Below are 230,686 nucleotides of genomic sequence, written 5' to 3' on the forward strand. Positions count from 1 at the left end.
CGAACTGCCGTCGTTGTCCTCAACCACCACGTTCACCGTGAACGGGATGGTATCCGTCTCAACATCGTCTGCCGCATCCACCGCGTGATGCAGCAACGGCTGCAACAGCGCCAGCGTGTACGTCGCACCGGTATTGGTCACGTTGCTCAGCGTAATGGTGAACACCTGGTCATTGGCATTCGTCGGATCACCGCCCGACTTGTAACCCACCAGCTGCCCACCCGCGCCGTTCGCCACAAAGGTGGTCACCACCTCGGTGCCATCCAGCGTGCTCAGGCCCGTCGCACCAGTGGACAGCGTCACACTGTCAACCGGGGTGTCAGCAATGTCGTAGGTGATCGCACCCACCAGTGACTGGGGATCATCCCCCGGACCAGCCGGGTTACCACCCGCTCCGCTGATGTCGTCCTCGTCAGCCACCAGGTTCGTATCCGCACTGGCCGTAAAGCCGCGGTCCGTCAGCGACACCTTGAAGGTCGCTGTATCCTGGTCGCCATCCGCATCCGTAATAATGTAGGTGAACGTCTCTTCCAGGGTCTGGCCATCCGCAACGTTGGCATTCGAGGTGTACACCAGGTTGCCGCCACCATCGATGGTCACCGTACCGCCCAGGCTGCCAACGCCACTGTTGGCGATAGTGACACTGCCGGCACCGTCTGCACCGTAGCCCTCACCCACACTGCTCAACAACTCAGCAACCGTACCGATCGTCACATTGGTCGCAGACTCAAGCAGCCCGGTACCTCCGGCCAGCAGGCCGTCATCAATCGCCACCGGCGTATCGTCGTCAACCATCACCGTGAAGCTGGTGTTCGCCGTACTGCCGTCGTTGTCCTCAACCACCACGTTCACCGTGAACGGGATGGTATCCGTCTCAACATCGTCTGCCGCATCCACCGCGTGATGCAGCAACGGCTGCAACAGCGCCAGCGTGTACGTCGCACCGGTATTGGTCACGTTGCTCAGCGTAATGGTGAACACCTGGTCATTGGCATTCGTCGGATCACCGCCCGACTTGTAACCCACCAGCTGCCCACCCGCGCCGTTCGCCACAAAGGTGGTCACCACCTCGGTGCCATCCAGCGTGCTCAGGCCCGTCGCACCAGTGGACAGCGTCACACTGTCAACCGGGGTGTCAGCAATGTCGTAGGTGATCGCACCCACCAGTGACTGGGGATCATCCCCCGGACCAGCCGGGTTACCACCCGCTCCGCTGATGTCGTCCTCGTCAGCCACCAGGTTCGTATCCGCACTGGCCGTAAAGCCGCGATCGGTCAGGTCAACCGTAAACGTCGCTGTCGTCTGGTCCCCGTCACCATCAGTGATGGTGTAAACAAAGGTCTCTGTGTCGGTATCACCATCGGCCACGTTGTGCGCCGAGGTGTACTCCAGATTATTACCGTTGATCACCACCGTGCCGCCCAGGCTGCCCTGGGCGATCGTAATGCTGTTGCTCGCAGCAGCACCGTCCGCACCGTAGGAATCATCGCCCAGCAGGTCATTCAGGGTGCCGATCACCGCACCGCTGGCGTCCTCGCTCAGCGTCGCCAGCAGGCCATCGTTGGTCGCAACTGGACCATCATCACTAAAGTTAAAGGCAAAGACCCCTTCCTCGCTGGCACCGTTGGACAGGTCACCGGTCAATGCGACGGTTTCGCTATCGTTGTCGCCTTCGGAATCGAATACGGTCTGGGTCAATTGGATCGCGTAAAATACTGAGCCTCCCTCCTCACCATCACCTTCGCCGGTGAGCGAAACAATCTCGTCGTGATTGTCCGGCGCGTCCGGGTGCTCGATTGAACCGGCATCGGTCTGCGTTAAGGTTACCAAACCACTGTCCAGGTCAACTTCAATGGTGAAGTACACGGCACCACCGGCGCGACCTTCGATCACACCGGCATTGTTGTGCAGCATAATCTGTTCGCCAGCGCCTGGGCCGGAGGCGGCAAATACACCGGACTCGACACCCACGCTACCGTCTGCGGGCAGGTCGGCGCCACCACTGGACAGGGTCAGGGCGTACCCGACGCTGCCGGCGCCATCTGCGCCGAATACCACGTCGTCATCAACCGTGGCGGTGGAGCCATTGGTGTCGTTCCTGAAGAAAGCGCTGAAATCAGCGCTGGACTGCCGATCGGCATCGGTATCTTCAGGATTGTCCTGCTGTCCGCTGGTTTCATCCACAATGAGTGTCGGGATGTCGCCCTCAAAGGCCTCGCTGTTGGCAATGGCCTCTCCCAGTGCGCTCAGCTGTGAATCGGGTACGTCATCGACAATCGATACGGTCTGGATCGCCGAGGCGGTATCGCCCTGCACATCACCGACCACAATCTGGACCCCAATCACCACGGTGTCCAGAGCAGCCACGTCGGCCGGTTCGCCACTGGTAGTTACTATATTTTCCAGCGTACCGGTCAGCGTAGCCGTATAGTTGACGGTGTATTCGCCGGAGGCATTTGGGCCAGACAACCCCGTGAAGGAAATTTCGATCGGCCCGATATTGACCACGGCACCGGTGAGTGCACCGCCATCGGCGATGGTGACCGGCGAACCGACAACCAACTCTCCCGCCACAATCGCACCCGGCTGGATGGTGATGAAGTCCAGGCCATCTTGCGCGGTCAGGGTGAACGAACCGTCTCTGGACAGGTTGTCGTTCTTGTCAGACGGCGACAGTGTGGAGCGTCCTGTCGGCAGGAATTGCTCGTCCCCCTCTGCTGAACCTCCCTGCACAGCGACTTCGCCAGGGGGAGGCGGCGGATCGTCGTTGTCGATGATGGTCACCTCACCCTGGGAATCAGCAATCACCGCATTACTGGCATTGCTCAGGTTGATGAACATATTCTCGGTGGGTTCCTCCGCCGCATCGTCCAGGGTAACCACAGTGACGTTCAGCGCAGTCTGGCCGGGCTGGAATGTCAGCGTCCCGGAGGTGCCCAGGTAATCGCCGTCGACTACCAGCGCGGTACCGTCGGCGCTGACAAAGTCCACGGTTACGGCCTCTTCCACCGCACGGGAGAGGGAGACGGTTACCGAGGCGGTTTCGCCTTCGACAACAATGTCGTCACCGATTGAAATCGTGGGCTCCTGATAAACATCAATAATTTCCACGATGCCATCGCCGTCACCGATCACAGCATTGACCGCGTTGTTCAGCGTTACATTGAAAAACTCGGTGGGTTCGCGCAGGTTGTCTTCGTTGGTGACGAACGTCACCACCACCGAAGTGGAGCCTGCCGGGATAGTCACCATGCCTGACTTTGCGTCGTAGTCGCCGCCCAGAACGCTGGCCACGGCAGTGCCATCCGAAGTGATAAAGTCAACCTGGACGTCCTCGCTCCAGGTCTTGTCGAGGGAAATGGTGACCTCTGCCGTGTTGCCTTCGACAACGACATCGTCGCCGATATTGATCACCGGCAGTACGGGCGGCGGGGGCGCCGGTTCGGCAAGCACCGTGATGGTAACGACCGCTGTGTCACCCTGGGTGCCATTCGGGTTAATTGCGGTGTAGGTAAAGGTGTCAACGCCGCTGAAACCTTCGTTGGGGGTATAGGTCACGGTATCGTCATCATTCAGTACCGCCACGCCGTTCTCCGGCTGGGTAATGGAGACAACGTCCTCACCTTCAACAAAAATATCGTTGGTTTCGATCTGGACAGTAACCGGCACACCTTCGTCGGTGGTGGCAGAGTCGTCGATGGCGTCCACTGGCACAAAGTTGTCATCAAGGATGGCTTCTTCTTCGGCGGCCTGGGTGCCGACAATACCGCTGAACTCGTCGGTCTCTTCCACAATCCGGCCCAGGCGGATAAAGCTGTGGCCATCCCCGCCAGGTCCGCTGGCGGTACCGGGGCCGGCGGCGGTCGCGTCCAGCACGTTGCTCAGGTCTTCGCCGCTTTCCAACGCGGCCAGCACCTGCTCAACCGTCTCGTCCTGTACGGCGCTCTCGTCGGCGCCGGGGGCAGTGTCGGCCACCAGGTCGGGGGTCAGGGTCACTTCGGGCATATCGGCAACCACCAGCGGGCTGCCATCAGACAGGGAAAGCTCTACCGTCGCCCCATCCGGGGTGACAATCGTCTCGCCTTCCATCAGGACATCACCAGGGCGAATTTCGCGTAATTCGCCGTCCGCATTCCTTGCATAAGCTTTGCCGGTCACTGCTACTACAGTCGCAATCGCTACAGGTTCCATCTTTTTCTCCTTGGCGGGCCGTCAGGCCACAGTCAAATCTGACACTTGTTGGACTTTGGATCACCGATACTACGCCCCCTTCCGGGGATGCACATTGTACTTTTGGACAGGTAGGCGGACGGGTGTTCGGGATTGTGATGGGGGTCACATTTGGGAGGGTCAGGAATAGAGCGAGGGCAATTATTCGCCTTTCCCACGTCTCCCGTCATACCTGCGATTTACTCCGTCATACCCGCCTTTATGGCGACATCTCCGCGATTTGCGCCGTCATTCCCGCGAAAGCGGGAATCCAGTGGTTGTTGTGGTAGAACGCCGAAGTAAGTGCCGCGAACGACATGTTGATTGATTATGCACGGGACAGTAATCGCCAGTGTATGGCTACCTGGATTCCCGCTTTCGCGGGAATGACGGGGGAGCGCGGGAATGACGGGGGAGCGCGGGAATGACGGGGGAGCGCGGGAATGACGGGGGAGCCGCGGGAATGACGGGGGAGCCGCGGGAATGACGGGGGACTCGCGAAAACAGCAGATAGATCCCGGCATGCGCCGGGATGACGACAGTGTGGCAAAAAAAAAGGGCAATATGTGGTGAAGGACTGAGGGAAGATCGCTCAGTTGACGGTGCTGTAGGTGGGGATATTGTTCATTGCCAGGGCCAGCTGCACCCGGTCGCGGACGCCCAGCTTTTCGAAAATGGCGGACAGGTGGGCCTTCACCGTGCGCTCGGTGATATCCAGGGCCGCAGCGATTTCACGATTGCTGGCGCCGTGGGCCACTTGCTCGGCCACCATCAGCTCCCGGGAGGTCAATTCGTTCAACTCGGGCTCTACCGGCGCCTCGGTGGGGACCACCCGGGTGGAAAGCGCAATAAAGCGCTGCATCAGTTCGGGGGGCATCCAGAAGCCACCGTGTTCGACCACCAGGGCGATTTCTCGCAATTGCTCCGGTGCGGCCTTGACGTGGCAATAACCCACCGCACCCTGGTTGAGTAGCTGGAAGGCCTCGGATTCTCCGGGGGTCGCCGCCATGACGACCACGGGCCAGCCAAAGGCCGCTGCCGCCTGCACCTCGGCTGAGCGTTCGGCCGGTGGCAGGGAGGCAATATCCAGCCAGACAATGCCCCGCGGCCCGGAGGTCGCCTCACCAATCTCGGCAACCGCCACAGCGGCACGGGCGCCGGGGAACGCCTGTTTCCAGCGCTCCCGCAACCTGCCGGCCGGGGTGATAAACAAGTGCTCCATCAGCGTTCCGTCATCGCGTATTGCTTGGCTCGCAACACCGGCTTCATCAGGTAGGCGAGAATGGTCTTCTTGCCGGTGAGGATATCCACTTCCACCGTCATGCCGGGAATAATCGGCTTGTCCTCGGCGAGGCCGGACTCATAGGTGCGCACCAGTACCTCGTAGAATGGATTGCCCTCTTCATCCATGACGGTATCCGCCCCTATGTGTTCAACCACGCCGTCCAGGCCGCCGTACACCACGAAGTCGTAGGCGGTAAATTTCACCAGTGCTTTCTGCCCCGGTACCAGGAAGGCAATGTCCTTGGGCCTGATGCGCACCTCCAGCAGCAAGGTATCGTCCGCCGGCACCACCTCGATAATTTCCTTGCCCGCCAGCACCACTCCGCCGATGGTATGGTAGTAAAGCTGCTTGACGGTCCCGTTGACGGGAGAGCGCACCGCAGTCTGCTTGACCCGGTCGGAAAGCCCCAGGCCCGCCTCGCGCAGCGCATTCATGCGGGTAATGGTATCCGCCATTTCCTCGCGGACCTCGTTGACGAACTCGAGCTCAACCGTGGCGACCTTGCGCTGGGCTTCCTTGATGGCCGATTCAATGCGGCTGATTTGCGCCGCAGCCTGCTTGCGCTCACCACTGAGCTGGTTCACTTCCCGCTCCAGGCGCAATATCTCCACTTCAGAAACGGCGCCCGATGCCACCATGGGCCTCGTCAAATACAATTCCTGCTCTGTCAGCTCCAATGATCGCGCGGCCTGCCGCTCCCGCGCGGTGACCTCGATCAGCTCCTGGCGACGCTGCAGCAACTGTTCTTCAGCGATCTGTTGCTGCAGGGCCAGTTCCGCCTGGCTGGACTCGAACAGCGCCAGCTCCTGACTGACAATGCCCGGTACCGCCTCAACCAGGGAGGGTTCCGGATTGAACTCGGCCTTGTCGATAACCGCCTGCAGGCGGGCGAGCTTTACCGCCAGGGCCTGGAACTCCGCCCGGTTTTCCCTGAAGGAGGACTGGGAACGGGTCTGGTCCAGCTTTACCAGTAACTGGCCCTGCTTAACCTCGTCACCTTCGCGCACCAGTATCTCGGTGACCACGCCGCCATCCTGGGACTGGATCACCTGCACCTGGCGTGAGGGAATCACCTTGCCCTGGCCGCGGGTGACTTCATCGATCTCCGCCAGTGCCGCCCAGATCACCAGGCCGATGACTATCGCCGCCACCATATACAGCAATGCCCGGGCGCGCAGCGGCTGCTGCTCCACAAACGCCCGGTGCACGTCCTGCTGCCAGTCGTAGGGCGCGGTATTGACGTCCTTCATCCAGGGCGAGAACAAGCGGTCGATCAGGCGGCGACCGGGGCCACGCTTCACCGGGGCCTCATCGGGCATCGCGTCGGGTTTCTGTTGTTCGCTCATTGGGCTTTACCTATCTTGCCCTGCTGCAGAGCCTGGATCACGCTGTCACGCGGGCCGTCGGCCACCAGCCTGCCATTGTCGATAACGATGATCCGGTCCACCATTTCCAGCAGCGAGTTGCGGTGGGTGACCACCAGCCAGGTGCGGCCCTTGACGAACTCCTGCAGCTGTTTTTTCACCGCGATCTCGGTGGAATGGTCCATGGAGCCGGTGGGTTCGTCCATCAACAGGATGGGCGGCTCGTTAATCACCCCCCGGGCCAGGGCCACCGACTTGCGCTGGCCACCGGAAAGAGACTCTCCCCGCTCGCCCACCATCATGTCAAAGCCCTGCGGGTGGCGGTTGACGAAATCCGCCAGGTTGGCGATCTCCACCGCCCGCACCAGCGCAGCGTCCGATACCTGTGGATCGGACAGGGTCAGGTTATCCCGCAGACTGCCATAGAACAGGGTGACATCCTGGGGCACATAACCCACCCGGGAGCGCAGCTCGGTGGGGTCCAGCTGGCGCAGGTCGATGCCGTCGATCATGATCGCCCCGTCGGTGGGCTGGTAAAGTCCCATGGCCAGCTTTTCCAGGGTTGACTTGCCGGACCCGACCCGGCCCAGTATCGCCACATGCTCACCCGGCCTGATCTTGAAGGAGACCCCGCTGAGGGATTCCATCTCCGCCCCGGGATAGGCGAAGGACACATTCTTGAATTCAATGTCGCCGTTGAACATTTCCCGCGACAGGAACTGGGCGCCATCGGGACGTTCCACCGGCTTTGCCATCACTTCATCCAGCGACTTCAGCGCGATCTCGGCGTTGTGATACTGGGTAATCAGGCCCGCCAGCTGGCCAAAGGGCGCCATGATGCGACCGGACAGCATCGTACAGGCGATCAGCCCACCCATGCTCAACTCGCCGGCGGTAATCAGGTAGACACCGGTGACAATGACAAACATGGTCACCATTTGCTGCGACCACTGGGTGACATTGATCGCGGAACTGGACAGCAGCCGCAGCTGCACCCCCACATGGGCGAGGAAGGCGGTGGTGTCCTCCCAGCGGCGCTGCATGCGGGATTCCGCCCCCATGGCCTTGATCGTTTCCAGCCCGACCAGCGACTCGATCAGGGTGGAGTTGCGCATGGCGCCGGCGCGGTAGGTGGTTTCGGCCAGTTCTTTCAGCTTGCCCTGCACCGACAGCGCAAAGCCGAGCACCACCAGCAGGCCTATCCCCAGCGGAATCAGGATCGGCCAGGCGATCCAGGCGATGACCGCGATGAAGATCAGGGCGAAAGGAATGTCGATAATGGTGGTCACCGAGGCGGAGGTGATGAAATCCCGCACCGTTTCAAAGGAACGCAGGTTGACCGCGTAGGACCCCACCGACTGGGGCCGGTGTTCCAGCCGAATGCCCAGCACCCGCTCCATAATCAGCGCGGAAAGCTTGATATCCACCCGGCGGCTGGCGAGGTCCAGGAAATAACCGCGCATGCTGCGCAGGCTGATATCCGCGATGAGTACGATAATCACCCCCGCCGCCAGCATCCACAGGGTCTCTACCGCGTAGTTGGGCACTACCCGGTCGTAGACGTTCATGGTGAACAGCGGCAACGCCAGGGCAAACACGTTGATGAAAAATGCCGCCAGCAGCACATCCCGGTAGATGGGCATGTTGGCGCGCATGGCGTCCCAGAACCAGTGGCCGCGATCGGAGGTGCCGGTACGGGGGGCGCGCTGGTCGAAGCGGAAGCGCGGGCGGCAAACAATGACGGTGTCAATGGCGCGGGCGAGCAACTCCTCTGCCGGCACCTCGACCACCGCCTCGTTGAGCTGCGGGTAGACCACCCGGGCGGTCTCGCCCTCGTTGTCCCAGCCCATCAGCAGGCAGGCGCGCTCATCTTCCAGCAGCAGCACCGCGGGCAGCAGCGCCGGTTCGATCTCGCGGGGATTGCGGTACACGATCCGGCTGGTCAGGCCCACGCGGCTCGCGGCCCGCTCAAACAGGGACGGTGTCAGTTGGCCGCTGTCCACGGGCAGGCCGCCCATCACCGCCTCTGCCGTGGAGGCATTGCCGTGATAGCGGCACAGTGCCAGCAGGCACTGCAGCAGAGGATCTTCGGTGCGGGTCATCCCTTGGTTCCACTCCAATGACGTCGTCAGCGTGCCCTACCGCTCATCCTGCGGTTTCAGGCAACATTTACTAAGCTGCTGAATACAAACAATTATTTGGCCAGAGAGCATAAGGCAGAAGCCGTCCATTTACTACGCGGGGAGTGCGGCCCAGGTCACAATTCTGGACATATATGCTGTTTTTACCCGGTTTGGCACAAGCCCCTTCACGGTACAGGTAAAAATACCGGCATTTCTTCTCATATTGACCCAGATCAAGCCCCCACCGGCTTTAGCCAAAATGAGGTATGTGGGCCAGTTATCCTGTCTCCATAGTGACTGCCATCAACGACAGTTACCACGAGGAAGACGCCATGAACGCCCCGCAAATCACCCAGGCCGAACAGCTCTACCAGACCGCTCGCGACCTGGTGCCCACCCTGCGCGAGCGCAGCGCAGAAACGGCCGCCCTCGGCCACCTGCCCCAGGCCACCGTGGACGCCATGCAGCAGGCCGGCTTTTTCCGGATCATGCAGCCGGCACGCTACGGCGGCTTCGAGATGGACCCGGAGGTGTTCTTCCGGGTGCAGATGATTCTCGCGGAAGGCTGCATGTCGACTGCCTGGGTGCTGGGCGTGGTCGCCATCCACAACTGGCAGCTGGCCCTGTTCGATGACCAGGCGCAGCAGGAGGTCTGGGGGGAGGATGACTCCACCCTGATTTCCTCCTCCTATATGCCGGTGGGCAAGGTCACCCCTGTGGCGGGCGGTTACCGACTGTCGGGGCACTGGGGATTTTCTTCCGGCTCCAAACACTGTGACTGGGCCTTCCTCGGCGCCATGGTTCCGCCGGCCAAACCGGGGGACGCCCCCGACTACCGCACTTTCCTCGTTCCCCGGAGCGACTACCAGATCGTCGAGAACTGGAATGTGTCCGGCCTGGAGGGCACCGGCAGCCACGACATTACCGTGGAAGACGCCTTTGTGCCCGAGCATCGCACCCACCGTTCTATCCACGGTTTCGAGTGCAACAGCCCGGGCAATGCGGTCAACGATCACTACATCTTCCGGCTGCCCTTCGGGCAGATTTTCGTCCGCGCTGTGTCCTCCTCCAGCATCGGCTGCCTGAAGGGGGTGATCGACAGCTACGTGCAGGTCAACAGGGACCGGGTTGGTCTCAACGACGGCAACAAGATTGCCACCGACCCGGATGCGCAAATGGCCCTGGCCGAATGCATTGCCGCGGTGGACGAGTGCCAGACCATCATGTTCCGCAATTTCGACAAGATGGTCGATGCCGCCCGCTCGGGCAGCCCACTGGCCATCGAGGAGCGCATCAAGATGCGTTTTGACGCCGCGCTGGTGTCTCGCAAATGCACCGAGGCGATCAACCTGATGTTTAACGCCTGCGGCGCCCAGGGCATTTTCCGTGACCACCCCCTCAACCGCGCCTGGCTGGATATTAACGCCGGCCGCCAGCACGTGGCCAACAACCCCTTCAAGTTCGGCCGCAATGTGGGCGGGGTGATGATGGGCGCCGAAAATACCGACTTTTTCCTCTAGGGAGATCCCGCAATGACTGCAGCACAACAAGCGACGACAGAGAAACCCGAACCCTACGTGATCAGGACTGACGAGCGTGAGGAGCGCTATGCTCGCGGCTGGTATGTTATCGGCCACGCCAACAGCGTCGGCCATACCCCGCGGGCGCTGAACGTTTTCGGCACCAGGCTGGTGGCCTACCGGGGCAAGGAGGACGGTGAGGTGCACATCCTCGACGCCTACTGCCCGCATATGGGGGGGGACCTGTGCGGTGGCGAGGTCAGGGACAACTCGGTGTTGTGCCCTTTCCACCTGTGGAGCTGGGGCGCCGACGGTGTCTGTGACGACATCCCCTACGCCAGGAAAATTCCCGACAAGGCGGTGATCAAGTCCTGGCCGGTGCTGGAGAAAAACGGACTGGTGTTCGTCTGGCAGGACCCGGAGGGTAATCCCCCGATTGCGGAACAGGAGCCCGCCACCCTGGACGACTGGTATGCCGAAGACTGGACCGACTGGGAGATGGAGGCCATCCCCATCCAGTCGCTGGGCCGGGAACTGGTGGACAACATGGCGGACATGGCCCACTTCGGCCCCATCCACTATTCCTCGGTCAAATCGTTCAGGAACACCATGGAAGGCCACAAGTTCGTCCAGTACATGGTCGGCGGGCACGAAATCCTGACCGAGGGAGACGAGGGACTGATCACCTCCGTGGCCACCTATGAGGGGCCGGCCTACATGACCACGACCATGACCGGGCTGATGGACGGTCACCCGATGAAGGTCCACCTGCTGGTCAGCCATATCCCCACCGACATGAGCGAATTCGTGATCAATTTCGGGGTGATGATGAGAAAGGATCCCGGCCTCTCCGAGACCCAGAACAAGGCCATGGTCGAGGAATACATGGAGAAGAATATCGAGTCCTTCCACCAGGACGTGGCGGTGTGGAACAACAAGTGCATCATCGACAACCCCTTGCTGTGCGATGGCGATGGCCCGATCAACCTGGTCCGCAAGTGGTACAGCCAGTTCATGACCAACGTGAACGACATCCAGCCGAACCAGGTCAAGGCGCGGGAGCACGTCACCATGGAGGGCCCGAGTGTGGCGGAAGCGCTGGCAAAAATGGGTTTTTGAGCGGATGGTGCCCCAAAATGTGAGCTGTTTCACATTCCGGGGCAAATGTGACTGCCATGGCAGCCTGTGTGGTCCAGACTATACTGACATCAGGGCCAGAACAGGAAACACCGAGGTTGCATCATGTCAGAACGAGCACAATTTGAAGTCAGGGATGTTGGCACCGGTTCGGGCAGCGCGGGCACAGACGGTCAGAAGAAGTACATGGGTGTGGAGCGCCGCCGCGGACATCGTCGAACCGGCCTCGATCGTCGCACCGATGTGCGCTTTGAGCCGGGTAAGGACGACCGTCGCAAAAACCACGGCCGCCGCCACGACGACGAGGACGGTTACCGCTTCCTCTCCTAGTCTAACTCGCCTGTTTGACCAGGTAGTGGCTGCTAAACAGAGTGGCGGACAACAACAGCACCGCCCCGGCCTGGTGAGCCGCCGCCAACCACACCGGCACATGCAGCAGCAGTGTGCCGATTCCCAACACCACCTGTAGCCACAACGCCGCCAGCAACAGGACCATGGCCAGTTTACCGCGACTGCCCAGGCCATTCCGCCAGCTCAGCCAGACGAACAGGTGCACCAGCACAAACAGCAGGTAGGCAAACATCCGGTGATTGAACTGCACCGTGGTGATGTCCTCAAACATCGCCAGCCAGGCCGGCTCCATGGCGTACAGCCCCGCGGGAATGAAACTGGTGCCCATCAACGGCCAGGTGCTGTAGGCAAAACCGGCGCGGGTTCCGGCCACCAGGCCACCGCTCAGGATCATCAGGTAGATCAAACCCACCAGCACCCGGGAGAAACCCGCCCTGGGGTGCTTACCCGGCTTGCCCGGGAACAGCAGATCAAAGGCCACCCACAACATGTAGGCGTAAATGGCCACGGCGAGCCCCAGGTGGGCGGTGAGCCGGTACTGGCTCACCCGCGGGTTATCCACAAGCCCGCTCTTGACCATGTACCAGCCGAGCAGACCCTGCAATCCGCCTAGCGCAAACAGGATCCACAGTTTCGGCATCATGCCGGCCCGCACCCTGCCCTTGACGGCGAAGAACACCATGGGCACAAAGAACAGGACACCGATCACCCGCCCCAGTACCCGGTGCAGGTATTCGTACATGAAAATGGACTTGAAGCCGTCCAGGTCCATGCCGCGGTTGACCTTGTGGTACTCGGGGTACTGCTTGTACTTGTCAAAGGTCTCCTGCCAGGCCTCCTCACCAATGGGCGGTATCACCCCCATGAGGGGCTTCCACTCCACCATGGACAGGCCGGAGCCGGTGAGCCGGGTTACCCCGCCGAGCGTGATCATGCCGAAGATGACCGCCGCGCACAGCAGCAGCCAGCCGGCAACCTGGCGGTCGTAGCGGGATTGTTGCTGCTGGTTGAGCATCAAAGCCGTTCAAACAGCGCCGCAATACCCTGGCCGCCGCCAATACACATGGTGGACACCGCGTAGCGACCGCCGGTACGCTCCAGCTCATACAGCGCCTTGATCGTAATCAGCGCGCCGGTGGCACCTATCGGATGCCCCAGGGAGATACCAGAACCATTGGGGTTCACTTTCGCCGGGGCCAGGCCCAGCTCTTTCACCACCGACAGCGCCTGCGCGGCAAAGGCCTCGTTGCACTCCCAGACATCCACGTCGTCCTGGGCCACGCCGGTTTTCTCCAGCAGCTGGCGGACGGCGGGAGCCGGACCGATACCCATGATTGAGGGGTCAACACCCGCCAGGGAGTAGCCCACCAGGCGGGCCATGGGCTTGAGGCCACGCGCCTCGGCGGCGCTTTTCTCCATCATCACCAGGGCAGCGGCGGCGTCGTTAATGCCCGAGGCGTTTGCCGCGGTCACGGTGCCGTCTTTCTTGAAGGCCGGACGCAGGCTCGCCATACTTTCGGCGGTGGCATCCATGCGTACGTGCTCGTCCTGGTCGAACACGGTGACGCCTTTACGGGTCTTGATCTCGATGGGCAGGATCTGCTCCTTGAAGTAGCCGCCCTCGATAGCGCGCTGGGCCCGGCGGTGGCTCTCGGCGGCCAACTCATCCTGTTCCTCACGGCTGACATCGTACTTCTCAGCCAGGTTCTCAGCAGTAATGCCCATGTGAGTATCCCCCATGGGGCAGGTCAGGGCGCCCATCATCGGATCCTCCATGGTGCCGTCACCCATGCGGGCGCCAAAGCGGGCCTGGGGCAACCAGTAAGGCACCCGGGTCATGGATTCTGCGCCACCGGCAACCACCGCATCACAGTCACCGAGCAACACCATCTGGGCGGCGGAAATCACGGCCTGCAAGCCGGAGCCGCACAGGCGGTTCACGGTCAGGGCGGGAGTCTCGATCGGCAGTCCACCCTTGAGCGCGGCCACCCGGCCCATGTACATATCGCGGCGATCGCTGTGGGTGACGGAGCCGATGACGCAATGGCCAATGTCCTCACCCTGCAGGCCCGAGCGCCTGACGGCCTCTGCAACCACCTGGCCGGCCAGCTCAGTGGGGGGAACATCTTTCAAACTGCCGCCAAAATCGGCGATTGCGGTACGAACACCGCTTAAAACTACTACTTCGCGATCACTCATCGGGATTCTCCGGGCTTTCGATCAAATCAATACAAATTTGCGGGCGCAACTTTACCAGAACGCCCGCGGGAAAACAGGTCTGTTCAGGCCTGTAACTCGGGCAGATCCCGGTACAGTTCCAGGGCCTCCGGGTTGGCCAGGGCATCGGTGTTTTTCACCGGACGGTTGTGGACCACGTTGCGCACCGCCAGCTCGACAATCTTGCCGCTGATGGTGCGGGGAATATCGCTCACCTGGACAATCACCGCAGGCACATGGCGCGGGGTGGTATTTTCGCGGATCGACTGGCGAATCCTGGCCCTGAGTTCGTCATCCAGAGTGATGCCTTCACGCAACACCACGAACAGGATCACGCGCACATCGTCCTGCCACTGCTGGCCGATAACAATGCTCTCCACCACCTCTTCCACCCGCTCGACCTGGCGGTAGATTTCCGCAGTGCCAATGCGCACGCCACCGGGATTGAGCACCGCGTCGGAACGCCCGTGGATAATGAAACCACCGTGTTCGGTTATTTCACCGTAGTCTCCGTGGGCCCAGATATTGGGATAGCTTTCGAAATAGGCGCCGCGGTATTTGCTGCCGTCGGGGTCGTTCCAGAAGCCGATCGGGGCACAGGGGAACGGCCTGGTACACACCAGCTCTCCCTTCTCCTGGTACACGGGCTGGCCCTCGTCATTCCAGATTTCCACTGCCATACCCAGCCCGGCAGCCTGGATTTCTCCCACATAGACCGGCAGGGTCGGCGCGCCGCAGACGAAGCAGGACAGGATATCGGTGCCGCCCGAGATGCTGGCCAGGCAGACATCCGTTTTGAAATCACGATACACGTACTCGAAACTCTCGTGGGACAAGGGCGAGCCGGTAGAGAGAATCGTCTTCACGCTGGCGAGATCATGGCTCTGCGCCGGCTTGTGCCCGGATTTCTCAAGGGCGGCGATGAACTTGGCGCTGGTGCCAAAAACGCTGATTTTCTCGCGGTCTATCGCATCGAGTAACAGCTTGCCGTCATCGGCAAAGGGAGACCCGTCGTAAAGCACCAGGGTGACCTCGCTCGCCAGTCCGGTGACCAGCCAGTTCCACATCATCCAGCCACAGGTAGTGAAATAAAACAGCACATCCTCTGGCGTCATGTCCACGTGCAGGCGGTGTTCCTTGAGGTGCTGCAGCAGCGTCCCTCCGGCACCATGAACAATGCACTTGGGCACCCCGGTGGTTCCCGAGGAGTACATGATGTACAGCGGATGATCGAACGGAAGGCGCTCAAACTCGACCTCCTCCGCGTCGGGGTCGAGGAAGTCAGGGAACAGGACAGCGTCGTCGATCGCGCTGATATCAGGAGATTGCGACAGCACCGGTACCACCACGACTTTTTCAATGCTGTCGATTTGCGCGCGGATGGCCGCCAACCGCTCCAGGGAATCGCAGGCCTTGCCGTTGTAATAATAACCATCAGCGGCAAACAGCACACGCGGCTCAATCTGGCCGAAGCGGTCCATCACGCCATTGATGCCGAAGTCAGGCGAACAGGACGACCAGACCGCCCCGATGCTGGAGGCGGCCAGCATCGCGATCACCGTCTCCTCGATATTGGGCATGAAACCGGCCACCCGGTCGCCCGGCTTCAGATCCAGCCTGCGCATGGTGGCGGCCAGCTGGGCCACCCGCCGATAGAGCTGCTGGTAGCTCAGCTCGGAACGCTCGCCATTTTCCAGCAATGAAACCAGCGCGGGTCGTTCATCGCGGCAGCGCAGCAGGTTCTCGGCAAAATTCAACCGGGTCCGGGGAAACCAGCGAGCTCCCGGGAACTTATCGCCATCCACCAGCTCCGGCTTAAGGTCCCCTTCGCCAATGACCTCGGCAAAATCCCAGATCGCCCGCCAGAACGCCTCCGGCTGGTCTATCGACCAACGGTGGAGATGCTCATAGGTCGATCCCACCTCGTGGCCACCGGCCTGCAGGTAGTGCCGGAACCGGGTGATCTGGGCCGCATCGATGCGTTGCTGGCTGGGGCGCCACAGGGGCTTGTTCATATCGTCTCCTCCTTCGCTGGTTGCGCAATATGCGTCATTGCCATATATTCATCAAATAGTATATTTCAATTAATTATTCGTTTTTGTATATGAATATTACCCTTCGCCAACTGCGGGCCTTCGCCACCCTCGCCCGCAGCCAGTCCTTCGCCGAGGCGTCGGAGCTGCTGCACCTGTCCCAGTCGGCGCTGAGTGTGGCCATCAAGAAAATGGAACAGGAGGTGGGTGGCAGCCTGTTTTCCCGCTCTACCCGCTCCCTGGAATTGAGCCCCGAGGGGCGTAACTTCCTGCCCACGGCCCGTCGGCTGCTGGCGGACTGGGATGAGGCCTTTGACGACCTGGGCCGCAGTTTCAGCCTGCAACAGGGCAAAATCAGCGTGGCGGTCATGCCCTCCTTTGCCATGAACCAGTTCCCGGAGGCGCTCGCCTCGTTCCAGCAGGAATACCCGGAACTGAACATCGGGGTGGAAGACGTGGTTATGGAGGATACGATCGAGGCGGTCCGCAGCGGCCATGTGGACCTGGGTATCACTTTCGAGCCGGAGCAGCTCGACGGGGTCGACTTCACTCCCCTGTTTGAGGATCACTGGATCGCCCTGGTCCACCCCGATTCTCCGCTGGCAGGTGAACCGCAGCTGAGCTGGCAACAACTGGTACAGCAGCCCTTTATCGCCATGAACCGGGGGTCCTGGTCCCGGGCGACCACAGAAGCGGCAATGGCCACGGCAGGCGTCAGTCCGGGCCAGCTGCTGGAGGCCCAGCAACTGGCGACCATCGGCCGCATGGTGTCGGTGGGACTGGGGGTGGCCGTGGTTCCCCAGCTGTGCCGCCAGCAAATGGAGGCGATGGCTATTGTGTGCAAGCCCCTCGATGGACCGGCCATTGCACGGCGGGTGGGAATATTCACCCGCAAGCGCCACGGCCTGTCACGGCCGGCCCATGCGCTTTTCCAGCACCTGCAGGATCATTTTGGCTCGGGGCTGTAGCGGCAGGCGCATCTGGCGTAGAATTCGCCTCCCTTTGAACCCACGCCCGCGATCTACCCATGCCATTGCTTAAACTCGACAAGGCCAGCCTTCACTACGGAACCCAGATCCTGCTGGACGAGGTGGAGCTGAGCATTACCCGCGGTGACAAGCTGGGCCTGCTGGGCCGCAACGGCGCCGGCAAGACCACCCTGTTGAAAATACTGGCGGGGGAGCAGGCCCTGGACAGCGGCGAGCGCTGGATACGCCCCGGCACCAAACTGGCGCGGCTGCAGCAAACCCTGCCCCAGGCCGATGAACTCTCGGTCTACGATGTGGTGGCCGGAGGCCTCGAGGAAGCGGGTGAGCTGTTGGCCCAGTATCATCACCTGATCCAGGCTGACGACATGGACGCCCTGGCCAGGGTGCAGCACAAGCTGGAAGCGGTGGACGGCTGGAACCTGCAACAAAAGGTCGAGACCACCCTCAGCCAGCTGCAACTGCCTGCCGACGCCAGCATGCAGGAACTATCCGGTGGCTGGCGACGGCGGGTGGCCCTGGCGCGCGCCCTGGTCAGCGAACCCGATATCCTGCTGTTGGACGAGCCCACCAATCACCTGGACATCCCCGCAATTGCCTGGCTGGAAGAGCAACTGCGCAATTATCGCGGCAGCCTGATCCTTATCACCCACGACCGACGCTTCCTGCAAAACGTGGTCAACTGCATTGCCGAACTGGACCGCGGCCACCTGAGCCTGTGGCGCGGTGATTACCGGGGCTTCCTGCGCCACCGCGAGCAGGAGTTGGCGGCAGAGGAAAGGGCCAATGAGCTCTTCGACAAAAAGCTGGCCCAGGAAGAAGTCTGGATTCGCCAGGGCATCAAGGCCCGTCGTACCCGCAATGAGGGCCGGGTCCGTGCGCTCAAGGCAATGCGCGATGCACGCAGCCAGCGGCGCGAACGCCAGGGCAAGGCTGATTTCAATGTGGAAGAGGCGTCCCGTTCAGGCAAGATCGTGGCCGAGCTGCAAGGTGTCAACCACGCCTTTGATGACAAGGTGATCCTGCGCAATTTCAGTACCATCATCCAGCGTGGCGATCGTATTGGCATTGTCGGTCCCAACGGCGCCGGCAAATCCACCCTGGTAAAAATACTGCTGGGCGAACTGACGCCCGATGCCGGCTCGGTCAAGCTGGGCAGCAAACTCGAGATCGCCTACTCGGACCAGCTCCGGGACCACCTGGACCCGGAAAAAAACCTGATCGACAACGTGTGCGGCGGCCAGGACTTTATTGAAATCAATGGCAAGCGCCGTCACGCCATCTCCTACCTCGGTGACTTCCTGTTCAGCCCCGAACGGGTGAGGACCCCGGTCAAGGCCCTCTCCGGCGGCGAGCAGAACCGCGCCATACTGGCCCGCCTGTTCAGTAAACCCGCTAACATGCTGGTGCTGGACGAACCCACCAACGACCTCGACATCGAGACCCTGGAACTGCTGGAAGAGATTCTGCTGAATTTCGAAGGCACCGTACTGCTGGTCTCCCACGACCGCGAGTTCATGGACAACGTGGTGACCAGCCTGCTGGTGCTCAAGGGCAATGGGGAGGTCGAGGAACAGGCGGGTGGCTACAGTGACTGGGAAGCCCGCGGCGGCCGACTGGAGGAAGCTGCGGCTGATGGGCCAAAGGCGGCGGCACTGCCGGCAGAAATGACGGAGACAGCCAGCAAGCCCACGGAGCGAAAACGCAAGCTGTCCTACAAGGAGCAGCGGGAACTCGACGCCCTGCCCGAGCGGATAGAGTCACTGGAATCACAGCAGGCGGCACTGGAGGAGAAAATGGCCGACCCGGAGTTTTACCAGCAGGAGCACACGGTGGTGCAAGAGGTGCTGGCGGAGGCCACCAGGATCGAGGAAGCGCTGGAACTGGCCCTGGAGCGGTGGACAGAGCTGGAGGGATAAGGCTAGCTGCAATAGTGGGCGACGAATCGCCTGAGTATTTCCCGGGAGTGAGGTGTGGAGCTTCTGCGGACCTCGCGCTTGAGGCTTTCGGCTTCCACCGGATCGAAGTAACCGTGATTTTTATAGGCATTGATGCGCAGGACAAACTCGTCGGCATCGGCTTCAGGATGGAATTGCGTGGCATAAATATTGTCTTTCACCCGGAACATCTGGACCGGACAGACGTCACCGGTCACTAGCAGGACGGCGCCCTCCGGCGTCGTATCACAGGCCTCCTTGTGACCCAGCAACGCGTCGATTCGCGGCGGCAAGCCGTGCAGCAGTTTGTCCTCCCTGCCGGCTGCCGTGATAGTCAGTGAAACGCAGCCGACGGGCTCGCCATACCGTTGGGAGATGGTTGCACCCAGGTGGTTTCCCAGCAGGCCGTTGCCCGAGCAGGCGCCGAGAAACGGAAAATCGCGCTCTACCACCTGTTGCAGGAGGCGGGTAAAACCGGCCTCTACCTTTTTCTGTTGTGGGGATTTGCCCTGTTCCGGCGTGCTGATGTCGAACGGGCTGCCGCCAACGATAATCGCGCTGTAGTCATCGAGATTCAGGAAAGCAGGGATACCGGTCTGTTCGATCCGCAGTCGGTGGGTGTGCGCAGCCTGCAACCCACCATACTTCAGGAAGCAGTCAAACTCGCTGTCGGCAATATCCCTTTCGGGACGCAGCTGGAGAATCAGTACGGGGCGGGGATGGGTCATGACACTATCTTGAGGGGAATGTGTCGACATTATAGTCTCGAGACTATTCAGGCATCACGATCTGCTGTGAATATCGAGCAAGCTGACAAGCAATCGGTGCGAGGCCCACTTACACCTCAACAGGGACACCCAGAGCGCAAGAGAGGATGCCCGGGGGCAGGCGAGGATCCAGGTGCAAATTACAATTTCGTCGCTAAAATTTGTTTGTTTATCCGGACAAGACGCTGGATCCCGGGACACCGGACCGCCGCCTGCGCGGGGATGACGGGTAGGGGCACGGGCCAATAGCTATCGCCTGAAGGCTGAGAACAACGAACAACGGACAGGCGGGTATCAGTTACAACACCTTGGCCACCGCGCTCGCCAGGTAATCAATATTGCGCGCATTCACCCCCGCCACGTTAATGCGAGACGAATTCAGCATGTAAACCGAGTGCTCTTCCCGCAGGCGGATCGCCTGCTCGGCGCTCAGTCCGAGGAAAGAAAACATTCCCTTCTCTTTTTCGATAAAGGCGAAGTCGCGGCCGCTGGCCGCTTCCAGTTTTTCCCGCAGGGACGTTCGCAGGCCGTTGATCCGGCCACACATGTCCACCAGTTCGCTGCGCCAGCTTTCTCCCAGGGCGGCATCTCCGAGGATACGCCCGGCGATGAGCGCACCGTGAGCCGGCGGCATGGAATACACCCTGCGGGCGGCAACCAGTGCCTGGCTTACCAGGGCTTCGGCGTTGTCCCGGGTCCTGCCGATAAAAATGGTGGCGCCGGTGCGCTCGCGGTACAGCCCCATGTTCTTGGAGCAGGAGGCGGCGACGATCATTTCCGGTAAACGCGCGGCGAGCAGGCGCAGGCCGGCAGCGTCCTGTTCCAGGCCGTCACCCAGGCCCTGGTAGGCGATATCCACAAAAGGCATGAACCCCTGGGCCTCGGCCATTTCGGCGATCACCTGCCACTGGGCCAGCGACAGGTCGGCGCCGCAGGGGTTGTGGCAACAACCGTGGAGCAGCACCACGTCACCCGACCGGGCCTGACGGAGATCTTCCACCATACCGTCAAAGTTGACCCCGTGACTGGCCGGCTCATAGTATCGGTAGGTTTCGAAGCTCAGGCCGACACTGCCCAGCAATGGCAGGTGCACAGGCCAGGTGGGATCGCTGACCCACACCCGCGCGCCCGGGGAGGCGGCGTGAATAATCTCGGCGCCAATGCGCAGGCCGCCACAGCCACCCGGAGCCTGGACACTGCTGACCCGGCCGTCCACCAGCGCCGGATGGTCGGCACTGAGCACCAGCTCCTGCATGCCCGTATTGAATCCGGCCACGCCCTCCGGCGGGAGGTAGGCCTTGCTGACTTCCTCGGCGGCCAGCGCGGCCTGTGCCTCGGTCACCGCCCTGAAGACCGGGCAAACGCCCTCTTCATTCATGTAAATGCCGAGCGTCAGGTCAACCTTGTCCGGGTTGTCATCGGCGCGGGCGGCGGCGGCAAGACCCAGAATGGGGTCTGCGGGCAGGCGCTCAAGTTGTTCCAGCATCATTTTGTCCTCTGTTTATAGTTCAGCCAGCAGTTGTTTCAGAAACTGCCAAAAAGGTTCGACGGTGTCGATTCGCAGGCGCTCGCTGGGTGAATGTGCGCCGCGGATGGTGGGACCGAAAGACAGTATGTCCACATCGGGCTTCTTGCTCTTGAGAATACCGCACTCCAGGCCCGCGTGGATGGCCTTGATGGCCGGTCGTTCGCCAAACATCCGCTGGTGCAGTTCACAACCTTGCTCCAGCAGGGGACTGCTGAAATCCGGCTGCCAGCCCGGGTAGCCCACGTCGACTTCAACCTCCAGGTCAAAGGCGCGGGCCAGCGCCAGCACCGAGTTCTGCAGGGGTAGCGACTGGTCCGGATTGAAAAAACGATAGCTGGACTCAATGAAAAGCTCGCCCTGCTGCAGGCGCACAACCGCCAGGTTAATACTCAGGTCCACCAGGTCCGCCGGCTGCTCGAGGCTGTAGGCCTGGGCACCGTGGGGAAAAAGTGAAATGAGATCAAGCAGGCGCAGGGAATCCACCGGGTCCAGGGCGGCGGCCAGTTGCGCCGGACAGAGCGCCAGCTCCACACCGTGGTCTGCTGGCGGCAGGTAGGCCAGCCACTGCTGGCGCACCTTGTCCAGGTGTTCGCGAATCCGCGCCTCGGAGCCCGGCTCACAGCAGAAGCTGACCGTGCCCTCCCGGGGGATCACATTGTGGGCGATACCCACCTCGATGCTGGCCAGGCGCAGGCCGGGCACCCCGCGCAGCGCCTCGGCAAGCAATTTGCCGGCGTTGGCCAGTTGCTCATGTATCTGCACGCCGGAGTGGCCGCCTGCCAGCCCGCGCAGGGTAAGCTGCCAACACTCGGCCGTGGCCGCAACCGCTTCCTGGGAAAAACTGCGGGCAAAATGCCAGCCGGCACCACCGGCGCAGCCGATGTAGAGTTCGTTCCAGTCCTCGGTGTCCAGGTTGAGCATCAGGGTGCCGCTGAGCAGGGATGGGTCAAAATTCAAGGCCCCGCCCAGGCCGGTTTCCTCATCCACGGTGAACAACAACTCCAGCGCGGGGTGACTGACCTCCGGGTCGGTCATTACTGCGATGGCGGCGGCACAACCGAGCCCGTTATCAGCGCCGAGAGTAGTGCGGTCAGCGCTCAACCAGCCATCCTCCACCTGCAGCGAAAGCGGATCGGTTTCAAAATCGTGCTCGCGGTCCGCGGTTTTCACGGTCACCATATCCAGGTGGTTCTGGATGATGACAGTGGGGCTGTCCTCCCTGCCGGGGCTCGCTGGTATATAAATCACCAGGTTGCCCGCCTCATCCAGCGCGTGCTGATGCCCTGCCTTTTCCGCCAGGTCGATCACGTACTGACGCACCGCAGCTTCCTGCCTGGAGGGGCGGGGTATCTGGGTGAAGCGGTAGAAGTGCTCCCACAGGTGGGCGGGTTGCCGGGGGTAGTTTGCGGGCATCATGGAGTTGCTGGTCCTGGTCTGCGAAGGCCGGGCATTATAGCCTCACAGGTCATTTTTCACACAATTTTGCGGCATTTTTTACGCCCAATCGCCTATCGGCCGTCCTAGACTGAAAGTGTGGAAGTCTGTTTACAGGCAAGAGAAAATGAAAAGGATGGATGAAGGCAAGGTAAGCCTGGTGGAGTTTCTCTCCAGCATCAAGTTTGCCCGCCACAGTTCACAGGACTCTGACGCAGCTACCGGCAACCGCTTCGCCCGCTTCGATCAGCGCGTACCGGTTCCCCGCCAGTTTGGCGCCGAGGATTCCTTCCTGGTTCGCAGCGCGAATTAAGCGGTAGAACCCGTTATTTGCGGGGACACCCCGATGCCGAGCTGCGCCCGCAGCAAGCCGATCAGCTATCTACCCTGACCAACGAGCCGATGCGCTGGCTCTGGCATATACGCCAGCGCCGGTCGGGGGAAACCAGGTGGTTGGCGATGACCGCAAACACCAGGGGATTGAACGGAAAGCCCACGTGGCTGGCCATTACCGCCATATTGGTCACGTAGCGAGGTTCTGCCTCGCAGCGCGCAATGCCTTTTCCGACTATACCGTCCGACTCGCTGTACAGCGTCAGGATCGGCACTCGCAGCTCACCGCCGCTATAGGTGTAGTCGACCCAGTGGCGCAGCGCTTCTTCCGACTCGGACTCAGGCGTACGCTGGTTTACGCGCGCCATCACGCTGTAAAGAGCCGTGCCCCGCGGGTCGCCAAAGGGCGTACCGAGGGTGACAACCTGGCGAATCCATTGCGGGTAGCGATGGGCCAGGGCAACCGCATACAGGCCGCCCAGGCTCCAGCCAATCAGGGTCAGTTTGCGACCCGTAGCAATAAACTCGTGCTCGATGCGCGCGGCGATTTTGTCTTCGACCCGCGCCCGGTGGGCCATGAATTCGTCCATGGTACTCGCCCTGGCTTCACTGGCATTGCGGCCCAGCCCCCAGGGAATTGCCCGGTAACCCCGGTCTTTGAGAAACTGGCGCAACATGCCCGTGGAACCATCGGCGCCCATAAAGCCGGGGATAGTCATCACCGTGTGGCCATCGCCATCCGGCAGGGTTTTGAATATTCCCTTGCACAGCGCGGAGGCCCCCGCTTCCAGGGCTACCCGCCCCAGTTCGCTGATGCTGTGACGCAGCCTGGGAGGACGGAGGTCGGCGACAAACCGGGTGGCGGCAGTGGTCATTGTGTTCACCTGCGGGCGCTATCGTTATATCCCCATTGTGAGGGCTATGGCGGCCCGGGAACAGGGGGGTGAGCACCGATTGGTTCAATAATTCATGCTAGAATCCCGCCCCTCCGGGTATCGAGTCTGACCAAATGAGCGAGAACAAGGACACCATCTACGCCGATCCATTGCGCGAGGCCGGGCTGTTCACATTTGATGAAAACGTTGCCCGGGTGTTTCCGGACATGATCAAGCGCTCGGTACCGGGCTACACCACCATTGTTGCCATGACCGGCTTGATCGCCCAGCGCTACGCCAGCCCCGGCAGCAGGCTGTATGACCTGGGCTGCTCCCTGGGGGCCTCCACCCTGGCGATGCGCCAGAACCTGCGCAGCGAAGATTGCCGCATTGTCGGCGTGGACAACTCCCAGGCCATGCTGGAACGCTGCCGCAACATCATCGACACGGACACCCACGAGACGCCGGTGGACCTGCTGTGCGCCAATCTTGAAAACGTCGTCATCGAGGATGCCTCCGTAGTGGTGCTTAATTTCACCCTGCAGTTTATCCCGCTGGCTATTCGCGACGAGGTGATCCAGCGCATCTACGCGGGATTGCGTCCCGGCGGCGTTATGGTGCTGTCGGAGAAACTCACCTTTGAGGATCCGCACCTGGATGAGCTCAATATAGACCTGCACCACGAGTTCAAACGTGCCAACGGCTACAGTGAACTGGAAATTGCCCGCAAGCGCGCTGCGATCGAGAACGTATTGCGCCCGGAAACCCTGGCCACCCACAAGCGGCGCATTGCCGAGGCGGAATTCAGCTCCTGTGACGTCTGGTTCCAGTGCTTCAACTTCGCCTCACTGGTCGCGCTGAAATAATGGATTACCAGCCGCTGATCGATCGCTGGCGCGACACTGAAATGGATCGCTGGGCACAGTTGCTGCCACAGCAACTGGCGCAGGGCCTTTCCCATCAGCGCTACGGTGACCTGGCCCGCTGGCTGGAGGTTCTCGATGCCCTGCCCGACATCGAACCCGACACCCGGAACCTCGACAGTGCCCGCGTCGGCGCCGACTGCAATTCACCACTTCCGGCGCAGGCGCAGGCTGACCTGAAGCAGACCCTGATGGGCCTGCACCCGTGGCGCAAGGGCCCCTTTGAGTTGTTCGGCGTGCACATCGATACCGAGTGGCGTTCGGACTGGAAGTGGGAACGGGTGCGCAATGGTATTGCAGCGCTGACCGGCCGGCGGGTGCTGGATGTGGGCTGCGGCAGCGGCTACCACTGCTGGCGCATGCTCGGCGAGGGAGCTGCGGAAGTCATAGGAATCGACCCCACACCCCTGTTCGTGGTCCAGTTCTGGGCTTTGCAGAAGTACCTGCAGGCGCCGCAAGCCTGGGTTATTCCCGTCGGTATAGAGCAGGTACCGGCCAGGCTGCGCGCCTTCGACACGGTTTTCTCCATGGGTGTGCTCTACCACCGGCGTTCGCCCATGGACCATCTGCTGGAACTGCGTGACTGTCTGCGTCCCGGGGGACAACTGGTGCTGGAAACCCTGGTGATCGAGGGCGAAGCGGGCGCAACCCTGGTACCCGAGGGCCGCTACGCGCGCATGGGCAACGTCTGGTTCCTGCCCAGCTGCGACACCCTGCTGGGCTGGCTGCGTAAAACCGGCTTCCAGCAGCCGCAGGTACTGGATGTGGCCGCCACCACCAGCGACGAACAGCGGGCCACCGAGTGGATGACCTTTCACTCGCTGGCCAATTTCCTCGACCCGGAGGATCCAGCCAGGACCGTCGAGGGCTACCCGGCGCCCCGGCGGGCCGTCATCACCGCCCAAGTGCCGGGTAACTGGCAACCGGCTGAGTACTGATCGCCACCGGGCATTTCTGTACTCGCAGGTAATGGGCGGCTAAACTTGAGCCGGCGCCCGGGGTCCGGGTGATCGTACGCCCTCTCTTTCCGTCATCAAACAAGGAGCGCTACTTGCCTTCCAACCTGTTACAACAACTGGAGACGCTGGTCGGCTCCGATCAACAGCAGCTGTTACGGGACATCGGCCGCGGAATCGAAAAAGAGAGCCTGCGCATCACTCCCGAGGGCTTCCTGGCGCAGACCCCGCACCCCGCGGGCCTCGGGTCGGCGCTGACCCATGGCTCAATCACCACCGACTATTCGGAGGCGCTGCTGGAGTTCATTACCCCGGTCAGTACCCGTATTGAAGAAAGCCTGGCCACACTGGAGGATATCCATACCTACGTCTACAGCCAGCTCGGTGACGAGTTGTTGTGGTGTACCTCCATGCCCTGCCAGTTGGGCAACGACGCGGACATCCCGGTCGCTCGCTATGGCAGCTCCAATGTGGCCAGGATGAAAACTGTTTATCGCTACGGCCTGGGCTATCGCTACGGCCGGGTGATGCAGACCATCGCCGGCATTCACTACAATTTTTCCATGCCGCAGGACTACTGGAAGCGGGCCTGGGCCGCCGAGGACTCGCCAGGTGAATTGCAGGATTACATCAGTGCGCGCTACCTCGGCCTGATCCGCAACTTCCGCCGCTACTCCTGGCTGCTCATCTACCTGTTCGGGGCATCTCCTGCAGTGTGCGGCAGTTTCCTGCGCAATCGGGATAATCATGGACTGCAGCCCTTTGGCGATGGCCACAGCCTCTACCTTCCCTACGGCACCGCCTTGCGTATGGGCGACCTTGGCTACAACAGTGATGCCCAGAAGGGGCTTCGTATCTGCTACAACTCGCTGCCCAACTACGTGGAGACACTGCGCAGCGCCATCATGAAACCCCATCCCGACTATGCGCGCTACAGCAGCGGGGCTGACGGAAATTACCAGCAGCTCAATGATTCGCTGTTGCAGATCGAAAACGAGTTTTACAGCCCCATACGACCCAAGCGAGTCACCCGCTCAGGAGAGACGCCCCTGCACGCCCTCACCGAGCGAGGCATCGAGTACATTGAGGTGCGCTGCCTGGATGTCAGCCCGTTCTCGCCCCTGGGCCTGGATGCGGTGGAAGTCCGCTTCCTCGATACCTTCCTGCTGTATTGCCTGCTGGAGGATAGCCCCCCCTGCAACGAGCAGGAACAGGACTGCATGGCTGCCAACATGGAGGCGGTGGTCAATCGCGGTCGCGAACCCGGCCTGCAACTGCGCTGCCAGGGCGGCGCGCGCACAATGACTGACTGGGCCAATGAGCTGATAGCGGACCTGGAGCATATCGCCAGCGCGCTGGATTCGGCCCACGGTGGCAGCGCCTACGGCGAATCCCTGCGGGAGCAGGCCGCCAAGGTCGCCGACCCGGAATTGACCCCCTCCGCGCGGGTACTGCGAGAAATGCGTGAGCAGGGCCAGCCATTCTTTCGCCTCGCAATGGCCTACAGCCGGCGCTGGGCCGACCACTTCCGGCAACGTTCCCTGGACCCGGAAACCGCCGCCGACTTCGATCGCCAGACGCAGGATTCCCTGCAGGCGCAGCGCGAGCTGGAGGCCAAAGAGGACATCAGCTTCGAGCAGTACCTGGCCAATTTCTATGGCCAGTACGAGACCCTGCCCCAACCTTGAACTACCTGGCCCACTTCCAGCTCGCCTGGCCCGAGGAAGGGCTGGTGGTGGGTGCCCTGGAAGGGGACTACCTCAAGGGTCCCCTGGGCGGCGAGTTACCCGAACCCATAGAGCAGGGTGTGAGACTGCACCGGGCCATCGACGCATTCACTGACCAGCACCCGCTGATGGCCGAGCTACGCCGCGAATTCCCGCCCCGACTGCGTCGCTACGCGGGGATCCTCATCGATCTCAGCTTCGACCATTATCTCAGCCGTCACTGGAGCCACTACAACAGCCAGCAACAGGCCGATTTCAAGCGTACCGTATACGCCAGCCTGGAGCGCAACAGGCAGTTCCTGAGCCCTCCGGCCCTGCGCATGTACGCGCGCATGCGGGAACACGACCTGCTGGGCAGGTACGGTGAATGGGAAACCATACCCGCAACCGCCGCCCGCATTGGTGAGCGCTTTCGCCGCGGCAACCCTTTTCTGCAGGCGCGGGACCACCTGGAACCGGTCCGCCAGCGGCTCGAACAATCATTTTTCGACTTTTATCCGGAGCTGATGGATTTCTGCTCCAGGTTCAAGGTGAGGTTGAACTAAACTTCCTGGTCGCCATCGAAATGCCCGTGCCGCTTGCGATTGAGGCCAGGCCGTTGCACGGTGCCCCAAAAGCCCCTAACTTACCCCTTCCACTGCAAGGAAACACACTGAATGCTGCAATCCCTATCCCCTCGCCTGGTTTTTGCGGGACTGTTCCTGCTGGCAGTTACCTCCATGGCCTTTGCGATGATTTACCTCGAGCGCTTCCTGAACCTGGCGGCCTGCCCCCTGTGCATGACCCAGCGGGTATTCGTGGTCGGCTGGGGTGTCATCGCCCTGATCGCCGTTATCCACAATCCCCGTAGCTGGGGCAACCGGGTCTACGCCGCACTGTGCGGCCTGTCGGCCACCATCGGCGGTGCCGTCGCCGCACGCCACGTCTGGTTGCAGTACCTGCCTCCCGAGGAGGTGCCGGCCTGTGGCCCCAGCCTGCAGTACATGCTGGAAACCCTGCCCCTGGGCGAGACGTTTTCCATCATGATGATGGGCGACGGCAACTGCGCCGAAACCCAGTGGACATTCCTCGGTCTGTCCATACCTGAGCAAACCCTGCTGCTGTTTACGGTTACAACGCTGATCTGCCTGTGGCAAACTTTCCGCACCTACCCTCAGGAAAGCTGATATGCCCCACAGGAACCCCGAGCAACAATTTAACGCGGTCGAGGAACTGCTGACGCGCTGGCTCAAAGAGCGCCGGGAGGTTCTGGGCAAGTACACGGAAATCGTGGTGGGCATGGACGGCCTGCTTGACCAGGAGGCCCTGGAAAAGCGCCAGCGCCTGCTCTGCCAGTTGCTGGTGGACTACGTGTCGGCCGGGCACTTCGAGGTCTACCACGAACTGCTGGAGGAAGCCGAAAGCTTTGCCGACGGCAGCAGCAGCCTGGCGGAAAAACTGATGCCGGCGATCGGGGATACCACGGAGGTCATCCTCGCCTACGAGGAAAAATACACCTCGGCGAACTGCGACGGCGGAAAGTTGAAAAGGGACCTGTCGGCCCTGGGAGAAGTGCTCGAATCGCGCTTTCTGCTGGAGGACAAGCTGATTGCCGGCCTCCACAACAGTCACCGGCGCCAGCAGGGCTGACGCCGGCCACCTGGCTTACTCGTCTGAGGCTTCTTCTGCCTGGCTGGGGATGGAAACCAGCTCGACTTCAAAGATCAGCGCAGAATTGGGCCCGATCATCTGGCCTGCTCCGCCAGCACCGTAACCCAGCTCGGGTGGAATGTAGAGATTCCACTTGGAGCCGACGGTCATCAGCTGCAGCGCTTCGGTCCAGCCGGGAATCACCTGGCCAACCCCGAAGGTCACAGTCTCGCCACGCTTGTAGGAGGAATCGAACTCGGTGCCGTCAGCCAGGGTGCCACGGTAGTGCACTTCCACGGTATCTTCCGGGCCGGGCTTGGGACCTTCACCTGCTTCGATAATCTCGTACTGCAGGCCAGTCTCGGTGACAACCACACCCTCACGGGCCTTGTTCTCCTCCAGATAGGCGATGGCAGCGGCGAGATTGGCTTCACCCAGAGCGGCCTGGGCTGCCTGTTGCTCGGCCATCATTTTTTCCTGGTAGGACTGCATTTCCGCCTGGATCTCTTCCTGGGTCAGCTTGCCTTCTTTACCCTCGGCCCCGTCACGGAAGCCGGCGGTGAAAGCATCAATGTCCATGGGCATGCCATCCTGGGCCATGCGCTGGCCAAGGCCAAAGGCAATGCCGTAGCTCAGGCGCTGGTCAGAATTTTCCAGGGCGACTTCAGCCGCAGGTGCGGAGGCACTCTCGGTGCTGGCAGTCTGTTGGTTACAGGCTTGCAGGCTGACCAGGCCAACCAGGGCAAGCGGCAGTGCATACTTCTTCATACGTTCATCCATTATCAGAAACTATCGGGGGCATTCAGAACGCCCTTGTACCTGCTACCGTCCTCTCCCGGTAAAACGGCCGCCAGCGACCGGGCATCTGCCATCAATCGTTAGCATGGGATAGGAGGGAGTTGCAGTGGGCCAACAGTGTACTATTCGCCTCACAGGGTTACTAGCCCCAGCAGGCAACAGCGGGATAGGCGTCCGGAAGCGCTGGTTATGACCACGCCGCCAGCGTAAAATTCGCCGCCTCATGATTATTTTACGTGACATCGAGCTCCGCCGGGGCAGCAAACTGCTGTTCCGGGATGCCCAGCTGACAATTCAACCGGGACAGAACCTGGCGCTGATCGGTGCCAATGGCAGCGGCAAATCCAGCCTGTTTGCCCTGCTGCTGGGTGAACTGGGTGCCGACAGCGGCGACATCCAGGGGATGAATAACCTGCGCCTTTCACACATGGCGCAGGAGGTTCACGCCACTGACATGCCTGCGGCTGATTATGTCTGGCGGGGTGATAACCACCTCGCCGGGCTGATGGACAGGCTGGCTGAACTGGAAGCTCGCGGGGCCTACGAGGAAGCTGCCCCCCTGCACACCGAACTGGAGGCAATCGACGGCTACAGCGCACCGCGGCGGGCCGAATTGCTGCTCCAGGGCCTGGGGTTTGCCGACAATGCGGCCGCCCGTCCTGTCAGTGACTTTTCCGGTGGCTGGCGCATCCGCCTCAACCTGGCCCGCGCCCTGATGACACCGTCGGATGTACTGCTGCTGGACGAACCCACCAACCACCTGGACCTGGACGCCACCCTCTGGCTGCAGCAGTGGTTGCAGCAATATCCCGGCACCCTGCTGATGATCTCCCACGACCGGGACTTTATCGATGCCACCTGCGAACGCATCCTGCACATCGAGCGCCAGCAGATTGCTTCCTACAAGGGCAACTACTCCCAGTTTGAAGCCCAGCGGGCGGAACGTCTCGCCAACCAGCAGGCCAGTTTCGAAAAGCAGCAGCGGCGTATCGCCGAGATCGACGACTTTGTGCGCCGTTTTCGCTACAAGGCCACCAAGGCCAAACAGGCACAGAGCCGGCTGAAGGAGCTGGAACGCATGCAGACCCTCGCTCCCGCGCACATCGATTCGCCCTTCGACTTCACCTTCCTGCCACCGGAGAAATCCAGCGACCCGCTGTTACGCCTTGACCAGGCCACGCTGGGTTACGGCCATACACCGGTGCTTCAGGACGTCGACCTGGTACTGCGCCCCGGCAGCCGCTATGGCTTGTTGGGTCGCAACGGCGCCGGCAAATCCACCCTGCTCAAATCCCTGGTGGGACAGCTGCCGCTGCTGGCGGGCGATAGCAGTGCCGGTGAACACTGCCACATCGGATACTTTGATCAACAACAGCTGGAAGCACTGGACATGGAGGCAAGTCCCGTCCTGCACATCCAGCGGCTGAGCCCGCAGGCGCGGGAGCAGGACATCCTCAATTTCCTCGGGGGCTTCAATTTTCGCGGTGACGCCGCCACCAGTCCCGTCGGCCCTTTCTCCGGCGGCGAGAAAGCGCGCCTGGCGCTGGCCATGGTGGTGTGGCAGAAACCCAACCTGCTGGTGCTGGACGAACCCACCAACCACCTGGACCTGGAGATGCGCCATGCCATGGAGGTCGCCCTGCAGGCCTACGAAGGGGCACTGATCCTCGTCAGCCACGACCGCCACATGCTGCGCAACACGGTGGAAGAACTACTGCTGGTGCACGATGGCCGGGTGGACGAATACCAGCAGGACCTGGAGGGTTACGAGAAGTGGATTTTGTCCAGTTTTCGGGCGGACAAGCCCACAGATCAGGCCGCTGCCGTCAGCGACAGCTCGCGCAAGGAAAAACGCCAGCAGGCGGCAGCCCGGCGAGAGCGGCTGCGACCTCTAAAAAAGCAGTTGGAAAAGACCGAGCGCGACATGGCGCAACTGGAGCGAGAACTCGCTCAAATCCAGTCCAGGCTGGCGGATGCCGACCTCTACAGCGAGCCGCGCAAGGCCGAGCTCGCCGAGCTGCTGCAGCAGGAAGGCGAACTCAAAACCAGCACCGACAGCCTGGAGCAAAGCTGGCTGGAGTTGCAGGAGGAAATTGAGACGCTGGAAGCCGCGAACAGCTAGATCAGCCTCCGCCACTTATCCCGGGCATGTCCTGCCCGGCCAGGGTGAGTTTTTCCCCGCGGGTGAGTTTTTTAATGGCCGCTTCCCTTGCCTGGGCCAGACTGCGGTCGGCGGCAGACTCGGACCACAGCAGGCGAACCGGGCGCCTGCCTCTGGTATACCGGGGGCCGCCGCTAAGTTCGCCATTGTGCTGACGCAGGCGCCGCGACATATCCCTGGCGACTCCCGTGTAAAGGGTGCCGTCTGCACACTCGAGAACATATACCGTCCAGTCGGCCACGCGCAGGGGTCAGGCCAGTGCCAGTACTTCCTTGACGCAGTCCCCGATGCCGGCATAGGCCTCGGCAACACTGCCCGCGAGCATATAGGCAGGCGTCGTCACCATTTTTTTCTCGGCATCGACCCTCGCCTCGGTAACCGGGCACTCCAGGTGCTGGCCACCCATGGCGTTGATGGCCGCGGCCACATCCGGATCATTGCCTACCGTACAGCGCGTCCCTTCCCCGCAGATGGCGGCAGCCATCACCGGTGCAATGCAGATCAGTCCGATAGGCTTGCCCGCCCGGTGAAACCCCCGGGCCAGTTGCAGAAAATCCTCCTGCACGGTCATGTTTTCCCCCGCCACCGCGAAGTCGCACAGGTTCTTGGCGGCGCCAAAACCGCCGGGCACCAACAGGGCATCGAAATCCTCGACCCGGGCTTCCGCCAGCGGTTTGATATTGCCCCTGGCAATACGTGCGGCTTCTACCAGCACGTTTCGGCTCTCGCCTTCGGCAGGTTCGCCAGAGAGGTGATTGATGACGTGCATCTGTTCGCGATCCGGCGCGAAGCACTGGTAGCTGGCCCCCTGCTGCTCCAGGCAGAGCAGGGAGAGCACCGCCTCGTTGATCTCCGCGCCATCGTACACGCCACAACCGGCAAGGATCACAGCCACTTTACTCATAGGAAATCTCCTGTTAACAGACCCCGGCGACTGCCGGGAGGGTTGGGTTTCTCAAAGGGAAATACTAAAGGATTAGCGCTGCGGCGAACACCGCACACCATCCCCGGGGTTGCGGTTAACCGCGCACGAACCTGTGGTAGCGCTCTACCCACCGCAGTAATTTTTCCGGCTTACGCGCCTTGCGCCACTCGCCGGCCAGGAACTTGTTACTCTCACCGAGCGTCGGGTAAATATGGATGGTGCCGAGGATTTTATTGAGGCCCAGGCCGTGCTTCATGGCCATGACGAATTCGTTGATCAACTCCCCCGCGTGATAACCCACGATCGTCGCCCCCAGGATGCGGTCACTGCCCGGCGCGGTGAGTACCTTCACAAAGCCCCCGGCCTCACCGTCGGCGATGGCGCGGTCCAGGTCACTGATGTCGTAGCGACTGACCTCATAGGCGATGCCCCGCTCGATCGCCTCGATCTCGTTGAGTCCAACCCGACCCACCTCGGGATCGGTAAATGTGGCCCAGGGCACCACAGAATAATCCACCCTGAACTTGCGGAAACGCCCAAACAGCGCGTTGACCGCGGCGTACCAGGCCTGGTGACTCGCCATATGGGTAAACTGGTAGGGACCGGCGACATCACCAGCCGCAAGAATCGTGGGCATGGTGGTACGCAAGTACTCGTCCACGATCACCTGCCCCTGCCTGTTGCAGTCGACTCCCACAGACTCCAGCCCCATATGCTCGACATTGGCGGTGCGCCCTACTGCCAACAGCACCTTGTCGAACCTCACGGTCTGCTGCTCTGCGTCTACCGACAAAACGCAGCTGTTTTCGGTTCCCCCGTCGAAGCTCAGCGGTTCGGCAGCGCAGCGCACGTCGATGCCCGCTGCGATAAAAACGGTCGCCATATGCCCGGAAACCTCGGGGTCTTCCCGGGGCATGATGCGTTCTGCGTGGGTAACCAGGGTGACCTTACTGCCCAGGGCGGAGAAGGCCTGGGCCAGTTCACAGCCAATCGGACCGGCACCCAGGACCAGCAGGCGCTCTGGTAACTGCTCCAGCGACCATACGGTGTCTGAAGTCAGGTAGTCGATGGCGTCCAGGCCGGGAATCGCCGGGATACGCGGCCGGGCGCCACTGGCAAGCACAATTCGCGGAGCGCTGATTCGGCGGCCATCAACTTCCACCTCCCAGGGAGAAACAATCCTGGCCTCGCCTTGCAGGCAGTCCACGCCCAGGGAGGTAAAGCGCTCGACCGAGTCGTGGGGTTCTATGGTTTTAATCACCCGATGGACCCGTCGCATCACCTCACCAAAGCGGACCTCTACCGCCATCGGCGCCAGACCGAATTCTTCCGCCCTGCCGGCATAGCGCGCCATTCGCGCGGAGCGAATCAGGGCCTTGGAGGGCACGCAACCGGTGTTAAGGCAGTCCCCGCCCATCCTGTCCCGTTCTACCAGGGTGACTTTTGCTTTCACCGTAGCGGCAATCAGGGCAGCCACCAGCCCGGCAGAGCCAGCACCAATGACGATCAGGTTGGTATCAAAACGGGCAGGTTTGTCCCAATCGGCCAGCTTGCGCCTGCCCGCCAGCCAAGCCACCAGGAATCTGGCCAGTAGCGGGAACAGGCCCAGCAGTACGAAGGAGCCCAGCAAGCCGGGGGAGACGATTCCAGACAGCGATTGCAATTGCCCCAGCTGGGTTCCCGCGTTCACGTAGACTGCGGTCGCCGGCAGCATGCCCAACTGGGATACCCAGTAATAGCGCCAGACACCGATAGGCAACAGGCCCATCAACAGGTTGATGACGAAAAAAGGAAACAGCGGCACCAGGCGCAGGGTAAACAGGTAAAACGCGCCGTCACGGGCAAACCCCGCGTTGATCGCCTTCAGCTGACGCCCGAAGCGCCCCTGCACCCAGTCACGCAACAGCGTGCGCGACACCAGAAAAGCCAGCGTTGCGCCGATGGTGCTGCCAAAAGACACCAACAGGAGGGCATACCAGAAGCCGAACAGGGCCCCGCCCGCCAGCGTCATTACCGCGGCGCCAGGCACTGACAACCCGGTCACCGCGACATAAACGGCGAAATAGACCAGCCCGGCCAACAGCGGATTCTGCCCGTACCAGCTGCGCAGCTCCTCGATGCGCTCCTGAACAAGGGCCAGCTGCAGGTACTGACCCAGGTCGAGAGCAAACCAGGTAAACAGGGCCGCCCCTATTACCGCGAGAACCAGCAGTTGTTTTTTGTTCATGCGTCCCCATCTTTATCGACAGCAGCGCAGGCAGGGCCACCTGGCCACCGCGCTACCACATGGTCTGAGTTATAGCACAGAGCACTAAGGTCATTCCTAAAAACTCTGGCACTTTGCTTGTACCCCATTAAGCCGGTGGTATCATGGCCAACTTGAAACCTACGCGGTGATGGCAACCGCAGATCAACCGGAGAACAACATGTCAGAACAGATCGTACACGTGAGCGACGCTACCTTTGACGCCGAAGTCCTCAATTCGGATATCCCCGTACTGGTGGATTTCTGGGCGGAGTGGTGCGGCCCCTGCAAGATGATCGCTCCTGTGCTGGATGAAATTGCCGCGGAATATGAAGGCAAGCTCAAGATCGCCAAGGTCGATGTCGACGCCAATCCCGAGATTCCACCCAAATTCGGCATTCGCGGCATCCCCACCCTGATCGTTTTCAAGGATGGCAACGCCGAGGCGACCAAGGTCGGCGCGCTTTCCAAGTCACAGCTCACCGAATTTATCCAGGAAGTGATCTAAGCTTCCTGACATTGATTCGTATCATTGTCTCGGCCACAGCGCGGTGGCTTCATTAAGGTTTTTGCAGTGGAGAAACCCCCGTGGCCGAGCAACCCCTCGCTTCCCGCGCTGCCGAGAGCGCGAACGACAATCTGGCCCAGGCCAGTGAAACCAATCCCTATAACCCACCTCAGCTGAAAGAAGAGCTGGTGGGCACCCTCGACTCACCGGAAGCCATCCGCAACCTGTTTATCAGTGGCGTATTCCCCTACAGCGCCAAGATGAGTGCGGAGGAATACGAGGCGACCAAACGCCTGCTGCAGGTGGAATTACTCAAGGTACAGCGCTGGGTAAAGGATACCGGCCAGAAACTTGTGGTCCTGTTCGAGGGCCGGGACGCCGCCGGCAAGGGCGGAACCATCAAGCGTTTCATGGAACACCTGAACCCGCGCGGTGCCCGGGTGGTCGCGCTGGAGAAACCTGCCGAACAGGAAAAAGGTGAATGGTACTTCCAGCGCTATATCAAACACTTTCCGACCAGGGGTGAAATCGTCATGTTCGACCGCAGCTGGTACAACCGGGCTGGCGTTGAACGGGTAATGGAATTCTGTACACCTGAGGATTATCTGGAATTCATGCGCCAGACTCCGGAACTGGAGCGCATGATGGTGCGCAGTGGTATACGCCTGTTCAAGTACTGGTTCTCGGTGACCCGGGAAGAACAACACGCGCGTTTCGACAAACGCCGCAACGACCCGCTGAAACAATGGAAACTGTCACCTATCGATCAGGCATCGCTGGACAAGTGGGATGAGTACACCGAAGCCAAGGAAGCGATGTTTTTCTACACCGACACCGCGGACGCTCCCTGGGCTATTGTAAAATCCTCCGACAAGAAACGGGCCCGCCTGGCCTGCATGCAGCACTTCCTCAACAGCCTCGACTACCCCGGGAAGAACCATGAAGTCGTCAAGACAGACCCGCTCATCGTGGGGCAGAGCTCCCACGTGATCGGCAAGTCACAACATATTCTGGGGCCATCACTGAACGCCTGGTAAAAACCACCCCCGGCCTGGCGCCGGAGCCCTCAGCTCATCGGAGCCCTCAGCCAGTCAGAGCCCTCAGCTACGTTGAGGGTCCCGACGCTGTTTGAAGAAAAGCGCTACATTGAAAAAAAACCTGTAGACGGCCCATTCCCACCGTGCTACATTTTCTTTGCCTGCACATTCCCGTGCCGCAATAATAACTCTGCTACTCATTATTAAGCTTCACTCTGCTGGCAACGAACGCCCGCGCGCTTTTTTATTTAAACCAATTCCCCCCGAGTCAAAAGCACATCTGTCATCTATGAATCTTACCGATCTGAAAACCAAACCTACCCAGGAACTCATCGATATCGCCAAGGATATGGGCCTGGACAACATGGCCCGTTCCCGCAAACAGGACATCATTTTTGCCATCCTCAAGCGCCACGCCAAAAGCGGCGAGGACATTTACGGCGACGGGGTACTGGAGATTCTCCAGGACGGTTTCGGATTCCTGCGTAGCGCAGACAGTTCCTACCTGGCGGGACCGGACGACATCTATGTGTCTCCCAGCCAGATTCGCCGTTTCAACCTGCGCACCGGTGACACCATCTCCGGCAAAATCAGGCCCCCCAAGGACAGCGAGCGTTACTTTGCCCTGCTCAAGGTCGGCGAAATCAACTTCAGCAAGCCGGAAAGCGCCAAGCACAAGATCCTGTTTGAAAACCTGACTCCCCTGTTTCCCGACGAGCGCCTGACCCTGGAAAAAGGCAACGGCAGTTCCGAGGATCTCACCGGTCGTATCATCGACCTGGTCGCACCCATCGGCAAAGGCCAGCGTGGCCTGCTGGTCGCTCCGCCCAAGGCCGGCAAGACCATCATGATGCAGAACATCGCCCAGGCCATCATCAGCAACAGCCCCGATTGCTACATTATTGTGCTATTGATCGACGAGCGTCCGGAAGAAGTGACCGAGATGCAGCGCTCGGTTGGCGCTCGCGGCGCAGAGGTTGTGGCATCGACCTTCGACGAACCGCCCTCACGCCACGTCCAGGTGGCGGATATGGTGATCGAAAAAGCCAAGCGGCTGGTTGAACACAAAAAAGACGTGGTCATCCTGCTGGACTCCATCACCCGCCTGGCCCGCGCCTACAACACGGTGATCCCCTCCTCCGGCAAGGTACTTACCGGTGGTGTCGACGCCCACGCACTGGAACGCCCAAAGCGCTTCTTTGGAGCGGCCCGCAACATTGAAGAAGGCGGCAGCCTGTCAATTATCGCCACCGCCCTGATCAACACCGGCTCCAAAATGGACGAGGTCATCTACGAGGAATTCAAGGGCACCGGCAACATGGAACTGCACCTGGATCGCAAGGTGGCGGAAAAGCGTGTTTACCCGGCCATCAATATCCGTAGCTCCGGCACCCGCCGCGAGGAACTGCTTACCGGTGAGGAAGAACTGCAACGCATGTGGATTCTGCGCAAGCTGCTCCACGGTATGGAGGACCTGCCAGCCATTGAGTTCCTGATCGACAAACTCAAGGACACCAAGACCAACGACGAGTTCTTCATGTCGATGAAGCGCAAGTAAGGCGCACGTTTTCCGACTCACCTGCAGTGGTCCGGGTATCTCTGACCCACTGGCCCCGATTGTCACCCCGGCGAACGAGGTGCATTGCGCTGCAGGCGCAAGAGAGGGTGCCCTGGGGCAAGCGGGGATCCAGAGACTTCTAACGCCTGAGTTCTGTTCTACACCCGCCGCACCCGCGCGCCTGGTCAAGGGGGCGGGGACCGCCAAAAAGCGCACGTCCATGTGCAGGCTCGGCTGCGACCGTCCCTGGTCGCAGACGCCCCCGCCCCCTTGACCAGCCCCGCGTGCGCTAACATCGAGAGGTGCGGAAGCGAATCTGGTTTTTACCCATCGTTAATGTGCTCGATGCAGCCACAGGGTGGCAGTACCTCCCTGTTGGGGACGTCGGCTGCCAGGGACGGCAGCCGCCGAGCCTGCACATGGACGTGCGCTTTTTGGCGTTCCCCAACAGGGAGGTACTGCCGGCTTGGGGCGACCCCCTGCGAACCAAGGCAACATTGCGCCCATAAACTACAGAGTGTAGTGTCACCCGACACCAACGCATGGAACCAAAAGCGCGTGAAATACAAAGACCTCCGCGAATTCATCGCCGAACTGGAACAACGCGGCGAACTGGTGCGGATAACAACCGAAGTTGATCCCCACCTCGAGATGACCGAGGTCGCCGACCGCACCCTGCGGGCTGGCGGCCCTGCCCTGTTGTTCGAAAATCCCAAAGGCTATGACACCCCGGTTCTCGCCAACCTGTTTGGCACCGAACAGCGGGTCGCCCTGGGCATGGGCGAGGAAGACATTTCCGCGCTGCGAGAGATTGGAGAATTACTCGCCTACCTGCGCCAGCCGGATCCCCCCAAGGGCATGCGTGACCTGGTCGACAAGGCTCCGGTACTGAAGCAGGTATTGAACATGGGGCCGAGCACGGTGCGCAATCCCCCCTGCCAGTACCATGCGAAAACCGGCGATGAAGTTGATCTCTACCAGCTACCCATCCAGACCTGCTGGCCCGGCGATGCCGGGCCCCTGGTGACCTGGCCGCTGGTGATCACCCGCGGACCGGAAAAGGACCGGCAAAACCTCGGTATTTACCGCATGCAGTTGATCGGCAGGAACAAACTGATCATGCGCTGGCTGTCTCACCGCGGTGGCGCGCTGGATTATCGGGACTGGCAGCTCAGTCACCCCGGCAAGCGCTACCCGGTCGCCATTGCCCTGGGGGCGGACCCTGCCACCACCCTGGGGGCGGTCACGCCCATCCCCGACGGCATTTCCGAATACGCCTTTGCCGGACTGTTGCGCGGCAGCAAGACCGAAATCGCGGAATGTTTTACCCCGCTATGCCGGGAACACGGACTGCAGGTACCGGCCAGTGCCGAATACATCCTGGAGGGCTACCTGGAACCGGGGGAAGAGGCTGACGAGGGGCCCTTCGGTGATCACACCGGGTACTACAACGAGGTGGAACGCTTCCCGGTCTTCACGGTTGCGGCGATCACCCACCGGGAGTCACCGATTTATCACAGCACCTATACCGGCAGGCCCCCCGACGAGCCCGCAGTGCTGGGTGTCGCTCTCAACGAGGTCTTTATACCCTTGCTGCAAAAGCAGTTTCCTGAAATCAGTGACTTTTACCTGCCACCGGAGGGCTGTTCCTACCGCATGGCCGTGGTCACCATGCGCAAGGAATATCCCGGCCACGCCAAACGGGTCATGCTCGGCGTATGGTCCTTCCTGCGCCAGTTCATGTACACCAAGTTTGTGATCGTGACCGACGAGGATGTGAACGCCCGGGACTGGAAGGATGTCATCTGGGCCATCACCACCCGCATGGATCCGCAGCGCGACTGTGTTTTTATCGACAACACGCCCATCGACTACCTGGACTTTGCGTCTCCTGTCGCGGGACTCGGGTCCAAGGTGGGCTTGGACGCCACCAACAAGTGGCCGGGAGAAACGGATCGCGAATGGGGTGAGCCAATCGCCATGGACGAATCGGTCAAGCAGCGGGTGAACGAAATCTGGTCTGAACTGGGGATCGGTCCCGGCTGAGCATCACCGGAAGCTCGTTCAGCTCCCGGCCAGACGCCTGGCGGCAGGAATCGTCGATTCCGGCATCGGCAACTCCGGCAGCCCGGTCTCCTTCAGCTGCAGACCCTCGCGAAAGTAAGCCGCCGCCACTTTGGGTTCGCCCAGTGCTACCAGCAGGCGCCCCAGTTCCGCACAGGTTTCAGCACTGCGCTCAAGCCGATAGCTGGACTCGAAGTAATCCCGCGCTTTGCCCCATAGCTTCTCTCTCGCCGCCAGCCTGCCCAGGCACAACAGCAGCTGGGGGTCGTCGGTATGGGCGGGCAACCAGCTTTCCGCCTGGGACAGCTGCCTGGCGCTGTCCTGTCCCTGGACATAGCCGAACTCGCGTACCAGCCTGGAATCCCAGTTCTGCTTGAGTGCGCGGGGTATGACCTTCTCCGCAGCCTCATGATTACCGCCCTGCACCAACAGGGCAACGTAGCGGTGAAGCACCGAGGCATCCTGCTTGAGTGCCGGCGGCATCTTTTGCCAGGCCTGGCTCAGCGCCTCGCCGCTGTCGTCCGCGGTGGCGCTGGCAGCCAGCATTTCGGTGTACACCTCACGCTCGAGGGATTCCAGGGCCTCCGCCGGCAGTACTTTGTACTTCTTCAGTTCCGGCAACAGGGTGACCAGTTCGGGCCAGTCCTTGAGACCATAATAGGCCCGGTGCAACAGGTCGAGTACGTACGGATGGCGGCCAGCATTGCGGCGGGCGCGAACCAGGGTGGCCAACGCCTGTTCGTACTTTCCAGAGAGCAGGCGCAACTCCGCCTGGGTCAGTTCCACCGCGATTCCCGCCTCGGACTCGGCGGCCTCCGCCGCACCGAGGTATTCCCGCATTTTGTCCGGCTCGTTGAGGCGATAACTGGCGCGGGCCGATATCAGGTAATTCACCAGCGGCGCCTCGCTGTTCCGGGCGCCGCGCAGCAGCTGGCGCCGCGCCCGGCTCCAGTTGCCCTCGATGAAGCTGATCAGGCCACGGGTGGTCAGCCGGGACGCGGCCCGGGTCCGTCGCCCCCCCAGCCAGCTGGCCAGGGACCGCTGTCCGCCCAACAGCCGCCTGAACAATCGCAACAGCAGGTAAACGCCCAGGGTAAACAGCCCCAGGACGACAATTCCAACCCAGAGGCTGGTCTCTATCGTGTAATTGCCATAGGCGATCAACACGTATCCGGGGTCGGTTTCGATAACGGCAACAATACCCACCCCCAGCAACAGGGCGATCAGGACCAGGGCGAATAGTTTGCGCATGGCTTACTCGGCGCCTCCCTGTTGCAGGCGTTTCTTCACCGCCGCATCCAGCGCCTCCAGCGAGCGGGTCAGGTCAGGCATGGCCACCTGCACGGTACGCGATTCCAGCTGGGCTATTTCCCGCGACATGGCCCGGGCGGCGGCCTCGTCGGTGTCGAAGAACTCGGCGACCCAGTGCTGGGAGCGCTGCAGGCTTTCCACATACAGCGTCTGGTTCCCGGACAACAGGGCGACCTGCGCCTGCTCCAGCAACATCCGCAGGTTTTGCCGCACCAGCCCCTCCCATTGCGGGTCCATCAGGGCCTGCATGGGCACATCGCGGCGACGGATCACAATATATTCCGACAACTTGCGCGCCGCCTGCTCGTAACCCCGCTCCAGTCGTACCTGCCAGTCATCCTCTTCGGACCCGGAGTCGGCCAACCGCTCGTCCTGCTCCGGCATCTGGAAAATGACCAGGCTGTCGGCCTGTTCGATCAGCGCCGACAGCCTGAGATATATACCCTCCACATCGATCCGGGGTACAGCCCGCAGGGCGGCCTGCTCCGCTGCAATGGCCGCACGTACTTCATGCATGGAAACATCGTCGAGCTGGCGCAGAATACCGTCGGCACTGCCGAGCAGGGCCAGCGCAGATTCCGTATCCCGGGCCATGATCACCCGCTGGTTTGCCAGCCGCAGCAGGTACTGGACTTCCGCCCGCAGCCAGCTTTCGTGATCATTGGCGCTGAACGAGGCCAGTCTCTCTGACTGGTTCTGCAATTGCTGGCCCAGCTGGGACAGCTGCTCGGACTGGCGGTCATTTTCCCGCCGAACCTGCTGCAGTCCCGCTTGCAGGCGCTCCTCCAGGGACCGTTCCACCGAACGCACTGCACCCTCAATATCGACCTCAACGGCTTCGACCTTCGCCTGGTTTTCCAGCTCGGCGATCCTGCTCTTGAGGTTTTTTTCACGTTCCACCGCCTGCATGACCGACCAGCCGCCGACGCCCGCGACAGCCAGCACCAGGAGCAGGGACAGCCAGCCCGCGACCGAAGAGCCACCGGAGCCGGAAGCCGGCTTGGCGGTGTTGTCCGCAACCGGCTGGGTTTCTGGCTCCGGGGCAGGGTCGGCCGGCTTGTTGATGGCTGGGGATTCAGCTTCGGTGCTGTCGCCAGCATCAGCCTGGGGTTCGTCGGCTGGCTGGTTGTTCTTGTTCTCGCTCACTCGCTAGTCTCCGGCTTGCCATTGCTGCAGGGCCTGCACCATGGCCGCGTCCGAGGCGTTAGCCGCGGTGACCACGTTGCTGAAACCCGCCTGTCGCGCCAGTGCAGCCACCCGGGGGGAGGGCACAATCAGGCCTATGTCACTAAACTTAGTGGTTTCTTGGGCGCTAAGCAATGTCAGCATGTTGCCGAGCCCCTCGCCGCTGCTGACCAGCACCACGTCGATTGCCTCATCACGCAACAGTTTGGGCAGCTCATCCGGCGGGAGTCGCGGGCGGCTGCGGCAGTAGCATGCCAGCTCATCCACCCGGGCACCGCGCTGCTCCAGCGACTGCCTGAGGGTGGCGCGCCCGCCCCGCCCCTTGATGATCAGCACGCGCTGCCCGTCCACGGATTGCAGCTGAGGCAGTGACAACAGCCCTTCGCTGTTCATGTCCTGTCCGGGGCTTAAGGGGGTAAGACCCCGTTCACGCAGCAACTGTGCTGTGGTTTCGCCAATGGCATACCAATGGATACCGGTGGGCAGCTGAGGCCAGTAGTCGTCGATGCGCTCCATACCATAGCGCACCGCATTGGCGCTGATAAAAATGATGTGCTGGTACAACTCGAGGTCCAGCAGGTGCTGGCGCTGAGCCGGGGCAAGCTGTTCCACCGGCTCGAGAACCAACATCGGGCAGTGGTGCAAAGGGCCGAACCCGGCGGCCGCCAGGGCGTCCAGCAGCGGCCCGGCCTGCCCGGCGGGACGGGTCACCAGCACGCTAGTCGTCATAGACCTCGGCCAGGATAGCCTCCGCCCCCTGCTCCAGCAGATCGTCGGCGACGGCGATGCCCAGTTGCTCGGCATCCTTCGGGCTGGCACTGCCTTCGGCGCGCAGGATCTCGCTGCCATCGGGCCTGCCCACCAGCCCACGCAGGCGCAATTGCCCAGCGGAAACATATTCGGCGTAACAGGCGATGGGAACCTGGCAGCCACCGTTGAGCCGCCGGTTCATGGCCCGCTCGGCAATCACCCGCCGGGCGGTGTCCTCATGGTGCAATGGCCGCAGCAACTCCATCACCTCGCCGTCATCACTGCGCAGTTCTATGCCGACGGCACCCTGCCCGCCTGCCGGCAGGGAATCATCGACGTGAATGCTGCCGGCAATGCGGTCTTCAAAGCCGAGCCGGAGCAGGCCGGCGCTGGCCAGGATAATGGCGTCGTACTCCCCTGCGTCCAGCTTTCTCAGTCTGGTGTTGACGTTACCGCGTAAAAACTTCACTTCAAGATCCGGCCGGCGGGCTCGCAGCTGGCACTCGCGACGCAGGCTGGAGGTGCCGACCACGGCTCCGCCGGGTAAATCGCCCAGACTCCTGTAACGGTTGCTGACAAATGCATCGGTAGGATCCTCCCGCTCACAGATCACGCCCAGGCGGAGACCCTGGGGGAACTCCATGGGCACATCCTTCATGGAGTGCACTGCGATATCGGCGCTGCCATCGAGCAGCGCGGTCTCCAGTTCCTTGACGAACAGGCCCTTGCCTCCCACTTTCGCCAGAGGTACGTCCAGTAACTGGTCCCCGCGGGAGGTCATCCCCAGCAACCTGACCTCCAGCCCCGGATGGGCGCGCTCCAGCGCGCCGCGAACATACTCCGCCTGCCAGAGGGCAAGCGGGCTCTCCCGGGTGGCAATAGTCAGCGTGCGGGTGGGCATATCAGTGGATTCCTTGCAGTTGCGGAGAATGGCGGGTGGCCGCACATGATACCACCGCGCCGGGGCAGGATCAGCGCCTGGCGAGTCGTTGTTTGACTTCCGTCAGGTGACGCCGACTGATCGCCGGCGTGATCTCGACACCGTCCAGCACCACCTGCCAGGACCCATCCCGGTTCTTCTGCAGCCGCTGGATATGTTCCAGCGCGACCAGCGCGTTGCGATGGACACGTAAAAACTGCCCGGAAAACTCCTGTTCCAGGTCCTTGAGCGTATCGGGAATGAGCAGCTCCTGGCCCGGAGCCAGCGCGGTGACATACTTTTGCTCCGCAAGAAAGCAACGCACCTGAGCCACCAGCAGGGACTCGAGGCCCCGATGGGTTTGACTGCTCACCGAGCTGCGAGCCCCATCGTCGCTGCGCAGGGCTGCCAGTTGCAGTCGATTGACCCTGCCCGCACTGGCCAGCGCCTGCTCCAGCTCGGCCTCGCGCACGGGCTTCAGGAGGTAGGCCACGGCCTGGTGTTGCAGCGCCTGAAGTGCATACTCGTCATAGGCGGTGCAGAACACGATCGCCGGCGGCGATTCCCGCTGCTCCAGTTCCGCCGCCACTTCGATGCCATCCTTGCCCGGCATCCGAATATCCAGCAGCACCAGGTCGGGATCGGCGGTCGCCACCTGGGCCAGGGCCTCGTTGCCGTCGCCCGCCTGCAGGCAGGTCGCCTGCGGTCGAATATTGCCCAGCAGCCGCACCAGGCGCTCCCGGGCCAGCGGTTCGTCGTCGACCACCAGAATTTTCACAGCCCGCCCCCCGGGGCATAGCTGAGTTCCACCCGGAATAACTGTTCGCCGGGAAAGGTCTGCAGCGTGGCGGTAGCGCCATAGGTCGCCTGCAGGCGCTGCTCCACGTTGACCAGGGCCAGGTGATTGCCGCCGGGCTTTCCGCTACCGTCGGGCACCGGGTTTTCCACCTCTGCGTACACACGTTCCCCGTCAAGCCGCAGGGCAATGCGGATGCAGCCACCCTCGGGCAGCCGGGCGATACCGTGATACACCGCATTTTCCACCAGCGGTTGCAGTATCAGGCTGGGCATGGGTTGTGCCCTTACCCGGTCCGCCACCTGCCATTCGACCGCCAGCCGTTCCCCCAGCCGCAACTGTTCAATACCGAGGTACAGTTCGCACAGCCGGATTTCGTCCGCCACCGTGGTCTCGCCCCTGTTTTCCTTCAGGCTGGCCCGGAACAGTTCCGCCAGGTCCTCCACCGCCTGCTCCGCTGACTGTGGTCGCGACATGATCAAGCTGGCAATGCTGTTGAGGGTATTGAAGAGGAAATGCGGGCGTATACGCGAGCGCAACGAGTCCAGCCGCGCCAGCAGTTCCAGCTTCTCCTGCCTGCGCAATAGCTGTTGCAGATAGAAATAGCGCAGGACAATGCCGCCCATCACCAGTGCCACCAGCAGATTGCGCAGCATCCACCATCCCAGGTCGGTGGCCCCGGACAGCCGCGGAAACACCTGCAGGGCGATCATACTCGTCCCCGCGGTCACCGCCAGAATCAGGGCCAGGCTTAACAGGGTCGCCAGGGGTAGCTGCAGGCGGCTGAATGGCTTGCGGGTCCAGCACAGCAACAGGGCAGATACCAGTACTACCCACTGCACGAACAGCGAACAGCGGGCAAACAGGTCCCAGTTGAAGCGCGGTAAATTGCTGGCCCCCAGGCTGAACACCAGCACCAGCAATTCGGCGAGCAGCACCATGACAAAGACCGCGCGCGGTGCGCACAGGTCGGGAATAAAAAACTCCCCGGCGTCCGGTGTTCCCGAATCCCGTTCCCGCTCAGCCGGCACAGGCTGCATGGAGGCGCGCTGGTGAATACATAGCTGGTATACTTGCATCCCTTTTTCACCCGGACAAGATAAAAAGTCACGCCGGACAGGCTTTTGCACAACAGGACAGAAAATGAGCGAGCAACAGGACACCAGTAAACTCTGGGGAGGGCGCTTCAGTGAAGCCACTGACAGCTTTGTACAACGGTTTACCGCCTCGGTAAATTTCGACCAGCGCATGGCCGCCGAGGACATCGCCGGCTCTCTGGCGCACGCCGAAATGCTGTGCAAGGTCGGCGTGCTGAGTGCGGAGGAACTCAGGGAGATCCAGGACGGACTCGCCCGGGTGAGCCAGGAGATCGAGGACGGCAGTTTCCAGTGGTCCATTGAGCTGGAAGACGTGCACATGAATATCGAGGCACGGCTCACCGAACTGATTGGCATCACTGGCAAGAAACTGCACACCGGGCGCTCGCGCAATGACCAGGTGGCCACCGACATCCGCCTCTACCTGCGCCGTGCGATCGACCTGATCGGCGCGGAACTGACCCGGCTGCAGGCCGGCACTATCGAGCTCGCCGCTGCCAACACCGACACCATCATGCCCGGTTTTACCCACCTGCAGACGGCCCAGCCGGTCACCTTCGGTCACCACCTGCTGGCCTGGAACGAAATGCTGCAGCGCGACTACGGCCGGCTGATGGACTGCCGGGCGCGGATGAACCAGTCACCGCTGGGTGCCGCTGCCCTGGCGGGCACGACTTATCCCATCGATCGCGCACAAACAGCGCGCGCGCTGGCCTTCGACAAGCCCACCGAAAACTCCCTCGATTCTGTGTCTGACCGGGACTTTGCCATCGAATTCTGCGCCTTCGCTTCACTGCTGATGACCCACCTGTCGCGCATGTCCGAGGAACTGGTGATCTGGACCTCGGCGCAGTTCAATTTTATCGAACTGCCAGACCGGTTCTGCACCGGCTCATCCATCATGCCGCAGAAGAAGAATCCGGACGTGCCGGAACTGGTGCGCGGCAAGGTCGGCAGGGTCAACGGCCACCTGGTTTCACTGCTGACCCTGATGAAGAGCCAGCCTCTGGCTTACAACAAGGACAACCAGGAAGACAAGGAGCCGCTGTTCGACACCATCGACACCGTGCTGGATTCACTGCGCGCCTTCGCCGACATGGTACCCGCCATCAGGCCCCGCAAGGAGCAGATGCGGGAGGCGGCACGCTCCGGTTTTTCCACCGCCACCGACCTGGCGGACTACCTGGTGGGCCTGGGACTGCCCTTCCGGGATGCCCATGAGGTGGTGGGCAAGGCCGTCGCCCACGGCGTCGAGCATGACCTGGACCTGGCCGAGATGTCACTGGACACCCTGCAGGGATTCTGCACCGATATCGGGGAGGACGTGTTCGAGGTGTTGACGCTGGAGGGATCTGTGAGTGCGAGGGACCACCTGGGCGGTACCGCGCCGGCGCAGGTGGCCGCGGCGGCGAAACGCGCCACGGCGTTGCTGGCGGAAAGACACTAGGCTACCGCCGCCACCTCACCCCGGCCTGGAACACCACATCCGGCGCGGTCTCTACCTGGATATCCTCCACCAGGCTGACATCCAGCACCCAGCTTTCGGCAAAGCGCCAGCGGGCGCCCACGCTGAGCATGATCGCCGCGTCGCCGATGCCCTTGATATCACTGTCGGCCGGCGCAGCGTGGGCATCGACCTGCCCGAGCACAGACCATGACTCGCCGATGCGCCAGTCCAGGCCAAGGCCGGCGAACCACAGGTGCCGTTCCTGGATAGTTTCAATCAGCTCGCTTTCACCGGCATACAGGTAACCCAGCTGGCCGTGCCAGCGCAGTGGCAGGTCACCGTTATGGTCGCCTGAAAAGCGCAGTGCGAGATAGGCATCGGCGGCGCCGGAGCCGAGAAATTCGTCCTCATCCCCGGTGGCAAACTTGTAACCGGCAACGACGGCAGCGGCGGAGTTCCTGTCGGCAAGGAACCGGTAGCTGAGGGACAGGCTGGTGTCGCCGAGGCCCGAGCCGTCCTCCACCAGGGAAAAGTTGTCGGCACCCAGGTAGGTGTAATTCAGCAGATCCTGCTCTGCGTCGGAGCGTCCGCCATCAGACATGCCCCAGAAGTCATGCCATTTGTCGATCAGCGAATCCAGGCTGCCACCACTGTGTTCGAGCCAGGGGACTTCCAGCTGCAAATCCCAGTTATCGCCGAGGGCGTAGCGGGCTTCCAGCGCCAACCGGGAGGTTTCGCCATCCAGGTTGAGGAATTCCCCGGTCTTTGCCTCCACCACGTAGTGGCTGGCGATACTGCCGTGCAGAGCGAGGTCGAACTGGCCGGCGGGTGAAATATCGGCGCTGCGCTGGGCGGGAAGCCCCAGCAGGCCCGCTACCGGGCTCAGGTTCCTGACGTACAGCGGCTCCGCTGCCAGGGCACCCTGAGCCCCTGCCAACAGCGCCGGCAACACCCACTTCAAAGCCATTGAAAATCGATGTCCCCCTGGGATCTCATCTGCTCCACCACGAAGGGCCGGAACAGACTGCCGTCGCGGGTATTGCGCCAGTCCCCCGCTGCGGGGTCGTACTCGTAATGGAAGCCGCCGGCGCGAGCGGCGAACCAGAGCTGGCGCACCGGCGGCTGCCGGCTGAATACCATGGTGGTGCCATTCTCGAACTTCACGGTCAGGACACCGCCCCCTGCCTCGTAGTCGAGGTCACTGTCGACCTCATCCAGGGCCAGTTCCACCGCCTCGAAGGTCTGGTCAACCAGCTCGCCATATTCTGCTTCAGAAATCACGTCATACCATCCAGATTGTGCGTTGCGCACATGATACGGGCTGCTCGCACCGCTTACTACCGGCAGGTATAATCGCTGCTTTTGCACTTCGGGAACATCCCATGCGCTATCTCGCTGCATTGACACTGCTGGTCCTGCTGGGCGGCTGTGGCCAGACCGGCCCCCTTTACCTGCCCGACGAGGCACCGGAACCAGGGGCTCACGGCAACGCCAGTGACAACAGCGAAGAGCCAACTCCCGACGGCATGTAAACCAAAGAGACCTTCAATGGATTATTTCCCCTATCGGGACGGCGAACTTCACGCCGAGGGCACCCCCGTCAGCAAAATTGCCGAGCGCCATGGCACGCCTTGCTATGTCTATTCCCGCGGCGCCCTGGAGGCATCCTTCAGGGAGTACCAGGACGCCCTGGCCGGGTGTGAACACCTGATCTGCTACGCGGTAAAAGCAAACTCCAACCTGGCGGTGCTCGACACGCTCGCTCGACTTGGGGCCGGTTTCGATATCGTCTCGCTGGGCGAACTGGAACGGGTTATCGCCGCCGGTGGCGACCCGGGCAAAGTGGTATTTTCCGGGGTCGGCAAGAAGCCCCTGGAAATGGCCCGGGCACTGGAGCTGGACATCGCCTGTTTCAACCTGGAATCGGCGGCGGAGCTGGAAGTGCTGGCCGGGGTGGCCGCGCAACTGGCCAAAACAGCCCGGGTATCGGTGCGGGTCAACCCGGATGTCGATGCCAACACCCATCCGTACATCTCCACCGGGCTCAAGGAAAACAAGTTCGGTGTCACCATGGATGAAGCCATGGCGGTCTACCAACGAGCCGCAGAGCTGCCATTTATCGAGGTGGTGGGCGTGGATTGCCATATCGGCTCCCAGCTGACCCAGATCAGTCCCTTCATCGACGCCCTCAAGCGCCTGCTGGCACTGGTGGACGACCTGGCGGACCAGGGCATCGTGCTGCATCACCTGGACCTCGGCGGCGGCCTCGGTGTCTGCTACAGGGACGAACAGCCGCCATCGATCGGCGACTACATTGCCGCAGTGCGCGCAGAGCTGGGCGAGCGACCGCTCACCCTGGTGTTTGAGCCCGGGCGCTCAATCGCCGCCAATGCCGGCCTGCTCCTGACCCGGGTGGAGTACCTGAAGCGGACCCCGGAACACAACTTTGCCCTGGTGGACGCGGCCATGAACGACATGCTTCGCCCGGCCCTGTACCAGGCCTGGCTGGATATTCGCAACGCCCGCCAGCAGGCCAGCGCGGCCACTGAATGCTGGGAAGTGGTTGGCCCGGTCTGCGAAACCGGTGACTTTCTCGGCAAGCAGCGGGAGCTGAGTATCGAGCAGGGCGACCTGCTGGCGCTGTCGGGCGCCGGCGCCTATGGCTTCACCATGAGCTCCAATTACAACAGCCGGCCCCGTGCCGCCGAAGTCATGGTAGATGGCGATTCGGTGCACCTGGTGCGGGAGCGGGAGACCCTGGCTGATATCATGCGCGGTGAGCACCGCCTGCCGGACTGACCATGCTACTGAAATTCACCAAAATGCACGGCGCGGGCAATGACTTTGTCGTTATCGACCTGATCAGCCAGCACTGCAAGCTACGCCCCCGGGACATCCGCAAACTGGCGGACCGCCGCTTTGGTGTCGGTTGCGACCAGGTGCTGGTGGTGGAGCCACCGGGCAGCCCCGACGTGGATTTCCGCTACCGGATCTACAACGCCGATGGCGGCGAGGTTGAGCAGTGCGGCAATGGCGCGCGCTGTTTCGCCCGCTTTGTGCGCGACAAAAAGCTGACCAACAAGCGGGTGATTTCGGTGCAAACCGCCGCCGGGGTCATCGAACTGCGGGTGCGCGACAACCACCGTGTTGAGGTCAATATGGGCGCTCCAACACTGGACCCGCAGCAGATCCCCTTCGACGCAGAACAGCAGGCCGCCAGCTACACGCTGGATGTCGGCGACCAGACCATCGAACTGGGTGCGGTATCCATGGGCAACCCCCACGCCGTCACTCTGGTGGAGGACGTGGCAGCGGTGGATATGGCGCGCCTGGGTCCATTGCTGGAAAACCACCCGCGTTTCCCCCAGCGGGTCAACGCAGGCTTTATGGAGCTGGTATCGGACACCGAGATTCGTCTCCGGGTTTTCGAACGGGGCGTCGGCGAGACCCTGGCCTGCGGCACTGGCGCCTGCGCCGCGGTTGTGTACGGATTAAGCCGTGGCTGGCTGCGCGATACCGTGACAGTTAATCTTCCGGGCGGTAAGCTGTCCATATCATGGGCCGGCCCGGGCCAACCCGTGATAATGACCGGCCCCACCGCATCGGTGTTCGAGGGCACGATAAGAATCTGAGGCGCCACCCGCCTCCATCGAAGGCTCGCCGGGCGCAGCCTCCGGCAGACCAGGGGAGATACATCATGTCCAACGACCAGGCCGAGGCGATTGCCACTGTTCCAGAGCTCAGCGAAGAGCAGGTGCGCGACTACCTCAAGCAGAACGGCGATTTTCTGCAGCGCAATCCGGATATGCTGGATCACCTGCATATCTCCCACGCCTCCGGAAGTGCCATATCACTGGTGGAGAAGCAGGTCAGCGTATTGCGCGAGCGCAATATCGACATGCGTCACCGGCTCAACACCCTCACCGCCAATGCCCGTGACAACGACCTGCTCTATGAGCAGACCCGCCAGTTGATCCTGGCCCTGCTCGAGGCCCGCAGTGTCGACGCGCTGTACACAGCCTTCATGGACGCGATGAAAAACAGGTTCAAGGTCGATTACGCCAGCATGATCCTGTTTGGTGAAGCCACCGATGAAGGCCAGTGCCGGATGGAGTCGGCGGAAAAGGCCAGGATCGAGATAGGCGCCCTGCTCAAGGGCCGCAAACCGGTCTGTGGCGTACTGCGCAAGGACGAGCTCGCCTTCCTGTTTCCCGATGCCGGAGAGGTGGGATCGGCGGCGCTGGTGGCTCTGACCCATGGCGAGGAACTGGGCCTGATTGCCGTGGGCAGCGCAGACGCCAATCGCTACAGCGGCAATATGGGCACCCTGTTCCTCACCCATGTCGCCGATGTCATCGTTCGTCTCCTGCCGCGTCTCGGGTAGGCTGATGTGAGCACCACCCTGGCGAACGAATGCGCAGAGTTTATCGACTACCTGCGCGACGTACGCCAGCTATCGCCCCATACCCTGGAAAATTACCGCCGGGATCTCGCCTCGCTGCAGCGCTACAGCGAGGCCAACAACCGACCACAGGCCCGCGACCTGGATGAGGCGGATATTCGTGCCTGGGCAAGCCAGCTGCACCGCCGCGGCCTGGCCGGGAGCAGTATCCAGCGCAGTCTGTCGGCCGCTCGCTCCTTTTTCAACTATCTGGGCCGGATTAATGGCCATCCTCGCAATCCCGCCGCCAGCGTGCAGGCCCCGCGCAAACCGCGCAAATTACCCCGTACCCTCGACGCGGACCAGGTCGACCGCTACCTGGACTTTGCAGGCGGCGGCCCCACCGTATTGCGCGATCGGGCCATGGCGGAACTGTTCTACTCCTCCGGCCTGCGCCTGGCAGAACTGGGATCGGTGAATATTGACGATATTGACCACGGCGCCCGGCTGTTGACCGTCACCGGCAAGGGCAACAAGACCCGCACGGTGCCCGTGGGCGCCACTGCCCTGGAAGCCATAGACCAGTGGCTGGCGGTACGACCGCAAACCGCCGCCGACGACGACTCGGCAAAGGCGCTGTTTACCAGCAACCGCGGGCAGCGCATCAGCAGGCGCAACATACAGGCCCGCCTGAAACTGCAGGGACGCAAGTCAGGCATGCACCAGGACGTGCACCCACATATGCTGCGTCACTCCTTCGCCAGCCACATGCTGGAGTCCTCGGGCGATTTGAGAGCAGTGCAGGAATTGCTGGGGCACGCCAATATCTCCACCACCCAGATCTACACTCACCTGGATTTCCAGCACCTGGCCAGGGTGTACGATGCTGCCCACCCCCGGGCCAAGCGACGCAAACGCGACTGAGATGGGCATCAAGGTCATTACCTTCGATCTGGACAACACCCTCTGGGATGTGGATCCGGCACTCATCCGCGCCGAGGAAGCCCAGCGCCGCTGGTTGCTGGAGCACCGCCCGGGGGCGATTGAAAACTACGACCACGATGCCCTGTGGGAATTCAAGAAGTCCGTATGGAAGCGCCATCCGCAGCTACTGCACAATGTCAGCGCCATGCGCCGGCAGATGCTGCTGGAGTTGCAGTTGGCCGCTGGCTACTCGCAGGCCCAGGCGCAATCCGGCGCCGAGCAGGCCTTTGACGTGTTTCTCAACGAGCGCCACCGGGTGGAGCTTTACGAACAGGCCCTGGATGTGCTGCAGCAGTTGGCGGAAGAATTCAGCATCGGCGCATTGACCAACGGCAATGCCGATATCTACAAGACCGATGCCGGGGAATACTTCGACTTCGCCTTCCTGGCCGAGGATTTCGGAGCCAGCAAACCGGCGCCGGACATGTTTCACGCTGCCATGGAAAAATCCGGCGCGGCGGCGCACGAGATCGTCCATGTCGGCGACAACCCCGAGCACGACATCAGGGGCGCACTCGAGGTGGGTATGTACACGGTGTGGATCAACCTGAAACGGGAACCGTGGCCCGGCGGCCCGCCGGCCCATCGGGAAGTCACCGAGCTGGTCCAGCTCCCTGATGCTATTGCCGCAATCCGCGCATTACCCTGAGGCATGCAGCCACATTTGACAGCCTCCGGGGGCTGCTCTAACGTGACTGGCTACATTTTGCACCATCGAGCCCGGCCAACGCCGGCGTGGAGGCCCATGTTGCCAGGTCGCAGATTATTGCTGATTTCCGTTCTCGTCCTGTTGAGCGCATGCGGCCGGGAGACAGTGCCGCCGCAGGTGGCGGCGGATTCATCACCGCAGAGCGCATCTTCTGGTGCTCCCGGGCTGGTCACGATCCGTGCCGTGGGTATGAGTTTCCAGGGCCCGGAGACCATACCTGCAGGCTGGACTACCTTCCGTTTCGAAAACACCTCCGCCATGGTTCACTTTGCGATGATTGATCGCCCTCCGGCGCAGGTTGACCTGCAAACCTTCGACGAACAGCTGATGGCACCGTTCCAGCTGGCCATGGATGCCATGAACGCCAATGACGAGGCAGCAGTCAACGCCGCCTACGCCACGTTTCCGGCCTGGGTGGGTGATCTCGAGCGCCACGGCGGCCCGGGCCTGCTGTCGGCAGGGCTTGTCGGCCAAACCACGGTATTTCTGGCACCGGGTCGTTACGTCCTGGAGTGCTATGTAAAAACCGACGGTGTGTTCCACACCACCAGCCCCGGAAACGGGCAACTGGGAATGGTGCTGGAATTTACCGTAACCAGTGAGGACAACGGAGCCCTGGAACCGCGAGCCAATGCCCGCTTCACCCTCAGCAATAGCGGCATCACTCTCGAAGAAGGGGCTTTGCGCGCTGGCAGCAACACCATCAGGGTCGACTTTGCCGAGCAACAGGCGCTGCCCTCGTTCGTCGGCAACGACATTCACCTGTTGCAGTTGAGCGGACCCCGGGACCTCCAGGCGGCGGCCGAGTGGATGGACTGGCGCACGCCCGACGGGCTGCAGTCACCCAGCCCGGTCAGGTTTCTCGGCGGGATACAGGATATGGCGGCGGGCCGCCACGGCTACTTTTCAGTCGACCTGGAACCGGGGGATTACGCCCTGATGGCTGAGGTTCCGGAGCCGCTGGGCATGGGACTGGTACTGCCCGTTAGTGTAAGCGGGCCCTAGATCGCGTCTTCGCCGGTTTCGCCGGTGCGGATGCGAATGACCTGCTCGAGGTCGGAAACAAATATTTTGCCGTCGCCGATCTTGCCGCTGTTGGCGGTATTGGTGATGGCTTCAATGGCACTCTCCACGTCGCCGTCGGCAACGGCGATTTCCAGCTTCACCTTGGGCAGAAAATCGACCACGTACTCTGCACCCCGATACAGCTCGGTATGGCCCTTCTGGCGACCGAACCCCTTGACCTCGGTAACAGTGATCCCCTGAACGCCTATCTGGGACAGGGCGGCGCGAACATCGTCCAGCTTGAACGGTTTGATGACGGCAGTTACCAGTTTCATATGCGGGTTCTCCTTGTGTGAACGCGCCTAATCATAGGGGCATTTCAACCAAGAGTAAATTCGGGGGCAAACGAAGGGCGCTACTGCGGAGGCATGACCCTGTCTCCCGGGGCGAGCCCGGAGATCACCTCTACCATGCCTTCACCTGCCGGTTGCCCCAGGCGTACGAAGCGCCGGACCACCCCCGCCTCGCCGGCGACCCAGACCACATTCAACTGGCCCACTTCGGCCACCCGCTCCGCGGGCACCAGCATACGACTGCGCTCGCCGGCAGGTACCTGCACCCGGGCGTACATCCCCGGCAGCAGGTCGCGCTCCGCGGGCAACATAACCTTGATCAGGAAACTCCTGGCTCCGGGGTCGGCAGCGGGAACGATTTCCTCAATGATGGCGTCATAGGACTTTTCCACCGCCGGTACATCCACCCGCAGCACCTGCCCGGTCTGCAGCGACAGCGCGAGCTGCTCGCGCACCCGGGCCTCCACCCACAGGGAAAACGGATTGTAGAGAGACAGTAACTTGCTACCCGGTGAAGCCGTATCGCCGGGTTCGGCAAAGCGATCGACGACCCTCCCGGCGATGGGCGAGCGAATCTCGCTGAAGCGGACCGCCGTCTGCGCTTCCTCCAGTGCCTGGCGCGCCGAGGACAGGTCGGCCTCCAGTGACGCGGCGTCGGCACTGGCGGCATCGCGGTCGGCGACCGCTATCAGCCCGCGCTGGTGCAGTTCCTGTGCACGCTTCAGGTTCTGGCGGGCCTCGTTAAGCCGCGCCTCTACCGAGCGCACCTGGTCCTCCGCCTGCCGGGCCCGGGCCTCCAGGTCACTTTTTTCCAGCTCCAGCAGTAGCTGGCCCTGTTCCACGTAGTCGCCGGCGCGAACATTGATCCGGATGATGCGTGCCAGCAGCCGGGAAGAAATGATCGTCGTCTCCCGGGCTTCAACGGAGGCGGGCAGGCTTTCACTGACGGGGCCCCGGACCACTGTCACCGCGACTGCGGCGGCGTCATCTATCGACGCCGGTGGCGCCAGGTCCGGTTCGATTTTGTCACTGAAATAACCGGCCATCAGTGCCACCAATAACAGCAGGCCGACAATCGCCACCACCGGCAGCAACAGTTTTTTCATGGTCACGCTTCCTCTGGCGACACGGTAGCGGCCGCCGTACGCAGGTCAGGTTTATCGAACACCAGCAGGTACACAATAGGCACCACGATCAATGAGAAGGCGGTCGAGGCCACGATCCCGAAGATGATTGCCAGCGCCAGTCCGGCAAATACCGGGTCCAGGGTGATAATCAGGTTGCCGAGCAGGGTAGTACCGGCCGTCAGCAACACCGGACGCATGCGCACCGAGCCCGCCTGGAGCAGGGCATCGCGAATAGAAGCACCGGCATTCCTGGCCTGGGATATGAACTCCACCAGGATCAGGGAATTACGCACCACAATGCCGGCGAGCGCAATCATGCCTATCATCGCCGTGGCAGTGAATAACACCGGCTCCGGCGCCCCCGCGATCCAGCGTTCGCCAAACTGGTTCATCAGCCAGAAGCCGGGCATGATGCCGATCACCGTCAACGGGATCGACAACATGATGATCAGCGACAGGGAACTGGAGGCGGTCTGCACCCGCAGGACGAAAAATATTGCCAGCAGGGCAAACGCGTAACCCAGTCCCATGTCCCGGAACACATCCTTGGTGATACGCCACTCGCCCTCGCCGGTCCACTGTACATCGGTGCCCTCCGGCAGAGACCAGCCGTCTCCCGCCCCGCTGGACAGGAAGGTGCGGCCCTGCCAGTCGTCTCCCTCGCCCGCCGGTTGCCCCATGTCGGCATGGATGTCGGCAATAATCTCCGCCGGGGTTCGCCCGTTGAGCTCCGCCATCACATAAACGACCGGGCGCAGGTCCTTGCGGTGAATCATGGTGTCGGCAGAGCCGTGCTCGAAACGGCCCAGCTCTCCCAGCGCCACCAGCGGCTGTGGCGCCACCTCCAGGCCCTGGGCGGTATTCGACTTGGCCACCCCCTGCCTGCCCTTGACCAGCAAGCGCTGAAAGTCGTGATCTGACAGCCTGTCCCGGGGCTCCAGCCGCAACTCTATGGGCAGCGGGCGTGCTTCCCGTTCAAGCTGCAGATAGCCCGCCACATAACCTTCATTGGCCATGGCCAGGGTCTGCGCCACATCGTCAGCAGCAATACCGGAAAGGGCTGCCTTCTGGCGGTCAGTCACGAAACGCCGGCGCTGCCGGTCGGCCTCTATGGTCGAATCGATTTCGACCACGTGGGGCTCACGGGCCAGCCGCGCCATCAACGCGCGGGCACCGTCTTTCTGGATGTCGTAGGGCGTATGCGCCTCGCCGTAGATTTCCGCGACCAGGGTACTCAACACCGGCGGCCCGGGCGGGACTTCCACCACTTTCACGCTGATACCGTCGCGATTGAAGGGGGCGAGTAACTGTCGCAGGCGCAGGACCAGGCCATGGGACTGCTGCTGCCGCTCGGTCTTATCGGCCAGGGTAATCCGCAGATCGCCCAGGTGAGGCCCGATGCGCTGATAGTAACGGCGCACCATGCCATTAAAGTCGATGGCCGACGGCACCCCGACAAAGGCGGCCACCGCCTGCACTTCCGGTACCCGGGTCACAGTTTCGGCGACATCACGCGCCAGCGCGGCGGTCTGCTCGAGGCTGGCACTCTCGGGCATGTCGATCAACACCTGCACTTCGTTCTTGTTATCGAAGGGCAGCAGCTTCAGCGGCACCAGGCGAAACACCGGCAGCGCCGCAGTGACCATGAACAAGCCGAGCACCGCCCAGAGCACCCGCTTGGCAAGCTGGCGATTATCCAGCAGTGGCGCCATGATCCGGGCGTACACGCCCGCGCCTTCAGGGCTGTCCTGGGACACCGGTTGTTCCTTCAGCAGGCGGCAGGCCAGCCAGGGGGTCACCAGAAAGGCCACCAGGGTAGAGGTAATCACGCTGGCGGGGACGTTGAAGGCCATGGGCGCCATATAGGGCCCCATCATGCCGGTAATACCTGCCAGCGGCAGGAAGGCAAAGATAATCGTTACCGTGGACAATATCAGCGGCACCCGAATTTCGGCCATGGCGGCCACCACCCGGTCACCGACGGAGAGGTCACGTCGCCCCATAAACCGCGAAATATTATCGACACCGGTAATGGGGTCATCCACCAGCAGGCCGAGGGACAGGATCAGGGCGAACAGGGTCACCCGGTTGATGGTGTAGCCCAGGGCCATGTCCAGGGCCAGGGTAATGCCATAACAAATCGGCACCGCCAGGCCCACCACCAGTGCGGGTCGCCAGCCAAGGAATACGCCGATAAACACCACCACGGTAAAAATGGCGAAGCCCAGGCTGATACTGAGATTATTGACCTTTTCATCGGCGGTCTGGCCGTAGTCGCGCAGCACCTCCACCTGTACTTCCGGCGGCAGTAGCTCCTGCTGCATATCCGCCATGGCCTCGTGCACCGCCGCTGCCACGGATACGGCATTGGACCCGCGCTGCTTGGCTACCGATATCGCCACCATTGGCCGGTCAGCGATTCCGCCCCGCTCGTGCTGGGGGGCAAACCCGATCCAGGTGTAACTCTCGGCTTCCGCCGGGCCATCGACCACTTGCGCCACATCGCGCAGGTAGACGGGAGCACCGTCAATCACGTTAACCACCAGGCTCTGCAACTCGGCGACACTGCGGATGACATCGCCGGCCTCCAGCAGTACCGAATCGTTACCGACGGTCCAGTCGCCGGCGTCACGCAGCACGTTGGACACGGACAGCGCCATGACCACATCCTGCGCCGTGGTGTTGCGGGCGCCCATGCTCTCCGGGTCAATCAGTATCCGCACCGTCCGCGGTCGGCCACCGATCACGTTGACCTCACTGGTGGCCGGGATAGCCTGCAGGAAGGTGGAAACCTCCTCCGCCAGCCGCCGCAGCTCGAAATCGTCATAGCGCTGCGGATCATCGCTCCACAGCGCCAGCATCACGATCGGCACATCGTCCACTTCCACCGGCCGCAGCATCCAGTTACTGATCACCGGCGGCATTTGATGCTGGTTGGAATACAGCTTGTTGTAGGTGTTGAGCAGGGAGTCTTCGCGGTCCTCCCCGACGTGGAACCTGAGGGTGGCAGTCACCCTCCCCGTCGCGGTTGCGGAGTACACATGCTCCACGCCCGGGATCTGCGCCAGCAACTTTTCCAGTGGAATGCCGACCTGCCGTTCAACCTGGCGGGCACTGAGCCCCGCCGCCTCGACAATAACATCCACCATCGGCACCACTATCTGGGGCTCCTCCTCGCGGGGCGTGAAGGTCAGGGCGAGGAAGCCGGCGAGCAGACCGACAACAAAGATCAGCCTGGGCAGGCCACCGCCCAGGGTAGAGCGCACCAGTCGGTCAACGGGATGGGGCATGGATGTTCGCTCCGCGGCGATTTACTGGAACGCGCAACCAGGTTGTTTGCCGAACTTCCGCAGGATCATGGCCAGGGGACAGAACCCGCTAAAGGCCGCCTGCAGCATATTGGCGCCGACAAAGGCTGTGAACCACAGCCAGTAAACCGAGTGCAGCTGGCTAAGCGCCAGGCTGGCCAGGATAAACACACCCGCAATAGCGAAAACAAGTCTGTCTACATTCATTCTGGTATCCTCTGTTCAAGTTTGGAATCAACGGGGTCATCGACACAATATACCCGGTGCAGCGCCTCCAGCATGATTTGTGCCTTGCCGTCGCTGATAGAGTAGAAAATCCGCTGCGCCTCCCGCCGTGTCGCCACCATGCCGCTGTCACGCAGCCGGGCAAGGTGCTGCGACAGCGCCGACTGCCCCAGCCCGGTCAGCTCCTCGAGCTCACCCACGGTGTGCTCCCGGGTCACCAGCGCACACAGCACCAGCAGGCGACCGGGATGAGCCAGGTCCTTGAGCAACTCTGCGGCGGACGTCGCGTTCTGCTGCATAAGCTTTACATCAAGCACTGCGTACTCCTAACATAAGTTTTTACTAATATAAGGCGTCCCTTATATATGTCAAGGTTTGTGATTTTCACAGGGTTCGGTGCCGGTATCTGCTAAGCGGTCACCGCGAACGGGGTAACCCAAGACAAGGATGCACAAAAAAGGGGGGCCAAAAGGCCCCCCAAGTACACGCATCATAACAATGCGCCCGCAAGATTGTCGTGTTTACTGGCTGCCGGAAAACTCGGGGTACGCTTCCATACCACATTCCGCCAGATCCACACCTTCGTACTCTTCCTCTTCGCTGACCCGGATGCCCATGATCATCTTGAGCACGAACCAGACGATGAAGCTGGCGCCAAATACCCAGATGAAGATGGTGGCCGCGCCGATCAGCTGACCGCTGAAAGAGGAGCCGTCGTTGGTCACCGGTACCAGCAGCAGGCCAAGCAGACCAACCACACCGTGTACCGAGATGGCACCCACCGGATCATCGATCTTCAGCTTGTCCATGAAGACGATGGAGAACACCACCAGAATGCCGCCCAGACCGCCGAACAGGGTTGCCTGCAGGGCCGAAGGGGTGGAAGGTTCGGCAGTGATAGCCACCAGGCCCGCGAGGGCGCCGTTCAGGGCCATGGTCAGGTCGGCCTTGCCGAACATGATCTTGGCCACAATCAGGGCGGTAATGAGGCCACCGGCTGCAGCCGCATTGGTGTTCATGAATACGATGGCTACCGAGTTGGCGCTTTCAACACTGGCAGTTGCCAGTACGGAACCGCCGTTGAACCCGAACCAGCCCATCCACAGGATGAAAGTACCCAGAGTGGCGAGGGGCAGGTTGGCGCCGGGGATGGCATTGACCTGGCCGTCCGCGCCGTACTTGCCTTTACGTGCGCCCAGCAGGATGACACCGGCCAGGGCTGCAGAGGCGCCCGCCATGTGCACGATGCCGGAGCCGGCGAAGTCGGAGAAGCCCAGGTCGCCAAGGGTGTACATGCCAAATACCGCGCTGCCTCCCCAGGTCCAGGCGCCTTCCATCGGGTAGATGAAGCCGGTCATAACCACGGCGAATGCCAGGAACGCCCACAACTTCATACGCTCGGCAACCGCGCCAGAGACGATGGACATGGCAGTTGCCACGAATACCACCTGGAAGAAGAAGTCGGCGGAGGGTGCGTAACTAGCCGCTTCCTCTGCGCCGGCAACACCGTCGCCGGTGATCGTCGACAGGAACAAATCCCCGCCGTACATGATCATGTAACCGCAAACCATGTACATGGTGCAGGACACGGCGAACAGCGCCACGTTCTTGAGCAGGATTTCAGTGGTGTTCTTGGAGCGGACCAGGCCAGCCTCGAGCATGGCGAAGCCGGCTGCCATCCACATTACCAGTGCGCCACACACCAGAAAATAAAAGGTGTCGAGCGCGTACTGCAATTGAAAAATATTGTCTTCCATTGGAATAACTCTCTCGTAGTCAGTTCAGGATTAGATAGCTTCTTCGCCGGTTTCACCGGTACGGATCCGGATAACCTGCTCCAACGGGGACACAAATACCTTGCCGTCGCCGATCTTGCCTGTGTTTGCGGCCTTGGTAATGGCCTCGATTGTCTGGTCGACTACGCTCTCTGCCACCGCCACTTCGATTTTCACCTTGGGCAGGAAGTCGACAACGTATTCGGCACCGCGATACAGCTCGGTATGGCCCTTCTGCCGGCCGAAACCTTTTACTTCAGTCACGGTGATGCCCTGGACGCCGATTTCCGACAGCGCTTCGCGCACGTCATCCAGCTTGAAGGGCTTCACGATAGCCGTGATTAGTTTCATGTTTTTCTCCTGGTGTTAATTGAGGGGCGCCGCGGCGGACGCCCCTGGTCAGACTCTGGTGCGCTTACATGCTCTTGGCGATGGAAAAGACCACGGTGTCCTCACCCCAATCGGTGCCGAACACTTCGTCCTCATCCAGGGTGGTGCCGACATAGGTGGCACCAAGGTCAACACCGAGCACGGTCCAGGTCAGACCCACGGAATAGTCGGTGTAAGAATCCTGGCCGTCAGACAAGAAAGTGGTGTCATCTTCCAGGTCGTTGTAACCCGCATGCAGGTCAAGGCTCCAGTTTTCACCGAAGCTGAAACTGTAGTCAGCGTAGTAGTAGAAGAACTTGTCGGTTTCACCGTAGTAGTCGTCGGAGTAAGCCATGCCCAGGGTCAGGTCGTGGAAGGAGAAACTGCCATAGATTTCCTGGTAATCGCCCTCGTCACCATCATCTCCGGGGTAGTCGTAGTACAGGTAGCCCACGTCAATGGCGGAATTCTCGCCAATGTCCATGCCCCAGCCGACGTAGTAGTCCAGTTCCAGGGAACCGTCGAAGCCGTCGATGCTGTCGAAATCGACGGTAGAGCCCCAGGTGCCGATGTAGATGCCGTTATCAAAACCCAGGTCAAAGCCGCCCTGGATGGCGATATCTTCGTCGGACTGGGAGATACCACGGAAGCGGTAGTCGCTCACCAGCGAAACGTTGGCGCTGATTTCAGCGGCCTGGGAGGTCGTTGCGGTAGCGCCAGCCAGGAGCGAAGCGGCTATCGCGGCAGGAAGTACTTTTTTCAACATGTCTCAAATCTCCATGATTTGTGTGGTCTAGGTGTCAGATATGTATTGCGTCATCTCGTAACGGGCGCATTGTGTGCGCTATACAGATCCGCCGGTAATATTGCAGCCGATGTGCCAAAGTCACCTTTATGTAATAAAAACATAGAGATAGAGAGTTTCGCCTGCTGTTTCGCCAGCGCCTGTGCACCAATAGCGGGCCGCTCGGTGCACCCAAATGACCTCGGGCACCAGTTTGGTGCGTTTTTTCTGTGCCCTCCCCTTTCCCGCCCTGCCGTCCAGCGCGGTGGCCGAACCGGGAGCACTTCTGATCTGTGTAATGCCGACAAAAACAAGTAGACTTCTGTGCCTGTCACAGCATTGAAAGGTTGAGCACCATGGCCATCAAACCACCGCCGCCCCCCTGGGACGTCCTGCAGCAGGTTAATGAACTGGTGGGTAACTCCGGCCTCAGGAACGAGGTCGACAAGGGCGTAAGAGCCCTCGCCCAGTCCGCCCTGTCCCGCCTGGAGGTGGTCAGCCGCGAGGAGTTCGACACCCAGGCGGAAATCCTCAAGCGCACCCGCGAGCGGGTGGTTGCCCTGGAAGCTGAACTGGAAGAAATGACGAGGGAACTGGAAGCGCTCAGCAAAGAGAGCTGACGCCGGCCGCTGGCGGCCTTGTGCTCAGGGAAGAGCCATGGAACTTTCAATCGTTCACAGCCGGGCGCTGTCCGGCCTGTCGGCACCACCGGTGCGGGTGGAAACCCACCTGTCCAACGGCCTACCGGCATTCAATATTGTCGGCCTGCCGGAAACGGCGGTACGCGAGAGCAAGGAGCGGGTGCGCAGCGCCCTGCTCAATTCACATTTTGAATTTCCCGATCGACGCATCACCATTAACCTGGCTCCGGCCGACCTGCCCAAGGAAGGGGGTCGTTTCGACCTGCCGATAGCCCTGGGCATCCTGCTGGCCTCCGGTCAGCTCGAGGAACGGCTCAGTGGCAAGCACGAATTTCTCGGCGAGCTGGCGCTGGACGGCAGTCTGCAGGCAGTACCGGGCGCCGTTTGCGCGGCACTGGCCGCCAGCGCCTGCGGCAACACCCTGGTGGTGCCAGAACCCAACCTTGGCAACGCCAGCCAGGTGCCCGACGCCTGTGTCCTGGGAGCATCCGACCTGCTGACACTGTGCGCCCACATCAATGGCGCGGCCAGGCTGGAAAGGGCCACAGTCGTTGCCGAACCCGCTGAACCCCACTACGAGGACCTCGGCGATGTTGTTGGCCAGGCAGCGGCCCGCCGGGCGCTGGAAATCGCCGCCGCCGGCGGCCACAACCTGCTCTTTATCGGCCCGCCCGGCACCGGCAAGACCATGCTGGCCAGTCGCCTCCCGGGTATACTGCCACCACCTTCTCGCGAGGAGTCACTGGTGACACTGGCGCTGCGGGACTTCCGGGGGCTGGACGCCGCCAGCGAGGCCTTGCGGCGCCCCTTCCGCAGCCCCCACCACAGCGCCACTGCCGCAGCACTGATCGGCGGTGGCAAGAACCCCCGCCCGGGGGAGGCCTCCCTGGCCCACGGCGGTGTGCTGTTCCTCGACGAACTACCTGAGTTCAACCGCCACTGCCTGGAGGCACTGCGGGAACCGCTGGAAAGCGGCCAGGTCACCCTGTCACGGGCCAGCTACAAGCAAACCTATCCCGCGGCTTTCCAGCTTGTTGCTGCCATGAATCCCTGTCCGTGTGGCTACCTGGGTGACCAGCAACGCCACTGCCGCTGCACGCCGGAGCAAATACAGCGCTACCGGGGCCGGGTTTCCGGTCCGCTACTGGATCGGATAGACCTGCACGTCCAGGTGCCGCGCCAGGCGCCGGAACTCCTGCTGAGGAAATCTGCCAGCGCCGAGTCTTCGGCCAACATTCGCCAGCGGGTCATTCGCTGCCGCCAGCGACAGCTGGCGCGCCAGCACTGCAGCAACGCGCGGCTTGGCGCCGAGGCACTGCTGGACATTTGCGCCCTCGACCAGCGCCAACGTGACCGGCTCGCCGAACTGGCAGCCCAACTGCAGCTCTCCGGCCGCGGTCTCCATCGGACATTAAGGGTGGCGCGGACCCTTGCTGACATGGCAGGTCACGAGCAGATCAGCCACACCGACATCGCTGAAGCCCTCGCTTTCCGGGAATCCTGAATCCGGTATGGGAGCCAATCAGGGTCCTTCGGTCCAGTTGGGAATACCGCCGCGGCTTTCACCGGGATACCTTACTGGTCAGCCACCCGAATGGAGGTGGTGGACTTCCTTTTCAAAAAACCGAAACTGAATTCTTCCATCGCCGGCTCCGTCTTTCCCTTGGAGTTGAATGAATCCACCGTGGAAATGTAGCAGAACACCATCATTAACATGCCCCCAACCAGGTGGTCGCGTACAATACCTTTACTCTCAACCAGGGCGACTCCTGTAAAGCCAATTTACGCGAGCAGGCCATACAGATGGTCAATGCAGTGACCAGCCACGGCGAGAGCCAGTTCGTTGCGGAGGTTGCGGCAGAACCGCCCCTGATCGTCATCCTGGAACTGCTCCGCGTGCCGCTACAAGATCGCAGGCAGTGCCGGCCACGAAGCGCGATAACTGACCTCCAGCACGGTACCTCCGTGGTCGTTGAAATCGACTGCATGCTAGTATCCCTGAACAAGGTCCCGACCCGATATCCTGAACAACTGACCCGAGGAAAGTGCGCCGCCATGTTTAGCAAAGGTGAGATCAAAACGTTTTTTCCATCCTGCGTATGGATCCATGAATTGCAGGAGTTCCGGGATATGAACGCCAGCATGATCGCCGAGCTCGGCGAGCTGAGGAAATCCACCGGCTATACCAATCCCGGCAACGGGGCATGGCAAAGTCGCGGCAATCTTAACAAGCTGCCAACATTCGAACCGCTAATGGAATGCTTCACTGCCGGCTCCAGGCGTGTGCTGGAATTTCTGAAATATGAGTTTGAAAACTTTGTCATCACCGACGCCTGGGCCAATATCAATCCACCCGGTCACAGTCACGTGATTCACACCCACCCCAACAACTTCCTGAGCGGGGTGTACTATCTCCAGGCTCCCGAGGGCTGCGGCGATATCGAATTTATTGACCCCAGGCAACAGGCCCTTGTATTGCAGCCGCGGGCAACAGTACAAACACCGCAGAACGCATGGAAACAACGCATTCCTCCCCGGGAAGGCCAGCTACTGATTTTCAATTCCTGGTTTCAACACCAGGTACAGGAAAACCGCAGCGACCAGGAAAGAATCAGCATCAGTTTCAACATCATGCTCAAGGGCAGTGTCGGGGTGGAATCTGCCGGCGCGCAGTTTTAACCGGCCTGCGCACTGACAAGCCCCGGGCGCTTGAGCAACCCTGTCCCGGCAACAGGCCCACGCGGCGCAGCGGTTTAGTCGCCGACCAGTCCAATTGATAAAACCCTGAAGTCTTTCTACGACGTGGCAGTTGTGCAAGAATGAACTAAATACTAGTAGTTATTAGTTCAGCGCCTGCCGGGTGATCTGAACGAGACCTAGCGCCGAGACAGAATCATGAGCCAATGCCCCTTTGCCAACCTGCTGGACCCGGATACCTACAAGGACGGCATGCCCTATCAGTCGCTCAGGGAAATCCGCGAGGCCGGGCCGGTAGTCCGCATGGAAGACCCGATTACCGGGGTGCCCTACTGGGCGGTGACCCGGATCAGGGAATTGGACTTTGTGTCCAAGAACCCGAAACTGTTTTCCTCCGCGGCCCGCTCCGCCTTTCCCATGGAAATGGATGAATTCACCGTGGAGATGCAGCAGAACACCATCATCAACATGGACCCGCCCCGTCACCAGAAGGTGCGCCGCATCGTGCGCAACGCCTTCACCCCCAAACGGGTGAACTCCTATGAAGCCAATTTCCGCAAGCATGCGAAACGCATCGTCGATTCGGTAGCCAGCCGCGGCGAATGCGAGTTTGTGGAAGAAGTGGCGGCGGAACTGCCCCTGATCGCGATCCTGGAACTGCTCGGGGTACCACTTGCCGACCGCAAGCAATTCTTCGACTGGACCAACACCATGATCTTCGCCGATGACCCGGACATGTCCACCTCCGAGGAAGAGGCCCAGATTGCGGCCATGGAAGTGATCGGCTACGCCATGCAACTGGCACTCAAGCACCGCGAAGAGCCAATGAACAACATCACCAGCGCCCTGCTGGATGCCGAGCTCGACGGCGAACCTGTCTCCGAGGAAATGTTTGGCTGGATGTTCATCCTGATCCTGGTAGGTGGCAACGAGTCCACTCGCACCGTTATCGCCCAAGGCATGCGCCTGCTGATGGAGCATCCCGAGCAGTTGCAGTACCTGGTGGACAATCCCGACAGGATCAGCAACGCGGTGGAAGAGATCCTGCGCTACAACACCGCGTTCATTTCCATGCGGCGCACGGCCACCGAAGACGTGGAACTGGGTGGCGCCCTGATCAAAAAAGGGGACAAGGTGGTGCTGCATTACCACGCTGCCAACCACGACGAGGCCGTGTTCGGCGATACTGCCATGGATTTCGATGTGACCCGCGCCGAGCGTATGCCGGACCTCTACAACCAGCTGCGCTCCTTCGGCATTGGCCAGCACTTCTGCATCGGCACCCACCTGGCCCGCCTGGAGCTGAATGTGATGTTCGAGGAGATTATCCCCCGGCTGCGCAATCCCCGGTTCAGAGGGCAGCCCGAATACGTCCGCTCTTTCTTCGTCAACGCGATTAAGAAAATGTACATCAGCTTCGAGCCGGAAGCGGCCGGTGCCAACGCCGCCTGATTCAGCACCACAAACACGGCAAAACCGATTATGATTCACTCTCTTTTTTTCGGGAGTGAATCATGACCGCCTACAAATCCCTTGAGGCGCTGCGCAAGCGCGCCTCCGTACTCGGCAATGCTGTTGGTATCCTCCACTGGGACCAGGAAACCATGATGCCCGAGGGTGTTGCCCCGGGCCGTGCCAGGGACCTGGCCGAGTTGAGCCTGATGATCCACGAGATCGAGACTGACGAGCGGCTGCCGGACCTGCTGGCAGAGGCCGAGGCACAACAGGATCAACTCAATCCCTGGCAGAAGGCCAATCTGCGGGAAATGCGCCACTATTATGTGCACGCCAACGCCACCCCGGCCGAGCTGGTAGAAAAGATCGTGATCGCCAGGTCCGACTCGGCAACCACCTGGAAGGAGGCGCGCTCTGCCAATGATTTCAAGCGGCTGGCGCCCAAGCTGGAGGTACTGTTCAACTTGCAGCGTGAGGTCGCCACTATCAAGTCCGAAGCGCTCGGGGTCACACTCTACGAGGCGTTACTGGATGAGTACGACCCTGGGCGGCGGGAAAAACAGATAGATGCACTGTTTGACGACCTGGCCGGGTTTCTGCCGGCTTTCACCCGGGAAGTCATGGATAAACAGGCCTGCGGCCCCGCTGTACTGCAGCCGCAAGGTCCATTCCCGATCGCCGTTCAGGAGAAACTGAGCCGCAGGGTCATGGAGATACTGGATTTTCCCTTCGACCGCGGCCGTCTCGACACCGCGGCGCACCCCTTCTCCGGGGGCGCCGAAGGCGACAACCGTATCACCACGCGCTACGAGGAAGACGACTTCACCAAAAGCCTGATGGCGGTTATCCACGAAACCGGCCACGCCCTCTACGAAGATGGCCGTCCCGGTGAATGGCGGGGCCAGCCGGTGGGCGAAAGCCGCGGCATGACCCTGCACGAGAGCCAGTCACTGTTGCTGGAAATGCAGGCGGCGCGCTCGGAAGAGTTCATTCGCTACCTGGCGCCCATCACCCGCGAGATTCTCGGCGGCAGCGGGCCGGCCTGGGAGGCGGACAACCTCCTGCGCCTGTACCGCAAGGTGGAACCGGGGCTGATCCGCGTCTATGCCGATGAGGTGACCTACCCCCTGCATGTGATCCTGCGCTACAAGCTGGAAAAGGCCATTGTCGCTGACGAAATCAGGGCCAATGATCTGCCCGCCGCCTGGAACGAGATGATGGAGAAATACCTGGGAATCACCCCGCCCAATGACACCGACGGCGTGATGCAGGACGTACACTGGCCGGAGGGCCTGCTGGGGTACTTCCCCACCTATTCACTGGGCGCCCTGGCCGCCGCACAGATTTTTGCCGCGGCAACGGAGGCCGCACCCGACATTCTGCCCGGGCTGGCCGGCGGCAACTTCAAGCCGCTGTACGGCTGGCTCGATGACAACATTCGCAGCCTGGGGTGCCTGTACACGGCGGACGAGCTGATTGAGAAAGCGACCGGTGCGCCGCTGGGAACCGAGGCCTACAAAAAAGCGGTGCGGGCGCGCTACCTGGATTAGCCCCGCTAGCCGAACACGCGCCCGTCCTTCGCCATGTCCAGCAGCAACTGTGGCGGCTCAAAGGCCTCCCCATACCTGGCCGCCAGTTCCCTGGCCCTGGCGGCAAACGCCGCCACCCCGTAGGCGTTCACGCATTGGTATACGCCACCGGTATGGGGCGGGAACCCAATACCCATAATGGAGCCAATGTTGCCGTCTGCCACCGAGGTAAGGACACCCTCTTCCATAATGCGAATCGCCTCCAGCACCTGGGAAAATAACAGGCGGTCTTTCACGTCCTGGTAAGGGATATCGGCATAGCCCTGGGGCGCAAACAGCTGTTTCAGGCCGGGCCAGGTCTGCACTTTCCTGCCCTTGTCGTCGTAGTCATAAAAGCCGGCCCCTTTGGCCTTTCCCGGGCGCCCAACCTCTTCCACCATGATCCGGATCACCTCGGACTCCGCACCGGGCTCCACGGTTTCGCCGCGGGCTCCGGCATCCGCCTGTTGCTGCCTGGCGGCGTGGTGCGCGGTTTCCAGGGAGATCGTGTCCAGGGTTTCCAGCGGCCCCATGGGTGACCCGTTAAAGGCCGCACCGTTTTCGATCAGGGCGGGATTGACACCCTCGGCGAGCATCCGCTGCCCCTGGGTGATGGTTTGCCCTATCACCCGGGTGGTAAAAAATCCCGGGGCGTCCTTCACGACAATGGGCTTCTTGCCCAGCTTCTGGGCCAGGTCGAAGGCACGGGCCAGGGCCGCGTCCGAGGTCTGCTCGCCAGTAATGATTTCCACCAGCGGCATCTTCTCCGCCGGCGAGAAAAAGTGCATGCCGATAAAGTACTGTGGCCGAGTGGATGCCTGCGCCAGCTCGGTGATAGGCAGTGCCGACGTATTGGAGGCGAACACGGTGGACTCGGCCAGAACCGCTTCGGTTTCCCGGGTAACCGCAGCTTTGACCTCTCGGTTTTCAAATACCGCCTCAATCACCAGGTCACAATCCGCCAGGTCACCCAACTGTGCCGTGGGGTGAATCCGGGCCAGTATCTGCTTCGCCTGCGCCTCGTCGATCCGCCGGTGCTTGTCACAGGCCAATGCCGCATAGGCCTTGCCCTGGTCCGCATTCTCCTGGTTGAGGTCCTTGAGTACCACGTCGATACCCGCCCTGGCGGCGGCAAAGGCTATTCCCGCGCCCATCACCCCGGCGCCTAAAATACCCAGTTTTCTGACCTCGGTCTGGTCGATACCCTGCGGCCGCGAGGCCCCGGCGTCGAGCTGGTTCATCTGGACGAAGAAGGTGGTCATCATGTTGCGCGAGACCTGGTCCAGCAGCAGACGCTGGAAGTAGCGCGACTCGATCTTGTGGGCGGTAGCGTAATCGACCCGGGCGGTATCGATCACGGCGGCGATAATAACCTGGGGAGCGGTCATGTTGCCTTTGGTCTGATTCATCACGCTGACCGGGCCGAAGTAGGTCAAACCCTGGGTCGAATCATCGCCAGGCGCGCCGCCGGGAATACTGTAACCGGGTTCTTCCCAGGGTTGCCTGGCGTCCGGATTGGCCTTGATCCAGGCCCTGGCCCTGGCCGCCATTTGATCCTCGTCTGCCGCCAGTTCATGCACCAGTCCCTGCTCCAGCGCACCGGAGGCGTTCAATTGCTTACCCTGGGAAATCAGGGTCAACGCGTCCTGCATTCCCAGCATGCGCACCATGCGCACGATACCGCCGGCGCCAGGCAACAGGCCCAGCATGGCCTCGGGCAAGCCGATCTTCACCCCGGGCGAGTCCAGCGCAATACGGTAGTGGCAGGCCAGGGCGATTTCATAGCCGCCGCCCAGCGCCGGCCCGTTAATGCCCACCGCCACCGGCACCCCCAGGCGTTCTATCCGCGCCAGGGGCTCCTTGGCCGCCAGCAGGTCCCGGAACATGGCCTCCCGCTCTGCCTGGGGGGGATCCAGGTCCATTTCCAGCATCAGCGAAATATCGCCACCGGCGAAAAACTGGCCCGGTTTGCCCGAGCGGATATACAGGCCCTTGAGGGCATCACCCATGGCCTCCAGTTCATCGAGCGCGGCCGGCATGGCCTCGGCGTACTCATCGCCCATCACGTTGACTGACTTGCCCTGCTGATCAAAGATCAGCTCGACGATGCCATCGGCGTCTTTTTCCAGTCGAATGTAGCTCATCTGCTTACTCCAATCCTGTCTCTCGTCTCACACGCGTTCAATGATGGTGGCGATACCGATACCACCGCCGGCACACAGTGTTACCAGGCCGGTGGTGAGGTCACGGCGTTCCAGCTCATCCAGCAGCGTACCCAGCACAATGGCGCCGGTAGCACCGATGGGATGCCCCATGGCGATGGCGCCACCATTGACGTTAATCCGGTCGTCATCCACACCCATCAGGCGCTGGTAGCGCAGCACGACGGCAGCAAACGCCTCGTTCAGTTCAAACAGGTCGATGTCCTCTTTGCCCATGCCGGCGAGTTTCAGGGCCTTTTCCGAGGCGGGCGCAGGGCCCGCCAGCATGATGGTCGGCTCCGTGCCGGTCACTGCCATGGCACGGATACGCGCCCGGGGTTTGAGCCCCTGGTCCTCTCCCGCCTGCCGGTTACCCAGCAGTACCAGTGAGGCGCCGTCCACCACCCCCGACGAATTACCCGGGGTGTGGATACATTCCACTTTTTCCACCTGGGGGTATTTGAACTTGAGGAAGTCGCCGTGACCGAAGTCGTTGAACAAGGTGAACGAGGGATTGAGCTCTGCCAGTCCGGCGAGATCGGTGGGTCGGATCAGTTCGTCAGAATCAAGCACCGTGACCCCGTTGAGGTCCGTCACCGGCACCAGCGACTTATCGAAGTAACCGTTGTCACGGGCATGAGCCGCGCGGCGCTGGGACTCGCAGGCATAGCGATCCACATCCTCACGGGTAAAGCCATCCAGCCCGGCCATCAGGTCGGCGGCCAGCCCCTGGGAGATTCCGTAACTCTGCATGGCCACCCAGGCATCGCCAGCGGCGGCGCCGCTGGCACCAATCCCCAGGCGCGACATGCTCTCCACCCCTCCGGCCACGCCCATGGACTCCATGCCGGACATGATCTTCATGGCAATGTTATTGACCGCATCCAGACCGCCGGCGCAGTAGCGATGCAGTTGCGCTCCGCTGACAGCATCGTCCCAGCTGGAGTAAACCAGGGCGGTTTTGGCAATATTCTGGCCCTGCTCATTCACCGGCTCGCCGGTGGCACAGATGAAGTCATCCACCTGCGAGGTGTCCAGATCGTGCCGGACCTTCATTTCCTCAAGCAGGTTGGTCACCAGGTCAATCGGTTTGACCTCATACAGGCCGCCGCCGGGCTTGCCCTTGCCACGCGGTGTGCGGATGGCATCGTAAATGAAGGCGTCTTGCGTCATGGTATACCCCGAATCCGGAAACTGTTGCGAGCGGCCAACATACCGGATGCGGGGTCGACCTCAAGCGCCGGCGCCTGATTACCAAAGCCTGTATGGGGATTTGAACTACGGCAGCGGTGGAACGGCACAAATCGGTCACAAGGCGATGACTATTTCTGCCATCGCGGAGGCCGTGACCTGCCAATTTCGTGTCAGCCTCCCGCCACTCTGCTAATATGGCCGGCCAGTAACACCACCCGGTTTATAAACGTCCGTGTCCCAGTTAAATCCCCGACAACGCGAAGCCGTGCGTTACATCGACGGCCCGTTGCTGGTGCTCGCCGGTGCCGGTTCCGGCAAGACCAGTGTGATCACCCGCAAGATCGCCTACCTGGTAGAGACCTGTGGTCTCCGCGCCAGCCGCATCGCCGCGGTGACCTTTACCAACAAGGCCGCGCGGGAGATGAAAGATCGGGTCGGCAAACTGCTGGGCGGTAATGCTGCCGAGGGCCTCACCGTGAGCACCTTCCACCAGCTGGGTCTGAAGATCATCCGCAGCGAACTCAAGCTACTGGGCCTGAAGAACGGCTTTTCCATTTTCGACGGCCAGGACACCCAGAGCCTGATCAAGGATTTGCTCATCCAGGAGCACGGTTCGGACGGTGACCAGGCGGGCATCATCCAGCAGCAGATTTCCAACTGGAAGAATGACCGGGTCCTGCCAGAACAGGCCCTGGCCGGAGCCAGCGGGCCGGCCCAGATGCTCTGCGCCCAGGCCTACCGCCGCTACCAGCGCGCGTTGAAAGCTTACAACGCCCTGGACTTCGATGACCTGATCCTGCTGCCGACCATTCTTTTTGAAAGCCATGCCGATATCCTCGAAAAGTGGCAAAACACCATTCATTACCTGCTGGTAGACGAGTACCAGGACACCAACTCCAGCCAGTATCTGCTGGTCAGGCAGCTGGTGGGCGTGCGCGGCGCCCTCACCGTGGTGGGCGATGACGACCAGTCCATCTACGCCTGGCGCGGCGCCCGGCCGGAGAACCTGGCCCAGTTACAGGAGGACTTCCCCGGCCTCAAACTGGTCAAGCTGGAGCAGAACTACCGCTCGACCTCACGTATTCTCAAGGCCGCCAATACCCTCATCGCCAACAACGACCACGTATTCGAAAAGCAGCTGTGGAGCGAACTGGGTTATGGCGATCCCCTGCGGGTTATCCGCTGCGCTGACGAGAATCACGAGGCGGAACAGGTGGTGGCTGAGATCCTGGATCACAAGCTGCGCAAGCGCACCCGCTTCGGTGACTATGCCATCCTCTACCGGGGCAATCACCAGTCGCGGCTGATAGAGCTGGCACTGCAGCAACAGCAGGTGCCATATCACCTGTCCGGCGGGACCTCCTTCTTCGCCCGCAATGAGGTCAAGGACATCATGGCCTACCTGAGGCTGATCGTTAACGAGAACGACGACAACGCCTTTTTACGCATCGCCAACGTACCGCGACGCAAACTGGGCGCGTCCACCCTGGAGGCCCTGGGCAACTTCGCCAACGAACAGCACTGCAGCCTGAGCCAGGCTATTGGCCGCATCGGCAGCGGCGTATTGCCTGAGGCCGGCCGCAACCGCCTGCGCGAATTCCGCCTGTGGATGGATCGCATCCGCCGCCAGTGCGAGGGCGGTGGCGGCATTTCGGCAGTGCGCCAGATGATCCGTGAGATGGACTACGAGGAGTGGCTCAACCAGCTGAGCTCCAGTGAGGACGTGGCCGAGCGGCGCATGGGCAATGTGCACTTCCTGGTGGACAGCCTTAACCGGGTCATGACCGACGAGGGCGTGGAACTGGACGAGGCCATTTCCCGCCTGATCCTGCGCGATTTGATGGAGCAGCAGGAAGAAGAGGATGCCAGTCCCGACAACGTGCAACTGATGACCATGCATGCCTCCAAGGGGCTGGAGTTTCCCCACGTGTTTATCATCGGCATGGAGGAGAACCTGCTGCCGCACCGGGCCAGCGTGGAGGACGGCAATATCGAGGAGGAGCGGCGCCTGGCTTATGTCGGCATTACCCGCGCCCAGCAAACCCTGGCCATGACCATGGCCGCCAGGCGCCGCCAGTTTGGCGAAACCATCAACTGTGAACCCAGCCGCTTTATCGATGAACTCCCCCAGGACGACCTCACCTGGCAGGGGACTGATGTCGACGACCAGCAGGCCAACGAGGAGCGCGGCCAGGAAACCCTGGCAGGCCTGAAGGAATTGTTTGCCTGACTAACGCCGGCGCCTGTCAGCCGGCCTTGTCAGACTGGTCGGCAACCGGCAGGCCGATTGCACCCTTGAGTTTCTCGCGCAGGCCCTGGACGATGGCATAGAAGCCGGGCACGAAATAAACCCCCACCAGCATCGCCGCCAGCATGCCGCCCAGTACCGTCATCCCCAGGGAGCGCTGGCCGAAGGCGCCGGCTCCGGTGGCCAGGGCCAGGGGCATGATGCCGAGGATGAACGAGATACCGGTCATACAGACTGCCCTGAAACGCAGTCTCGCCGCTTCCCTGGCGGCGACCAGAATGTCCTCATTCCACTGCTCACGCCGCTGGCGGGCAAATTCAACCACCAGGATCGCCGTTTTGGCGGACATGCCGATGAGCAGCACAATACCCACCTGGGCATAGAGGTTCAGGGCGATACCGCTGAGCACCAGGGCAAGAATGGCACCGCCAATCGCGATTGGCACCACCAGGATAATCGCCGCCGGAATTGACCAGCTCTCATACTGCGCTACCAGGAACAGGTAGACAAAGACCAGGGCGAGGAGATAGGCAAATACCGCCGTTTGCCCGGCCTCCCGTTCCTGGTAGGACATACCGGTCCATTCGTAGGCATAGCCGGCAGGCAGGGTGCGATCCGCCAGATCCTCGAAAATCGCCATGGCCTGGCCCGAGCTGTAGCCCGGCATGGCTGTCGCCCTCACTATTGCCGAACGAAACATGTTATAGCGAGCGGAGACATCGGGGCCGAGAATCGGCTGGGTGGTGACCAGGGTGCTCAGGGGGACCATGTCACCCGTGATGGACTTCAGGTAGAAATGGTCGAGGTCACCGAGATCAGCGCGGAACCGGGACTCGGCCTGCATGATCACCCGGTAGGTCTGGCCAAACTTGTTGAAGTCATTAATGTACAGCGAACCCATCTGGGCCTGCAGGGTGGCAAATATCTCGTCCAGGGCAACCCCCAGGTTTTTGGCCTTTACCCGGTCTACATCAACAAAATACTGTGGCACGTTGGCCCGGTAGGTGCTGAATACGTCGCTCAGGCCCGGCGTCTGGTTCGCGTCCACGATAATGTGATTCAGCGTGGCGGCCAACTCCTGGGGCGAGCGCGACAGGGTGTCCTGTAACACCAGTTCCAGGCCCCCCGCGACGCCCATACCGGATACCGCAGGCGGCGTTATTGCAAACACCTGGGCTTCCGGGACCTGGATGAAACCCCGGGCATTGAGGCGCTGGGCTACGCTGAACACAATATTGTCCGGATCCTTCCGCTCATCCCAGTGCCTGAGCACCACGAACAGGGTGCCACCATTACTGGCCATGGCGCCTGAGAGAATTGAAAACCCGGTGATCGCGGTGACCGTTTCCACCGCCGGGTCCTCGGCAATGATCGCCGCCATCTTGTCCATCGCCGCCTTGGTCCGGCTCAATGACGAGGCGTCCGGCAGCTGCACGCTGACCATCAGCGCGCCCTTGTCTTCGCTGGGCACAAACCCCGTGGGCGTGGTAACAAAGCCCAACAGCACCGCTGCGCTCCACACCAGGAACAGCACCGCCACCAGCCGCAGCCGGGCCAGCAAAAAGCCGACACCCTTGTCATAGGTGCGGGTCAGCCGGCCAAAACCGCCCAGGAACGCGGCGTACCAGCGGGCGTGCTGCTGTGCCCCCGGCTTGAGCAGCAGGCTGCACAGTGCCGGACTGAGGGTGAGCGCATTGACTGACGAAAACACCACGGCCACGCAGATGGTGATGGCGAACTGGCGATACATCACCCCGGTGATACCGGGCAGCAGGGCCACCGGTACAAAAACCGCCAGTAGCACCAGCGTCGTAGCGATGATGGCGCCGCCCACTTCCCGCATGGTGATGATCGCCGCCTGCTTCGGCGTCAGCTCAGGATCCTCCCGCAGGTGCCGGTCGCAGTTCTCGATCACCAGGATGGCGTCGTCCACCACGATACCGATGGCCAGGATCAAGGCGAACAGGGTCACGGTGTTGATGGTCATACCCATCGCCAGCAGCGCCGCGAAGGCAGAGAGCAGGGACACCGGTATGGCGATCGCCGGCACCAGGGTGGCTCGCCAGCTACCCAGGAAGAGGAAGGTCACCGCCACCACCAGCACCACCGCCTGGAGCAGGGAAATCACCACCTGGCGCACGGCCGTGCTGACGTAGCGGGTGGTGTCGTAGCTGATCACATAGTCCATGCCCTGGGGGAAATGGCCGGCCATCTGCGCCACCAGCTGATCCACCGCCTCACCCACCTCGAGTGCGTTGGCATCTGCCATCTTGTACACCGCGAGGTTGACCGCCGGGACACCATTGGTCTCCCCGTGGAAGTTGTAGCTGGCCTGGCCCAGTTCCACCCGGGCGACATCGCGCAGGTAGATGGCTGAACCATCGGCACGGGCGCGCAGCACAATATTTTCAAACTCGGATACCTCCTCCAGCCGGCCCTTGGTCCGCAGGGAGTATTCAGTCTGCAGCGCCCCGTCAAAAGGGGGAGCGCCAATCTTGCCTGCCGCCACCTGCACGTTCTGTTCCCGCAATGCGCTGTAAACGTCATTGACCGACAGGCGATAGCTGGCCATTTTGTCCGGGTTCAGCCACAGGCGCATGGAATAGTCAGCCTCGCCGATGATCGAGGCCTCGGAAACCCCGTCCAGACGGGCAATGGTGTTCTGCAGGTTGATTTTTACGTAGTTGGAGATGAACTTGTAATCCAGCGACCTGTCCGGCGAAGTAAAGCTGATCAGCTTGAGCATATCCGGCGATCGCTCATCGATGTGCAATCCCCGCTGCGTCACTTCGGAAGGCAGTGACGGCTCCGCCAGCTTCACCCGGTTCTGCACCCGCACCAGCGCCATATCCGGATCCGCGCCCACCTCGAATGTGACCGTGAGGCTGTAACTGCCGTCATTGGCGCTCTTGGACGACATGTAAATCATGCCTTCCACCCCGTTGACCGCGTCTTCAATGGGCGTACCCACGGTTGCTTCCACGACTTCCGCAGAGGCTCCGGGATAACTGCCTGAGACAATAATATTGGGGGGCGAAATGGCCGGGTATTCATTCACCGGCAGGGTGTATATGGACAACAGACCGGCCAGGCTGAGAACGATGGCGATGACCATCGCGAACTTGGGGCGCTCGATGAAGAAGGCACTGAACATCTTCCGGGCGCCTATCCGGATTCGCCAAGGGTGTGAAACTTGACTGGCATTCCGGGCCTGACCTGCTGCAAACCGCGGACGATGACCATGTCGCCCTCGTTAACCCCATCCAGCACCAGCACCTTGTCATCGAAGCGCTCGGCGAGGCTCACATTGCGGCGCACTACCGTGGAACCGGCATCCACAACCAGCACGAAACTGCCCTGCTGGTCTGCCTGCACCGCGGCCTGGGGAAGGAACAGCCCCTCCAGCAGGTTGGTGTCATGCAGCAATACCCGCACGTATTGTCCCGGCACCAGAATGGAGTTGGGGTTGGGTATCGACGCCCGGGCCTCCAGGGTGCCGGTGGTCTCGTCCACCCGGTTGGAGAAATAGTCGACGTACCCGACCTCCGGGTAGAGTGTGCCGTTGGTCAATTCCAGGGTCACTTCCAGCGAGCGCAGGTCGGACACGTCCAGGCCCTCGGTCATACGCTTCTTCATGGCTGCCACGTAGGTCGCCTCGCTCACCGCAAACAGCGCCTCGATAGGATCGATGGACACCAGCGTGGTCAGGTTGCCGGTATTGGGGCCCACCAGGTCGCCAACGCTGGCGATGCTGCGGCCAATTCGTCCGGAGATCGGTGCGGTTATGGTGGTGTAGCTGAGATTGACCTGGGCGCTGGTTACCTGGGCCTGGGCGGCTTCAAGGCGGGCGTTTGCGTCCAGTGTCTTGGCGGTCAGTTCATCCATTGCCGACTGGGAGATCGCTCCCCTGGGCAGCAACTCCAGGCCGCGATTGTAATTGCGCTCAGCATTCACCTGGTTGGCCACCGCAGAGGCCAGGTCCGCCTCAGCCCGCGCCAGCGCGGCCTGGAACTCCGACGCATCGAGCGTGTAGAGGACATCGCCGGCTTCCACCCGATCTCCCTCGCGAAAGTCGCGAGTCAAAAGGTAACCGGTCACTTTCGCCTGAATGGCCACATCGTCCCGGGCTTCCAGTCGGCCGACATATTCCTGCTCGGGCTGGTAGGGCTCCAGCACCACCGGTTCCACCACCACATCCACCATCGGTCGCTGGGGGACTTCTTCGGAACAGGCAGTGGCAAGGGCGACAAGCATGGCAGCCGAGGCAATGCGCATCATCGGGAATACTCCAAAAGCGTTAGTCTTACTGTAGCAAGTTTTGTCCAGCAAGTTTTGCCCGGCGCCGGAGAGCCGCCGGGCGGGATGGAAAAAAAAGGCCGCGACACTCACATGCCGCGGCCTTTCCGGGGACGCTGTGCTTACTGGCTGCCGGCGACCATGTAGTCCACTGCCGCGTGAATTTCTTCATCGGAACAATTCATACAGCCACCCTTGGCAATCATGCCGGTACCGGGCACGCCATTAACACCGCTGGCATAAAGGACCTCGGCACCCTTGGCAATCCGGTCTGCCCAGGCAGCGACATCACCATACATGGGGGCGCCGCCGGCACCGGTGGTGTGGCAGGCCATGCAGGCGCTGTTGTAGACCTCTTCTCCGGAGCGCGGGCCGGCACTGGCGGTGGTCGCAGCGCCGCCGCAACTGGCGTCACCCTGCAGGCATACTTCTCCAACCGGCTTCAGCCGCTGTTCAATTTCCGCCCGCTGGGCGTCGCTCAGGTTTCCGGCGATGGCGCCAAACGCCAGGATCATGGCCACAAGGCCGAGGGCATATCGAATAATCACATTGGGGTCCTCTGTCAGTCCGGCGCGCATTATAGCCACTTATCGGGTGGGGGAAAACTCATGGTGCAAGGGAAATGGGCCCCCAGCTCTGGCAGCAATCGCCCGCTACGCCTAGTATTGTCACCCGAGCCCGCAATTGTTGAGGATTTGCCCACGATGAAACTGTACACCTACGACCCCGCTCCCAGCCCCCAGCGCCTGGCCCTGTTCATGCGCTACAAGGGCATTGAAATCGATACGGAACAGGTGGACATGGCAGCGGGGGAGCATCTGGGAGCGGCCTACAAGGCCATGGTACCGGACCAGACCGTGCCAGCCCTGATCCTGGAGGATGGCACCCAGTTGACCGAAGTTATCGGCATCGTGACCTATCTGGAGGCCCTGCACCCGGAAAAGCCGCTACTGGGCACCACGCCGCTGGAGAAAGGGCTGGTCACCAGCTGGAATTCAAAAATCTACAGCATGGTCTTTATGTCCATCGCAGAGGCGCTGCGCAATGGCAGCCCGGGATTCAAGGGCCGCGCCCTGCCTGGCCCCCTGGACCTCGAGCAAATCCCGGAACTGGCCGAGCGGGGCAAAAAGCGCCTGGCCTGGGCCTGGGAGCAGATCGACCAGCGCCTGGCAGACCATACCTGGATTGCCGGTGACAATTTCTCATTTGCCGATATCGACCTGGTGGTCTGCGCCGGATTCTCCGGCTGGGTCAAATGTAACCCACCCGAAAACCTGGCCAATTTTCACGCCTACCTGGCCCGGGCACGGGCGGAAATCGGTTGAGCCGGTGAACCGGCTGGGCAGCGCCATCGCCATCGCGGCTGTGACCCTGATGCCGGCGCTGGCGCTGGCACAGGAGATCACCCCCGAGGACATTATTCGCAACGCCATGGATCACTGGCGCGGCACCACGTCCCAGGGCGAGATGACCATGATCATCCACCGGCCCGACTGGGAACGCTCCATGTCAATGCAGGTCTGGACCCAGGGCGACAAACATTCCCTGGTGCGGGTCACCGCACCGGTTCGGGACGCGGGCAATGGCACCCTGCTGCTGGACAACAACATGTGGACCTATTCGCCGAAGATCAACCGGGTGATCAAGGTCCCCTCCTCGATGATGAACCAGAGCTGGATGGGGTCAGACCTGTCCAACAAGGACATCAGCAAATCCACCGACATCATCGACCAGTACGATCACACCCTGCTGGACTCCCGCGAGGTGGACGGCCACCAGGCCTGGGTCATCCAGTCCATTCCCCTCGAGGAGGCGGCCGTGGTCTGGGGGAAAGAGGTCTGGACCATTCGCGATGACTACGTAATGCTGGAACAACAGTTCTGGGACCAGGACGGGGTGCTGGTAAAGACCTTCACGACCCTGGAAATAACGGTTATGGACGGCCGCACCGTGGCGTCGAGAATGCGCATGCAGGAGGTGGACAAGCCCGATGAATGGACCGAGATGCGGGTCGAAAGCACCCGCTTCAACGTGGAACTTCCCGCCAATCTGTTCACCCTGTCCAACCTGAGAAACCCGAGACAGTGAGCGTGACCGAGCGCCTGGCCTGGCGCAATTTATGGCGCCATGGCCGGCGCACCTGGCTGACCGTTGGCGGCATGGTGTTCTGCAATGCCCTGCTGGTCTTCATGATTTCAATGCAGCTGGGCAGCTACGCGCTGATGATTGACGGCACCCTGAGTGTGCTTACCGGCCACCTTCAGGTACAGGACAAGCGCTACCGGGATGAACCACGCATGCGCTACACCGTGGCCGATGGCGCGACACTGGCGCAGCAACTGCGCGACGACACCGGCGTGGCCGCCATCGCCGCCAGGGGCAGCGCCTTTGCCCTGGCGTCCAGCGAGGACCGCTCCTTCGGCATCCAGATTCTCGGCGTGCAACCGGCCTTCGAACCACAGGTGTCCACCCTGCCGGGACTGGTCACCCGGGGCCGCTACCTGCAGGACAATGACGCGGCGGAGATCGTGGTGGGGTCGGTGCTCGCGCGCAACCTGAAGATCGGCATCGGCGACGAAATCACCTTTCTCGGTTCCGGTCGCGATGACTCCTTCGCCGCCGGTGTCGCTACCGTGGTTGGTATTGTCGATTCGGGCATGACCGAACTGGATCGCTCGGTGGCGGAAATCCCCCTGGGTTATTTCCAGGTGATTTTTGCCATGGACACCGATGTCCACGCCATCGTGGTCAAGCTGGATGATCTGGCGGAAGTGGCGCCCCTGAAAACGACCATCCGGCAACGGTTGCCGCAGGCGAATACCACCGTACTGGACTGGGACCAGTTGCAGCCGGGCCTGCGCCAGGCCATCCAGGCGGACATGTTCAGCGCTTTTGTGATGTATGCCGTACTGATTGTGCTGGTCGCGTTCAGTGTACTGAACACCCAGCTGATGTCGGTGCTTGAGCGAACCCGGGAGTTCGGGGTGATGACCGCCCTGGGCGTCCGCCCGGGCCAGCTCGCCCGGCTGGTGCTGCTGGAAACCGCCATCATGTCACTGCTGGGCCTGGTGCTGGGCTGCCTGCTGGGCGGGCTGTTCACCGCCTGGCTGGGACAGGTCGGCTTTACCCTGGAGGGCATGGAGGAAGCGATGGAACGCTACAACCTCGAAGGCCGCATCTATCCACAGCTGTCGCTCATCAGTCTGCTGGGGGGGCCGCTGGTGGTTTTTCTCGGCGGTATGCTCGCTGCCGTTTATCCGGCCCTGCGCCTGCACGCCCTGCAGCCGGTCGAAGCCATGAGGGCGGTATAAATGGCAGCTACCCGGCTCTCGGCGAGCATACTGCTTACCCTCGCCTGGCGTAACCTGTGGCGCAATTACCGCCGCACCGGCATCATGCTGGTCGCGATCGTGGTCGGGGTGTGGGCCATGATCCTGTTCAGTGCCCTTATTTCCGGCATGGTCGATGAAATGGTCCGGGGCGGCTTGCGCACGCTCCCGGGTGAGGTCCAGGTCCACCATCCGGCCTACCGCGACGACCCCAGTGTCGCCAACAGCATCGACGCGCCCGAAGGCGCCCTGCTGGCGCTGCTCAACCAGTCCCCGGTCACCGGCTGGGCTGCGCGAATCAGGGTGCCGGCGATGATATCCAGTGAACGCGACAACCGCGGTGTGCAACTGCTGGGGGTAGACCCGGCCCAGGAAATCAGCCTCGGCTTTGACCCGGCGGATGTCGTCCAGGGTCGCTTCCTGCAGGGGCCGGATGACAATGGCCTGGTGATCGGCCGCAAACTGGCGGAACAGCTGGAAACCGAACTCGACAAGCGGGTGGTGATCATGTCCCAGGACCCGGACAACAACGTTGCCGAGCGGGGTATCCGGGTCGTCGGGATTTACCGGGCACGATTACAATCCACCGAGGAACTGAATGTCTATGCCGGCAGGGCAACCGTACAGAAGCTGCTCGGGCTCGGCACCCGGGTCTCGGAAATTGCCATCACCGGCGACGACTTCCGCGCCGTTGGCGGCTGGTGGCGTACGATTGAACAGGCCGCGGGGCCAGACCTGGAAACCCTGCCGTGGATGCAACTGGATGGCTACCTGGAATCGATGATGAACCTGCAGACCAGCTACAACGTGATCATCATGGTGGTGATATTCCTGGCGCTGTCCTTCGGCCTGGTCAACACGCTGGTAATGGCGGTGTTCGAACGGGTCCGGGAGATCGGCCTGATGATGGCACTGGGCATGCGCCCCGGCTGGATCATGTATCAGATACTGCTGGAGAGCCTCATCCTGCTGGTCCTGGGACTTGTCATCGGCAACCTGCTGGCACTGGCGACCATACTGCCGATGGAGGATGGCATTGACATCTCCGCCGTCGCCGCCGGCCTCGAAATGGCAGGCATGGGCTCCACCCTTTACCCCACACTGGAACTGCAGCACATGCTGATGTCTACCGCCGTGGTGGTCGTGCTGGGGCTGCTGGCAAGCCTGATACCTGCCTGGCGAGCCTCCCGCTACAATCCCGTCCAGGCACTGGCCAGAACCTGATACGGAACCGGATTATGACTGCCATTCGCTGCACCCACCTCAACAAGACCTTCACCCAGGGTGAACAGGTGATTCGCGGGCTCGACGATGTCTGTATCGAAATCGAGGAGGGTTCCTTTGTCTGCCTTTCCGGACCCTCCGGCTCGGGCAAGACCACCCTGCTCAATGCCATGGGGGGACTGGACCAGCCCGACAGCGGCGAAATCCTGGTAGGCGAAAGCCGGGTCGACCAGCTGGGCAAGAGCGCGCTGGCGGATATGCGCCTGCATAGCATCGGCTTTGTGTTCCAGGCCTTTAACCTCATCCCGGTGCTCACCGCCCGCGAGAATATCGAATTCGTCATGCAGATCCAGGGGCTGCCGGCCGCCGAGCGCAAGGCCAGGGCCATGGCCATGCTCAGGGAAGTCGGTCTGGCCGACCACGAGGACCGCCTGCCCTCACAACTGTCCGGGGGGCAGCAGCAACGGGTGGCGGTCGCTCGCGCCATTGTCAGCAATCCCACGCTGGTGCTTGCGGACGAGCCCACTGCCAACCTCGACTCCGCCAGCGCCATCCAGCTGATCGAACTGTTTCGCAAGCTCAACCGGGAACGCGGTATCACCTTTGTCATCGCCACCCACGATACCCGGGTCATGGCCTATTGCCCGCGGCTGATTCGCATGGAGGACGGCAGGATCATCAGCGATGAACTGCAGTCAGGCATACCCGGGGAGCCGCCGGCGGCGGCGCAATGAAGCGACTGCTGGGCGCCCTGTTAGTGGCAGCGAGCTGCAGCGCCAGCGCGCAACTGCTGCAGTTCCGTAGCGGCCACGCCAAGGGACAGTACCTGGTGACCAGCTACCCCCACGACAGCCTGTTGCGCACACTGGTGGGCACCCCCACCCACGACGTCAACGGCGACCTGCGTCTGCTGGTTGATGGCGACCGGGACCGTTTCAGCTGGCAGCTGGATTATCAGCTCGTGGCCCGCAGCGGTGACAGCCTGCAGCTGGGCCAGGCGCTGCAGGAGTCGGTTTTTGCGCCCGCCGGCAACCTCAACGACGACCGGCGCCTGCTGGACCTGACCCGGACCATTTCCGACCACGACGATTATCGCCTGCTGCAACGACTGGATAGGCTGCACGCCGGTTACACCGGTGACAAGGCGGTCGTGCGTGTCGGCAGGCAGGCGATCAGCTGGGGCAACGGCCTGATGTACAACCCGGTCGACTTTTTCAACCCCTTCGACCCCGCCGCGATCGACAGGGAATACAAAAGCGGCGATGACATGCTCTATGGCCAGTACCTGCAGGACAGCGGTAACGATGTCGAGTTTGTCGCCGTCTGGCGTCGGGATGAAAACGGCGATACCGGCGGCGACGTGAACACCCAGACGCTCAAGTACCACGCTTTCATCGGCGCGGGTGAACTGGACCTGGTGGCTGCCCGCCACTACCGGGACACGATTCTCAGCGCTGGAGGGCTGGCCAGTATCGGTGGCGCCATCCTGCGCGGGGACGCCCTGCTGACCGACACCGATCTGGACACCTACGCCTCGGCCGTCATCAATCTCAGTTACTCCTGGCAGGCTTTCGGCAGGAACATGAGCGGTGTGGCCGAGTATTTTTTCAATGGCATGGGCCTGCGCCAGGACGATTACCCGCAACTGCTGCAACAGCCGGACCTGATTGCGCGCCTGCAACGCGGCGAGCTGTTCAGCGTCGGCCGGCACTATCTCGCCGCGGGCGTCACTATCGAGATGACCCCCCTGTTTATGCTCACCCCCAACCTGTTTTACAACCTCGGTGACAGCTCCGGCCTGTTCCAGCTGGTCACCCAATATGACCTGGCCCAGAACTGGCAGCTGTTGCTGGCGGCAAATCTCCCCTTTGGCAGCCGCGGTAGCGAATTCGGGGGACTGGATTCGCCGGTAGACGGACTGCAACTGGGCGCCGGACCGTCGCTGTTTGCCCAGCTTGCGTTCTACTTCTGATCATTCCCTGCGCGCATCAATGATGAACCCTTTCGTGCGCAGCTTGTGTATAAGACCAGGATGATGCGCTGTTTTACCCTTATCCTGCTGCTGCCATTGTTGACGAGCTGCACCGGCGACAGCGTCGACGCCCCCTTCCAGCAGTACCTGCAACGGCTGGGCCGGACCCTGGATATCGCCACCGTGCCGCCCGCCCCCGACATCAGTGTGCCCAGGCTTGCCCGCCCCGGACAACTGCGGGTGGACATCGTCAGTGACAAGCTGGGCACCCTGGACTTCCTCGACCTGCGCGGCTGCGCGTTGCAGACCACGGTTGGCAAAAGCAACAGCAGCCTCGGCCGGATGGCCCGTGACTCCCAGCGACTGCTACTGGCGCTGGAGTTTATGCGCCTGGCGCCTGACTGCATCACGCTGCTGCAATCCGACGGCGAACAGGCACTGGCCGCTACTCTGGCAAGGGCGCTGGAGAATAAACGCCGGCAACTCCCGGCGCTGGTCTTCAACGCCACCCTGGGAGGTGAAGAGTTCGCCGCGCTATGGCGTCCGGGCCGCCTGCAAGCACAGTATCCCGAAAACACCTCCAGCACGGTGATCACCGCGCTGGAGGGCATCACGGTGTCAGCGCAGCGCTGGCTGGCGGGGGACTACCGGGCGGATAACATGGACCTTGAATTGCAACTGAGCGCCGTGGCCCGGGGGGATGGCGGCCAGCTGTGGAAAGCGCTGGCCCACCAGGGACGGTGGCTGCAGCGGGCAAACGCCGCGCTGGAACTGCGACTGCAACGGGGTCCGCTGTGTCCGCCAGACCGGCGGCCGCAGGCTGCCGATATTTTGCCCAACGTCATCGGCAAGTTTTTTATCGAGGGTATCCAGCCACGAGCCGCGGCACTCGGGCGTCGTTACCACCAGCTTCTGCCACCGGTGGTGGAGCTGGAGACCTTGCTGCTGGCCGCCCTGCCGCCAGCGTACCGGCAATGGCAACAGCTGCGCGAGCAGGACCTGGCGCGACTGAGCCGGCAACCCCGGGAACACGTCGACACGCTGCAGCACTTGCTGTCCAGCTGCCAGAGCCCCCGGAACGGAACCCTTTAAGCTGCCAGGGGTCTCAAAAATGGATACACTAGCGCCCAAACCAAGACCCTGGAGACCCCGATGACTTCATTCACAAAGCGCCTGACCGCCACCCTGGGGCTGCTCTGCACCACCCTGTTACTGGGCGCCTGCGCCAGCACCCTCACCCCGGTGGTGGACTACAAGCAGGACTATGACTTCAGCGGCATCAGCAAGATCGGCTTTTACAAGCACTCCGGTGAGGTAACCGGCGATGACCCGATGACCCTGAGCGATTTCCAGAAAGACCGAATCGACAAAGCCCTGGCGCAGGAATTACAAAATCGGGGCCTGACCATGGTAGCCGATCCGGCGGACGCCGACCTGCTGATCAGCTGGCACCTGGGCACCCAGCACAAAACCGATGTGCGCACCTACCAGACACCCAGCTATGGCGCCGGTTACGGCTACTACGGCGGCTACAACCGCTACAGCATGTACAGCTGCTGGAGCTGCACCAACACCGATGTCAGGGTCAGCAATTACACCGAGGGAACCTTCATCATCGACATGATCGATCCCACCCTGAAAAAGAGCGTGTGGCGCAGCGTGACCCAGTCCAAACTCAAGGGTAAGCGTGACGAGGACGAGCCTGGCGAAATCAACGAGGCCGCAGCGCTGGTACTGGACGGCTTCCCGCCCCGCTAAACCCCTACCCGCGCAATCACCCGGCTGCGGCCGGGTTTTTTGTGGCTGGCATTCAGCGCGCGGACAGCCTCACCGGCAACCTCCCCCTGGGCTGGCTCCGGCCGCACAACAGCCGGGACAGCGCCCGGAAGGCAGGTCCCGGTTGGCCACCCACGCCCTCGGTGGCCCCGTCGTAGGTGGCCAGGACCGCCGTCGCCAGTCCCTCGAAACGGGCGGCAGGGTAAGGGGAATTGAGCAGTGCCACCACTGTCGGGACGTCACCGGCGGCAGCCAGCATGGCCCGCTGCACCGTTGCCGGTTGTTGATCCGGCAGATTCGGCAGGTCCTCCGCCCCGCCGGCAACCACCGCGCTGGTTGCCGGTTCGCTGACCCCGACAATGTAGCAGTCGGTTTGCTGCACATACTGCCGTTCGCGCCCCGCATGGAAATCATCAAGCCCCTGCCAACTGAGCTGCAGCGACGGTTCCACCGCCAGCAGGGCCAGGCTCAGGGCACGAGCGCTGGCGCAGTCGGGCATCAGCAGGTGCACCGCAGCGCCCGGGGACAGGGTGGGCAATTGCCCCGCGATCAGGGTCAGGCTTGACGCCGCGATGCGCTGTTCCAGGGCCAAGTGCTGCTCGCAGGCTATACAGTCCCGGCCGGTGTCGACAGCCGCATCACCGAACCGCGCCTGCAGCGCCAGGACCCTGGCGGCAGACGCCCGCAACTCATCTTCATCCAGCTCACCCCGGACCACGGCGTCCATCACCGCGGCGATAATGGCCTGGTAAGCTTCAAGGCTGGCTGGGGAGCGCAACCGCAAGGGCATCAGGGCAATGTCCACGCCGGCCCGGAAGCAGCCAATCACGGCCTCGGCGGGGCTGATGATGGCGCTGATGGCGCGCATATCCAGGGCATCAGTAATGATCACCCCCCGGTAACCCAGCTGTTCCCGTAACAGACCCGTCAGTATGGCCCGCGACAGGGTGGCGGGCACCACCACATCGGTACCGGGAAGGGTCGACCCATCCAGCGCCGGGTACTGGATATGGGCCGTCATGACCATGGCCGGTGCGGAGCTTTCGATGACCCGGGAGAAAGGTGCGAGGTCGCTGGCCAGTGCCTGTTCCGCATCGCGGCTGACACAGGGTAGATCGGTATGGCTGTCCTGGCTGGTATCGCCATGGCCGGGGAAGTGTTTCAGCGAACCCGCCACGCCTCCCCCCTGCAAACCCTCGAGCAAGGCCGCTCCCAGCGCCGCCACCCGGTCCGGGTCGTCGCCGAAGGAGCGCACGCCAATCACCGGGTTGTCGGGATTGCTGTTGACATCCAGGGAGGGGACAAAGTTGATGTTAATCCCCAGCGCCCGCAGCTCGGCGGCCTGGGCAGCGCCGGCCAGGAGAGCCAGTTGCTGCCCGTCCTCGCAGGCGGCGAGGGCCATATTCCCGCTGAAGCTGGTGCACTCCGCCCTCGGTAGCCGGGTCACCCGGCCACCTTCCTGATCCACACCGATCAGCGCCCGGGGTCCCAGACAGCGGCGGATCTCACCGGTCAACCGACGGATCTGCTCTACCGACGCCAGGTTTTCCCGAAACAGGATGACACCGCAGGGGTTGATAGCCCGCAGCCCGCGAGCCAGCTCGTCCGACAGCTCCAGCACCGGGGCCCGTCCGTCACCGCGGTCAAAGAAGCGGATATCCGGCATCAGTTTGAGGGCAATGCATTGTCTGAGGGTGGATGGGTCGCTGTTGCTCATGAAAGCTTCCACTATTGGCTGCCGCCACCATACCCCCTGTCGCAGGCGAGTGGAACCGCCGCCCAACGCCGTTCTGGAGGTTTATCCCGCGAGGATGAACTGCTACCCTAGCGCCCTTTCATCCCCCTCGCCAAAGTTGCCGGCTCCACGCCGGCGTTAACACCGGAGTTACACTTGGATTCCATTATCGTCCGCGGCGGTCGTCGTCTCAACGGCACCGTCAATACCAGCGGTTCCAAAAATGCCGCCCTGCCCATCCTCTTCGCCTCACTGCTGGCCGACGGGGAGCACCGCTTCGACAATGTGCCCTACCTCAGGGACATCGAATCCACCCAGGCCCTGCTGCATTCACTGGGAGCGCAGAGTCACCGGGACGGGGATACCCTGGTGGTGAATGTCAGCCCGCCGGAAGCCCACGTGGCGGATTACGAAATGGTGCGCAAAATGCGCGCCGGAATCCTCTGCCTGGGGCCCCTGCTGGCCCGCTACGGCGAGGCCAGGGTGAGTCTTCCCGGCGGCTGCGCCATCGGGTCCCGGCCCATCGATCTCCATATCGAGACCATGCGCCGACTGGGGGCGGAGATATCCAGCGAGGGAGGCTATGTCATCGCCAGGGCACAGCGCCTGGTGGGTGATCGCATCCTGTTCGAAAAAGTAACGGTGGGTGGCACCGAAAACGCTCTGATGGCAGCGAGTATCGCCAGCGGCACCACGGTGATAGAAAATGCGGCCAAGGAACCCGAAGTCGTCGACCTGGCCAATTACCTGATCGCCATGGGTGCCCGCATCGAGGGCGCCGGCACCAGCGTGATTACCGTGGAGGGTGTGGACGAGCTCAGGCCCGCAACCCACAGCATCGTGCCCGATCGCATTGAGGCGGGCACCCTGCTGATTGCCGGCGCTATCACCGGCGGCACGGTGACCGTGGGGCAGTGCGTACCGGAGCACCTGCAATCGCTGGTGGAAAAAATGCGCGATGCCGGCTTCCGCATCGATGTGGGCGACAGCACCATCACCGTGCAGGCCACCGACAGCTGGCGCAGTGTGGACATTGCCACCGCGCCTTATCCGGGTTTTCCCACCGACCTCCAGGCCCAGTTCATGGCACTGATGACCCAGGCCAGGGGCACGGCTGTGGTTACCGAGCACATCTTTGAAAACCGCTTTATGCACGTGCAGGAACTGGTCCGCCTGGGCGCCGACATCACTCCCATGACCCAGGTCGCGGTGGTGCGCGGCAAGCGCAACCAGCTGGGCGCCGCCCCGGTGATGGCCACCGACCTGCGCGCCAGCGCCAGCCTGGTACTGGCAGGTCTGGTTGCCTCCGGCGAAACTGAGGTCAGCCGGATTTACCACCTGGACCGCGGTTACGAACACCTGGAGGAAAAACTGGCGAGCCTGGGCGCAGACATCAAGCGCGTCGCCGCCTGACGGCGACTAATCCGCGTCGGTGGCAGGCGCGTAGCAAACAGCGTAGAAGACAGCCGCGAGGCCCTGACAATGAAACGCATTTGCCTGGCCGTCCTGACTTTGTTCCTGTGGAATCACGCGATGGCCGCCGACATTGAAGAACCGCAATGGACACTGGTAGACACCGTAGGCAAGGTCGAACTCCGTGAGTACGCCCCCAGCATCCGCGCCGTCACCCGCTTGCACAGTTCGGCAGAAACCACCTCCGGCTTCCAGCGACTGGCGGGCTTTATTTTCGGCGGCAACGACACCGGCCAGAAAATTGCCATGACCGCCCCGGTTGAAGAAACCCTCTATACCGACTCACCCGTCATGGCCTTCACCATGCCGTCTGAGTACGCCCTGGAAGACCTGCCCGACCCCAAAGATCACTCCGTGACCCTGCAGGAGATGCCCGGACGCACCATGGCGGCCATTCGTTTCTCCGGATGGGCCACCGGTGGCAAGGTCGACAGAAAGACCGATGAACTCATACAAACCCTGGCCCAGCATGGCATCGCGACCATCGGCGACCCGTCTCTGAACCAGTACAATCCGCCCTGGACGCCGCCGTTCCTGCGCCGCAATGAGATTATGGTGGAGATCAAGCTGCCTAGGGCAGACCGCTAATCAGCTCCCTCAGAAAAAGTTATACCTGAACTCCAGGCCGTACATGCGCGGCGGCCCCGACGTGGTCTGGAAGGCGCCGGTGGAATCAGCCACCGCCGCCGCGCCCATGTAGTAGAGTTCGTCGGTGGCATTGGCGACATACAGCGCGCCCTCGAAACGCGCGTCCGGACTCTGCCACCCCAGGCGCAGGTTCAGCAGGCCGAAATCATCGAAGGTGGACTGGCCCCGGTTCTGTCCGGAGCCGGCGTCAAGCCCCATGAAGATGTCATCCACGTAGCTGTAGTCGGCCCGCGGCACAAAGGTGCCCCAGCTGCTTTCCCAGGTGTACTGAATGGCCAGGCTGTAGGTCAGTTCCGGCACCTCGGCAAAGGGTTCATCACTGCGATCGACCACCGGCAGCGGCTGCTGGGCGAACAGGGCCCGGGTGCTGAACTGGGTTTCCTCGAAGTCCAGGTACTTGTAGTCGTTGTAACTGGCGGTAGCGAGCAGCAGCAGGCTGTCGCTGGCCGCCCATGACCATTCCAGTTCGCCGCCGACAATCCGGGTCTTGGACGCGTTATTCAGCACCACCCGGGGCGTGCCGCCACTGTCGAGTAGCACCTGGCGCAACTGCATGTCATCAAAATTGGTGCGGAATATGGCGCCATTGAGACGCATCCGTGAGCCCATGAAATCGAGCTTGAAGCCGAATTCGTAGTTGGCCACCAGTTCCGGCTCGACCGTGGCCTGACCGTCGACCCCGATGGGCTCGAAGGTACCGGATTTGAAGCCTTCGCCATAGGTCAGGTAGAGCATGGCTGAATCGACGCCGGTGTCAGCGAGCAGCGTGTCCGGCAACTGGTAGGCCAGGCTGACCATGGGGGTGACTTCGGTCCAGGTTTCATCCACATCGTCCTCGATATCCGGCACCAGTTGCTCGGCGGGAATGAGGTCGTAGACAAACTGGCCATGGGCGTCGCGGGGAAACTGGTCGGCGATCAGCGAAAAAATATCCGCCGCCATCAGCGCATCCAGGTCGGTGATAATGCCAATACCCAGGTCCTGCAGGGGCAGGATACCCGGCACACCGGCGATGGCGTCAAAGGCAACATCCCTGAATGCGTTAACGTCGAGGAACTCGAGATCCACGCTCTGCTCGCGCTTCTCGCTGGTCCAGCGCAGGCCCGCGGTCAGTTCCAGGTTGTCGGTGAGGTCGTAGCTACCCTGGAAGAAGGCCGCGAAGGTGGTGTTTTCCAGCTCGTAGGTCTGGCGCTCCCCGCTGGGATCGTTGAACAGCATGATCGGGTTGGGCACGAACAGGATGGAACCGGAGGGCGCGGAAGAGGAGGTATCGGTGCCGTCGTCGATATCCTCATTCATGGCAAACAGGCCGGCGGTATAGGTGAAGCGATCATCGAAAGCCGTGCCATTGAGCTGCAACTCCTGGCTGATGTGCTTGCGATCGCTGGACGTACTGCCGGCGCGATAGCGGGATGAAATAACCAGCTCGGTGACCTCGTTGTCCGGGTTGCCGAAATTGCCGGACTTCTCCTGGTCCCCGTAGCCGGTAATACTCTTGAAGCTCAGGTCCTCACTGATTTCCCACTCCACGGTCAGGCCCAGCAGCAGATTTTCCAGTTTGAAATTAATCCGGTGCTCGGACGTCGTGCGGTAGTCATCATCGAGCGCCCTTGAGCGGGCGCAGGCATCCCCGAACACTTTACTCTGGGCGATGAAGCCGTCCCGCACCGGGGTGGCATCGTTGTTGTAGGCGTCCACCGGGATCAGGTCTCCCGGGAAGATCCGGTTGCCGAACAGCGAGTCTTCACCCTGGTAGCTGCTGCCAACCATAAAGCGGCAGTTGGTGGCCGGCTGGACCTCGTCCGTGTCGCCATAGTAGGCCAGCGCATCCAGGCTGAAACTGTCTCCCGGTAACCAGCGCAGCTGCAGGGCGGCGGACTTGCGATCCTCGGAAGCCTCGCGCTGGCCAGTGGTAACATTCTTCTGGTAGCCATCCCGGGAGATAGAGCCCAGGGTAACCTTCGATAACAGGGTATCGCCCACCAGCGGTACGTTTACCGTGGCCTTGAGGTCCTGGCGGTCGTAGTTGCCCAGCCGCGCATCGACAAAACCACCGAACTCCGCCTCCGGGCCATTGGTGGTCAACACGATCGCCCCCGCGGTGGTGTTCTTGCCGAACAGCGTGCCCTGGGGTCCACGCAGGACCTGCACGCTCTGCACATCCAGCAGGTCCAGCAACTGGCCGTCCTTGCGCGGAATGTACAGCCCGTCAATGTACACCCCCACCGGCGCATCCACCCGGGAGCCGTCGTCCCGCTGGCCAATGCCCCGGATCCAGATCTGGGCGGCGCTGCTCTGGTCGATCTGCAGGCCCGGCGTTTGCAGGCCAAGGTCCTTGAGGTTGGTGACACCGGCATTGCGCAGCTGATTGCCGGTGAAGGCGGTGACGGAGACCGGCACGTCCTGCATGGCCTCGGTGCGCTTGCGCGCGGTGACGATGACCTCCTCCAGTACCTGGGCACCAAGGCCGGGGCTGGCCAGCGAGGCTGCCGTGGCCGCGGCTGCCAGACAGGCGCCGGACAGTAAGAGAGAGTGAAGTTGCTGGATACGCGTTTGCATGTCGAAACCACCCTTTGCTTGTAGTTATTGTCAGATCTTCAGGTTCTCGAGCGACGGTCTGCTGCCTGCAGCAGCGCCTGTGAGTAGCCGCCGTGCGCCGTGAACTATTGTAAGCCTATGTCAGCCCCGGCAGTTTGCCGCCCCATCGAGTACAAATAATCAGACCGAAAACCGCTACTGCTCTCCGCTATCGGGCAGTGCCCGCTTGGGGTGCATGCCGTTACACATGCCGGCAAAGGGCGGGTGAATGGAGTAGCCCAGCATGCGCCGAATATTTTCCGACACACTGGCGGCGGTCTCCCGGGACACCGAGAGAAAGAAGTTCTCCTGGGTCCGCAGCCAGGGTTCACAGTACTGCGCGGTGATCGCCAGCCGGCTGGCCCCGCTGTCGTTGGCCCCGCCGCCATGCCACAGGTTGCCCAGAAACAGGATGCAGGCACCGGCGGGCATGACGGCACTCACCCGAGGGTCATCTGCCCCGGGAACACGATCCTGGCCCCACTGGTGGCTGCCGGGTATGGCCACCGTGGCGCCGTTCCGCTCGGTAAAGTCATCGAGGGCAAACACCGTGGCCACCGACAGCGCCGGTCGCGGGCGCGGCCAGGGATAGAACCCGTCATCGATGTGCAGTGGCTGCGCCGGCGAGCCGTCGAGTATATTGATGACCTGGGCCTGGGACAGGAGGTAATTGGGCATCAGCAGCCGGTCGAGGTGGGCCAGCACCAGGGGGTGCTCGATAAAAGGGTCCGCCGCCCGGAGCTTCTCCGGTACGCCGTAAATGCGCTGGGTGCGCTCGCCCTCGAAGGAGTTGCGGCCCAATTTTTCCAGGTGCGGGCGGGACTGCTGCCGCAGGGCCCCTATCTGCTCGGGCGACGCCATATCGGGGAGGATGATAAACCCGTCACGCAGCAGTTGCCGGTGCTGGGTTTCCACCAGCTCGGGGTCCAGCCCGGCGGCCTCCTCACTGCGGGTGAAGCCATGGGTGCGGGCAAGATCGGCACCCACATAGTCGGCAAGGGAATCGATTTGCCGGAACCTGGGGTCGTCCCGTCCGCTGCGCTGCTTTTTCATAGCCATCGCCCTCATGCCGCATTGAGCAAATAATGCCATGTTAGCGGCTTACCGGCACCTGCCGTGATTGTTATCCGCTGCCGGCGGGGACGCAGGCTTTGAGCTCCCGCCTCAGCGCGTGTTCAATAACTCCAGCAGGTGATCGGCTACCTGTTCCGAGGAGGCCGGGTTCTGGCCGGTCACCAGCTTGCCGTCGACCACCGCATGAGGCTGCCAGTCCGGCGCCGCGCTGTAGTGACCGCCCAGATCCTGCAGTTTATCCTCCAGCAGGAAGGGGACCACCTCGCTGAGCCCCACCGCCGCCTCCTCGCTGTTGCTGAAACCGCTGACCACCCTGCCCTTGACCAGCGGCTGGCCGTCAGCGGATCGCGCGTTAACCAGCACCGCGGGCGCATGGCAAACCGCGGCAACCGGCTTACCGGCTGCAATGAACCGCTCGATCAGGCCGATGGAATCGGCATTGTTCGCAAGATCCCACAGCGGGCCGTGGCCGCCGGGATAAAAGACCGCGTCAAAGCCGTCAGGATCGACCTCGCTCAGCGGCACTGTACTGGCCAGCAGATCCTGGGCCTGCTTATCGTTCCTGAAGCGCTCCGTGGCTGACGTCTGGGCCTCCGGCGCATCACTCTTGGGGTCCAGCGGCGGCTGGCCACCGGCCGGTGAACTGAGGGTGATCTGCGCGCCGGCATCCAGCAGTCGATAGTAAGGCGCCGCGAACTCTTCCAGCCAGAATCCCGTTTTCTCGCCGGTGTCGCCCAGTTGATCGTGAGATGTTAAGACCATTAGTACTTTCATCGACAGACACTCCGTATAAATGTTGAGAAAATGGGCAGCTACGTCACCGGCTTCTCGCCGGATTGGCTGGGATCGCGAAAACCTTGAAAACGCGTTGCAGCTCACTATGGTAGCTGAGGGATGGACGGAATCCCACATGGCTGGTAGTATCCGCGCCTCAAACCGCCCGTAGCTCAGCTGGATAGAGCGCTGCCCTCCGGAGGCAGAGGTCAGAGGTTCGAATCCTCTCGGGCGGGCCATCTTACAAAAAGCCCGGCCTCGCGCCGGGTTTTTTGTAAGACCGCCTGACTGAGGGCCAGATTCGGTTCTCCCAGGTTCGACAAATCGCGCCAGCGATTTGAACCGAGCCATAGGCGAGCCCGCAGGGCTGCAACACCCTGCAGGGTGTTGCGGGTTAATCCTCTCAGGCGGGCCATTCTCTCATTGACCCTTCCGGTCGGTTGGGAAACAGGCTCTCCCACAGTATTGGGGCCGGAATTCATCGGTTACCAATGCAAAAGAACTCCACCCGCAGTCGCCGGGCGCTCTCAACGGCGACTTCTTTAGCTCCCAACGAATCAGACCAGCGGTATTAAACCAAACCCGCCTCTGATTAATCTTCAGCCAGTTCGTACGCCAGCAGCACGTTGCCCGGCATATGGAAATAGATACCGTAACCGCTGTTCACGTAGAGCCGACGGCCCTTGAGCACCGGGCCAGTGCCGCCGCCGAAAGAGCCACCCCGGGCACGGGTGCCGCCAAGCGTGTCGTATTCAACCGCCGTATCGATATCCCACAGCACCTTGCCGTCGGCCGCGCGGTAGGCGCGCAAGCGCCCATCCATCGCGCCGCCGAGCACGCCACCAGGAAACGCCGACGCGGGCGATGACAGCCCAGGCTGACAGAACTCTCGACCGTCACAGCGGTCCTCTGCCCGCTGGTACCAGAGCACTTTGCCGGTCATCAGGTCCAGTGCATACATACCCGGATAGGGTTTGCCCGGCCAGCGCGCTCCACCGTCAAAGTCCGACATGGGGACATACACCGTATTACCGTCAACCGCCATGCCAAAATGAACGCCGCCCTGAATACCCCCGCGTCCCAGCTTCTGATGCCACAAAACCCGGCCGTTGGCATCCGGATCGAGGGCGTAGACATCGCCCGATTTTTGGCCCGCAATCAGCACGTCACGGCCAGCAGCGGACTGCGCTATGATTACCGCGGCACCAAAGTCATAGTCCGGGCCGTCCTCCGGGGGGCAGTTGATCCTCTCTTCCGTTTCACAGCCCATGTTCCAGGCGTCACCGCTGGTCATTTGCTGGTGCCACCGGATACTGCCATCTTTCATCTCCAGGGCAAGAATGGCATCGCTGGTGTCATTTGCCGGCGACGAATAATTGGTGCCGGTACCGACGTACATTACCCCGCGTTTGGGATCCAGGGCCGGAGTATTCCAGATGGGTGCGCCGGAGGGTGCGAGGCGCGCGGTGCCCACACTGTTTTCACCCACCTTGCGCGCCGGTTCATCGATACTGTGGGCTGTCCACAGCTTCTCCCCGCTTAGCGCATCATAAACGGCAACACCGCCCCTGAACGTGCAGCAGGCATAGGAAGGGTCTGCAGCCGCTGTGACTTCCAGTGCCGAAAGCGGCACATACAAACGGCCCTCGTGCAGCGCCGGAGCAGCCGTCAGTGTCAGGCTGGGGTGATCACCTGCCCGGTCGCGCCAGGCCAGTTCACCGGTCACCGCACTCAGTGCGTACACGTTGCCCACCAGGTCGCCGAAATACACCAGCGGATGGCTGCGCTCACCGGCCTCCCAGGACGCCACCACGATACCCGTACGGACCTCGGCAACGGTGCTGAAGGCCCAGCGCAAACACCCGGTGTCCTCATCGAGCGCATATACCGTGCCGTTCTGGCTGCCAACGTAGAGCGCGCCGCCGGCAAAGGCGGGTTGGGACCTCGCACGCACTGCCTGCGGGTAGGCGAAAGCCCACTTCAGGCGCAGCTGCGCAACATTGCTCGCATCAATCTCCGTTAATGTGTCGTCAAACCGCCGCTGGTTATTAAGCTCAACGCCCCAACCCGCCATGTGTGGGGGCTGGCTATAATCGAACTCGGCAGCCGCTCCCTCGCAAACTGGCGGCAGGCTGACGGCGTCATCCTCCGCCATGCTGTGACCGGTGAGGAACTCTGCCACCTGCTGACGCTGCCCGTCACTCAGTGCGCTGGCCTGCTCACGCATCACGCCGTCAGTCAGCGCACGATATATCGAACCTGCTGACATGACCTGAAGCAGGCTAAGCTGCGGGGCCTTGGCTACGTTCCCGCCATGGCACTGCTGGCAGTGCTGCTCATACAGCGCTTTACCAGGCTCGATAGCGGCGGCTTGCGCCAGGCCGGTAAACCACAGTCCAATCATGGCAACCGCGAATCCGGTTTTCATAGTCCTTCCACCCTGTAACCCGCTCGCGGAAAATGCACCACCACCTCACCGGCCCGCTCGTCGCTTCGCGCGACTGCGACATCATACTGGCTTAACCTGACCAGCCGTCCTCGCACCGGTACGGCGCCATAATCCTCGGGCGTAACCGTCACCACCCTGTCGAGTTCAAGCTTCGGCCAGGCATCCACATCCAGCAAAGGCCTGGCCAGTGAGTGGGTGGAGCTGGAAATCTTGAGCGCCTCGCTTGCTTTCATCACCGTTGGCCGACCATGGCCGAAGGCCTTCATGCGCTGTTCCCAGGCTTCAAGAAGGGGCAGGTTTTTCATCAGCTCGTCGGCATGAGCAATGTTGCTACGACACATCCACACAGGTGCGTAACAGGATGCATCGGCCCAACTGACGGTGTCGCCCAGCAGGAACGAGCGCTCATCGGCAAGCATGTCCTCGATACGTTGCAGGCCCGCGCGAAACCGGGCAAACAGGCTGGGCAACTGTTGCGGCAAGGATTTTCGATCGAGAAAGTCGAAGAAGGCAAACCTGTCGGCGAGAATCGCCTCGGGTAAATCCTGGTTAGTTCCCATCGCAAGGCCCGCCCCGGGGATGAACAGGGACGCGTCACTCCAGGCGGCAATCACCGCGCAAAGGCCCTGGTTGTCGCCGGGGAAAAGCGACGGCCCCGCTCCCAGGTCATTCAACTCCGTGGCGATACGCTGGGTATCGCAGAACACATCGGCGCCGATTTGCATTACGGGAGTTTTGCGGTAACCGCCGGTTAACGCCGTCAGGTCTGGCTTGGGCATAACCATGGGTATCTCTACCGATCGCCAGGACAGCTCTTTTATACCCAGGGCGACTCTTACCTTCTCGGCGAAGGGAGACGCATCGAAGTGATGGAGGATTACTTCCTGGGACGACATAGGATCAACATGGGAGCTTCGCCCTGGTCGCGCACCATCTCATAGGCCAGGTTGATGTCCAGGTTCTCAGTGATTTGCCAGCTCTTGCGCTGCAATGTGATGCTCTTGTTAATAATGATTATGCTCCTGGTTTTTCATATCTTCGTTGTTAAAAATTATCCAACATTGGGCTCCCGACTTTTTTGCCCGGTAAACTCCCTGCTGTATTTTCAGCCCTGGAGCCGGCGCTCCAGCTCAACGTGAAAGTGACGCAGGCGCTGTTCCTGCTCGCCCCACAACTGACCCTTGAACCCCCGGCTGCGCATGCCTTTTTGCACGACCGGAAGCAGTGCTGAGTCCTGGCTCAATACCAGCCCTAGCCCGGCGTCTTCCTCCAGCGTGTAGTGCTCCGTCGCCGGTCGCACCCGGCCGCTGACGTCGGTACCTTCTGGCAACCCCATCCAGGCGGGTGGACAGTAGCTGGGATCCTCCGCGGGCAGCAGCAGGGTCATGGTGTCGTAATAAAAACGTTCGGGATCTTTCTCGTGGGGCAGGAAGCGCATCAGGAAAACCGCTTCAGGGTGGCAGCCGATCTGTACATTGGGAAATATCCCCGTTGCCCAGCTGTCAGACAACTGCCCATCTTCGAACCGCTCATAGCCCAGGCCCAGTCGCTCGGAACGCTTTCGCTTGCCGAGTTGGATTGCACGTCGCACGTCAGCAGCGGTACCGTCGAACCCCTGCGGATCGATTCCGGCTTCCTGCAGCATCATCTGTAGCCCTTCATTAACGGTTTTCTGGTCAGCCACGCGTGGACTGGGCTGACCCAGTGGCACAATCATTCGACTGGCACCGTTGGGATACAGGTCATACTGTACATTGAGATCGCCCATCACCCCGCGTGTTTCAGGGTGTACGGCGTGCAGGTGATAGCTCTCATAAAACGCCTCCACACCGACCTTCCAGTTGGCGCCCCACTCGCTGCGGACGTGGCGCACTACCTTCATTTTGTCGATCTGGTAGGCTTCCAGGTATCCTTCTGGCAGTCCAATACTCTCCTGCAGCGACGGCGGATTATCGCCCATGTGAATAAACACAATACCCGCGTGCTCGGCCACGGCAACCGGGGTGAGCCCGGGGCGATGCGCGATTACCTCCGGGTGGAAGGTCTCCTCATCGGTAATGCGTCGCAATTCACCATCGTTCCTGAAGCTCCAGCTGTGGAAGGGACAGACAAACACCTTCCTGCGACCGCGTTCATCCCAGACCAGTTTGGCACCCCGGTGGGCGCACACATTGTAAAAGGCTTTTACGCCTTCTTCCGTGCGGGTGACGATGATTGACTCATCGCCGATATCGAAAACAAAAAAATCGTTGACGTTTTCCAGGTCGGATGAGACGCCTGCGATCAACCATGTATCGGTCCATATGCGCTGCCACTCCCGCGCCATGTAATCGCGGCTGAAATACCCCTCCTTGGAATAACACTCGGTGCCGTTATCGACAGGGGGCTGTTTCGCCTCCAGGGATTCCGGCGGTGCGTCGGGATTGATTATGGCAACGGGGATACTCGGACTATTCATATTAACCTCGCTTGCACTAACGGCTCACCTTATCCAATTCGAAAACCGGCATGACATGGTCTGCACCCCAGGGCTGAAAGCCCACGATCACCGTGTCGCCCACCGCTACCGGCTGCGAATCGTCCACGATGATGTTGCTCATCATGCGCGGGCCCTCTTCCAGATCTATCAGCGCGACCACATAAGGTGCCGGATAGGCCGGCGAAATACCGCGCCGGACCACAGTAAAACTCGCGACCCGGCCGCGTCCGGACACCGATCGCCAGGACAGTGACCTGCCGCCACACTCGCTGCACAGGATACGCGGGTAGAACTGAAAACGGTCACAATCACTGCAGTACTGCAGTCGCAACACCCCCTGCTTGCAGCCATCCCAGTACGGGCGTGAGATCTCCGTATCTGGTGGCATGATCCTGCTGGCTTGCGGTGCGTTCATATCAGGCTGCCTCCCGCGACAGAATAAGTGCAGTATGGGACGACATAATCCCCCCCTGTGCGTGGACCAGCCCGCAGCGAGCATCGGCCACCTGTCTGTCGCCGGCGCTGTGGCGCAACTGCCATACGGATTCGGTCAGAGCAAACATCGAACCCGGATTGCCAGGATGACAGTGGGACAGCAGGCCGCCGTGGGTATTCACCGGCAGTGCGCCACCCGGCGCCAGGGCACCACTGTCAACAAACGCGCCTCCCTCTCCCTTGGCACAAAATCCCAGGTCCTCAAGTTCGACCAGCACTGTCGGTGTAAAGCAGTCGTAGAGCTGCGCGAAATCCATATCCGAGGGCCCCAGGCCGGCCATGGCATAGGCGCGCTCACCGGCCTCGCGCGCAGCCGAGGTTGTCAGATTATGCGCCGCACTGATGTGTTCGTGGTTATGTCCCTCACCCGCTCCCAGCAGATAGACGGGACTGTGGCGCAGGTCAGCGGCGCGCTCAGCACTGCAGAGCACGATGGCGGAACCGCCATCTGACACCAGCGAACAATCCAGCAGATGCAGGGGATCGGCTATCAACCGCGAGGACAGGACATCGTCTACAGTGATCGGGTCGCGCATCTGCGCCGCGGGGTTGAGAGACGCGTGCTGGCGACAGGCCACGGCGATGCCGGCCAGCTGTTCGGGCGTGGTTCCAAACTCGGCCATATGGGCCTGTGCGATCAGCGCATAATAGGCCGGCACTGTGGGGCCATAGGGCTGCTCAAACTGCGGGTGACCAGTAGACGCCTGTACCTGCATCGCCTGATCGCGGGTCAGGCCGCTGCGCAGCGAATCCGCCATGGCGATAACGATAACGTCCGCCATTCCCGTGACGATGGCTGAAGCCGCGTGGTGAACAATGGAAAAGGTGGTCCCGCCTCCGGCACCCACGGAGAGACAATAGCGCGGGAATATCTGCAGATACTCCGCCATTGCCTCAGCGTGATACATATACGGCTGCGCCATGGCGTTACAGGTCAGCAAGCCATCGACATCCGACTTGTCCAGCCCCGCATCTGCTATTGCCGAGAGCGCTGCCTCAACGCACAGTTCCATCGGCGTCCGCCCCGGCAGCACGCCGACGGCGGTGTCAGCACACCCCACAATAGCGACCTTGCCGCGCAACTGCTTACCAGTATTCGCCAAAACGCACCACCACTTTCCCCGGGGCGACGACCTCACCCTCTGCATTCTTTATATGGACGTCGATATCCGCCTCGCTGTTCGTTGGCCGGAGAGCCGCTACGGTACCGCCAGAGGTGAGGGTCTCACCAACATAGCTGGCTACCCGGTTTGAATAGTCAATGGACAGGATCCGACCGTCCTCTCCCAACCACTCATCCACGCACTGGTGCAGCCAGTCGCCGAGCAGGGGGCCGGCGAGCACCAGCCCCGGGTAGCCTTCCACTTCCCGGGTATAGGGCTCATCGAAATGTATCCGATGGCCATTCCACAGAGCTGCGTTGTACAGCATCAGCTGCACATTGTCGCACTCAAAGTCCCGTTCCGGCAGACGATCGCCCACCTGGAGAAGGTCAAAACGCGCAGCGCCCTGTGCGGTCTTCATCGCAGAATCCTCGTGGTTTTTTCACGAATCACCAGCGCCCCGTCGTCATCGACCACGTCCATGATCACCTCGTAAAAAATGAGTGGTCCCGAGCGCCCCTGCTTCTCGTAAATAGCACTAAGTGTGCGCGTTGCGGTCAGCCAGTCGCCAGGGTAAATCGGCTTGTGGTATTCGATCTTCAAGCCACCCGCCATCGCCTTCTCCAGCGGGAACTTCGGGAGCAGAGTGTCGATCGACACACCGTCAGGCGAGAGCTGGTCCAGTTCAACCACGTCCCAGAACAGGGGCACATGAAACATCGGCGGCGCCTGGTCTCCCTGCAGGTACTTATCTTGCCGCGACCCGGTGGCGACCGCGTACTTGCGAATATCCCGACGGGTAACCAACTCCCTCCTGGGCTCGCTCTTGCGTCCGATGTTGCCAAGTAGCTCTGGCGTAAGGAGGCTCATACCTGCTTTCCTCCTGCCTGCCAGTAAACATCGCGCAACTGGCGCTTGAGAATCTTGCCTGTCGGCGCCTTGGGCAGGCTGTCAACAAAATCGACGGAACGGGGTTTTTGGTAGGAGGCGAGGTGCTGGGCAGCAACGTCGATAATTTCCTGCTCGGTTGCGCTCTCGCCAGGGCGCATCACCACCACCGCCTTCACGGACTCACCCCACTCGTCATCCGGAATGCCGAAGACCGCGGACTCCAGCACGCCGGGATGCTGGTGAATAGCCGCCTCCACCTGGGTGCTGAAAATGTTCTCGCCGCCAGAAATGATCATGTCCTTGGCGCGATCGACGATAAAGATGTAACCGTCTTCATCCCAGACGGCGATGTCGCCGGTACACATCCAGCCGTCGCGAATGGTCTCGGCGGTAAGGTCCGGGCGCTGCCAGTAGCCGACCATGTTTGCTTCCGAACGCACCAGGATCTCGCCGGGAGTCCTGCTGTCGCGCGGCACCGTATTGCCCTCGGGATCGGCGAGGCGAATCTCGGTGATGAACCCCTCTCGTCCACAGGATCCCAGACGCTCAGGGTGGTCGCCATTGAGGGCCCGGATGTGATCTTCCTGGGAAAGAAAACTCATCGTCATGCCCTCGGTCTGGCCGTACCCCTGGATGATGGTGCAGGGAAACGCCTCCAGTGCCGCGGCGACCACAGTGCGGGGCATCGGGCCCCCGCCATACTGTATATTGCGCAGACTGCTGAGATCGAATTCGCTAAACTTCTCATCGGCCATCATCCAGTTGAGCATCGTGGTGATACCGAGAAAGGCCGACACCCGCTCGCGCTCAATGGTCTCCAGCGCCAGCCGGGCCTCAAAGTTGATCAACACCAAGGGGCAACCATGGGCGTGGTAGTTCATGGCCAGGGCCACCGGGATATGGAACATCTGCCCGGTGAGCATGTAGACATCCGAGGGTACCACCCGTTCTGCAACCGTCTGATTGATCATGCCCATGAACAGGGTGCGATGGGTATGCAACGCGCCTTTGGACTGCCCTGTCGTACCGCCGGTATACAGGATCAGGGTTGGATCATCGCCGCCGACGCCGGCAGAGACCGCCGGCTCGTCGGCGGACGAGGCCGCGACCAGATGGTTGTAGGCGTCATCGCTGCCAGAGCCAAACCCCAGCCAGTTGGGCACACTCACACAGTCCTGCAGTTCCCGCGCTGCCTCGATATACTCTCCCGAAAAAACAACCAGGGACGGCGCGCCATCCGCGAGAATGCGGGCCATTTCCTCCACGCTCAGGCGCCAGTTCACCGGCTGGGCGATCATGCCGACCCGGGCACAGGCATAGTAGATTTCCATATACTCGATGCAATTCCTGGCCAGAATCGCGACGCGATCACCCTTGTTCAGGCCGAGCTCTCCCACCAGCGCATTGCCCAGGCGTCGCACCCTTTCATCGAGGTCACCAAAACACATACGGCGCCCGCTGTGCACATCGATCAGCGCCTCTCGCTGAGGGTCGAGTCGCGCTGTCTTGGCGGGTATAAAACCAATATTCACTGCTGCCACCTAGTACGCGTTATCAAGATCAAGATGCCTGGCTGACAGGCGCCAGTTACCCGCCTCGTCCTGCACCACCGTGTCCTGGTAGACCCCGGTGGTCAGCAGCGCTGTCTGGCTATTCTCGGTGGCGATCAAGGTAAGAAAGGAATTGACCCTGATGCCGGCCGCGCCGGCCAGGAAAAAGAGATTGCTGACCACATGCCGGCGGACGTCCGTCTGCTGGGCCATGGAACCGGCCATCAGTTCCATAATCGCGTCACGACCCACGAACGGGCCGGCAAGTTCTCCGCCCGCAATGCGCATTGACATGGTGGCATCTTCGGCGAAACAACTCGCGAGCATGTCCGTATCGCGCGTGTCGTAGGCGTAAGAAGCTCGACTGAGCAGTTCATGAATTTCCAGTTTCTGTTCTGCGGTCAGGTTCATGCCTGCACCTCCATTCCAAGTACGTCGAGGGTGCCACGCCAAGCGAGCGAACCTCCGTCGATGGTCCAAACAGCGCCGTTGACAAACCGGGATTCAGGGCTGGCGAGAAAACAGACAAGTTCGGCGACGTCCGAGGGTTGGCCCATTCGCGGTACCAGGTGAGTCTGGGTCATGGTATTGAGCATTGCCTGCGGGTCCGGCGCGGCCGCCAGGAACTTGTCCACAATCTGGGTGTGGATGGAGCCAGGGCAGTAGCAGTTGACCCGAATTCCATCCGGGGCGAGGTCCACTGCAAGCATCTTGCTCAACTGCATCACCGCGCCCTTACTGGCCCCGTAAGCCTGACATTGGGGGTAACCGGATAGCGAACTGGTGGAGCCCGCATTGATAATGGACGCGTTGTCGCTCTCTCTCAGGTGCGGCAGGGCATGCTTGGCGCAAAGCCAGACACCGGTGACATTTACCCCCATGACTTTCTCGAAGGTATCAAGGGACATGGTCTCCAGAGTCAGCTCCGTAGACAACATACTTTCATGGATGCCGGCATTATTATGCAGGATATCGATACCGCCGAAGGCTTCCGCCGCGGCAGCCATCAGCGCAACCACCTGCTGCTCGTTGGTCACGTCGCAGTGCTGGTACATAGCCTCGCCGCCCTGCGCGCGAATCTCTTCCACCAGGGCCAGGCCGGATTGATCGTCTATATCCGCGACCACCACCCTGGCCCCGCGACTGGCCGCCAGACGGGAAGTACCCGCGCCAATACCCACGGCCCCGCCAGTGATCACAAAACGCAGCCCTTCAACGCCCATGCAGGAATCCTCATTTATTGTTGTCTGGTCATACTAGGCGCATCTTGAATTTAATTCAAGAAAAGATGTATAACTCCCCACAACCCCTCAGCCGTGATAAGGTTGCGCGCCATGCCAAAAGCCACTCAACAGAAACGCTCGCAGCGCGCCGGCAGTCGCGGGGACCAGCGACGCCGACGTATTTTCAAGTCACTGCACGACTGCATTCTCGCCCAGGGCTATGTCAAGACAACACTGGCCGATATCGCCAACGGCGCCGACATGTCCGCCAGCCATCTGCTGTACTACTTCAAGGGCAAGGAGGCGATTCTCGAGCAGTACTTTGAGAATGTTTCGGTGCGTTTTCTGGAAGAATTAGACGAGTTCAGCCAGCAGCCGCCAGAGCAACAGATTCTCTCCCTCGCCGACTTCTGGTTCCGCGGTGAAGCCAGCACTATCAAGGAAATCGGGTTTATGCTGGAATGCTTCGGAGCCGCCGTGAACGATGACGTCCTCAAGGTCACCAAGGCAGAGTTCGACGTCCACTGCAAAGCCCACCTCGCCCGTATTTTCGATAGCTGCCCCTCCATTTTCATGGGCGACAGCAAGGACGCGGCGGAGGTCGGCTACGGCTTGATGATCGGACTGCGCTCAGCGGTCTATTTCGATGATGACATCGATCTCGAGGACGCCCACCGCCTTTTTGTTGACAGCATGCAGACCATGGGTGGCTTGAAATAAATCAGCCCAGTCTCGGCAGCACCTTATCGGCGATATAGCGCAAGCGTGCATCGCCAGAGGCAACCGATTCACCCGGAAACTGCGCCCAGAAATGAATATCGCGAATATTGGGGTAGTTGGCCAACAGCTTGTTGATTTCAGTGACCGCCATGTCGGCATCCCACAGCTCGTACAAGCCATTTTCAATCGCCGCCGCGGCATTTTCATACAGGGGCACGCTGCCCGGTGGCCCGAAGGCTCCCCACTTGATGTACTCGTTTGCCTGGTAAAGGATGTGCTCGCCGATTTTCGCTGCTTCAGCTTCCGGGTCCTCGGCGATGATAGCCCAACAGCCGAGGATAACATCACCATCCTGCACCGACTTGCCCTGCTGCTCCAGCGCGGCATTGTACATATCGATACCGATCCCCCCGGTACACAGAAAACCATCGGCAACACGCGCGGCACGCTGGATGGCAGGCTCGACCATACCCCCGAGATATATCTTCGGCCTGGTCTGCGGCACCGGCGTGACCCGCAGGTCGCCCACTTCAAAGCGCTTGCCGCTGAAGTTCACAGCCTCACCACTCCAACTGCGTCGCAGTATCTCGATGCCCTCTTCTACCAAACTGGGACGGTGTGACAGTTTGCGCTGAAAGTAATCGAACTCCAGCTGCCGATAGCCGATACCCACCCCCAGGTCGAAACGCCCACCGCTCACCAGGGACAGGGTTGCCGCGTCCTCCGCCACCCGCACCGGATCGTGCAGCGGTAACAGCATCAGGTTAGTACCCAGACGCATCTGTTCCGTACGCGAGGCGATTGCCGACGCCAGCAGCAGCGGCGAGGGCGTATAACCATCGTCGCAAAAGTGGTGCTCAGTCAGCCAGCAGGAGCGGAATCCCATCGTCTCTGCACGGGAAATCTGCGCCAGACGCTCGGCATAGAATGCCTCATAGGGCTGCTGCCATTGCGGCGGGTTACGGAAGTCGTACCATAAACCGATATTAACCTTGTTCACGCACCACCTCCTTGCAGGTTGCCTTGCAGGAAGTCGAGTAACTCACGCTGGTACAGCTCGCTCTCCTCGATAAACGGGGCATGCCCCGAACCGGCACATTCAACCAGCCTCACATTGGCGGCGTAATCCACCACCGAGCGACAGACTGCTGGATCCACCACCGCATCCTGGCTGCCTGCATAGGTCAGGATCGGCACTGCCAGGTTTTTTAACACGGCCCGCTGGTCCAGTGGCCCCAACGCCGCCAGCGAACGCGCCGCCAGCGGGGAAGATTGCAGAAACATACCCCACATCCAGTCCGTCACCTGTTGGCTGACCTCGCTGGCACAAACCCCCGCAGACAGCGCGGCGAGAAAATTGACCCGGTCGGCCGACATCGCCGCCAGTGTTTCGGCGAGCGCCTCATCAGTCCCACCGTGGGGATAATCTGGCTTCTGCAGATAGCAGGGCGTGGCGCCGCAGGTCAGCACCAATCCGGAGCAGCGCGCGCCCAGTGATTCTGCGGCGGCGACCGCTACAGCACCACCCAGCGACCACCCATTCAACACGACGCGCTCCAGTCCGAGATGGTCCACCAGCGCGGCGACATCACCGGCGATGGCCTCGATGCTCATGTCGGCAAAGTCCTTGTCGGATTGACCACAACCCCGATGATCCAGCAGCACCACCCTGTAACCGGCATCGGTCAAGGCCGGCAGCGTGTAATCCCAGGCGCGCACGCTGGTGCCCCAGCCATGGATCAGGATGACTGCGGTGTTGCCAGCACCATAATCCTCGTAATAGACCTGCTTCCCTTCTTCCCTTGCCATGCTACTCATCTGCGGTCTCCTCAAACTGGTTCGGGTTAGCCAAATTGGCGATAGTACTGTCGATATAACTGTCGAACACGGCGTCAAGGTCGAGCGCCTCCGCGTTGACCAGCCACTGATAGACGATGCCGAATACAAATGCACAGTAGTGAGTGGCGGCCTGGGCCGCGTCAACTTCGGGGCGCACAGCGCCCGATGCGATACCCTGCTCTATCCAGCGTCGCGCATCAGCGCGATAGACATCATGGTGTTGAGCCAGCGCTCGACGCATCTCGGTATCATGGCCGAGGCATTCGTACCAGAGCAGGTACATCGCACGCATATAGCTGGACTCCTTCTTGAGAAAATCCCGTAAGGCGCAAGCTGCCTGCTGCAGGGCGTCCAACCCCTGACGCCCGGCGACGTAATTCTCGAGATGCTCTTTCCAGACGCTGTCGAACTGCTCGAACAACTCCATCATCAGGCCGTCCTTGGAACCAAAGCGATAATTGGCCAGACCTCGACTATAACCCGCGCGCTCACCGATCTCCTTGAGCGTTGTCTTTTGCGTACCGCGCTCGTTGATCAACTCAATCGCCGCCTTGAACATGCGGCGGTCGGAAAGCGCCGTGCGCTCCGCCTGAGTCATGCGCCCCTCGGCGCGGCTACCACCCTTGGTGTCGTTCATCGCTGCACTTCCTCTATGCTCAGTTCACCTGCCTCGTTCATTTGCCGCAGGCGTTTCTTGTCCATTTTACCCACACTGGTCTTGGGTATCTCATCGACGAAGGCCCAAAACTCCGGCAACCAGAAACGGGCTACCTTGTCACGCAGGAATTCCCGCAGTTCACCCAGGTCCACCTCAGGCCGGTCACCGACAACAATCACCAGCGGCCGCTCCTGCCAGCGCTCATCGGGCGTGGCAATCACCGCCACCTCACGCACATCCGGGTGCCCGGCCAGTATATTTTCCAGGTCCACCGAGGAAATCCACTCACCCCCGGACTTGATCACATCCTTGGTGCGATCAGTCAACTGCACATAGTGACGCGTATCAATATGACCGACATCGCCGGTGCGCAACCAGCCATCTTCAGTCTGGGAGTCCTGAGACTCACCGCGATGGTAACCGCCGGTTATCCACGGCCCCCGAAGCTGTAGCTCCCCTACCGATTCGCCATCGTGGGGCAGGACCGATCCGTCCTCGCCGACCACCCGCACCTGAACCCCGGGTACGGGACGCCCACTTTTGGCACGCCAAACCGTCTCGCCCGCCCCGTGAGCATCGCGGGGCGGATGCGACAGGGCGCATAACGGACTGGTTTCGGTCATGCCCCAGCCCTGTAATACAGGCACCCCCCAGCGATCCCTGGCGGCATCGATCATCGCCGGCGGCACTGCCGAACCGCCGCAAACCAGCATGCGGAAACAGCTCATGTCCAGGTCCTGTGCGTCAGCGTGCAGCAGGTCACCAAGTATGGTCGGCACTGTTGCAGTGAAGGTGGGACGATCAAGGGCGATCATGCGCTTGATGCCTTCAGGCTGCAGGTGCGGCCCGGGCAGGGTAAAGTCACTGCCGCTGAGCCAGCCGCTATAGGGCAGGCCCCAGGCATTGGCATGAAACATCGCCGGCAGCAGCAGGATGCGGTCGCGCTCACAAATACCGAAGGTGTCGGTTGCCCGCGACGCCAGCGAGTGCACGAAGGTCGTGCGGTGGCTGTACACTACACCCTTGGGGTTACCTGTGGTGCCACTGGTGTAACAGACGGCGGCCGCCGCAGTTTCATCCAGCTCCGGCCACGTCTCGCAGGGCGCATGTTCGGCCAGGTGAGCGCGATAGTCGAGCGTCAATATATCAGTTTGTAGCTCGCCCTCCCCAATCAGCAGGATGTGCTCGACGCTCTGCAGCAACGGCAGCACCGGCGCGAACAGCTCAATCAGGCTGGCATCCAGCAACACCACCTTATCCTCGGCATGGTTGATGATATAGGCGATGTGCTCGGGCGAGAGACGAATGTTGACCGTATGAATAATTGCCCCCATGGAGGGCACCCCCAGGTAAGCCTCCATGTGCGCGGTGTTATTCCAGCTGAACGTCGCCACCCGGTTGCCCGGCTTCACGCCGATCGCATGCAACGCCGCAGCGAGCTGTCCGGCACTGTCTGCAATCTGGCGGTAACTGGTGTACGCCATGGACTCGCCATCGAAGGTACCGACCTGCGATTCCGGGAACACGTCGCGGCCATGGGCAAGGATCATTTGCACCGTCATCGGCATGTGCATCATCGTGGACTGCATTACCATTCTCCCTGCGCTGCCAGCCTGGCTTCATCCAATAATGCGGGGACATCGTACTCCAGCCCCCTGGCGTAATCCGTGTCTACCTTACCTGCCAGATACAGGCCGTAGGCACCCTCGACGATCGCCGCCAGGCGCCAGAAAGCGAAGCAGAGGTAGAACTCCATGTTGGGCAACGGCATCCCGCTGGACGCCGACCAGGCCTGGGCCAGTTCGCGGCGGCTGACCACCCCTTCGCGACGGGATACTGCCTGGATATGGGCGAATCCGGGAGGTGACACCTTCCGCGGCCCCCAGAACATCAACAGCAGACCCAGGTCGACCAGCGGATCGCCGATGGTACCCATCTCCCAATCTATCACCGCCAATAATTCCGGGCGCTGTCGATGGCACAGCGTATTGTCGAGATGATAATCACCATGGACAATACCCACGGGGCCCTCAGCCGGAAGGTTTTCCAGCAACCAGCTGCCCAGGCTTTCGAGCTCGGGGAGATCACGCGTGGGCTGCTGTTTCCGCACCTGCAACCAGCGCTCAACCTGTCGTTGCAGGAATCCCTGCGGCCGCCCCATATCGGCCAGTCCCAGCTCCTGCCAGGGAGCGCTGGCGATTTTACCCAGGGCCTGGGCCAATTGCAGTCCGAGTTCACTGACCGCCGCGTCGTTGTCATAGGCGGGCGGCAGGCTGTCGGTCAGGGAAAGGCCGTCGATAAATTCAACCAGCGCAAACGGCTGGCCCGCCACTGAACTGTCCTCGCACCAGGCCATCACCTGCGGCACAGGCGCATGACCGGACAGCGCGGCCATGAAGGCCGATTCGCGCTGCACGCCCAAATGCGCCTTGGGGGAAATGGTGTTTTGAGGCGCAGAGCGCATCACCAGCCTGCCTTCATCATGCACAACCATGCGGGTCAGGTTGGAATTGCCGCCGCTGAGCTCGCCGTCAATATGCGCATTGCGCAGCCCCAGCTCACCCTCCGCCCAAAGGCTGAACGCGTCCGCCTGAACGCTCATCCTGGCGTTCCAAAGCTGGACAGCAGGCCGCCATCAACGGGTACGAATGCCCCGGTCATATAGCGTGAACGTGCAACCCACTCTATGACTTCGGCTATCTCGTCCGCTTCCCCGTAACGGCCCATGGGAATGGTGCGGCACATCGCTTCAAGCGCCTTTTCTGACAGTGCGCCGGTCATTTCCGTCAGCACCAGGCCGGGAATCACCAGGTTTACCCGAATCGCAGCTGGTGCCAGTTCGATAGCCAGGGCACGGGTGAGACCGGCAAGGCCCGCCTTGGATGCGGCGTAGGCCGCGTCACCGGGAAAGCCACGAAAGCCGACCACCGCACCCACGTTGATAATCGCACTGCCCGCCTGCAGTGCCGGGCGCGCACTGCTGATCACATTGAGCGCACCGGTCAGGTTGGTATCCAGTACCGCCTGCCAGTCTTCCGCGGCCAGGCGGCCGACTTTGCCGCCGCGGTGCAGGCCCGCATTGTTAACCACGACGTCAATGCGACCCCAGCGTCCCAGCACGGCGTCCACTGCGCCCCAAACCGCAGTTGCATCGGAAATGTCTGCCTGCACCCCCATGGCGTTATCACCCATGGCCTCGGCGACCCCCAAAACGGCTTCGCCACGGGCCACCAGGGCCACACGGTCACCGGCATCCGCCACCCGCTTGGCCAGCGCGTGACCAATACCTCGAGAGGCCCCGGTGATCAGCCAGACTTTTTCTTGCTCCATATATGGATTTTCTCCCAAACTTTATTCACAATACGCTTGTTTCTGAACTTTATTCAAAATATGCTTGTTTGAGTCTAGCAAGTATAGCCGGAGGGTAGCTTCCGGTAAACCATAATTATAGGAGCGCATCCAGTGAGTTGGAGTTTTGAGACGGATCCCGATTTCCAGGAACGCCTGGACTGGATCGACACGTTTACCCGGGAAGAAATCGAACCGCTGGATCTCGTATTTCGAGGACCAGGCGATCCCTGGGATCCCGAGTCGCCTGCGGCGAAAGCCATGGAGCCCCTGAAGAAAATCGTCAAGGAAAAGCGGCTCTGGGCCTGCCATATTGGCCCGGAACTTGGTGGCGAGGGCTATGGCCAGGTCAAACTCGGCCTGATGAACGAAATACTCGGCCGCAGCCGCTTTGGCCCCAGTGTTTTCGGCTGCCAGGCACCCGACTCCGGCAATGCCGAGATTCTCGCCCACTTTGGCACGCCGGAACAGAAGGCGAAGTACCTGCAGCCGCTACTGGATGGCAAGATCGCTTCCTGCTACTCCATGACCGAACCCCAGGCCGGCGCCGATCCCGCGGAATTCACCTGCACGGCCGTACGTGATGGCGACGAATGGGTTATCAACGGCGAGAAGTGGTTCGCTTCCCACGCACGCTTTTCTGAATTCCTGTTGGTGATGGTAGTGACCAATCCCCACGTCCCCATCCACGAAGGGGCCTCCATCATCCTGGTAGAAAAAGGCACACCGGGGATGGAGATCCTGCGCAACTCCGCCGTCGGGCCCTACGTTGAACAGGGTGACGGAGTCCACGGCTATATTCGTTTCAGCGACTGCCGTGTCCCGGCAGAGAACCTGCTCGGCGAAGAAGGCAAGGGCTTCCTGGTCGCACAAACCCGCCTCGGCGGCGGCCGGGTACACCACGCCATGCGCAGTGTCGGCAAATTGAAAAAAGCGATGGACATGATGTGCGAACGTGCCCTGAGCAGGACTACAAAGGGAGAGCTGCTGTCGCAGAAACAATTCACCCAGGAAAAAATAGCCGACAGCTACACTCAGATCATGCAGTATCGACTCCACGTGCTGTATACGGCCTGGCTCATTGACAAGCACAAGGAATACAACCGCGAGGTGCGCAAGGAAATCGCCGCGATAAAGGCGGCTACACCGAGAGTGCTGCAGGACGTGGTGTATCGCGCCATGCACCTGCACGGCAGCCTTGGCATGTCCGATGAAATCCCGCTCATGTACATGTGGGCTGACATTCCCGAACTTGGCGTGGTAGACGGACCGACAGAAGTACATAAGGTGACGGTGGCGCGCACAGTGCTGCGCGACTATGAAGCAGCCCCGGGGCTGTTCCCCACCTACCACACTCCCACCCAGCGCGCCAAAGCGCTGGAAAAATACGGACACTACCTGCAAGAAAACGACTGATACATCTACTTGGTTAAGCCAAGCCTGAGACAAGGAGAACGATAATGACTGCTCAGCAAAAACCGGACTTTGACGCAATCGCCGTTGGCGCCGGCTTTGCCGGCCTCGCCCTGATCCACTACCTGCGTGAGGCAGGGCTGTCTATTCGCGTCATCGACCGCGCGGCAGACATCGGTGGCACATGGACCTGGAACCGGTACCCGGGAGCGATGACTGACAGCGAAAGCTACTATTACTGCCTTACCTTTTCCAAGGAGCTGTTACAGGAATGGTCCTGGACACGGCGCTATCCGGATTGGGAGGAAACTCACCGCTACATGCACTTCGTGGCGGACAAGATCGGCGCCTGGCCGCATATCCAGCTCAACACGGAAGTCGTCAGTGCCGACTACCAGGAGGACACCGGTTACTGGCTGGTCACCACCAGCGACGGTAACACCAGCACCTGCAAGTATTTCGTCAGCGCAATGGGCATGATTTCCGAGCCTGTCATTCCGAAAATTGACGGCATGGACAAATTCAAGGGCCCCCTGTTCCATTCCTCCCGCTGGCCCCAGGAGGGACTGGACTACGCCGGCAAACGGGTCGGCATTATCGGTGCCGGTGCAACCACCGTGCAGATGACACCGGTAATGGCGAAAGACGCGGAAAGCGTTACCGTTTTCCAGCGCACGCCCAACTTCATTCTGCCGGCGATGCAGAAGCCGATGACCCCCGAATGGGAAAAGGAGATCAAGGAGAATTACGACGAGATTGTTGCCAAGTGCCGCAACCACGTTTTCGGTATGGCCTTTGACAGCCCGGTAGGTCGCAATGTGGCCGATACGCCGCCGGAAGAGGTGCAACGCATTTTCGAGGAGAACTGGACGGGGAGTTTCCGCTGGGTATTCGAAACCTTCGATGACCTGCTGTCCAATCCCGAGGCGAACCGGGCAGCGTCGCAATTTATCATCGATAAGATGAAAGAGCGCGTCGACGATCCGGAAATCGCCGAGCTGTTAACGCCGTCGACTGACGATTACCCGCTGTTCGCCAAGCGCCCTCCGCTGGACCATGGCTATCTGGAAGCCTTCAACCGCGACAATGTCCATCTTGTCGATATCAAGGACCGCGAGCCCATCGTTGAAATCACCGAGACCGGCGTACGCACCAGCAAAAATCTCTACGAGTTTGACATCATTGTGCTCGCCACCGGCTTCAGGGCCTACACCGGCGCCCTGGAGGCCTTCCCGATTCGCGGCAAGAGCGGCCAGACGCTGGCGGAGAAGTGGCAGAAAACCTCCAATTCCATTATGGGGGTCTGCGTTGCGGACTTCCCCAACTTGTTTACGATCACCGGACCCCAGGCTCCCTTCGCCAACCTGCCAACCTCCATTGAGCAGAACGCGATCTGGATTGCGGACTGCATCAAAAAGATGGAAAACGAGGACTACGATGTCTGTGCGCCCCGTCAGGACGCCGAAGACGAATGGTCTGCCCATGTTGCGGAGGTCCACGAACAGACCCTGATGGCCGAGGGTGACAAGGTACACTCATGGATGATGGGCGCCAACATCGAGAACCACAAACCGCGGGTACTGATCTACTTCGGCGGCGCCAACGTCTACTACGACAAACTGCGGGAGTCCGTGGAAGCCGGCTTCCCGGAACTGGAGTTTCAGCGCCTGGCCAGCTGAACAGGGGACAACAGCGTTCCAGCTGTGCCTTGACCGGCAGCGTCGTGCATCTGACACGCTGCCGGCGCAACAGTATCGGCATAGCGGAGCGCCGTGCCGACAAGCTTCATCTCACCCCGGGAGCGCGAGCACGACCGGCGTAAGGCTGCGGAGCAGCCTTACTCGTCCAGCCCGGCTTTTCCTGCCTCACGAATAATCGGACTATACTCCGCGAATTCGGGTCCCTCTGGGGTGGCACCGACAGTAATGCCGGCGTCAGTCGTCAGCGTGTGGCCGGTCGTGTAGCCGGACTCGTCACTGGCCAACCAGAGCACGGCGTTGGCCACGTCCTCCGGCAGTCCGGGTCGCCCACGCAGTGGCGAGGCCTCCGCCAGTTTCGCCTTGGCACCTTCGATATCATTGGGATCACCCGTAAGCACATTCGCCACCATCGGGGTGGCCATGCTCGCCGCGGCAATCGCGTTCACCCTGACACCGTGGCCGGCGAGTTCAGCCGCCACGTTTTTGGTCAGACCGACCACAGCGTGCTTGGCTGCGGCATAGGCATGGGGGCCCAACCCTCCCATCAGGCCGGCGGTGCTGGCCATGGTAATGATTGACCCGCTGCGGCGGGGCGTCATTACCCTGGCTGCATGCTTCATTGCGTAAAAGGTGCCGTTGAGCAGTACATCGATACTGAAACGCCATTCAGCGCCGGGCGTAGTCGCCAACGGACCCACTGCGCCGACAATGCCCGCGCTATGGAACAGGATATCCAGTTGACCAAAGCGTTCCACGGTCTCATCAACGGCCGCAGCGAGATCCTCTTCACGCGTCACATCGCAGCGGATGAAAAAAGCGTCATCGCCCAGGCTGGCGGCGAGTGCCTCGCCGGCGTCCTCCTGGATATCACCCAGGCAAATGCGGCAACCCTCCTGGCTCATCCGCGCCACCGCAGCTGCGCCCAGGCCACTGGCGGCACCTGTAATCAATGCTGTTTTTCCGGCAAGCCGCATCGGCTATCCCCTATTCAATTTTGAATGTATCCCCAGGCACGACGGGTGCCGGCACCTTTCACTGGTCTCGATGCCTGTATATGAAATCGTCGGGACTGCGGCGTCCCAGAGTCTCCGCATCGATACCAAAGAAACCCTGCGATACAGGTGCTTCCATCCTGGTCCAGTCGGTCATTCCGGTGCGCGCCGTGATTTTCCAGCACCCGTCACGCAAGGCGAAGCTGTCAATGTAACGGCCGCCCACAAAATAATCCATTTCCGTATCGAATGCGCCCGGCCCCGCCAGCGGATCACTGGCAGCGCGCAGACGGTGGAAGGCAGTAAAGTAGGTTTCTGCGTAAGCCCTGTCGTCGCCCTCCAGCTCGATCAGCGGAATCCCCATCTGGTGATGAGTGCGACTGGATACGCCCAGTTCGTCGAATGCGAAGGCTACGAAGTCACCCGGCTGTCCTGGCGATGAGGGAGCATCCGGGTCGGAGGACGGCCCTTCATAGAAGTGCCGATGGCGGGAACCGGGATGGAAGACACTGCGCAGCAACGCCTCATCCAGGCGATCGATCGCCCGCGCATAGCGCGCGATCACCTCGCTGATTTCCTGTTTCGCCGCCAGTTGCTCCAGTGCATCCATAGCCATTCGCTCGACCTCTGCGCTGTCACTCGCCAAAGTTGTAGATCATCTCAAAGCCATAGGTGCGCGGCGGACGTGTTGCCGCGTAGGACCAAAGCCCCGCCACGTCATAGCCGTGAATGTAACCGTCCTCGTCGGTCAGGTTGCGACCAAAGAGGCTGAAAGTGAAACTGTTTATCGAGTAGTTCACTGAGGCATCGAGCAGGTTCTGTGCATCGTTTTCCAGTTCCGGTGCGTTGGTCACATTGACGAAGTTTTCGCCAATGTAGTGATAGGCACCGCGAACCCAGGCGGTACCGCCGGCCATATCCCACTCATAGGTGGCGTCCAGCGAAGCCGTTAGATCAGGAGCGCGACGAAACTCCAGGCCGGACAAGTCGACAATACCGCCAGCCAGGTCGGTATACTGGAAGTCATCGTATTCGGAGTCGAGGTAACCCAGGTTGGCACGCAGGCTCAGCCCCTCACCGATAAAGGCCTGGATATCCAGCTCTACGCCCTGCAGGGTAGCGCTGGCCGCATTCGTCACCACCGTCTTCTGCCCGGTGTCGTTATCATCCGGGAGCTGCAATTCTTCCTGCTTGTCGTCGTACTCGATGTAGAAAACATTGGCGTTGACGCGCAGGCGGTTGTCCAGCCACTCGGACTTGATGCCAAGTTCAAAGTTGTCGACCGTTTCCGGGTCATAGGGCTCCCGCGCCTCCGCCAGGTTAGCCACCCGACCATTGAATCCGCCACTGCGGTAACCATTGGAGTAGGTGGCGAAGAGCATGACGTCATCGTTGAGGGTGTAGCTGACGCCAACTCGCGGTGTGAACTCGTCCCACTCGTCGTCCGGGTGGTCGCTGAATTCGCCGCTGATTGTATTGACGATACCGTACTGCCGGCTCTCTTTCTCGTCTTCGGTGTAGCGCCCGCCCAGGGTAATGGACAGGGCGTCGGTCAGCTTGTAATCCGCCTCAAAGAACAGCGCCCGGGAATCGGTTTCCTGGCTGGAATACTGGTAGATATCCAGAAACTGACCAGGAAAATCCGGGTTAAAACCAATGTAGCTGTTCAGATCGATGGAATACTCGGAGTTCCACAGATAGGCGCCGGCGACGAAGGTCAGCCGCCCACCCGCATCGTAGGTGAGGCGAAGTTCATGGCTGTCCTGCTCGTAATCCGCGGGTCGGTCGGTCCCGTAGAGGAGCTCCGGCGTTCCGTCCCAGTTTGACAGGATAGTCTCCTCCGACTCCCACCGGCCGTAGAGGTAGTCCACGCGGTATTTCTCGTTGAGGTCCCAACGCAGCTCGAAGGTGTGGGCGTCGGTATCGAAGGTGGCCTCCATCGGCACTGATGCCACCTGGTCAGGGTTCAGCACCACAAAGGGATTATTGCGGTTGGCGAGCTTGCCCGCGGGGCGATAACCGGTCTGTGCTATCTTGCGTCGGTCGCCGGTAATCGGCTTGTCCAGTGAGGGAGAACAGTAGCCGAATCCCGAGCAGAACGCGTGCCGCGGCTGCGCGGTGTTCAGCAGTGGCGGTGTATCCTGGTCCGTCTCCTCGTTCTTGTAGGTGTACTCCAGTGCCAGGTTATCGGTGGCTTCCCACAACAGGTTCACGCCCCAGGAGCGGTAATCGTTGCGGCCCGCGTCTTTGTTGAGGGTTACATTGTCGTAATACCCTTCCCGCTGATCTCGTTTCGCCAGACTGATCTTGGCGGCAAAATCCTCACCGATACCAAAGTTGAAGATGCCATCCGCGTAGTAGGTGTCGTAATTCTCAAAGCCCAGGCGAAGCTTCGCCCCCGGCTCGCCGGTGGGCTGGGTGGTAGTGATATTGATCAGGCCACCAATGGTGTTGCGACCGAACAGGGTACCCTGGGGCCCACGCAGCACCTCGATGCCTGCCAGGTCGATGCTACGCAGAAGCGAACCGGCGTTGGCGCCGATAAATATGCCGTCGACGACCACACCGACCGCCGGATCAAAGTTTTTCTCCACGTCGGCAACGCCGATACCCCGGATGAATATGGCGGCCACACCACCGGGGCCCTGAGCCGTGTCATCGATAATCAGGTTGGGTGAAACACTGGCCAGGTCGGAAATGTCACGAGCGAAGCTCCGCTCTATTTCCGTCTTGCTCAGGGCGCTCACGGCCAGACCCACGTTCTGCATACTCTCCTCACGTTTCCGGGCTGTAACCACGATTTCTTCCAGTGCGCCGTCGGCGGCAAATACACTGGGCGACGTTGCGAGTCCAGCTGCGGTGGCAATGGCAAGGGACAGTGCGGTGCTTTGGGTTTTAATGCTCATAGTCGGTGCTCTCACTCTGCTTATGTTGTCGATTAATCGGGTGTTACTTACCGTGCATCATGAACTTGCGGGTGACGCCAGACGGGTGCCTGGCACGGGGTTGAAATAATGAATGCGAACGTCACGTTCGCGGATTTTCCAGGTGCCCTGGCGACGCTGCAGGGTGTCGTAATAGGTTGCCCCGACTATCTGGCAGACGTCTTCGTCAACCAGGGTGCCGACGCAGTCCACGTCGCACACGGCGGTGGCGTTGTCGGCGTCGAGAAAGCGGATGGTATGGTTCGTAGCCAGGTGGTGACTCTCCTGCCAGGCTGGCCAGAGCACGTCGTGGATCGCGACGCGAATCCCCTCATGCCCCTCAAAACGACCGAACGGCGGGCCAATATCCCACACGCAGTCATGCCACCAGATGGCCAGGAATCGCTCGTAATCGCGCTTGTCAAAACCGTGGCAGTAATCCGACGCCAGATCCCGGATTGCGATCCGGCTCTCCAGTTCGTCGATACGGTCGAGCAGCTTTTCAATTACCGCTTCTGTATTTCCCATACCCCAGATCCAGACTCTTGGCTCATTGCAGGTCACTGCCCTCACCGGCACCACCCTGCTGTTGTCACTATTATCTTGTTTTGAACAAGCAAGTTAAATGGAAACTATTCGCAAGTCAACACTTCGGCAGCGGTCATGGGGCTCCTCGTCGTGCCGCTGTCCAGCTTACTCAGGCAAGGCAAAGACATACAGCGCCTGCCCATTGGTGGGTTGGTAGATTTCCGGACTGACCGTCGCCGTCAGGGCCCGAAACACACCGATACCCGTCGGTACCGCTATGTACTGCCGGCCCGCCACGCTGTAACTGATCGGGTAGCCGTGCAGGGGAGCCCCCAGGCGCGTGCGCCAGAGGCGTTCGCCACTGTTGACATCGAAGGCGCTGAAGTAGCGATCCACGTCGCCAATAAACGCCAGCTCACCTGCCGTGGTCAGCGCGCCGGTCAGAAACATCGCTCGCTGCTCCACGCTCCAGCGCTCCTGCAGCGTCTCCACATCCCAGGCCGCCAATCGGCCCAGATTACCTTCGACACCGGGCATCTCGTAAGTACGCGAGTCGCCACCGTAGCCTCCGGCACCCAGCGCGATATCCACTTTGCGCCCGACGAGATCAGAACACAGCTGGTGCAGTGGGATGATGAGGGAGCGCGTCTCCGGGCTGTAGGCCGTAGCCTGCCAGTTATGCCCCCCATAAATACCCGGACAGGCCTGAATGGTATCGCCGATACCCGCATCGAGGATGTCCTGGCGATAATTGACCCGTCCAGCCACCTTGTCCACGCTGGCGTATATGTTTTGCGCCAGGGTTTCCGCGAGCCCGATAAATTCGCCGGTGGCGGCATCCAGTTGCCAGAGCACACCGTCCTTGCCGATAGTGTACAGGCGCTTTTTCCCGCCCACCTCGATCAGCACACGCTCAAAACCCACCTCCATGTCAATGGTCTCGCCGGGTATATGCTGGAAGTACCAGGCGATCTCGCCCGTGCGGGGACGTATTGCCAGCGTGGAATTGGTGTAAAGTGCGGCATCCCGGGCGGACATCCCGCGACTCGCAGCCACCCAGGGCTTGGCCTGAGACGTGCCGATAAAAAACAGGTCCAGTTCGGCGTCGTAACTCCCGGCGATCCAGCTGTCTGCACCGGCCCTGAGTTCGGGGGGCAGTCCCGCCCAGGATGCATTGCCAGGAGACCCCGGCAGTGCGATGGTCGAGGTACGCCACAATTCCTTGCCCGTCTGCGGGTCGTGGCCAGTGATGAAGCAGCCCGCTTCAGTATAAAGTTCACAGCCGTTGATGCCGCTCAGTACGACACCACCACCGACGATAGGCCCCGCGGTATGGGTGTAGGCCTGCCGATAGTCAGCTTTCGGGGTCCGCCAGACCTGCTCGCCGGTGCGGGCATCAATGGCCACGATGGCCGCATCGTAGGTCGCGAGAAAAATCTTGTCCTCGTACAGGGCTATATTGCGTACCGGCCCACCCAGGGTACGGGCCTCTGGTGGAAAACGATATTGATATTCCCAGATGACCGTGCCCGTGTCGGCCGCCACGGCCTGCACCTTGTTCCCCGGATGGGTGAGATACATCACCCCGTCATGTACCAGAGGCGTGACCTGGTTACTGCCATCCGCCATGGCCAGCGACCAGACCAGGGTCAGGTCATCCACATTGCGCCGGTTGACCTGGTCAAGGGGACTGTAACCCCAACCATCCCGGGTGCGGCGCCAACTCAACCAGTCGGCGGCCGCAGGGTTATCCAGTTCTTCCTCGGTGACCGGAGTGAAGGCGGGCAAGGGCCGGTTGCTGAAACCCGATTTGCTTCGAGCGGCGGCATCAATGGTATCGGCCGAGCCCCAGCTCTCCAATGCCTGCCCCGCTTCGATCTCCAGCGGTTCCCCGCTGGCAATGGATAGCGGGGCCTCGGCACTGAGCACTGCCGGCAAGGCCAGGTCATTACTGCTGAGCAGGTAGGCGACGATAGCGAGATGCTGCTCCTCGTCCAGGCCGGCGCCTTGCCCGGGGGGCATATTGGCCTGGTTGAAGCGCAGCAGCGCCGTGGAATTGCGATCGCCCCACCGATCCATAAAAGCCGTTCCGCTCAGCGCGGTACCGTGGGCGGAACCGCGCAAGGTCATGGAGTGACACTGCGAACAGTTGGCGTTATACAACGCCTTGCCGGTTTGTAACTGCAGGGCGAGCCCACCGTCCTGTGCGCCAACGGCGATGGTCGAGAGCAGCGAATACAAGGATACAAGGCCAACCAGGGTAAATTTCAAGACGGCATCTCCAGTTACTTGTTTAAAACAAGGAAATGCAATGATAGCAGCCGGGGCCGGAACATCGCCACCACTATTGCGATGCTCAACTACGACCGAACGGACGTTCAGGATGCTTTCTGCTGCCGCGGGAGGCAAACCGGCGTTGACTGGATATGATCGCTGGCCGCTGTGGAGCAGCGCATCCAATATTGCCCACCAGCCTGTGTTACCACTGGCAGAGACCTGTGCCCGGCAATAAACTCCGCATAAAAGACCGCTCTGCTGTTGCCATTGAACGCGTCTCTGGCGGCATTTTTACCACCCATGATGCTGTCCAATTGCATTACCCAACTACAGTCGGCTCCGCCCCACCTTCGCCACTTTCACTCATCATACTCAGGCTCATCCACCGGCGATTCCAGCACCGGCTGCTGTTCCGCGTCGGTGTCGTCGGCCACCGGTGAGTCCAGTGATGTCTCCTCCCCGGTGTGCTCTGGCGGCGTGCTGGTGGGCTGGTCTGAATCATGGATGGGAAGCTCTTCTATCGGTGCATTGATGCCAATGTGGTAGGCGGCATAGCCGGGCATGACCACCTGGTCGTAGGCCATGCCCAGGACGCGACCGGGGAACGGCGAAAGAATACTGGTGCTGACATTGGTAATGGGGTTGATCACCGTGCCCAGCAGTTCATCCTGGTCTACCCGCTCACCCAGCTTGACCACGCTCTGCAGAATGCCGCCGGAGTCAGCGCGCACCCAGCGCGATTCGTAATACACCGGCTCCCTGGCACCCCAGGTGCGCCTCCGGTCGACCATGCCCAGGTGGTTCATCAATGTCTTGATGCTTTTCACGCTGTGGCTGATCGCCTCTTCCTGCAAGCGAATGGGGCCCCCGGCCTCGATGGTGACGGCCGGAATACCGTGCTCCGTCGCCGAGCGGCGCAGGGTGCCCACGGCGCCCGCACTGTGCAGGATCGTGGTGGCACCAAAGCCCTGGGTGAGGTCCAGCACCGCCTGGTTGGACAGATCGGCGCGTAACTGCGGCAGGTTGGTCCGGTCGAAGGAGCCGGTATGCAGGTCGATCAGCGCACTGCAGTGCTGGATAACTTCATTGAAAAAGGAGAAGGCTATGCGGGCGGCGGCACTGCCGTTTTCATACCCGGGGAAGTAGCGGTTGAGGTCACGGCGATCCGGCAGGTAGCGTGATCCGCGCTGGAAGCCCTGCATATTGACGATAGGCACACCGATAACCGAGCCGCTCAGTTCTTCCGGGGCGATTGCGTACAGGACCCTGCGCACAATTTCCACGCCGTTGATTTCATCGCCATGCAGTGCCGCGGTGAGACACAGGGCGGGGCCGGGTTTGGCGCCATGGACCACCAGCACGGACGTGGGGCTGGCCAGTCCCTCGAAGGACTGTGCCGGCGACCAGGACAAGCGGGTCGCGGTGCTGGGCCGTACTTCCTTGCCCAGCAGAATCAGTGGCGGCGTTTCTGCGACCTCAGCTTCCGCGGGGATGACCTCCCGTGGTGGCTCTGGTTGCGCTACCGCCGGCCGCGGCGGCTCGGGCTCCTCGGGGGAAACGGGATCACCCAGGTCGACGCTCTCTGCCTGGGGCAGGTGATCAGGCTGATCGGGGAGTGGTGATGCCGGTTCCTCGCCGGCAGGCGCGGTTACCTCGCTCACCGTCTCAACCGCTGAGGTTTCCGTTGCGGCAGCCGTTGCTGTCCCGAGCGCGATGGACAGGGCAAGCGAGATGATTAACCCGCCCCTGGTACCGGTTGTTGCGTTCGTTTGCATCACATCCATTTCACATATCTCACTATCGCAATTCGCAGCGGGTCTTTCACTCCGACTGACCAGCGGTCACCCGGCTTCGGCGATGCCGGAAAACAGTAAACGCAAAGGCGTGGCTGGCATCCACACCGTGAGTCTTTACCTGCTCCGTGGTCCACTCGGTAAAGTCAAAGGCGTCAATATAGGTGTCACCTTCCAGGTCGGCCATGACCACCGTCTCGTATACCTCCTGTGCCTTGGGCAATGCCTCCCGGTAAAGACTGACTCCCCCGATCACGAATACTTTGTCCGCCAGATCAACACACAGCGAGAGTGCCTCCGGCAGTGACCCGGCTCGTGAAACATTGGCCGGCAGGACCAGCTTATCACTGCGGGAAACCACAATATTCCGGCAGCCCTGCAACTCGCTGTTATTTTCCTCATAGGTCCTGCGGCCCATAATCACCGCATTGCCACGGGTGACGCGGAGGAAATGGGCATATTCCTCCGGCAGTTTCCAGGGAAGCTGCCCATCACGGCCTATACAGTGGTTCTCGGACCGTGCGTATATCAGGGAGATCTTCACCAGCTGCCACTCCGAGCGGTCACTGCGGCAACCTCACTCTCACCAATGTCCCAGTCCCTGTTCATGATTTGTCCTGATTTCTTCCAGTAAACCCGGCCCCAACATCCTGGCCAGCGCTGGCTGAACCAACACCCGCTCCTCCAGATGCCGGGCGGAATCCAGATCACCGTTCGGTATTTCCCGGATAGTCGCCTGCCGTTGCCGGGCCACGCGCAGCAGCACTTCGCTGTACAGCTTCTCCTTGTTGCCGAAATGATGCAACAGCGCCTGCCTGTCAGCCCGAGCTCGGTGGAGAAAGCCCTTACGCCGTGACCCGGCGCCCACCGGGATGGCGAGGCGACGCGGATGCAACGTCCTCTGGCTCCGGGCACTATTCGTGTTTTATCAAATTTGCTTCGGGAAAGGCCAAGTTACCTTCACGCCCCCCCACTATAGTGCGAACTGGTTTTTTCACCGAACCCGATAACAACACGAGGACATCACCATGGCACTGCCCGAAACGATCAATCACCAGGACTTCCTGCTGACCCTGGACACCAGCACCCTGCCGCTGGTCAAAAACGCCCTCCCCGGCGTGCACATCTGGCCCCTGTTCCTGGACGCCGAGAATGGCGTCTGGGTCATCCGGGCGAAATTTGAACCCGGTGTCGTGCTGCCCAAGCACTTCCACACCGGCACCGTACACTTCTACACCACTGCCGGCAGCTGGCACTACCTGGAGTATCCGGACCAGCCGCAGACCGCGGGCTCCTACCTTTACGAGCCGGGCGGCTCGGTGCACACCTTCGCCACCGACGCCGACGGTGAGGGCGCGGACGGCTTCATGGTCATCCAGGGTTGTAACGTGAACTTCGATGAAGACGGAAACTTCATCAATATCATGGATGCCGGCTGGATCGAGATGATGGTCCTGGAAGCCGCCAGGGCCCAGGGCCTGGGCGTGCCGAAATACATCAAGCCGGGCGCCGATGCGGGGTATTCAAGCTAACAGCCCGCAACGCGGCGTCACGCCTGGTGACGCTGCTGCCACTGCCGCGGTGAATAGCCGGTCCACTGCTTGAAGCTGCGGCTGAATATCGATGCCTCCGAGTAGCCCAGCTTCAGCGCCAGGTCCGTCACCGACAGGGTGCGGTGCCGCAGGTGCTGTTCTGCCAGCTCCAGTCGCGTCTCCCGCAACAGCTCACCATAGTGACATCCCGCTTCCTGCAAGCGCAGCTGCAGCACCCTGGGATGCATGTCCAGGGTGGAGGCAATCCGCTCCAGACTGCACTCTCCCGTAGACAGTAACTGGCCAATAATCTCTTTCGTCTGGTCACGGAGATTGTCCGGGTAGCGCTCCTGCAGTGTCGCCAGATACTCCTTCAGGTGAGCGCGCAGGCTCTGTTCATCGAATTCCGGCCGGCGGTTCAGCCAGCTGCTGGCAAAGCGCACCCCGTCGAAGCCGCTATTGAAGCGCACCCGCGACAGCAGACGCTCATCCACGCAAGATACGTCCAGGCGGGGCTCGGGCTGCTGCAACATGATCGGGAAACCGGGATTATCCAGCTGTAACAAGTCACAGAGAAAGTTGGCGAGCTGGCCGGCGCTCAGCTGCAGGGTCTGGTCCAGGCCCAGGGAACTCCTCACCTCAATGGTCAGCGACAGCTGGCAACTCTCATCCCGCACCTCAATCCCGAGGCGCACGCCCCGGGCGTGCAGGTAGAGATTTCGATTGACCGCGTCGATCGCCTCACGCACCGTCGGTTGCTGGAACACGGTTATATTGAGATCACCCAACACCGATGAATTCTGGTACTGGGACATCAGCAGGCCAAAGCAATCCTCTTCCAGCCTGCCTGCGGAAAGTTGCAGCAACTCGGCCATTTTGCTGTAGGAAATGTAGGTATTGGGATTGCGCAGCTGGGCTGAACTCAGGCCGACCTCCGCCAGCAACTCAATGGGGTTACCCCCCAGCCGTTTGACCAGCTTTTCATATCCACTGAGGGCACCGCTGCGTACCAGAAACATGGCAGCCTACTCCGGGTCCTGTTCGCAAAATATCAAAACAGCTTCGCAATTTATCAAGCGTATGGCAAGCAAGGGGGCTAACTTACCCCGACTGGAGAACAAGGTGGCTCACTCCGAGGGAGACAGGGCCGAATATGACAGACAAGAGCCCTCCAGGCTCATGACGAAGCCGGTCCAGGGCCGGCTTCGCAAGGTGAACGATGATGAAATCTATCATGATGCGCGACAGTCGCGTAGTGCTTGAAGACGCCCCCATACCCGAGCCGGGGTCCGGCCAGGTCCTGGTGAAGAGCCTGGCTTGCGGTATTTGCGGCTCGGACCTGCACCTGGTGCGTCACTCACGGGAGATCTTCGATTTTTACCGCGAAATCGGCGTGGTTCCTGCCGACACCAACGCCCAGGACCTGGAGATCAACCTGGGTCATGAGTTCTGCGCTGAAATTGTCAGCTTCGGACCCGACACCAACCAGCAACTGGCCATCGGCAGCCGCGTTACCGCAGTGCCAATGCTGCTCGGCGAGCAGGGACAGCTCGGCGTGGGCGTGACCCCCGGCGTTCCCGGCGCCTACTCCGAATACTTCCTGCTGGAAGAAGCCCTGTTGCTGCCGGTACCGGATGCCTTGCCGAACGAGGCGGCGGCCCTCGTCGAACCGCTGGCAGTCGGTCTGCACGCGGTCAATCACGCCCAACCCGAGGCTGACGAGGTCGCTCTGGTGGCGGGCTGCGGCCCCATTGGACTGGCCTGTATTGCCGCGCTTAAACATCTCGGGGTGAAGACCATTGTGGCCAGCGATCCGCTGGCCACAGGGCGCAACAATGCCGCAGCATTTGGCGCCACTCACGTCGCAGATCCAGGCGCGCAGGATGAAATGGCCCTGGCCACGGAACTGGCCGGCGACCGGCGCCTGGTGGTGCTGGAGTGCGTGGGCCTGCCACGGATGATTCCCGACTTTATCCAGCGGACGCCCGAACAGGCCTGCATTGTCTTCACCGGCCTGCACACTGAGCCAGTGCCGTTCAATCCGGCCCATGCCACGGTCAAGCAGCTCAACCTCAAGTTCAGCTATTACTACGAACCGGAAGAATACGCCGCCTGCCTGCAGGTCCTGACCGGGGGCAACATACCCTGGCAGCGCATGATCACCGGCACCGTGGGGATTAACCACGTCCCCGACGCTTTCGCCACCCTGATGCAGCGCAACGAACACGTAAAAGTCATTATCGAACCCTTCTCCAATCATCAGCTGCGGGCCTACCGCTGAGGAATAAAACCATGGATCTTGCAAATAAAGTCGCCGTCGTTACCGGCGCCACCGGCGGCATCGGCGCCGAAATCGTACGGGAATTTGTCGAGCAGGGAGCGAAAGTGCTGGTGGTGGACCTGGACCAGGCGCAGGCTGACACACTGGCAGCGAGTTACGGCAGCGCCGCCGCCGGCTTTGCCTGCGATGTTACCGATTATGCCCAGGTTGAGGCGATGCTCGACGCGGCTGTCGACAACTTTGGCACCCTGGACGTGGTCATCAACAATGCGGGGGTGGGCCTGCCCAAACTGTTGCTGGAACACAACCCCGCCGAGGACTGGGAGCTGGTGACCAGCGTCAACCAGAAGGGCGTCTACCATGGCCTGGTGGCGGCGGGGAAGAAGTTCGTCGACCTGGGCAAGCCCGGGGTGATTCTTAATGCCTCTTCGGTTTACGGCCAGATGGCTGCGGAAATGACCTTCGTTTACAACGTCAGCAAAGCCGCCGTGGACATGATGACCAAGTGCGCGGCACTGGAGTTCGCTCCCCACAATATTCGCGTGGTCGCCGTCGCGCCGGGCAGGGTCGACACCCCCATGTTACGCCAGTACGAGGCGCTGGGCCTGTGGGATCACATCCGCCACGAACAGATGCGCGCAGCGTTCACCCAGCCCGTGGAGATTGCCAACGTTTACGCCTTCCTGGCCTCGGACCGGGCCAACTGCATAAACGGCACTACCGTGAGCGCCGACGACGGCTTTACCAGTTTCAAATACCCCCTGCTCGACTGAACCAAGGGGGTGGAAAGCGGGACCCTGAACACCTGCTATGATGGGTGTTCACGCCTGCCCTGCAAGAGTGCCGCATGAACAGTCCAGCCACACCCATGCCGTTGCGCGTCGACATCGTCTCCGATGTGGTCTGCCCCTGGTGCATCATCGGTTATAAGCAATTGCAACTTGCCCTGGCGCAATTAGCGGGGCGGTTCGAGGTGGATCTGCACTGGCACCCCTTTGAGCTCAATCCCCAAATGCCGCCGCAAGGGCAGGATCTGCGTGAACACCTGGCACAAAAGTACGGGACCACGCCGGAGCAGAGCCAGGCGGCACGCGCCCGACTGACAGAGCTGGGCGCCTCCCTGGGGTTTGTGTTCGACTACTATGACGGTATGCGCATGGTCAACACCTTCCGCGCCCACCAGCTATTGCACTGGGCAGCACTGGAGGGGCGCCAGACCGATCTCAAGCTCGCCCTGTTCGACGCGTTTTTCAGTCAGCGACAGGATGTCAGTGATATCGACGTACTGGCGGCAACCGCAGGCAAAGCCGGCTTACCCGCCGCAACGGCAAGGGCGGTGCTGGAAGATGCCCGCTTCGCGGATGCGGTTCGCGAAGAGCAGCAACGCTGGCTGGACCGCGATGTCTACGCGGTGCCCACCTTTGTGTTCAATGGTCGCTACCAGGTACCCGGCGCCCAGGAGGCGGAAACCTTCGTGCGGGTGCTCAACAAACTCGCCGACCACGAGGCGGCCTGAGGCCGAAATTGCCCGCCGAGCGGCGAATTTCCAGTCCGGGGATCAGACGGGTAAAGTAGCTTATTCCCAGTCGACGACAGCGAGCAGATATGAACTGGAAATACTTTGGCAAGGTCCACAAGCTTCTCTATCAATTATCCGGGGGTCGCCTGGGTTCACGCATGGGCTGGATCGACGTTGCCCTGGTGAGCGTGGTCGGCCGCAAATCCGGCAAACTGCGCACGGTGCCCATAGCCTGCTATCCCTACCGGGATTCGATCGCGGTCTCCGCCTCCAACAGCGGGCTGGATGCCCACCCGGCCTGGTATCTGAACATGAAAGCCAATCCGGAAGTCTCGGTGCAGTTCGGCAGGGAGCGGTTCAGGGCGCTGGCGGAAGAGGTGCCCGACGAGGAGCGGGAGGCCCTGTGGCAAGACATCGTAGAGATCAATCACCACCAGGGCGAATACCTGCAGCAGACGAAACGCAAAATACCGCTGCTCTGGTTCCGCCGTCTCGACTAGGGGCCCGCTACCGCCTCAATCGCCCTTGCGGTACATCAGCGAGGCACCGGCGCCCCACTGGGTCACCGCGTTGAGGAATTCCTGGACCGGGGTATCCAGCAGCGTGATATCACTCATCGGCAGCACATGCAGTTGGCCGATCGTCGCGGCGGGTACCGCGGGCACGAAAACCACCACCCGACCATCCGGCAATTCCTCGACAATCAGCGCATACTGTCGGCCGCTGCTGCCGTAAAGCGATACCTCTGCGGGCTTTAGCTTGAGCACCTCCTCGCGGCTGCCGACAATCTGCATCACCAGGTTGCGCAGCATGCCCAGCACCGGCAGGTATTTATCCAGCAGACTGTCATAGCGGGATTCCAGCGCGGCGCCGATACCGGTGCGCAATGCCAGCCCGATGCCGAAGCAGGCCAGGACGAGTGCTACCAGCGCGCCCAGGCCGATAATGATGCCATCGACGAATTCACTGAACGGAAGATCCAGCCCGGTCACCCGGGCCAGTTGCACCGCCAGGTCGTAGGCGAAGTAAAACGCCACCCCCAGCAGGGCCAGCGGTACCAGCAGTAGCAGGCCCGCCAGCGCGGTGGAAACAAAGAAGGCCAGGGCCGTCTTCGGCAACAAGCTCAATGGGCTACTTCCAGACCAGGTGATCTGACTTGCTGCAGTTTCCCGCGACCACCCTGGCGCCCGATTCCGGCGGATTACCCTGGGGCTGCAGGCACTTCCTGGCGTTACTGATCAGTCGCTGCTGGCCGTCATGCGTCCATTTCTGGGCCTTGGCATTGCTACATTCCTGCAGATTCGAGCCGCCGATACAGCGCCCGTTGTTGGCCACCAGGCGTTGTTTATCGTCCATTGTCCAGTTCTGGGAATTCTTCTTGTCGTTGCACTTGGCCAGCAACAGACCGTTACCCTTGAAATCCAGGCACTCGCCATTGGACGCCTTGTAGCTGCGCGCCCCCTGGGACTCGGCAACAATTTTGTGCCCCTCCTCCTGCATCGATTTGAGGGCGTCGGTATTGAATTCCACCGCCTGGGCGGGGGCGGTGAATGCCAGGTACATGGCCGAAACAAAAAATATCCGTTTCATCATTTTGTCCCTTTCACTAGTATTGTTCGTCGTGTTGAAACCTTAGACGCTGCAGTTGGCAGTGGCAACCACCATCGCCTGACTCTGCGAAACCCAGCGAGAGCCGTCGTGCCCACACCCCTGAAACTGGCGCTGGCCACCCTCACCCTGCTCCTGCTGCTGTTGGTGGCAGGCGTATTGGCCGTGCTCGGATTAGTGGGCACCGAGTCAGGCACCGCACTGCTGGCCAAGCATGCCCGACAATACCTGGGCAACGCTGTGAGCTGGCAGCAGCTGGAAGGCAGGATCACCGGCCCCCTGCATATTTCGGGCCTTCGCTACCAGCAGCCTGAACTCTCCTTTGAGGCAGAACATCTCGAGCTGGACTGGCGTCCCGGGGCCCTGCTGCGCGGCCGACTTGAACTCATCACCCTGAGGGCAGACGGGATCGACCTGGCGCTCAACTCCACTGCAACGGACGAACCCGCCACACCTTTCGACCCGTCGTCAATCTCCTCTCCTGTGGATATATTCCTCGAGGAGGTGCAGCTCACCAGGCTTACGTTCACCCAGGACGGCGCGAGCCAGCAGGTCGACAGTATCCGGCTGGCGGGCAGCCTGGCGGGCGAATCGCTGACGCTGGACCAACTGCTGGTCCACGCCCCCCAGGGGCAACTGAGTTTACGCGGTACAACCCGATTCGGCGCCAGCATGCCACTGGAGCTATACAGCAGTTGGACATTCACACCCCCCGAAAGTGCCCCGTTTTCAGGCGAGACCGGGATCAGGGGTGTGCTCGACTGGGGTGAGCCCATCGGTTTCAGCCTCAGCTATTCCATCGTCGCCAGCGGCCTCGCGGCGCTACAACCTCAACTGCCTGTTACTGCCCGGGCGGCCGGAAACATCGCTGGTCGCTATCTGGGTGACAGCCTGCAACTGGAAACTGTCAGTCTCGAACAACCGGAGAGCGGCCTCGGCCTCACCCTGACCGGCACCGTCGACGACCTGGCTGGCGATTCGCCCGCTATCAACGCCACGCTGCACTGGCAGGGACTGCGCTGGCCACTGCAGGGAGAGACGGTCGAACTATCGAGTCCTGAGGGAGAACTGCAACTGGCGGGTTCCATGGACGACTACTCCCTGCAGCTGGCGCTGGATATCGCCGGTGCATCCATCCCCGGGGGAAGCTGGCGGGCCAGCGGTAGCGGCGACCTGTCGCAGCTGCAGCTGAGCTCCCTGCGCGGCCAGCTGCTGGCAGGAGAGATAAACCTGTCCGGGCAGGTGGCCTGGGCTGATGCACCACGCTGGCAGCTGCAGCTGGAGGCCAGCGGGCTGAACCCGGGGCAAATGATGCCGGCGTTAACTGGCGAGCTGGATGCAGTGTTGATCACCAGCGGCGAAATGGCCGCCGGTGAAGCCCTCCAGGCCGAGCTAGAGCTGCGCCAGCTACAGGGCGAGCTGGCGGGTTATCCCCTGGACATTACCGGTAACGGTCGTTTGTCGGGTGAAGTTTTCCAGCTCAACAGCCTGGCCCTGGTCAGTGGCGATAACCGGATGAACGCCCGGGGCCGGCTGTCCGCACAATCGCTGGACCTTGACTGGCAGCTGCAGGCACTGGCGCCGGGGGAACTGCTTGCCGGTGCCGCAGGGCAGCTAACCGGCAGCGGCACCGTGACCGGCAGCATTGAATCCCCACGCGCCAGCGGACAGTTACATGGCCAGCAGCTGCAACTGGATACCGTCCTCGCGGGGGACCTCTCGCTGGCGTTCAGCGCGGGCCTGCAGCCGGAAGACAGCCTGGAGCTGCAGCTGACAGCGGGCGCGCTGCAGGGCGCTGGTACTCCGCTGCTGCAATCGGTGACGATCAGCGCCGCCGGCAGCAATCGCGCCCACCAGGTCGACCTTTCCCTCGACACCACCTCCGAGCAACTCGCGTTAACTCTGGCGGGCGGGCTGGGCGAGGCGCTGGACAGCTGGGAAGGCGTCCTGGCCTCCCTGCGACTGGGCAGCGAGGCGCTGGGCCACTGGAACCTCGAGCAGCAGAGCGCCCTGGCACTGTCGGCCTCCGCCGCGAGCCTGGGTGAAAGTTGCCTCGGCAGGGCCGATGGCCCGGGCCGGGCCTGTCTGTCCGGCCACTGGTCCACCGCCGCGGGCAGCCACGTTGCCATCACCTTAGCCGCCCTGCCCCTGAGTCTCGTCCAACCCGCCATCAGTGGCGATATCAACGGCAAGTTCCAGGGCCGGCTCGACGCCGATGGTGGCCTCAGCGCCGCTGGCGACCTGATCCTTGGCGCGGGACTGATTACCGTTGACCCGGCCCGGAAGCCGCTGGCTCACGGCGGCGGCGAACTTGACCTGCAAATCAACGATCAGGGACTGGCGACCAGGCTGACATTCGCCGCCCCTGAAAATGGCACCGTGACTGCCTCGACGAATATGCCGGCCCTGACATCACTCCCGCTGGCACAGGAGCAACCGCTACAGGGCAATATCCGCGTATCCCTTCCCGATCTCAGCGCTGCCGCCGCCTGGGTGCCGGAACTGGCCGCGACCGCAGGGTCAATGGACGCCGACCTGCAACTGGCCGGAACCCTGCGGCAGCCCAGCCTGCAGGGCAGCATGAAACTGGACAACGGTCAGGCGGACATTCCCCTGGCCGGCCTGCAGCTGGCGGACATACAGCTGCAGCTGACCGCTGCGGCACAAGATACGCTGGCTATTAACGGCGCCATGCGATCGGGAGAGGGCGTGCTGCAACTTACCGGCGCGCTGGACATGACCGACACCAGTCTCCAGCTGGCGCTGGTGGGCGACAACTTCCTGGCCTACAACACCCGCGATGCCCGGGCGACGGTTTCTCCGGACCTGCAGCTAACCTGGCGTGACAATACGCTGACGCTGCGCGGCGAGGTCTTCGTGCCCAGCGCTGATATTACCCCCACCCTGGAACTGAGCCCGGCAGTGGTCACGGACGACGGCGAACAGGCCCAGACCGCAGGTCAGGCCATCGCCCCCTCGCAGGATGTGGTCGTCGTCAGCGGACAACTGGCCGGGATGGAGGAGAGCCCCATGAAGGCTCCCTTCAGGATCGACAACCAGATCAGGCTCAGGCTGGGGGAAAAGGTCAATATCAAGGCGGTCGGTTTCATCGGCCGCCTCAGTGGCGATGTCATGTTCAGCAACACGCCGCAACAAACCGAGCTGATCCCCATCGCCAACGGCAAGCTGTCGGTCGAGGACGGAACCTTCCGGGCCTTCGGGCAGGACCTCGATATCAGGACGGGTGAACTGCTGTTCAACAACAAGCCCGCCACTGAACCGGAAATCAACCTGCGGGCGGTGCGCTGGATAGACAATGACTCCCGGGTCACCTCTGCCGGGATTCTGCTGACGGGGCCGATAACCACACCGACCATGGAGTTGTTCTCGCGGCCCCAGCTGGAAACCAGTGAAGTGCAGTCCTACCTCCTTACCGGTCGCTCCACCCGTGATCGCAACAGCGTCCTCAGCATCGGTACCTACGTCTCGCCACGGATTTACGTGGCCTATGGTTACAACACACTGTTGAAAACCAGTGAATTCAACTCGCTGTTTACCATTACTCCGCGCTATGGACTGGGCCTGAACGTGGGTGAGGCGGACAGCAACCTCAATATGACTTTCACCTATGAACACTAGGTCGGCTCTCAGGTTGTTGCAGGCTGCCCTGTTCAGCGGCCTGTTGCTCGCGGCGGGAACGGCGCTCGCCGCTGAAGCTCTGGAGGTTGATATCCGGGGTATTGCGGGTGCCCCCCTGGACAATGTGCGCGCCTCGCTGGACGCGGTCACCCAGGGTGCCGACCCGGACCTGACAGCGGACAGGATCCAGGCCCTGCACCAGCGCGCCGACGGGCAGATTCGCCGGACCCTGCAACCTTTTGGCTACTACCGCCCGGTTATCGACCGCAGGCTGGACGCCCCGACGGCGGCGGGTGAGCCGTGGCGCGCCAGCTACCGGATCGACGCGGGCACGGCGATCAGGGTTGAGGCCGTGGAGCTGGAATTCCCCGGCGCCGATGCCGGTGCGACGAGGGAACTGCAGGCGCTGCGACCCGCGATGTCGCTCCAGCCGGGCGACGTTCTTGACCATCGCGTCTACGAAGAGGGCAAGCGGGCCCTGCTCAGCGGGATACGCGAGCAGGGGTTTCGCGACGCAACACTCGCCGAGCATCGGATTGAACTCGACCTGGACGCCTATCAGGCGAGGATTATCCTTTCCGTCGCTACCGGCCCGCGCTACCTGATCGGGCCCATCACCTTCCAGCAGTCCCGGTTCTCCCGCAGCTACCTGGAACGCTATCTGGTGCTGCATTCCGGCCAGACCTTCAAGCCATCCGGGTTGTCGCGGCAGCGCAGGCTGCTCAGTTCCAGCGGCCACTTCAGCGATGTATTGATCACGCCGGGGGAACCCGTTCCCGGCCCCAACCCGCTGGTACCGTTGACCATCCAACTGGAGCCGTTCCCGGCCAATCGCTACCGGGGCCGCGTCGGCTGGGGTACCGATACCGGGTTTGGGCTCGGCCTGGACTGGACCCGGCGCTATCTCGGGAAACGAGGACACCAGTTCAACGCGGGAGCTGCCATCGCCGAGGAACGGGAGCGACTGGCACTGGATTTAAGCTATACCATCCCCCTGGACCCGCTCAGCGGCAGCGCCCTGGAAATCAACGGACGCCACGAAAGCAAGGACCTGAACTTCGAGGACGTCGACCTGGACGAGGGCGGTGACACCCGCATAGCCACAAACCTGGCCTCACTGATCTGGCATATGCCGGTGAGGGCACTGGGTGGATTCAGCCTGCGCTCAACCGCCGGACTGAGTCTGGTAGGTGAAAGCTACGATATTTTCGAAGTGCTGTTCGGCAATCTGCCGGGCAAGGCCCAGGATACGATTATCGACGCCATCGGGCCGCTGGCCTATGAAACCCTGGCGCCCGAATTCGAGGCCGTCGTCCCGAGCCTGAGCTTCAAGTTCCGGCGCAGCGATGAGCCTCTCTACATTCGCAGGGGCGACTACCTGAGCGTGGAACTGTTGGGCACCGACCAGAGCTTCGGCTCCAACATCGACTTCTGGCAGCTTCGTCTCTCTTCCTGGAATATCTGGCCGGTGGCCGAACGCGGCCGTTTCCTGCTGCGCTCCAATCTCGGCTATACCGACGCCGAGACCCGCCGGGTACTGGGCGTCAACTTCAACCAGATGCCGGAATATTATGAATTCCGGGCGGGTGGCGGCCGCAGTATTCGCGGCTATGGCTTCGAAACCCTGTTCCCGGATGATGCCCTCACCGGAGGCAAGCACATCGCCGTTGCCAGCGTGGAATACGAGCACGAATTCATCCCCGACTGGAGTGTGGCTGCCTTTGTTGACGCGGGTAACGCCTTTAACGATCTGGATGACTTCGAGGAAAAGCTGGGCGCCGGCATCGGGTTACGCTGGCGTTCGCCCGTGGGGTTGGCGCGGATCGACCTGGGCTTTCCCCTGGATGACGCCGAAGACGCATTCCAGATCTACATCACCGTCGGACCGGAATTCTAGCGGATACAGCTTGCCGCCCCCCGGGGGCGCTACTATGCTCTTTAGCACAAATATAACCCCCATGAGGAATACCCCATGTTAGTTCGCGTTCTGCACGGCATTCTTGCGCTGGCACTGGTCGCCTTTTCCACAACCAGCCTGGCGGCAAAAATTTCCGCAGAAGACTACCAGCGGGTGGTGAACGAAGCCTACCGCATGTTCAAGGACGTCGATGAGGGCGCCAACGCGGACTACATCCCGATTCTGGCAACCGTGCCCAGCAACCTGTTCGGTGTCGCTATCGTCACCCGCGACGGTGAGGTTTACGCTGCTGGCGAGCTCGACTACGAGTTCTCCATACAGTCGGTCTCCAAGCCATTCACCGCCTCGCTGATCATGCAGCAACAGGGTCCCAGGACACTGCGCGAGAAAATCGGCGTCGAGCCTACCGGCCTGCCCTTCAATTCCAAGATCGCGGTGGAGATCTACGAGGAGCGGTCGGTCAACCCGATGGTGAATGCGGGGGCCATTGCCGCGGTTAGCCTGGTTGAGGCCGACTCGGAAAAAGAACGCTGGAAGCAGGTGCTGGGCAATATCGAGGACTACGCCGGCCGCGACCTCAAGGTCCTGGAGGACGTGTACGACTCCGAGTATGAAACAGCCTGGGGCAATCGCGCCATCGCCAACCTGCTGTTCAACTATGGCCGACTGTACAGTGAGCCGGAACAAGCCCTGCGGGTGTATACCCGCCAGTGCTCTATCGGCATCAATACGCTGGATCTGGCGATGATGGGTGCGACGCTGGCCAACGAGGGTATCAATCCCAAAACCGGCAAGCGGGTGCTGGCCAAAGAGCATATCCCCGAATTACTGGCCATCATGGCCACCGCCGGTTTTTACGACGAATCCGGAGAATGGATGTACCGGGCCGGCCTGCCGGCGAAGACCGGCGTAGGTGGCGGCATCATCGCTGTCGTGCCGGGTAAATTCGCCATCGCCACCTTCTCGCCCCCTCTCAATCCCGCCGGTAACAGTGTGCGCGGCCTGAGAGCCATCGGCCATATCGCTGCCGAATTGGGTGTTGGCCTTTACGGGCCTAATGCAGGAGAGTAAACCCTGCGGCTGCAGGCGGCCTGCCAGCAACACAATGGCGAACGCAGGACTGCGCGATACCTTTACCTTAATAACCTCGCTGCAGATCGATCATATAGCGCAGCGGCTCCCCCCGCTGCCTGCGTTCAAGATTGTCCAGAAATATTCCCACCACGTCGGCGGGAAAGCTCACCGCCGCCACATGGGGCGTGATGCGCGACCGCGGGTGGCGCCACAGCCAGTGATCGGCGGGCAATGGCTCGCTGGCAAAGACATCCAGCACAGCCATGGACCGGGGACGGCTATCCAACCAGCGTTGCAGACTGCTTTCGCACAGGGCCTCACCGCGACCTAGATTAAACAGGGTAGCGGCCGGGTCCAGGGTGTCCAGCAAGGCGGCATTGAGCACGCCCCGGGTTTGTGCCGTACCCGGCAATGCATTGACCAGGACCTGTGCCTGGCGGGTGGCATCCGTCACCTGCTCCATCGAACAGACCCGATCAAACTGCGCTACAGGGCGGGCGCTGCGCGACACCCCGCGGGTGCGCATACCGAAGGCCCGGGCCACCCCGGCGATGTGGCTGCCGATAGTCCCGGTACCCAGGATCGCCATGGTTTGCCCGGCAAGCGGGCTCGGACGGCGCGGCGACCAGCGCCTGCCCTCCTGTTCCGCCCGGTAAAACAGCAGATCCCGTGATTGCTGCAACAGGAAGGCAAACACGTATTCCGCCATTTGCGGACCGAAGATGCCCTTTACGCCTGTGACCACCAGTTCCCTGCCGAGACCGGCAGGCAGGAGCCTGTCGATTCCGGCCCAGGTGGACTGTATCCAGTCAACCTCCCCGCCCAGCTCCAGGTACCGGGCCGCCAGGTCCGGTTGCGCCAGCAGCACATCATGGCCGCCCAGGTGATTTGCGGGGTCGGCAGCGGCATCGGCCGCCACCCCGGCCGCCGCCAGCAACCGGCGATACTCACTGAAGTTCTCGTCCAGTACCAGAACCTTCACGCTGCTGTCCTCACGCCGTTACACTTTCCCCTGGTTTGCTGATACCGAAAAATATCGCGTACAGCGTCGGTACGATGGTGAGAGTCAACAGCGAGGCAAAGCCCAGGCCCGCCATGATGGTCACCGACATATTGACAAAGAACACGTCGGACAGCAGCGGTATCAATCCGAGAATTGTTGTGGCCGCAGCGAGGAGCACCGGCCGCATACGACTGACCGACGAGTCCAGTATGGCTTCGTAGGGTTCCTGGCCCTCCTCGATCTGCTGGTCGATTTCCTCGATCAGGACGATAGCATTCTTGATCAGCAGCCCCACCAGTGACAGCGCGCCCAGCAACGACATGAAGTCGAAGGCGCCGCCCGTGGCGAGCAGGCCGGCGGTAATGCCGACAATGGCCAGGGGCACAGTGAGCCAGATGATCGCCGGTTGCCGCAGTTTGCCGAACAGCAGGATGCTGGTCAGTATCATCAGCAGGAATCCCATCGGTAATGAAGCGATCAACCCGCTCTGGGCATTGGCCGAGTCTTCGTATTCGCCACCCCATTCGAGCTTGTAGCCCACCGGCAGCTCAATCGCCTCGATCTGCGGACGCAAGCGCTCAAACAGCTCGGTCGCCAGTCCGTTGGCCGGGTTACAGGAAGCAATGATGGTCTGGATACGATCCCGTCCACGGATGACCGCGTTTTCCATCCGTGTTTCATAGCGGGAAACAACCTGTGAGGCGGGCACCGAACGCGCCAGCACCGGACTCCATATCTGGATATCGCGAACATTATTGATGTCGCCGCGCTCATTTTCGGGGGCACGCAGTTCGATCGGCAACAGGCGAATCCCGTCGCGATACACGCCAACGGTTGTGCCCTCAAAGGCGTATTGCAACGCACTGCCCAGCCCCTCTCGATCAACACCCAACTGACGCCCCACCTGTTCGTTGAACACCGGCACCGACACCTTGACCGGGGCGCGCCAGTCGTCGCGCACATCCACCGCGTATCCGTCCCCGCGCATGATGCGCTGAGCCTGCTGGGAAAGTTCACGTAAGACTCTGGCATCGGGACCGGAAAAACGCGCTTCTATTTTCGCGTCACGGCCAGGGCCAATCCGCATTGCCTTGATGATGGGATCCGTGGAAGGCAGGTTGTCGCGCATAAACTTTGCCGTGGCTTGCTGGATCGCGGGAATCTGTTGCCGGGTTTCAGTACGCACAATAATCTGCGCGTAGACCGGCGCCGGTTCCCGGGAGTCATAGACCAGGGTAAAGCGCTGGTGCGGGCCACCTATCACCGAGGTTGTACCGATCACGCCCGGCTGCTGGCGGATAAATTCACTGACCTCGAGCGTGTGGTCGCGGGTGGTGCGGATATCCACGCCCTCAGGTTCCCAAACGTCGACGAAAAACAGGGGCGTATTTGAGTCGGGGAAAAACCCGCTCTTGACGCCATTAAAGCCGATGAGAGCGGCGACAAACAGGGCGAGGACCCCAACCACCGTGACCCAGCGGTGGTCAACGGCTTTGGCGACCAGAGCCCGGTATACGCGAAACAGCCGGCCACTATAGGGGTCCTGGTCCGCGGCCTGCGGATCGGGCTGCAGCAATAGGGCGCACAGCAGCGGCGTGGTACTGATGGCAGTGATCCAGCTCAGGGACAGGGAAATGAGGATCACATAAAACAGGGAACTGGCAAATTCTCCGGTGTTGTCCGGCGACAAGCCAATCGCCGAGAACGCCAGGATACCGATGGCGGTGCCCCCCAGTAATGGCCAGATGGTTTTACCCACGGCTTCCCTGGCGGCCTGGAAAGCATCCATTCCCCTGTTCATTCGTACCATCATGCCCTCGGCGACCACAATGGCGTTGTCTACCAGCATACCGAGGGCGATGACCAGCGCTCCCAGCGAAATCCGCTGCAGCTCTATCCCATACAGGTTCATGACCAACAGCGTGCCGGCCACCGTGACCAGCAATACCGCGCCAATCACCAGGCCGGTGCGCAGGCCCATAAATATGAGCAGCACCAGGATGACAATGGCCACCGCCTGGGCGACGCTGGCCAGGAAGCCCCCTACCGACGCCTTCACTTCCCGGGGCTGGTCATACACGGTAGACAGTTTCATCCCTACCGGGATGATACTGAGCAGGCTGTGCAGGCGCTGGTCTACCCGCTCACCGACTGCCACCACGTTTTCACCCGCGGTCATGGAAATGCCAAGGCTGAGTCCGGGCTTGCCGTTGACGTAATATATCTTCTGGGGCACGGTCTCGTAAGCCCGGGTAATGGTGGCGATGTCCGAGAGGCGAATCAGGCGCCGCTGACTGGAGCTGATCAACAGGTCCCCCATCGCCTGCACCGACTGAAAGTCTCCGGTGGGACTGAAGCGCAGGTAGTCATCGCCCACCCGGACGCTGCCGGCGTCGACCACCACGTTCTGCGAGCCAAGGACATTGCCAATCTGCTGCAGGGAAATACCCAGTTCAGCCAGCTGGCTGCGGGAAATATCTAGGTAGACAACCTCCCGTTGCTCGCCGTCGATCACCACCTTGCGCACCCCATCAACCAGCACCAGCTGTTTCTTGACGGCATCGGCCGTGTCATAAAGATCACGCCAGGTGTAGCCGTCACCGTAGAGCACCAGGTATATGCCATACACGTCGCCAAAATCATCCAGCACGATAGGCGCGCTGGCTCCAGGTGGCAGGCTGGGTTTGACATCGGCAATCTTGCGGCGCAGCTCGTCAAAAATATCCGGCAGGTCCTCAGCCTGGTACTCATCCTTGAACTCGATAAGAATGTCGGAAAGCCCGGGACGGGAGACCGACATCTTGATGCGCTTGACCTGCGGCATCAGCTGGATGGCGTCTTCCAGATGGTAGGTCAGTTCGTTCTGCACTTCCCGGGCGGTGGCGCCCGGATAGGGCGTGATGATCTTCGCCACCTTGATGGTAAAAGGCGGGTCTTCCAGTTTGCCGATGGACTGGTAGGCGAGCAGGCCCCCGCCAACCAGAATGATCACCAGCAGCCAGGAAATGACCGGGTTGCGGACTGAGTATTCACCGATATTCATCTGCGCTGTCCTTGTTTCAGTCCGCGCCTACAACAGCTCGCCGTCACGGGGAATGGCCTGTTCACTCAGCGGCATACGGGTGACCCGCATACCCTCCGCCAGGTAGGGCGCGCCCACTGCAACGATCTCTTCCCCCCCCTCCAGGCCGCTAAGGATCTGTATCGAGCGCCCGGACATCCGGCCCACCTCCACCGGCTGGGAGAAAACGGTCATGCTCTGGGGGTCCAGCACCCAGACCCTGGGCTCCAGGTCACTGTCAGCCTGCACAGCACGGACAGGCACCCATTTGACCGGGTCGTTATCCATCACCCGGGTAAGGTCAATGGTGACGTTCGCCGTCATACCCGGCAATACATTGAAATCCGTCGGTGCGTCCATGGTAAACGTGGTGCGGAAGGTCTGGGTCTGCTCATCCGCCTTGGTCGCCAGTTCCTTTGGCCTAAGCAAAAACTGGCGATCTCTGCGGCCTTCAAAGCTGGCATAGGCAACCACCGTCTCTGCGGCCTCTCCGCTGCGCAGGTTGCCCTCCTCTCGGGCCTCACCGCGCACACTGCGGACAACCGATTCCGGCAGGTTGATAACCACATCCAGCTCGTTGATATTCTGCAGCCAGATCACGGTTTGTCGCGCCAATACGTCCTCGAAGTTCTCTACATCGCGGCGGGCTATGCGCCCTCTGAAGGGCGCAGTAAGCACCGTGTAGTCCAGGTCCTGTCGGGCAGCGGTGAGGGCCGCCGATGCGGTGCGGAAGTTCGCTTCCATGCGATCATAGTCAAGTCGGGAAATGTTGCCGTCGACGATCAATTCCTTGCCGCGCTCGAAGTTGCGTTTGGCATTGTCATAACTGGCCTGCCTGTCCTCCAGGACAATTTCGTAATCAGTGGGGTCCAGCTTCGCCAGCACCTGACCCTGCTCCACCAGGTCTCCCTCTTTCACCCGCAATTCCTGCAGCCGGCCTGAGACCCGGAAGGCCAGTTCGGCACGCTGGGTCGCGTCCACCCTGCCGGGAAAGGTACGAATGGCCGCATTACCGCCGCCGCCGACAGTGAACAGCTTGACCGGCCTGGAGGCGGGAGGCGGTGGTTCGGGCTCCTCGCCACGGCACCCCGCGAGCAGCGCGGTCAAGGTAAGGGCCATGAGCAAGCCCGGTGGAAGCATTGCGCGAAACATAAGAAAACCCCAACCCGGTAGATGACGACCTGTCGACGACAGCTCTGAGTGATACCTTCGATGTTGCCACAATTACCACAACAAACGCATGCTTTATCCACCTGCGACCTCAGGCGGCAGCGGGGTATACTACGGGCGGGCGTAGGCCATTGGCCTGTTGCCAAGCTTGCTCCATGAACCATGGCTAAGACAAAGGCCGTGCACTGCAACTCGAGGCGCTGCTGTGCCAAGAACCTACAGGAACCCTGTAATTTGAACACTGGAATGCGCCATTGGCACCGTCACACTCTGGCCCTGCTGGCGTTATTGTTACTGCTGGGAGGCTGCAGCTCACTCCCCACAGACTTCGACAAGCCCGTCAGTCATGCCCTGGCGGACACCAGCCAGAGCCGGCTGAGCCAAAGTCTGCAGCCACTGCTTGCACTGAATCCCGACAGGTCAGGGTTTCGCACCCTGCGCGCGGGTGAAGCCGCATTTGTTGCCCGCCTGCGCCTGATACAGGCAGCCGAGCAATCGCTGGATTTACAGTACTACATCTGGCACGACGACCTGACTGGCCGCACCCTCTTCAACCAGTTGCTGGCAGCCGCGGACCGGGGAGTCAGGGTCCGCATTCTGCTGGACGACCTGGACACCGCCGGCAAGGACCAGGTCCTGCGGACCATAGACGCGCACCCCCGGGTGGAAATCCGCGTGTATAACCCCTTCGCCAACCGCGATAACCGACTCGGCGATTTTGCCGGTGATACCCGCCGTATTAATCGCAGAATGCATAACAAAACCATGACCGCAGACAACATCGTCACCATCTTTGGCGGCAGGAATATCGGCGACGAGTATTTTGCCGCCGCCAGAGATGTCGGTTTTGGCGACATGGATGCCCTCGCAGTCGGGCCTATCGCCGAGGAGGTCTCTACCCAGTTCGACCTTTACTGGAACTCGCAGTGGGCCTATCCCATCGCTGCCTTTGACTGGGGTAAGCCGATTAGCCCGGCTGAATTTGCCGCCTTCCGTGCCCATTCAGACGAGTTTCTGGAAGAGGCGAAAATGTCGGAATATGCCGAGGTCATACGCCAGTTTGATATGGATGCCCTGGCCAGTATCGACCAGATCGACTGGACCTGGTCGGAGTGGTTACTGGTTTACGACCAACCGAGCAAGGTGCAGGCAAAAAAGGTAGACGCCGAAACCCACCTGGCGCCAAAGCTCAAAATGGGCATGGACAGAACCCAACGGGACCTCATTATCGTCTCGCCCTATTTTGTGCCGGGTGATGACATAACCGATTACCTGCTCAGCCTGGTGGATCGCGGCGTACGGGTGCGCATTCTCACCAATTCGTTGCAGGCCAACGATGTCTCCCTGGTCCATGCGGGCTACATGCGTTACCGCAGGGCCCTCATCACCGGCGGCGTTGAACTTTACGAGTACAAGGCAGACGCCAACCCGGTGGTTCGCCAGCAACGCAAGGACCAGCGGGACAGGAACCGCATCGGCAGGTCCAAGGCGAGCCTGCACGCCAAATTCTTCGGTTTTGATGAAACCTACCTTTTTATCGGCTCCTTCAATCTCGACGGTCGTTCGGTGGCGCTCAACTCGGAACTCGGCGCCTACTATGCCAGCCCCGCCGAGGCCCGGGAACTGTCAGAATTTTTTGATGAAGCCGCCTACGACGTCGCCTATCGGGTGCTCCTGAACGGCGATGGCAAGCTCGAGTGGGTAACGGTCAGGGAAGGAACAGAATTGCGTCTGAACCGGGAACCGGATACCACCTGGTGGAAGCGGTTCAGTACCGGCATCCTGCGATTTATCGTGCCGGAATCACAGCTGTAGTAACGCGCCGGGAGTCAATCGTCCCGGCGCGGTCAGCGGCGACTCAGCCGCACTTGGAGTCGCCGCAGTTGAGACAGGTCATGCAGCCATCCAACAGGATGGAGGCTTTCACCGAGCACTTCTTGCACAGCTCGGCACTGGCGGGAAACTCACCGCCGCCACCATCGTCACCGGTCTTGGCGGTATACTCGGCTTTTTTCTCTTCGAGGATCTTCTTTTGGTGATCAGACAGTCCCGGCGCTTCAAGCAGGCCGATGTTCTGCAGGTGGTCCTCAATGGCCCAGCCGATCTCCGCCACCAGTGAGGGCATAAAGCGGCCGCCGGACTTGAAGTAACCGCCCTGGGGGTCGAATACGGCCTTGAGCTCCTCCACCAAAAAGGTGCAGTCACCACCCTTGCGGAATACCGCGGAGATGACCCGGGTGAGGGCCACAATCCACTGGAAGTGGTCCATATTCTTGGAGTTGATGAAGATCTCAAAAGGCCGACGCAGCTCGTGATCGGTACCCGGGTTGAGAACAATATCGTTGATCGTCAGGTACAGGGCGTGGTCGGACAGGGGCGTCTTGATTTTGTAGGTCGCCCCCTCCAGCTGCTCGGGGCGCGAGACTTTTTCGTGCATCTGCACGATATTGCTCTCGATTTCCCTCTGCTTTTCTTCCTCGGTTTTTACCTGGAAGCCAACGATTTTCTTGTCGATTTTCTTGCTCATGGTTCTTTACCTATTGCGGGTTTTACGGGTGTCATCCTGTCTTTGCAACCGTCATCCCGGCGCAAGCTATGGTGCGTGGACAACGGTTGTCAAAACTTCCCGTAATACCCCTCCTTCAATGCGTCAAACAGGTTGGCGGCGGTGTGCATCTCGCCATCGTATTCGATTTCTTCATTGCCCTTGAACTCGACGGTGGAACCGTCTTCCAGGGTAAACACGTAACTGGTGTTCTCAAGGTCCTGCTCTTTCACCAGCACGCCCTGGAACGCTTCGGGGTTGAAGCGGAAGGTCGTACAACCCTTCAGCCCCTGGCCTGCGGCATACAGATAGGTGTCCTTGAAGTCCCGGTAATCGAAGTTCGTGGGCACGTTGATAGTCTTGGAGATAGAGGAGTCCACCCACTTCTGGGCAGCGGCCTGCACATCCACATGCTGTTTCGGGGTCACGCTGTCGGCGGCGATAAAGTAATCCGGCAGTTTCTTGCCTTCCTCATCGCTGAACGGCATGGCATCGGCATTAACCCGTTCGCGGTAACACAGCAACTCGTAGGAGAACACGTCGACCTTCTCCTTACTCTTCTTGCCCTCGCGGATCACATTACGGCTGTAGTGGTGGGCAAAGCTCGGCTCAATACCGTTGCTGGCGTTGTTGGCCAGTGACAGGGAGATGGTGCCGGTGGGGGCAATCGACGAGTGGTGGGTAAAGCGGGCTCCCTCTTTGATGATGGAGTTCACCAGTTCCGGCTCTTCCTGGGCCAGGGCCTGCATGTAACGGCTGTACTTGCCGTGCAGCACCTTGCCGGGCAGCATATCGCCCACCTTGATGCCGTCAGCCGCCATTTCCGGGCGGCGACGCAGCATGTCGCCGGTCACCTCGAATTCCTGCTCCATGATCGGCGCCACGCCCTTTTCCCGGGCCAGGTCCAGGCCGACCTTCCAGCCGGAGACCGCCATCTGTTTGCTCACCTCCTCGGTGAACGCCAGCGAATCCTCCTCGCCATATTTCATCTGCAGCATGGCCAGCGTGGATCCCAGGCCGAGAAAACCCATGCCGTGGCGGCGTTTGCTGGTGATTTCCTGGCGCTGCTGCTCCAGTGGCAGGCCGTTGATCTCCACCACGTTGTCCAGCATGCGGGTGAAGACCGCAACCACTTCCCGGTATTCCTCCCAGTCAAAGTGGGCATTGGCCGTAAAAGGCTCGCGCACAAACCGGGTCAGGTTGACGCTGCCCAGCAGGCAGGAACCGTAGGGAGGCAGTGGCTGCTCGCCGCAGGGGTTGGTGGCACGCACGTTCTCGCAGAACCAGTTGTTGTTTTTTTCGTTGACCTCGTCAATGAGGATAAAGCCGGGCTCAGCGTAATCGTAGGTGGAGCTCATAATGGCGTTCCACAGCTTCACCGCGCGGATGCGCTGGTAAACCCGGCAGGCCACCTGGCCGTGTTCATCCGTGACATAGCCCTCGGTCACCGGGAAGGGCCGCCAGACGATTTCTTCCGTGGGGTCCAGTTCCAGATTGGCAAACTCGCTGGGCGTTACCGGGAAGGACAGCGGCCATTCACCGTCTTCCTTGACCGCGTTGATAAAGTCTTCGGTAATCAGCAATGACAGGTTGAACTGGCGCAGGCGGCCGTCCTCCCGTTTCGCTTTCACAAAGTCGAACACGTCCGGATGGTGCACATCGAAGGTCGCCATCTGGGCGCCGCGACGACCCCCGGCGGAAGACACGGTAAAACACATCTTGTCGAAGATATCCATGAAGGACATGGGGCCGGAGGTGTAGGCGCCGGCACCGGAGACAAACGCACCTTTGGGACGCAGGGTGGAAAACTCGTAGCCGATACCACAACCGGCCTTGAGGGTAAGCCCCGCCTCCAGGTTTTTCTGCAGGATGCCCTCCATGGAATCGGTGACGGTACCGGACACGGTACAATTGATGGTGGAGGTGGAGGGTTTGTGCTCCTGGGCGCCGGCATTGGAAACAATGCGGCCGGCGGGTATGGCACCCCGCTTCAGGGCCCAGACAAAGCGCTGCTCCCACTCCTGGCGGACGGCCTCGTCCTCTACCTCGGCCAGCGCCCGGGCAACCCGGGCATAAGTGCCGTCGATATCCTTATCGACAGGATTGCCCTGGTTGTCCTTGAGCCGGTACTTCTTGTCCCAGATATCCAGGGACGCTCCCTGGAACTCGATGGTGCTGCTATTGCCGCGGATAGCGGTGCCCTGCCTGGCTGCTGATTCCAATGTCTGCCCCTTGTCCGTCAGAATGTGCGCCCGAAGTGCGGCCGCGAAGCTTGTTATAAGAGTTCGTATTTATACCTACATATCGGCGCCCAGGCAACGGCAAGCCACTATATATTGTGAAATACTTGGTCAGATTCATCAGGCAAATTGGCGACACGGCGGCATTGGCAAGCAGTTACTTACCTGCAAGGGCGCAGCGTGACAACGAAACCCCGGCATGGCCGATCACACTCAGAGCAACATCAATCCCAGCAACAGGAAGCCGAACACACTGATGCCACCGGCAATCAGTGCGTAGGGCAACTGGGTGCGCACATGCTCGATATGTTCGGTGCCGGAGGCCAGTGAGGAGACAATGGTAGTGTCCGAGATGGGAGAGCTGTGGTCCCCGAAAATCCCCCCGGACAACACCGCGGCTACCAGCAGCGCTGGATCCACTCCCAGCGCTGCCGCAACCGGCACGGCGATGGGCAGCATGATCGAAAACGTACCCCAGCTCGAACCCACCGCGAAGGCGATAAATCCCGATGCCAGGAACAGGCAGGCCGGCAGCAGCCAGGCCGGCCAGGTGTCTCCGACCAGGCCGGCCACATAGACGCCGGTACCCAGGGCCCTGGAGACGCCACCCAGGGCAAGGGCCAGCAGCAACACCGTGGCAATGGGCAGCATCCCGCCGGCGCCTTCCATCCAGGTACTGGTGAGCTTGTCCAGGTTCATGCTGCGCTGGAACAATACCAGCAGCGACACCACCGTCAGGGCCAGCAGGCTGGCCCAAAGCACACTGGTGGACCCGGAGCCGGCAAACAGGTCGCCGTCCCCGGTGATCAACAGGAACACGGGCATGGCCGCCACCAGGCAGGCGACCGGCAGCAGCATATTCCAGGCGTTGGGCGGAGCCGACTCCCTGAGGATTTGCGCGTCCTGCTGCACAGCCAGTGACTCTCCGGCTGCCGCCCGCCGCTCTGCCTTCGCCATGGGTCCGGGGTTGAAGTTGCGGGCCACGGTGAACGCCGCCAACAGGACGGCTGTGATCGCATAGAGATTCATCGGGATGGATGACAGCAACACCCGCAGGGGCTCTTCCACCCCCAGCCCGTCGAGCAGGCCCAGGTTGAACGCCCCCCAGGCATTGAGGGGGATCAGCATACAAATGGGTGCGGAGGTCGAGTCGATCAGGTAGGCGAGTTTTTCCCGCGACACCCGGAACCGATCGAACAGGGGGCGCGACACGGTGCCGGCGACCAGCACGGTGATATTTGATTCAATGAAAATGATGACACCGATAAACCAGGCCATCCACTGGGCCCGTTTGCCGTTGTCCACCCACTGCCGCTGTTCCAGAAAACGGATAAAGCCGGTGACGCCGCCTGATCGTTCCAGGGTGAGGATGAAAGCACCAATCACCAGGGTAAAGACGATGACCCGCGCATCCCCGGCGTTGGCGAGCACACCGATAGAGGCATCGATGGCCCCGGTCAATGCGCTCAGGACGCCCTCCCGGTCCAACAGGAAGTAGCCCAGCCAGATACCCGTGAACAGGGCCAGGTAGACCTGACGGGTCACCAGGGCCAGACTGATTGCGAGCAGCGGCGGCAGCAGCACCGTCCAGTTGGGGTCGCTCATACAACGCCCGGTTCCAGCAGGGTCAGGGTGGCGTTCCCCGCATCCAGCCGCGCGGCAGCGCCCACCGGGATTACCGCCTGGTCTTCTACGTGACCTATCATCAGTCCGCGGATCACCGGCACACCGAGGCCGGCGGTGCGTTCACGCAGCACGTGCTCCATGGAAAAGCTGTTCCCGCTGGTTTCGGCGTCGGTGAACTTGCCAAAGGCGATGCCCGCCACTCTGTCCAGCGCCCCGGAGAGGCGCAGCTGGGTGAGCATGCGGTCGACCCGATAAGGCGCCTCGCTGACATCTTCAAGAAACAGCATACGGCCACTGAACTCCGGCTCCCAGGGGGTTCCCATCAGGTGGCAGACCAGCGACAGGTTGCCGCCCAGCAGCGGCCCCTCGGCCACCCCCGGGTGCAACACCGTCAGCCGGTTGTCTTTTTCCACGCGACCGGGGCCGGGGTCCTCGAACGGCGGCGGTGCCGCGAGTACCTGATCGGGCCTGGCCCGCATCAGGGTCTGGCGGAACTGGGCGTAGCTGTAGGGGGTGAAGTTATCGCCGGCGATCGGGCCGTGGAAAGTCACCAGCCCGGTGCGCTGGTGTATGGCGCAATGCAGCGCGGTGATATCACTATAGCCCATCAACACCTTGGGGTTGGCGCCAATCAGCTCATAGTCCAGCAGAGGCAGCAGGCGGGACGAACCATAGCCACCGCGCAGGCAAAAAATAGCGTCGACCTCGCCGTCGGCGAACATGGCGTTGAGGTCATCGGCCCGCTGCTGGTCGGTGCCGGCCAGGTATTGGGTGCGCTGGTAGAGGTGCTGTGCCGGTTTGACCTCGAAGCCCAGCGAACGCACCACATCCATGGCGAAGGCGATGTGGTCATCCTCGGGGACATTACTGGCAGGACTCACCAGCCCCACTGTCATCCCCTTGCGCAAACGCCGGGGCCGGATCAGGGGCCGGCCTGCGTCAGCTGCCATGGCCGCGGCCATCCCCGTTGCCAGCGGCAGCGCCGCCATGGCCTTGATCAGGCTTCGCCGATCCATTATCTACTCCTGCTGTAAAAGCCTACTGTACCAGCCGCAACCGGTTCACAGGTACTCCAGCCCCTCGATGCCGGTTATACCAAGACCCGGTGTGTGGTTGATGGCGATCCGGGAACCGCCGAAACGGGTGCCGCCCTGCACCGGGTCACTGCTCGCCAGCAGGGGCGCGTCCAGGTCTACCCGGGTAACGACGGCTGGTCGGGCGGCCGCCACATGAGCGGCGGCGGCCACCCCGACAGCGCTTTCCAGCATACAGCCCATCATGCAGCCAAGCCCGGCCTCCGCTGCCGCATCGGCAATGGCCAGGGCGCCGGTGATACCACCGCTCTTGATCAGTTTGATATTGAGGATGTCGGCGGCGCCAGCGGCGATAACCCGCGCGGCATCTTCACCGTCGAAAACGCTTTCATCGGCCATGACCGGTGTCCTGATCCGCTGGCGCAGCTGTGCCATGCCGCTGGTGTCGGCAGCGGGCAAGGGTTGTTCGAGTAAATCCACCGCAATACCTTCGCCCGCCAGCTGCGCCATCACCCAGATGGCCTGGTCCAGGTTCCAGGCCTGGTTGGCATCCAGGTAGAGACTGGCACTGCCGGCGACCGCGACGGCAACATGGCGCACCCGCTGTACATCCTCGCCGGGTTCCCCCCCCAGCTTGATTTTCAGGCGGGTAAACCCCCGGTCCAGGGCGGCCCGCGCACTGGCGGCCATCCCGGCGGGGGTGCCCAGGCTAATGGTCAGGCTGGTGTAAAGGGTGGCCGGCGCGCCGCCCAGCAAACGACACAACGGGACACCCCGGCTCTGTGCGACCAGGTCGAAGAGCGCCACCTCCAGCGCGCTGCGGGCATTGCGATTGCCGCCAGACAGCGCGGCGAATATCGCTGCCGGACTATCGATTTCCCGGTCGATGATTTGCGGCAACAGTTCTGCTTCCAGCGCACTGATCACGGACGCGTGATCTTCACCGGTAATGGCCCGGGTTGCCGGGGCACTGCCATAACCTACCCTGCCGCATTCAGTCTCCAGTAACACCACCACGTCTTCCACCTGGTCTACCCGGCGCAGGGCGGTGGTAAAAACTTCACGCAGCGGCGCCCGCAGCATGGCCAGGCGATAGGCGCTGACTCTCACCAACCGGTCTCGAGCGCAATGCGCTTGATGGCATGGATGCTGGCGAGAAACCCTGCGCCGTCTTCGGTCAACAGCGGGGTGAGCGGGGTTACCGATACCCCCGACAGGATTCCATGGTAGGTCTCACCGGCCTCGTTCAAATAGGCCAGGGCGGTACGGTCATGAATCACATAGGGCTCGCCGTCGACCGCACCCAGGTACATCACCACATGGCCGGGCAGGTAAATCAGGTCTCCCGCCTGCAGTTTGGTCAGTGCAGCCCGAACCCCTTCCACATCCGGGGCGTTGAAGCGCAGGGTAGCGGCATACTCTCCCTCGGCCTGCTGGCTGGTATTGCGTGGCATCAACAGGCCAAAGGACTTGTAGACCTCTCCGATAAACCCGGTGCAGTCGCGGCCATTGTAGTCGTGCCCCCAGCCGTAGCGTTCTCCCAGGAACTTGAAGGCCTGCTGAATCAACAGATCGGGCTGATAGGGAAGGTAACCGAAAGTGACGTCACGTGACCGTGCGACCAGGGCCATACCGAATTCCAGGCTGCCACCGGCAGTACGCAGGGGCAGGCTGACGATGTAACTGGCATAGGGGTTCTGGCCATTCACCTCGAAGCCGGTGGTCTCGGGGTCAAGTAGCGGCAGCGACACGCCCATCTCCAGCGGCACCTCGGAACTGCGCTGATCTGCCGGATTGAAATTGGTGCTTACCTGATCTCCGGTGACCACCAGCCGCGGCTCGGCTGCATGCCAGGCGGCAATCTCCGCCCGCGAACCGAGGGCAACCGCATTGCGCGGCAGCCAGGCAGCATAGTGATAATTGAGGGCGAAAAACCACTCGCCGTCGGCGCTGCTGTGCAGTATGGCCAGCCTTTCGCCGGGAAACACCGCGGTTTCCTGAAAGCGGTCCAGGTGGATGTCTTCCGGGGTTTTTAATACCCGCTCTGCGGTGGGAAAGCTGCGCATGGAGCTTCGACTCACCGCCAGGCCCCAGCGCACCGGGTTGTATGCCTTTATGGCTTCCAGGTTGGCCATGGCCGACCAACGGCGATAATCCCTGTCGCTCACCCTTTCGCCACTCCCGGCGTGGTAGCGCGCTGATGATGCCGGACGGCTTACCGTGTTGATCAGGGACAGGAGTCGCTCGCGGGACAGCGAGTCGGGCAGCTGGTCCAGGTCGTGCATATGGGCGTCGACAGCGAAGGCCCGCTGATTGAACTGGCGCACCTGCGCCGGGGTCATTCTCGGTTCGGTATCCGGGAGCCGCGCCACCCAGAAGTCCGGCGACAACATGGCCTCTTCCATCGCCGGCACATCGGAAACGAAAGGATAATGGTCATGCGCCTGTGCCGAACACAGGGCGAAAACACATACCAACGCCGTTATCAGCTTCACGTCTCTACTCCTCCCAAGCCCATTAAAACCCTGCCCACCAGCAGTCCGCCGGCGGTGCCAACCACGTAACCCAGCAGGGCCATCAGCACTCCCACCGGCACCAATTGCCGGGAATAGGCGGCAGCGAGAATCGGCGCCGATGCCACCCCGCCGATGTTCGCCAGCGAAGCAACCCCACAGGTGAAGAGGTCCAGGCGCAACAGCCTCGCTGCGACCAGCATGATGGCCCCGTGCACCAGCAGGATAACCAGGCCTGCCACCAGGTACAGCGGCGCACTGGCAAGATCGGCGAAGCTGGTGCGTGAGGCTATCGTGGCAACCATCAGATACAGCAGGGCACTGGCCAGGTTATCGCTGCCGGAGAGCCGGGCCAATGGAGTATAGGCAAGGGCCAGGCCAATCGCAGTCACGGCGAGGATTCGCACGACGCTGACCGTGAAAAACCCCTGCCCCCCGAGCCACTGCCCCAGTTGGTCCGATACCACCGCGCCGAGCAGGCCGACACCTGCCAGCAGCAACAGCTGGGACTCACCGGCCGTGCTCTGGGCCAGCGTGGCGTCATCCGCTGGCGGCGGTAACAGCGACCGGGCCCTGGCCCATGCATTGAAACGGGGAGCGAACGGCACCAGGGCCAGCAACAACATCAGCCACAGGGAATAGTCGATCGAATCCACCAGCAGGGCATAGCCCAGGTCAGCCTCCGGCACCTCGAGGGCGGCCTGCACGGCAACCATATTGGCGGTGCCGCCCAGCCAGCTGCCCGCGAGCGTGGCAAACACCCCCCAGGCACCCTCGCCAAGGGCCGACCGAAACAGGACGAACGCCACCACGCAGCCCAGCATGATGCCGCCGGCCGCCAGGGCGAAGGCGGCCAATAACCGCGGGCCCAGTCGCAGCAACTGCCCCAGGCGGCACTGCAACAGCAGCAGCAGGATCATCGCCGGCACCAACAGGCGCTTGATTTCGGCATATGCCCGGGTCTGGGCGTCGTTGATCGCCCAGATCCCGCTGGCGGCCAGCAGCATGGCGCAGAGATAGGTGAGCACGATGGGGGGTAGCCAGCGAAACAACGGCCATTGGGGGTATCGCCTTGCCAGCCAGACCAACACCCCAGCGAGCAGGGCCAGTGACGCCAGGTAACCCGCGACGCTGCTGATCAAAATGCTTACTCCCCAAGCCGGTAATGGGTTGAGGATGCATCATCACCGGCGGTTTCTCAATTCCAGCCTGACAATCTTTCGGCGTGATGGCAAATCTACAGTTACACTTGCCTGGTAATCACATTCGAGGGTATGGCTATGACCGACATCCCATTGACTACCTGGGCCGCACTGGCCGAGATCATCGGCGCCGGCAGTATCGTAACCGGCCTGGTCGTCGGCCTGTTCCAGATTCACCAGTTCCGCATCCAGCAGCGTGATTCAGCTGCGATTAACCTGGCACAAACGTTTTACAGCCCTGACCTGGCCCGCGCCCTGCGCCTGCTGCAGAACGTTCCGGACGGAATATCGCTGGCCGAACTGCGAGAGCGCGGCGAAGACTATGAACAGGCGGCAATTACCGTGTGTACGTCCTTTGAAACCATGGGCCTGCTGGCTCATGAGGGTATCGCACCCATGCGTCTGGTCATGGACCTGGCTGGCGGAATTGTATCGACCATGAGCCGCAAACTGGCGCGCTGGCAGGAAGACCTGCGCGAGGAGCAGTCGCAACCCTCCTGGGGCGAATGGTTTGAGTGGCTTGGCGACCAGGCCCAGGCCAGCAAACACAATGACCCGCCGGCCCACGTGCGCTTCAAGACAACGCGCCGGGTCTAGATGAGGAATAACGCCAGCGCGGCTACCACCGCAAAGCCGGAAACGAGAACAACGGCGTAACTGATATCAACGAGCAGCGACTTGAACACGGCCCCCGTCCAGCCGGAGCCGTAGGTCCTGCGCAGGGCCAACGGCAGGTAGACCAGCAACCAGAGAACCAACCAGCCATCCACATCCACGGACGCCAGTCCAATCAGCTGCGCCAGCAGATACAACAGGAAGGCGAAAGAATGGTAGTGCAGCGAGAAGACCAGGTGCTGCAGGTAGTGGAAGGGGGACCCCAGGTAGAGCAGCTGGATCAACAGCGCAAATACCGGCATCAACAGGAACATCATCTGCGGCAGGTAGTCGAGCACGGTCTCGATGAACCGGTTCGGGTCATCCTTCAGCTTGCCCGCATTCCGCTCCATGCGACGCTGGACGTCCTGCAGCCACTGGGGACTGTTCTCGTCGGCGATACCCAGAACCGGCGAGAAATCGTTGGGATCCCCGGCCTCGTCCCCGGATCCGGGAAACCCGTCTCTGCCCACAGTGGCGATCACCTGGCCGCTACCCATATTGGCACCGTCCCCTGCCCGGTCTACTACCTGCACCGAGCCAAAAGACATAAACAGAAACACCAGGAAACTGATCACGAGATACAGCCTCAGCGGCGGCAAATAGCGCGCGCGACGACCGGCAATGAACTCGGCACTCAGAAGACCCGGCCGGAACAACAAATACGCCAGCGTGCGCCAGAAGCGTGAATCCACGTCCAGCACGTCACGCAGCAATTCACCCGCCAGGTCCAGGAAACGCTTATCCGCGCGCCCCTCCCGCTGGCCACAGTCGGAACAGTACTGCCCGGTGACCCTGGCCCGGCAATTGCGGCAATATTGCGCCCGATCTTCCATGCTGATCCCGCTTCGTCTAGCGACTTCCGGTATACGCCTGTATCCCCAGACGCTACCATACCCCAAACCCTTGCTGAGATGGCAGCTGCGAAATCATGCGCTTGAAACTATCAGCCTTCGGAGAAAAATTTTCAGGCCGGTCGGGCATCGTCGAACTGATGGATGACCTGGGCACTGCCCTCAATGAGAACCCGGACATGATATTCATGGGCGGTGGCAATCCCGGCCGCCTGCCGGAGATGGAACGCATATTCCAGCAACGGCTGGAAACCATCATGTCGGACCCGGCACAGCGACACAGCCTGTTCGGCATTTACCAGTCACCCCAGGGCGACAGGGAGTTTCGCCAGCGACTGGCAGCCTTCCTCAACAAGCACTACGGTTGGCCAGTGGGCGAACACAATATCGCCATCAGCAACGGTAGCCAGTCGGCGTTCTTTGTCCTCTTCAATATGCTCGCCGGGGAGATGCCCGACGGTCGCCGGCGCAGTATTCACCTGCCGCTGGCGCCGGAGTACATCGGCTATGCCGACACCGGCCTGAGCGATCACTTTTTTTCCGCCACCCGTCCCAGTATCGAGCGGCTGGACCAGCACCTGTTCAAGTATCACGTGGATTTCTCACAGCTGGAGGTCGACAGCTCGGTAGCGGCCCTGTGCGTTTCACGGCCCACCAACCCAACCGGCAATGTACTCACTGACGATGAGGTGCGGCACCTCGACAGCATCGCCGGCGCCAACGGAATTCCCCTGATTATCGACGGCGCTTACGGTCTGCCCTTTCCCAACATCCTGTTCGAGCCTGCCACACCGCACTGGAATGAAAACACCATACTGGCCCTGAGCCTGTCCAAACTGGGGTTGCCCGGGGTGCGAACCGGCATACTGGTCGCCAGCGAGGAGCTGATCCGGGCGTATACCAACGCAAATACCATTGTCAGCCTCGCCTGCGGGACTCTGGGGCCGGCCCTGGCGCGGGCGCTTTTCGACAGCGGCGAGATACTCACCCTGAGCCGCGACTTTGTGACGCCCTTCTACCGGGAGCGCTCCCGCCAGGCCGTGGCGTGGTTCCAGCAAAGCCTCGGGGACCTGCCCTGGCACGTGCACAAGCCTGAGGGCGCCATATTTCTCTGGCTGTGGTTTGAAAAGCTGCCGATTACCAGCCAGCAACTCTACCAACGCCTGAAGCAGCGGGGTGTGCTGGTGGTACCGGGACAGAATTTCTTCGTCGGTATGGACGACGACTGGTCCCACAAGCACGAGTGCATACGGGTGTCCTACGCCCAGGACGCCGGCAAAGTGCGCGAGGGTATCGACATCATCGGCGAAGAAGTTCACCGGGCCTACCGGGAAGGCTGAAACCGGAGCGGGATCGAACCCGGTCCGCTATTGGTGGTCATAGCTACAGACGCCGGCAACACAACAAGGAATTTCCATGCCCCGTTTTCTTTTTTACCTGATCGCAATCCCGCTGGTACTGGTAGTGGCCGGGGTTATCCTGGTGACGCTGTTCGTGGACGAGGAAAAAATACTGGCGCTGGCGGCGGACGAACTCCGGCAGAAAACCGGGGCAACCCTGGAGGTCGGCGGCGCCGCTGACCTGAGCATCTTCCCCCGACTCGGGCTGAGCCTGGAACAGGTGGCGCTCGATATGCCCGGTGAACAGCAGACCAGCCTGCGGGCCCGCACCCTCGAAATCGGGGTGCAAATGATGCCGCTGTTGTCGAAGCAGGTGGTCATCGACAGCATCCTGCTGGACGGGGTGGTCATTTCGATGGTCACCGAGCCGGCACCGGATCCGGTGGACACCAGTTCCTACAATGACCAGCAACTGGCCCGGTTCTACCAGCAAAAAGAAGCCGACAGAGTTGAGGCGGGCAAGGCCGCCAGCGCAGAGAACATACTGGCGATACCCCTGGCGCTGGAGGTGGCAAAACTGCACATTACCGACTCGCGCATTGAGATTACAGAAACCGGCGCCGACACCCAGGTGATCGAAATCACCAGCTTCACGGTCGAGGGGCTCAACCTCGATGGACGCCCGATTCCCGTGGCCGCCGCTATCAGCGTTGCCGGCGAGCCACCGGTGGTGGTGAGCCTCAAGGGCAAGGTGATGATTAACCAGGAGACCCAGGTTATCGGGCTGGAAACCATGGACCTCGCGGTCACCGGGGCACTGCAGGCACCGATCTCAATGACCACCTCCGGGGAGGTAGATATCAACCGCCGGATAGCGGACCTGAACCTGGTGGCGGATATCAGCGACACCAGGGCCGAGGGACAATTGCGCTACGCCAGCTTCGAGAGTCCGCAGGTTGATGCCCAGCTGCGCCTCAACCAGTTTACCCCTGCCCTGCTGGCACTGGCGGGCCCCGACGCCGCCAGTGCGGAAACCGCCCCGACAGAACCCAGGGACCAGGACGATGTGCCACTCCCGCTGGATGCGCTGCGCCTCATGGACACCCGGGCCGACCTTGCCATCGACCAGGTCATCTGGGGTAACCACCGGGTAGACGAATTCAAGGCCAAACTGCGGGTCGTGGACGGCCAGGCCATCTTCCACAAGATTACCGGTGCCATTCACGGCGGCACACTCACCATGAAAGCCAGCCTCAATGCCAGGGAAAGCACCGCCAAAGTCAACGCCCAGGGAGACCTGCAACAGCTGGATATCGCCAGCGCATTGGCAGCATCGGACGTGGAACCCATTCTCACCGGCCAGGCCAGCCTGGACTGGAAGCTTCACGGCCAGGGCAACACCAGCGGGGCCATCACCAACACCCTGCGAGGGCCGGTGAATTTAATAACCGAACAGGCGGTGCTGCAGGGCATGGGCGTGGAAAAAATGCTGTGTGAGACCGTGGCGCTGGTTAACCAGGAAGCCCTTGCCACAGACTTCCCCGAGGATAGCGCCTTCGAGGAATTGTCCGTTTCCCTGCAGTTGGCCGGTGGGAAGGCCCGGTTGCAACCACTGAAAGCCAGTTTCCCCGATATCCGCCTGCTTGGCGAGGGCGCCATGGACATCGCCACGCTCGATTTCGACACCACCTTTACCGCCAGGCTATCCCCTGGTCTGGAGCAACTGGATCCGGCGTGCCGGGTCAATGAGCGCATCACAGCCATCGCATGGCCGGTCAACTGCCGGGGCAACGCGAGCGGCGACCCGGCCGACTGGTGCGCCGTGGACAGCCAGGAAATCATCGAGGACCTGGCGACCAACGAACTCAAGCGCAAGGCCCAGAAAGAGATCGAGAAAAAGTACGGCGAGGAAGCCGGCGCACTGCTGAAGGGGCTGCTGGGCAATTAGCACCCCATGCCTACGCGCCAAAACCTTTAGCTAAATCAATTTTTGCCGGTGCCGGGCCTGATACCCTTGTGCTGAATCAAGCTTAAGGGCGCCAGTGACCTCTACCCTAAAAAAACTGCTCACCGCCATGCTGGGCAGCCTGCGGGATCTGTTGCCAATCATCCTGGTGATCCTGTTCTTCCAGTTTGCGGTGCTGCAACAACCCCTGCCGAATGTCGGCCAGATCCTGGTCGGTGTGCTCTTCGTGGTGCTGGGCCTGACATTTTTTATTCACGGGCTGGAGCAGGGCCTGTTTCCTATCGGCGAGTCCATGGCCAGCGCCTTTGCCCGCAAGGGCAGCCTGTTCTGGTTGATTGCCTTCGCCTTCGCCCTCGGTTTCGGGACAACCGTGGCCGAGCCCGCACTGATCGCGGTGGCGGCAGAGGCCGCTTCGGTGGCTGCCGAAGGCGGTATGATAGCGTCGACCGATGATGCCCGCAGCGAGTATGCCAGCGGCCTGAGATACACAGTGGCATTCTCGGTCGGGCTGGCAATCGTCATCGGTGTCGTGCGCATTATCAAGGGCTGGCCGGTACAGTGGCTGATTATCGGCGGCTATGTTCTGGTGGTGATCATGACCATGTTCGCGCCACAGGAAATTATCGGCATTGCCTATGACTCCGGCGGCGTCACCACCTCCACCATTACCGTGCCACTGGTGACAGCGCTGGGGGTGGGACTGGCCTCCTCCATACGCGGCCGTAACCCGATGATCGACGGCTTTGGCCTTATTGCCTTCGCGTCCCTGACCCCGATGATTTTCGTCATGGCCTACGGGATGCTGATCTGATGGAGTTGTTCACCGCTATCTGGACCACCACCCTGGGCACGGTGAAGGACGTGATACCGATCGCCGTTATTATTTTTGGCTTCCAGTTCGCGGTCATACGGCAGAAGCCGGCCAACCTGGCGGAGATACTGTTCGGCTTCTGCTGGGTGCTGGTGGGCCTCTCGCTGTTCCTGCTGGGGCTGGAATGGTGCCTGTTCCCCCTGGGCCGGTTGATGGCCGCGCAGCTGACCGACCCCGGCTTTATCCGCGGCGCACTGGAAGCGGGAGACCTCGCTGCGGATGTGGCCTGGACAGATTATTACTGGGTTTACATTTTCGCCTTTATGATCGGCTTCAGCACCACCATTGCCGAGCCCTCGCTGATCGCTGTGGCGATCAAGGCCAGTGAAGTATCCGGTGGTGCCATTGGCATCTGGGGACTGCGTATCGCGGTCGCGCTCGGGGTCGCGGTGGGCATATCCCTGGGCTGCTACCGCATCGTGGCCGGTGACCCCATCCACTGGTATATCATTGCCGGCTATGTGCTGGTGGTACTGCAAACCGCGGTAGCGCCAAAAATGATTATTCCCCTGGCCTACGATTCCGGCGGGGTAACCACCTCAACCGTGACGGTGCCCCTGGTGGCCGCACTGGGCCTGGGATTGGCGGAAACCGTACCCGGCCGTAACCCGCTTATTGACGGCTTTGGCCTGATCGCCTTTGCCAGCCTGTTTCCCATACTTTCGGTAATGGCCTACGCTCAGCTCTCGGAACTGCGCAGCGCTGTGGCCCGGAGGCGAAAGGAGGACGCGCAACATCGCGCATAAGGAGAAGCCATGCACTTCAAAATGATTATCGTCTTTACCGAGGACGACAAGACCGAGGCCATCATGGATGCCGCCCGTGAGGCCGGAGCCACCGGGGCCACTGTCATCCACAATGCCCGTGGCGAGGGGCTCAAGGTCAGCAAGACCTTTTTCGGGCTGAGCCTGGAGACCCAGCGGGATGTGATTCTGATGCTGGTGGAGCAGCACCTGTCGCGGCAGATTCTCGAGGAAATCAATCGCGCCGGCGAACTGGACGACAGGCCCGGCACCGGCATTGCTTTTCAGCTGGATGTGGAGGACGCGGTAGGTATCACCCGCCAGGCCATGCAGCTATCCCGTGACGTAGAGGAATTGATCTGATGAACCGTAAAGTCATTAAAGCCAGGGACGTCATGCACGCAAACCACCTGGAGATAGACGGCATGGCCACCGTGGCCGAAGCGCTGAGCGCCATGCGTAAAGAGCGGTCCGAAGTGCTGATCGTGAAAAAACGCAACGAAAACGACGCCTTTGGCATTGTGCTGCTGGCCGATGTCGCCAAGGAAGTACTGGCCCGGGACCGGGCAGCGGAGCGGGTCAATGTCTACGAGATCATGTCCAAGCCGGTCATCCCGGTGGAGCCCGACATGGACGTGCGCTACGTGGCACGGATGTTCCAGAGCTTTGGCCTGTCCAATGCCCCGGTGATCGAGCATGGCAGGGTGATCGGTATTGTCAGCTACAGCGAGCTGGTGTTCGAGGGCCTGTGTAAACTGATCGAGTAACGGGGCTATTCCGGCATGTGCGGGGCGTCGTCCTCCTCCAGCGAATGTTCCGGGTCCGCGGGGAGTTTGCCCAGCCACTTGACCAGGTGGGCAGCATGGGATGCCTCCTCAGCAGAAAATCGCGAGGCCAGCCGCCGGGTTTCGCTATCACTGCTGGTTTCGGCGAAAGATCGGTAAAACCGCTCGGCGGCCCGTTCGTTATCGAGTGCCAGCAACATGGCCTGGCGCAGGGTCATGCGGTAGTGCACCGCCTCGTAGCTGGCCGCTTCCGGTGATTCCTCCTCCGGCCAGTTGAACTCCCAGGCCTTGAGGTCGGGCAGGTCGTGTTGCTCGGCAATTTCCGCCACTTCCTCCAGGTGCAGCCGCGACTCGTCGGCCATACGGCCAAAGAACTCCGCAACCTCACTGTTATTGTGCTCTGCCATGGCCTCGGACAGTTCAAGGTAGCGTTCCCGGGCCTCTGACTCCAGTTCCACCGAATGGGCCAGAAATTCACCCAGCTGTTGCTTGCTCATAATCTGAATCCTTCGCTGATGTCCGCTGATTGCACCTGCGCCTGCGGCCCTGGCCAGCTATTGCGCGGCGCGGCATAAAGCAACCCGGTCTGGAAGCCATCTTCGTGGTGAAACAGGCTGGCCGCAACGTCAGCGTCGCTCAGTGCCGGCTCGCTACGCTCACTGACGATGGACTTCCAGTCTGTCTGCTCCGGACAAAAGGTAATGCACTGGGACAGCACATGCAAAAAACTGAATCCCGGATGTTCGATAGCGGCGGCAATCAACCCGGCCATCTGGTTGGGGTTGCCGGAATAACCCCGGGCGATCCACGGCGCCCCCGCCGCCAGGGCCAGAGCCGCCGGCTTGAACGGCCGCACACCGGGGCCGTGGGGGGTGAGCTTGCTGTGATCCCAGTCGGCCGGGGTAGTGGGTGACGCCTGGCCCTTGGTCATCCCGTAGACCTCATTGTCCATGGCGATATAGGTCATGTTCACATTGCGCCGGCAGGCGTGCAGAAAATGATTGCCGCCAATGGAGAACCCGTCCCCATCACCGCCCAGGGCAATGACTGTGAGATCCGGTCGCGCGACCTTGAGTCCCTGGGCAATGGCAAGTCCCCGCCCGTGAACCCCGTGAAATCCGTAGCTGTCCACGTAGGCAGGCAAGCGGGAGGAACAACCGATGCCCGAGACCAGTACTGTGTCGTCCTTGGCAATGCCCAGACCGGCGAAGGCCTTGGTGATGGCGTTGAGCACCGAGAAGTGGCCACAGCCCGGGCACCAGATAGGCTTGACCTCTGACTTGTAATCCTTGGCCCTTACTTTCACAGACTGCTTCATCAGCGGCCCTCCGCGGTCATGTAATCGGCAATCGCCCGCCCGTTCAGGGGCACCGGGCCGGCCCGGCTGTAACTTGCCACGGGCACCGCGAACTCCATCTGGCCGCGCAGGTAATGAAACAGCTGGGCACCGTGATTCTGTTCCACCACCACCACCCGGCGGCAGCCCGCAAGCGCTGCTGCCAGTCGCTCGTGTTGCAGGGGCGCCACCAGGCGCAGGGCCACCGTCCGCGTACTGAGGCCGGCGTCGGCCAGGATCGTGGCCGCCTCGGTCACCGCCGCCCAGGCCGAGCCGAAACACAGCAGGGCCAGCTCTCCCGTGCCATCGATACGGGCCCAGGCGTCGCCAAAGGGGTGATTGTTCAATTTGCCGGCCCGCTTGGCCAGTTGCTTCTGGTGGTCATCATCGCGCGCCGAGGGTGTACCCCGCTCATTGTGCTCCAGGCCGTCGGCGGTGAAACGCTGGTCCGCGTCCCCGGGTGCCGCCAGCGTGGACACACCTGACTCGGTCAGTCTGTAGCGCAGGTAGTCGTTCCCGCTGTCCTGCGCGGGGAATTCCGGCCTGGGACAGCGAACGGGCTCGGTAACCACCGCCGTCGACTGGCCGATGAACTGGTCGGAGAGCACAATGGCTGCGGTCTGCAGGCCCTGCGCCAGGTGCACCGCCCAGGCGCTGGTATAGACGCAGTCGGCAATGTCCAGAGGCGCCAGCACCAGGTGGGGAGCGTCTCCGTGCAGACCGTTGAGGGCGATATTGAGGTCGCTTTGCTCGGACTTGGTGGGAATACCGGTGGAGGGCCCGCCGCGCATGACGTCGAGAATGGTCACCGGCGTTTCACTGGCCACCGCCAGCCCGATACTCTCGGTCATCAGCGCCAGCCCGGGCCCGGAAGTGGCGGTGAATGACGGCACACCGCCAAAAGCCGCCCCCAGGGTCATATTGATAGCCGCCAGTTCGTCTTCCGCCTGCACCAGCTGGCCGCCGAGTTTTTCCAGCCCTCCTGCCATCCACTCGAGTACATCGGATGCAGGGGTTATGGGGTAGGCGGCAACAAAGCGGACGCCGGCCTCCAGCGCCCCCAGGCCGGCTGCCTGATTGCCGCTGAGGTACCAGGCCCCGGGTTCACCCAGCGGTGGCGCAGCCAGCTGGCAGGGCAGCGACAACTGACTGCCCGCCTCAATACAGGCTGCCGCGGCATCCTGGTAAGCCTGTGGTTTTGCGGCGAGCTTGTTCCGGGCCAGCGACTGCAGGTCTGCACTGGCAAGCCCCAGCAACCGCCCCAACAGACCCAACGCGATCATGTTTACCCGGCCCTCTTCGTGAGTGTCGACGGCCAGGTCAGCCAGCGGCAGGTAATGCACATCGGGGTCTACCGCCCGCACCGGCGGCGGCAGCTCGCCTTCTTCCCCGCAAATCACCAGCGCACCGGGGCAGAGCGTTATCTCGTCACCAAAGCGGTTGAAGTTTGTCCAGTCGAAGGCCAGAAACAGGTCGTAACGGTCTGCGGGGGTATAGTGTTCAGTATCGGTGAGTTTCAGCAGGGCGGCGGATTCGCCGCCGCGGATTTGTGGTCCGAAAGCCTTGCGCAGCAGGCCCCGGCCGCCGCCTGCCGCCCAGGTTTGCAACAGCAGCTCGCCGACGGATATGACACCGGCGCCGCCGGCGCCGGTGATTGCTATGGAAAGCTGTTGCTGCGTCATGCCCGGTTACTCACAGTTGAGGACAACCAGCATAGCGCCGGCAGCGGTGATGGCCAGTACAAAACCCCGCAAGTTTGCTCTGGCTCAATAAATTACCCCGTGTTGCCCTCGCCTGGTACTGCCGATCAGGCTGCCCGCAGGGCACGCCCCAGGGTCTGCTTGCCCAGGGCCGGGCCAAACTCGCCGTCCCGCCACACGGGTTCGCCATTGATAAAAGTATGGGTCACCACGCCGTCAGAACGACTGACCATTTGCTGGTGCTCGAACAGCTCGCGGTAGATCAATTGCCTGCCGGTCTTGTCATCCCAGGTTTTCAGGGCCTCGGGATCGATCATGGTGATATCGGCCTGGTCGCCGAGTTCCAGCGTGCCCACGTCCAGCCCGAAAAAGGCGGCGGGCTCGCTGGTCAGGCGCCTGACCATCCTGGCAACGGTTTCCAGCGACTTGCGCTGGGCCAGCTTGAGGGAATGCAGGTTGGCATCGAAAAATGCCATGTTGGTGATATGGGCACCGGAGTCGTTAAAGCCCGGCAGGGTGTGCTTGTTGAGCAGGAGGTCCAGAGTAACATCGTCGTTCCTGTTGGCCACATCCACCCAGTAGCGGAAGCCCTTGTCGTACTCGCGCATCATATGCAGCATGAATTCGGCGTCGTCGCCAACGGGCCGGGGGAATTTATCCAAGGCATCGCGCTCGGCGTCAGAGCGGGCCTGGTCAGCCTGACCCCGCTGGTAACGCTCCAGTCTGTCATACACCTGCTGCAGGGTTTCGCCATCCCACTCAGGCACCGGCGCGCCATCAAAGTGCATCATGTCCAGGTCGCGCGGCACCAGCACATCGGGCAGGCCCAGCTTTGCCTTGATCGTGGCGAAGTCCTTGTCACCACGGCCGTGATGCCAGTCGTCCCGAAATTGCTGGATGAAGGCCGGGTTATTGAGCAGGGCCCTGCGGCCCTCCACGTCGTCATACTCCTTGGCGATCAGCTGACAGGTTGAATCCAGCTCCTCGTATAAGGGACTGACAATGCCGTCGGACCAGATTCGGAAACTGGTGCCCAGGGCCTGGAAGTGGATATTGCCCTTGAACAGACGGCTGTTCATCAACGCGGCAAAGCCGAGGAACCCGTTCACGGCCTTGGGCGCCAGCACAAACTCCACTGCCGACAGGGCCGAAGTTTTCAGCGTCTTGCCGAACAGACGCCCGCTGGTGAACATGAAATAGAGAAACGCTTTCAGCCTGTGCTCGAGTATGGGAGTGGTCTGCCAGACCCGGGCGCGGTTGCGCACCACCCGCAGCAGGCGCTTGAGCTCACCAAAGCTGGCGAACTGGGTGGGGATGCGCTTGTCGGTATGTGGGTCGTTGGAGAGGTAGTGGAAGGGCAGGCCGTCGGTGCTCATGCCGATATAGCCCTGGTCCATGGCCGTGTCGAGCAGGGCCTCCATGCGCAACAGTTCCGCTTCAGTGGGCTCGCGGGAGATACTCTGCTCCAGGCCCATCACTTCAATCCGCAGCATGGAATGTGGCACAAAGACCCCGACATTGGGCCCCAGCGGGATCTTCTCGAAATGATCCATGTACTCGCCGGTATTCTGCCAGTCCACCGCTGCGACGCACTTGCGCAGCACCGACTTGGGGATATTTTCCACCCGGGTGAAACAGTCAACAATGGGGTCCTGTTCGCCCTCCAGCTGGCTGCCGAAACAGGTACCCAGGCTGCAATTGCCGACCAGCACAGTGGTGGTGCCATGGCGCACCACCTCGGGCAGGCCCGGCTCCAGGTCAACTTCCAGGTCCAGGTGGGTGTGAATGTCCAGCAGCCCCGGCATCAGCCACTGGCCGCTGCCATCGATAACTTCCGCCGCCATGGATCGCGGCAGGAACATACCCTTGGCGGCGATCTTGCCGCTCTTGATGGCGATATCCATCTCCCTTGGCTTTTCACCTGTACCGTCAAACACCAGTGCGTTCTGGATGAGGGTGTCCCAGGTTTTCCTCGACATACGTGTCTCCTGAATATTCTTTGCGCCGGTTAGGCTATTATGCGCCAACAGACGTATATAGCAGATCAGACTGCTTCAGGATAGTTCAAGCCCATGGGCCCGATCCCCTTCGACAATACCTATGCCCGCCTGCCGGAGGAGTTTTACACCCGGCTGCCCCCTACCGCAGTGGCAACTCCGGGACTCATCGCGGTCAACCGTCCACTGGCAGGGGAACTGGGTATCGACCCGGGCTGGCTGGCCTCGGCAGAGGGCGTTGCCGCAATCGCCGGCAACCATCTGCCGGAGGGGGCCGAGCCACTGGCCGCCGTCTACGCCGGGCACCAGTTCGGCAGCTACAATCCCCAGCTGGGAGACGGCCGGGCCATACTCCTGGGCGAGGTGCTGGATGAGCAAGGAAAGCGCTTTGATATCCAGCTCAAGGGCGCCGGACCGACGCCCTATTCCCGCGGCGGCGATGGCCGCTCACCCCTGGGGCCGGTACTCCGGGAGTATCTGCTCAGCGAAGCCATGTACGCCCTGGGGGTGCCCACCACCCGCGCCCTGGCGGCGGTGACCACCGGCGAGCAGGTCGCACGGGACAGGTTCCTGCCGGGGGCGATTCTGGCCCGGGTCGCAGCCAGTCACATCCGCATCGGCACCTTCCAGTTTTTCGCCGCCCGCCAGGACCCGGACACCCTTGCCACCCTGGTGGATTACACCCTGCAACGGCACTATCCCGAGCGCGCCAACGCCGACAATCCGGCCCTGGCCCTGCTGCAGGCAGTCATCGCCGCCCAGGCAGCGCTGATTCCACGCTGGCAACTGCTGGGCTTTATTCACGGGGTGATGAACACCGACAATATGCTGGTCAGTGGTGAGACCATCGACTACGGACCCTGTGCTTTTATTGACGACTTTGACCCCGCCAAAGTCTTCAGTTCAATCGACCACGGCGGTCGCTATGCCTACCGCAACCAGCCCGGGATTGCCCACTGGAATCTGGCCGTGCTGGCTCAGGCCCTGTTACCGGTCTTGCACAACGACCAGGAAACAGCGGTAGCACTGGCCCAGGCCGCCGTGGATGATTTCCCCAGCCTGTTTGAGGCCGCCCATTTGCGCGGCCTCGCCGACAAACTGGGCCTGGACGAAATTCGCGACGCGGACAGACCACTGGTGGATGAATTGTTTGAACTGATGAGCGGTGGGCAGGTCGACTTCACGCTATGCTTCCGCCGCCTGTTCGACCTCGCAACAGAGCCGGAACAGCCCGTGGCTGAACTGTTCGAGTTCCCCGACAGCTTTATTCCCTGGCTGTCCCGCTGGCGCCAGCGCCTGGACGCCGACCAACTGACCCCGGAGACCCGGACCCGGCGCATGGACAGGGCCAACCCGGCGTTTATTCCCCGCAACCATCTGGTGGAAGCTGCCATACGGGCAGCGGAGGATGAGGGAGATTTCGGCCCCTTCGAAAAACTGCTGGACCGGGTGACCCATCCGTCGCCCTTTGCGCCTGAATACCGGGAGTACGCACTACCCCCTGGGCCAGAAGAGACCGTGTCACGAACATTTTGCGGGACCTGACCCCGGTTACCCGGTGACGATTACAGGATGCGCGCGAGCATGTCCCGCAGCTCCGGATCCTCGGGCTTGTAGGCGTTGCTGATGCCGGCCACCTCACCCTCACGGGTAATAAAGAACGTGGTGGGCGTGCCTTTCACGCCATACAGCTCCACCACCGGCTTGCCCTTTACCAGAGTCCTGAAACTGAGGCCGCGTGAACTCAACACTTGCTGTGGATCAACGCCCTCGTCCTCGGCAAAATTGACCCCCAGCAGAACCACCTGCTGGTCGGCGTGTTGCTCCGCCAGCGCCTGCAACCCGGGCTGGCCCATTTTACAGGCGGGGCACCAGCTGGCCCAGAAGTGCAGAATGACCGGTTTACCGGCATAGTCGGACAGGTTGACCTGCTGGCCATTGCTGTCAGCCAGGGAGAATGCCGGGGCCGGCTCGGCCATGGCGGGTGCTGTGATCAATACAAGCACCGCGATAAATGCACGGAAGAAATGACCCATGTTTAGTCCTCGAGTGGTTTCGGGTTAAAGAATGTCGGCCAGTGATTTCGGCGGCCAACCAAGCTTGGCACGTTCCTCGTTCATGGTTGCCTCCATATCCTGGCATAGCTGGCGGAAGTCCAGATTTTCCCTGAGTGACCCGGCGAACAGGCGGGAGAATGCGGCCACCCGTATAGGGGCGAGGGCGTTGTGTTCATACACATCGCGCAAAGATGCCACCGCCTCCTCATCCCTGTTGAGAATAAGCAACAAATGCGCCCGCAAATCGTCCCAACTCCTTATCGGCAGGCCGTTTGCCACTGCCCGGTCGAAGTAGGCCAACAACTTCTGCGCGAGTTGTTCCGCACGCCCCACTTCGCCAGTTTGCCGCAGACAGTGGGCGTAATAGGAGCCCAGTCCGAAATCACTATCGCCGTCGCCCAGATCGCCAAACTGGTCCATTTGTTCGAAATTCATAGCCGCCAATTTTGACAGCAGATCGCCGCAGCGATCCAGGGCAACCAGGGCTATGGCCAGGATATGCAGTTGTTCCCGCGATAGCGCCTGCAAATCGTCTCCCACTAACGCTGATGCCGCTATATCCGGAGCACGCACTGCAGTAAAGATATCTTCCATATGGGTGGGGAAGGTCCCCTCGGGCAAATCGGTCTCACCCAGCCACACAAAGCGCACCAGGTCACGGTAAAATGCGTTCAGCTCCCGGCCCTGCACCTTGTCGGCGGCGTCCATTAAGCGGTACTGGTCCGCCCTGCGCCCCTCGGCGCCGGCAATAAAGAACTCCGCGACATAATACTCCCGGGTGCCCTTGGCGACTGACTTGCGAATCCTGTCGAAATTGCGGTCATCCACCTGTTGCTGGATCCAGTTCACCCTGACCGAGCGGTGCAGCGGGTCCACTTCAAAACCCCGGTTGACCGCTTCCCGCGCCGCGTCGTACTGGCCCAGCGACCTGAGGCAAAAGCTCTGCCAGGTGTACAGAATGCCCTCGGCGGGCAGCTGCGCCAGGGCCTTGTCCAGGCTTTGCAGGGATTGCTCGCAGCGATCCTGTACGTTGTACAGCAGGGCCTGGCCGGCGTGGGCCTCGCCGAGTTCGGGGTCCAGGGCAAAGGCCTGGTCCAGGTATTCCTGGGCCAGCCGGTCCGACTCCGGGCCGGGAATTTTGCCGTAGCTGTCCTCCCGCAGCAGTTGGGTCGCCAGCGACATCCCCGCCCAGGGCTGGGCATAGTCCGGGTCGATATCAATGGCCTGCTGAAACTGCTTTAACGCGAATTCCAGCGCCTTGGGATCGCGCTGCCGGACATTGTGCCGGCCCTGCAGGTAGAGGTTGTAAGCGTCGATATTCACGGGTTGCTGCGCTGCCGGCGCCTCACCCGCCGAGAGGTGCAGCTTGAGGGCATCGACAATGGCCGCCGATATCTCGTCCTGAACGGCAAAAATATCGGTCAGGTCCCGGTCATAGGTCTCGGACCACATGTGGTAACCATCGTCCACCGAGATCAGCTGAGCAGTAATGCGCACCCGGGCGCCGGACTTGCGCACCGAGCCCTCCAGCACGGTTTCCACCTTGAGCTGCTCCCCGATGTCGGTGATGTTCTGGTTGTTGTCTTTAAACGCGAAGGAGGACGTGCGCGCCGCCACCCGCAATTCGCGAATCTTGGCCAGGGCATTGAGCAACTCCTCGGAAATACCATCGGAAAAATACTCCTGCTCCGGGTCGTCGCTCATGTTGACGAAGGGCAAAACGGCGATGCTGCGGGGTTTCGCTTCTGCCTCGGGGGCCGACACCGGTGCGGCAGCGACGTCGACTTCCGCCGGCGGCGCAAGCAGCGAGCCAAAATCCAGGTATTTGTCCGCCAGCAGAATGGCAACCGCGGCGCACAGCAGCGCGATGGTAATCTTGTTAAGCGCGCCCGCGGTCTGCCCGGTGATGGACTCTTCCGGGGTAACGTCTTCGCTGCGCTTGAGACCTTGGGGGGTCAGTTCAAAGGCCCAGGCAAAAAACAGGGCAAAGGGGAAACCCAGTATGCCAAGGAAGGTGACCAGGCTGAGAGTCCACTCGGGGAGCAGCAGCGCCGGCGCCACCAGGTCGGTAATCTGCATCACCACCCAGGCGAGTACCAGGTAGCCCACCGCCACGCGGAACACGTTGCGGCGCTTCAGTTCCTTCAGCAGTGATGCCACTCCGTAGCCACCTCACCTGTTGCGAATGGGGTTATTCCGTACCACGCTCAATACCGCTCGATACAGTGTACAACACTGCTCCCCGGCCGCCAGTGCGGGATTCGCCGGATGGCCCGGCAGGCTTTATAATGCGCACTCCTCGCCAGCCCCAGATCGAGTCCATAACCTTGAGCACAGAATTTTTCGGCAAGACCCTCTCCGGCCCCTTTACCATTCCCTCGGGCATCGTCACTACCGCGGTGCCGATCATGCAGTATATTTTTGACCATATGCCCGAGGTGGGCGTGGTGACGACCAAGAGCATCGGTCCCGAGCCCCGGGCCGGGTATCGGGAGCCTGTGCTGAGCCAGTACGCCCCAGGATGCTTCGTCAACGCTGTGGGCCTGACCAATCCCGGGCCACGGCGTTCGGCGGAACTGATGGCCCAGCTGCGCGTACCCGAAGATCGCTTTCTGCTGACCTCGATTTTCGGCGGCAGCATCGCCGAATTTGTCGAGGTGGCGAAGATCCTGGCGCCGGTCTCCGACGGCCTGGAACTGAACCTGTCCTGCCCCCACGCCAAGGGCTATGGCATGGCCATGGGCCAGGACCCGGATATGGTGCGGGAAGTGGTGGCTGCGGTGAAGGCCGCGGTGGACATTCCGGTGATTCCCAAGCTGACCCCCAATACGCCCGATATCGCCGTGATCGCCCGGGCTGCCGAAGCCGGCGGCGCCGACGGTTTCTGCGCCATCAACACGGTGGGACCCGGCTATACCTCCGCCCACGGCCACCCGGTGCTGAGCAACGGCGCCGGGGGGATGTCCGGCAAGGGCGTGCTGCCCATCGGCCTCAAGTGCGTCAAGGAGGTGGCGGAAGCCAGCGATCTGCCGATCATCGGCTGTGGCGGCGTGTCCAGCGCCGATGACGTGCGCGCCTATTTCGACGCCGGCGCCAGCATCGTCGGTGTCGGCTCAGCACTGGTGGGACTGACCACCGATGAAATTGGCGACTATTTTGCGACCCTGTCGTCAGACCTGGCCCGCGACCGGAACCGCGCGGAGTCAAAAGTGCGCTACGACATCGACATGAATTTCCGCCCGGTCAGCCTGGTAAAGAACGAGAAAGTCTGCGACGACATCACCATTCTCACCTTCGATCGCAAGATCAACATCCAGGCCGGGGAGTTCATTTTCCTGTGGGTGCCCGGTGTCGGCGAAAAACCCTTCTCGGCCCTGACCGACGACCCGTTTTCCCTGGTGGTGATCGACGTAGGCGAATTCACCCACGCCATGATGTCGTTACCCGAGGGCACCGAGTGCTACGTGCGCGGCCCGCACGGCATTCCCGTCGACCCGCCGGAAGGCGCTCGAATCATGGCAGTGGCCGGTGGCACCGGCCTGGCAGCGGTGTACCAGGCGGCCCGGGACTTCGGTAACGCGGAAGTGTTTGCCGGCGCCCGCACCGCCGAGCGCCTGTACTTCCTCGAGGAATGCCAGCAGATCGCCGAGGTGCATGTGGCCACCGACGACGGCAGCGCCGGCTACCATGGCCTCGTCACCGAGCTGTTGCGCCGGCGCCTGCAGGGGATGTCAGCCGGGGAGCGGGACGCACTGGTATTTTACAACTGCGGGCCGGAACCGATGGTGCATGCGGCAGAAGCGGTGCAGCGGGAATTCTGCCGCGATGAGCAGATATTCAGCGCCATTGATTACCTCACCAAATGCGGGGTGGGCATCTGCGGTGCCTGCGCGGCGCCGGACGGCCGCCGCCTGTGCGTGGACGGGCCCTTCCTGTCCGCTTGAGATCAGTCTCCGGAGAGCAGCCTTTGCTGCTCCAGGACATTGTCGATGGGGCAGGTAATGACCGATACGTTCTGGTAACCCAGGCGCTTGAGTTGCTCCGCGGCGAGGGTCGCCCTGCCGCCCGTGGCACAGTGAAGGTAGAGCGGATGGTTCTCATCCGGCACCAGTTCGGTAATTTTCATTTCCAGGATCCCGCGGGGGATATTCAGAGAGTGGGGCGCATTTAACTGTTCCACCTCAATCAACTCCCGCACGTCAACGATCGTGCCCTGGTTCTCATTGACCTCGGTCATCGCGGTCTCTGCATCCACACAGCGTAACTCGGTCCGGGCCTCGGCCACGATTTCAGGTACGGTTTTCAACATCGATTCACTTTCCTGTATTTACGGTAATCTGGCGCTGAATCTTAACGCTCCAACGCCGACGGGACCATGGCCTGAATCAATGCACCGGGCATATCTGGCGGATAGGACGATGATCGGTGCCACAACATCCGTCCACTGGGGCATCTGCGCCGGTAAAGCCATCACGCAGACCGACGACACCAGTACCAGTCCACCGGGCGGCCGATATAGGCCAGCAGGTGGTGACAGATATCCCGGGCATCGTCTCCGGCGCCGCAGATAAAGCTGGACCTGCGCCTGCGCATAAACGGCAGCCCCATAAAATACACCCCGGGCATCGCACTCACCCCGCCCTCGTGTTGCGGCATACCCCGGCGGTCGAAAATGGGCAGCTCCAGCCAGCTGTAATCCGGGCGATAGCCGGTCGCCCAGATCACCGTCTGGATACCGCCCTTGCCCAGAGGCAGGCCCAGGCCTGCGAGATTATCCAGCTGGATGCTTGCAGGGCGGCGGACCGGGGCAACTTGCGGGGTATTTACCTCTATCCAGCTGTCAATGCCATCCAGCAAGCGACCGAGCTTCAGGTCCGCCAGCCGGGTCACATTGGCCAGCCCACCCGAGAATTGCAGTTTGCCGGCGTGGATACCGGCGAGACGCCCCGCCAGGCGCACCCCCTGCTGCTGCAGGCGATTGAGATCGGCTTCCCGCCGCTCCGGCGATCCCAGCAACTGCGGCGAGGGCAGGCGACGGGCGCGGGACAGATCCTCGAGCTGCCGCCAGTTTTCATCCAGCAGGCCCGTTGCCTGCAGCCAGTACTGGATATCGCGACCCCGGTAGGTTCTGGGCATGCGCACATGCTCGCCGACCGCCAGCGTTACCGGGTGACCGCTGCGCTGGATTTCATCGGCAATCTGCACCCCGCTGGCCGCGGCCCCCACCACCAGGACATCACCCCCGGGCAGTTGCCCGGGGTTTCGATAGTCATGACTGCTGAACTGGGCCACGGAGGCCGGCAGCTCGTGTGCCAGCGCCGGGATCGACGGCAGGTTGAAGGCGCCACTGGCGACAATAATGGAGACACAGCGCCAGTTGCCCCTGTCGGTGCACACCCGGTAGCCGCCGGGCGCCGGCGCCACGCCGGTCACCCGGGTATGCACCTGCACCGGAGCCTGGTGGTGGCGGCCATAGGACGTGATCAGGTCAATGACACCCCGCATGTCCATAAAGCCGTCAGGATCATCCCCCTGATACGCCTGCCCTGGCAGCCCATTCTGCCAGTTGGGTGTCAGCAGACGCAGGGAGTCCCAGCGCTCATGGCGCCAGGAATTCGCCACCTCGCCGCGCTCCAGCACCACATGGTCGACACCAAAGCGGGACAGGTAGTAACTGCAGGCCAGTCCCGCCTGTCCGGCGCCAATAACCACCACCGTGGTCAACCGCTCTCGTGGGTGGGCACAAGTCATGAGCGTACCTCGACCTCCACCATGGTGGGATTGGTGACCATGTCAAACACCGCAGAGCGTTTCTGGGACTGGGCGACGACAGCTTCTATTTCCTCTCGGGTGGCATCGGCATCAATGTCGAAGGTCACCTTGATCCCCTGGTAGCCGTTGCGTACCTGGGGGTCGATGCCGAGAATGCCCTGGATATCCATATCCCCGCACACGCTGGCCTTGACGGAGTGCAGTTGGATGTTGCGGTGCTGCGCCACCGAGGCAACACCCGCCGTGAGGCAGCTGGCCAGGCCCACCAGCACGTACTCCGCTGGCGTGGCGCCATTGTCTTCGGCGGCAAAGATTTCCGGGTGGTCCGCGTCAAAGCGGAAATTGCGGCGGTGACAGTGTTCCTCCCCCAGGCCGGAAAACTGCTCGACCTCGGAGCGGGTGTGGGTGCCATTGACCCAGTGACAGGTGGCACGCCATTGAAATCGGGCTCCGGCCGGGGCCTCAGTGAGCGCTTCCCGGGCGCCGATCAGCGCCTCCACATTTACGCCGTTATCCACGATTCGGTTATACATATTCATTGTGACTCTCCTTGCTTGGGTTGACGGCAGTGATTCCGCCGTTGGAGAGCAGTCTGCGGATGGCGCGTTTAAGCCTGCGTGGAAGTCAGCGTGTTTTTTAGGGCGCTGGCGTGGAATCGCTTCCATCCGGCGAGGAAAAAAAATTTTCGGGGGTGTAGTGCCGGCAGGCCCAGATCGACTGGAACGGCATTTTCGCCTGCTGCTGTGCCAGTCGCACCGATTCCGCATCCGGCGCGGCATAAAGGCAGACCATGCTCTGCCGGTCGCGGGAGAACAGGCTGCGGATAAACCGCACCCGGTGCAGTTGCAGGCAGCCGGCGGCCGCGTCCTCCCGGGCCTGCAAGTCCTCTATCGCGACGGGCTCATCAAAACTCCGCTCGACGATCACCCGCGCCAGTTCATCCACCCCGGCCTCGTGCACGGTGGCCGCCCACACCGATTTCTGCCTGGCCCCGTCGTCTCGGGAGAGCTGGCGCAGCGACTCCGTGTCGGGGGCCTGGAAGCGGCAGACCAGGCGATTGCCCTGCTCCGCCAGAAAGCTCTCCTGCCACTGGGCGCGGTAGAGATCCAGGCAGTCCATGGTTTCCCTGGCCAGGGCGTAGAAGCCGGTTTCGCCCAGGGGTTGGGGAAATGTTCGCTGCAGTACGATCTCGTCCATAATCCTGCCCTATGGTCCTGCCAGGACTGCCTGGCTGCGTTTTCTAGCCCACCCGGCAACACCGGCCGCCACCGCTTGTTGTATCTGTTCCCGCTGACTGCACTCCACCAGCCCAGGGTCCTGCTGGTGGATACGCTCGAGGTTCAGCAGTGCCTGCAGCACCTCCGAGGGTCGCTCCATAAGTCGGGCCAACTCCAGCGCCTCGGTTGCGCAGGCCTGCCCCCGGGCCAATTCGCCATGCTCGATATACTGGATGGCGGCGCGGTTGAGCACGAAAGCGAGTCGCTGCTTGGCATCTGCCCGGTGCAATGCCTCCAGGGCCGGCGCCAATCCCGAGTCATCATCGGTCAGCGAGTAGCGGCACAGGGCCTCCAGGCACTGGGCATAGGGCAGTTCACTACCCTCGCGCACCCTGGCACCAATTTCCACCAGCGCAGCGGCATAATCCTGTGCCGCCCCACAGTCCCTGCGCTCCATCTCCACCATGGCGAGATATTCGTTGGCCATGAACTCGGTCAATCGGTCCCCCTGCGACTTGGCCAGGGTACGGGCATCCTCCAGGTGTTCTATGGCGACATCAAAGCTGTCCGCGTAGTAATTCAGGATGCCGAGGGTGGTCGGGATAGCGGCGCTCTGGTAGCCGGTCCGCTGGGCAAGGGACTGGGCCTCCATGGTCATGGCATCCGCCCTGGACAGGTCGCGCTCCAACATGGCCAGGCATTTGGCGGCCTCGGCCAGGCCAAGAATCTGTGCCTCGTCAGTGCCGCCGCGACTCATCCGTTCCGCCTGCAGGGAGAACCGCTTGGCGGCGGATAATTCACCGTGCAACCAGCGCAGGTAACTGGCCATCTGGTAGCCCAGCCGCGCGTGTGAGCGGGAGCCGTGATCCATGGCCTGTTCCGCCAGACCAACAAACTCATTCGCCATGCCCTGCCAGTCTTCCACCGGCGCCCCGGTCATGCGGATCTCCTCCAGCTCCAGGGTCAGGCATACCCGTTGCGCATCGTTGAGCTGACCGGCCAGGGCAATGCCCTCACGGTACAGGGCCAGGGCGTCTTCGTTGGCAAAAAAGCGCAGGCATAACTTCCCGGCGGAAACCATGGCCTTGCCCGCCAGGAAAGGATCGCCACTGAGGCGGGCATGGTGGGCCAGGTCTGCCGCCAGTTCCAGGTCCACCGCGGCGTCCCGCTCCAGTTGTTCCGCCACCTGCCGGTGCATACTCTGGCAACGGGACGGGGGTATACCCTGGTAAACACTCTGACGTATCAATTCATGGGCAAAGCGCAGTCCTCTCTCCCCGGGATGCAAAATGCCCTGTTGTTCCGCCTGTGCCAGGGCATCGTCGATCATCTGCGGGGGCAGGCCGGTGACTTGCTGGAGGACCGAGACATTGAGCCGTGGAGATATCACCGCCGCCCAGTGCAGCACTGTCTCCGCGTCGGTATCGAACCGCGACATCCGCTCGGCCACCAGTTCCGCCAGGGAGCTGCCTCCCTCTACCCCCGCCCGGGCAAGCTCCAGGGCCAACAGCGGGTTGCCGGCACAGTCGTGCCCCAGGGTCGCAAGTTCTGAATCGGGAAAGTGGGCCTTGACCAGGCGCTCGATGTGCTCCGGGGGCATCGCCGACAGGAACACTTCATCCAGCAGCTTGTCTGAGCGCAGGCTGCGCAGGACCTGCTGTGCCGCGTTATTGTCCCTGAGCTCCACTTCGCGGGACGTGGCCACCAGCAACAGGCGTTGCCGGGGAGAACTGCGCAAGACATAGTGCAAGGCGCTGAGACTGGATTCGTCGGACCAGTGCACGTCGTCGCACAGGACCACGACCGGGTGCCGCTCCGTCTGTTCACTCAACACCCGGGCGAGACTGTCGAACACCTGTTCCCGGGCCACTTCGCCGGCACTGGCGAGCAGGCGACTGGTGGCGTTGTCTGGCAGGGCCCGCTTGAGGGCGTCGTTCCAGACCCCAAAGGGACGGATCATCTCCGACTCGAAGGCGGCGGCCTTGAGGATGCCGGCGCCCACATCCCGGGCCATGGCCGCCACCGCCTGCAACAGCCGGCTCTTGCCAATCCCCGGCTCGCCGCGGATCAGCACCACCCGCGCCCGATCTGCCTGGGCGAGGGAATCAACCATCCCCCGAAACAGGGCCACCTCCTCCTCCCGACCGACCAGTGAATGCTCCGGTGCCGGTCGCCTGGCGCCGGGCGCAGGCTGGGGCGCGACGGCTGAACGCTGGCGCAGGGCGGCTGCCAGACGACCGGATTCCTCCACGCCCAACTCAGCCAGCTTCTCCAGGCCCACCCGGTACTGGTGCTCCGCTTCCTGCTTGCGATCCAGTTGCACCAGCAGTTGGATCAATCGCGCCCGCGGGGATTCGTCAAAGGGGGTCAGGCTGACCAGCGACAGGGCGTAATCCAGGGCGCGCTCCGGCTGGTCAGCCAGGCGCTCACCCAGTTCCCTGAGGACCTGCGCCTGGGAGCGGATGGCGCGCTCCCGCTCGCCAATGCACCAGGCGTGGTAGTCGTGAAAATCGGGCAGGTCCAGCCCCTGGAGGAAAACCCCCTGATTCTGCTCGGCCAGGCGGACCAACTCATCCACCGAGGCGTGCGCCAGGTCATCCGTGGCCCGGTGCAGGTCGAGTACGTCGATCTCCACGTCCGCCGTATCGAAGGCCACGGTACTGCGATCGGCAATAATCCGCGGCTGTTGCTCGTCATCGACGAGTTTGCGAATCTTGGACAGGCTCCAGCGCAGGGAGCCCCGGGGATCATCAGGAATTTCCCACAGTAACTCGCACAGCTGCTCCCGGCGCTGGGGACGGTTGTTCAGGGCCAGGTAAGCTAGCAGACCACGGGTCTTGCGGGAGGGAGGCAGAGGCAGCACGCTGCCATCCCGAATCACTTCGAGATCACCCAGCACCTGCAACTGCAGTCCCGCCATCCACGACTCCCGGTGGGGCACCTAGAAGGGCCAAGTATAGGCAGGCCGCGCCCTTCCGTCACCGGGGAGTCGCTCTATCTCGCGGATATCGTTGAAAAAACACGGTATTTGCAAAAATTCCACGGTAACTCCAACGATGGATTCCCCGATTCGGGAGGAATATGGCCATCAACGAAAAGGGAGACCGGAGTCATCACCATGTGCTTTATCGAAACCATCTCACCGGACCAGGCCACCGATTGCGTGGAGATACTTTACCAGCGTCTTCAGGGCAGCAAAAACTACCTGCCCAACTACGCCCGGGTGTTTTGCCATCGACCCACCCTGATGGCGCAGATCGCGACCCTGATGGAAGCCCTGCGCGGCACCATGAGTCCGCGCCTGTGGAGCCTGGTGAATCTCGCGGCCGCCCGCGCCAGTCACAGCTCCTACTGTTCCCTGGCTTTCGCCAACACGCTGATTGGCAAACACTTTTCAGAGCAGGAATTGCTGCTGATTCTGCGGGACGACGAACAGGCTCCGCTCACTGCCACCGAAAAGGCCGCCATGCACTATGCCGGCCTGGTCGCCACCGACGCCTCGCGTATCTGCCGTGAAGACGTCGCGACGCTAAAGGCCTGTGGCCTCAGCGATGCCGAAATCTTCGATGTCACCGCTGCTGCCGCCTGGCGCTGTTTCTTCGCCAGGGTGCCGGATGCGCTGGGAGCCAGGGCCGACGAATCCCTGACCCGGCTGGACGCGGCGCTGCTGCAGCGACTGCTGGTCGGGCGTCCGGCGGAAGCGAACCAGCATGCTGCTGAACACCCAGGAAAGGCCAGACCGGAATTACCTGGCTGACGACTTTTAGCGCTTACAGAAGCGCATGTTTGCGGCCTCAGCCAGCCGCCTCATGCGCCAAACCGAACTGGCTGGAGAGGGAGAAACATCATGAACACCACATTGCTTGTCACCCAGGCTCCTGCGGAAACCCTGTTGGGACTGCTCCTGTTTTTCATCTTTAGCGCAACCATTCTCGTCGCTCTGGCTGCGGAGGCGGGCCATTACCGGGACCTGAACGGTGTCATGCGCACACTCCAACGCAAGCTGTGCGAGCTGCGTCCCCGCCGCCGCTGGCTATTCAATACCGGCATTGGCGAGCAGACGGAATTTAGTGCCGGCTCATCACTGACACACTGAGGAGAAAACCATGAACGCTATCTACAGTAATATTCTCGAGACCGTGGGCAACACGCCGATTGTCCGCATCAACAAGCTCGCTCCAGACCACGTCAACCTGTTCGTGAAGCTGGAAGCTTTTAATCCCATGGCTTCGGTCAAGGACCGACTGGCCCTGGGCATCATCGAGGCGGCGGAGCGGGACGGGTCGCTGCAACCGGGCCAGACAGTGGTGGAGGCCACCAGTGGCAACACAGGCATCGGCCTGGCCATGGTATGCGCGCAAAAGGGCTACCCCCTGGTGGTCACCATGGCCGAAAACTTCAGTGTGGAGCGTCGGCGCCTGATGCGTTTCCTTGGCGCAAGGGTAGTACTGACCCCGGCGGCGGAAAAGGGTACCGGCATGCTCGCCAAGGCAGCGGAACTCGCCGCAAGGCACGGCTGGTTCCTGGCCCGCCAGTTTGAAAACGAGGCTAACGCCGACGTCCACTCCCGAACCACAGCGCCGGAGATTCTCGCCGCCTTTGCCCACCGTTCCCTGGACTACTGGGTCACAGGCTTCGGCACCGGGGGTACGCTCAAGGGCGTCGCCCGGGAGCTGAAGGCACAGCGCCCCGCGGTTAAAATCATCGCCACCGAGCCGGAAAACTCGCGCCTGCTCGCCAGCGGGATCGGCCAGCAGTTCGCCGACGACGGCTCGCCCCTGGCCAGCCACCCGCAATTCCGTCCCCACCTGATGCAGGGTTGGTCACCCGACTTTATCTCCAAACTGGCAGGGGATGTATTGCAACTGGGGCTGGTGGACGAGTTTATCGGGGTCAACGGCGAGGAGTCTCTGCGCCTGGCCCGTGAGTTGGCCCGGCAGGAGGGAATCTTCTGCGGGATTTCCGCCGGCGCCACCTTCCAGGGTGCACTGCAGATCGCTGAGCGGGCGCCCGCCGGCAGCAACATTGTATGCATGCTGCCGGACACCGGCGAGCGCTACCTGAGTACTCCCCTGTTCGATGATATTTGCGCCGACATGGATGAAGAGGAAATGGCCCTGTCGGAGTCCACCGAGGGCTACCGTTTTGGCGGCCAGAGTTCCCCTGCCAAAAACACAACCCTGGTGGCGGCCCCGGCGCGGGCCCGCAGCGAGCTGGATGAGCTGATAGAAGACACCGAACAACCGGTAGTGATGTTCTCACTCGAGTGGTGCGAATTCTGCTGGTCGGTGCGCAAGATGTTCCGGGAACTGGGTATCAGTTATCGCTGTATCGACCTGGATTCCGTGGCCTATCAGCGTGACAACCGGGGCGGCGAACTGCGGGCTGCGCTGCTGCAGCGCCTGGGCACACCGACTATCCCCCAGGTGTTTGTCGGCGGTGAGTATGTCGGTGGTGCGACCGAGACCTTCGACGCCTTCAACGAGGGTCGCCTGCAGAAGCTGATGGACCAAGAGGGTATCGATTACGACAAAGGGATGCGCTTCAATGCCTACAATTTCCTGCCGAAGTGGCTGCATCCTCGCAAAACCGGCTGATGCACTGTGCCGTGATCAGCTTCGCCCAGGGGAGACGGTCGACGCCGGGGCACTCACCGAGTGTCAGGCCGGAGCGACGATGGCATTGGCCGGTTCAATGCCGGCAAAAATAGACGGGGTAATCCACTCGGAGATGGTGCGGGTGAGTGCCGGGGGGCCCAGCAACTGCAGGCTGCCTTCCCGGCTGGCCTGGCGGTAGCTGATCATCCCCATCCACAGGTCGCACATGGTTCGCAGGTCCACATTGATGTAGACATCGACCTCCTTACCCGGGTCATGAACGCAGAGGTCCACCTCGTCATTCTCGACCACCACCCACCACTGGTTGAACTCGCTGACATCCTCGAACTGGAAACGGATCACCGTCTCCCTGCCGGGCAGCTTGGCCGGGTTGATGCTGCGCTCCATGTACAGCATCAACAACTCCAGATCGAAGTCATCGTCTGTCATATTATTGCGCGCCCATCGCATCCCCCAGTTGCCGATCTGCTCCATCAGCGGCATCAGTTCCTTGCAGGACTCGGTGGGGAAATACTCATAGCCCCGTTGGCCGGGGATCTTGCGTTTTACCAACAGGCCTTCCGCTTCCAGGCTGGCGAGACGCTTGGTCAGCAGAGAGGGAGAAATGTGGGTGAGCCCCCGCTGCAGCTCATTAAAGCGGGTACCACCCAACAATAACTCGCGCACGATGAGCAGGGTCCACTTCTCCCCCAGGATTTCCATTGCCTTGGAAATGGGACAGAACTGTCCATAGCCGGATTCAGCCATCGCTCTTCTTTTTGTAGTTAGTTACTTCAAAAAGTGTAGCTCATTACTCCATTTTCTGCAGTTTCCGGCAATCACCTGCAGGGCTATGGTTACGCCCAGGGTCAACACAAACCCAAGGAGGTCGAGACCATGTGCAAAAACAGTTTCAACAGCTCAGACAAACGGGCCCTGCGCCGCAGCCTGAGCCAGTACCCCACCGGGGTCGCTGTGGTGACCACCGTCGACGAGGCGGGCCGGTGCAGCGGCATGACCATTAACAGTTTCAGCTCAATTTCCATGAACCCGCCCCTGGTGGCCTGGTGCGTGGACCGCAGCGCCGGGAGCTATCGGGCTTTTGAGCGTTGTGGCAGCTACACCATTTCAGTGCTGGCCGAAAATCAGGCAGACATTGCCAGACGGTTTGCCACTGCCGGCGCCGATAAATTTGCCGACATCGCGACAACTGATACGTGCCCGGACGAGCCGGGTGCACTGCAGATACCGGGCGCCTGCGCCTGGCTGCACTGCACGGTGTACCGCCGCCTGGTGGTGGGAGACCACCTCATGCTGATTGGCGAGGTACAGGCCTTCAACGCCGCAGACCGGCGCCCCCTGGTCTTTGCGCGGGGTGACTTCAGCGCTATCCAGGATCCCCATCAACAGACCGGCCTGAACCGGGCTGCCTAACAGGAGAACACAGAAAATGACTGCAATAGCCAAACAGCAAACCGCGAGCCACGCTTCAACTGCGCTGGCCTATACTCAGACCGGCAAGGTCCAGCCAGGAGAGCACATCATGTGCCTGAAAACGCGAATCGAGGAACTGGGTCCGAAAATCGCAGACGAAGGCCGAGAGGCAGATGCCAACGACCGTTTCTCCACCGCCAATTATGACCTGCTGGCCAGTCAGCGGATATTTTCCGCACTCATTCCCGAGGCCCATGGTGGCGAAGGATATGCCTACAGTGAGATGGCCGACGCGCTGCAATGCCTGGCTGGTTACCATCCGTCTACGGCACTCTCGATGTCCATGCACCAGCACGTGGTAGCCGCCAATGTCTACAAGGACCTGCACGGCGAGGGCGGCGGACCCCTGCTGCAGAAAGTGGCCGCTGGAGAATTGCGCCTGGTCAGCACTGGCGCTGGCGACTGGCTGGCCTCCAATGGGGAAATGACCCGCGTCGATGGCGGCTACCGCTTCAGCGCGACCAAACATTTTGCCAGCGGCTCCCCCGGGGCCGACATGCTTGTTACCTCAGGCCCTTACCTCGATCCCGAGGAGGGCTGGCAGGTTTTGCATTTCCCGGTTTCTCTTCGCGACGAAGGCGTCACTGTGCTGGATAACTGGGCACCCATGGGAATGCGCGGCTCCGGCTCTAACAGCGTGTCGATCAACGACGTCTTCATTGCCGACGAAGCCATCGCCGGTCGTCGTCCGCGGGGAGACTTTCACGCGGTCTACTGTGTGGTGCTGCCGGTGGCCCTGCCGCTCATCATGTCCGTTTACCTGGGCGTTGCCGAAACAGCGGCAGCCAGGGCGCGCGGCCGCTGCGAGAGCAGCAACGACCCGGTCACACCCTATATCATCGGCGAGATGGAAACCGCACTGACCAGTGCCCGGGTGACTGTGGCAGACATGGTGCGCCTGAGTGACGGCTACACCTTCAGGGCGGACACTGACACGGTCAACGAGATGGTGAAGCGAAAGACCATTGCTGCCGAGGCCTGCAAACTGACCTGCGCCAAAGCCGTGGAAGCCTGCGGCGGGCCCGGGTTCATGCGCGCCAACGGCATCGAATCACTGCTGAGGGATGTCATGGCCTCCCACTTCCACCCGCTGCAGGAAAAACGCCAGCAACTGTTCACCGGCTCCGTGGCCCTGGGCAAGGAGCCCCCCGGGCAGGCGTTCTGATCAGGCTTTGAGGTGCTGGGAAAGATCCCCCGACAGGCGGGGTATAATCTGCCGGCTGGTGAAATACCAGCCGGCCTCGTCGCGACAGAATTCGTCCCTGTAGCGACCGGCCATCACCGGCTGCAGCGGCAGGGACTGGGTTGCCTGGAATACGGTGAAGTAGGACCGGGACCTGGCCGTGTCCCCGTCAACCTCGATAATCAGGTTGCTGGTGACATGGTGTGACAGCGGCGTCCCGTCATCATGCAGGCGGGTGAATGCCCGGTAAATCGCGGCAATCGCCTCGCCGCCCTCGGCGTGGACCTCGCCCTCAGGACCCACAAACCGGGCCCGGCGCAACAGCTCACCGATGGCGGCAAGGTCACCCTGATCGATCAACTCGGCGTAGCGATAGATCAGGTTCTCGATGGCTCTTTCTGGTGACATGGTGGACTCCCCGACCGATCAGTACCCTGCCTGCATGTTTACAGTGTTGAGCAGCGCTTCCCCAGCCACGTAGCGTCGCAGGTTTTCCGCGGCTATTATCGCCCCCCGACGGAGGCTGTCGCCGCCGGCAGCGGATGAGTGGGGCGTGACAATCACGTTGGGCATACGCCACAACGGGCTTTGTTCAGGCAAGGGCTCCGGGTCAGTCACATCCAGGCCGGCACCGTAAACCCGGCCGGATTCCAGTGCCGCTATCAGGTCGGCTGTCACTGTACTCTTGCCACGGCCGACGCTGACGAACAGGGCGCCGGGCTTTACCGCAGCAAAAAAGGCCTTGTCGAACAGTCCTGTGGTTTCGGGTGTCAGCGGCAGGGCATTCACCACCACATCGGCGCGGCCCGCCAGTGTGTGCAGTTCATCGGACAGGCCCACATAGCTGACAAAATCGGGGCCGGATCGCGATGAGTTGCGGGTAGCGATCGCTTCCGGACCGGGACCGGCCCCAAGGGCAAACAGGCCGGGGAGGAACAGAAAGGCAGCAAGTATTATTTTGGGGATCACTGCTTGAACTCCGACGTGGTGTAATTCTGGCATTGTAGAGAGAGCGCCGCTGTTCGGCCAGCGATGGGGCATCCGGGCCCGTTGCGGTCGTCCGGGACACAGCTGCCAGTCGCCAGGGTGGTTGTTTGCTACCCGGGGTCGGGGATAGCGAATTGCTCAACCAGGAATTCAATCAACACCCTGATCTTGGGCGCGATGTGTCGGCGCGAGGGATAGACCGCGTAAACGCCCAGTTCGCCGGCGCGGAACTCCGGCATCACTGCAACCAGTTTGCCGCTGGCGATTGCATCATCGACGAGGAAATCCGGCTGCATGACCAGGCCCTGCCCGGCGAGCGCTGCCGCGACGCAGGTATCGCCATTATTGCTCTGGATGGCGGGCTTAACCCGGACACTCACCGTTCCCTGCGGGCCCTCCAGCCGCCATTCGTCCCCCCCGGCCGAATAGCGGTAACCGATCACCGCATGGTCGCTGAGTTCCCGGGGGTGCGAGGGTGCGCCATTGGCGGCGAGATAGTCCGGCGAGGCACAGACGACCAGGCGCGAGCCGGTCAGCCGGCGAGCCACCAGGCTGGAACTGCTCAAGGCGCCGATGCGGACCGCAAGATCGTAACCCTCTTCGACGAGGTCGACGACCCGGTCAGAGAGGTCGATGTCGAGCCGGACCTGCGGATGACACTGGCGGAAGTCTCCCCACAGCGACGCCAATCGGCGCAAACCGAAAGACACTGGCACGTTAACACGCAGTAATCCGCTGGCGACCTCGCTACCTGCGGTTACTTCCGCCTCGGCTTCTTCCAGCAGGGCGAGGAGTTCCCGGCAGCGGACCAGAAAAATCTCGCCCTCGACCGTCAGGGACAGGCGCCGCGTGGTGCGATGCAGCAGGCGCACACCCAGGCGCGATTCCAGTGTATTCACGTGACGGGACACCGCCGCTTTGGACCAGCCCAGGGCGTCGGCGGCGCCGACAAAGCTGCCGGCATCAACGACCGTGGCAAAACTCTGCATTTCGAGGAATCGATCCATTGTTTTATTTTACGTAACAATAAGTCTCTGTAATAGCTATTTATGGCATAAACCAGGGCCTATAAAGTCACTCTCCAGTCACTGCTGTGACAACAACCCATTAACTGGATAACGGAGATACACCATGACAACGATGACTCACACCAACAAAGACACCTTCACACCCGAACAGGACAGCACCCCCACCGGCACCGGCTTTGTCGCGCGGCTACTGGGCAGCAATGCCGGTTGGAGCACACTGGCACTGCGACTCCCCGCCGGCATTATTTTCGCTGCCCATGGCGCTCAGAAACTGTTTGGCTGGTTCGGCGGTTATGGACTGGAGGGTACCGGTCAATGGATGGCCTCCATCGGCCTTGAGCCGGGCTACCTGATGGCGCTGCTCGCCGGTAGCGCGGAATTTTTTGGTGGCCTGGCCCTTATCATCGGCCTGCTGGTTCGTCCCGCGGCGGCGGTTCTGGCCGTCACCATGCTGGTCGCCATCCTCACCGTGCATATCGGCAACGGCCTGTTCATGAGCAACAATGGCTACGAGTTCGGCCTCGCCCTGCTCGCCATGTCAGTCTCACTGGCCGTCAGCGGCGCCGGCCGGGCATCCCTTGACCGGATACTCAGCGGCAAAGGCGCCTGAGTTTTCATACTATGGCGGGCTACGGCGAGCAACGATTTACCGCACCATCGATCCGCTTCGACCAGTGGTTGGGCGACACCGTCCAGGCCGCACCGCTCGGTGCAAACTCTCCCGTAAGAAGCCGTTCAAGCGTCTGGTAGAGTTGCCGACTGAGATCATCAGGAGAGCCGGTACCATCATGATGTCGCAGCAAGAAAGGCTGCTGCAGTCAGTGCTGTTCGAAGCACTGCTGATAGCAATGATAGCGCCCCTGGTCTACTGGCTGGGCTCGACCGAAGCTCCCATCGAGCCCGAGCAGGCCCTGGTAACCTCCCTGGTCGGGTCGGGGATCGCCCTGGTCATGAACTATTTCTATAACATGGCCTTCGACCGGGTGTTCGGCCATGTGCGCATCGAGCGCACGCTGCGCGTACGCCTGCTGCATGCGGTCGGCTTCGAACTGAGCCTGGTGACGACCTTCCTGCCCTTTGTGATGTGGTACCTGGACATCGGATTTATCCAGGCCCTGTTGCTGGACATAGTGCTGATGGGTTTTACGCTGGTGTACACCTATATTTTTCACTGGGTCTACGACCAGTTGCGACACCGCTACCGGATGCGGAATACCGCGTAAACAGGCAACGCGGTGTTCCATGGGCGCGCTGTAAAGCGTCGAATATTGGGTCTCTTCACCCCAGTTCAACACCTGCTCCTCGCGTAGAATGTCGCAACGCCACACGCCATCATAGAAGTTGAAGTAACCCTTCTCGGGCGTAATGGCCTTCAGGGCGCCCGCCCAAACCGTGACCTGTGCACCCCTGTCCCTGATGCGGGCTGCGAGGCGCTGGAATATCAGCGTGCGGGCGTTTCAGTGACGCTGCCGTGCTGATATCCTGAACGCTACAGGGAGGAAGTTTTGTGATTGATCGCCCGACCCACAGGTCGCTGCTGAGGAACGCGCTGCTCGCAACCTGCATGAGCCTGCTTGCCGCCTGCGCGAGCGTGCCCTTTGATTACCCCCGGGATACCTCGTTGGCGATTCCCGCTGTGCCGGATTCCGAGATCGGTGCCGTGGCGCTCGCCTGGCAGCGGGAACACGGGGAGCAGTCCGGTTTCCTGGGTCTCTCAGACGGGGTAGACGCCCTCGGCGCCCGGCTGCGCCTGCTGGAGTTGGCCCGGGAGTCTGTCGACGCGCAGTACTTCATTCTCAAGAAAGACCAGGCAGGAGCCCTGTTTGCGGCCGGCCTGCTTGCCGCGGCAGACCGCGGGGTGCGGGTGAGGCTGCTGGTGGACGACATCTTTTCGCCCGGGGTGGATGCGGCCTTTACCCTGATGGCGACACATCCCAATATCGAGGTGCGCCTGTTCAACCCCCTGGCACGCCAGCGGCTCAAGTACCTGGGTTTCCTCACCGACTTCAAGCGCGCCAATCGGCGCATGCACAACAAGTCCTTCACCGTCGACGGCGGCATCAGCATCGTCGGCGGCCGGAATATCGGCGAGGAGTATTTCGAGATTAACCAGGACGTGAAGTTCGACGACTACGAGGTGCTGGCGATCGGCGAGATCGTCCAGGAGATCCAGGGCGGCTTCGACAAGTTCTGGAACAGCGACCTGTCTGTACCCATTGAGGCTTTCGGCGTGGAGGTCGATCCGGCAGTACTCGATGAGTGGCGAGTAGGGCTGCGCGAACAGATAGAGGGTCAGCGCAACGGCATCTACGCCACCGCCCTGGACAGTCGACTCCTGCGCGACATCAAAGAGGGTGTAGTCAAGCCGGTGGTCGCGCAAGCAGATCTCTACACCGATGCGCCCGACAAATTGCAGGCCGCGGTGGGAGATGACGAGACCGCCGTACTGGCCAACGAATTAGGCCGGCGGCTGCGAGCGTCGGAGCGCGAGGTCGTGATTGTGACGCCCTACTTTATCCCCCAGGATTCAGGAGCAAGGCTGGTGGAGACGCTACTGGCGCGGGGCGTACGCGTGGTGATCGTCACCAATTCGCTGGCATCTACCAATCATATCCCTGTCCATGCCGGCTATGCGCGCTATCGCAAGCGCTTGCTGCGCGCCGGCGCGGAATTTTTTGAAATCAGGGCCGATGCGGTGGGCGACAAAAACAATGCCTGGGGTCATAGACCCGAGACCATGACCCTTCACTCCAAGGCCTCGGTCGTCGATCGCGAGACGGTTTTTATCGGTTCACTGAATTTTGACCCGCGATCCATCTATATCAATACGGAGATGGGTCTGTTTATCGAGTCCGCCGACGTCGGTGACGCATTTACCAGGGAAATCTTTCAAACCCTGTCAAAGGTCACCTGGCAGGTCGAGCTGGATGAGCGGGGCGCGTTGCGCTGGGTGTTCGACGACGGCGAGCAACGGGAGGTGGTTGACACCGAACCGGGCGCCGGTGCCTGGCGCAAGCTGCAGGTGGCTTTCTATCGACTGCTGCCCATCGAGAGCCAGTTGTAGTCGCGGCTCCGGTCGATTTTCCTCGACAAAGCGGGCCCGTGCTGGCCTCACAGGCCGACAAGCAGCCGTATCCCAGCATCCGGCATACGGGCTGCAGTGACGGGTTTCTGGAAGATGTGCTTAAATGTGTCCATGCACCCCGTAAGTGTTCGATGTCTGGCTTTATTCGCTCTCCTCGCACGATTCCCACGCGTGCCGGCGCAGGTGGACGGATGAACCGTCTGCGCGGAGTTATCGTCGGCGCCTGGGTGGTGCTGCTATCGGCCTGCGTGAGTGTGGATACGCCGCCCTCGCAGTGCCCGGCGGGACGGCAGGCCCTGCCCAATTGCCCGCCACTGGAGGCCGTGGACGACCCGCAGGTAAACCGCTGGTACGACGCGCGCACCTGGAGGTCAGCCGACGAGTGGGACGAAGACCCTATTGAACAGGGTATTCGCGCAGAAATTCCGGTGCAGTCAGCGCGCATGAAATTGCTGGGTAGCCGCCCGAGAGAAGCGCTTTATTCCCTGGCTGCGAAAATCCACGCGGTCGAAAACGCCCGGTACAGCATTGACGCCGCCTATTACATCTTCAAGGACGATCTCGTGGGCCGGGCCCTGCTGGGCGCATTGTGTGAAGCGGTCCAGCGCGGCGTTGATGTGCGCCTGCTGGTGGACTCGATGGGCTCCATCAGCCTGGACAGGAATTTATTACGCGCACTCTACCAGTGCCAGTTGCAGGCTGGATTCATCCGCAATACCAGCGGCGAACTCTCCACACGCCGGGCCCGGGTCCAGGTGGTGCTCTTCAACCCCATCTCGCAGGTGTTCGCCAACCTCAACCGTCGCTCCCACGACAAACTGCTGGTGGTTGACGGTTTTGTCCCGGACCAGGCGATCGTGATCACCGGCGGGCGCAATATCTCGCTGTCCTACTACGGCATCGCAGCCGATGGTACTCCCAATCACGACACCTACCTCGATGCCGAGTTGTTGCTGCGCCCCGACCCCGCCTCGGGCAGCGAACTCAATGTCGCCGAGGTCTCCGAAATCTATTTCACCCTGCTCAACAGCTTCAAGAATAACAGACACATCCAGGGCCGAGTCCCGCCCGGGCGTCGCACCGGGTGGCCGGAGATGGAAGCCGACCTTAAACGCAGTCTCAAACGCCTCAAGTCACTGCCGCCCATCGCCGAAAGCCTGGCGGCCATGCCCGAATACCTGGCGTCGGGTTACCATTTTGGCGAAGTACGCCTGGCCCACGAGTTTGCCAACCTGATCAACAAGCGCGTCGTCTCCGACGCGGTGGCGAACCTCAGGGACAATCCCAATTCCATCATGTACCTGCTGACAGCAATCGAGGATACAGAGCGAAAGCATATCCGGCTGGTTTCACCCTACCTGTTTGCGGCGCGTTATTTCGGTCCCGACGGCGAGCTGCTACTGGACGAGGCGGCGGAGATTCGCCGCTGGCTGGCGGCGGACGAGGAACGAACGTACGAGATCATCACCAACTCGGTGCTCACTTCCGATAACTTTTTGGCCCAGTCGGTTGTCGACACGGACATGGCTCCTCGCCTGTTGCTCGACGAGGACGGCGTCGCGGCCTGGCAGAACAGGCCCGCGGGTGTTGAAGCCAGCATGGAACTGGTAGAGAGCGATGACTGGCAAAGACTGGTCGACAATCCTCGTCTCAGGATTTATGAAACCGGCAGGCTGGATGACCGACTGCTTGGCGGTGATACCGATTACGGCAAACTGCACGCCAAGTACATGATCTCAGACGATGTCGGCTTCCTCGGTACCGCCAATTTCGATTACCGATCGCGGCTGTTCAACAACGAGATGGGCTTCTTCTTCCGCAGCGACGCACTGACGCGTGATTTCGATACGGATTTCGAGCATCTGCGGGAAAAATCCTACCTCTGGGGATCCAGAGAATGGCTGGAGATGCGGCGGGCCCTGATCGACAGGGGCGGGATCAAGGGCCGGACCACACAGTACCAGCCTGTTCTCTACCGCTTCCTGCGGGCCACCGGGCTCGAGTGGTTGTTCTAGGCTACCGAGCCCGCGTCCCACAACTTCCTGCGGTGGGGCGGTTAGGCCAGAGAAGCGGGAACCCAGATGACCCGTAACAGGCTGGGGCCCGGGGCGCGCTCGCCTGTTACGTCCCTGCGGGCTTCGCGGCTGCGCCGCTCGGTGCAAACTCTCCCGTGGGGAGAGTTTGTCGAACGCCAGTTCTCACGTAGCGTAACCCCAGCCAAACAACAAAGCCCCCGCGTTGCGGAGGCTTTGTTGTTTGGTAGGACTACCCAGATTCGAACTGGGGACCTCTACCATGTCAAGGTAGCGCTCTAACCAACTGAGCTATAGTCCTGCAGAGGGCGGGCATTATAAGGCCAGTAGGGCCTGAGCTCAACACCTGGATTTGGCGCCGTCGCCAGGGGGAGTCATGGACTGGAAAGGGGTCGAGAAGGACCTGTCAGAAGCACTGGGCAAACCGTTCAGGGTAGCCACAGCGAAGCCTGTTGGCGGTGGCTGTATCAATGATGCCTTCCTGCTGGAAGGTGCCTCGACTCGCCTCTTCCTGAAGCGCAACCGGGAGGAGTTACTGCCCATGTTCGAGGCCGAGGCGGCTGGACTTGAGGCACTCCGTGACAGTCATGCAGTGCGGGTACCAGCGCCGGTGGCCATAGGAACAACTGCCGGCTACAGCTGGCTGGCGCTGGAGCTGATTGAGTTCGGACCGCCCTCCCCGGCGGCTTCAGCACGCCTGGGTGAGCGCCTCGCAGCCCTGCACCGCTGCACCGCCCCGGCCTTCGGCTGGACCCGGGACAATTACATCGGGACGACTGAACAGGTCAACAGCTGGACCGCGGACTGGGTGGAATTCCTGGCCCGTTATCGACTGGGCCCACAGCTGACGCTGGCATCCAAATGCGGCGGGGATACCCGCCTGGTCGCTGCCGGCGAGCGCCTGATTGAAAATCTGCCGGCCTTCTTCGGCGGTTACAAGCCGGCGCCCTCGCTGCTACACGGCGATTTATGGGGCGGCAACTGGGCCACCGACGAACGGGGTGAGCCGGTGATATTCGACCCGGCGGTGTACTACGGCGATCGCGAGGCGGACCTGGCCATGACCGAGCTGTTCGGCGGGTTTGATGATCGTTTTTACCACTCCTATCGTAGCCACTGGGACATTGATCCGGGCTATACAACCCGTAAAGTGCTGTACAACCTGTACCACATTCTCAACCATTCCAACCTGTTTGGCGGCGGCTACGCCGGGCAGGCCCGGGGCATGATCGACAGGCTGAATGCAGAGGCGGGTTAAACGCGCCAGCGGCACGCGCCGGACTCCGCAGACAGTGTCCCCGGCAGATTCACGAGGAACACAGTCCATGAATATAGAACTGACGGCGGAACAACAGGCCCTCCAGCGGGAAGTGCGCGAGTACATGAAAGGCATCATGACGCCGGCCTTACTGGAGGAAATGAAAGATCACGACCTCCGCGAGGGAGGTGGCCCTGAATTTCGCAAGCAGTACGCAAAGATGGGCGCTGACGGCTGGATCGGCCTCAGCTGGTCGAAAGACCTCGGCGGCAAGGAACTGTCCCACGTCGAGCAATACATTTTCACCGACGAGGTCATTCGCTCGGGTTTCGCCTATCCGTTCCTGACCACCGAGGCCTGCACCCCGGTCATCGCGGCCCACGCGAATGAGGAGGTCAGGGAGGAAGTGGTTCGCGGCGTACAGCGCGGTGAGGTGGTTATCGCTATCGGCTATTCCGAGCCCAACGCCGGCACGGACCTCGCCAGCCTGCGCACCAAAGCCGAGCGCGATGGCGAAGACTGGGTCATTAACGGCCAGAAAATGTGGACCAGCCTCGCCAACTACGCCGACTACGTCTGGCTCGCCGCCCGCACCGATCCCGACCCGGAGAAGAAACACAAGGGGCTGACCATGTTCCTGGTGCCCACCAGCGCTGAGGGTTTCTCCTGTACGCCAGTGCGCACCCTGGGGGCGCGCACCAATGCCACCTACTACGACAATGTGCGCATTCCCGACAAGTACCGGGTGGGGGAGATCAACGGCGGCTGGAAACTGATCACCAGCCAGCTCAACGTGGAGCGGCTGTCCCTGTTTACCCACGGCCAGGTGGACTCCCTGTACCAGGGCGTTGCCGAATGGTCGGCGCAGACCGCAGGGCCCGGCGGCGGCAGATTGATCGAACAGCCCTGGGTGCAGCATAACCTGGCGAGGGTTAAAACCGGGCTGGAAGCGCTGAAAATCATGTGCTGGAAACAGGCCTGGTCCATGGACCAGGGTCCCCTGGACATGGCCAAGGCCTCCACTGCCAAGGTGTATGGCAGCGAGTTCTTCGTCGAGCTCTACCGGCTGTTGCTGGAGGTCATGGGCACGGCCGGCACCATCGCTGCCGATTCACCCGGGGCGGTACTCCAGGGCAAGCTGGAATTCCGCTGGCGGGTGGGGTCCATCCTCACCTTCGGCGGCGGCACCAATGAAGTACAGCGAGACATTATCGCCATGGCGGGGCTGTGGATGCCCCGCTCGCGCTAGGGGGAAGCGGCATGGATTTCAATATCCCGGAAGAGCTGGCCAGTGTTAACAACCTGGCGCAACAGATTCTCAATGACTTCACCACGGTCGACCAGCTTGAGGCCATTGAGCGGCAGGCGCCGCGTTTCGACCCGGACCTGTGGCAGGCACTGGCAACGGCCGGCCTGCTCGGCCTGGACATCCAGGAGCAATTCGGCGGCACCGACCTTGGCTACTACGCGGTCACTGCCCTGTGTGAGGAAGTGGGCCGAACCGTTGCGCCCGCGCCAGTCGTACCGGTACTGGTCAGTGCCGCGGGCACGCTGCGGCGCTTTGCCAGTGACCAACAGCAGGAGACCTGGCTGCCCGGCATCGCCGCAGGCAGTTTACAGGTCAGCAGCGCGCTGGAAGAGTACGCCAACGACGACCCCACTCGGCCCGACGCAATCGCCGCCGCCACCGTCGGCGGCTATGCCATCAGCGGCACCAAGATCTGCGTCAGCCAGGCGACGATTGCCCGACGAATCCTGCTCAGTGCCCGCAACGGTGACGAGCTGGTGGTGGCGCTGGTGGACCCCCGGGCTGCGGGCATAACACTCTCGCCGCAGCTGGTGACCAGCGGCGAGACCCTGCACGAAATGGCCATGAACGCTGTCCAGGTTCCGGATGAGGACATCGTGGCGGTCGGCCGCAAGGCAGTGGAAGCCATGCAATGGATACAGCGTGCCACCCGCACCGCCCTCTGCGCGATGATGGTGGGCCTGGCGGACAAGATGATGCGCATGACCGGTTCCTACACCACAGAGCGGGAGCAGTTCGGTCGCCCGATCGCCACCTTCCAGGCCGTGAGCCACCGGGTCGCAGATTGCTACATTGATGTTGAATGCCTGCGCCTGGTCACCGAGCAGGCGGCCTCGCTGATCGACCAGGGCCGCCCCGCCCGGGAGGCATCATTGATCGCCAAAATCTGGTGCGGCGATACCGCCCACCGGGTCAGCCAGGCCGCGCAGCATTGCCACGGCGGCACCGGCGTGGACCGGGACTACCCGCTACACCGCTATTGCCTGCAGGCCCGGCAGATTGAGATGAGCCTGGGCAACAGCGCCCAGCTCACCGCCCAGTTGGGGAGCAGCATAGCGGAGGAATACCTGGCGAGTGACCCGGGCTAACGCAGCAGCCGGGTCGGGAAATATCCCAGGCACTCATCGAGCACCCGCTGGGCGCTGGTTGCGTCGTTAAAGGCCCGGTGCAGGTTGATTTCCAGCTGACAGGCATTTTTTTGCCAGGGCAGTTTCCGCCTGACATTCTGCACCGCCTGCAGCGATTCGTGACCCTGGCCATTCCTCGCCAGGGTGGTCGCCCGGCTCAGCTCACGCAGGGGCGAAGGGGGTGGAAACGTCGGTTTCGAAGGCAGCTCAACACTGGTCCGCGCCGCCAGCCAGGACACCGAGTCCTGGTATAGCGCCCGCCAGCGGCCCGTGGCTCGCAATGCCTCCAGTTTCTGTTGTCCATTCCTTTGACCATAAGGCCAGAGCACAAACTGCGCGCCGGTGGCTTCCACGGCGTCAATCCAGCCGGGCCGGCCGGCAAGAACGCCAATGTAATGATAGTAGGTATCGGCATCGTAAACCGTATCCGCCCTGCCATCGATAAAGACCTTCAGCTCGCCATCGGTGCGCCAGTGCAGGTATCCCCCCCAGTTGTACAGGGCGTAAACCCTGCCCTTGAAGTTGTTGGCCTCAATGAAATCGACCATGTCCTGCGGGTAACTGTACTCGGCGGTCAGGTAATGAAAAGCGGGGGCGGCCTGCAGGGGATAGGGCAGCAGGCGGACAACCGCCGCCAGCAAGGCCACCACGGCCAGCGTATAGCGGAGCGCCGGTTTACGGATAGCGGACATCAGCAGCGCCAGCAACGGGGCCAGCATCAGTGCCAGCGACATACCAAACAGAGGAATAAAGCGGCGCGAGGTTAACGCCATCGCCAGGGTAAGCCCCGTGAGCAACAGGCCCTCCCAGGGCAGGCCGGTTCGCCTGCGCACTTTCTTGACGGTATAAGCCAGGGCCAGCAGAGGTGCCCACATGAGGACGAAAAAAAGCGGCGAACGAATGCCGCCTTCACGAAAAGGGCTGTGCCACTCGGCCAGTTCACGATAGGGCGAGCTGTCATCAAACGCGTAGACCAGGGGAAACAGCAGGGTTTCGAAGCCCGATGGGTTTAACAAACAGGCTGCGACACAGAGCGCGCCGGTGATAAACGCAGGGCGAAACTGGTCGAGGGATAAATGGCGCCAGGGAAACACCAGAATCGCCAGGGCCATAAGGCCGAAGAAGAATCCACCGTGCAGGTTCACCCAGACGACAAAAAGTACCGCCAGCACCCAGCGGGAGACCTGACGGCCACAGGCCAGTCCCAGGAGAACACTGAAAAACAGCAGTGTATAAAGGTGCGGGCGCACGTCCAGGAACGGGGCCGCCATCGCCGCCGCCATGCCGGCACAGATAAAAGCGGCCAGGGCGGAGCCGGTCTGGCGGTAAAGCACATACTGCAACACGCCGAAAGTGACAACGATAAGCAGCCACTTCCAATAGACCAGTGAAGTCAATCCAAACACCGACACCCACTGGTAGTAGATAATATCGGCCAACCATTCATGATTGAGCCAATCCGCGCCGTTGGCGCTGAAGGACCAGTCATCCACCAGCCGGGGCGACCCGGTCTGGAGAATCTCCCGGCCGGCGGCGATATGCCACCAGAGGTCGGAACCCGCCATTTCCGTGTAACCGAAAGACAGGTACAACACACAACCCGCAACAAACAACAGCAGCAACAGGTAGCGGGGCTCAGCCAGCGGGTGAGTCATCCTGCAAGGCCCCTAGGTGGCATCGTTTTTGTCGGTGACACTGGTGGCCGGGTGATAAGCCTTGAGAAAGTAAAGCGCTCTCCCCTTGCTTTCCTGGTAGGTGCGGGCGAGGTATTCGCCAATGATACCCAGGCAGATCAACTGTACACCGCCGAGAAATAACACCACGATGATCAGCGAGGGATAGCCCGGTACCGGATTGCCGAACAACAGGGTGCGAATCAGGAAATAGAGGCCGTACAGTAATGAAAACGTGGACGTTAACAACCCCAGGTAGGTGGCCATCTTCAGCGGTGCTGCGGAAAAAGACGTAATGCCTTCCAGGGCAAAATTCCACAGGCGCCAGTAGTTCCACTTGGTTTCGCCCGCCGCCCGTGGCTCGCGCACGTAGGGCACGGCTTTCTGGGGAAAGCCGATCCAGGCATAAAGTCCCTTCATGTAACGCCGCCGCTCCGGCAGCGCGTTGAGGGCGTCAACCGCGCGTCGGCTCAGCAGGCGGAAATCGCCCACGTTACGGGGTATATCCACATCACCCAGGACACTCATCAGCCGGTAAAACGCCCCCGCGGTATAGCGCTTCATTGCCGTTTCCCCGCGGCGCTCCGTTCGCTGGCCGTAAACCACGTCGTATCCGGCCCGCCACTCCTGGACGAAACTGAGAATCAGCTCGGGCGGGTCCTGCAGATCGGCATCAATAACGATAACGGCATCACCGGTGGCATGGTCCAGCCCCGCTGACAGGGCAACCTCCTTGCCAAAGTTGCGGCTCAACTCCAGCACGGCAACCCTCGGGTCACTGTCACGAAGGCACTGCAACTGGAATAAAAACTCCGCTTCACTGCCATCGTCCACGTATAAAACCTGGTAGGGAAGCCGGAGCTCGTCCATGACCTTCACCAGGCGAACATGAAAGGTCTCGAGCACCTCCGACTCGTTATAGACAGGTACCACCACGCTTAGCGTCTGCGACAAAACCAGCTCTCCTTCACGTCTTGAACACCCACAGGTTGGACGCCACGAAGTTCCATGTTACTACAGCCACCAGGGCACAGGTCTGCGCCAGCAGATAATGCCACACCAGAACATTGACGAAGAGGTGCATCAGGCCGGCATTGATCAAAAAGCCACAGGACACCATGACCAGGTAGCGGGTGAGCGCCCGCCCGTGAGGCGCCGGCTCGCTCTCTCCGCCGGGTGCGAAAGTCCAGCTGTAATGCAGCAGGTAATTCAGCACCACGGCGCCGACATAACAGAAGACGCTGGCGGGCACGGGCTGCGCCAGCTGCAGCTCCACCACCAGCGACAGCAGGCCAACGTAAAAGGCAGCCGTGAGCAAACCGACCGTGGAAAAGCGTAGCAGCTTCGCCAGGTCAATCATCCCGGCCGCCGGGCCGAAGCAGGTAACACTGGGTCCACAGCAGCCAGGACAGCGCCGAGCCGCGCAATTTGCGCTCGCACCACTGCAAAAACCGGCAGCCGCTATCACCGCCCAGTTCAGCAACGAGGGGCAGGTAAAAGCCGCACTTCCAGGCCGACTCCACCACCAGGCCGCTGGCCGCAACCTGGCGCAACAATTCACTCTCGGTCAGCAGGTTGATATGGCCGGTGGGGATCACCGGCTCGCGGTAGACCCACTTGACCAGCTGAATGATTCCGGGAAGAAAAGCAATTTTGGCGAACAGCTCCAAGGGGCTGTACTTCTGCGGCGTGGTGAGAATCAACACGCCCTCCTCGCTGACCAGCCCGGCGAGGCCGGCAATCGCAGCCCGGGAATCGGCGATATGCTCGATGACCTCGGTGCACAGCACCAGTTGGAAGTTGTCGGCAGGTAACCGGGTGGCAGTGATATCGTCACACACGACCGATAACCTGGTCTCGGATTCAGCCATGGATCTGGCCTGGGCCAGGTAGGCCTCCTCGATATCCGCGGCGACCACCTGTTGGGCGACGTCGGCAAGCTCGGGCAGATAGACACCGGAACCGGGGCCAACCTCCAGCGCGTTTTTGCTGTTCTCCCCCCAACGCCGGATCATCGAGACAACCCAGTCGCGTCGACTCCGGTGCAACCAACGCCTGGTGGGGTTTCTCGACACGTACAATGATTCCTGTAATTCCAGGAGTTCGGCTGCAGTCGGAGCGCTCATTGTTTGTCGTTTATCCTCACAAAGCCTTCAGTATCAAGCGGCTATCCGCAGAAATAAAGCAAATATCGGCCATTTCGAGACTCGGCCACTCGCTGCGGCACGGTGGCCCAGGCCAGCCTTCATCTGGGCTACAATGCCGGGTTCTACATCCATGGAAAGCACCTTGAACCAGACCAGCCCCCCCAGAGTGCTGATCGTCGGCGCCCGCTCCGTCCGCCAGGGAACCGGCCCCTTTCTCGCTGCCGGTCTGGCGGCAGCCGGTGCGGATATCTGCGGCATCGTTGGTACCAGTGACCGCAGCGTCCAGGACGCGCTGTCTGGCCTGGCAGGCGAGTGGAATATCAAAACCCGGGGCTTCACCGATCTGGCAACGGCACTGGAGGTGCTCGAGCCCGACGCTGTGACCCTGTGTTCACCCTGGCGCTTTCATGCCGAGCAGCTGTCAGTGGTCGCGGCCGCCGGCTGCCACTGCCTGGTGGAAAAGCCGATGGCATGGCCGGCGCGGCAGGCAGACGCCGAACAGCTGATCGCTGCCTATGAGCAGCGGGGCCTGTTGTTGCAGATGGTGGCCCAGTGGCCGACCACGCTGGCCGCATTTGAGGCGCTGCACGGTCAACTGCCCGGGGATATCAGCCATTTCGGCATGCGCCTCAGCCCGATTTCCATTGGCCAGGAGATGATCACCGACTCCGCGCCCCACTTTATCAGCATGCTGCAGGCGCTGGCGGGAACCGGGGATTGCGAGAACTGCGCCATGGAAGTTGAGCAAGCGACCGGCAAGCTGGCGCTCAGCTGCCAATACCGACACGCGCTGGGCACTGTCAACGCCCGCCTGCTGCTGGAAACCTGCGAACAACGGCCGCGACCGGCGTGGTACGAAATAAACGGCCTGCGGGCGGACCGCGTGGTCTCACTGCCCGATTATCGCCAATCACTGGCCAGCGCCGCGGCCCGGGTGGATTTCGCCGATCCCCTGCACCAGGTGGCTGCAGCCTTCCTGGCCGCGCTGGCCCAAGGCAGCAGCACCGATGGTGCGACCCTGCGCAGCGCCCACCGCAACTTGCTGCAATTGGCCGCCGTCTGGCGCTAAGGCCACTGTCCCCGTACAATTGCCGCCTGATTACCACTGACTTTCGCCAGCGCCTGAGGTGCCCCTTGAACGATACAATCCCCCTGACAGACGTAGATGCTCCCGCCGCGGAACACGAGGAGCAACTGGAGCTGGCGAGTATTCACGATTTCGCCACCAAACTCGTTCAGCCCGGCGCCAGGGAAGCCCTGGAGCACTATGTTCGCTGGCAGGTCGCCATCCGCAGTGCCGAAGACACCGAGGCGACCGACCTCGATCCGGACAAAGTCCCCGACTTTGCGCCCATTTCCATCAACCTGGATCTCACCACCGCCTGCAACTACGCCTGCGACCACTGCGTCGACCTCGACATACTCAACACCGGTATTCGCTTCGACCACGACAAGTTGCTCGAATCGCTCAAGGTCATGGCCGAGCGGGGCATGAAATCAGTCATCGTCATCGGTGGCGGCGAACCCACGCTTTATCCCAAGTTCGAGGAAGTCATCCGCTTCATGAAGGACCTGGGCCTGCAGATCGCCATCGTTTCCAACGGCACCGGTAACGAAAAGATCGCCAAAGTCGCCGACTGCATGGACAAATCCGACTGGGTACGCCTGTCGCTGGACTCCGGCACTGACGCCACGTTCCAGCCCATGCACAAGCCGCGCAAGAACTTTACCCTCGAGGGTATCTGCGCCAGGGTGCCGCTCATCAAGGACGCCAACCCGGATGTCACCGTGGGCTTCTCCTACATCGTCACCTGGCGGGGAGCCGAGATCAACGACTCCGAAATCGTGGAAAACCTGCACGAAATCGCCCAGGCGGCGAAGCTGGCCAAGGACAACCGCTTTGATTACATCAGCTTCAAGCCCTTCCTCACCCGCGACGAGGTTAACAACGCGGAGGTGATAGACATCAACTCCAACTCCAACCTGGACGACATCGTCGATCGCATCCAGGCACAGGTGGATGAGGCGATGACCCTCGCCGACGACAGCTTTCGGGTCCACCAGTCCACCGGGCTCAAGGCCATGCTGCAACGCCAGACCCAGACTCTGGCCAAGCAGCCACAGCAGTGCCACATGCAGTTTTTCCGCCAGGTGTTATCACCACTTGGCCTCTACAACTGCCCGGTGTATCGCAACCAGGAGCACGGCCGACTGGGCGACAAGAATGCCAACGCGGGGGTGGAGTCTTACGACGCGACCCGCGGTGTGACTGCCGACCTGGTGAGAAACTTCAACGCCACGGTGACCTGCGAGAAGGTGACCTGTCTCTACAACGATGTGAACTGGTGGATTGAGCGGCTGATTGCCAACCCGGAAGAGCTGGGCAAGCTGTCCTGGGATGAGTCGGCTGAGGCGGATTATTTTCTCTAGATCTTTATTACTACTGGGTTAGTTCACTCCTAACCGCGCTGCGCCTGCCCCGGAGCTTTCGCGCCAAAACACCAGGGAGAGCTGTGCGCCAACATAGTGCACGGTGAGCTAGATTACGTTTCGGGGGCGTCTGCAGCCAGGGACGGCTGCAGCCGAGCCTGTACATGGACGTACGCTTTTTGGCGTACCCCGGAACGTAATCTAGCTTGCCGGGTACGGCGCCGCCGAAACGAAACCTAAAGCACTGCCGCAAGTTCAGCCCGACATGCCTCAACCACCCTATCGACCGTCACCCGCGTCATACAGACCTGCTCCTCCAGCGGGCAAACCTTCTTGTGGCATGGACCACAGGGGACCTCCACCTTGACGATGGTTTCACTGCCATGGGAAGTATCCGTCCACTTCTGTTCAGTGGGACCGAACACCGTTACCCGCGGGGTATCGAAGGCGCGGCCGAAGTGCCGGGGGCCGGTGTCGTTGCCCAGCAACAGGTCGGCATCGGCGATCAGGGACTTGAGCTCACCGAGACTGAGACAGGGTTCGGTTAACAGCACCGAGGCCTGGGCCATGTGGTCACGGATGGCCTCGGCCAGAGGCTCCTCTCCCGGCCCGGGACTGATCACGACTGCCGCGCTGTACTCAGTCACCAGCCGATCGGCGACTGCGGCGAAACGCTCGGGCGCCCAGCACTTGGATGCGCCGAAATTCGCCCCGGGGCAGAGCACCACAAGGGGCTGCTCCGCCTTGACGCCCTCGGCCCGCAGCCTCTGCTCCACCGCGGTATCGTCCTCCTCGGTGAGGAATAACTGCAATCCGTCTCCCGGATGATCCATGCCCAGCGCGGCTGCCAGTACCGCGTAGTAATCGCAAAGCGGCATCGGCTGGTACTCGCGGTTGAGCCGATTGGGGACGGCAACCCGGTCGGTCAGCAACAGACCCCTGCCGTCGCGATTGAACCCCACCCGGCGGCGGGCGCCGGCGCGAAATGCGAGCCAGGCACTGCGCAGGGAATTGGGCAGCATGACCGCCAGGTCAAACTCCTTTGCCCGCAACCGGGAGAGCAACTCACGGTGCTGCTGCTTTGCTGCTGCGGTCCTGTTCCGCGGCGGCCAGAACTCGCAGTGACTCACCCAGGGGCTACCCTCCAGTAGTGAATACAGGTGGCGATTCATCAGCAGGGTTATCTCCGCCTGTGGAAACCGTTCAAACAGCGCGCGAATAAACGGCGTCGACATCACCACGTCGCCGACCCAGGTCGGCAGTATCAGCAGGATGCGCTCAGGCTCCTCGGGAAACGGGATAGCTTGCATATTAGGGGCGAAAACCTTCTGATGACCAGGCCCGGAGTATATATTCCACCCTGATTCCCCGCTACACTGCGCAGGAGCGATGCCCCGGAAACGTCAGCCCCCCATGGACAGCTTTGAAAAAATATACAGTGATCCCCACGATCTGGTGCCGATTCTCGAGCAGCACCGCGAGCGGGGGGAAATTATTGTCTTCGGTAATGGCTGTTTCGACCTCATCCATGTGGGCCATATTCGCTATATGGAGGCGGCAAAGTCCCTTGGCGATGTGTTAGTGATTGCCGTCAACACAGAGGCATCGATCGCCACCAACAGCAATCGCGAACCCTCGATCAACCCCTGCGAAGAGCGCATGGAGGTCATCGCAGCGCTGGCGGCGGTCGACTACGTGATCCCCCTTAACGCCGCCATCCCGATCCCCCTGATTGAACTGTACCGTCCCCACATCCAGGCCAAGGGTACCGACTACACGCTGGCGCAAATGCCCGAGCGTTTCGCTGTGGAGGCCGGCGGTGGACGCATCGAATTTGTCGGCGATGACAAGACCCACAGCTCCACCGCCCTGCGCGAGGCCCTGCGCCAGCGCGGTGAGATCTGAACCGGAATCAATCCCCGAGGAACTGCCAATGCATCCTGTAACCAAAACCCTCGCCGCTGCCAGCTTCGCAGTGATCAGCGCCCTGGCCCCGACCGTTGCCGCCGCGCCCAACCCCGCCCTGGTTGCAGCCGTTGAATCCCGCAGCGAGTCAGACCGCGCCCGCGACGCCGCTCGACACCCGGTTCAAACACTGACTTTCTTCCAGGTCGAGCCGGGAATGACGGTCGCCGAAGGACTTCCGGGGGGTGGCTGGTATAGCAATATCCTGGCGAACTATCTGGGCAGTGGAGGAATTCTCTACGGCATCAATTACCCGGAGAGAATCTGGCCAATGTTTCCCGGCCGGACTGACGAATGGCGCAAGGCACGCGCTGCTGCCACCGGCAAATTCAATTCCATGGTGGCCGGCTTTACCGACAACGGCATCACCACCGACGGTTTTACCTTTACCACTGTGCCATCGCAGGCTGCGGGCACCGTCGACCGGGTGCTGTTGATTCGCGCCCTGCATAACCTCAATCGCTTCAACGCCCAGACCGGCATGCTGGCACAGGCACTGGCCTCGGTGCGCGGCATGCTCAAGGACGACGGCATGGTCGGTATCGTGCAGCACCGACTGCCCGAGTCGGCACCGGACGAGGGGGCTGACGGCAGCCGCGGCTACCTCAAGCAGTCCACGGTTATTGCCGCCATGGAGCAGGCGGGATTTGAGCTGGTGGCACAGAGCGAGATAAACGCCAACCCCAAGGACCGACCCGGCCCCGGCGACACTGTCTGGCGCCTGCCGCCCTCGCTGAGCGGCAGCCAGGACGACCCGGAACAGCGGGCGGCGATGCTGGCGATTGGTGAATCGGACCGCATGACGTTGTTATTCCGTAAGGTCCGCCAGTAGCCTGCGGGGCTGAACTCGCCCATGATATAACCTATGGTTATTATTAGAAATAATAAAATATCATAGCGGAATTTCTTGCCAGTAAAAAGTGCCTGCCCAATACTGATGACTCAGGCAACAGATTGGACTACACGCATGGGGTGAGTCGCGATCACGGAAGTTTGCCTGTTCCTTGGGGAAGCGGGTGGACATTAGTCAGAGATGGCCACAGCCAGAGGAAGGTGATCCGGTAGCGGGCCGGACCAGTTACAGCCTCCGCAGTATTTACACCGCTTTACCCCAACCACGCCACTGCGCTCACAGGCCCGGTGGCGTTTTTTTATGCCCGGATAGGGAATAAGGTCTACGTTCCTAATAAGTTTGCGCTATGCTTGCCCCATCAACGAAGGGAACCCCATGGCCAGCATTGAGCAATTGCTGCAGGACATCGAGAAGGCACCGAAAGGGCCACAGATCACTGCAATTTTCGACTTCGACGGCACCATTATCGCCGGTTACTCCGCCACCGTTTTCATCCGCGAACAATTACGCCGGGGCGATATTTCTACCCGGGACTTTGTTGAAATTGCCCGCGCCATGACCAGTTTTGGTCTGGGCAACCTTGGCTTTTCCGGAATGATGGCGGTCACTTCCCAGTTCATGCGCGGCATCGACGAGGAAACCTACCTGCAGGTGGGCGAGGAGCTGTATACCCGGCAGATTGCCCGCCGCATTTACCCCGAATCCCGCGCCCTGGTAAACGCCCACCTCGCCAGGGGTCACACGGTGGCAATCATTTCCTCCGCGACCCCCTACCAGGTCGCCCCGGCAGCGGAAGACCTGGGCATCGAGCATTTACTGTGCACCCGGCTGGAGGTGGTGGACGGGAAGTTCACCGGTGGTGTGGTCAAGCCGACCTGCTTTGGCCAGGGCAAGGTGGATGCGGCTGAGGACCTGGCGGCACAGGTCGGCGCCGACCTGGACGATGGCTTTTTTTACTCCGACAGTACCGACGACCAGTTGCTGCTGGAGCGTGTCGGCCATCCGCGGGCACTCAATCCCAGCGACAAACTGCAAAGGCTGGCCCACAAGAACAACTGGCCTGCAGCCCGCTTTGGCAGCCGCGGCCGACCCAGTGTCAGCCAATTCGTCCGCTCCATCGCCGCCACTACCAGCCTGGTGACCAGCTTTGCCGCCGGACTGCCCATCTACGCACTCACCGGATCGCGCCGCGACTCGGTCAACTTTTCATTCTCCCTGTTCGCCGACACTGCCAGCGCCCTGATAGGCCTGGACCTCAATGTGACTGGCGAGGAACACCTGTGGTCTCATCGCCCCTGTGTTTTCCTGTTCAACCACCAGAGCAAGGCAGACGTGGTGATCATTGCCAAACTGCTGCGTCGGGACATCGCCGGTATCGGGAAAAAAGAGATCAAGCGAGAACAACCGCTGATCGGCAAGGTGATGGAGTTTGGTGGCGTGGTGTTTATCGACCGCGCAGATTCCAAAAGCGCGATCGAATCCATAGCGCCCCTGGTCGACGCGATGCGCAATGAGGGCCGGTCGGTGGTATTGGCGCCGGAAGGTACGCGCACCGTGTCACCGAAGCTGGCGCCGTTCAAGAAAGGTGGCTTCCACATTGCCATGCAGGCGGGAGTGCCCATCGTGCCCATCGTCATCCGTAACGCCGGCGATGTGTCTCCCAAGGGTGATTTCGTATTCCGCCCGGCCACCGTCGACGTGGAAGTACTGCCGCCGGTAGACACCAGTCAATGGTCCGCCAAGACCATCGACAGCCACGTGATCGAAGTGCGCAACATGTTCGCACGCAGTCTCGGGCAGCCCGAGCTGGAGGATCCTGCAGCCGCCAAACCCAAGAAACGACAGCGCAAATCACCAGCACGTAAAAAAGCCGCCGCTGGCGGCAAAGCACCGGCCAGGAAAAAAGCCGCCGCCAAAAAAGCAGCGGCAAAGGCAAAGGCCACTCCCAGGAAAAAGGCCGCCGGCAAGGCCCGGCCCAAGGCCAGACCCAAGTCCGCAAAATAACTCCCAACATCAGGAGCCGATTTGAATCTGGAGCAGAACTACCAAAATAATAATCCGTGGCCAGCGCGGGATGAACAACAAGTCCTGTTCATTCTCGATGTACGTAACAGCACCGAGGAACAAATCCTCCGGGGCTGGATAAATCACCACGGCACCCGGGACAATAATGCCTTTGATGCCCCCCAGGTCTGTATTGACCTGAAGGATGAACGCACGGGCTTCGACAGCGGCCAACTGGTCATGTCGCTGGCCCTGCCCGACGACACCATCATCACCCCTTTGCGGGTTGTCTGGACTGACGCCGAGGGTAGCGCCATCACCCTGGGGCGGCTGCGCTATCTGGTCACCGGCGACCCGCGCAAGCCATCGGCGCGGCGCGCCAGGACCATCGCTGAAGAACACCCCGAGCGAGTGCATCTCGTTGCCGGCACGCCCGACACCGTGGCCAATCTGCGCCAGCGCTTCGAAGCCCACCATCGGGTGGAAGATGAGTCGGCGCAGGAGGAATTCGCCAATTTTGTTGCCCGCCAGGCCGCCGTGGTGCTGGATATCAGCGAGCGCCAGGTCCGCGGGGGCCGCTACAAGGTACCCCGGCATGTGGCCGCCACCATTATGGCCAACGGAGATTACAACCGGGAGGTGCAGCGACTGGCCGACGAGCAGGGTCGCAGCAAGCAGGAACTGCTGAAAGAAGCCGCCGGTTACATGAAGGAAATGGTTTCAACGCCAAGCTCCTTCTGGCTGGACGTCTACGCCCGTTTTAATACGTTCTGCCTGGGGCTGGGCTATGAGGAAGAAATTGTCTACGACCAGGCCGCGGTGGAACGACTGCGGCAGACGGTGCGCAACAACCCGGCGATGCTGTTGTGGACCCATAAAACCTACCTGGACGGCATGGTTGTGCCCAAGGTGATGTACGATAACGATTTCCCGATGCCGCATATGTTCGGCGGCGCAAATCTCAACTTCCCGGGCCTGGGTCACCTGCTGCACCGCGCCGGCGCCATCTTTATCAAGCGCAGCTTCCAGGATAACGAGCTCTACAAGCTCACCCTGCGCTACTACATCGGCTACCTGATGGAGAAACGCTTCCCGATGAACTGGGCCTTTGAGGGGACCCGCTCGCGCATGGGTAAACTGATGCCCCCACGCTACGGGCTGCTCAAATATGTGCTGGAAGCCTGCTACGAAACCGACGCCAGGAACATTCACATCATCCCGATCTCGATCAGCTACGACATCATCCGTGATGTGGAGGAATACGCCACCGAACAAACAGGCCGAGGCAAGGGCGCCGAGTCGCTGAAGTGGTTTATTGGCTACGTGCGCAGCCTGGCACGCCCCATGGGCAAGGTCTACATGGATGTTGGAGAGCCGGTGATCCTGTCGCGCGCGCCGGAGCCCGGGGACAACCTGGCGCTGTCAAAAATTGCCTTTGAGGTTGCGGTTGAGGCCAACCATGTCACGCCCATCACCTTCCCATCGCTGGTGACAATGAGCCTGCTCGGGGCGGCCCCCAAGGCACTGACCGAGGAAGAGGTTATCAATGACCTGAACGCGTTGCTGCACTGGGCGGAAACCCGCAACCTGCGCATCTCCGAAGACTTCAATCGCTCCTTCGCCGACCAGATGGAAGGCCTGCTGGGTATCATGATCGATGAAAACATCGTCACCCGTTACGACGAAGGTCCGGAGGTCGTCTACGGCATTGGCCTGAATCAACATCCCGTGGCCAGCTACTACCGGAACACGGTCATCCATTTTTTCGTCAACAAGGCCATTATCGAGCTGGCCCTGCTCAAGGCCAGTGAACAGTCGGAGCAAGATGCGCTACAGGCCTTCTGGTCTGAGGTTGACCACCTGCGGGACCTGTTCAAGTTCGAATTTTTCTATGCCCCCAGCGAGGAGTTCCACCAGCAAATACGTGATGAAATATCGCGTTACAGTCCCGAGTGGGAAGAGGTACTGGGGCAGGGGTCTGCCGGTTTCGGCGCCATGCTGAATAACATGACGCCACTGGTGGCCCATGTCACCCTGCTTACCTATGCCGAGGCCTACTCAGTCGTGGCCTCCATGCTGGCCCGCAAAGAACCCTTCGAGTCGCTGGAGGAGGACGAATGCGTGAATGAGGCCCTGACATATGGCCGCCAGGCCTATCTGCAGCGCAGGATCTCCAGCGAATCGTCCATCGGCAAGCTGTTATTCAAAAACGGTTATAAAATGCTGCAGAGCCGCAACCTGACGGAAGGCGGCAGGGAATCGCTGAAGGCCGAACGGCTGGACCTTGCCCGCGAGTTGCGGGAACTGCTGCGCCGAATCGATATAATACGGGCCATTGGTGTTGCCAACCGCAACGCTGCGCCCTGAGGAATCAGCATGAATGCACTTAATATCGCGGTACTGGGCGGTGGCTCCTGGGGCACGACCGTCGCTTCGCTGGTGGCACGAAACACCGGGGTCACTCTCTGGGCCCGTAATCCGGACACGGTGGAGGAAATCAACACCCGGCACAGCAATGAGCGCTACCTGCCCGGGTTCCGGCTGGTCGATCGACTGCGGGCGACCAATGACATCGGCCAGGCGGTAAGGAATGCCGACGTCGTGGTCATGGGTATTCCTTCGCAAAATTTTCGCTCGGTGCTGGGGGAGGTCAAGCAGCACATCCGCGCCTGGGTGCCCATCATCAGCCTGACCAAGGGCCTGGAACTGGCCACCCGGATGCGCATGACCGAGATTATCCAGCAAGTACTGCCCGGTCACCCGGTGGGCGTGCTCACCGGACCCAACCTGGCCAGGGAAATCATGTCCGGACAGGCTGCTGCCGGCGTTATTGCCATGGAAGACGAAATCATCGTCCAGGAGTTGCAGAGCGTGTTCAAGAGTGGCCTGTTCCGGGTCTACACCAATACCGACGTAATCGGCTGCGAACTGGGTGGCGTGCTGAAGAACATTATCGCCATTGCGGTGGGCATGGGCGACGGCCAGGGCGCTGGCGACAATACCCGAGCGGCACTGATCACCCGGGGACTCTCGGAAATCACCCGGCTGGGAGTCGCCATGGGCGGCAAGCCGGAAACATTCGCTGGCCTGGCGGGCATGGGGGATATGATCGCTACCTGCACCAGCCCCCAGAGCCGTAACCGCCACGTCGGCATAGAACTGGGCAAAGGCCGCAGCATGGAAGAGATTATTGAGGAGATGACCATGGTCGCCGAAGGCGCCAAAAGTGCTCCGGCAGTCATGGCACTGGCAGATGAACACGGCGTGGAAATGCCTATTGCATCGGATGTATCCCGCGTGCTGGCGGGCGATGCCACCGCCAGCCGAGCCTTCAGGGGGCTGTTACGCGTGGAGGCGGGGGCAGAATCCGAACCCGGTTGAAGCTGGCGGTGGCTACGGTTCTAGGGCAGAATTGGTCCCTATAAAACTGTCACCCGGTACGGGGATGGCAAAAATAGCGGGACACGAGACCATGGGCATCAAAAAGTCAGTTATTGTCTTGGCGGCGCTGTATGCCGCGACAATCGGCGACGCTTTCGCCGGCACTTCCAAATTCACCGGTCTTCCCGGCAACCCGGAGCTGAGATCAGCTTCCGCACTGGTGCTGGACGACGATGGCAATATCATCTATGGCAAGGACGTCAACACCGTCCGGCCCATTGCCTCTATCACCAAGTTGATGACCGCCATGGTAATACTGGACTCGGGTATTCCCCTGGACGAGAAAATCACCATCACCAAAGCAGACCGGGATCTTGTCCGCCTCACCGGTTCGCGACTGGAGTACGGTGCCAGCCTGAGTCGCCGGGAAATGCTCCTGCTGGCACTGATGTCCTCGGAAAACCGTGCAGCCACGGCTCTCGGACGCACCTACCCCGGCGGCATGGACAATTTTGTCGCCCATATGAATCGCAAGGCGAAAGCGCTGGGTATGACGCATTCGCGGTTTGCCGACCCGGCGGGCCTGAAGGCGGAGAACGTCTCCACCGCCGCGGACCTGGCCCGGATGGTCAGCGCCGCTGACGAATACCCGCTGATTACCGAGGCCAGCACCAAAACCCGGTTGGACGTCTACCCTTATCGGGGTCGCGGCCACCTGACCTATGGCAATACCAACCGGCTGCTGAAGAATGCCACCTGGGATATCGAACTGAGCAAGACCGGCTACATCAACGAGGCCGGCCGCTGCCTGGTCATGCAGGCGAATATAGAAGGTGAGGATGTTTCCATCGTGCTGCTCAACTCCTTTGGCAAGCTCACTCCCTTTGGCGACTCCAATCGCCTGCGCAAGTGGATGCTGGCCAACAGCTGACGATGAGCGCACCCGGAACACCGATGCCCAGATCCAGATTAGTCTGCTGCCTGTTTGCCCTCTGCCTGCCGCTGCTGTCACAGGCAGAGCAGGAGGAGTTCCCGCCCCTGGTGCAGGCATTTTTTGGCAGCCTGATGCTGGATGACCAGAGCGGCGAGTGGGAAGACCTGGAGGGGAACCCGGTGGACATCAGTTTCCCCTCGGCGATCCCCAGCGGCGGCGTCGAGGCCGAGTACACGTATTTTGTCACCGATTACTTCAAGTGGGGCCTGAACTCCGGGGGCAGCATCGGCTGGAAAAACAGCGACACCCGGGTATCGGGCACTATCGGTGGCGACACCGGCGCCAATATCCGCTTCGAGTTTGACAACTCCCTGTTCCTGGGGGAGTTACACCTGGGGGGCTACGTTCGCGGCTACATGGGACCGAATGTGTCGCTCTACGCCGCCGCAGGACCGATGATCATGTATGGCCAGCACCGGGTGGAGGGTGACCATATCGCCAACGGCAGCGACGACCTCGACTACGGCAAGGACAAGGATTCCAGCTTTGCCTTCGGCTTCTATGGCAGAACGGGGATCGACTACCAGTACAGCCCGGGGCAGCACGTGGGCCTGAGCCTTCGCTACCTGAATGCTGAAATGGACTTCGAAGACACCGTCGGCGACCTGGATATACGCGGACCACAGTTCGTCCTCACCTACAGCCAGGCGCTGTAAGCCAGGGCCGGCAATGAATAGCCCCGGCGTAAAAAAAATGGCTGGCCCGGCCCTATTGCTACTGGCTGTTTTCCTGCTGAGCGCCTGCGACCCCGGCGGTTCAGCCCTGCGGATAATGATTACCGACAACCGGCAGATAGAGCCCGAGATTCTGCAGGGTGCGATTGAGGAGCGTTCATCGGTACGGTTCGAGCTCGCTGAGGTACCCGAAAACATGGGGCCGCTGCAGGCCCTGACCGAGAACAGGGCTGATCTGGCACTGGTGGAAAATAACGTGCCATTCAGGCCCGGCATTCGCGCGGTACTTCCCACCTTTGAGAGCGTGCTCCACCTCGCCGTCCGCAAGACCTATTTCGAAGACAACCCGCACAGGACACTGGAAAACGCCAATTTCTACGTCGCCAATCGCTCATCGGCGGGGCAAACCTTCGTCGAGTTGGTCATGCAACGGGACGGTTTCGAGCCGGGACAGTACCGGGTGACCCCGGTGTTCGAGGAAAACGACACCGACTTCATTATTTATTTCGGCCCCATCAACCCGGGCAATACCGCCTGGCTGCGCGAGGGCTTTGCGATGGTGTCGCTGGGCGCCAGTCTCAACCCGCGGCGCAAATTTTACGAAGAAGGGATTGGTTATAACGCCCCCGGTATGCGACCCAAGGTGATCCCGGCGCTGACCTACGACCTGCCCGGCAACGAGGAATCGCTGCTGAGCGTAGCCGTGGATACGCTGCTGGTTACCCGCAAACAGGTGCCGGAATCAACCATCTACGAACTGACCCGAACCTTCCTGGTGCAGAAACCCAGGCTGACCTCGATGGCGCCGCACCTGTTTGCAGGGATCAATGAATCCTTCGACCCACTGGACCTGAACTTCCCCTTACACCGGGGAGCACGCGCCTATCTGGAACGGGATGATCCGGGCTTTATCGAACGCTATGCCGAAACCATCAACATGCTGGTGTATGTCTCCTTCCTGTTGATATCGGCTTTTCTCGCCTTCGCCCGCTGGCGTGACCACAGGAAAAAGGACCGCGTTGACGTATTCTACCGGCGGGTGTTCGAGGTGAGGGACGGCATGGGTGATGCCAGCGCCGGGAAAAAACTGGAAATGCTGGATGATATCGAACGGGAAGCCTTCGAATCCCTGATCAGGGAAAAACTCTCGGCCAATGAGAGCTTCAGGATTTTCACCGACCTGCTGGCGCGGACCCGACAGGAGATTCGTGAACGCCAGCCTTGACCGTCGAGCAGGCGGCCCGGCCGCCGGCCCTAGAAGTAAACGTTCAGACCCAGTGCCGGTCCCTGCTGATCGCCGTCGAACACATAACCGCCGGTCGCACTGCGGCCATTGTCATAGTCGGTGTCAAGATAACGATAGCCTCCGAAGATTGAACCCCAGTCATTGAATCGGTAATTGAGGAAGACGGCCCCGTGCAGGGATGAATTGTCGCTGTCGCCATAACCGTAATCGCCGCGCAGTCGCCAGCTCCAGCGATCAGTGACATGAAAGGTGTAACGCAGGCCAGCCACACCCTGCCACCAGTCGTCCCCGGCACGCAACTTGTCAGGCAGGGGCACAATGCCCGGGCCGCCGCTGCGTGAAATTTCCATGTCGATATCATGCTCCGCATAGCGGATAGCGCCCAGCAGTTCCCAGGTGGAGTCACCGCTTTGCGCAAAGGCCCACAATGCCCCCGCCTCCCACAGGGTGTCTTCGAACTCGATGTCGGTCTGTATCTCCACGGGGCCGACGTTGGCGACCGTGGTCGGCTTCAGCTTGGCGTTATTGTACTCGGCGTAAAGGGTCAGGTTGTTTTTACGCGCCTCGAAGTGAAAGGCGTAGGCCGAATCGAGGTTGTCGAGTATATCGTCCCTGAAATCCAGCTCCAGGGGCGTCTCGCGCTCACCAACGGCAGACTTGCCCTCAATATTTTTCGCCCACAGATAAAGCGGGGAGAGGGTGAATTCCCAGCGTTCATCCGCTGCCGCCTGGGCAGGAATGCCCAGCGCCAGCAGCACTACCGTAAAACAGGTCCTTGTGTTGAAGGTCAGAAAAGGTTTCATTGCTACACTCCCGATCTTGGCCACTGTAGTCTAGTCCCAATTACTCAAATCGGGTATCAGATCATGGTCCCCGCGCTGTCCAGAAGAGCAGGAACGGCAACAGGGGGAGTTGCGGGGCACGTTGGCCACTGCTATTGACCGCACAAGTGGGGGCTGAAACACTAGATCGCCTGCGCTGCCACCCGGAAAGGAGTTTGTCGATGCTTAGCCGCAGAAAACTGCTCACTGCAGGTGCCGCCGCAGTGGCGCTGTCACCGCTGCTGGGCCGGGCCGGGCCCGGTTCGCCTGCCCTGATCACCCGGCCCATTCCCAGCAGCGGGGAACTGCTGCCGGTCATCGGCATGGGTACTTCGCGAACCTTCGATGCAGGTGCCGACGCCGCCACCATCGCCAGGCTGACCGAGATCATGAAGCTGTTCTTTACCGGTGGCGGTGCAGTGATTGATTCGTCTCCCATGTACGGCGAAGCGGAAGCCCGGGTCGGTGATGTACTGCGCAATATGGACAGGACGCCGGCACTTTTTGCCGCCACCAAGGTATGGACAGAAGGCCGGGAGGAAGGCATTGTCCAGATGCAGCAGTCGGCCCGGCGCATGAACGTGAAGCGCTTCGACCTGATTGCGGTGCATAATCTGGTCGACTGGAAGACCCAGCTGGCGACCCTCAGGGCGTGGAAGAGTGAAGGAAAGGTTCGCTATATCGGGATTACCACATCACACGGGCGCTATCACCCAGAGCTACTGGACATCATGCGCAGGGAACCCCTGGACTTTGTCCAGTTCAGCTACAACATCGACAATCGGATTGCCGAGGAAGCCCTGCTGCCGCTGGCCCGGGATAACGGCATCGCCACCATGATCAACCGCCCCTTCCAGCGCGGCGCCCTGTTCCGGCGTTCAGGTGACACGCCATTGCCGGAGGTGGCCGGCGACCTCGACTGTAGCAGTTGGGGCCAGTTTTATCTCAAGTTCATTCTCGGCCATCCGGCGGTCACCTGCCTGATTCCCGCCACGTCCAGAACCCACCATATGGAGGACAATATGGGTGCCAATGTCGGCCGCGTGCCAGATGCTGTCCAACGGGCTGAAATGCTGCGCGTGTTCAACGCGCTCCCCGCCTGATGAATCGCGACAACCCCAATCTGCTGGAACGTCTGCTCCGGCGCGCCTGCAAGATCGAGCAGGCGGAAGTGAGGGCCACCCTGGCCTCCTTTGCCCTGGTACTGGTGTTAATGGCCGCCTACTACATTCTGCGACCGGTGCGGGATGCCATGGCCAGCGACTGGACAGACGCGGAAGTCAGCTGGCTGTGGACATTCACATTCTTTTTCAGCGCAGTCGCGGTATCACTGTACGGCGCGGCCGTTGCCCGTATCAATGTGCGCAGGCTGGTACCGGGCGTCTACGGGTTTTTTGCCCTGAGTTTTGCCCTGTTCTATCTCGGCACCCAGCTACTCGAAGACCGCACCCTGGTGGACAAGAGTTTTTATGTCTGGGTCAGCGTGTTCAGCCTGTTCCATATCTCGGTGTTCTGGAGCTTTATGGCCGATACCTTCAGCCAGCCCCAGTCCACCCGCCTGTTCGCCTTTATCGGCGCCGGCGCCAGCGTCGGCGCGATCGCCGGCCCTGCCCTGGCCACGTTGCTGGCCGGCCAGGGAAACACCGATCCACTGCTGCTGATAGCCGCGGCCACCATCATCGCCACTCTGCCGCTGGTGATCTGGGTACAGCGGCTGAAAATCAGTGACCTGGGCAATACCGGCGTTACCGCGGGCCAGGATGATTTTGAATACATCGGCGGCAATCCCTTCGCCGGGTTTGCCGAGTTCATCAGTAATCCCTATCTGCTGGGCATCGGCCTGTTCATTTTCCTGTACACCTCCATCGGCTCCTTTGTCTATTTCGAACTGAAGAACCTGATGGCGGACTACAGCCGCGCCGAACGCGCCCAGATCTGGGCCAGCGTGGACCTGGTAGTGAACACCCTCACCCTGATGATCGCCATGTTCGCCACCGGGCGAATCGCCAGCCGCATGGGTCTGTCCTTCACCCTCGCCTCAGTCCCCGTGGTGATTGGCCTGGGGATGCTGATGCTGATGGCGGCACCCGCGGTGGCCACGGTGGTGTTGCTGCAGATCGTGCGCCGGGCGGGCAACTACGCGATTTCCAGGCCGGCCAGGGAGATGCTGTTTACCGCGGTTGACCGGGAAACCCGTTTCAAAGCCAAACCGGTCATCGATATCGTGGTTTATCGCGGCGGCGACATGCTCAATGCCTGGGGATTCACCGCCCTCACCCAGGGACTGGGTCTCGGTATTGCCGCCACCGCCGGTGTCGGCGCCGGCATTGCATTTTTATGGGCGGGAACAGGCATAGCACTGGGACGCGCCTTCAAACGCAAAGCCGAAGCCGGTCAGGCAGTGCCAGCAGACCCCTGAACACCGCTTCACGCACCACAATCGCGCACAACAAGTCCGAATTATTGAGCCACAGGCGGCTGAAACCGGGCCGACTACCCGCAAGCCATTCCCAGCGCCGGTCCCGTGGCTATACTTCAGGCTCACAAAATCGTAGCAAGGTGTGATCATGGCAACTGCAGAAGAATACGGCCTGGGCCCCAATCAGTTTCCCCGCGGCTGGTTTATCGTCGCAGAGAGTTCAGAGCTCGACGCCGGCCCGCTGGCGGTGCGTTTCTGGGGGCGCGACCTGGCGTTGTACCGCGGCGAATCCGGCAAGCCGGTCATGCTGGACGCCTACTGCGCCCATATGGGCACGCATCTGACGGCCAGCACCAGCGCCATGATCGTCAAGAACGGCGAGCAGATCGAGGGCGATTCCATCCGCTGCCCCTACCACGGCTGGCGCTACAACGAGCACGGTGATGTCGATGATATCCCCTACCACGATGGCCCCTGCCCCAAGTCCGCGTCCATCCGCTCCTATCCGGTAGTCGACAACATGGGCTGCATCATGGCCTGGTTTGACCCCGACGGCCGCGACCCCGACTACGATGCCCCCTTCCTCAAGGAGTGGGACGATCCCCAGTGGGTGAACTGGAAGCTGGACCACCTGGGCGTTCTGGATATCCACTCCCAGGAGATACTCGACAATATGGCGGATTGCCGCCACCTGGGGCCCACTCACGGCGCGCCCAGTGAGTATTTTGAAAACGAGATCAATAACGAGATTTATGTACAGCGCCAGGGCGGCCCCATGCAGTTGTACGAGACCTACCTGTACACCACGACCTGGTACACCGGCCCCGGCATTCTGCTGTCCAAGCAGGTGTGGGCCGACACCGTGGTCTATGAGTTGATTGCCAACACTCCGGTGGACGACGGCAGGACCCAGTGCTGGCACGGTTGCCTGTACAAGGGCTCAGCCAATCCGGCCAGCGCCGAAGATGTGGAGGCGGCAGTCCAGATCCAGGCGGGGGCACTGGAAGCCTTCGGTGCCGATTTCAATGTCTGGGCCAACAAGCGCCCGGCACTGAAGATCATGCAGATGAAGACCGATGGCCCGTTCAGGATTGGCAGGAAGTGGTACCAGCAGTTTTTCGCCACGCCGGAAGAGGCCGCGAAGATCCGCGAGGAGGTCAATGGTACCCACCCCACCCAGGGGATGATCAGCCCCGCCGCGGCCAATCACAGCATTGACGACGGGCTCCCCTTCTAAATCCGGGGTCAGAGTCATATTTGGGGTCAGAGTAAAAACTCCTTTGGGCCTACCTGGTGCACAGGCGGTTCAAGGACGAGTTTTTACTCTGACCCCAAATATGCCAGATATGCTCCCCACTGAAACTCCCGTCCATAAAAAGAGTCTACTACCCTGATGGTCGTCCCGGCTGAAACAGCAGCGGGGCGCCAGCGCAAGCCAAAAAAACTCCCGCAGCCCAATCCCTGCGGCTAGAATACATCCTCCGGCCCACTGACAGACCCGACCATGAGAAAACTGCTGCTTACCCTCCTTGCCCTGACTCTGCTGCCCGCCTGCGCCACCAGCCCCACCGGGCGCTCGCAGCTGATGCTGATTTCCCCGGAAGCGGCCATCGTTGAGTCGAAGAAGGCTTACCTCAGTACGGTGAGCCAGCTGGACCAGGAAAACAAACTGGTGGATGACCCAAAGCTGGTGGACAAGGTCGCGACCATTAGCGGACGGCTGGTTACCGTGGCCCGGCAGAAGTACCCCCAGTCGACCAACTGGGAATGGAGTGTTGCCATTATCGACGACCCGGAAACGGTCAATGCCTGGTGCATGGCGGGTGGCCGCATGGCGGTATATACCGGGCTGTTCAACAAGCTCAAGCTGACCGATGACGAGTTTGCCCAGATCATGGGCCACGAGATCTCCCACGCCCTGGCCAACCACACCGCCGAGCGCATGTCCCGGGCCATGGCCACCTCCCTCGGCGTGGTCGCGGTCGGTGTTGCCTCGGATAATTCCGGCGCCGCCATGATGGGCGCGGCAGCGGCCGCCAAGATCGCACTGGAGTTGCCCAACAGCCGCACAGCGGAGCTGGAAGCGGACCACCTGGGTATGCGCCTGGCCACCCTCGCCGGCTATGAACCCGATGCCGCGATTACCCTCTGGCAGAAAATGGCCAGGTCCGGTGGTTCCGCGCCCCCCGAGTTTTTGAGTACCCACCCGGCCCCGGGGAACCGGGAAGCACAGCTGGCAGGAATGATTGCGGAAATGCGCGGGCTCAATCCCGATGGTCGAATGGCGCCGGTGGCGCCGGTGGAGATAGTCCGCTAACACGCACCTGCACTACCCCTTTAGAGTAGTCGCAATGGCCCTGGGATTAGGTGACACTTCGCCGGATTGTGAACCGCCAATTCTGGAGACTAGTCATGCTGGTAGGTGTACCCAAAGAAATAAAAACCCTGGAATTCCGCGTCGGCCTGACCACGGGCTCTGTAGAGGAGCTGGTGCATCATGGCCACCAGGTGATCGTCGAAACCAATGCCGGGGAAGGTGTTGGCCTTACCGATGAGTTGTATCGCGCCGCCGGCGCTGAAATCGTCGCCAGCGCCGAGGAGGTTTTCCAGCGCGCAGACATGGTGGTCAAGGTCAAGGAACCCCAGCCCAACGAATGCCGCATGCTGCGCGAGGGGCAGGTCCTGTTCACCTACCTCCACCTCGCCCCGGACCCCGAGCAGACCCGGCTGTTGAAGGAATCCGGCTGCATTGCCATCGCCTATGAAACCGTTACCGACCGCAGGGGTCACCTGCCCCTGCTGTCTCCCATGAGCGAAGTGGCGGGCCGCATGTCCATTCAGGCTGGCGCCCACGCGCTGGAAAAACACAAGGGTGGCTCGGGCATGTTGCTGGGCGGCGTGCCAGGCGTGGAAGCCGCGCGCGTGGTGGTGATCGGCGGCGGCGTGGTGGGCACCAACGCGATTCGCATGGCCATGGGCATGGAGGCACATGTCACCGTGCTGGACCGCTCCCTGGATCGGCTGAAGGAGCTGGATTTCCAGTTCGGCTGCATGCTCAACACCATTTACTCCACCCGTGAATCCCTGTGGAAACATGTCACCGGCGCCGACCTGGTGATCGGCGCAGTGCTGGTGCCCGGTGCCGCAGCACCCAAGCTGGTGAGCCGAGAAATGTTGCGCGAGATGCGCCCCGGCTCGGTGGTTGTGGATGTCGCGATCGACCAGGGCGGTTGCTTCGAGACCAGCCGTGCCACCACCCACCAGGACCCCACCTACGTTGAAGAGGGTGTTGTGCATTACTGCGTGGCCAACATGCCCGGCGGCGTGGCCCGCACCTCGACCTTTGCCCTCAACAACGCCACCCTGCCATTCACCCTGGCACTGGCGGATAAAGGCTACCGGCAGGCACTGGCGGATGACGAACACCTGCGCCACGGACTCAATGTCCATCGCGGTGACATTACCTACAAGGCCGTCGCCGATGTGCTGGGCTATGACTACACCCCCGCCGAGCAGGTACTGGGGATTTAACAACTGGCGCTCACCAGTGACGCTGGGCAGGATATGCAGGGAGACGGATAGGCTGCAGGGTTACGCTGAGCCGCCCCCGGTGGCTCTGGCGCCGGCGTCATCAATGAACCAACAGGCCCCGCCCTGGTCCAACCAGTGTTTCCCGCTGTGAATTACTTAAAGAGATTGCCCATGAAGCTAACACGTCTATTGAGTGTCGTACTACTGCTCAGCATTGCCCCTCCACTTCTCGCAGACAAGCCCAAGTGGGCCGGTGAGGGTGGCCAGCCCACAGCGCGCGAGAAGGAACAGCACAAGGAGGAAATGACCTCCAAGAACGAGGACAAAAAGAACAAAAGCAGCAAGGACAAAAACAAAAACAAAAACAAAAAAGACGATAAAGACTGGGACGACATCGAGGACGATGTTCGCGACAAGGTAGCTGACGAGGTGGACAGGAAAATCAGGGGTAACTGAACCCTTCCCCCGCTTTCACGCCCTCACCAGCCGGCGTTACTGATAGTCCCCGTCGTGCTCGCCCAGCATCGGCGGCGGGCTGCGATAGGCCACCGGTGTGCGAGACAGCTTGATCGGGTTGCCCACCAGCTGCAATTCGCTGTTCTGCGGGTGAGGCACATTGACCTGCATCCCCCGCGCCTGGATCTGGGGCTCGGCAAAGACTTCCGCCACGGTATTGATCGGCCCCGCCGGGACATTGGCGGCTTCCAGCAGGGCTATCCACTCATCCTTGTCCCGCTCGAGCATTTTCGCCTGCAACAGGGGCGCCAGCGCATCGCGATTTTTCACCCGGTCCCGGTTGGTTAGAAAGCGCGTATCTTCAGCGAGTTCGGGCGCGCCGATGACGTCACAGTAGCGCCTGAACTGGCCGTCATTACCCACCGCCACGATCAGGTGTCCGTCGCGGGCGACAAAGCTCTGGTAGGGCACGATATTCGGGTGGGCATTGCCCAGGCGAGTGGGATTGAGCCCCCCCACCAGATAATTGGTTGCCTGGTTGGCCAGGGTGGCCGCGGTGACATCCAGCAGCGCCAGGTCGACGTGCTGGCCCAGGCCCGATTTCTCCCGCTCGGCCAGTGCCGCCTGTATGCCAATCACCGCGTACAGGCCGGTCATGATATCGGTCAGGGCCACCCCCACTTTCTGCGGCCCGGCACCCGGCTCGCCATCCGCCGCGCCGGTGACGCTCATCAGCCCGCCCATGGCCTGGACCAGGAAATCGTAGCCCGGACGACTGGCGAGGGGGCCGGTCTGGCCAAAACCGGTGATTGAGCAGTAGACGATACCCGGGTTGATCGCCGCCAGGCTGGCGTAATCCAGGCCATACCTGGCCGCGCCCCCCACCTTGAAGTTCTCAATAACCACGTCACAGTCGGTGGCCAGCTTCCGCAGCCGGGCCTGGCCCTGCGCGGTCCTCATGTCGACCCGGATTGAACGTTTGTTGCGGTTGGCGCACATGAAATAGGCGGACTCGTCGGTATCCCTGCCCTGCTCGTCGGGCATATAGGGAGGCCCCCAGTGGCGGGTATCATCACCGCCTTCAGGGTTTTCCACCTTGATCACCTCGGCGCCCAGGTCACCGAGGATCTGGCTCGCCCACGGACCCGCAAGAATACGGGACAGATCCAGTACTTTCAGGTGTGACAAGGCGCCCATCAGAACGCGGGGATATCAGTCTGGGTGCGACCCAGGATCAGCGCGTGGACGTCATGGGTCCCCTCGTAGGTGTTGACCACTTCGAGGTTCACCATGTGTCGCATGATGGGGTATTCGTCCGAGATGCCATTGCCGCCCAGCATATCGCGGGCGGTGCGGGCGATATCCAGCGCCTTGCCGCAGGAGTTGCGCTTGATCAGGGAGATCAGTTCGGGAGCAATCTGGCCGGCGTCCATTAACTGCCCGGCTCGCAGGCAACCCTGCAACGCCAGGGCAATTTCCGTTTGCATGTCCGCCAGCTTCAGCTGTACCAGTTGCTTGGACGCCAGCGGTACGCCAAATTGCTTGCGCTCCATGGTGTAATCGCGCGCCGTATGCCAGCAGGTTTCCGCCGCGCCCATCGCGCCCCAGGCGATACCATAGCGGGCATTGTTGAGGCAGCCGAACGGCCCCTTCAGGCCTTCCACATTGGGCAACAGGTTTTCCTCGGGAACGAACACTTCATCCATCACGATTTCGCCGGTGACCGATGCCCGCAGTGCCAGCTTGCCTTCGATCTTGGGCGCTGAGAGCCCCGCCATGCCCTTTTCCAGGATAAAGCCGCGAATCTTGTTATCGTCGGTTTTGGCCCACACCACAAAGACATCGGCGAAGGGACTGTTGGTAATCCACATCTTGGCACCGCTCAGGCTGTAACCTCCCGCCACCGTCCGGGCTCGGGTTACCATACTGCCCGGGTCGGAACCGTGATCGGGCTCGGTCAGGCCAAAGCAGCCAATCCACTCGCCGGTGGCCAGCCTGGGCAGGTACTTTTCCCGCTGGCTCTCGCTGCCGTAGGCGTAGATGGGGTACATCACCAGCGAGGACTGCACACTCATCATCGAGCGGTAACCGGAATCCACCCGCTCAACTTCGCGCGCGGCAAGACCATAGGATATGTAGTCAACGCCCGGGCAGCCGTAGCCGTCGATGGTGGAACCCAACAGGCCCATGTCACCCATCTCACGGAAAATATTCGGGTCGGTCTGCTCGGCGCGAAATGCCTCGCGCACCCGCGGCAGTAACCTGTCCTGGGCATACTGCCGGGCGCTCTGCTGCACCATGCGCTGTTCATCACTGAGTTGCTGGTCAAGCAGGAAGGGATCCTGCCAGTTGAGTTTCTGCCATTTCTTGCCGGCCATGTGGGGTACTCCGCACGGGTTGGGGATAGGTGAGAGAAGATAGCAGATGTTTTGCAATTTATATAATATATATACTTTATTATTTATATATATTTTATATATAGTATAGTCGCGATGCCCCGCCTGACACACCCATCGGCTCGGCGGGATGACGCACCCACACCCACCCGGGACACGCCATGGACCTGCGCAAGCTCGAGATATTCACCGCCGTGGCCCGCAGCGGCAGCTTCAGCGCCGCGGCGCAGCAACTGCACATGGCGCAACCCGCCGTCAGTATCGCAGTGCGCAAGCTGGAGGAATCCCTGGGCATCACCCTGTTCGACCGCAGCGGGCGCACGATAGCACTGACCGCAGAGGGTGAGGCGCTGGTCGGCCGGGCCCAGTCAATTCTGCTGCAGGTCGAAGAACTCGAGGCCTCGGCGGGTGATCTCCGGGGTTTGCTGCGGGGGGAACTGAGTATCGCCTGCCCTTCCATGCTCGCCACCTATTTCCTCCCCGACCTGCTCAGCGGTTTTCTGGCGCAACACCCCGGGCTTACCGCCTCTGTCACCCAGGCCGGCACCACCCAGATCGAGGAGATGCTGCTGCGCGACGAGATCGAGCTGGGCGTCACCTCTGCCCAGGGCACCCCAGAGCTCGAGCGACTGCCGCTGGTGATAGAACAAATGGTGGTCTGCGTCGGTGAGAACCATCCCTGGTCCAGGCGCCGCAGCCTCAAGATAGACGACCTGCACGAAGCGCCCATGGTGGTCTACGAGAGCGGGTATTTCATTCGCGCCCAGTTGGACCAGCTCTGCCACGCTGCCTCTGTCGAGCCGGAGCTGCGCGTCCAGAGCAATTTCCTGCCGCTGCTGGTGCGCATGGTCAAACAGGGCATGGGGGTCACTGTCGGGCTGCAAACCCTGGCGGAACAGGAGCCCGGTATCGTCGGAATTCCCCTGTCACCCAGGGCCGAGGTACCCATGGCGCTGGCCAGGCGCAGGGGCCGGACCATCTCCCGGGCCAACCAGGCGTTTCTGGATTGGCTAGTCGGTCAGAAAACTGCAGCCCTTGCAGCCGGCGCACGCCAGTCCTGAGACCAGCAGCTGTGGCTCAAACAGGGACTTGAGGAAGAGGGAGACAAAACGGTCGGTATCCGCCGCGTTCAATAAACCATCTTCATTGAGGTCCATGGCGTTGGGGTGGATGGGTGCACCGGGCTGGCTGAGGCACGTCAACTGCGCCGGGGCGGATTCCAGCTGGATACAACTGGAAAAATTCACCCAGTCTTCGACATCGACCCGTTGGTCGTTATTCATGTCGATATCGCAGCGGTTGCCGATTCCGTCCTGATCCCAGTCCCACTGCAAGGGATTCCACAGTCGCTTGCAGTTGTCACAGGCGTCACCAATGCCATCACCCCTGATCCTGCCAGCATAAAGGTCAGAATCGGCCTGATCGGGATTGTAATGCAGTGGGCAGTTGTCAGCCTGCACGGGAACCGACCCTTCACCGAGCGTTAAATTGGGCACACCATCCCGGTCCAGGTCTTCAGCGAGGGTGTCGGCGTAAACCAGAAATGCCCGCTTGGTTCGATAGGACTGGGATGCCGGGCCTGTCATGCCGTTGATACTGATCGCCCAGTGATCGAAATCCCGGGCGCTCCTGGCAATCCTGTCATCCTCAGTCAGCGGGAACTCCACATCCGCCGCCCACCAGTTGATGACGAAAAACAGGGGGTGCACCAGAGGCTGCCCGGGCAGGAACTCAAATTCAAGTAATTGCCTGGCGTACAGCGCCTGTTCCCCTTCCTGGATGTACCGCCCTCGGGGCGAATTACACTGGTCGGTATTGAACAGGAAAGGTTTCCAGGTACCCCAGCCAGACTCGGTGATGGCAATGGGTGTGAGAGCAAACTCAAGTTTGCCTTCCTTGAGGTGGCTCCGAGCTGCTGTCAACAGCTCTCGCAGGTCAGATCCAGCGGGATTCACCGGGCCGGCTGAACCCGGATCAGCAGCGCGTGACGGGTAGGTGGAAATTCCAATCAGTGTCGGAGCCGCAGGATGGTATTCACGATGGACTTTCCAGAATTCGGCGATGTGTCCCGCCGTCGCCAGATCTATCTGACAGCTGAATTCGGACCCCGGATCACAATCAACCGCGTACTCGAGGCGCCAGCTGGGGAAAACAGCGACTTCAGGGTTGTCCACATACACCGCCCGGACAATTTCCCGATAGGTCGGCATAAAGCCCTCATCCGGAACAGTAGGCGACAGACGGTAGTTAAGCTCCCGCCAGGGGGTGAAGAAACTGGCAGCGTAATGCTGGATCAGAAAACGGCTGAGGCGACCATAAGCCCGGGCGACCTCCGGAGACGCAAAACTCACCTCTCCGGCGGAAACGAACTGATCAGGATACTCCCCATTGAGGTCTCGCAGTGGTCGTAAATGGCCTTTACAGGGTGCATGGGGCCAGCAGTCGGCCAGCTGGGCATGGAGGAACAGGGGTTTGTTATCACGCACCAGGGCCGCATTCTGTTTGATGCGATCCAGGTAGCACAGCCACTCCACCGGGGTATCCACATCCTCCAGGCGATCGGCGCAGTGACTGCCGTGACCCATGCGGGCACGTAACTGCTCATAGCTGCAGTGCCTGCCCCCGCAGTCGCGAAGGAAAGGCTGCCAGGGAACTCCCTGCAACCCCACGGTCTCGTCGTCAAAATTTTTCAGCCCGTTTATGGCCACGATACTGCTGTGCCGGGCGAGGATCTGCGAGATGTCCCGCTGCAAACCCACCTCACCCAGAGGCTCGGCAAAGGCATCCCACGCCTGCATGTCATAGTAGGTGTAACCCACGAGCACATCTGCGCGCGACGCCAGGGAAAGGAAAATCAGGAATATCTTTATGGTGTTTTTGTACAATACCAATCCCTCCTTAGACTGGTGCCGACGATATTAGCACTTGCCAGCCAACAGCAACATGACCAGAATCAAGCAATAGCGGTGGCCAGAATGCTCCATATCGCCCGGGGTGCGGTTGCCAACCCATGTTTCACTGCGAGTTTCACTGCCTAAATGCCCACGCTCGATATTTTCAGCAAGCACCTCGCCCGCCTGATCCCGGCGACAGGAAGCGCCGAATATCCCGCCATGCTGGTGGCCATGCTGCGGGAGCTGGTGCCGGTGGATGACGCCAGCGTCATTTTCTATCCGGAGCGGGAGCTACCGGTGGTCGAGTACTTTGAGGTCAACGACGCTGGCGGGGAATCCACCCTGGATGTCTTTGTGAAGGGCCCCTTCCTGCTGGACCCGTACTATCTCGCGGCGACGGCGGAAGCGCGTTTTGGTGTTTTCCGGCTGCGCGACCTCTCGCCCACGGGCTTCAAGGACAGCGAATATTACAAGGCCTGGTACCGCAACTGCGGCTACCAGGACGAATGCGGCTTTGTAATCCCCACGTCCGGTGACGGTTTCGTCAACATCGCCCTGGGTAAAACCGCCGCCCGGGCCAGCTTTACCAAGCGCGAGCTGCGCATCCTGGCGGATGTATACCCCACCGTAGAGGCCGTCTGCCAGCAGCACTGGACGGAGCGCAGTGCGGAAGACAACGGCGTCAACCTGAGGGCCCAGCTGCACAGCGCCCTCGAGTCCTTCGGCTCCAGCCTGCTGACCGAACGGGAAACCCAGGTGATCAACCTCGTGTTACACGGTCACAGCACCAAAACCGTGGCCGACAAGCTCTCGATATCCATGGAGACGGTGAAGCTGCACCGCAAACACGCCTACGCCAAACTGGAAGTTTCCTCCCAGGCGGAGCTCTTCTACCTGTTCCTCGACTCGCTGATGAGTGCCCGGGACTACGAGGGCGGCGATACCCTGGTGGCCTATATGCAGCCACCGCCAAAACACTGAGTACTCAATGAACAAGATACAACCGGAGCAGGCCGCTGAGTTGCAGGCCTTGATGAAACGCGGCTTTGCCGCCCTTGCCAGCGGCCGCATCGAGGAGGCGGGAGACTGCTGCCAGCAGGCGCTGAAAATACAACCCGACCTGGTACAGGCGCACTTCCTGGTGGGCCTGGTGGGACTGGAAACAAAAGACCGGGCGACAGCCTTTCGCGCCTTCCAGTCTGTGGTCAAGCTGGACAAGGACCACGCCGCAGCCTGGGCGCAACTGGCGCGTATGTATATGTCAGAAGGACAGGTCAACAAGGCCGATGCCGCGCTGCGAGAGACCCAGCGTATCCGCCCCACCGACCCCATTGTGCTGGACCTGATCGGTATGACCCTGTCACAGATGGGCGAGTATGGCGTGGCCAAAGCGTTTTTTGCGAGGGCCAATACGTCCAGACCCAATCACCCGCCCTACATGCTCAACCTGGCCAATAACCTGGTCTACCACGGCGACACTGAAACCGCCGACATCATCTTCCGTGATGTCATTCGCATTCTCCCGGATTCTCCCCAGGCTCACTGGGCCCTGGCCGGTTCAGCAAAGGCCCGGGACGGCGAGCATATCGACCAGATGCGCGCGCTGGCGGCAAAGCACGACAATAATCCCCGGGCGCAGGCTTTCTACCTGTACGCTATCGGCAAAGAGTGCGAAGACCTCAAACGCTGGGACGAAGCCTTCGAGGCCTTCAGCGCCGGTGCGGCTGCGCGCCGCAAGACGGTGGAATATGACGAGGCCGCGGAACAGGCCATGTTCGACTATCTGCAGGAGGCCTATACCCGCGAGTGGTTCGACGGCCTGCCTGAAGGCAGCCCCAACCCCTCGCCGGTATTTGTGCTGGGTCAACCCCGCACCGGCACCACCCTGGTGGAACGCATTATCGCCGCTCACTCGCAGGTTCATTCCGCCGGGGAACTGCAACAATTCGGCCTTGCCCTGCGCCGACTGTCCAACTACCGCAACCCCAGGCGTTTCACCCGGGAGCTGTTTGAGCTGGCAAAAACAACCGATCCCACCAAAGTGGGCAATATGTACCTGCAGACCAGCAGCCGCATGGCCGGTGATGCCCCGCGGTTCGTTGACAAACTGCCACAGAACTACCTGATGATACCGCTGATCCTCAAGGCCCTGCCCAATGCCAAAATCGTACACCTGGTCCGCAACCCCATGGATGCCTGCTTCGCCAGCTTCAAGCAACTGTTTGCCGATGCCTACCTGCATTCCTACCAACAGGGTGAAATGGCGCGCCACCACGCCCGCTACCGCAAACTGATGGATATCTGGCGGGAGCGTTTCCCGGGAAGGTTCTTCGACATCAGCTACGAGGAGACCGCGGCCGACCTAGAGCCCAACGCCCGCGCCCTCCTTGACTACCTGGAGTTGCCCTGGGAGGACGCCTGCCTGGAGTTTCACAAGCAGGATTCCGCTGTCTCTACCGCCAGTGCGGTACAGGTGCGTGAGCCGGCCCACACCCGCTCCATCGGTCGCTGGAAAAAGTACCAGTCGGGTCTCACCGAGATGCAGGACGAACTGCGCAAAGCAGGAATTTCCATAGAATAATTCCCACTTAACTGTTTCTACCCTATAGGGGTATATTAATACTCAGGCAGTTTGGCTAGTTTATTGGTGACTAACTATACAAGCGGAAATGCCAATTCCGCAATTTGCCAATCAAAAGCACGCGGCTCGTAAGCAACGTATTAACTTTCACAGTCCAAGTGGGGATACCATGACTCGTAGCAAGCACCGCCACCCTGGTGGCATTACAGCCCGAAAGAATCGTATGGCAAGAGCCGTCTCGGCAGCCGTACTCTCATCCGCAATCGCCGCTCCCGCCCTCTCCCAGAGTTTGGAAGAGGTTATCGTAACAGCGACCAAGCGCTCCGAATCCATCCAGGACGTGCCACTGGCCATTACCGCCCTGTCCGGTGAGTTCGTCAACAAGGTCAACCTGGATGACGTGAAGGACCTGGTGTCTTTCACTCCCGGGGTTACCGGTAACTCCCAGGACAGCTTCATCGATGCGATCAGCGTTCGCGGCATCCGTACCCAGGACTTTGGCGTCGGTGGCGATCCGTCCACCGCCTTTTTCAAGAATGACCTCTATGAAGGCCGTAACGGCTCGGCCGTCACCAGCCTCTATGATATCGACCGCGCTGAAATTCTCCGCGGCCCCCAGGGCTTCCTGTTCGGCCGCAGCTCGATCGGCGGCGCCTTCAGTGTTCACACCAAGCGCGCGGAAGTTGGCGGCGGCAACTCAGGCTACGTCGACCTGGACGTGGGTGAGCGCGATCGCCTCGCGGTTGAGGGTGCTGTCAACCTGCCCCTGACGGATCATATGGCTACTCGCCTGGCGGGTTACTACTCAGAAGAGGACGGCTTCGCCAAGAACTTCTATCCCGGATCTGACGACCTTATCGAACATGAGAAATGGGCGCTGCGCTGGTCAACTACCTACGAACGCGACCGCCTGGGTGTTTACGGCACCGTCGAATACGAGGAACGCGAACAGTCCGGATCTGTTTACCGGGCCATCGACAAGGGCGATATCTGGGACGCTTTCAATGAAAACCTGGGTGGTGTGGAACTGCGCGGCTCCGACGAGGATATCGATTCCGACCAGTTCGCCGGCGACAACGACGACGCCGACATCCTCACCCTGGGCCTGCGGATCGAATACGACTTCGACTTCGCGACCCTGACCTCCAACACCGGCTACAAGGATCACGACTATTTCTACATGGAGGACTACGACGGGACTCCACTGAACATCAACAATTATGGCCAGGACCAGGAAGGTGATTACTTCCAGCAGGAACTGCGCCTGACCTCCAACAGTGAGGGCCCACTGAACTGGTATGCAGGTGCCTCCTATTACAAGGAAGATATCGACGTTGTCTTTAACTCGATCGGCGCCGAGGATTACTTCTGCCAGTACTACGGCAACTACTACTACCCGGGCAACGACTTCAGCGGCTGCCAGGACCTTTACGATTACTACGAGTACGACTTCACACCGAACCCCGAGGGCCTGTTACATGAGAGCGGCCGGGTTAAGGGCGAGTACGAGGGCTGGGCGACCTACGTCAACCTGGACTACTACATCACCAAGAATCTGGACCTGGAAATCGGCGTCCGCTACACCGAGGATGAAAAGGACTTTTCCACCAACGTCCCCACACCCGACAGTGACCTGGGCGCCTACTGGTTCTATGGTTTCTCGACTGCAGAACCCCTGAGGAAAAAGGAATCCTGGGATGACACCACCTGGCGTGGCCTGCTCAAGTGGTCCATCAGCGATGATGCGATGCTGTTCGCCAGCTATACCCAGGGTTACAAGTCCGGCGGCTTCGGTAGCTTCTCTGTCGTCGACGCCAACGGCGTGGCACCGGATTTCGGCACTACAGACCTTTCCAGGGAAGACGGCTACCTGCCCGACACCTTTGAACCGGAAACAGCTGACTCCTATGAGATCGGCTACAAGGACACCCTCTTCAACGGCTCAACCAACATCGACCTGACGGCCTTCTACTACGAGTACGAAGACCTGCAGATTCTCTACTACGACGGTGGCGCCTCGCTGGTGGACAACGTCGGCGAAGTAGAGGCCTGGGGTGTTGAAGGCTCGGTCACCGCTGCGCTTAACGACAATTTCACCCTGTACATGGCCGCCGGCTACCTCGATTCAGAGGCCAATAAATTGCAGATCATCTGCGGCTCCGACGAATGTGAAGGAAGCCCGCTGTTCTGGGCGCCCGAATGGTCAGCGGCATTCATGCTGGACGCGTACTTCCCCATGGGCAATGGCGCGATCACCGGTAGCCTGGAGGCCTTCTATGAAGATGAGAAAGGCGGCGACTGGACCGGCATCCCCGAGAACTACATCGACGCCTTCACCGAAGTTGCAGCCCGCATCGGCTACACGTCCAACAACGGCTGGCACATTGAAGCCTACGTGGAAAACCTCACTGACGAGTTCACCTGGGATGGCCAGAACGCCAACGGCGGCGTACTGCCCTCGCACTTCTTTGGTCCAAAGCGGCCGCGTACTTTCGGTATGCGGGTGGGAATGACCTGGGAGTGAGTTAAGCCCGGACCTGAACGACAAAGCCCGCTGTGAACACAGCGGGCTTTTTATTGGCCGGGGTTTACTCCCTGACAGAAGACTCTGCTGCCGAGCGCGCGGCAAACTAGCTGATAAGGAAAAAACCGACGGCGCTGATGGCCGCCCCCAGCAACGCATAGGGCAATTGTGAAAGCGCATGCTCGTAGGACGGGCAACCGCTACCCTGGGCGGCCAGCACGGTGGAGTCACTATAAAAGCAGGCCATACTGCCAAAGCCACTGGCGGAAAACAGGGCCCCGGCCATCAGCGGAATACTCACATCCAGCTCCTGGGCCAGGGGAAATACCACGGGTATCGCGATCGCAAACACACCCCAGTTGGAGCCGGTGGTGAAGGAAACGAACGCCATGGTGATGAATGCCAGTACCGGCAGCATTTTCGCGGTCATGAATGGCGAGACGGTGGTTATCACATACTCGGTAAAGCCCAGGGCGTTGTTGGCCTCGATAAAGGTGAACACCGCCACCAGGATCGACAGTACCGGCAGCATGGTCCGCAGGCCGTCCATGACCGTGTCAAACATCTCATACAGGGTCAGCGTCCGGGTCAGCAGGTACTGCACCATGGTGACGAGAATACCGGCGATCACCCCGATCAACAGGTCGATATCGGAGATCACGGTGAAAAACACCAGGGCGAAAATCGGCACAAAGAACAGCGAGGCACTACCGGCTTTCGCCCCTTCGGCGTGATAGGGCTCCTCCATCTCAATATCCGCCGCGGTGCCGGGGGGCGCCAGCTCTCCACTGCTTTCAGCGCGGGCCTCCGCGGTTTTCATCGTCCCGACCAGGGGAATCACCCCCATGATGACCAACGGCACAATGGCCAGCGCGACAAAGGGGTAAAACATGTAGGGAATGGACTGGATGAACAGATCT

Annotated in this window: 197 protein-coding genes, 2 tRNA genes and 1 pseudogene (1 of these 200 cut by a window edge); 96 read left to right on the plus strand and 104 right to left on the minus strand. The window is 61.3% G+C overall.

Going from position 1 to position 230,686, the window contains the following annotated elements; all coding sequences use genetic code 11:
* From E2F43_RS03190 to E2F43_RS03205, 4 genes are all read right to left on the minus strand, one after another.
* Positions 1 to 4,191 (minus strand): retention module-containing protein (locus E2F43_RS03190; protein WP_133209470.1); only part of this gene is annotated, 4,191 nt, incomplete at its 3' end.
* Positions 4,192 to 4,801: 610 nt separating this feature from the next.
* Positions 4,802 to 5,431: a response regulator transcription factor gene (locus E2F43_RS03195; protein WP_133209472.1), complete on the minus strand. Its 630-nt coding sequence runs from the start codon at positions 5,429 to 5,431 to the stop codon at positions 4,802 to 4,804.
* A complete protein-coding gene (locus E2F43_RS03200; RefSeq protein WP_133209474.1) occupies positions 5,431 to 6,840 on the minus strand; it encodes an HlyD family type I secretion periplasmic adaptor subunit in 1,410 nt (469 codons plus the stop codon). The genes E2F43_RS03195 and E2F43_RS03200 overlap by 1 nt, the downstream gene beginning before the upstream one ends.
* A complete protein-coding gene (locus E2F43_RS03205) occupies positions 6,837 to 8,960 on the minus strand; it encodes a type I secretion system permease/ATPase (protein WP_133209476.1) in 2,124 nt (707 codons plus the stop codon). Before E2F43_RS03205 ends, E2F43_RS03200 begins: the two co-directional genes overlap by 4 nt.
* A gap of 353 nt (positions 8,961 to 9,313) precedes the next feature.
* Between E2F43_RS03205 and E2F43_RS03210 the strand changes: the two genes are divergently transcribed.
* From E2F43_RS03210 to E2F43_RS03220, 3 genes are all read left to right on the plus strand, one after another.
* Positions 9,314 to 10,501 (plus strand): flavin-dependent monooxygenase, encoded by a 1,188-nt coding sequence (locus E2F43_RS03210; protein WP_133209478.1) that lies wholly within the window; start codon positions 9,314 to 9,316, stop codon positions 10,499 to 10,501.
* A gap of 12 nt (positions 10,502 to 10,513) precedes the next feature.
* On the plus strand, positions 10,514 to 11,620 hold the full coding sequence (locus E2F43_RS03215) for a 3-ketosteroid-9-alpha-monooxygenase, oxygenase component (protein ID WP_133209480.1): 1,107 nt from the start codon (positions 10,514 to 10,516) through the stop codon (positions 11,618 to 11,620).
* 123 nt (positions 11,621 to 11,743) lie between these two features.
* Positions 11,744 to 11,968 (plus strand): hypothetical protein, encoded by a 225-nt coding sequence (locus E2F43_RS03220; RefSeq protein ID WP_133209482.1) that lies wholly within the window; start codon positions 11,744 to 11,746, stop codon positions 11,966 to 11,968.
* A gap of 1 nt (position 11,969) precedes the next feature.
* Here the strand turns inward: E2F43_RS03220 and E2F43_RS03225 are convergent, their stop codons facing one another.
* From E2F43_RS03225 to E2F43_RS03235, 3 genes are all read right to left on the minus strand, one after another.
* Positions 11,970 to 13,004: a COX15/CtaA family protein gene (locus E2F43_RS03225; RefSeq protein WP_133209484.1), complete on the minus strand. Its 1,035-nt coding sequence runs from the start codon at positions 13,002 to 13,004 to the stop codon at positions 11,970 to 11,972.
* Complete coding sequence (locus E2F43_RS03230) at positions 13,004 to 14,188, minus strand: acetyl-CoA C-acyltransferase family protein (protein WP_133209486.1); 1,185 nt, start codon at positions 14,186 to 14,188, stop codon at positions 13,004 to 13,006. The genes E2F43_RS03225 and E2F43_RS03230 overlap by 1 nt, the downstream gene beginning before the upstream one ends.
* An 83-nt stretch (positions 14,189 to 14,271) precedes the next feature.
* Positions 14,272 to 16,221: an acetoacetate--CoA ligase gene (locus tag E2F43_RS03235; RefSeq protein ID WP_133209488.1), complete on the minus strand. Its 1,950-nt coding sequence runs from the start codon at positions 16,219 to 16,221 to the stop codon at positions 14,272 to 14,274.
* Positions 16,222 to 16,310: 89 nt separating this feature from the next.
* Here E2F43_RS03235 and E2F43_RS03240 point away from each other — a divergent pair, with 89 nt between their 5' ends.
* Positions 16,311 to 17,207 carry a LysR family transcriptional regulator gene (locus E2F43_RS03240; RefSeq protein ID WP_133209490.1) on the plus strand — a complete coding sequence of 299 codons (897 nt, stop codon included), beginning with the start codon at positions 16,311 to 16,313 and terminating at the stop codon, positions 17,205 to 17,207.
* Between the two features lie 59 nt (positions 17,208 to 17,266).
* On the plus strand, positions 17,267 to 19,144 hold the full coding sequence (locus tag E2F43_RS03245) for an ATP-binding cassette domain-containing protein (protein WP_133209492.1): 1,878 nt from the start codon (positions 17,267 to 17,269) through the stop codon (positions 19,142 to 19,144).
* 2 nt (positions 19,145 to 19,146) lie between these two features.
* Here the strand turns inward: E2F43_RS03245 and E2F43_RS03250 are convergent, their stop codons facing one another.
* From E2F43_RS03250 to pepD, 3 genes are all read right to left on the minus strand, one after another.
* Complete coding sequence (locus E2F43_RS03250; protein ID WP_133209494.1) at positions 19,147 to 19,890, minus strand: glutamine amidotransferase; 744 nt, start codon at positions 19,888 to 19,890, stop codon at positions 19,147 to 19,149.
* Positions 19,891 to 20,227: 337 nt separating this feature from the next.
* A complete protein-coding gene (locus tag E2F43_RS03255; protein WP_133209496.1) occupies positions 20,228 to 21,415 on the minus strand; it encodes an amino acid aminotransferase in 1,188 nt (395 codons plus the stop codon).
* Positions 21,416 to 21,430: 15 nt separating this feature from the next.
* Entirely contained in the window at positions 21,431 to 22,873 is a 1,443-nt protein-coding gene (pepD, locus tag E2F43_RS03260) for a beta-Ala-His dipeptidase (protein ID WP_133209498.1), read from the minus strand.
* A gap of 145 nt (positions 22,874 to 23,018) precedes the next feature.
* On the opposite strand from pepD, the gene E2F43_RS03265 reads away from it, so the two are divergent.
* Complete coding sequence (locus tag E2F43_RS03265; protein WP_133209500.1) at positions 23,019 to 23,204, plus strand: hypothetical protein; 186 nt, start codon at positions 23,019 to 23,021, stop codon at positions 23,202 to 23,204.
* A gap of 61 nt (positions 23,205 to 23,265) precedes the next feature.
* Here E2F43_RS03265 and E2F43_RS03270 read toward each other — a convergent pair whose 3' ends face one another.
* Positions 23,266 to 24,099, minus strand: a complete 834-nt coding sequence (locus tag E2F43_RS03270; RefSeq protein WP_133209502.1) for an esterase/lipase family protein — start codon at positions 24,097 to 24,099, stop codon at positions 23,266 to 23,268.
* Positions 24,100 to 24,233: 134 nt separating this feature from the next.
* Between E2F43_RS03270 and cmoA the strand changes: the two genes are divergently transcribed.
* From cmoA to E2F43_RS03300, 6 genes are all read left to right on the plus strand, one after another.
* Positions 24,234 to 24,965 (plus strand): carboxy-S-adenosyl-L-methionine synthase CmoA, encoded by a 732-nt coding sequence (cmoA, locus tag E2F43_RS03275; RefSeq protein WP_133209504.1) that lies wholly within the window; start codon positions 24,234 to 24,236, stop codon positions 24,963 to 24,965.
* The gene (gene cmoB / locus E2F43_RS03280; RefSeq protein ID WP_133209506.1) at positions 24,965 to 25,960 is read left to right on the plus strand and encodes a tRNA 5-methoxyuridine(34)/uridine 5-oxyacetic acid(34) synthase CmoB; all 996 of its coding nucleotides are present in this window, start codon (positions 24,965 to 24,967) and stop codon (positions 25,958 to 25,960) included. The genes cmoA and cmoB overlap by 1 nt, the downstream gene beginning before the upstream one ends.
* Positions 25,961 to 26,073: 113 nt before the next feature.
* Positions 26,074 to 27,666 carry a glutamate--cysteine ligase gene (gene gshA, locus E2F43_RS03285; protein WP_238946724.1) on the plus strand — a complete coding sequence of 531 codons (1,593 nt, stop codon included), beginning with the start codon at positions 26,074 to 26,076 and terminating at the stop codon, positions 27,664 to 27,666.
* Positions 27,663 to 28,250 carry an acyl carrier protein phosphodiesterase gene (locus E2F43_RS03290; RefSeq protein WP_133209508.1) on the plus strand — a complete coding sequence of 196 codons (588 nt, stop codon included), beginning with the start codon at positions 27,663 to 27,665 and terminating at the stop codon, positions 28,248 to 28,250. Before gshA ends, E2F43_RS03290 begins: the two co-directional genes overlap by 4 nt.
* Positions 28,251 to 28,361: 111 nt before the next feature.
* The gene (locus E2F43_RS03295) at positions 28,362 to 28,871 is read left to right on the plus strand and encodes a disulfide bond formation protein B (protein ID WP_133209510.1); all 510 of its coding nucleotides are present in this window, start codon (positions 28,362 to 28,364) and stop codon (positions 28,869 to 28,871) included.
* A 1-nt stretch (position 28,872) separates the two neighbouring features.
* Complete coding sequence (locus tag E2F43_RS03300; RefSeq protein ID WP_133209512.1) at positions 28,873 to 29,334, plus strand: sigma D regulator; 462 nt, start codon at positions 28,873 to 28,875, stop codon at positions 29,332 to 29,334.
* A gap of 15 nt (positions 29,335 to 29,349) precedes the next feature.
* On the opposite strand, the gene E2F43_RS03305 is transcribed toward E2F43_RS03300, so the two are convergent.
* Positions 29,350 to 30,102, minus strand: a complete 753-nt coding sequence (locus tag E2F43_RS03305) for a BamJ family beta-barrel-assembly machinery protein (RefSeq protein WP_238946725.1) — start codon at positions 30,100 to 30,102, stop codon at positions 29,350 to 29,352.
* Positions 30,103 to 30,355: 253 nt separating this feature from the next.
* On the opposite strand from E2F43_RS03305, the gene E2F43_RS03310 reads away from it, so the two are divergent.
* The gene (locus E2F43_RS03310; protein WP_133209516.1) at positions 30,356 to 32,254 is read left to right on the plus strand and encodes an ABC-F family ATP-binding cassette domain-containing protein; all 1,899 of its coding nucleotides are present in this window, start codon (positions 30,356 to 30,358) and stop codon (positions 32,252 to 32,254) included.
* A gap of 1 nt (position 32,255) precedes the next feature.
* Here the strand turns inward: E2F43_RS03310 and E2F43_RS03315 are convergent, their stop codons facing one another.
* The 3 genes from E2F43_RS03315 to E2F43_RS03325 form a co-directional block, all read right to left on the minus strand.
* Positions 32,256 to 32,534 carry a GIY-YIG nuclease family protein gene (locus E2F43_RS03315; protein WP_338054578.1) on the minus strand — a complete coding sequence of 93 codons (279 nt, stop codon included), beginning with the start codon at positions 32,532 to 32,534 and terminating at the stop codon, positions 32,256 to 32,258.
* A gap of 9 nt (positions 32,535 to 32,543) precedes the next feature.
* On the minus strand, positions 32,544 to 33,197 hold the full coding sequence (gene elbB / locus E2F43_RS03320; RefSeq protein ID WP_133209520.1) for an isoprenoid biosynthesis glyoxalase ElbB: 654 nt from the start codon (positions 33,195 to 33,197) through the stop codon (positions 32,544 to 32,546).
* Between the two features lie 115 nt (positions 33,198 to 33,312).
* Positions 33,313 to 35,445: an FAD-dependent oxidoreductase gene (locus E2F43_RS03325; RefSeq protein WP_133209522.1), complete on the minus strand. Its 2,133-nt coding sequence runs from the start codon at positions 35,443 to 35,445 to the stop codon at positions 33,313 to 33,315.
* Positions 35,446 to 35,644: 199 nt separating this feature from the next.
* Between E2F43_RS03325 and trxA the strand changes: the two genes are divergently transcribed.
* The 4 genes from trxA to ubiD all read left to right on the plus strand — a co-directional run bounded on the left by trxA (position 35,645) and on the right by ubiD (position 40,612).
* On the plus strand, positions 35,645 to 35,971 hold the full coding sequence (gene trxA / locus E2F43_RS03330) for a thioredoxin TrxA (protein WP_165954176.1): 327 nt from the start codon (positions 35,645 to 35,647) through the stop codon (positions 35,969 to 35,971).
* 80 nt (positions 35,972 to 36,051) lie between these two features.
* Positions 36,052 to 37,008 carry a polyphosphate kinase 2 gene (gene ppk2 / locus E2F43_RS03335; protein WP_238946727.1) on the plus strand — a complete coding sequence of 319 codons (957 nt, stop codon included), beginning with the start codon at positions 36,052 to 36,054 and terminating at the stop codon, positions 37,006 to 37,008.
* A 289-nt stretch (positions 37,009 to 37,297) separates the two neighbouring features.
* Positions 37,298 to 38,566 (plus strand): transcription termination factor Rho, encoded by a 1,269-nt coding sequence (gene rho / locus E2F43_RS03340; RefSeq protein ID WP_133209526.1) that lies wholly within the window; start codon positions 37,298 to 37,300, stop codon positions 38,564 to 38,566.
* A gap of 558 nt (positions 38,567 to 39,124) precedes the next feature.
* Positions 39,125 to 40,612 (plus strand): 4-hydroxy-3-polyprenylbenzoate decarboxylase, encoded by a 1,488-nt coding sequence (gene ubiD, locus E2F43_RS03345; RefSeq protein ID WP_133209528.1) that lies wholly within the window; start codon positions 39,125 to 39,127, stop codon positions 40,610 to 40,612.
* Positions 40,613 to 40,630: 18 nt separating this feature from the next.
* Here ubiD and E2F43_RS03350 read toward each other — a convergent pair whose 3' ends face one another.
* The 6 genes from E2F43_RS03350 to E2F43_RS03375 all read right to left on the minus strand — a co-directional run bounded on the left by E2F43_RS03350 (position 40,631) and on the right by E2F43_RS03375 (position 46,670).
* Positions 40,631 to 41,881 carry a heme biosynthesis HemY N-terminal domain-containing protein gene (locus E2F43_RS03350; RefSeq protein WP_133209530.1) on the minus strand — a complete coding sequence of 417 codons (1,251 nt, stop codon included), beginning with the start codon at positions 41,879 to 41,881 and terminating at the stop codon, positions 40,631 to 40,633.
* A gap of 3 nt (positions 41,882 to 41,884) precedes the next feature.
* Positions 41,885 to 43,087 carry a uroporphyrinogen-III C-methyltransferase gene (locus E2F43_RS03355; RefSeq protein ID WP_133209532.1) on the minus strand — a complete coding sequence of 401 codons (1,203 nt, stop codon included), beginning with the start codon at positions 43,085 to 43,087 and terminating at the stop codon, positions 41,885 to 41,887.
* A 3-nt stretch (positions 43,088 to 43,090) separates the two neighbouring features.
* A complete protein-coding gene (locus E2F43_RS03360; RefSeq protein WP_133209534.1) occupies positions 43,091 to 43,855 on the minus strand; it encodes a uroporphyrinogen-III synthase in 765 nt (254 codons plus the stop codon).
* Positions 43,845 to 44,777, minus strand: a complete 933-nt coding sequence (hemC, locus tag E2F43_RS03365; protein WP_133209536.1) for a hydroxymethylbilane synthase — start codon at positions 44,775 to 44,777, stop codon at positions 43,845 to 43,847. The genes E2F43_RS03360 and hemC overlap by 11 nt, the downstream gene beginning before the upstream one ends.
* A 70-nt stretch (positions 44,778 to 44,847) precedes the next feature.
* The gene (locus tag E2F43_RS03370) at positions 44,848 to 45,573 is read right to left on the minus strand and encodes a LytR/AlgR family response regulator transcription factor (RefSeq protein ID WP_133209538.1); all 726 of its coding nucleotides are present in this window, start codon (positions 45,571 to 45,573) and stop codon (positions 44,848 to 44,850) included.
* The gene (locus tag E2F43_RS03375) at positions 45,570 to 46,670 is read right to left on the minus strand and encodes a sensor histidine kinase (RefSeq protein ID WP_165954177.1); all 1,101 of its coding nucleotides are present in this window, start codon (positions 46,668 to 46,670) and stop codon (positions 45,570 to 45,572) included. The genes E2F43_RS03370 and E2F43_RS03375 overlap by 4 nt, the downstream gene beginning before the upstream one ends.
* A gap of 64 nt (positions 46,671 to 46,734) precedes the next feature.
* Between E2F43_RS03375 and argH the strand changes: the two genes are divergently transcribed.
* Positions 46,735 to 48,135: an argininosuccinate lyase gene (argH, locus tag E2F43_RS03380; RefSeq protein ID WP_133209542.1), complete on the plus strand. Its 1,401-nt coding sequence runs from the start codon at positions 46,735 to 46,737 to the stop codon at positions 48,133 to 48,135.
* Between the two features lies 1 nt (position 48,136).
* Here argH and E2F43_RS03385 read toward each other — a convergent pair whose 3' ends face one another.
* Complete coding sequence (locus E2F43_RS03385) at positions 48,137 to 49,102, minus strand: DUF3187 family protein (protein WP_133209544.1); 966 nt, start codon at positions 49,100 to 49,102, stop codon at positions 48,137 to 48,139.
* Complete coding sequence (cyaY, locus tag E2F43_RS03390) at positions 49,093 to 49,416, minus strand: iron donor protein CyaY (RefSeq protein ID WP_133209546.1); 324 nt, start codon at positions 49,414 to 49,416, stop codon at positions 49,093 to 49,095. The genes E2F43_RS03385 and cyaY overlap by 10 nt, the downstream gene beginning before the upstream one ends.
* Before the next feature lie 101 nt (positions 49,417 to 49,517).
* Here cyaY and lptM point away from each other — a divergent pair, with 101 nt between their 5' ends.
* The 7 genes from lptM (at position 49,518) to E2F43_RS03425 (ending at position 55,214) form a co-directional block, all read left to right on the plus strand.
* The gene (gene lptM / locus E2F43_RS03395) at positions 49,518 to 49,667 is read left to right on the plus strand and encodes an LPS translocon maturation chaperone LptM (protein WP_133209548.1); all 150 of its coding nucleotides are present in this window, start codon (positions 49,518 to 49,520) and stop codon (positions 49,665 to 49,667) included.
* A 16-nt stretch (positions 49,668 to 49,683) separates the two neighbouring features.
* Positions 49,684 to 50,934, plus strand: a complete 1,251-nt coding sequence (gene lysA, locus E2F43_RS03400; protein ID WP_133209550.1) for a diaminopimelate decarboxylase — start codon at positions 49,684 to 49,686, stop codon at positions 50,932 to 50,934.
* A gap of 2 nt (positions 50,935 to 50,936) precedes the next feature.
* The gene (dapF, locus tag E2F43_RS03405; RefSeq protein WP_133209552.1) at positions 50,937 to 51,767 is read left to right on the plus strand and encodes a diaminopimelate epimerase; all 831 of its coding nucleotides are present in this window, start codon (positions 50,937 to 50,939) and stop codon (positions 51,765 to 51,767) included.
* A gap of 65 nt (positions 51,768 to 51,832) precedes the next feature.
* Positions 51,833 to 52,519 (plus strand): DUF484 family protein, encoded by a 687-nt coding sequence (locus tag E2F43_RS03410; protein WP_165954178.1) that lies wholly within the window; start codon positions 51,833 to 51,835, stop codon positions 52,517 to 52,519.
* Between the two features lie 6 nt (positions 52,520 to 52,525).
* Complete coding sequence (xerC, locus tag E2F43_RS03415) at positions 52,526 to 53,440, plus strand: tyrosine recombinase XerC (RefSeq protein ID WP_133209556.1); 915 nt, start codon at positions 52,526 to 52,528, stop codon at positions 53,438 to 53,440.
* A gap of 1 nt (position 53,441) precedes the next feature.
* Positions 53,442 to 54,149: an HAD family hydrolase gene (locus tag E2F43_RS03420; protein ID WP_133209558.1), complete on the plus strand. Its 708-nt coding sequence runs from the start codon at positions 53,442 to 53,444 to the stop codon at positions 54,147 to 54,149.
* Positions 54,150 to 54,245: 96 nt separating this feature from the next.
* Positions 54,246 to 55,214 (plus strand): hypothetical protein, encoded by a 969-nt coding sequence (locus tag E2F43_RS03425; protein ID WP_133209560.1) that lies wholly within the window; start codon positions 54,246 to 54,248, stop codon positions 55,212 to 55,214.
* Here the strand turns inward: E2F43_RS03425 and glnK (E2F43_RS03430) are convergent.
* The 8 genes from glnK (E2F43_RS03430) to E2F43_RS03465 all read right to left on the minus strand — a co-directional run bounded on the left by glnK (E2F43_RS03430) (position 55,211) and on the right by E2F43_RS03465 (position 63,137).
* Complete coding sequence (gene glnK / locus E2F43_RS03430) at positions 55,211 to 55,549, minus strand: P-II family nitrogen regulator (RefSeq protein WP_133209562.1); 339 nt, start codon at positions 55,547 to 55,549, stop codon at positions 55,211 to 55,213. The two genes, E2F43_RS03425 and glnK (E2F43_RS03430), sit on opposite strands and share 4 nt — an antisense overlap.
* Positions 55,550 to 55,629: 80 nt before the next feature.
* Positions 55,630 to 56,673, minus strand: coding sequence for an efflux RND transporter periplasmic adaptor subunit (locus tag E2F43_RS03435; RefSeq protein WP_133209564.1), 1,044 nt, complete (start codon positions 56,671 to 56,673; stop codon positions 55,630 to 55,632).
* A 2-nt stretch (positions 56,674 to 56,675) separates the two neighbouring features.
* Positions 56,676 to 59,984, minus strand: coding sequence for an efflux RND transporter permease subunit (locus E2F43_RS03440; protein WP_133209566.1), 3,309 nt, complete (start codon positions 59,982 to 59,984; stop codon positions 56,676 to 56,678).
* A gap of 21 nt (positions 59,985 to 60,005) precedes the next feature.
* Entirely contained in the window at positions 60,006 to 60,209 is a 204-nt protein-coding gene (locus E2F43_RS03445) for a YgaP family membrane protein (protein WP_133209568.1), read from the minus strand.
* Positions 60,206 to 60,544 (minus strand): ArsR/SmtB family transcription factor, encoded by a 339-nt coding sequence (locus tag E2F43_RS03450; RefSeq protein WP_238946728.1) that lies wholly within the window; start codon positions 60,542 to 60,544, stop codon positions 60,206 to 60,208. Before E2F43_RS03450 ends, E2F43_RS03445 begins: the two co-directional genes overlap by 4 nt.
* Positions 60,545 to 60,748: 204 nt before the next feature.
* Positions 60,749 to 61,984: an ammonium transporter gene (locus tag E2F43_RS03455; protein ID WP_133209570.1), complete on the minus strand. Its 1,236-nt coding sequence runs from the start codon at positions 61,982 to 61,984 to the stop codon at positions 60,749 to 60,751.
* 30 nt (positions 61,985 to 62,014) lie between these two features.
* On the minus strand, positions 62,015 to 62,353 hold the full coding sequence (glnK, locus tag E2F43_RS03460) for a P-II family nitrogen regulator (RefSeq protein WP_133209572.1): 339 nt from the start codon (positions 62,351 to 62,353) through the stop codon (positions 62,015 to 62,017).
* 64 nt (positions 62,354 to 62,417) lie between these two features.
* The gene (locus tag E2F43_RS03465; RefSeq protein WP_133209574.1) at positions 62,418 to 63,137 is read right to left on the minus strand and encodes a TorF family putative porin; all 720 of its coding nucleotides are present in this window, start codon (positions 63,135 to 63,137) and stop codon (positions 62,418 to 62,420) included.
* 374 nt (positions 63,138 to 63,511) lie between these two features.
* Here E2F43_RS03465 and E2F43_RS03470 point away from each other — a divergent pair, with 374 nt between their 5' ends.
* The 5 genes from E2F43_RS03470 to E2F43_RS03490 all read left to right on the plus strand — a co-directional run bounded on the left by E2F43_RS03470 (position 63,512) and on the right by E2F43_RS03490 (position 69,498).
* Positions 63,512 to 63,775 carry an accessory factor UbiK family protein gene (locus E2F43_RS03470; RefSeq protein WP_133209576.1) on the plus strand — a complete coding sequence of 88 codons (264 nt, stop codon included), beginning with the start codon at positions 63,512 to 63,514 and terminating at the stop codon, positions 63,773 to 63,775.
* A gap of 37 nt (positions 63,776 to 63,812) precedes the next feature.
* Entirely contained in the window at positions 63,813 to 65,300 is a 1,488-nt protein-coding gene (locus tag E2F43_RS03475; RefSeq protein WP_133209578.1) for a YifB family Mg chelatase-like AAA ATPase, read from the plus strand.
* Between the two features lie 224 nt (positions 65,301 to 65,524).
* Positions 65,525 to 66,475 carry a TIGR02466 family protein gene (locus E2F43_RS03480; protein WP_133209580.1) on the plus strand — a complete coding sequence of 317 codons (951 nt, stop codon included), beginning with the start codon at positions 65,525 to 65,527 and terminating at the stop codon, positions 66,473 to 66,475.
* A 216-nt stretch (positions 66,476 to 66,691) separates the two neighbouring features.
* Positions 66,692 to 67,945 carry a cytochrome P450 gene (locus E2F43_RS03485; protein WP_133209582.1) on the plus strand — a complete coding sequence of 418 codons (1,254 nt, stop codon included), beginning with the start codon at positions 66,692 to 66,694 and terminating at the stop codon, positions 67,943 to 67,945.
* Between the two features lie 62 nt (positions 67,946 to 68,007).
* The gene (locus tag E2F43_RS03490; RefSeq protein WP_133209584.1) at positions 68,008 to 69,498 is read left to right on the plus strand and encodes a carboxypeptidase M32; all 1,491 of its coding nucleotides are present in this window, start codon (positions 68,008 to 68,010) and stop codon (positions 69,496 to 69,498) included.
* A 5-nt stretch (positions 69,499 to 69,503) separates the two neighbouring features.
* On the opposite strand, the gene E2F43_RS03495 is transcribed toward E2F43_RS03490, so the two are convergent.
* On the minus strand, positions 69,504 to 71,660 hold the full coding sequence (locus E2F43_RS03495; RefSeq protein ID WP_133209586.1) for a 3-hydroxyacyl-CoA dehydrogenase NAD-binding domain-containing protein: 2,157 nt from the start codon (positions 71,658 to 71,660) through the stop codon (positions 69,504 to 69,506).
* 27 nt (positions 71,661 to 71,687) lie between these two features.
* Positions 71,688 to 72,890, minus strand: a complete 1,203-nt coding sequence (locus tag E2F43_RS03500) for an acetyl-CoA C-acetyltransferase (RefSeq protein ID WP_133209588.1) — start codon at positions 72,888 to 72,890, stop codon at positions 71,688 to 71,690.
* A 253-nt stretch (positions 72,891 to 73,143) separates the two neighbouring features.
* Here E2F43_RS03500 and rep point away from each other — a divergent pair, with 253 nt between their 5' ends.
* A complete protein-coding gene (gene rep / locus E2F43_RS03505; protein ID WP_133209590.1) occupies positions 73,144 to 75,141 on the plus strand; it encodes a DNA helicase Rep in 1,998 nt (665 codons plus the stop codon).
* A 16-nt stretch (positions 75,142 to 75,157) separates the two neighbouring features.
* Here rep and E2F43_RS03510 read toward each other — a convergent pair whose 3' ends face one another.
* From E2F43_RS03510 to E2F43_RS03520, 3 genes are all read right to left on the minus strand, one after another.
* Entirely contained in the window at positions 75,158 to 78,313 is a 3,156-nt protein-coding gene (locus E2F43_RS03510) for an efflux RND transporter permease subunit (RefSeq protein WP_133209592.1), read from the minus strand.
* A gap of 11 nt (positions 78,314 to 78,324) precedes the next feature.
* Positions 78,325 to 79,437: an efflux RND transporter periplasmic adaptor subunit gene (locus E2F43_RS03515; RefSeq protein WP_133209594.1), complete on the minus strand. Its 1,113-nt coding sequence runs from the start codon at positions 79,435 to 79,437 to the stop codon at positions 78,325 to 78,327.
* Positions 79,438 to 79,577: 140 nt separating this feature from the next.
* Positions 79,578 to 80,033: a c-type cytochrome gene (locus E2F43_RS03520; protein WP_133209596.1), complete on the minus strand. Its 456-nt coding sequence runs from the start codon at positions 80,031 to 80,033 to the stop codon at positions 79,578 to 79,580.
* 126 nt (positions 80,034 to 80,159) lie between these two features.
* Here E2F43_RS03520 and E2F43_RS03525 point away from each other — a divergent pair, with 126 nt between their 5' ends.
* From E2F43_RS03525 to E2F43_RS03560, 8 genes are all read left to right on the plus strand, one after another.
* Positions 80,160 to 80,780 (plus strand): glutathione S-transferase family protein, encoded by a 621-nt coding sequence (locus tag E2F43_RS03525; protein ID WP_133209598.1) that lies wholly within the window; start codon positions 80,160 to 80,162, stop codon positions 80,778 to 80,780.
* A 4-nt stretch (positions 80,781 to 80,784) separates the two neighbouring features.
* A complete protein-coding gene (locus E2F43_RS03530) occupies positions 80,785 to 81,543 on the plus strand; it encodes an outer membrane lipoprotein-sorting protein (protein ID WP_238946729.1) in 759 nt (252 codons plus the stop codon).
* A gap of 2 nt (positions 81,544 to 81,545) precedes the next feature.
* The gene (locus E2F43_RS03535) at positions 81,546 to 82,766 is read left to right on the plus strand and encodes an ABC transporter permease (RefSeq protein WP_238946730.1); all 1,221 of its coding nucleotides are present in this window, start codon (positions 81,546 to 81,548) and stop codon (positions 82,764 to 82,766) included.
* Positions 82,767 to 84,008, plus strand: a complete 1,242-nt coding sequence (locus E2F43_RS03540) for an ABC transporter permease (RefSeq protein ID WP_133209602.1) — start codon at positions 82,767 to 82,769, stop codon at positions 84,006 to 84,008. It abuts the gene before it with no gap.
* A 14-nt stretch (positions 84,009 to 84,022) separates the two neighbouring features.
* On the plus strand, positions 84,023 to 84,742 hold the full coding sequence (locus E2F43_RS03545; protein WP_133209604.1) for an ABC transporter ATP-binding protein: 720 nt from the start codon (positions 84,023 to 84,025) through the stop codon (positions 84,740 to 84,742).
* A complete protein-coding gene (locus E2F43_RS03550) occupies positions 84,739 to 85,980 on the plus strand; it encodes a hypothetical protein (RefSeq protein ID WP_133209606.1) in 1,242 nt (413 codons plus the stop codon). Before E2F43_RS03545 ends, E2F43_RS03550 begins: the two co-directional genes overlap by 4 nt.
* Before the next feature lie 63 nt (positions 85,981 to 86,043).
* Positions 86,044 to 87,072 (plus strand): DUF3080 family protein, encoded by a 1,029-nt coding sequence (locus tag E2F43_RS03555; protein ID WP_133211075.1) that lies wholly within the window; start codon positions 86,044 to 86,046, stop codon positions 87,070 to 87,072.
* A gap of 60 nt (positions 87,073 to 87,132) precedes the next feature.
* Positions 87,133 to 87,738, plus strand: coding sequence for a DUF4136 domain-containing protein (locus tag E2F43_RS03560; RefSeq protein ID WP_133209608.1), 606 nt, complete (start codon positions 87,133 to 87,135; stop codon positions 87,736 to 87,738).
* 52 nt (positions 87,739 to 87,790) lie between these two features.
* Here E2F43_RS03560 and E2F43_RS03565 read toward each other — a convergent pair whose 3' ends face one another.
* Positions 87,791 to 89,473, minus strand: coding sequence for a glycoside hydrolase family 3 protein (locus E2F43_RS03565; protein ID WP_133209610.1), 1,683 nt, complete (start codon positions 89,471 to 89,473; stop codon positions 87,791 to 87,793).
* 174 nt (positions 89,474 to 89,647) lie between these two features.
* Here E2F43_RS03565 and murA point away from each other — a divergent pair, with 174 nt between their 5' ends.
* Positions 89,648 to 90,904: a UDP-N-acetylglucosamine 1-carboxyvinyltransferase gene (gene murA / locus E2F43_RS03570; protein WP_133209612.1), complete on the plus strand. Its 1,257-nt coding sequence runs from the start codon at positions 89,648 to 89,650 to the stop codon at positions 90,902 to 90,904.
* Positions 90,905 to 90,973: 69 nt separating this feature from the next.
* Positions 90,974 to 91,552 (plus strand): SOUL family heme-binding protein, encoded by a 579-nt coding sequence (locus E2F43_RS03575; protein WP_133209615.1) that lies wholly within the window; start codon positions 90,974 to 90,976, stop codon positions 91,550 to 91,552.
* Between the two features lie 9 nt (positions 91,553 to 91,561).
* Here E2F43_RS03575 and E2F43_RS03580 read toward each other — a convergent pair whose 3' ends face one another.
* The 3 genes from E2F43_RS03580 to E2F43_RS03590 form a co-directional block, all read right to left on the minus strand.
* Positions 91,562 to 94,171 (minus strand): TonB-dependent receptor, encoded by a 2,610-nt coding sequence (locus tag E2F43_RS03580; RefSeq protein WP_133209617.1) that lies wholly within the window; start codon positions 94,169 to 94,171, stop codon positions 91,562 to 91,564.
* Between the two features lie 174 nt (positions 94,172 to 94,345).
* The gene (locus tag E2F43_RS03585; protein ID WP_133209619.1) at positions 94,346 to 95,242 is read right to left on the minus strand and encodes a phytanoyl-CoA dioxygenase family protein; all 897 of its coding nucleotides are present in this window, start codon (positions 95,240 to 95,242) and stop codon (positions 94,346 to 94,348) included.
* A gap of 111 nt (positions 95,243 to 95,353) precedes the next feature.
* On the minus strand, positions 95,354 to 96,025 hold the full coding sequence (locus E2F43_RS03590; RefSeq protein WP_238946731.1) for a type 1 glutamine amidotransferase domain-containing protein: 672 nt from the start codon (positions 96,023 to 96,025) through the stop codon (positions 95,354 to 95,356).
* A 174-nt stretch (positions 96,026 to 96,199) separates the two neighbouring features.
* On the opposite strand from E2F43_RS03590, the gene E2F43_RS03595 reads away from it, so the two are divergent.
* Positions 96,200 to 96,276, plus strand: a tRNA-Arg gene (locus E2F43_RS03595).
* 353 nt (positions 96,277 to 96,629) lie between these two features.
* Here E2F43_RS03595 and E2F43_RS03600 read toward each other — a convergent pair.
* The 10 genes from E2F43_RS03600 to E2F43_RS03645 all read right to left on the minus strand — a co-directional run bounded on the left by E2F43_RS03600 (position 96,630) and on the right by E2F43_RS03645 (position 106,227).
* Positions 96,630 to 98,465 carry an outer membrane protein assembly factor BamB family protein gene (locus E2F43_RS03600; protein WP_133209623.1) on the minus strand — a complete coding sequence of 612 codons (1,836 nt, stop codon included), beginning with the start codon at positions 98,463 to 98,465 and terminating at the stop codon, positions 96,630 to 96,632.
* Positions 98,462 to 99,382: a glutathione S-transferase family protein gene (locus tag E2F43_RS03605; RefSeq protein WP_133209625.1), complete on the minus strand. Its 921-nt coding sequence runs from the start codon at positions 99,380 to 99,382 to the stop codon at positions 98,462 to 98,464. Before E2F43_RS03605 ends, E2F43_RS03600 begins: the two co-directional genes overlap by 4 nt.
* Before the next feature lie 209 nt (positions 99,383 to 99,591).
* Positions 99,592 to 100,944 carry an aromatic ring-hydroxylating oxygenase subunit alpha gene (locus tag E2F43_RS03610; RefSeq protein WP_133209627.1) on the minus strand — a complete coding sequence of 451 codons (1,353 nt, stop codon included), beginning with the start codon at positions 100,942 to 100,944 and terminating at the stop codon, positions 99,592 to 99,594.
* 16 nt (positions 100,945 to 100,960) lie between these two features.
* Positions 100,961 to 101,380, minus strand: a complete 420-nt coding sequence (locus E2F43_RS03615; RefSeq protein ID WP_165954179.1) for a Zn-ribbon domain-containing OB-fold protein — start codon at positions 101,378 to 101,380, stop codon at positions 100,961 to 100,963.
* A 1-nt stretch (position 101,381) separates the two neighbouring features.
* Positions 101,382 to 102,563, minus strand: a complete 1,182-nt coding sequence (locus E2F43_RS03620) for an acetyl-CoA acetyltransferase (RefSeq protein ID WP_238946732.1) — start codon at positions 102,561 to 102,563, stop codon at positions 101,382 to 101,384.
* The gene (locus tag E2F43_RS03625; RefSeq protein ID WP_133209633.1) at positions 102,547 to 102,984 is read right to left on the minus strand and encodes a hotdog family protein; all 438 of its coding nucleotides are present in this window, start codon (positions 102,982 to 102,984) and stop codon (positions 102,547 to 102,549) included. Before E2F43_RS03625 ends, E2F43_RS03620 begins: the two co-directional genes overlap by 17 nt.
* Positions 102,981 to 103,433, minus strand: a complete 453-nt coding sequence (locus E2F43_RS03630) for an FAS1-like dehydratase domain-containing protein (protein WP_133209635.1) — start codon at positions 103,431 to 103,433, stop codon at positions 102,981 to 102,983. The genes E2F43_RS03625 and E2F43_RS03630 overlap by 4 nt, the downstream gene beginning before the upstream one ends.
* A complete protein-coding gene (locus tag E2F43_RS03635; protein ID WP_133209637.1) occupies positions 103,430 to 104,986 on the minus strand; it encodes an AMP-binding protein in 1,557 nt (518 codons plus the stop codon). The genes E2F43_RS03630 and E2F43_RS03635 overlap by 4 nt, the downstream gene beginning before the upstream one ends.
* Before the next feature lie 9 nt (positions 104,987 to 104,995).
* Positions 104,996 to 105,415 (minus strand): nuclear transport factor 2 family protein, encoded by a 420-nt coding sequence (locus E2F43_RS03640; protein WP_133209639.1) that lies wholly within the window; start codon positions 105,413 to 105,415, stop codon positions 104,996 to 104,998.
* The gene (locus E2F43_RS03645) at positions 105,412 to 106,227 is read right to left on the minus strand and encodes an SDR family NAD(P)-dependent oxidoreductase (RefSeq protein ID WP_133209641.1); all 816 of its coding nucleotides are present in this window, start codon (positions 106,225 to 106,227) and stop codon (positions 105,412 to 105,414) included. Before E2F43_RS03645 ends, E2F43_RS03640 begins: the two co-directional genes overlap by 4 nt.
* Positions 106,228 to 106,338: 111 nt before the next feature.
* Here E2F43_RS03645 and E2F43_RS03650 point away from each other — a divergent pair, with 111 nt between their 5' ends.
* A complete protein-coding gene (locus E2F43_RS03650) occupies positions 106,339 to 106,947 on the plus strand; it encodes a TetR/AcrR family transcriptional regulator (protein ID WP_133209643.1) in 609 nt (202 codons plus the stop codon).
* A 1-nt stretch (position 106,948) separates the two neighbouring features.
* Here E2F43_RS03650 and E2F43_RS03655 read toward each other — a convergent pair whose 3' ends face one another.
* Genes E2F43_RS03655 through E2F43_RS03680 form a run of 6 tightly spaced genes read right to left on the minus strand, consistent with a single transcriptional unit; the run spans position 106,949 to position 112,774 of the window.
* Positions 106,949 to 107,947, minus strand: coding sequence for an LLM class flavin-dependent oxidoreductase (locus E2F43_RS03655; RefSeq protein WP_133209645.1), 999 nt, complete (start codon positions 107,945 to 107,947; stop codon positions 106,949 to 106,951).
* The gene (locus E2F43_RS03660; protein WP_133209647.1) at positions 107,944 to 108,765 is read right to left on the minus strand and encodes an alpha/beta fold hydrolase; all 822 of its coding nucleotides are present in this window, start codon (positions 108,763 to 108,765) and stop codon (positions 107,944 to 107,946) included. The genes E2F43_RS03655 and E2F43_RS03660 overlap by 4 nt, the downstream gene beginning before the upstream one ends.
* On the minus strand, positions 108,758 to 109,423 hold the full coding sequence (locus E2F43_RS03665) for a TetR/AcrR family transcriptional regulator (RefSeq protein ID WP_133209649.1): 666 nt from the start codon (positions 109,421 to 109,423) through the stop codon (positions 108,758 to 108,760). Before E2F43_RS03665 ends, E2F43_RS03660 begins: the two co-directional genes overlap by 8 nt.
* Entirely contained in the window at positions 109,420 to 111,033 is a 1,614-nt protein-coding gene (locus E2F43_RS03670) for a long-chain fatty acid--CoA ligase (RefSeq protein WP_133209651.1), read from the minus strand. Before E2F43_RS03670 ends, E2F43_RS03665 begins: the two co-directional genes overlap by 4 nt.
* Positions 111,033 to 112,046, minus strand: a complete 1,014-nt coding sequence (locus E2F43_RS03675) for a phosphotransferase family protein (protein WP_133209653.1) — start codon at positions 112,044 to 112,046, stop codon at positions 111,033 to 111,035. Before E2F43_RS03675 ends, E2F43_RS03670 begins: the two co-directional genes overlap by 1 nt.
* Positions 112,043 to 112,774: an SDR family oxidoreductase gene (locus E2F43_RS03680; protein WP_133209655.1), complete on the minus strand. Its 732-nt coding sequence runs from the start codon at positions 112,772 to 112,774 to the stop codon at positions 112,043 to 112,045. The genes E2F43_RS03675 and E2F43_RS03680 overlap by 4 nt, the downstream gene beginning before the upstream one ends.
* Before the next feature lie 132 nt (positions 112,775 to 112,906).
* Here E2F43_RS03680 and E2F43_RS03685 point away from each other — a divergent pair, with 132 nt between their 5' ends.
* A complete protein-coding gene (locus E2F43_RS03685; protein ID WP_133209657.1) occupies positions 112,907 to 114,208 on the plus strand; it encodes an acyl-CoA dehydrogenase family protein in 1,302 nt (433 codons plus the stop codon).
* Between the two features lie 44 nt (positions 114,209 to 114,252).
* On the plus strand, positions 114,253 to 115,884 hold the full coding sequence (locus tag E2F43_RS03690; RefSeq protein WP_133209659.1) for a flavin-containing monooxygenase: 1,632 nt from the start codon (positions 114,253 to 114,255) through the stop codon (positions 115,882 to 115,884).
* 158 nt (positions 115,885 to 116,042) lie between these two features.
* Here E2F43_RS03690 and E2F43_RS03695 read toward each other — a convergent pair whose 3' ends face one another.
* From E2F43_RS03695 to E2F43_RS03730, 8 genes are all read right to left on the minus strand, one after another.
* Positions 116,043 to 116,855 carry an SDR family oxidoreductase gene (locus E2F43_RS03695; protein ID WP_238946733.1) on the minus strand — a complete coding sequence of 271 codons (813 nt, stop codon included), beginning with the start codon at positions 116,853 to 116,855 and terminating at the stop codon, positions 116,043 to 116,045.
* Positions 116,856 to 116,937: 82 nt separating this feature from the next.
* Complete coding sequence (locus E2F43_RS03700) at positions 116,938 to 117,513, minus strand: nuclear transport factor 2 family protein (protein ID WP_133209663.1); 576 nt, start codon at positions 117,511 to 117,513, stop codon at positions 116,938 to 116,940.
* A 19-nt stretch (positions 117,514 to 117,532) separates the two neighbouring features.
* Positions 117,533 to 119,803 (minus strand): TonB-dependent receptor, encoded by a 2,271-nt coding sequence (locus E2F43_RS03705; protein WP_133209665.1) that lies wholly within the window; start codon positions 119,801 to 119,803, stop codon positions 117,533 to 117,535.
* 57 nt (positions 119,804 to 119,860) lie between these two features.
* On the minus strand, positions 119,861 to 120,349 hold the full coding sequence (locus E2F43_RS03710) for a nuclear transport factor 2 family protein (RefSeq protein ID WP_133209667.1): 489 nt from the start codon (positions 120,347 to 120,349) through the stop codon (positions 119,861 to 119,863).
* A 165-nt stretch (positions 120,350 to 120,514) separates the two neighbouring features.
* On the minus strand, positions 120,515 to 122,620 hold the full coding sequence (locus E2F43_RS03715; RefSeq protein ID WP_238946734.1) for an outer membrane protein assembly factor BamB family protein: 2,106 nt from the start codon (positions 122,618 to 122,620) through the stop codon (positions 120,515 to 120,517).
* A 365-nt stretch (positions 122,621 to 122,985) separates the two neighbouring features.
* Entirely contained in the window at positions 122,986 to 124,401 is a 1,416-nt protein-coding gene (locus E2F43_RS03720; RefSeq protein WP_238946782.1) for a succinylglutamate desuccinylase/aspartoacylase family protein, read from the minus strand.
* A 46-nt stretch (positions 124,402 to 124,447) separates the two neighbouring features.
* Entirely contained in the window at positions 124,448 to 124,963 is a 516-nt protein-coding gene (locus E2F43_RS03725) for a dihydrofolate reductase (protein ID WP_165954180.1), read from the minus strand.
* Between the two features lie 39 nt (positions 124,964 to 125,002).
* Positions 125,003 to 125,314: a hypothetical protein gene (locus E2F43_RS03730; protein ID WP_133209673.1), complete on the minus strand. Its 312-nt coding sequence runs from the start codon at positions 125,312 to 125,314 to the stop codon at positions 125,003 to 125,005.
* Between the two features lie 133 nt (positions 125,315 to 125,447).
* Between E2F43_RS03730 and E2F43_RS03735 the strand changes: the two genes are divergently transcribed.
* On the plus strand, positions 125,448 to 125,951 hold the full coding sequence (locus E2F43_RS03735) for a 2,4'-dihydroxyacetophenone dioxygenase family protein (protein WP_133209675.1): 504 nt from the start codon (positions 125,448 to 125,450) through the stop codon (positions 125,949 to 125,951).
* 17 nt (positions 125,952 to 125,968) lie between these two features.
* Here the strand turns inward: E2F43_RS03735 and E2F43_RS03740 are convergent, their stop codons facing one another.
* The gene (locus E2F43_RS03740; protein ID WP_133209677.1) at positions 125,969 to 126,970 is read right to left on the minus strand and encodes a helix-turn-helix transcriptional regulator; all 1,002 of its coding nucleotides are present in this window, start codon (positions 126,968 to 126,970) and stop codon (positions 125,969 to 125,971) included.
* 203 nt (positions 126,971 to 127,173) lie between these two features.
* On the opposite strand from E2F43_RS03740, the gene E2F43_RS03745 reads away from it, so the two are divergent.
* From E2F43_RS03745 to E2F43_RS03760, 4 genes are all read left to right on the plus strand, one after another.
* The gene (locus E2F43_RS03745) at positions 127,174 to 128,232 is read left to right on the plus strand and encodes a zinc-binding dehydrogenase (RefSeq protein WP_238946735.1); all 1,059 of its coding nucleotides are present in this window, start codon (positions 127,174 to 127,176) and stop codon (positions 128,230 to 128,232) included.
* A gap of 11 nt (positions 128,233 to 128,243) precedes the next feature.
* Complete coding sequence (locus E2F43_RS03750) at positions 128,244 to 129,005, plus strand: SDR family NAD(P)-dependent oxidoreductase (RefSeq protein ID WP_133209681.1); 762 nt, start codon at positions 128,244 to 128,246, stop codon at positions 129,003 to 129,005.
* A gap of 74 nt (positions 129,006 to 129,079) precedes the next feature.
* Positions 129,080 to 129,748, plus strand: a complete 669-nt coding sequence (locus E2F43_RS03755) for a DsbA family oxidoreductase (RefSeq protein ID WP_238946736.1) — start codon at positions 129,080 to 129,082, stop codon at positions 129,746 to 129,748.
* Between the two features lie 89 nt (positions 129,749 to 129,837).
* Positions 129,838 to 130,251 carry a nitroreductase family deazaflavin-dependent oxidoreductase gene (locus E2F43_RS03760; RefSeq protein ID WP_133209683.1) on the plus strand — a complete coding sequence of 138 codons (414 nt, stop codon included), beginning with the start codon at positions 129,838 to 129,840 and terminating at the stop codon, positions 130,249 to 130,251.
* A gap of 15 nt (positions 130,252 to 130,266) precedes the next feature.
* Here E2F43_RS03760 and E2F43_RS03765 read toward each other — a convergent pair whose 3' ends face one another.
* Positions 130,267 to 130,878: a hypothetical protein gene (locus tag E2F43_RS03765; protein ID WP_133209685.1), complete on the minus strand. Its 612-nt coding sequence runs from the start codon at positions 130,876 to 130,878 to the stop codon at positions 130,267 to 130,269.
* 4 nt (positions 130,879 to 130,882) lie between these two features.
* Positions 130,883 to 131,341, minus strand: a complete 459-nt coding sequence (locus E2F43_RS03770; RefSeq protein WP_165954181.1) for an RICIN domain-containing protein — start codon at positions 131,339 to 131,341, stop codon at positions 130,883 to 130,885.
* 108 nt (positions 131,342 to 131,449) lie between these two features.
* Here E2F43_RS03770 and E2F43_RS03775 point away from each other — a divergent pair, with 108 nt between their 5' ends.
* The 3 genes from E2F43_RS03775 to glsA all read left to right on the plus strand — a co-directional run bounded on the left by E2F43_RS03775 (position 131,450) and on the right by glsA (position 137,987).
* Positions 131,450 to 134,998, plus strand: coding sequence for a translocation/assembly module TamB domain-containing protein (locus E2F43_RS03775; protein ID WP_133209689.1), 3,549 nt, complete (start codon positions 131,450 to 131,452; stop codon positions 134,996 to 134,998).
* A complete protein-coding gene (locus E2F43_RS03780) occupies positions 134,988 to 136,895 on the plus strand; it encodes an autotransporter assembly complex protein TamA (protein WP_133209691.1) in 1,908 nt (635 codons plus the stop codon). The genes E2F43_RS03775 and E2F43_RS03780 overlap by 11 nt, the downstream gene beginning before the upstream one ends.
* A gap of 75 nt (positions 136,896 to 136,970) precedes the next feature.
* Positions 136,971 to 137,987, plus strand: a complete 1,017-nt coding sequence (gene glsA, locus E2F43_RS03785) for a glutaminase A (protein WP_133209693.1) — start codon at positions 136,971 to 136,973, stop codon at positions 137,985 to 137,987.
* Between the two features lie 67 nt (positions 137,988 to 138,054).
* Here the strand turns inward: glsA and E2F43_RS03790 are convergent, their stop codons facing one another.
* Genes E2F43_RS03790 through E2F43_RS03800 form a run of 3 tightly spaced genes read right to left on the minus strand, consistent with a single transcriptional unit; the run spans position 138,055 to position 143,173 of the window.
* On the minus strand, positions 138,055 to 138,972 hold the full coding sequence (locus E2F43_RS03790; RefSeq protein WP_133209695.1) for a D-2-hydroxyacid dehydrogenase: 918 nt from the start codon (positions 138,970 to 138,972) through the stop codon (positions 138,055 to 138,057).
* A gap of 10 nt (positions 138,973 to 138,982) precedes the next feature.
* Entirely contained in the window at positions 138,983 to 142,036 is a 3,054-nt protein-coding gene (locus E2F43_RS03795; protein WP_133209697.1) for an efflux RND transporter permease subunit, read from the minus strand.
* Between the two features lie 27 nt (positions 142,037 to 142,063).
* Positions 142,064 to 143,173, minus strand: coding sequence for an efflux RND transporter periplasmic adaptor subunit (locus E2F43_RS03800; RefSeq protein ID WP_133209699.1), 1,110 nt, complete (start codon positions 143,171 to 143,173; stop codon positions 142,064 to 142,066).
* Between the two features lie 285 nt (positions 143,174 to 143,458).
* On the opposite strand from E2F43_RS03800, the gene E2F43_RS03805 reads away from it, so the two are divergent.
* Positions 143,459 to 145,039, plus strand: coding sequence for a phospholipase D family protein (locus E2F43_RS03805; protein WP_165954182.1), 1,581 nt, complete (start codon positions 143,459 to 143,461; stop codon positions 145,037 to 145,039).
* A 43-nt stretch (positions 145,040 to 145,082) separates the two neighbouring features.
* On the opposite strand, the gene E2F43_RS03810 is transcribed toward E2F43_RS03805, so the two are convergent.
* The 7 genes from E2F43_RS03810 to E2F43_RS03840 all read right to left on the minus strand — a co-directional run bounded on the left by E2F43_RS03810 (position 145,083) and on the right by E2F43_RS03840 (position 154,324).
* Positions 145,083 to 145,751, minus strand: a complete 669-nt coding sequence (locus tag E2F43_RS03810) for a TSCPD domain-containing protein (protein WP_133209703.1) — start codon at positions 145,749 to 145,751, stop codon at positions 145,083 to 145,085.
* 89 nt (positions 145,752 to 145,840) lie between these two features.
* Positions 145,841 to 147,991, minus strand: coding sequence for an adenosylcobalamin-dependent ribonucleoside-diphosphate reductase (locus E2F43_RS03815; RefSeq protein ID WP_133209705.1), 2,151 nt, complete (start codon positions 147,989 to 147,991; stop codon positions 145,841 to 145,843).
* Between the two features lie 231 nt (positions 147,992 to 148,222).
* Positions 148,223 to 149,614, minus strand: a complete 1,392-nt coding sequence (locus E2F43_RS03820) for a Na+/H+ antiporter NhaC family protein (protein ID WP_133209707.1) — start codon at positions 149,612 to 149,614, stop codon at positions 148,223 to 148,225.
* Positions 149,611 to 150,651, minus strand: a complete 1,041-nt coding sequence (locus E2F43_RS03825) for a S66 peptidase family protein (RefSeq protein ID WP_133209709.1) — start codon at positions 150,649 to 150,651, stop codon at positions 149,611 to 149,613. The genes E2F43_RS03820 and E2F43_RS03825 overlap by 4 nt, the downstream gene beginning before the upstream one ends.
* 45 nt (positions 150,652 to 150,696) lie before the next feature.
* Positions 150,697 to 151,779 (minus strand): dipeptide epimerase, encoded by a 1,083-nt coding sequence (locus tag E2F43_RS03830; protein WP_133209711.1) that lies wholly within the window; start codon positions 151,777 to 151,779, stop codon positions 150,697 to 150,699.
* Positions 151,776 to 153,164 carry an SH3 domain-containing protein gene (locus E2F43_RS03835; protein ID WP_238946737.1) on the minus strand — a complete coding sequence of 463 codons (1,389 nt, stop codon included), beginning with the start codon at positions 153,162 to 153,164 and terminating at the stop codon, positions 151,776 to 151,778. The genes E2F43_RS03830 and E2F43_RS03835 overlap by 4 nt, the downstream gene beginning before the upstream one ends.
* Complete coding sequence (locus E2F43_RS03840; protein ID WP_133209713.1) at positions 153,161 to 154,324, minus strand: DUF819 family protein; 1,164 nt, start codon at positions 154,322 to 154,324, stop codon at positions 153,161 to 153,163. Before E2F43_RS03840 ends, E2F43_RS03835 begins: the two co-directional genes overlap by 4 nt.
* 138 nt (positions 154,325 to 154,462) lie before the next feature.
* Between E2F43_RS03840 and E2F43_RS03845 the strand changes: the two genes are divergently transcribed.
* The gene (locus tag E2F43_RS03845) at positions 154,463 to 154,981 is read left to right on the plus strand and encodes a DUF4760 domain-containing protein (protein ID WP_133209715.1); all 519 of its coding nucleotides are present in this window, start codon (positions 154,463 to 154,465) and stop codon (positions 154,979 to 154,981) included.
* Here E2F43_RS03845 and E2F43_RS03850 read toward each other — a convergent pair.
* Positions 154,978 to 155,874, minus strand: coding sequence for a DUF3667 domain-containing protein (locus E2F43_RS03850; RefSeq protein ID WP_133209717.1), 897 nt, complete (start codon positions 155,872 to 155,874; stop codon positions 154,978 to 154,980). The genes E2F43_RS03845 and E2F43_RS03850 overlap by 4 nt on opposite strands.
* 101 nt (positions 155,875 to 155,975) lie before the next feature.
* On the opposite strand from E2F43_RS03850, the gene E2F43_RS03855 reads away from it, so the two are divergent.
* The 6 genes from E2F43_RS03855 (at position 155,976) to E2F43_RS03880 (ending at position 161,579) form a co-directional block, all read left to right on the plus strand.
* A complete protein-coding gene (locus tag E2F43_RS03855) occupies positions 155,976 to 157,232 on the plus strand; it encodes a valine--pyruvate transaminase (protein WP_133211081.1) in 1,257 nt (418 codons plus the stop codon).
* 76 nt (positions 157,233 to 157,308) lie between these two features.
* Complete coding sequence (locus E2F43_RS03860; RefSeq protein WP_133209719.1) at positions 157,309 to 159,180, plus strand: AsmA family protein; 1,872 nt, start codon at positions 157,309 to 157,311, stop codon at positions 159,178 to 159,180.
* A 94-nt stretch (positions 159,181 to 159,274) separates the two neighbouring features.
* Complete coding sequence (locus E2F43_RS03865; protein WP_238946738.1) at positions 159,275 to 160,009, plus strand: DUF1538 domain-containing protein; 735 nt, start codon at positions 159,275 to 159,277, stop codon at positions 160,007 to 160,009.
* Positions 160,009 to 160,815 carry a DUF1538 domain-containing protein gene (locus E2F43_RS03870; protein ID WP_133209721.1) on the plus strand — a complete coding sequence of 269 codons (807 nt, stop codon included), beginning with the start codon at positions 160,009 to 160,011 and terminating at the stop codon, positions 160,813 to 160,815. Before E2F43_RS03865 ends, E2F43_RS03870 begins: the two co-directional genes overlap by 1 nt.
* A 9-nt stretch (positions 160,816 to 160,824) precedes the next feature.
* Entirely contained in the window at positions 160,825 to 161,175 is a 351-nt protein-coding gene (locus E2F43_RS03875) for a P-II family nitrogen regulator (RefSeq protein ID WP_133209723.1), read from the plus strand.
* Positions 161,175 to 161,579: a CBS domain-containing protein gene (locus tag E2F43_RS03880; protein WP_133209725.1), complete on the plus strand. Its 405-nt coding sequence runs from the start codon at positions 161,175 to 161,177 to the stop codon at positions 161,577 to 161,579. Before E2F43_RS03875 ends, E2F43_RS03880 begins: the two co-directional genes overlap by 1 nt.
* 5 nt (positions 161,580 to 161,584) lie before the next feature.
* Here the strand turns inward: E2F43_RS03880 and E2F43_RS03885 are convergent, their stop codons facing one another.
* The 4 genes from E2F43_RS03885 to E2F43_RS03900 form a co-directional block, all read right to left on the minus strand.
* Positions 161,585 to 162,094: a ferritin-like domain-containing protein gene (locus E2F43_RS03885; protein WP_133209727.1), complete on the minus strand. Its 510-nt coding sequence runs from the start codon at positions 162,092 to 162,094 to the stop codon at positions 161,585 to 161,587.
* Positions 162,091 to 162,915, minus strand: a complete 825-nt coding sequence (locus E2F43_RS03890; protein WP_133209729.1) for a thiamine pyrophosphate-dependent enzyme — start codon at positions 162,913 to 162,915, stop codon at positions 162,091 to 162,093. The genes E2F43_RS03885 and E2F43_RS03890 overlap by 4 nt, the downstream gene beginning before the upstream one ends.
* Positions 162,915 to 164,615 carry a 2-oxoacid:acceptor oxidoreductase subunit alpha gene (locus tag E2F43_RS03895; protein WP_133209731.1) on the minus strand — a complete coding sequence of 567 codons (1,701 nt, stop codon included), beginning with the start codon at positions 164,613 to 164,615 and terminating at the stop codon, positions 162,915 to 162,917. The genes E2F43_RS03890 and E2F43_RS03895 overlap by 1 nt, the downstream gene beginning before the upstream one ends.
* 125 nt (positions 164,616 to 164,740) lie before the next feature.
* Complete coding sequence (locus E2F43_RS03900; protein ID WP_133209733.1) at positions 164,741 to 166,612, minus strand: N-acyl-D-amino-acid deacylase family protein; 1,872 nt, start codon at positions 166,610 to 166,612, stop codon at positions 164,741 to 164,743.
* A gap of 93 nt (positions 166,613 to 166,705) precedes the next feature.
* On the opposite strand from E2F43_RS03900, the gene E2F43_RS03905 reads away from it, so the two are divergent.
* Complete coding sequence (locus E2F43_RS03905) at positions 166,706 to 168,175, plus strand: protein adenylyltransferase SelO (RefSeq protein WP_133209735.1); 1,470 nt, start codon at positions 166,706 to 166,708, stop codon at positions 168,173 to 168,175.
* Between the two features lie 20 nt (positions 168,176 to 168,195).
* Here E2F43_RS03905 and E2F43_RS03910 read toward each other — a convergent pair whose 3' ends face one another.
* Together E2F43_RS03910 and E2F43_RS03915 are read right to left on the minus strand one after the other, a co-directional pair.
* A complete protein-coding gene (locus E2F43_RS03910; protein ID WP_133209737.1) occupies positions 168,196 to 168,666 on the minus strand; it encodes a peroxiredoxin family protein in 471 nt (156 codons plus the stop codon).
* Between the two features lie 24 nt (positions 168,667 to 168,690).
* On the minus strand, positions 168,691 to 170,847 hold the full coding sequence (locus E2F43_RS03915) for a hypothetical protein (RefSeq protein ID WP_133209739.1): 2,157 nt from the start codon (positions 170,845 to 170,847) through the stop codon (positions 168,691 to 168,693).
* 167 nt (positions 170,848 to 171,014) lie between these two features.
* Between E2F43_RS03915 and E2F43_RS03920 the strand changes: the two genes are divergently transcribed.
* Positions 171,015 to 172,631 carry a tRNA-dihydrouridine synthase gene (locus tag E2F43_RS03920; RefSeq protein ID WP_133209741.1) on the plus strand — a complete coding sequence of 539 codons (1,617 nt, stop codon included), beginning with the start codon at positions 171,015 to 171,017 and terminating at the stop codon, positions 172,629 to 172,631.
* A 2-nt stretch (positions 172,632 to 172,633) separates the two neighbouring features.
* Here E2F43_RS03920 and E2F43_RS03925 read toward each other — a convergent pair whose 3' ends face one another.
* The 5 genes from E2F43_RS03925 to E2F43_RS03945 form a co-directional block, all read right to left on the minus strand.
* Positions 172,634 to 172,996: a rhodanese-like domain-containing protein gene (locus tag E2F43_RS03925; protein ID WP_133209743.1), complete on the minus strand. Its 363-nt coding sequence runs from the start codon at positions 172,994 to 172,996 to the stop codon at positions 172,634 to 172,636.
* Between the two features lie 161 nt (positions 172,997 to 173,157).
* Positions 173,158 to 174,438, minus strand: a complete 1,281-nt coding sequence (locus E2F43_RS03930; protein WP_133209745.1) for an NAD(P)-binding domain-containing protein — start codon at positions 174,436 to 174,438, stop codon at positions 173,158 to 173,160.
* Positions 174,435 to 174,998 carry an OsmC family protein gene (locus E2F43_RS03935; RefSeq protein WP_133209747.1) on the minus strand — a complete coding sequence of 188 codons (564 nt, stop codon included), beginning with the start codon at positions 174,996 to 174,998 and terminating at the stop codon, positions 174,435 to 174,437. Before E2F43_RS03935 ends, E2F43_RS03930 begins: the two co-directional genes overlap by 4 nt.
* A gap of 97 nt (positions 174,999 to 175,095) precedes the next feature.
* Positions 175,096 to 175,656, minus strand: coding sequence for a DUF4242 domain-containing protein (locus tag E2F43_RS03940; protein ID WP_133209749.1), 561 nt, complete (start codon positions 175,654 to 175,656; stop codon positions 175,096 to 175,098).
* Between the two features lie 9 nt (positions 175,657 to 175,665).
* Entirely contained in the window at positions 175,666 to 178,596 is a 2,931-nt protein-coding gene (locus E2F43_RS03945) for an ATP-binding protein (RefSeq protein WP_133209751.1), read from the minus strand.
* Positions 178,597 to 178,794: 198 nt separating this feature from the next.
* Between E2F43_RS03945 and E2F43_RS03950 the strand changes: the two genes are divergently transcribed.
* The 4 genes and pseudogenes from E2F43_RS03950 to E2F43_RS19180 all read left to right on the plus strand — a co-directional run bounded on the left by E2F43_RS03950 (position 178,795) and on the right by E2F43_RS19180 (position 181,273).
* Positions 178,795 to 179,433, plus strand: coding sequence for a carboxymuconolactone decarboxylase family protein (locus tag E2F43_RS03950; RefSeq protein ID WP_133209753.1), 639 nt, complete (start codon positions 178,795 to 178,797; stop codon positions 179,431 to 179,433).
* 90 nt (positions 179,434 to 179,523) lie between these two features.
* A complete protein-coding gene (locus E2F43_RS03955) occupies positions 179,524 to 179,772 on the plus strand; it encodes a hypothetical protein (RefSeq protein ID WP_133209755.1) in 249 nt (82 codons plus the stop codon).
* Between the two features lie 10 nt (positions 179,773 to 179,782).
* Positions 179,783 to 180,784: pseudogene (gene cysK / locus E2F43_RS03960) on the plus strand (cysteine synthase A); the annotation flags it as partial.
* A 144-nt stretch (positions 180,785 to 180,928) separates the two neighbouring features.
* Positions 180,929 to 181,273, plus strand: coding sequence for a glutaredoxin domain-containing protein (locus E2F43_RS19180; protein WP_275259595.1), 345 nt, complete (start codon positions 180,929 to 180,931; stop codon positions 181,271 to 181,273).
* Between the two features lie 63 nt (positions 181,274 to 181,336).
* On the opposite strand, the gene E2F43_RS03965 is transcribed toward E2F43_RS19180, so the two are convergent.
* Positions 181,337 to 182,041: a winged helix-turn-helix transcriptional regulator gene (locus tag E2F43_RS03965; protein ID WP_133209759.1), complete on the minus strand. Its 705-nt coding sequence runs from the start codon at positions 182,039 to 182,041 to the stop codon at positions 181,337 to 181,339.
* Between the two features lie 129 nt (positions 182,042 to 182,170).
* On the opposite strand from E2F43_RS03965, the gene E2F43_RS03970 reads away from it, so the two are divergent.
* Complete coding sequence (locus E2F43_RS03970; protein ID WP_133209761.1) at positions 182,171 to 182,707, plus strand: flavin reductase family protein; 537 nt, start codon at positions 182,171 to 182,173, stop codon at positions 182,705 to 182,707.
* A 16-nt stretch (positions 182,708 to 182,723) separates the two neighbouring features.
* Complete coding sequence (locus E2F43_RS03975; RefSeq protein ID WP_133209763.1) at positions 182,724 to 183,932, plus strand: acyl-CoA dehydrogenase family protein; 1,209 nt, start codon at positions 182,724 to 182,726, stop codon at positions 183,930 to 183,932.
* Here the strand turns inward: E2F43_RS03975 and E2F43_RS03980 are convergent, their stop codons facing one another.
* The 3 genes from E2F43_RS03980 to E2F43_RS03990 form a co-directional block, all read right to left on the minus strand.
* On the minus strand, positions 183,933 to 184,358 hold the full coding sequence (locus E2F43_RS03980; RefSeq protein WP_133209765.1) for a nuclear transport factor 2 family protein: 426 nt from the start codon (positions 184,356 to 184,358) through the stop codon (positions 183,933 to 183,935).
* A gap of 18 nt (positions 184,359 to 184,376) precedes the next feature.
* Entirely contained in the window at positions 184,377 to 184,919 is a 543-nt protein-coding gene (locus E2F43_RS03985) for an NAD(P)-dependent oxidoreductase (RefSeq protein WP_238946739.1), read from the minus strand.
* A gap of 128 nt (positions 184,920 to 185,047) precedes the next feature.
* On the minus strand, positions 185,048 to 185,944 hold the full coding sequence (locus E2F43_RS03990) for a LysR family transcriptional regulator (RefSeq protein WP_133209769.1): 897 nt from the start codon (positions 185,942 to 185,944) through the stop codon (positions 185,048 to 185,050).
* A 133-nt stretch (positions 185,945 to 186,077) separates the two neighbouring features.
* On the opposite strand from E2F43_RS03990, the gene E2F43_RS03995 reads away from it, so the two are divergent.
* The 4 genes from E2F43_RS03995 (at position 186,078) to E2F43_RS04010 (ending at position 191,065) form a co-directional block, all read left to right on the plus strand.
* On the plus strand, positions 186,078 to 186,575 hold the full coding sequence (locus E2F43_RS03995; protein WP_133211085.1) for a DoxX family protein: 498 nt from the start codon (positions 186,078 to 186,080) through the stop codon (positions 186,573 to 186,575).
* 178 nt (positions 186,576 to 186,753) lie between these two features.
* A complete protein-coding gene (locus E2F43_RS04000; protein WP_133209771.1) occupies positions 186,754 to 187,188 on the plus strand; it encodes a PACE efflux transporter in 435 nt (144 codons plus the stop codon).
* Between the two features lie 284 nt (positions 187,189 to 187,472).
* Positions 187,473 to 189,029 carry a phospholipase D family protein gene (locus E2F43_RS04005; RefSeq protein WP_133209773.1) on the plus strand — a complete coding sequence of 519 codons (1,557 nt, stop codon included), beginning with the start codon at positions 187,473 to 187,475 and terminating at the stop codon, positions 189,027 to 189,029.
* Positions 189,030 to 189,241: 212 nt separating this feature from the next.
* Positions 189,242 to 191,065: a phospholipase D-like domain-containing protein gene (locus tag E2F43_RS04010; RefSeq protein WP_165954183.1), complete on the plus strand. Its 1,824-nt coding sequence runs from the start codon at positions 189,242 to 189,244 to the stop codon at positions 191,063 to 191,065.
* 242 nt (positions 191,066 to 191,307) lie between these two features.
* On the opposite strand, the gene E2F43_RS04015 is transcribed toward E2F43_RS04010, so the two are convergent.
* A tRNA-Val gene (locus E2F43_RS04015) sits at positions 191,308 to 191,384 on the minus strand.
* Positions 191,385 to 191,459: 75 nt separating this feature from the next.
* Between E2F43_RS04015 and E2F43_RS04020 the strand changes: the two genes are divergently transcribed.
* The 3 genes from E2F43_RS04020 (at position 191,460) to E2F43_RS04030 (ending at position 194,738) form a co-directional block, all read left to right on the plus strand.
* Positions 191,460 to 192,341, plus strand: a complete 882-nt coding sequence (locus E2F43_RS04020) for a fructosamine kinase family protein (RefSeq protein ID WP_133209777.1) — start codon at positions 191,460 to 191,462, stop codon at positions 192,339 to 192,341.
* A 67-nt stretch (positions 192,342 to 192,408) separates the two neighbouring features.
* Complete coding sequence (locus E2F43_RS04025) at positions 192,409 to 193,590, plus strand: acyl-CoA dehydrogenase family protein (RefSeq protein WP_133209779.1); 1,182 nt, start codon at positions 192,409 to 192,411, stop codon at positions 193,588 to 193,590.
* Between the two features lie 11 nt (positions 193,591 to 193,601).
* On the plus strand, positions 193,602 to 194,738 hold the full coding sequence (locus E2F43_RS04030; protein ID WP_133209781.1) for an acyl-CoA dehydrogenase family protein: 1,137 nt from the start codon (positions 193,602 to 193,604) through the stop codon (positions 194,736 to 194,738).
* On the opposite strand, the gene E2F43_RS04035 is transcribed toward E2F43_RS04030, so the two are convergent.
* From E2F43_RS04035 to E2F43_RS04050, 4 genes are read right to left on the minus strand one after another with little or no spacing between them, the layout of a single operon-like run.
* Positions 194,735 to 196,432, minus strand: coding sequence for a hypothetical protein (locus E2F43_RS04035; RefSeq protein ID WP_133209783.1), 1,698 nt, complete (start codon positions 196,430 to 196,432; stop codon positions 194,735 to 194,737). The two genes, E2F43_RS04030 and E2F43_RS04035, sit on opposite strands and share 4 nt — an antisense overlap.
* A gap of 12 nt (positions 196,433 to 196,444) precedes the next feature.
* The gene (locus E2F43_RS04040) at positions 196,445 to 197,404 is read right to left on the minus strand and encodes a glycosyltransferase family 2 protein (RefSeq protein ID WP_133209785.1); all 960 of its coding nucleotides are present in this window, start codon (positions 197,402 to 197,404) and stop codon (positions 196,445 to 196,447) included.
* Positions 197,405 to 197,417: 13 nt separating this feature from the next.
* The gene (locus E2F43_RS04045) at positions 197,418 to 197,810 is read right to left on the minus strand and encodes a GtrA family protein (RefSeq protein WP_133209786.1); all 393 of its coding nucleotides are present in this window, start codon (positions 197,808 to 197,810) and stop codon (positions 197,418 to 197,420) included.
* Positions 197,803 to 198,576, minus strand: coding sequence for a class I SAM-dependent methyltransferase (locus E2F43_RS04050; protein ID WP_133209788.1), 774 nt, complete (start codon positions 198,574 to 198,576; stop codon positions 197,803 to 197,805). Before E2F43_RS04050 ends, E2F43_RS04045 begins: the two co-directional genes overlap by 8 nt.
* 163 nt (positions 198,577 to 198,739) lie before the next feature.
* Here E2F43_RS04050 and E2F43_RS04055 point away from each other — a divergent pair, with 163 nt between their 5' ends.
* Together E2F43_RS04055 and E2F43_RS04060 are read left to right on the plus strand one after the other, a co-directional pair.
* The gene (locus E2F43_RS04055) at positions 198,740 to 199,666 is read left to right on the plus strand and encodes a Gfo/Idh/MocA family protein (protein WP_165954185.1); all 927 of its coding nucleotides are present in this window, start codon (positions 198,740 to 198,742) and stop codon (positions 199,664 to 199,666) included.
* A gap of 65 nt (positions 199,667 to 199,731) precedes the next feature.
* Positions 199,732 to 201,027, plus strand: coding sequence for a radical SAM protein (locus E2F43_RS04060; RefSeq protein WP_165954186.1), 1,296 nt, complete (start codon positions 199,732 to 199,734; stop codon positions 201,025 to 201,027).
* Positions 201,028 to 201,263: 236 nt separating this feature from the next.
* On the opposite strand, the gene waaF is transcribed toward E2F43_RS04060, so the two are convergent.
* Positions 201,264 to 202,337, minus strand: a complete 1,074-nt coding sequence (waaF, locus tag E2F43_RS04065; RefSeq protein ID WP_133209794.1) for a lipopolysaccharide heptosyltransferase II — start codon at positions 202,335 to 202,337, stop codon at positions 201,264 to 201,266.
* 103 nt (positions 202,338 to 202,440) lie between these two features.
* On the opposite strand from waaF, the gene E2F43_RS04070 reads away from it, so the two are divergent.
* The 8 genes from E2F43_RS04070 to E2F43_RS04105 all read left to right on the plus strand — a co-directional run bounded on the left by E2F43_RS04070 (position 202,441) and on the right by E2F43_RS04105 (position 212,123).
* Positions 202,441 to 202,932: an adenylyltransferase/cytidyltransferase family protein gene (locus E2F43_RS04070; RefSeq protein WP_133209796.1), complete on the plus strand. Its 492-nt coding sequence runs from the start codon at positions 202,441 to 202,443 to the stop codon at positions 202,930 to 202,932.
* A gap of 28 nt (positions 202,933 to 202,960) precedes the next feature.
* Positions 202,961 to 203,824, plus strand: coding sequence for a class I SAM-dependent methyltransferase (locus E2F43_RS04075; RefSeq protein WP_133209798.1), 864 nt, complete (start codon positions 202,961 to 202,963; stop codon positions 203,822 to 203,824).
* A gap of 396 nt (positions 203,825 to 204,220) precedes the next feature.
* Positions 204,221 to 205,849: an HAD-IB family hydrolase gene (locus E2F43_RS04080; protein ID WP_133209800.1), complete on the plus strand. Its 1,629-nt coding sequence runs from the start codon at positions 204,221 to 204,223 to the stop codon at positions 205,847 to 205,849.
* 21 nt (positions 205,850 to 205,870) lie between these two features.
* Positions 205,871 to 208,216, plus strand: a complete 2,346-nt coding sequence (locus E2F43_RS04085) for a glycerol-3-phosphate 1-O-acyltransferase (protein WP_133209802.1) — start codon at positions 205,871 to 205,873, stop codon at positions 208,214 to 208,216.
* 9 nt (positions 208,217 to 208,225) lie between these two features.
* Positions 208,226 to 209,230, plus strand: a complete 1,005-nt coding sequence (locus E2F43_RS04090) for an NAD(P)H-dependent glycerol-3-phosphate dehydrogenase (protein ID WP_133209804.1) — start codon at positions 208,226 to 208,228, stop codon at positions 209,228 to 209,230.
* A 91-nt stretch (positions 209,231 to 209,321) separates the two neighbouring features.
* Positions 209,322 to 210,161, plus strand: a complete 840-nt coding sequence (gene pbpG, locus E2F43_RS04095; RefSeq protein WP_133209806.1) for a D-alanyl-D-alanine endopeptidase — start codon at positions 209,322 to 209,324, stop codon at positions 210,159 to 210,161.
* A gap of 23 nt (positions 210,162 to 210,184) precedes the next feature.
* Positions 210,185 to 210,880: an outer membrane beta-barrel protein gene (locus E2F43_RS04100; protein ID WP_165954187.1), complete on the plus strand. Its 696-nt coding sequence runs from the start codon at positions 210,185 to 210,187 to the stop codon at positions 210,878 to 210,880.
* 37 nt (positions 210,881 to 210,917) lie between these two features.
* Entirely contained in the window at positions 210,918 to 212,123 is a 1,206-nt protein-coding gene (locus E2F43_RS04105) for a TAXI family TRAP transporter solute-binding subunit (RefSeq protein ID WP_165954188.1), read from the plus strand.
* A 29-nt stretch (positions 212,124 to 212,152) separates the two neighbouring features.
* Here E2F43_RS04105 and E2F43_RS04110 read toward each other — a convergent pair whose 3' ends face one another.
* Positions 212,153 to 212,947, minus strand: coding sequence for a TonB-dependent receptor (locus E2F43_RS04110; RefSeq protein WP_133209812.1), 795 nt, complete (start codon positions 212,945 to 212,947; stop codon positions 212,153 to 212,155).
* Between the two features lie 200 nt (positions 212,948 to 213,147).
* Between E2F43_RS04110 and E2F43_RS04115 the strand changes: the two genes are divergently transcribed.
* The 6 genes from E2F43_RS04115 (at position 213,148) to E2F43_RS04140 (ending at position 219,371) form a co-directional block, all read left to right on the plus strand.
* On the plus strand, positions 213,148 to 214,068 hold the full coding sequence (locus tag E2F43_RS04115; protein WP_133209814.1) for an aldo/keto reductase: 921 nt from the start codon (positions 213,148 to 213,150) through the stop codon (positions 214,066 to 214,068).
* A complete protein-coding gene (locus tag E2F43_RS04120) occupies positions 214,068 to 215,384 on the plus strand; it encodes an NTP/NDP exchange transporter (RefSeq protein WP_165954189.1) in 1,317 nt (438 codons plus the stop codon). Before E2F43_RS04115 ends, E2F43_RS04120 begins: the two co-directional genes overlap by 1 nt.
* A gap of 148 nt (positions 215,385 to 215,532) precedes the next feature.
* Complete coding sequence (locus E2F43_RS04125; protein ID WP_133209816.1) at positions 215,533 to 216,621, plus strand: Rieske 2Fe-2S domain-containing protein; 1,089 nt, start codon at positions 215,533 to 215,535, stop codon at positions 216,619 to 216,621.
* A 267-nt stretch (positions 216,622 to 216,888) separates the two neighbouring features.
* Complete coding sequence (locus E2F43_RS04130; protein WP_133209818.1) at positions 216,889 to 217,701, plus strand: M48 family metallopeptidase; 813 nt, start codon at positions 216,889 to 216,891, stop codon at positions 217,699 to 217,701.
* Between the two features lie 95 nt (positions 217,702 to 217,796).
* Positions 217,797 to 218,915 carry an alanine dehydrogenase gene (gene ald, locus E2F43_RS04135; RefSeq protein WP_133209820.1) on the plus strand — a complete coding sequence of 373 codons (1,119 nt, stop codon included), beginning with the start codon at positions 217,797 to 217,799 and terminating at the stop codon, positions 218,913 to 218,915.
* Between the two features lie 171 nt (positions 218,916 to 219,086).
* On the plus strand, positions 219,087 to 219,371 hold the full coding sequence (locus tag E2F43_RS04140) for a hypothetical protein (RefSeq protein WP_133209823.1): 285 nt from the start codon (positions 219,087 to 219,089) through the stop codon (positions 219,369 to 219,371).
* 36 nt (positions 219,372 to 219,407) lie between these two features.
* On the opposite strand, the gene E2F43_RS04145 is transcribed toward E2F43_RS04140, so the two are convergent.
* Together E2F43_RS04145 and E2F43_RS04150 are read right to left on the minus strand one after the other, a co-directional pair.
* The gene (locus E2F43_RS04145; RefSeq protein WP_238946741.1) at positions 219,408 to 220,568 is read right to left on the minus strand and encodes a CaiB/BaiF CoA transferase family protein; all 1,161 of its coding nucleotides are present in this window, start codon (positions 220,566 to 220,568) and stop codon (positions 219,408 to 219,410) included.
* Positions 220,568 to 221,749 carry an acyl-CoA dehydrogenase gene (locus E2F43_RS04150; protein ID WP_133209827.1) on the minus strand — a complete coding sequence of 394 codons (1,182 nt, stop codon included), beginning with the start codon at positions 221,747 to 221,749 and terminating at the stop codon, positions 220,568 to 220,570. Before E2F43_RS04150 ends, E2F43_RS04145 begins: the two co-directional genes overlap by 1 nt.
* A gap of 179 nt (positions 221,750 to 221,928) precedes the next feature.
* Here E2F43_RS04150 and E2F43_RS04155 point away from each other — a divergent pair, with 179 nt between their 5' ends.
* Positions 221,929 to 222,828 (plus strand): LysR family transcriptional regulator, encoded by a 900-nt coding sequence (locus E2F43_RS04155; RefSeq protein ID WP_133209830.1) that lies wholly within the window; start codon positions 221,929 to 221,931, stop codon positions 222,826 to 222,828.
* Here E2F43_RS04155 and E2F43_RS04160 read toward each other — a convergent pair.
* On the minus strand, positions 222,778 to 224,652 hold the full coding sequence (locus E2F43_RS04160; RefSeq protein ID WP_133209832.1) for a hypothetical protein: 1,875 nt from the start codon (positions 224,650 to 224,652) through the stop codon (positions 222,778 to 222,780). The genes E2F43_RS04155 and E2F43_RS04160 overlap by 51 nt on opposite strands.
* 153 nt (positions 224,653 to 224,805) lie before the next feature.
* Here E2F43_RS04160 and E2F43_RS04165 point away from each other — a divergent pair, with 153 nt between their 5' ends.
* The 3 genes from E2F43_RS04165 (at position 224,806) to E2F43_RS04175 (ending at position 229,766) form a co-directional block, all read left to right on the plus strand.
* Positions 224,806 to 225,642: a LuxR C-terminal-related transcriptional regulator gene (locus E2F43_RS04165; RefSeq protein ID WP_133209834.1), complete on the plus strand. Its 837-nt coding sequence runs from the start codon at positions 224,806 to 224,808 to the stop codon at positions 225,640 to 225,642.
* A gap of 7 nt (positions 225,643 to 225,649) precedes the next feature.
* Complete coding sequence (locus E2F43_RS04170; protein WP_133209837.1) at positions 225,650 to 227,242, plus strand: tetratricopeptide repeat-containing sulfotransferase family protein; 1,593 nt, start codon at positions 225,650 to 225,652, stop codon at positions 227,240 to 227,242.
* A 223-nt stretch (positions 227,243 to 227,465) separates the two neighbouring features.
* Positions 227,466 to 229,766 (plus strand): TonB-dependent receptor, encoded by a 2,301-nt coding sequence (locus E2F43_RS04175; protein WP_133209839.1) that lies wholly within the window; start codon positions 227,466 to 227,468, stop codon positions 229,764 to 229,766.
* Positions 229,767 to 229,872: 106 nt separating this feature from the next.
* Here E2F43_RS04175 and E2F43_RS04180 read toward each other — a convergent pair whose 3' ends face one another.
* Positions 229,873 to 230,686 carry the 3' portion of a Na+/H+ antiporter NhaC family protein gene (locus E2F43_RS04180; RefSeq protein WP_133209842.1) on the minus strand. 545 nt of this gene lie beyond the right edge of the window, so only the last 814 of its 1,359 coding nucleotides appear in the window; the start codon falls outside the window, past its right edge; the stop codon is at positions 229,873 to 229,875.

The organism is Seongchinamella unica, assembly GCF_004354085.1.
GTDB classification, from domain to species: Bacteria; Pseudomonadota; Gammaproteobacteria; order Pseudomonadales; family Halieaceae; genus Halioglobus; species Halioglobus unicus.

Excerpts from the sequence above, each read along its gene's own strand:
- E2F43_RS03700 (WP_133209663.1), bottom strand. The coding sequence starts at position 117,513 with ATGGCTATGGATGCACTGGAGCAACTGGCGGCGAAACAGGAAATCAGC.
- E2F43_RS03935 (WP_133209747.1), bottom strand. The coding sequence starts at position 174,998 with ATGAATATGTATAACCGAATCGTGGATAACGGCGTAAATGTGGAGGCG.
- E2F43_RS03230 (WP_133209486.1), bottom strand. The coding sequence starts at position 14,188 with ATGAGTGATCGCGAAGTAGTAGTTTTAAGCGGTGTTCGTACCGCAATC.
- E2F43_RS03755 (WP_238946736.1), top strand. The coding sequence starts at position 129,080 with ATGAACAGTCCAGCCACACCCATGCCGTTGCGCGTCGACATCGTCTCC.
- E2F43_RS03660 (WP_133209647.1), bottom strand. The coding sequence starts at position 108,765 with ATGAGTAGCATGGCAAGGGAAGAAGGGAAGCAGGTCTATTACGAGGAT.
- E2F43_RS03970 (WP_133209761.1), top strand. The coding sequence starts at position 182,171 with ATGTGCAAAAACAGTTTCAACAGCTCAGACAAACGGGCCCTGCGCCGC.
- E2F43_RS03550 (WP_133209606.1), top strand. The coding sequence starts at position 84,739 with ATGAAGCGACTGCTGGGCGCCCTGTTAGTGGCAGCGAGCTGCAGCGCC.
- E2F43_RS03195 (WP_133209472.1), bottom strand. The coding sequence starts at position 5,431 with ATGGAGCACTTGTTTATCACCCCGGCCGGCAGGTTGCGGGAGCGCTGG.
- E2F43_RS03580 (WP_133209617.1), bottom strand. The coding sequence starts at position 94,171 with ATGCAAACGCGTATCCAGCAACTTCACTCTCTCTTACTGTCCGGCGCC.
- pepD (WP_133209498.1), bottom strand. The coding sequence starts at position 22,873 with ATGATGCCCGCAAACTACCCCCGGCAACCCGCCCACCTGTGGGAGCAC.
- E2F43_RS04130 (WP_133209818.1), top strand. The coding sequence starts at position 216,889 with ATGAGAAAACTGCTGCTTACCCTCCTTGCCCTGACTCTGCTGCCCGCC.
- E2F43_RS04080 (WP_133209800.1), top strand. The coding sequence starts at position 204,221 with ATGGCCAGCATTGAGCAATTGCTGCAGGACATCGAGAAGGCACCGAAA.
- E2F43_RS03235 (WP_133209488.1), bottom strand. The coding sequence starts at position 16,221 with ATGAACAAGCCCCTGTGGCGCCCCAGCCAGCAACGCATCGATGCGGCC.
- E2F43_RS03860 (WP_133209719.1), top strand. The coding sequence starts at position 157,309 with ATGCCCCGTTTTCTTTTTTACCTGATCGCAATCCCGCTGGTACTGGTA.
- E2F43_RS04165 (WP_133209834.1), top strand. The coding sequence starts at position 224,806 with ATGCCCACGCTCGATATTTTCAGCAAGCACCTCGCCCGCCTGATCCCG.
- E2F43_RS03420 (WP_133209558.1), top strand. The coding sequence starts at position 53,442 with ATGGGCATCAAGGTCATTACCTTCGATCTGGACAACACCCTCTGGGAT.
- E2F43_RS04070 (WP_133209796.1), top strand. The coding sequence starts at position 202,441 with ATGGACAGCTTTGAAAAAATATACAGTGATCCCCACGATCTGGTGCCG.
- E2F43_RS03465 (WP_133209574.1), bottom strand. The coding sequence starts at position 63,137 with ATGTTGAAAAAAGTACTTCCTGCCGCGATAGCCGCTTCGCTCCTGGCT.
- E2F43_RS03310 (WP_133209516.1), top strand. The coding sequence starts at position 30,356 with ATGATTATTTTACGTGACATCGAGCTCCGCCGGGGCAGCAAACTGCTG.
- E2F43_RS03360 (WP_133209534.1), bottom strand. The coding sequence starts at position 43,855 with ATGACGACTAGCGTGCTGGTGACCCGTCCCGCCGGGCAGGCCGGGCCG.
- E2F43_RS03870 (WP_133209721.1), top strand. The coding sequence starts at position 160,009 with ATGGAGTTGTTCACCGCTATCTGGACCACCACCCTGGGCACGGTGAAG.
- E2F43_RS04045 (WP_133209786.1), bottom strand. The coding sequence starts at position 197,810 with ATGATTGACCTGGCGAAGCTGCTACGCTTTTCCACGGTCGGTTTGCTC.
- E2F43_RS03690 (WP_133209659.1), top strand. The coding sequence starts at position 114,253 with ATGACTGCTCAGCAAAAACCGGACTTTGACGCAATCGCCGTTGGCGCC.
- E2F43_RS03670 (WP_133209651.1), bottom strand. The coding sequence starts at position 111,033 with ATGCAGTCCACGATGATGCACATGCCGATGACGGTGCAAATGATCCTT.
- E2F43_RS04120 (WP_165954189.1), top strand. The coding sequence starts at position 214,068 with ATGAATCGCGACAACCCCAATCTGCTGGAACGTCTGCTCCGGCGCGCC.
- E2F43_RS03375 (WP_165954177.1), bottom strand. The coding sequence starts at position 46,670 with ATGCAAGTATACCAGCTATGTATTCACCAGCGCGCCTCCATGCAGCCT.
- E2F43_RS03500 (WP_133209588.1), bottom strand. The coding sequence starts at position 72,890 with ATGACGCAAGACGCCTTCATTTACGATGCCATCCGCACACCGCGTGGC.
- E2F43_RS03625 (WP_133209633.1), bottom strand. The coding sequence starts at position 102,984 with ATGAAGACCGCACAGGGCGCTGCGCGTTTTGACCTTCTCCAGGTGGGC.
- E2F43_RS03845 (WP_133209715.1), top strand. The coding sequence starts at position 154,463 with ATGACCGACATCCCATTGACTACCTGGGCCGCACTGGCCGAGATCATC.
- lptM (WP_133209548.1), top strand. The coding sequence starts at position 49,518 with ATGCGCTATCTCGCTGCATTGACACTGCTGGTCCTGCTGGGCGGCTGT.
- glnK (WP_133209562.1), bottom strand. The coding sequence starts at position 55,549 with ATGAAACTGGTAACTGCCGTCATCAAACCGTTCAAGCTGGACGATGTT.
- E2F43_RS03665 (WP_133209649.1), bottom strand. The coding sequence starts at position 109,423 with ATGAACGACACCAAGGGTGGTAGCCGCGCCGAGGGGCGCATGACTCAG.
- argH (WP_133209542.1), top strand. The coding sequence starts at position 46,735 with ATGAGCGAGCAACAGGACACCAGTAAACTCTGGGGAGGGCGCTTCAGT.
- E2F43_RS03510 (WP_133209592.1), bottom strand. The coding sequence starts at position 78,313 with ATGTTCAGTGCCTTCTTCATCGAGCGCCCCAAGTTCGCGATGGTCATC.
- E2F43_RS03455 (WP_133209570.1), bottom strand. The coding sequence starts at position 61,984 with ATGGAAGACAATATTTTTCAATTGCAGTACGCGCTCGACACCTTTTAT.
- E2F43_RS03705 (WP_133209665.1), bottom strand. The coding sequence starts at position 119,803 with ATGAGCATTAAAACCCAAAGCACCGCACTGTCCCTTGCCATTGCCACC.
- E2F43_RS03520 (WP_133209596.1), bottom strand. The coding sequence starts at position 80,033 with ATGCGCGCCGGACTGACAGAGGACCCCAATGTGATTATTCGATATGCC.
- E2F43_RS03270 (WP_133209502.1), bottom strand. The coding sequence starts at position 24,099 with ATGACCACTGCCGCCACCCGGTTTGTCGCCGACCTCCGTCCTCCCAGG.
- E2F43_RS03445 (WP_133209568.1), bottom strand. The coding sequence starts at position 60,209 with ATGAATGTAGACAGACTTGTTTTCGCTATTGCGGGTGTGTTTATCCTG.
- E2F43_RS03640 (WP_133209639.1), bottom strand. The coding sequence starts at position 105,415 with ATGAACCTGACCGCAGAACAGAAACTGGAAATTCATGAACTGCTCAGT.
- E2F43_RS03610 (WP_133209627.1), bottom strand. The coding sequence starts at position 100,944 with ATGAATAGTCCGAGTATCCCCGTTGCCATAATCAATCCCGACGCACCG.
- waaF (WP_133209794.1), bottom strand. The coding sequence starts at position 202,337 with ATGCAAGCTATCCCGTTTCCCGAGGAGCCTGAGCGCATCCTGCTGATA.
- E2F43_RS03750 (WP_133209681.1), top strand. The coding sequence starts at position 128,244 with ATGGATCTTGCAAATAAAGTCGCCGTCGTTACCGGCGCCACCGGCGGC.
- E2F43_RS03880 (WP_133209725.1), top strand. The coding sequence starts at position 161,175 with ATGAACCGTAAAGTCATTAAAGCCAGGGACGTCATGCACGCAAACCAC.
- E2F43_RS03555 (WP_133211075.1), top strand. The coding sequence starts at position 86,044 with ATGCGCTGTTTTACCCTTATCCTGCTGCTGCCATTGTTGACGAGCTGC.
- E2F43_RS03205 (WP_133209476.1), bottom strand. The coding sequence starts at position 8,960 with ATGACCCGCACCGAAGATCCTCTGCTGCAGTGCCTGCTGGCACTGTGC.
- E2F43_RS03305 (WP_238946725.1), bottom strand. The coding sequence starts at position 30,102 with ATGAAGAAGTATGCACTGCCGCTTGCCCTGGTTGGCCTGGTCAGCCTG.
- E2F43_RS04020 (WP_133209777.1), top strand. The coding sequence starts at position 191,460 with ATGGACTGGAAAGGGGTCGAGAAGGACCTGTCAGAAGCACTGGGCAAA.
- E2F43_RS03905 (WP_133209735.1), top strand. The coding sequence starts at position 166,706 with ATGGGCCCGATCCCCTTCGACAATACCTATGCCCGCCTGCCGGAGGAG.
- glsA (WP_133209693.1), top strand. The coding sequence starts at position 136,971 with ATGTTAGTTCGCGTTCTGCACGGCATTCTTGCGCTGGCACTGGTCGCC.
- E2F43_RS03930 (WP_133209745.1), bottom strand. The coding sequence starts at position 174,438 with ATGACTTGTGCCCACCCACGAGAGCGGTTGACCACGGTGGTGGTTATT.
- E2F43_RS03440 (WP_133209566.1), bottom strand. The coding sequence starts at position 59,984 with ATGCCCCATCCCGTTGACCGACTGGTGCGCTCTACCCTGGGCGGTGGC.
- E2F43_RS03890 (WP_133209729.1), bottom strand. The coding sequence starts at position 162,915 with ATGAAGCAGTCTGTGAAAGTAAGGGCCAAGGATTACAAGTCAGAGGTC.
- E2F43_RS03770 (WP_165954181.1), bottom strand. The coding sequence starts at position 131,341 with ATGAAACGGATATTTTTTGTTTCGGCCATGTACCTGGCATTCACCGCC.
- E2F43_RS04115 (WP_133209814.1), top strand. The coding sequence starts at position 213,148 with ATGCTTAGCCGCAGAAAACTGCTCACTGCAGGTGCCGCCGCAGTGGCG.
- E2F43_RS03825 (WP_133209709.1), bottom strand. The coding sequence starts at position 150,651 with ATGGATCGGCGAAGCCTGATCAAGGCCATGGCGGCGCTGCCGCTGGCA.
- lysA (WP_133209550.1), top strand. The coding sequence starts at position 49,684 with ATGGATTATTTCCCCTATCGGGACGGCGAACTTCACGCCGAGGGCACC.
- ald (WP_133209820.1), top strand. The coding sequence starts at position 217,797 with ATGCTGGTAGGTGTACCCAAAGAAATAAAAACCCTGGAATTCCGCGTC.
- elbB (WP_133209520.1), bottom strand. The coding sequence starts at position 33,197 with ATGAGTAAAGTGGCTGTGATCCTTGCCGGTTGTGGCGTGTACGATGGC.
- E2F43_RS03210 (WP_133209478.1), top strand. The coding sequence starts at position 9,314 with ATGAACGCCCCGCAAATCACCCAGGCCGAACAGCTCTACCAGACCGCT.
- E2F43_RS03475 (WP_133209578.1), top strand. The coding sequence starts at position 63,813 with ATGGAACTTTCAATCGTTCACAGCCGGGCGCTGTCCGGCCTGTCGGCA.
- E2F43_RS03680 (WP_133209655.1), bottom strand. The coding sequence starts at position 112,774 with ATGGAGCAAGAAAAAGTCTGGCTGATCACCGGGGCCTCTCGAGGTATT.
- E2F43_RS03295 (WP_133209510.1), top strand. The coding sequence starts at position 28,362 with ATGCTGCAATCCCTATCCCCTCGCCTGGTTTTTGCGGGACTGTTCCTG.
- E2F43_RS03810 (WP_133209703.1), bottom strand. The coding sequence starts at position 145,751 with ATGAGCAAGAAAATCGACAAGAAAATCGTTGGCTTCCAGGTAAAAACC.
- E2F43_RS03240 (WP_133209490.1), top strand. The coding sequence starts at position 16,311 with ATGAATATTACCCTTCGCCAACTGCGGGCCTTCGCCACCCTCGCCCGC.
- E2F43_RS03875 (WP_133209723.1), top strand. The coding sequence starts at position 160,825 with ATGCACTTCAAAATGATTATCGTCTTTACCGAGGACGACAAGACCGAG.
- E2F43_RS03820 (WP_133209707.1), bottom strand. The coding sequence starts at position 149,614 with ATGAGCGACCCCAACTGGACGGTGCTGCTGCCGCCGCTGCTCGCAATC.
- E2F43_RS04035 (WP_133209783.1), bottom strand. The coding sequence starts at position 196,432 with ATGACTCACCCGCTGGCTGAGCCCCGCTACCTGTTGCTGCTGTTGTTT.
- E2F43_RS03780 (WP_133209691.1), top strand. The coding sequence starts at position 134,988 with ATGAACACTAGGTCGGCTCTCAGGTTGTTGCAGGCTGCCCTGTTCAGC.
- E2F43_RS03540 (WP_133209602.1), top strand. The coding sequence starts at position 82,767 with ATGGCAGCTACCCGGCTCTCGGCGAGCATACTGCTTACCCTCGCCTGG.
- E2F43_RS04100 (WP_165954187.1), top strand. The coding sequence starts at position 210,185 with ATGCCCAGATCCAGATTAGTCTGCTGCCTGTTTGCCCTCTGCCTGCCG.
- E2F43_RS03585 (WP_133209619.1), bottom strand. The coding sequence starts at position 95,242 with ATGAAAAAGCAGCGCAGCGGACGGGACGACCCCAGGTTCCGGCAAATC.
- E2F43_RS03200 (WP_133209474.1), bottom strand. The coding sequence starts at position 6,840 with ATGAGCGAACAACAGAAACCCGACGCGATGCCCGATGAGGCCCCGGTG.
- E2F43_RS03740 (WP_133209677.1), bottom strand. The coding sequence starts at position 126,970 with ATGTTTCTGGTACGCAGCGGTGCCCTCAGTGGATATGAAAAGCTGGTC.
- E2F43_RS03945 (WP_133209751.1), bottom strand. The coding sequence starts at position 178,596 with ATGGCGGGACTGCAGTTGCAGGTGCTGGGTGATCTCGAAGTGATTCGG.
- E2F43_RS03645 (WP_133209641.1), bottom strand. The coding sequence starts at position 106,227 with ATGGGCGTTGAAGGGCTGCGTTTTGTGATCACTGGCGGGGCCGTGGGT.
- E2F43_RS03525 (WP_133209598.1), top strand. The coding sequence starts at position 80,160 with ATGAAACTGTACACCTACGACCCCGCTCCCAGCCCCCAGCGCCTGGCC.
- trxA (WP_165954176.1), top strand. The coding sequence starts at position 35,645 with ATGTCAGAACAGATCGTACACGTGAGCGACGCTACCTTTGACGCCGAA.
- cmoB (WP_133209506.1), top strand. The coding sequence starts at position 24,965 with ATGGATTACCAGCCGCTGATCGATCGCTGGCGCGACACTGAAATGGAT.
- E2F43_RS03720 (WP_238946782.1), bottom strand. The coding sequence starts at position 124,401 with ATGCAAACGAACGCAACAACCGGTACCAGGGGCGGGTTAATCATCTCG.
- E2F43_RS04175 (WP_133209839.1), top strand. The coding sequence starts at position 227,466 with ATGGCAAGAGCCGTCTCGGCAGCCGTACTCTCATCCGCAATCGCCGCT.
- E2F43_RS03630 (WP_133209635.1), bottom strand. The coding sequence starts at position 103,433 with ATGAGCCTCCTTACGCCAGAGCTACTTGGCAACATCGGACGCAAGAGC.
- pbpG (WP_133209806.1), top strand. The coding sequence starts at position 209,322 with ATGGGCATCAAAAAGTCAGTTATTGTCTTGGCGGCGCTGTATGCCGCG.
- E2F43_RS03940 (WP_133209749.1), bottom strand. The coding sequence starts at position 175,656 with ATGGACGAGATCGTACTGCAGCGAACATTTCCCCAACCCCTGGGCGAA.
- E2F43_RS03575 (WP_133209615.1), top strand. The coding sequence starts at position 90,974 with ATGAAACGCATTTGCCTGGCCGTCCTGACTTTGTTCCTGTGGAATCAC.
- E2F43_RS04140 (WP_133209823.1), top strand. The coding sequence starts at position 219,087 with ATGAAGCTAACACGTCTATTGAGTGTCGTACTACTGCTCAGCATTGCC.
- E2F43_RS04010 (WP_165954183.1), top strand. The coding sequence starts at position 189,242 with ATGAACCGTCTGCGCGGAGTTATCGTCGGCGCCTGGGTGGTGCTGCTA.
- E2F43_RS03990 (WP_133209769.1), bottom strand. The coding sequence starts at position 185,944 with ATGGATCGATTCCTCGAAATGCAGAGTTTTGCCACGGTCGTTGATGCC.
- E2F43_RS03975 (WP_133209763.1), top strand. The coding sequence starts at position 182,724 with ATGACTGCAATAGCCAAACAGCAAACCGCGAGCCACGCTTCAACTGCG.
- E2F43_RS03745 (WP_238946735.1), top strand. The coding sequence starts at position 127,174 with ATGAAATCTATCATGATGCGCGACAGTCGCGTAGTGCTTGAAGACGCC.
- E2F43_RS03565 (WP_133209610.1), bottom strand. The coding sequence starts at position 89,473 with ATGAGCAACAGCGACCCATCCACCCTCAGACAATGCATTGCCCTCAAA.
- cmoA (WP_133209504.1), top strand. The coding sequence starts at position 24,234 with ATGAGCGAGAACAAGGACACCATCTACGCCGATCCATTGCGCGAGGCC.
- E2F43_RS03425 (WP_133209560.1), top strand. The coding sequence starts at position 54,246 with ATGTTGCCAGGTCGCAGATTATTGCTGATTTCCGTTCTCGTCCTGTTG.
- E2F43_RS04075 (WP_133209798.1), top strand. The coding sequence starts at position 202,961 with ATGCATCCTGTAACCAAAACCCTCGCCGCTGCCAGCTTCGCAGTGATC.
- E2F43_RS03245 (WP_133209492.1), top strand. The coding sequence starts at position 17,267 with ATGCCATTGCTTAAACTCGACAAGGCCAGCCTTCACTACGGAACCCAG.
- E2F43_RS03795 (WP_133209697.1), bottom strand. The coding sequence starts at position 142,036 with ATGAATATCGGTGAATACTCAGTCCGCAACCCGGTCATTTCCTGGCTG.
- E2F43_RS03410 (WP_165954178.1), top strand. The coding sequence starts at position 51,833 with ATGTCCAACGACCAGGCCGAGGCGATTGCCACTGTTCCAGAGCTCAGC.
- E2F43_RS04170 (WP_133209837.1), top strand. The coding sequence starts at position 225,650 with ATGAACAAGATACAACCGGAGCAGGCCGCTGAGTTGCAGGCCTTGATG.
- E2F43_RS03895 (WP_133209731.1), bottom strand. The coding sequence starts at position 164,615 with ATGACGCAGCAACAGCTTTCCATAGCAATCACCGGCGCCGGCGGCGCC.
- E2F43_RS03965 (WP_133209759.1), bottom strand. The coding sequence starts at position 182,041 with ATGGCTGAATCCGGCTATGGACAGTTCTGTCCCATTTCCAAGGCAATG.
- E2F43_RS03255 (WP_133209496.1), bottom strand. The coding sequence starts at position 21,415 with ATGCTGGAACAACTTGAGCGCCTGCCCGCAGACCCCATTCTGGGTCTT.
- glnK (WP_133209572.1), bottom strand. The coding sequence starts at position 62,353 with ATGAAACTAATCACGGCTATCGTGAAGCCCTTCAAGCTGGATGACGTG.
- dapF (WP_133209552.1), top strand. The coding sequence starts at position 50,937 with ATGCTACTGAAATTCACCAAAATGCACGGCGCGGGCAATGACTTTGTC.
- E2F43_RS03225 (WP_133209484.1), bottom strand. The coding sequence starts at position 13,004 with ATGCTCAACCAGCAGCAACAATCCCGCTACGACCGCCAGGTTGCCGGC.
- E2F43_RS04025 (WP_133209779.1), top strand. The coding sequence starts at position 192,409 with ATGAATATAGAACTGACGGCGGAACAACAGGCCCTCCAGCGGGAAGTG.
- E2F43_RS19180 (WP_275259595.1), top strand. The coding sequence starts at position 180,929 with ATGTTCTCACTCGAGTGGTGCGAATTCTGCTGGTCGGTGCGCAAGATG.
- E2F43_RS03710 (WP_133209667.1), bottom strand. The coding sequence starts at position 120,349 with ATGGGAAATACAGAAGCGGTAATTGAAAAGCTGCTCGACCGTATCGAC.
- E2F43_RS03560 (WP_133209608.1), top strand. The coding sequence starts at position 87,133 with ATGACTTCATTCACAAAGCGCCTGACCGCCACCCTGGGGCTGCTCTGC.
- E2F43_RS03265 (WP_133209500.1), top strand. The coding sequence starts at position 23,019 with ATGAAAAGGATGGATGAAGGCAAGGTAAGCCTGGTGGAGTTTCTCTCC.
- E2F43_RS03925 (WP_133209743.1), bottom strand. The coding sequence starts at position 172,996 with ATGTTGAAAACCGTACCTGAAATCGTGGCCGAGGCCCGGACCGAGTTA.
- E2F43_RS03435 (WP_133209564.1), bottom strand. The coding sequence starts at position 56,673 with ATGAAAAAACTGTTGCTGCCGGTGGTGGCGATTGTCGGCCTGCTGTTA.
- hemC (WP_133209536.1), bottom strand. The coding sequence starts at position 44,777 with ATGCCCACCCGCACGCTGACTATTGCCACCCGGGAGAGCCCGCTTGCC.
- E2F43_RS03950 (WP_133209753.1), top strand. The coding sequence starts at position 178,795 with ATGTGCTTTATCGAAACCATCTCACCGGACCAGGCCACCGATTGCGTG.
- E2F43_RS03545 (WP_133209604.1), top strand. The coding sequence starts at position 84,023 with ATGACTGCCATTCGCTGCACCCACCTCAACAAGACCTTCACCCAGGGT.
- E2F43_RS04090 (WP_133209804.1), top strand. The coding sequence starts at position 208,226 with ATGAATGCACTTAATATCGCGGTACTGGGCGGTGGCTCCTGGGGCACG.
- E2F43_RS04125 (WP_133209816.1), top strand. The coding sequence starts at position 215,533 with ATGGCAACTGCAGAAGAATACGGCCTGGGCCCCAATCAGTTTCCCCGC.
- E2F43_RS03350 (WP_133209530.1), bottom strand. The coding sequence starts at position 41,881 with ATGCGCAAACTATTCGCCCTGGTCCTGATCGCCCTGTTGCTGGGGGTG.
- E2F43_RS03910 (WP_133209737.1), bottom strand. The coding sequence starts at position 168,666 with ATGGGTCATTTCTTCCGTGCATTTATCGCGGTGCTTGTATTGATCACA.
- E2F43_RS03900 (WP_133209733.1), bottom strand. The coding sequence starts at position 166,612 with ATGTCGAGGAAAACCTGGGACACCCTCATCCAGAACGCACTGGTGTTT.
- E2F43_RS03385 (WP_133209544.1), bottom strand. The coding sequence starts at position 49,102 with ATGGCTTTGAAGTGGGTGTTGCCGGCGCTGTTGGCAGGGGCTCAGGGT.
- E2F43_RS03800 (WP_133209699.1), bottom strand. The coding sequence starts at position 143,173 with ATGGCCCTTACCTTGACCGCGCTGCTCGCGGGGTGCCGTGGCGAGGAG.
- E2F43_RS04110 (WP_133209812.1), bottom strand. The coding sequence starts at position 212,947 with ATGAAACCTTTTCTGACCTTCAACACAAGGACCTGTTTTACGGTAGTG.
- E2F43_RS03735 (WP_133209675.1), top strand. The coding sequence starts at position 125,448 with ATGGCACTGCCCGAAACGATCAATCACCAGGACTTCCTGCTGACCCTG.
- E2F43_RS03650 (WP_133209643.1), top strand. The coding sequence starts at position 106,339 with ATGCCAAAAGCCACTCAACAGAAACGCTCGCAGCGCGCCGGCAGTCGC.
- E2F43_RS03495 (WP_133209586.1), bottom strand. The coding sequence starts at position 71,660 with ATGAGCTACATTCGACTGGAAAAAGACGCCGATGGCATCGTCGAGCTG.
- E2F43_RS03615 (WP_165954179.1), bottom strand. The coding sequence starts at position 101,380 with ATGAACGCACCGCAAGCCAGCAGGATCATGCCACCAGATACGGAGATC.
- rho (WP_133209526.1), top strand. The coding sequence starts at position 37,298 with ATGAATCTTACCGATCTGAAAACCAAACCTACCCAGGAACTCATCGAT.
- E2F43_RS03885 (WP_133209727.1), bottom strand. The coding sequence starts at position 162,094 with ATGAGCAAGCAACAGCTGGGTGAATTTCTGGCCCATTCGGTGGAACTG.
- E2F43_RS04000 (WP_133209771.1), top strand. The coding sequence starts at position 186,754 with ATGATGTCGCAGCAAGAAAGGCTGCTGCAGTCAGTGCTGTTCGAAGCA.
- E2F43_RS04145 (WP_238946741.1), bottom strand. The coding sequence starts at position 220,568 with ATGGGCGCCTTGTCACACCTGAAAGTACTGGATCTGTCCCGTATTCTT.
- E2F43_RS03980 (WP_133209765.1), bottom strand. The coding sequence starts at position 184,358 with ATGTCACCAGAAAGAGCCATCGAGAACCTGATCTATCGCTACGCCGAG.
- E2F43_RS03250 (WP_133209494.1), bottom strand. The coding sequence starts at position 19,890 with ATGACCCATCCCCGCCCCGTACTGATTCTCCAGCTGCGTCCCGAAAGG.
- E2F43_RS03605 (WP_133209625.1), bottom strand. The coding sequence starts at position 99,382 with ATGTCGTCCCAGGAAGTAATCCTCCATCACTTCGATGCGTCTCCCTTC.
- E2F43_RS03760 (WP_133209683.1), top strand. The coding sequence starts at position 129,838 with ATGAACTGGAAATACTTTGGCAAGGTCCACAAGCTTCTCTATCAATTA.
- E2F43_RS03325 (WP_133209522.1), bottom strand. The coding sequence starts at position 35,445 with ATGAACAAAAAACAACTGCTGGTTCTCGCGGTAATAGGGGCGGCCCTG.
- E2F43_RS03600 (WP_133209623.1), bottom strand. The coding sequence starts at position 98,465 with ATGAAAACCGGATTCGCGGTTGCCATGATTGGACTGTGGTTTACCGGC.
- E2F43_RS03850 (WP_133209717.1), bottom strand. The coding sequence starts at position 155,874 with ATGGAAGATCGGGCGCAATATTGCCGCAATTGCCGGGCCAGGGTCACC.
- E2F43_RS04150 (WP_133209827.1), bottom strand. The coding sequence starts at position 221,749 with ATGGCCGGCAAGAAATGGCAGAAACTCAACTGGCAGGATCCCTTCCTG.
- E2F43_RS04050 (WP_133209788.1), bottom strand. The coding sequence starts at position 198,576 with ATGAGCGCTCCGACTGCAGCCGAACTCCTGGAATTACAGGAATCATTG.
- E2F43_RS04105 (WP_165954188.1), top strand. The coding sequence starts at position 210,918 with ATGGCTGGCCCGGCCCTATTGCTACTGGCTGTTTTCCTGCTGAGCGCC.
- E2F43_RS03215 (WP_133209480.1), top strand. The coding sequence starts at position 10,514 with ATGACTGCAGCACAACAAGCGACGACAGAGAAACCCGAACCCTACGTG.
- E2F43_RS03470 (WP_133209576.1), top strand. The coding sequence starts at position 63,512 with ATGGCCATCAAACCACCGCCGCCCCCCTGGGACGTCCTGCAGCAGGTT.
- E2F43_RS03590 (WP_238946731.1), bottom strand. The coding sequence starts at position 96,025 with ATGGTCTTAACATCTCACGATCAACTGGGCGACACCGGCGAGAAAACG.
- E2F43_RS04030 (WP_133209781.1), top strand. The coding sequence starts at position 193,602 with ATGGATTTCAATATCCCGGAAGAGCTGGCCAGTGTTAACAACCTGGCG.
- E2F43_RS03300 (WP_133209512.1), top strand. The coding sequence starts at position 28,873 with ATGCCCCACAGGAACCCCGAGCAACAATTTAACGCGGTCGAGGAACTG.
- E2F43_RS03675 (WP_133209653.1), bottom strand. The coding sequence starts at position 112,046 with ATGAGCGTTCAGGCGGACGCGTTCAGCCTTTGGGCGGAGGGTGAGCTG.
- E2F43_RS03995 (WP_133211085.1), top strand. The coding sequence starts at position 186,078 with ATGACTCACACCAACAAAGACACCTTCACACCCGAACAGGACAGCACC.
- E2F43_RS03490 (WP_133209584.1), top strand. The coding sequence starts at position 68,008 with ATGACCGCCTACAAATCCCTTGAGGCGCTGCGCAAGCGCGCCTCCGTA.
- E2F43_RS04155 (WP_133209830.1), top strand. The coding sequence starts at position 221,929 with ATGGACCTGCGCAAGCTCGAGATATTCACCGCCGTGGCCCGCAGCGGC.
- E2F43_RS03220 (WP_133209482.1), top strand. The coding sequence starts at position 11,744 with ATGTCAGAACGAGCACAATTTGAAGTCAGGGATGTTGGCACCGGTTCG.
- E2F43_RS03955 (WP_133209755.1), top strand. The coding sequence starts at position 179,524 with ATGAACACCACATTGCTTGTCACCCAGGCTCCTGCGGAAACCCTGTTG.
- E2F43_RS03485 (WP_133209582.1), top strand. The coding sequence starts at position 66,692 with ATGAGCCAATGCCCCTTTGCCAACCTGCTGGACCCGGATACCTACAAG.
- E2F43_RS03515 (WP_133209594.1), bottom strand. The coding sequence starts at position 79,437 with ATGATGCGCATTGCCTCGGCTGCCATGCTTGTCGCCCTTGCCACTGCC.